The sequence below is a fragment of the Marinomonas posidonica IVIA-Po-181 genome (assembly GCF_000214215.1).
Taxonomy (GTDB): domain Bacteria; phylum Pseudomonadota; class Gammaproteobacteria; order Pseudomonadales; family Marinomonadaceae; genus Marinomonas; species Marinomonas posidonica.
Window position 1 is genome coordinate 1153432 of sequence record NC_015559.1, and the last position, 230686, is coordinate 1384117.

Genomic DNA, 230686 nt, shown 5'->3' on the forward strand with positions numbered 1-230686 from the left:
GTGGTCGAGGATCAGGGGGCGTTAGCCGAAGGGGGGTTAGTCATAACGGACTCTTGGCCTGGGCAAGCGCGGACCGTTTATGGTGATCATGATCGTTTTGAACAAACCTATTTCAGTACCTTTGGTGGTATGTATTTTACGGGAGATGGAGCGTCTCGTGATGAAGACGGACATTATTTAATTACAGGCCGAATGGATGACGTGTTAAATGTGTCTGGTCACCGTTTGGGCACAGCTGAAATTGAAAGTGCTCTGGTTGCCCATCCATCGGTAGCGGAAGCGGCGATTGTAGGGTATCCACATGACATCAAAGGGCAAGGTATTTATGTTTATGTGACGCCAGTGGCGGGGGTGACGCCCGACGAAGAATTGAGTAAATCTTTGAAACAGTTTGTGCGCCAAGAAATTGGCCCAATTGCGACACCGGATTTGATTCAGTGGGCGAGCCGAGGCCTTCCTAAAACCCGTTCAGGTAAGATTATGCGTCGTATTTTGCGCAAAATTGCGGCAAATGAACAAGATCAATTAGGTGATACCAGTACGCTGGCAGATCCTAGCGTGGTTGATGATTTGATTGAAAACCGTTTAAATGAGTAGACATAGTACCGATCTAATAAGGATAAAATGTGCTGTCACTTGTTATCGCAGATGATCACCCTTTGTTTCGTAGCGCACTGAGTAGTGCGTTGCGGGCAGAAATTAAAGACATAGACATAGTCGAATCCAATGATTTGGATTCGACTATACGTTGTCTAGAGCAGGTGAAAGATCTCGATCTTTTGCTATTGGATTTGAACATGCCAGGCAGTGGGGAACTGTATGGATTGATTCGTATCCGTCGTGATTACCCTGATGTGCCTGTGGCCATTATTTCTGGCAGTGAAGACAGTGCTTTGGTCGCAAAAGTGATTGAAGCGGGTGCCTTGGGATTCATTCCAAAGACCAGTGAACCTGCTGTGTATGTTGAAGCCATAAATGAAATATTACGGGGCGACATTTGGCTACCAGAATTGCTTAAAAAAGAAGTCGACAATCAACCTGCGGCGGATTTGACCATGCAAAAGCGTGTTGCTGAGTTGACGCCACAACAATTCAAGGTGTTATGTTATTTGCATGAAGGTTTATTAAATAAGCAAATTGCTTATGAATTATCGATTTCTGAAGCGACTGTAAAAGCACATATTACGGCCATTTTTAGAAAGCTGGACATTAATAATCGAACGCAAGCTGTGTTGGTTGCCAGTGAACTCAAATTGCAAATGTCCCCCAATGAATAGCGTCGACTAGGATGGACGCTCTTCTTCTGAGTCTTCTTTAGTGTGACAGCATGATATTTTTTCTGGCACCGGATCTTCTCCTCCCTCATGCCATGGATGACATTTAGACAACCTTCTGATGCTTAAATAACTGCCTTTTATGACACCAAAACGTTCTATGGCTTGCAGGCTATATTGAGAGCAGGATGGGTAAAATCGACAGTTATTGCCCAACAATGGGCTAATCCCATATTGGTAAGCTTTTATTAAAAGCAGAGCAAGGGTTTTGATCATAGGTTGCTGTCAACTTGTTGTCTGAAATAAGGATGTATATCTTAGTGTCTATTTGATAATGTAAAACAATTCTTATTAAGACCCTATTATATTATGCCTGATTCCTCTTTAACACTTGATGCCAGTCAAATCGTCGCATATCAAGGCGAACCTGGTGCTTATTCCCATTTAGCTTGCAAACATACCTTCCCAGATTGGACGAGCGTTAATTGTGCGACGTTTGCAGACGCTTTACACAGGGTGGAACAAGGCGATGCATTTTACGCCATGATTCCCGTTGAAAACTCTACGGCAGGTCGTGTTGAAGAGATATACCGCGAATTACGCAAAACACAGTTGTTTGTTGTCAAAGAGCACTTCGAGCCGGTGAATCACTGTTTGATCGCCCGTGATGACATGACGTTAGATCAAGTGACACGAATTGGTAGTCACCCTCAAGCGTTAGCTCAGTGTGATGGCAACATTAAGGCGTTGGGGGTCAAAAATCAGGCCATGTACGACACAGCGGGTGCGGCCAAACACATTGCTGAGCAGGATGAACCGGGCTTAGCGGTGATTTCATCCGAGTTGGCGGCTGAGTTATACGGTTTGAAGGTGCTGCAACCCCATTTCAATGATACTCAAGGCAATACCACGCGATTTTTGGTATTCTCTCGTCAGCAAAAAATGCCTGTATATGAATCAGAGCATACTTATATTACGTCCTTTATGTTTCGTGTGCGCAATATGCCTGCGGCTTTGTATAAAGCCATGGGGGGCTTTGCAACACAAGGCATTAATATGCTGAAATTGGAAAGTTATATGGTGAATGGCAATTTTACCGCGACCCAATTTTATGTGGATGTAGAAGCCCATTTCCAAGCGCCAGCCATGCAGGCTGCGCTCGAAGAGTTACGTTTTTTTTCGGAAGAAGTGCGTATTTTAGGCACCTATTTAGCGGATGAGTATAGGCTGAAATAGATAGTATGCGATCTCACTTTTTATTGTTGTTGTGTTTCTGTAGTGCCCCGGCTTGGGCTGAAGAAGACCGATTCTTTTTGGATATGGATGCTTTAGGAAGCTCAGACCTTTCCGACACACAGTTGGGTGGATATGACGGTTTTCTAGAGGACATTCCTGTTGTTGTAACACCCTCAAAAATTCCTCAACCTAGAGTGGATGTGTCATCTAGCTTATCCGTGTTAGATGGTGAATTCATTCGTCGAGTCAATGTGCAATACGTTGAGGATCTATTGCAGTTTGTGCCTGGCTTTTCAGTGGTGCCGTACCGTGCTTCCAGTCAGATTGTGGCGTCCTATCATGGTACTCAACTTGATCAATATCGCCGTATTCAAGTATTGATTAATGGTCGTTCTGTCTACAGTGTTGGTCTTGCGCGAGTTGAGTGGGCGACTTTACCTTTGAATATTGAAGACGTTGCACGTGTGGAAATCAACCGTGGCCCGAATGCCGCCAGTTATGGTATTAACTCTTTTTTTGCCGTGGTCAATATCATTACTCGTTCGCCCTTGGAAACTCTTGGGAATAGTGTAACGGCTTACGCTGGGTCGCAAGGAGATATGCGTTTGTACGGTCAGCACAGTGGCTTAGGCAAAAAGGATTGGAGTTATCGAGCATCGGCTTCTACAACTAAGGTGGCTGGTTTTGACTTAGACGCTGATGGGGATGAACGACATGATGGCCATGGTGCTACCATGGGAAATGTCTTTCTACAGCAAGAAAGCTCGGACAGTCGTTTTGACTTGGACATTGGCGCAAGCCATTTAAAGGCTAATATTGACCCCTCGAATTATGAGTCAAATTCCTCAACTGGTTCATATGACACCAATGACCCTTTGCGAATCGTTGATAGAGAATACATTAAAGTAGGCTTTAGTCAGCAAACTTCTGCCAATCATGAATTAAAACTGCAATATTATTATGACCAATCTGATGCAAATGAATACCATGAAACCCTATTGAATTATCAGTTCTATAACCTGATATTTGGTGGTTCAGAAACGGAAAATGTTAATGATTCGTATGAGTTGGATTTAATTGAGACGCGCCATGATATTGAATTACAAAGTACTTGGCAGGCCTCAGATCAACTTAGGATGATTTCAGCTTTGGGTTACCGCTGGGAAAAAGCTGAATCAGAGCATTATTTATCTGGTATTGCTCGGGATGAAGTTTTTCGATTGTCTTCTAATATAGAATATCGAGCTGACCAGCATTGGGTGCTGAATACGGGTGCTATGTTGGAACACAGTGAATTGAGTGGAACTTTTTTGTCCCCTAAATTGGGTGTGACCTATAAGTTATCAGAGCAAGATTCGTTACGTTTTAATGTTTCGAAGGCTGTTCGTACGCCAGATTTATCTGATCAACACTTCCGCTGGCACTTCGTTTTATCAAACGGCGACAGTTCAACGGTGACCTATGCTGATGAGGGGGAAGAAGAAGAAAAAATCACCTCGTATGAGCTTGGTTATTATCGTTACTGGCCTACAAACGGTCTATCATTGGACATCAAGTTGTATCATGACGAAGTGGATGAGATGGTTCTCAGTTCAAAAGTTTTTAGCGCCTTATCTGGTACGGACGCACCAATAGAAGAAGGGGTGACAGAAGACGTCATCATCGATGGGGTGGAGCTGGAGCTGGATTGGCGTTCTCGCTCAGGCGCGATCACGCGTTTTACCTATGCATATCAAGACACGCAAACCGATAATTCAACACTGGAGCGAGCCACAACCCCCATTATGATGTCGTTGTTCAGTAGTTTGCCGTTATCAGACCATTGGTCTATTCAAGGTTATTACTGGTATGGCAAAGAGTTAGGAGGACGAGATTATCAAGTGGCTAACAGTTGGTTGGCTTATCGTCATTCATTTGGTCTATATAGCAAAGCCACTTTCGGGACTGGAGTTGAAGTTCGTTTAGACGATAATGCCTTGGTTTCTAGGAACAACGTTTTAGAAAAAGATGCCTATACTTATGTTTTTGCAAGTCTTACCTTTTAAGTTAGGTTGATCGAAAAGTGAAAAGGATTTTTTCGGTTTTTTTAGGATGGCTGTTGGCGTTTCAAGCTTCCGCTTCCATCTATGTACTGCACGATACGGAAGAGAGTTCGGTACGATCTTTGACGTTTCAGCTTTCTAAGCGTCTTGAAATTAGTGATTCACTGATTCCGATTCGTCCCCCTCACTTTCTCAATAACATTAGTCGCATGGATGATCAGGATATGGTTATCGCGGTTGGTCGTGATAGCTTCCAGCAAGCCTGTTTATCGATGTCGCGAGGAGCGGTTTTCGCGCTCTTTATTGGTGAAGAAGAATATCAGGCTATTCGCGCTAGCTGTTCAGTGCCGACGAGTGGCGTGTTTTCTGGAGCCCCAATCGAAAAACGACTGGCTTTACTCAAAGCCATCTGGTTAAACCCGAAACCCTTAGCCGTTTTATATTCTGATGCCATTAACCTTGACCAAGCTTCAATGGTGAGTACGGCCGCTAAATTTGGTTTTGATTTTGTGTTCTGGCAAACACCGACAGACCGCATATCGGTGCTTAGGTCATTGACTTTGCTAATGGATGAATCAGATCTGATTTTTTCTATTGTTGACAGTCAGTTGTATCAGCAGGGCAATGCCCAAGATATGTTAAAATTATTGTTCCATCAGCAAAAGGTCATGGTGGGGTCTTCCTTTGCATTTGTGCGAGCAGGTGCGCTCTTTGCCATTCACTCAGATGCGAAGAACAAATTGGCCCTATTAAGTCTGATGATTCAAAATTGGTGTACGAAGGGGAGGATGGTCGAGGCCGCTTATCCTGAGTCGCTGCGAGTGAGCTTTAATCCCTATTTGGTTAAAGCTCATGGTATTGTCCTGCCTTCAAAACTGTATTTAAAAGACCAGTTTGGTCTTTGCTCAGATAGTAATTGCCAATAACGCGCTAGTCATGTGTTTTATGTGATCTAGTGTGTTTTGCTGAAGGTCCACTCAGATTAAGGAAGGTATGAACAAGTTCACATGCTGAGGCAAGAGGACTTATTCGCACCTTCCTTAACGTAAAAAGCGTTTTACTAAGCTGGTGAATGGCACTGGTTTTTCGGCATGTAACCAATGGCCAGTGCCGGCCAAAATTTTAAAACTGGCATTGGGAAAGGCGTGTAATATACTGTCTTGATATTCTGTCACTATGTAATCCGATTTCTCTCCTTTGATGAATAAGGTCGCGATCGGGTTGCCTTTCATTAAGTCAGGTTTGGCTAAAATGGTGGGATAGGCTTTTGCAATGTGATCCACGGCTAATCTCAGCTGTAAGCCTTGGTCTGTTTTCGAGAGGTTTTTTAATAGGAACTGACGGATTGGCAAGCTTGGTTCATATGGTGTGAGTATGCTATCCGCTTCTTTACGGTTTGATATTGTTTGAGTTTGAAGCGCTTGTAGGCCTTCTAAGATCTTTGTGTGGCTAGGTTGATAATCAACCGGGGCGATGTCCACTACAATGAGCTTTTCGATATTGTTGGTTAAGCTGGCCATTTGCATGGCGACTTTGCCGCCCATTGAGTGTCCTAAGAGATAGAAACGTTCTAAGCCAGCCTCTTGTGTCCAATCTAGCACCGCCTGAGCCATTTTAGGATAGGTGGCCTCAGACATTGGTGACGATTGGCCATGATTGGGAAGGTCAATACAGTACACGGTAAACTGTTCAGCAAGAGATTGTGCGATAGAGTGCCAGTTATCAGCATTGCCAAATAAACCATGGATGACAATGAGATTTGGGCCGGTGGAACCATACTGTTTAACGTGTGTCATACTAACCTTATTTTATCCGAGTTTCGGGCTATTGTAGCAAGCGATACTGGTTGTCGTCTTCCATTAGAGTGGTATTAACGTGTTTGACCCTTTTTTTATAAAACAGCTTAAATCTCCCCTTCAGAAACTGGCATGGCGAATCGATGCAATAGGGATTCGAGCAAACCAGATTACTTTTTTGGGCTTTGTTGTCGGACTCATGAGCTTGCCGGCTTTGTATTATCAGGCATATGGATTGGCTTTGTTGTGCATTGTCATAAATCGTTTGATGGACGGCTTGGATGGGGCGGTAGCAAGGCTACAAGGGCCCACTGACTTGGGGGGCTATTTAGACATTACGTTAGATTTTATCTTTTATTCTGGAGTGGTGTTCGGGTTTGTATTGGCTAACCCTGAAGCCAATGCTGTTGCGGCGGCATTTTTGATTTTTGCTTTTATGGGCACGGGCAGCAGTTTTTTGGCCTTTGCGATCATGGCGGAAAAACGCAAAATTGAGCGCTTAGAGTATGGTAATAAATCGTTATATTTTTTGGGTGGCTTAACAGAGGGAGCGGAAACCATCGTTTTTTTAGTCTTGATCTGTCTGTTGCCCAACTACTTTGTTGAGCTGGCGTATGTTTTTGGTCTGATGTGTTGGGTGACGACGGTGACTCGAATTTATGCTGCTTATAAAACGTTGAAGTAAACAGGGATTATTCAAAAAAAGCGATTTCAATGTCGCTTTTAACGATCGCACAGCAGGCCAGTAGATAGCCGCTTTGTACCCAAGCAATCGGTTCAAATGGGTAACTGACGTGCCCCCAAAGAAGCTTAATTGAGCAGGATGAGCAATAACCTTCACGGCATTGGTATTCAACATGAATGCCTGCACGTTCAAGCTGCACTAATAGAGGTTCTGCTTCGGTTACCAGTATTTGTTTTTTACCGAGTAACACACGATGAACCGGGTCTTTGTCCTGAACAGGGGGAGTATCGCCTTCCTGTTCAGGGTGGAACATGTCTACATTAGAGGTCGAAGTCATCAAAATCCGATTCATCTAGATCATTGTCAATTTGGCCAACCAAATAGGAGCTGATTTCCGCTTCCTGTGGTGCAACCTGAACGTTATCACTGACTAGCCAAGCGTTGATCCAAGGGATTGGGTTGTGCTTGGTTTCAAAGTAAGTTTCTAAACCCACCGCTTGCATGCGAACATTGCTAATGTATTCAACATATTGGCCAAGGATCTGCGCATTCAAACCAATCATAGAACCGTCTTTAAACAGGTAGCTGGCCCATTCTTTTTCTTGCTCAGCGGCTTCAATGAAGATTTGACGCATTTCTTCTTTGCATTCAGCAGCAATGGTCGCCATCTCTGGGTCATCTTTACCGGATGCCATCAAGTTAAGCATGTGCTGTGTGCCTGTTAAATGTAGAGCTTCATCGCGGGCAATCAACTTGATGATCTTGGCATTACCTTCCATTAAGGTACGTTCAGCAAAAGCGAAACTACAAGCAAAGCTAACGTAAAAACGAATCGCTTCAAGGACATTCACAGAGGCAACCGTCAGATACAGTGCCTTTTTGAGTTCGTGCATGGATATTTCAATGTCGCCCTTGCCTGGAACGTGAAAGGTGCCTAATCCCATTGTATTGTATAGATTCACCATCTCGATCAAGCGGTCATAGTATTTTGACACACTGTCAGCACGCTTAGTGATTTCTTCGTTGTTTACGATGTCGTCAAAAATCTTGGTCGGATCATTCACAATATTACGAATAATGTGAGTATAAGAACGGCTGTGAATGGTTTCACTGAATGACCAGGTTTCAATCCAAGTTTCTAACTCAGGTAAAGATACAATTGGCAGCAAGGCAACGTTTGGTGAACGGCCCTGAACACTGTCGAGCAGAGTTTGATATTTCAGGTTGCTGAGGAAGATATGCTGTTCGTGTTCTTCTAGACGCTGGAAATCTTTGCGGTCAGTCGATAGGTCGACTTCTTCTGGACGCCAGAAAAACGACAATTGTTTCTCAATCAGCTTTTCAAAAATAGGATGTTTTTGCTGGTCATAACGAGCAACATTGACGTTTTCACCAAAGAACATAGGTTCTTTCATACTGTCGAAGTGTTTGCGGTTGAAAGTCGAGTAACTCATTTCGCAGTGTTATCCTCTGGAGCGAAAGGCAGCTTAAAAAGGCTGGCTTTATAAATTAATATGTTGAACTTTACATGACTAAGCCCCAACGTGATGGGGCTTAGTTATTACGTCTGTTAGACGAGTTTAGATCTTACAAGCACCGCCTGCGCAATCATCCATGTCTTCTTGCTTGTCCTCGGCACCATCACGAGTGTTGTGATAATAAAGGGTTTTCACCCCTAACTTGTACGCCGTTAATAGGTCTTTCAAAATCACCTTCATTGGGACTTTTTGAGACTCGAATTTTTGTGGGTCGTAGTTAGTGTTGGCCGAGATCGCTTGGTCAACAAACTTCTGCATAATGCCCACAAGCTGTAAGTAACCATCGTTTGAAGGAATGTTCCACAATAATTCGTAGTTGTCTTTCAATTTTTCAAACTCAGGAACCACTTGCTTCAAAATACCGTCTTTACTGGCTTTAACGGAAACATAACCACGTGGTGGCTCGATGCCGTTGGTTGCGTTACTGATCTGAGAAGAGGTCTCTGAAGGCATCAATGCGGTCAGGGTTGAGTTACGCAAGCCGTGTTCAACAATGTCTTTACGTAGCGCTTCCCAATCATACTGAAGCGTTGGTGGGCAAACCGCATCGATTTCTTTCTTGTAGCTGTCGATTGGTAGAATGCCTTTTGAGTAAGTTGTTTCATTAAACGCTAAGCAAGGCCCGAATTCTTTGGACAATTTGTTTGACGCTTTCAACAAGAAGTATTGGATCGCTTCAAAGGTTTTGTGTGTCAATTCGTTGGCGCTACCATCCGAATATTTCACGCCATTTTTCGCTAAGTAGTAAGCGTAGTTGATGACACCCACACCCAAAGTACGACGCAATTCAGTGGCACGTTGAGCGGCTGGAATTGGGTAGTTTTGGTAATCAAGTAGACTGTCCAAAGCACGAACGATCAACTCAGCCAATTCTTCTAGCTCGTTTAAGTCTTCTAGTGCGCCTAGGTTAAAGGCAGACAAGGTACATAAGGCAATTTCACCTTCTGGGTCGTCAACACGTTGCAACGGCTTAGTCGGCAAGGCAATTTCCAAACACAGATTACTTTGCTTAACCGGAGCGACTTTAGGATCAAACGGGCTGTGAGTATTACAGTGGTCAACGTTCTGTAGGTAAATACGACCTGTACTGGCTCGCTCAGAGGCAAACAGCGTAAATAATTCAGACGCTTTGATGGTCTGTTTGCGGATGCTGTCGTCTTTCTCGTAAAGCGTGTACAAGCGATCAAATTCTTCTTGATCCGCAAAGAATGCATCGTACAAACCTGGTACATCAGATGGACTGAATAAAGTGATGTTGTCACCTTTAATCAAGCGTTGGTACATCAAACGGTTGAATTGAACACCATAATCCAAGTGACGCACGCGGTTCTCTTCCACACCACGGTTGTTTTTCAGTACCAAAAGGCTTTCGACTTCTAAATGCCAAATTGGGTAGAACACAGTCGCTGCACCACCACGAACCCCACCTTGAGAACAGCTTTTCACTGCTGTCTGGAAATGCTTGTAGAAAGGAATACAGCCTGTGTGGAAGGCTTCGCCGCCACGAATAGGGCTGCCCAGCGCACGGATCGCCCCAGCATTCACACCGATACCGGCACGTTGGCTGACGTATTTTACGATGGCGCTGGAGGTGGCATTGATGGAATCCAACGAGTCGCCACATTCGATCAATACACAGCTACTAAACTGGCGAGTCGGTGTACGGATGCCAGACATAATCGGTGTTGGTAACGAAATTTTGAATTGCGATACGGCATCGTAGAAACGACGAATTAAATTCAAGCGCGTGTTTTTATCGTAATTGGCAAATAAGCAAGCGGCTACTAGGATGTAGATGAACTGAGGGCTTTCGTAAATATCGCCAGTGACACGGTTTTGAACCAGGTATTTGCCTTCTAATTGCTTAACGGCCGCATAGGAAAAGTTCATGTCACGAGAGTGATCAATGAAGCTGTTTAGTTGTTCGAAATCCGCTTCACTGTAATCTTCTAATAAATGACCATCGTAACGTTTTTGTGCGACAAGGTTTTTGACATGAGCATATAGGTGAGGTGGTTCAAAGTCACCGAACGCTTTTTTACGCAAATGGAAAATGGCTAAACGCGCGGCTAGGTATTGGTAATCCGGTGTGTTTTCGGAAATTAAATCGGCAGCGGATTTGATTAAGGTTTCGTGTATGTCTGTTGTACGAATACCTTCAAAGAATTGAATCTGGGCTTTCAATTCTACTTGGGAAACGGAGACATTATCTAACCCCTCGGCGGCCCACATAATGACTTTATGAATCTTTTCTAGATTGATATTTTCGGTCGTCCCGTTACGTTTCGTAACTGTGAGAGTACTCATGCCTTAACTTCCCATTAGCGCATTGTTTGAAAAAGAGGTGTCACACATTATGTAGTGTTTGTTTATATATCTAAACACTACATATAGTGTTTTATTTAAAATCTGTAACGAACAATAGTGCTCAATGGATTGAAAATCAAGGCTTGAAAAAAACGCAAAAATAAGAAATTCACCATGGCTAAGTGGTTACTTACCTTGTTTGCCACATGCTTTCGATGATGGCAATTTGGCAAGCGCTAGAAAGGAATTTTTTACATTTTTTTTTGCCCAAAATAGCGCGATATTCAATGCACAAAAAAGACTCAAGAAAATCACTCCAGCACCATTTTGAACGTGGCGACTGCACTGAATAAAACCACTTGGTGAAGCAGGTAAATGGGCAGCGCGTATTGCCCCATAAAAGCCAGCACTTTAACTGTAAGACTTTCCCCTATTGATACGGTTTGCCAGCCGAGGTAGCCAAGTAATGGGCCAATCAGCACCACACCAATCCAAGGAAATGGGAATACGATGTCTAATGTTCGGGTGGGCAAGGTGATAAAATGTTGCGTAATGAAATCAAACGCATTGGGGAACATTAGCCAATCTGTGAAGTGATACGTATAAAGAATTAAGGCGCCCAATAGAGCCGACAAAATAGGCCAATGAAGCAAGGGTCGAGTGAGCAGCGAGGCGAGTAAAATAAAGTGCAGAATGCCGAAGTAGATCCATTGAGTTGGCGCAGCTAAATAGGTTGTAAGTGAAATAGCCGCTGCCGCGATGAAGAGCTTGAGATCACGGCCCCATAGGGTGTTTGGACGGTTTGATTGATGTGTTAGATAACCGGACCAGCCCACAGCAGTGAGAAAAAGCGTTAGAATCAAGCTGCGAAAGTATACCCAGAATGGGTCATGAATTGAAAACTGAAGAAAATCAAAATTGCGTAGATCCCAGCAAAAATGGAATACAATCATCAAGGCGACAGCGAAACCTCGATAAGCATCAAGAAACACACTTCGTTTTTTGGCAACAGTGACATAGGGTAGAGTGACAGAAGAGGCTGGCATTGAATTCCGAGGCATAGGCTTAAATGACGATAAAACCATCATACCGTTACTTATTTTCCAGCTCAAGCAAGCAAGGCCTGTTGACGCAATTGAAAAGTGAACTGAACTGGCATCGTGAAGCCTTACACATGTATGGTCGAGACGTATTGGTGCCAAGGTTGGTGGCTTTTGTGGCGGATCAAGGCCTAAGTTATCGCTACACTGGAAAAGATCATCATGGGGAAGGTTGGCCGGAGAGTTTGCTGGCGCTAAAGCAAGAAGCCGAGGCGATAGCCGGGCAAGGGTTCAATGCCGTGCTGCTGAATTGGTATCGAGATGGTGAGGAATACATGGGCTGGCATGCAGACGATGAGTCTAGTTTGGGGCCTGCACCAGTCGTCGCTATGTTAAGCTTGGGCGCTCAGCGCAGCTTTGTTTTTCGCTACAAGCAAGACCACAAAATCAAGCACAGCCTTGAATTAGAGGACGGCTCTTGGTTGATTATGTCGTCTTCTGTTCAGGTCTTGTGGCAACATACTTTACCGGTTAGAAAAAAGGTCAAAGAAGAGCGTATTAGTTTAACCTTTCGCCGCTTACTCTGACCTTTTGGCGGGTTCACGTTTTATCACCATAACCATAAACTTCCAGCTACAAACCCTAGTTCTATTCCTAAGGCGCTTTGCGTTTCCTTAACCAGTTGTCTTGATGACGAACAAAACAGATCCGGTCGTGCAAACGGCTGGGGCGGCCTTGCCAAAATTCTATGAAATTGGGGGTGAGCAGATATCCTCCCCAATTTTCAGGGCAGGGAATCTTGTCTGTTGGTTGAAATTTTTGTACTTCGGCGTCGTAGGCGCTTTTGAGTTCACCCCGGTTCGCAATAATGACACTCTGTTGCGACGTTCTTGCAGCCAGCTGACTTTCACGAGGTCGTGTTGCAAAATACTCGGTAGATACATGACGTTCTACTTTTTCAATATGGCCTTCAATGCGAATTTGGCGAGACATGGCTGGCCAGAAAAAATTCATACAGGCCTTATTGTTTGCCGCTAACTGTTGACCTTTTTCACTGTCATAGTTAGTGAAAAAGACAAAACCACTGTCGTCTCTTTGTTTTAGTAGTACCACGCGAGAATGTGGCCAGCCGTCTGAGTCAACGGTACTAAGCGTCATCGCCGTTGGATCATCAGGGCAGGTTTCAATGGCGGCTTCAAGCCACTGATCGAATAAGCTAAGTGGGTTATTACCTGCTTGTTCTTCTAGTAAGTCGTCGAATTGATAATCACGACGAATTGATTGAAGGTCTCTGTTCATCATTAAATCCGGTAAGTCGAATGGGTCATGACTTTCGATACCTTGGTCATGATATTCATAATAGGGGTTGGAAATTCATAACCGCCGGCCTCTAAAGCCATGGCTTTGTGTTTGGCTTCGTCTATGTACATTTGCTCCAAAACGGCTTTGCTTTTTTGGTCTTGCTCAGGCAGTTTGGCCATGTGCTTTTCAAGGTGAACACAGACCTGGTCTTCCGTGGCGGCGACAAACCCCAAACTCAGTTTGTCACTGATAAAGCCAGCGCCAGCGCCAATCATAAAAGACGCGCCAAAAAACAGAGGGTTGAAGATGCTTGGTTGGCTACCAAGTTCGTACAGTCTTTGTTCGCACCACACTAGATGATCAATTTCTTCATCCGCAGCATGTTCCATTTCTTGCCGAACGCTAGGCAACTTGGCGGTGGTCGCTTGACCGGCATACAAGGCTTGAGCACATACTTCACCAGTATGATTGATCCTCATTAAGCCAGCAGCGTGCTTGCGTTCAGTGTTATCCAGTTCCGCTTCTTCAAATTGTATCGCTGGGCTTGGGCGTGACGCATGAGCAGCATGAGGTACTAGGGTTTGTAATGCCCGGTCAAAATGTAATACGGCTTTATCGACAAAGGATGTCATTAACCTTCTCCTCGTTAACCTGGCGGCCAAGTCATGTTGCGGCCGCCGAGCACGTGCATATGAATGTGATAAACAGTTTGGCCGCCGATTTCGTTGCAGTTCATGACAACACGATAACCTTCTTCACTGATGCCTTTTTGCTTGGCGACTTTGGCGGCCGTAATTTGTAACTTACCCACTAAGCTGGCGTCCTCATCCGTTAAGTCATTTAAGGTCGAAATATGACGCTTAGGAATGACCAAAAAATGGCAAGGTGCCTGTGGCATGATGTCTTCAAAAGCAATCACGTCATCGTCTTGGTACAAAATAGTGGCTGGAATTTCGCCCTTTACTAGTTTGCAAAATAAACAGTCCATCTTTTCTCCTACGTATTATTTAAGCTAAGTGGATCAGCATCAAGGGCTTTTACGCAAAGCTTTGATCCGTGACAAGGGGGAGGATTTTAAGCGCACCCCTTTTTGAATCAGTTTGGTTAAACGGGTTTCTAATTCATCATCAATGTCAGCACAAGATAATAAATCATCAAAACCCAGTTTTTGAGTGTAATCTAAAGACATTTTAACATTCTTGCTGATGAGTAAGCACTGATCTTCATCGCGCATTAAGGGTAACAAACGCTGTAAGGTAACGTGTGGAATGTGACCACCATTATCAAAGACCAAGATTACTGAGCCGGACTGACGTAAATCAGGGTTCTGGAAGTAGCCAATGAGTGTTTCTAATTCACTAAATTGCTCCACTTTGTGATTATGGTTGTTGGTTAACGCCTGCGCCTTTTGCATGTCTTCGTCTGATTGTCCGAACAAAATAATGTCAAATTGGTCAGCGAATTGATCCATTGGTTGTGTCTGGCGAAGGTGTACTCGGATGGGGATTTGAATGTTAATACTAGGATGAGATTGGGTCTTTTCATCCACTGAATTGTTATTTAACTCAACCAACTTGCCGTTTAAGTGATCGATGACAAGTCGGATGTAGCTCATGCCCAAATCAAAATGAGAAAATTGACTATGCACTCTGGTCGGCAGGGGGGAGCACTGAATTTCAAGCATGGTTACCCCTTCACGGTTAATCTCGTGGCGTATAAAGTGAAGGTTGAGGGCCTGATCAGAGAAGTGTTTGAATTCTTGTGCTAATACCTCAATCAAATGTTTGATCAGCGTTGCATTTTGAAGCACTTCGACCTGTTCTGTGTTTTCCAAGTTGATTGTGAGATTGGTGTCATCTTGATCGAGTTGCTGGAAATTTTCATGAGCTTCATCAATAAGCTTGTTCAGTGCCAACGGCATGGCTTGTTCAGCGGCTAGGTTACCCTTGATGTCGGTGAGTACATCTACTCGTTTAATTAAGCTCTTAATGTTGTTGTTAGCGACCTGACTTGAATCCAGAAAGAGTTTTGCATCGGCTGATTTTAAAGCCGGTTTTAAGTGTGCTATACCGCCACCGATGACATTAATTTGACGGCGTAAGCGGCTGGATAAATCAGACAACAGATCGAACATCTCCGCTTGAGAATAACCACGACGATGGGCGTATTTCTGTAAGAGTGGCGTGGTTTGAGCAATCATACCGGTGAAATGGATTAAGGCTTCTAAAATGATGGTGATGGTCAGCCCCCACTCCAATAAAATTTGGCTTGGGATAATGCCATAAACAGATAAAATCCAGGCAAAATGTCCAGTAAAAAGCAGGATTCTAGCGGCGAGGTAATAGCCAGAATAGGGCACATTTTTGACAAATGCGTAGATGGCATGGAAGGTTAATATAATCAGGGTTGCAACCACCATCGCCGACAAAATCATGATGTTGATTCTTTCCGGCATGACCGCAAAGATAAAGGCAAACAGAGCATTTATGGAGCCAATCAGGATTAATACCTTATCCATGGTTGGCAAATGGCGTTTGGTATCTAAATACAAGCGAGAGAAGAACACCACCGCCGTCAAACAACTTAATGCAGCAAGGTTGTAGATTCGTTCTTGAATGCCCGTATGATTCGGAAAAAGCGGCGAGATATGATCGTGTAAGGTTAGGTGTAAAACGACAATGCCCACCAACATAACACCATAGATCAAGTACATGGCATGGGTGGTCTTGATAAAGAAAAACACATTACAGAGAAACAATGTCAACAATATGCCGATCAGTAGCCCCGTTATCAGTATTTCATTTTGCGAGTCTTTAGTGGCCTCCGATAAGGTTTTTAACTCAATGTTGGCATTAATAGGCAGGTGTGACGACATCTTGATGTAGATGGTGAAAATAGGGGGGATATTGCTTGGAATAGGGTAGGCGTAACTCAAACCTTCAATGGGCAAATTGGCATAAGGTCTGGCACCACCTAACTCTACTTGAGCTTGATGGCCGTATAAATTGGGTAAGAATAAATCGAGTCGTTGCAATCTAGGTGCGCTGATATCAAGAATGATGGGCGTTTGGATTGTGGTCTGAACCGCCGCTTCAGTACGTATCCAGATATTACCTTTGACCATACCAAATTGCAGATAGTCTCGTGCCAGAGGGCGAAAGCGTTTGCTGTAGTAATCCGATGAAATGTCCTGATAACTGAGGCTTTGTGTTTCATCAAGGTAGTAAAACGCACTCTGGCCTATGTTAAATGTCGAGTGTGTATCGTCTATGATTGCGATACTGGCCTTCCCCCATGCAATGTTGGAGGCGCAGAGTAAAAAGAGTAAAATGAATCGATGAAGCAAAATGCTGGCCCATACTATGTCAGTAAAGGCTCTCATTATTAACTAGATAGGGGATTGAATGCTATATCCAATTTTAGTGGAGCATTATGTTTGGTTTGGCTTGCTGCTTTTGCTGGTCACTTGGTTTACTCGAAAGGACAAGCCTGAAACGCGCAGTAATTTTATGTATGGCTACGGAATGATTGTCGTATTGGGTTTTCTATTAGCTCTAGACTGGGTGGCAGGCATTATGTTTGGTTTGCTGGTGTTGGAAGTCGGTCGAATATTTAAAGCTTGGTTGGACAGGAAGGCCAATCAACTGAAAAAATAATAGTGTCATAGAGTCAAAAAAGGCTTCAGAAGAAGCCTTTTTAAATGGTCTGTTTTAGCAAAGCGAATCAGACTTATTTTTGCTCACGGGCGATGGCTCTGTGGCCAATGTCGGTACGGAAATAGACCTTGTCCCATGACAGAGTGTTTACCACGTCATAGGCACCAGCTTGAGCCTGTGCCACCGTGTCGCCCAGTGATACTGCGCACAAAACACGTCCACCATTTGTCACCACATCACCGTCTTTCAATGCCGTGCCTGCTTGGAAGACTTTCTGATGAGCTGGAAGTGCTGTGTTTAAACCCGAGATGACATCGCCTTTAGCGTAATCTGCAGGATAACCGCCAGCCGCCAGTACCACACCTAAACTGGCGCGAGGATCCCAGTCAGCGTCAACCGTATCCAACTTACCCGCAATGGCAGATAAACACATTTGAGCTAAATCAGAACGCAGACGCATCATAATAGGCTGGGTTTCTGGATCTCCAAAGCGGCAATTGTACTCAAGTACTTTTGGTGTGCCGTCAGGCGCGACCATGACACCAGCGTACAAGAAACCACGGTAGCGATTGCCTTCAGCATTCATGCCTTTCACTGTCGGCATAATCACTTCGCTCATAATGCGATCGTGAATTTCAGGTGTTACTACAGGGGCTGGAGAGTAAGCGCCCATGCCACCAGTATTCGGTCCTTTGTCGCCATTATCACGAGCTTTGTGATCTTGGCTGGTGGCCATTGGCAGCACAGTTTCGCCATCGACCATACAGATAAAGCTGGCTTCTTCGCCGACTAGAAACTCTTCGATGACCACGCGGTTGCCCGCATCACCAAATGCATTGCCTTGCAGCATGTCTTCAACCGCTTCAATCGCTTCGGCTTCGGTTTGCGCTAGGATAACGCCTTTACCAGCGGCTAGACCGTCCGCTTTCACCACGATAGGCGCGCCTTGTTGTTTTATGTAGGCAACCGCTGGTGCGATTTCGGTAAAGTTGCCGTACGCTGCGGTTGGGATGTGATGGCGCGCTAGGAAGTCTTTGGTGAATGCTTTAGAGCCTTCCAATTGTGCGGCCCCCTGAGTTGGGCCGAAAATGGCTAAGCCTTCTTTTTCAAACGCATCAGCAACGCCAATGACCAGTGGCGCTTCAGGGCCAACAATGGTGAGGTCAATGTTTTGCTGTTTTGCAAAAGCGACCAAACCGGCAACATCCGTTACCTCAATATCAACATTTTCAACCTTGTTCTCCGTTGCGGTTCCTGCGTTTCCAGGGGCAACAAAGATTTTTTCAACTTGGGTGGATTCCGCTGTTTTCCATGCCAAGGCATGTTCACGACCACCGTTACCAATAATAAGCACTTTCATTATCTAATCCTTCATCATTAAGGCGCTGTTGAAAGGTAACAGCGCCAATGGAAACATCTTAGTGGCGGAAGTGGCGCATGCCAGTGAAGACCATTGCCATGCCGGCTTCATCAGCTGCTGCAATGACTTCTTCATCACGCATCGAGCCACCAGGTTGAATCACTGCCGTGATCCCAGCTTGAGCAGCGGCATCAATGCCATCGCGGAATGGGAAGAAAGCATCCGATGCCATGACAGATCCTTCAACTTGAAGGTTCTCATCAGCCGCTTTAATGCCAGCGATTTTCGCACTGTAGACGCGGCTCATTTGGCCGGCGCCAACACCAATCGTTTGCCCAGCTTTCGCATAAACAATGGCGTTGGATTTAACGAATTTAGCCACTTTCCATGAGAATAGTAGGTCATTCAGCTCTTCTTGCGTTGGCTGACGTTTAGACACTACTTTTAGATCATCTAGTGTAATAGTGCCATCATCACGGTCTTGTACCAACAAACCACCGTTAACACGCTTGTAATCCATTGCAGGGATTCTGTCTTGTGACCATTGGCCACATTCTAGCAAGCGCACGTTTTGTTTTGCAGACACTATGTTAGCCGCAGCTTGACTAATGCTAGGCGCAATGATGACTTCAACAAATTGACGATCAATGATGGCCTGTGCGGTTTCAGCATCCAACTCTTGGTTGAACGCAATGATGCCGCCAAACGCCGAAGTTGGATCCGTTTGGAAAGCCAAGTCATAGGCTTCAAGTTGGCTTGTCGCCGTTGCAACACCACAAGGGTTTGCGTGCTTGACGATGACACAGGCTGGCTGTTGGAAGCTTTTAACACACTCTAGTGCCGCATCTGTGTCGGCGATGTTGTTATAAGACAGTGCCTTACCTTGCAGCTGTTTTGCTGTGCTAATGGACGCTTCTTGTGGATTGGCTTCCACATAAAATGCGGCTTTTTGATGAGGGTTTTCACCGTAGCGCATTTCTTCTTGTTTGTTGAACTGTAGATTGAAGGTGCGAGCGAAGTCTTCGCTGCCGCCGTCTACTTTTTTGCCTAAGAAATTGGCAATGGCACCGTCGTAATGTGAGGTGTGCTCAAAGGCTTTTACCGCAAGATCAAAACGTTGTTCGTAGTTAAGGCCGCCGTCTGCCTTTAATGACGCCAAAATAGCAGGGTAGCTGTCTGGAGAGACAACAATCGCCACATCTTTGTGGTTTTTCGCTGCCGAGCGAACCATGGTTGGACCACCAATGTCGATGTTCTCAATGGCCATAGGAAGGTCGCAATCTGGGCGTTCAATGGTGGCTTCGAATGGGTATAAATTGACGATGACCATGTCGATTTCATTGATGCCGTGTTGTTTCATGATGTCACCATCGATGTCACGACGGCCAAGGATACCACCGTGTACTTTCGGGTGCAGTGTCTTAACGCGACCATCCATCATTTCTGGGAAGCCGGTGTAGTCGGACACTTCGATGGCTGCTACTTGATTGTCTAGTAATAGACGGTAGGTACCACCAGTAGAAAGGATTTCAACGCCTTGAGCGGTCAGTTCGCGGGCGAATTCGACAATGCCTGTTTTGTCGGAAACACTGATTAACGCTCGTTTGATAGGAGTCACTGTTTTTTGATTTGCCATCATGGTTCTCGCAATGTAGTTAACATTAAATAAACAAGGGGAAGAAACAAAAAAAGGGCGAATCCGCCCTTTTTTATAATGCTTATAGCATGCCGTATTGCTTCAGCTTCTTGCGAAGCGTGCCTCGGTTTAGACCAAGGAGAGTGGATGCTTTAGTTTGATTGTCTTTCGTGTAATTCATCACCGATTCAAGAAGAGGCGCCTCAACCTCTGCTAATACTAATTGGTATAAATCCGTCACCGGCTGCCCATCCAAGTGGGCGAAATAATTTTGTAGTGCTTTCTCAACATTGTCACGAAGGGTTTGTGACTGCTCAGAAGAAGCGGCTTGAAACGTATGGGTTTGAGTTTGTTCTACCACAGAATGACCTTCTATTTTTTTAAAGCTAACCATTTAACAATGACATTGGTGATTAAACGACACACCGTTTAAACATCAACGCATTCGGTACCAAAATTGTTCGTCTATTGACGAGCAAAGAATTCTTCTAACTGATCGAGCTGTTCTTGCGTATTATCAATACGATTGAACACACTGCGAAACTGAGTGTTATCCGCTAACGTTTGCAGATACCAACCAACATGCTTACGAGCAATGCGTACACCAAGATAATCACCATAAAATTGATGCAAATTGTGTACGTGCTTGATAACCAATGCTTTTACTTCTGCAAGAGCAGGTGGATCTAACAATTCACTGGTTTGTAAATAGTGATTGATCTCATTGAAAACCCAAGGTTTCCCTTGCGCGGCACGACCAATCATAATGCCATCCGCTTGAGTATAGTCCTTTACAAATTTAGCGGTTTTCGCGTCCTTTATGTCGCCGTTGGCGAACACCGGGATTTGAATCGCCTGCTTTACCTCTGCAATGGTGTCGTACTCGACGCTTCCTTGAAATTTACATTCTCGGGTGCGGCCGTGAATGGCGAGTGCTTGAATACCAATGTCTTCCGCCATTTTGGCAATGGTCATGGCGTTTTTCTGCTCTTGACTCCACCCGGTACGAATTTTAAGGGTGACAGGCACCGACACACTATTTACAACCGTTTCCAGTATTTCGCGAACTAGGCTTTCATCTTTCAGTAAGGCTGATCCTGCGGCTTTATTGCAAACCTTTTTGGCAGGACAGCCCATGTTGATGTCGATGATCTGAGCCCCTAACGCCACATTTTGACGGGCGGCTTCGGCCATCATTTGAGGATCACCGCCAGCAATTTGAACGGATCTCGGCGACACTTCATGGTCGTGAACTAAACGATGACGACTTTTTGTTGAGTTCCACAACCTCACATCCGAGGTGACCATCTCGGAAACGACTAGGCCCGCACCTTGGTCATGACAAAGGCGACGAAAAGGCAAATCGGTTACACCAGCCATAGGGGCTAGAATAACGGGCTTTTCAACGCAATATGGGCCAATAGCAAATGCCATGATGTTCCTGAATACTGGATTGAATGTTAAAGATCTTCGACTGTGTCGAGCGGGCGTGAATAATACCTAGGCATTTTGTATTTTTGAAGTCTTGACAGGCGAAAAATTGGCTATTTTTTGTGCTTTTTTTGATCCCGCTGGAAAACTCTTGCTGAAATGCCCTGTTTTAGTAGGAACGAGTCTCCGCTGGAAAGGCTTTTAATTCATGGGTGACGGCTCGAGCGCCTGGGTCTTGTATTGGAATTACCAGATGAATAGGGGTATTGGGTGGCATGAAAGTAATGTCGAGGAAGTCTTTGTGCAGATAGGCACTGGGTGAAAACAGGCGAGCGGCGACGGGTTTACCATTTAAATCATAGAACTCCAGTGCAATCTTTGGCATAGGCTGAGAAAACGCGCTGTTGTTAGTGATGATGGCATTGACCATTAAGGCATTTGGGATGTCAGGGTGGCTCTGGATGCGCACATGTTGAATGGAAATCGCACTGACGTCATCAAACCTTGGTAGAGTACAACCTGTGTATGAACACAGCATGCGATACATGCCGCGAAAATGAGAGGAGCGGCTGCCTTCATCAAAGTAATGGCTGGCCACTTGTCCAATCAAAATGCCTAAGCCAACTAGGGTGGCCATAAACCAAAGCCAAGGGTGCGAGCGTTTTACTGGCTTGCTGGGTCTCGACTCATCCAATAAGGGAGCAAGGCTTTGTTGGGCGGACAATTGCTCTAAAAAGCTGTGTTGATGACCCGCCTCAGAGGGGCGAGTTTGCTCGGCGGCATTTTGCGCTAAGGTGTGCAAGGCGGTCATGTAATCCGGCTCAGGGCTTGGCTCAGGATTGCCTTTTGCTTGAATTGATTGCGCCTTGGTAGATGTTGTGGTGATGGCCGTTTTTGCGGAGAAAGGATCGGCCTCGCGCTGAGCTGATTTGTTGAGGCTTGCCGTCAACGCATCCGCTTTGGTGTCAAATCCATCTAATGGTTTAGATCGAGTGGGATTAGAGGGTCTTTTGGGCTGGATGTTGGGGCGCTGTGATCCTGCTTGCAGTGCCGCCTCGACTTCAGCCAGTTCTACTTCCCATGGGGCCAGTTCGTCCGTTGACTGGCTTGATGGTGACTGAGCTGCTTTCTTGTGACGCACCGCGGTGTTGGGAGTGTCGTCGTTCTTCGCCATTCGCTTGGAATTAGGGTTATCCATATCCTGCTTGGAGGCAGGCTGCAAATCATCGTCGGTGAACAAGGTATGCAACCAATCAGGGTTAACGATGTCGTCGGCTGGTGCTAGGCGGTTTTCTAGGTTGGCTTCATCCTGAGGAGAAGTCTGTGCCTGCCTGCTGGCTGTGTCTAATGGGGGCTGTTGAGACGATGTTTCTTTTTGGACTTTAGAGACTGAAGGCTCAGGGCGTTTCGGGCTTTTGGCAACCGCTTGAGCGGCATCAAAAATATGGAAACACTGACCGCATCTAACCTTACCCTTGGCCATACTCAATACTTCGTCACTGACACGAAATGCCGTTGAACATTTGGGGCAGCGAGTGGTTAAGCTATTGGCCATGGGCGTGTTTCTTCCTTAATGTAAAACAGGGTGCTGATTATAATTTATGCGTGTTTGGTACCGACAATGCGAACCCATTCATCACATTCAGTGACGTTCTCGATGGTAAACCAATCTTGATAAGCGTAGATCACTTCTTGCGCTTGGTTCGCTAAAATACCAGATAGTGCCAACTGACCTCCGGTTTTAACCAAAGCGGCAATGGTTGGCGCTAGCTTTGCGAGTGGGCCTGCTAAAATATTAGCGACCACTATGTCTGCCTGCAAATCGGATTCGTAGGGGGGCAGTTTTACTTCTAAGCGGCTAGGGTCAATCTGGTTACGTGACGCGTTTTCTTGCGTCGCTTGTACGGCTTGAGGGTCGATATCTATGCCCACCATATTGCTAGCCCCAAGTAATAACCCTGCAATGCCAAGAATGCCGGAACCACAACCATAATCAATAATGGTTTTGTCTTGGCAATCGACACTGTCGAGCCATTTTAAACAAAGTGCCGTGGTCGGATGGGTTCCTGTACCAAAGGCCAAACCTGGGTCGAGCATTAAATTAACCGCGTCTGGATCAGGCACATCACGCCAGCTTGGGCAAACCCATAGACGTTCGCCAAATTGGATCGGATGGTAATTGTCCATCCATTCTCTTTCCCAGTCTTTGTCTTCTAGAATTTCAATCTTGATGTCAATATCTGACTCGCCAATGGATGCGGCTTTGTGTTCTAGCACGGGGCGAATTTCGTCTAGTTTCGCCTCGGCTTCGAATAGGCCTGTTACCTTGGTGTTTTTCCATAATGGTGTGGTGTTAAGTTCTGGCTCATAAATAGGATCATCATGGATGTCTTCAAAAGTAACAACCATCGCACCGCACTCTAATAGAGTGTCTTCAAAGGCGGGTACATGGTCAGGAGTCGTGTGAATACGTATTTGAAGCCAAGGCATAAAAGATGTCCAACAATGAATAATCAGGAATAGAATAACGAAGCTTGGTGCGCGAGGCGAGAGGAAAATGACAGAGTCAGACGAATTAATTGTTCGCCTGACTCTGAGCGCGAGTCATTAAAGACCGAGCTTTTTCTCCAAATAATGGATATTTACGCCACCTTCGATGAAGTTAGCGTCATTGGCGAGCTCTTTTTGCAGCTCAATGTTGGTTTTGATACCGTCGATGAAGGTCTCATCCAGCGCGCCTGATAGGCGTTTTAGGGCAGCAGTACGATCCGCCGCATGACAAATGATCTTAGCAATCATAGAGTCGTACGTTGGTGGTACGGAGTAACCACTGTATAGATGAGAATCCACACGCACGCCCATACCGCCTGGTGCATGGAAATATTCCACTTTACCTGGGCTTGGCATGAAGGTTTTTGAATCTTCCGCATTGATGCGTGACTCAACCGCGTGGCCATTCAGCTTGATGTCTTCTTGTTTCAGAGACAAAGGCATGCCGCTGGCAATGCGCAATTGTTCTTTGACAATATCAACGCCCGTTACCATTTCAGTAACAGGGTGCTCTACCTGTACTCGAGTGTTCATTTCAATGAAGTAGAAATGGCCATCTTCGTAAAGGAATTCGAACGTGCCTGCACCTCGGTAGTTGATCTTGATGCAAGCATCCACACAGGCTTTTAAACACGCTTGGCGAGAGGCTTCATTCAGCATAGGTGCTGGCGCTTCTTCCAATACTTTTTGGTGACGACGTTGCAATGAGCAATCGCGATCGTATAGGTGAACAGCATTGCCTTGACCGTCGGCCAGTACTTGTACTTCAACGTGACGAGGGTTGGTTAGGAATTTTTCCATGTAAACCGTGCTGTCACCGAAGTAAGAACCCGCTTCAGATTGCGTGATGCTGATGGATTTTAGTAGGCTGGCTTCGTTATGAACGACGCGCATACCACGACCACCACCACCGGCAGCGGCTTTTACAATCACTGGAAAGCCAATTTCATTGGCGATGCGCAAACACTCATCTGGATCAGAAGGTACTGGACCATTCGACCCTGGTACAGTGGGTACGCCCGCTTCTTTCATGGCTTTGATCGCAGAAACCTTGTCACCCATTAGGCGAATGGTTTCCGCTTTTGGACCAATAAAGGCAAAGCCTGAGTTTTCAACTTGCTCAGCAAAATCCGCATTTTCCGCTAGGAAACCGTAACCTGGGTGAATTGCAGACGTATCCGTTAATTCAGCGGCACTGATGATGGCCGGAATGTTTAGGTAACTTTGAGCAGAGGGATTCGGACCAATACAGATGGATTCATCTGCTAGGCGAACATGTAATAAGTCACGGTCAATCTTTGAGTGAACCGCAACGGTTTTGATACCAAGTTCTTTACACGCACGTAGGATACGTAGCGCGATTTCGCCTCGGTTAGCAATCAATACCTTATCAAGCATGATAAAACCTTTAATGTTGGGTTATACGATGGTAACTAGCGGTTGGTCGAATTCAACTGGCTCGCCGTCTTCAACTAGGATCGCGCCGATAGTACCCGCTTTATCCGCTTCAATTTGGTTCATCATCTTCATCGCTTCAACGATACAAATGGTATCGCCAACATTTACTTTTTGGCCAACTTCAATGAATGGCTTCGCGCCAGGAGCGGAAGATTTGTAATAAGTGCCGACCATTGGAGATTTAACAATATGTCCTGTGATAGCCGCTGGTGCGTCAGCCACTGGAGCAGCAGGCGCCGCCACTGGTGCTGGAGCAGCAACGGGAGCAGGAGCAGCAATAGAGGTAACTACTTGTGCACCACCACGACTAATACGAACGGCTTCCTCGCCTTCCTTGATCTCGATTTCGTAGACGTTTGACTCTTCTAATAGTTCAATTAGTTTTTTAATTTTACGAATGTCCATGGGTACTCTCTTCTGTCTGTATTAGTTTATCAGTGCAACACACACTGATGGTTATAAATATAATCACTTTAAAAAGTGGCTTTAAACAAAAAATGCAGTCTAAAAATAGAAATGTTAAAGCGTGTAATTGAGGCGATTATCGATAAAAAGCGGGATATTGTCCAGTTCTTCGGGGAAATATCATAAAAAACTCAACTTTGCTTAAAATTCAATCAAGAGTAAACCTGCCTATTTAGCTAAAACCTTTTAACGTGAATTTTTAGAAAGGCGTTTGAAGACGCTTTAGTCGACTAATGAGCTCTGCCTTACTGGGTTCTCCTATCAAGGCCAATTGGGGGAGTGGGTGACCCGCGGCGTTTAAAAACACCAAAGACGGTGGCCCATACAAATTGAAGTGTTTCATCAGAGCTTGATTAGCGAGCGAATTGTCGGTGACGTCTACACGAACGAGACGAACTTGCGGCAACAGAGCTTGGGCTTCGCTTGAGGCCAGTATCGCTTCAACCGTTTTACAGCTCACGCACCAATCCGCGTATAAATCCAACACCATCGGCCTTGAGTCGGTGTTGGCCAGTAACTGATCCAATTCTTCTAAACTGCCAATTTGGGCGTCAAACAGCGAATCGATACTGGTCGTACTGTTGGACGGCAAGCGAATCCCTTGTAACGGCTGTAAGGGAGAGGAACCACCACTAAAGCCCCCCACCATTTGAACACTGCCAATTAAAAATAGTATCAGCACCAAAAACCAGCGCACAGGGTGAGACGCGACTGTGATAGCGCGATGAACAAAGTAGCCACTCATAGCCAATGCCAGCGCACTCCATAAAAATAAGTGTCCAGACAGGGGCAGCCAAGGGGTTAGCAACCAAATGGCGACGGCCAATAACCCAAAGCCGAATACCACTTTAATGTCTTCTAGCCAATCTCCTCGTTTAGGCAAAATACTGGGGCCAAATAAACCAACCAATAACAAGGGCACGCCCATTCCCAACGCCATGACAAACAAGATGAAAGCACCGTATAGGGCATCGCCTTGGCTGCTAATATAAAGTAAGGTGCCGGCCAGTGGCGCAGAGACGCAAGGTGAGACAATCAAGGTCGCCAAGATGCCCGCAATAAAAACGCTAACACTCGCGCGCCACGGCGAGGAGGTTTGTATGCGAAACGCCGTCAGTTTATTTTGCCAAGAAGACGGCATTTGCAACTGAAAAACGCCAAACATAGCCAGCGCCAACATCACAAAAATCGCCGCACTGAGAACAACGAAGAGGGGGCTTTGTAGTTTCGCTTGTAAATTAAATTGCAAGCCAAGCAATCCGACCAAACCGCCAATGGCGGCGTAAGTAAATGCCATGCCCAGCACGTACATTAAACTCAAGTAACCCCCTCTAAAGCGCGAAGGACCTTCTGTGGTTGACGTTTGCGTGCCAATGACAATCGCACTGACAATTGGGATCATAGGCAGAACGCAAGGTGTGAGGGAGAGCAGTAATCCCAATCCAAACATCAGCATCATACTTTGCAGCAAGCCATTGTCTTGTAGGTCCGTCAGAATTTTTTGTGCTGCAGAAGGTTCAAGTACCGATGGTTCTGTTGTGCTTGCCTTGTTGATCGCATTTGTCACGCTAGAAGGGTCTGTATCGGCTTCCGTTGTTGTCAAACCTTCTGGTACTTTGAACTGGATGGGGACGGTTTGTGGCGGATAGCATAACCCCTGATCGGCACATCCTTGGTAATGTAAGGTAGCTTGGATGGTCGTGCCGGCTGGCAGTTGAATGTCATAATACATTGGCAAACGTACCTGTTGGCGATAAATCATCACCTTGCCATAGTATTCATCTTCATGATCTTGAGCCGTTGGCAAGGGAGCAAAGTGCAGATGACTGGCTTGTGGACCTGAAATGCTAAAGCGTTGCTGGTACAAATAATAGCCGTCGGCTATGTTCCATTGAGCATGAAATTGACCTTCGATTGGCGCGCTTATGCTCAACTGGAAGGCTTGCTCGACGGGAAGAAATTGTGGTTTTTCAAAGGGCGTAGTCGGCGCAAAAGTAAAAGCATAAGCCGAGAAATGAAATATGAAAGCAGACAGAGCAACAAGCAAGCGCATAGATAAATTCAACAAGTAGAGAAGACCAAATAGTGATAAAGTCGTCATTTATCACCTCGAATGAAGAGAGTAGACTACCAATCCACCTTTAAGTTGCCAAATGTAAGGGGCTAAATTGAGTAAAAAGCTAATTTCTTTACTGTTTCCTGTGGTTTTCTTAGCCGCTTGCCAGAGTCAACCAGTATCACAAGACGATGCGGCACCAGCATTAGCGTTAGACACGTCAACGGCGGAAGACACATCGGAATCTGCCGCGGCAAGGTCAGAAAATGCTTCACCAGTCGCAGAAGAAGCGCCAACCCCAGCCCCTCTTACACCGGCCCAACAGCTGACCCAATCTCTGATCGAAAACGGTCGTCTGGCCTTATTAGCGGATCGCTTATTAACGCCAGAAGAAGACAATGCCAATTTGTATTTTCAAGCCGCGCTAGGTCGTGACCCTGGTAACTTCGACGCCATTCAAGGCATTGCCCAAATTGTCGAAATCTACACAGATTGGGCATGGCAAAAAGCACAAAATCGTCAATATCGACAAGCGGGAAAATATTTAGACCGCGCTCGGTCTGTTAATGCCCAAGATCCTCTCATCGTGGAGATGAACAGTCGCATTGAAGACCTAAAATTAAAACGCCAACAGCAAGCCGCGCAAGCCAAGCAACGTCAGGCCAAAGTACAAAAAAACACAGTCAGCTCGTCATCCGCTGCAAGCCAGACAGAACCGAGTGTGGCTGAGCAAGAAGGGGTTTTTAGATTACCAAAAGATTTATTTACATTGAGCGAAAAGGAAATAGTTGTCAAAATACAGCCTATTATTAACGCTGTTGCGGCAACGCAGAGTCGATTGGAAATTAACTGGCCGAATGATAAACAGGCTCGATTGATTTACCAGATTATTAACAGTCGCGTGACCGATTTTCGTGTACGAGCCATGATCTTCCATCGGGCCCGTTATACCGTAGCGTTACAACAGGATTAAGGTGGTACAAAAGATGTCTTGGTTAAAGGAAAAATGGCAAGCTTTAAGAGAGCGTTTGAACTTTTCTGGCGTCGGAAAAGTGGCAGCGGTTGTTGTATTGGTCTTAGCCGTATTGTTGAGCTTTTTAGGCATGTATTGGAGCAGTGAGCCCGATCAATTTGATGTGGTGGCCAGTGCCAAAGAACAAGCCGCCGAGCGTGGTTATCTTAACAACAGTAAAAAGCTAGTGGTTGGCTACACCACGGCCAGCACATTACACACTTTAGTGTCCACCTTGCTAGACAAGCCGGGTGGCTTCATTAGTAATGATTTGATGCCACCGGGATTGTTCATGGACAACATGCCGGCTTGGGAATTTGGGGTGTTGGTTCAATCTCGTGATCTAGCGCGGGCGTTCCGTAAAGAGTTCAGTCGTTCTCAGTCTCAGTCCACCGAAGATGTGAATTTGAAAATTGCCGAGCCACAATTTAACTTTGATACCAGAAGCTGGGCTTTACCATCCAGTGAAAGCGAATACCGTCGTGGTAATCAAGAATTACTGGAATACTTGGACCGTTTGGCGGGACAAGGTAATGACAAGGCGAACTTCTATGCTCGCGCTGATAACCTATCGGATTGGTTGTCTGATGTGAGCACGCGTTTGGGCAGCTTGTCTCAGCGTCTATCCGCCAGTGTTGCTAACGTACGAGAAAACACCGATCTTGCTGGTGACAGCAGTGCTCGTCAAAGTAATGATTCTGGAGCCTACCAATACGTCAAAACCCCTTGGTCAAAAGTGGACGATGTATTTTACGAAGCGCGTGGGGCCAGCTGGGCATTGATCCACATATTACGTTCTATCGAAGTGGACTTTGTGTTTACCCTACAAGACAAAAACGCCTTGGTTAGCCTGCGCCAAATCATTCGTGAATTGGAAGCGACGCAAGCCAGTATCTGGTCTCCCATTATTTTAAACGGCAGTGGTTTTGGGGTGTTGGCGAACCATTCTTTGGTGATGGCGTCTTACATCTCTCGCGCCAATACGGCCATCATTGACCTGCGCCGTTTGCTTGAGCAAGGCTAACCCGCCAATAGCATAAGGAAGGGCAGAAGTGGCTTTAAACTGTGTAGTTCGTCACGCTGAGTTTGAAGACGCTTCCGCCATGCTCGATATCTTTCGACAATGCGACCCGCATTCGACATTGGCCGATCGCCATCATGACATTAACCTGTTGGACGTCATGGATTGGCTCGAAACCACCACAGATCGACACCCTATTTTTATGGCGGAAAGAGATCAGCAAGTCATTGCTTGGTGCTCATTAGAAGCGTTTTACGGTTTACCCGCCTTTGATCAAGCCTGCGAAATCAGCCTGTATGTCCTGCCACAGTGGCAAGGCCAAGGGGTTGGCAAAGCCTTGCTTGAACACATCATCCAACACCGACAAGAGATTGGTTTTCTGCATCTGGTCGCCTACATCTACGCGGGCAATGACAACAGCCTGTGCTTCTTTAAAGCTAATGAGTTTGAAACATGGGGCAAACTGCCCAATATTGCTCGCAGTGAAGAGCGGGTTGAGGATGTTTATCTTTTGGGGCGGGAGTTTGCGGAAGGTCTAGTTGAGTAGGTTTTGCTTGGCCTGAGAATTTTGGGATTTCCTCTGAATGGCTTTGGTTGGGGAGCATTGTTATCTCTGCCCGAGAGGTCTTTTGCTTCCTCGGATTGGCTTTGGTTGAGAAGCATTTTTCCGCTCTGCTGAGCGGGTAACTTTTGCCAAACGCTGCAAAAGTAACCAAAAAATCTTTTTCAGAATCATAAGGGCTCATTTCTTTTGGATGTTGCCAATGTTTGCACAGGGTTCTCTATTGTAAGGTGTTGAGCTGTTTCAATGGTTGGAGAAAGGTCTTCGGTTACTGACTTGGGAAGACCATAAGGTCGCGCAATCAGGATCGCGTCGAACTGACAACAGTAGAGTTGCTGATTACCTCTTTTTACGTTTAAAAGCAGTCCGTTGAGATTGAGTGTCTAAGTTTTACAAAACGGTCATTTGAAATACAACTTTAATTTACAATAAAAGTTGTATTTTGGTGTTTGTAGTGAAGCTAGGTGGTTAAGGTTATTCGATAGATTGTGTTCGCCAAATTGGATTTGAGAGGTGTAATGATCCTGGAAGCGCATAATGTTAAGAAGCGTATAGGATGGCATCACACACTCCTTGTGTATACTTTTAATAAAGCTGTATAAATATACAGTTTATTTTTTTGGTTGCCAATTTTTGGCTCGTTTAGCCTAAAAAATAATCACAGTATTGCGCGTTTGCGCTAGTAGAAAAATAAAAAGTCTTTTAGTATCAATGGATAAGAATATCCGCAGCAAAAATAACAGGCCGTGGATAAATGTGTAAACGCGCATGCTCGTTTTTCCAGTTTTGGATTTTGTTGATATCTTGATAAAAACTTTTTTTATCAGTTATTTATAAAGGTATTGGTAAAGTCTTTGAGTTGTCTAAACGCGCATGCGCACTATTAAAATGTTATATGCTCAGAAGGAAAATAGCATTGATTAGAGAAATGGATATCTCAGATTACTCTCAAGTAATTGAATTATGGTCTCAAACAGAAGCCATGTTGTTGCGTGACGCAGATTCTAGAGAGAACATTGGCAAATACTTAGAACGCAACCCAAACCTCAGCTTTGTTGCTTTAGATGGTGACATTATTGTTGGTGCAATCTTAGTGGGTACAGACGGTCGTCGAGGTTACGTGCAACACTTGGCGGTCGACTCGATCTGTCGAGGTAAAGGTATTGGTGCCAAACTGATATCATCTGAAGTAGATGCTCTTGAGAAAATGGGTATAGCGAAAACTCATCTGTTTGTAGCCAATGAAAACCTTAATGCTCAATCATTCTATGAAAAATTGGGTTGGTTTCCTCGTGATGAAGTGCGGATGTTTTCCTTTAATTCGTCTGACAGTGGTAATGTCTAGCACGCATATAACAAAGCATTTAAGAGTGATTCGCAACGCTTGGCAGTTTCGCTTCGCTCAAGTATAGCCAAGCGCTGCTCACACCTTAATGCGGCGTTATATTTACCTTAATAGAGGCGTCAATTGGAAGTTGAAACGATAATTTCATACCTTGAAGAACTTGAACATCATCCAAGTGCTCAAATGTTTCGTGGTCACGGGAATTCCGAGTGGGAGTTGATTCCATCGATTGCTAGACTTAAACCTAAAGAATTACCAGTTAGGCACTATGACGGTTGGAAAGGCATTGAAAAACACTTACTAATGGAGTTTAAAAAGTATGCTTTAAGGCATATTGATAGAGAACCCGCCTCACAAATAGAATGGATGATTCAAGCGCAACATCATGGGGTTCCAACAAGGTTATTAGATTGGTCAACAAATCCACTCAAAGCTTTATATTTCGCCATCGAAAATGCTGAGCATGATGATAAAAACGGAAAGGTTTATGTTTTTACTCCACAGTCATGGTCACCCAGCCCAGACCTAGTAGATGTAGAATGCAATAAAAGCATCAAAGCATTTCACCCTGTGGTCATAAATGATCGAATTTTAGCGCAAGAAGGCTGTTTTACTTTATTCCCTCAAAAGGATAATCACAAAAGTTTCGAGCCTCTTGAAGAAGGTTTTGCTCCTCAAGAAGATGTGGTAAACATGGCTGTTATTATTATTCCCAAAGAGGCTAAAGCCCCTTTAAGAAACCAATTAAGAAAGCTAGGGGTTACAGATATGACTATGTTTCCTGATTTAGATGGAATTGCTAAAAAAATCCGACGAGATTTTGGTGTACTGTAAACATAACAAGCTAATTAATAAGGACAAAAAACAGTTGGCTGTTTTCGTTCCTCAACATTTTAGCCAACAATTTTTTGCCCATTATTAGGGCGTTATGCAATAAGGAGAAGACGGTGCTAAAGCCCGTAATACAGGAAGAACCTACAGGTTGCGGAATTGCGTCGGTGGCTAATGTTTTGGGCAAAACTTACTCGGAAATGAAGGCCGTAGCGAACGCTATGGATATCTATGCCGAAGATAAATCGCTGTGGTCCGATACCCAATATGTTAGGGGGATGCTGTCCAGCGCCGGAGTAGAGACGTCTCCTGATGAAATTCCTTTTGAATCTTGGGGCTGTCTGCCTGATTTGGCACTATTGTCCATCAAGCACCATCAGGAAGCTGGTAAAAATTTCTGGCATTGGGTTGTTTTTAAGCGCCAGGAGGGCCAAGAGTTTGTTTTGGATTCAGCGAGTTATCTGCCATCCAACATTCGGACGGACTTTGATGAAATGCAGCCCAAGTGGTTTATTGAGGTCATGAATGCATAACAAACCGCAGCAGTCGCTCCCGTTGGTCGCTGGGACCGCCAAAACGCTGCGCTTATTTGTCGGCCCCTGTACGGGGCGTTATAAGCCAAAGAGGTGTCCAAGTTGCATCATGTAATGTTCGATATTGATGGTACATTAGTTGAATCATATGACTTGGACTCAGAGCTTTTTTGTGATTCGGTCAAAGAGGTTACGGGAATTGCCTTAGATGCAGATTGGGGACGCTATCACCACGTTACGGATTCAGGGATTCTTCAGGAAGTTTTTGAGATGAATGGAATTCCGAATAAAGAAGAGACTGAGGCCAAAATAAAGCGGATCTTTATTGCGAAACTAGAACACTCTATCGCTTCTCAGCCAATTCAAGAAATACCTGGTGCAGAATCTTTTTTGTCGCTTCTTAAATCAATGAGTAATGTAATAATTTCTATTGCCACTGGGGGCTGGTATGAGAGTGCTGTTTTAAAGCTAAACTCGGCAGGAATAGACATTGATTCTCTAATAATTTCCTCATCGAATGATCACATATCAAGAACCGAAATAATGAAACATGCAGCGTCTAAAGCCACAAGAGGCAAAAATTATCCATGCACCTATTTTGGTGACGGCATCTGGGATAAAAAAGCTTGTGAACAACTTGGTTTTAACTTTGTCCTCGTGGGAAACAAAGTTAAGCATAATCAAAATATTACTTCTTTTAAGTCATCAAACAAGGCTCTTGCATATGTTGGCTTATAACAAATGTGTCATGTACGCACGCGCTGCGTGCAGGACTCGCCTCATACACAAGCGTTATATGTAAAGGGAAGTTCAATGAGATTATTTGGCCGTACAACTTCATTTAATGTACAAAAAATTCTTTGGTTACTTGAAGAACTAGATGTTGATTATGAACACATTGAACTTGGCGGTCGTTTTGGCGGGTTAGATACAGAAGATTTTGTTAAATTAAACCCAATGAAAAAAGTGCCAGTACTAATTGATGGTGATAAATCCATTTGGGAATCACACACAATTTTAAGGTACTTAGTCGCAAGCTATGGAAATAGTACATGGTATTCTAACTGTCCTTACGAACGATCTTTGTATGAACGGTGGTTAGATTGGTCACAAACTATCTTTCAGCCAGCATTTATGGGTACTTTTTGGGGGTATTATCGAAAACCTGAAAGTATGCGTGATATGGAAGCGGTAAATAAAGATTTGGAAACTTGCATAAATTGCTTACAGGTTGTTGAAAAGCAGCTTTATCAAACTGAATATTTGGCAAGTAAATCCATAAGCCTTGCTGATATAGTCGTTGGTGCCGTTATCTATAGGTTAATTTCACAGGGGCTAACTATAGAGTTACCTGAAAAGGTAGATAGTTGGTACAAGGCTCTAAATACTCGCCCAGGTTATAAAAAATGGGTTATGAGTGACTTTACCGAACTAAAAGCCCGAGAAGATTTTTAATATCACAAACGCATCAACGCGGATTTCGAGGATTGAATTTCTATGCTAACGGAAGAAGTTAAACAATCAATAAAAGAAAGCGTTTTGTGCTGGCTAGCGACCTCTGATGAAAAAGGAGAGCCAAATTGCTCACCAAAAGAGGTATTTACATACTCAGACAATGACGAACTTGTAATAGCAGATATTGCGTCACCAAATAGTGTAGCGAATCTAAAAGTAAATCCACACGTATGTGTTAGCTTTATTCACGTTTTTAAACAGAAAGGTTTTAAAATCAAGGGCCGCGCCAGATATTTCACGCCTCAATGTAAAGAATACCCCAGCCTTTTCAGCTTAGTGGAGCCTGTAGTCGGCAGAACTTTTCCCGTCAAGGGTATTATTTTGGTATCAGTGACAAGCTGTAGTCCAATTATTGCACCCGCTTATTACTTGGTCAGTGGTACCACCGAGGAAAGTCAAATAGATTCAGCTAAACAAACTTATGGCGTATAACAAACACGATCAAAAATCGTTCCACTTTGTTGCACTGGACCTTCCTATCGGTCGACCTTTTATGTAGGCGTTATGCGTAGCCCAAAAAAATCAAACAATTTGAAGGAATCAATGTTTATGATTACTTGTTATGTTAGGTATGTAATAGATCCAAAGAAGGTCAAAGAGTTCGAAGAGTACGCGAAAATGTGGATTCCACTTGTTGAGAAATTTGGTGGTCAACATAATGGCTACTTTCTGCCATCGGAAGGCGCAAACAATGTAGCTTTGGCGCTTTTTACGTTTGAAAGTTTGTCAGCTTATGAAGACTATCGCACTAAGTCTCTAAATGATCCTGAGTGTACTAAAGCTTTTGAATTTGCCGATCAAGTGGACTGCATTATTAGCTATGAGCGTAGCTTTTTTAGACCAGTACTCGGTTAAACAAGCTATGCATGAATTAAAGTAAATAATTAGGGTCAGAGTTAAATTAAATTCTAACGGACCCATGACCCCAAAGTATTATGCGTAAATCCGATAAGAAACTCGATAATCAAATCCGTTTAGCCCTGACTGATGTGTGTGAATCGGCGTTGAAAAGCCTTAATGGCTTTGAGTGGTTAACTCACAGTGTGAATTATGATCGCTTTCCGGAGAGTCTGAAGGTGGTGTGTGTGTTTGACACCAATGAGCATCTTGGGGCGTTTAACGTGTCTCCTTTGAGTCGCCAACTTGAAAGGCAAATTCATGCTGAATTTAACGCTTTAGGGGTTAAGGTTAAGAATATTCAAGGTCATGTGTTTTACGATACGGAAGAAAATTGCGAGCAGTTTCATAATGGCAATTGGGCGAGAAGGCTGCAAGGTTAGTGGTTTTTTTCATATTGCATTCTCAAACGTAAATGCCTGTCTGAAGAGCGTTTTGATTCAACGAGTGGTTCACAAGTCTCAAAGCGAGAATGTTGAAGATAAGAAAGAGCTAAGTTGTTGATATCATAAGCTTGTTGTTTGTAAATTAAACTGTTTGACGGCCTGATTACATGGACCAATCATGCATTTACTAAGGAATCGGTACCTTATATGAGATTCGAGTTGGATCATTTCTTTATATTGACTGATCAGCCTGAGCAAGCGGGAGATTTGTTGGTGGCGTTTGGTCTGCAAGAAAGTTTTCGCCGGGATCACAAGGGGCAGGGAACCTCGAATCGTCGTTTTGAGTTTGCTAATGGCATGTTGGAGATCTTGTATCTGCGAGATGTGGAGGAAGCCAGAAATGGCCCAGCTAAGGAGATGTATTTAGCGGAGCGAGTGGCACAGCCTGAGACGTCACCTTTTGGTGTGGTTCTGACTCGAATCAGTGGGTCGGAATCGGTTAGGCCTTTTAAGGGGTGGTCTTATCAAGCCGATTATTTTCCCGCGCCGAATGCGTTCCATGTAGGGGATAATTCAAATCGTCTGCACGAGCCTTTGTGCGTGTATGTGCCTTTTATGGCACCAGTAGAACGCAGTATAGATGCAAATCCGTTGCGAACCCTTGCTGAAGTGACACTCTTGGTTCCCGCACAAGCCTTCTCTGACACCTTAGATAGCTTGTCATCGGTTGATAGGTTAAGCGTTGAAAGAGGCGATGAGCATCTCGTCGAAATGACATTAGGCGAGGGAGTGTGTGGGAAATGGAAAGATTTTCACCCTCAATTGCCACTCAAAATTCACTGGTAACATGCGTTAATTTAACGACAAGGATGGTGTATGTTAGTCACGCCCAGTTTAAAGTATGAAGAGAGTTTTTATCGCTATGTTAAAGAGCTTGCTGATGAAGACCCTTATCCCTATCCGCTGACGTTTGATTATTCTGATTTTGCTCACTATGTGACTCTGTTAAAGCATTATTCTGAAGGCAAAACGTTACCGGATTCCCTTGTGCCGAATACCACTTTCTGGCTGATTGAAAATAATGAGATGGTCGCTTGCTCTCATTTACGACACGTTTTAAATGATTCACTTCGCTTTGCTGGTGGTCATATAGGAGTGGGTGTACGACCGTCTATGCGTGGCAAAGGTTATGGTCGGAAAATATTAGATTTAACCTTAGTGAAGGCCTATAAAATGGACATTTCTGAAGTACATGTCCATTGTTATGAAAGCAATTTAGCATCAAGAGCCATGATTGAATCTGTGGGGGGACAGTTTGATTCCAGCACCTATATAGAGTCTAAGAACGAAAAGATACTCAGATTCATACATTCTCAGTGACTCAGAATCCACATCATATCTGTTTGGCTTATGCCTTTGACCTATCAATGAGTGTCATGAATTTCCGCCACGAAGTCATAGCTGTCTCCTGGGAACCAAGAACGGGTAAATTCGACCGGTGTGCCTTCTTTATCGACACCGGTTCGTTCAATATACAGCACCGCAGCCTGTTCAGAAATATCCAATAATTGGGCGCGATTATCGTCCAGTGTAATGGCTCGAATGCGCTGAAATGCTCTGACGGGACGTCGGCCTTGTGCTTCTAGAATCTCATACAGAGAGCCTTCAATGGCAAAGGGGTTATCCAGATAATGACTGGGCACGGTTGCCAGTTCCAGCGCCATTGGCTTGCCATCCACATAGCGCAGACGATAAAAACGGACGACTTCTTCTTCGGGTGACAATTGCAAGGCATGGCGCTCATCGTCATGGGGCACACCAAGGGACCGATCAAGCCATTTGGCGGTGGTTTCTTTGCCTCTGTCGCGCATCACTTCGGTAAAGCTGCGCAAGTGATTTAACGGTTGTTCTACTCGCTCACTGACAAAGGTTCCGGCGCCTTGACGTTGTGTCAGAACGTCTTCTTTTACCAGTTCATCAATGGCTTTACGAATCGTCACTCGGGACACATCCAGATATTTCGCCAAATCTCTTTCGGGCGGTAATACGTCACCATTCCCTAATCTTTCTTCTGCAATGGCCGTTTGAATGGCATTTTTTACCTGAATATACAGTGGGATGCCCTTCTTTTTAAGGGCATCAGATGGACCAAAAAGGTCGTTCACTCTATGTATCGTCATAATGTATTTCCTGAATCGACACTCCATGCCACTGTTAAATTCATGACCGAGTCCCCCGTTTCTAGGTGACTTTATTCATTCGTCACTCTGTCCAAAGTCACCCCATTGGCATCAAAAACGTATACTTTGTGAGGCTCTATACCAAAGGAGACGGTGTCTCCCGCCTGAAAAGCCTGATCCCCGTCTACTTTTGTTACCAGCTCGCCTTCGTCTCCCAAATCCATATAGACATAAGAGACTTCACCAAGATGTTCAACGAGAGAAACAGAGCCTGTCAAAGGATTGTCCAGAGAGGCTTGAGTACAGTGCTCGGGACGCAAACCTATGGTCACCATTTGCCCTTGATGCAACTCTGAGCTGTTAACCGATGCGCTAATAATGCGACCGGATTCTAACATGACTTGCGTCGACTCAGGACCTTGTTGATGGATTTTCCCCGTTAAAAAGTTCATCTTAGGCGAACCAATAAAACCCGCCACAAACTGTGTTTTTGGTTGATGATACAGTTCAAGTGGGGCGCCGACCTGTTCAATGCGTCCCTTGTTCATCACCACAATTTTGTCGCCCAGAGTCATGGCCTCTGTTTGGTCATGGGTGACGTAGATTACCGTGGCCTGTAACTCTTGATGCAACTTACCCAACTCTACTCGTGTTTGTACCCGTAAAGACGCATCCAGATTCGATAAAGGCTCATCAAATAAAAATACTTTAGGTTCTCGAACAATCGCCCGACCAATTGCCACACGTTGACGCTGACCACCGGATAATTCACGCGGTAAACGCTCTAAAAGGTGATCGATTTTGAGTTTTTTGGCCGCTTCTAACACCTTGTTCTTAATAAAGGCTTTATTTTGACCTGCGATTTTGAGACCAAACGCCATGTTCTTATACACATTCATATGAGGGTATAAGGCGTAAGACTGAAACACCATTGCCACACCACGCTTGGCAGGGGGGCTGGTGTTGACTCGCTGACCATCAATCATCAAATCGCCTTCTGAGATCTCTTCCAACCCTGATAACAGCCTCAGCAGGGTGGATTTTCCACATCCGGATTCGCCAATTAAAACAACGAATTCCCCTTCTTTGACCTCAAGATCAATGCCATGAAGAACTCGGACATCTCCAAAGCGTTTTTGAATATTTTTCAGTTGTAAATTTGCCATATTAAATCCTTCTAGTCGCAATAAAACGACTACTTCACCGCGCCGCTGGTCAGACCACGGATTAACTGCCTAGAAAAAATGGTATAGAGAATCAGAACCGGAACAATGGCCATCGTCAGCGCCGCTAATACCGATGTCCAGTTGGTCACATATTGGCCCACGAACTGTTGAACCCCTAGGGTAATCGTCCTTGTTTCTTCACTCGGGGCGAGAATTAAGGGGAACCAAAGGTCATTCCAGATCGGGATCATGGTGAACACGGCCACCGTTGCCATTGCAGGTTTCAGTAGAGGCAAGATGATGCTAAAAAAGATACGGTATTCGCTGACCGCATCACATCGTGCGGCTTCCACTAGCTCTTTTGGAATCGTGCGGACAAACTCCGAGAGAATGTAGACCGCCAAGGGTAAGCCCTGCGCTATGTACACCAGCACCAAGGAGGTCAGTGTATTGACTAGATTAAGGTCGACCATCAGTCGCAAGATGCTCACCGTACCCAGGCGAATCGGAATCATGATGCCCATTGCAAACAAAAAGGTAATCAGCAAATTCATCCGGAAACGGTACTCAGTGAGTGCCCAAGCGGCCATGGCCCCCAACAAAATCACCAAGCCCACCGCCAAGACGGTTACCAGCAAGCTGTTCCAAGCAAACAAGCCAAAGTCAGAACGCAACAGCACCTGTTCAAATCCAACCAGTGAAAATGTCTCACTGGTTGGCAGGGCCAATGGATCACGAAAAATCCCCTTACGGTCTTTGAAGGCATTCATAATGACAATCAAGATAGGAAACAAGGCAATGACGGTATAGGCGAGTAAGATCCCATGAACGGTCACACTCTTAGACATCTGGCCTGCCGAGGTGTTTTTAGGTAAAAAAACCTGCATTAATTTCATGATTGGGCCCTTTTAAAACTGGAAGCGTTGAATACGACGCTGAATAAAAAACAAGAACAGCATCACACCCACCAAGATAATTAGGAACATCAAGGTCGCCACCGCCGCGCCCATTGTGCTGCTACCTTGTTGCAACTGAAACCCGAAGAAGGTTCGGTAGAAAAAGGTCCCCAACAGGTCGGTCGAAAAGTTCGGACCTGCGAGCGCTCCCTTTACCGCATAAATCAGTTCAAAGGCATTAAAATTGGCCACAAAGGTTAAAATCGACACCATCGCAATGGTCGGTAAAATCAACGGCAATTTTATGTGGAAAAAGGTTTGCATGGGGCTTGCGCCATCCACGGTACTGGCGTCAATAATGTCATCTGGAATATTCAACAAGGTGGCGTAAATCAGCATCATCGGAATGCCAACAAATTGCCAAACGGAAATAAAGCTTAAGGTCACCAGCGCACTGCCTTCTTTGCCCAGCCAGGCATCAAAGTATTGACCTAAACCTATGCTGTATAAAAACTCTTCCGAAATTCCCCAAATGGGGCTGAGTATCAGTTGCCAAACAAAACCAATGATCACCACAGACAGCATGGTTGGCATAAAAATCAGGGTTCGATAACTGCTGGCCAGTCTTAACTTAGGGGAACTCAGCAACACGGCTAATAACAGTCCAATCGGATTCTGTAGCAGCATATGAAAGGCAAAAAACTGAAGATTATTGGACAATGCATTCCAAAAAGCAGAGGACCAATTCTCATCCGTTACCAAGGTGATAAAATTCTTTAAACCAACAAACTCGCTTTGCCCTGCCTGTTCCTCATAAAGACTGAGAATCAGGGTGTCGAGAAGAGGGTAAACGCTAAAGGTAAGGTAAATGAGTAAACCTGGCCCAAGAAACCCCCATAGGTGCCATGGAAAAGGTTTGTGTTCTTTAGTACGTTTGGAAAACATCATGATTCACTCTCATCAATAAATGACAAGGAGGCGACGTCATTGGTCGTCTCCTTGTCATTTCACAGAACTGCGGCTGATTCAGCCATCTTTCTGTCATCTTTCTATCAGCGATCTTTCTATCAAGGATTCATGTTACTGCTGAGGTCCGTACCACTGTTCTAATCCTTGTTGAGTTTCAGTGGCCGCTTGCTCTGGTGTCATGGTGCCATTAATGACCTGAGCACTGACGTTCCACAGTTGGTTTTCCAGATTTGGTGTACCGCGAGAAAGAATCTGATACGAGTTACGAATCGTGGATTCGCACTGTTGGCGCCAACTGATAAAGGTTTGTGCCGCAGGGTCTTTTATCGCAACACTGTGATTTGACAGTGGGAAGAAGCCAGGCACTGCATTCGCAAACAATTCCCCAAACTCGGCGGAAGCCATCCAATTCAAGAAAATTTTGGCCGCTTCCTTATGCTTCGAAGCCGTATTAATGCCCATGCCAATGTCTGTGTGGTCACTGATATAGCAGGTGTCACCTTGTTTTAGGACGGGAGGTGGAAAGGCACCAAATTCAAAGTCCGCCTGATTATTAAAGGTTTGAATATCCCAAGACCCCGCTGGGTAAATGGCGGCCCGACCTAGCGTAAATAAGTTCTGTGAGTCTGAATATTTCTGGGCTTCAAAACCGCGCCCCAAATAAGGTTTCCATTTTGCTAACTCTTTCCAAGTATCCACATACGCTTGGTCCGTTAGCTTAGCGGTGCCATCAATCAGACCTTTACGACCGGCTTCTCCTTTCCAGTAATTAGGTCCAATGTTTTGAAAGCCCATTGTCGCCGCTTCCCATTGATCGGCGGTGCCCATATCCAACGGGGTATAACGACTTTCTGATTTGATTTTGGCCAATACTTTAAAAAACTCGTCTTGTGTTTTTGGCACCGTCAGATTGAGTTCTTCAAAAATCTCTTTGTTATAAATAAAACCGTGGATCACAGACGCCATTGGCAAGCAGAATTGCTCACGACCATCGTCTGTTACCCAAGCACTTTTCGCCACATCAGAAAAGTCTTCCAAACCCTTTAAGCCATTTAGCTTTTCAAGGTAACCAGAGTCAAAAAGCTGCAACGAAGCGTCGAAGGGGCGGCAAGTAATGATGTCGCCAGCTGAGCCTGCTTGGAGCTTTGCCTGTAAGGCGGAATTGTAGTCGGTCGGTGGGGTGGGGGAAAACTGTATCTTGATGTCTGGATGGTGCTTGTTAAAAGCGGGAATAATGGTATCAGACCATATATTTGCGTCGTCAGTTCTCCAGCTTTCGACATATAAGGTGTCCGAAGCCTGGGCCATGCCAGCCAACAATAATGTGGCAAAACAGGCTAGCTTGTAACTAGGTAAAGCGGAACATACTTTTCGCATGATAACTCTCCGATTGTGTTTTGTTGTTCTCTTAGTGTCATTTTCGTCATTGGTATTTCTTAGGTATTGTTATTTTTTCAAGATATCGCCAATAATGGGCAAATGTCAAACCAAAATAATCAGGTGATGCATTTCGTTTTGCACTTTTGGTTTTTTTGGTATTAAATTGGTTTTATTTTTCGGAATTGACTTATGCGAGTTATCATTCTTGATACTGCCAATCAGGTGGCTCAGTATGCCGCTGACCTTCTATTAGAGACGGTGCGCAAAAAAAGCCGACCTGTTTTAGGGTTGGCCACAGGTTCTACCCCCATTAGCACCTATCAGCAGGTCATTAATGCCGTTCAAGCAGGTCAGGCTTCCTTTAAAAACACCACCACCTTCAATTTGGATGAATACATTGGTATTGATGACACTCATCCGCAAAGCTATCGTCATTTTATGAAGCATTACCTTTTCAATCATATTGATATCGACTTAGCCAACACCCACCTTCCTATGGCGGCGTCACTTGATGAAACGCGATTAGTGGAAAACGCTCAAGATTACGAAAACGCCATTCAAGAGGCTGGCGGGATTGATTTACAACTGCTTGGGATTGGCGAAAATGGCCACATTGGTTTTAATGAGCCTACTTCCAGTCTGCGTTCTCGCACCCGAATTAAATCTTTGTCGGAATCCACCATCGAAGCCAATAAGCGCTTCTTTGCCGATGGTGAATATCAACCCCACCTCGCTTTAACCATGGGCATTGAAACCATTCTAGAAAGCAAACACATCTTATTGCTGGCGACAGGTCATAAAAAAGCCGCTGCTGTAAAAGCCATGGTAGAAGGCCCACTCACCGCCATGTGTCCAGCCAGTGCATTACAGCAACACGCCAAGGCTTGCTTGGTACTCGATCAAGATGCCGCCGCTCAATTGTCATTAAAAGATTATTATGTCTGGTGTGAGAAACAACGTCAGGAGCTGACATAAGGAGATGCAAATGAAACAGTTTTATCTGGGCGTGGATGGGGGCGGGACGTTCTGTCGAGCCCGTCTGGTCGACCACAATGGACAGGTCTTAGGAGAGGCGGTGGGAGGTTCTGGCAATCCAAGAACCGGAATCGAAAGCGCTTGGCAAAATATTCTTGAAGCCTGCTTTGAAGCGTGCAAGCAAGGGCACATTGACATAGAAGATTATCCAAATATTTCGATTGGTCTGGGGTTGGCTGGAGTCAATCAAGCATTAGAGCAAGAGCTCATCTTATCTCAACATTCTCCGTTTGGCCGTTGTTACCTACTGACCGATGCGCATGCGGCCTGTTTAGGGGCGTTTGATGGCGAAAACGGCGGTTTGATGATCGTCGGTACGGGCAGCTGTGGTGTTGTTTATATTGACAAGAAATTCGATATTGTTGGGGGATGGGGGTTTCCGCTTTCGGATCAGGGCAGTGGCGCACGAATTGGCTTGAGTGCATTAGAGTACTCTCTTGCGGCCTTGAGTGGCGTCTTGCCTGAGTCGGCTCTCACCCAATCCATTAATCGCGACTTTGGTCACCGCCCTGAACAATATGTGCAATTTCAAAACCACTCTCCCTTGCCTAAAGAGTTCGGTACATTCGCCATTAAAGTCTTTGATTTTGCCGAATCTGGTGACCCAATCGCTTTACGAATTATCTCAGAACAAGCGCAATGGATAAGCCAATACCTAACCTGCTTAATCCACAAAGGCGCACAGAGCATTGCCTTAGTGGGGGGCGTCTCTGAGGCAATAGCGCCTTATTTGCCCGATGACATACAAGCCTATTTACGTCCACCACAAGGCGACGCTATGGATGGTGCCATTAAAATGGCAAAAGAACAGATTGGGAGAACGTCTTTATGACAGTACTGAAGGTGAAGCGTCTATTTGATGGTGAACAATGGCTTAACCACCAGCAAGTTACGATAGAAAACGGTAAAATTCAGGATATTACCCCCATTGATTATCCCCAGTTAGCAACGCAACTCATTGACATACTGGCCCCAGGGTTTATTGATGTCCATGTGAACGGCGGCGGGGACGTTCTGTTTAACCATACGCCCACTCTGGATGCCTTAAAGGTGATCGTCAAAAACCATGCTCAATTTGGCACGGTCGCCATGATGCCAACGTTAATTTCCGATGACTATGACGTCATGTCACAAGCTCATGACGCTGTGTGCGAGGCATTACAACAGGGTTTGGCGGGTATAATTGGTTTACATTATGAAGGGCCTTATCTGAACCCGATTCGAAAAGGCGTGCATAACGAAGACAAGCTTCGTATGCCAAACGAAGAAAAGCTGTTCAAAATACTCGATGTCGCGAACCATGGCAAACTCATGGTCACCTTAGCGCCAGAGCAAGTCCCCGATGGCTTTATTGAAAAACTGGTTAAACAACACGCCATTGTTTGCATTGGGCACTCCGCCGCTACCTACGATGAAGCGATCAGGGCAGTCCATTGTGGTGCACGTGGCTTTACGCATCTCTTTAATGCCATGACGCCCCTGACAAGTAGAGAACCTGGGGTGGTTGGGGCAGCCTTGCAAAACCAATATAAGACTTGGTGCGGACTGATTGCCGACGGACATCATGTGCACCCTGCGACCATGAATATCGCTATGCAAGCCAAAGGCTGTGAACACATAATGCTGGTCACAGATGCCATACAAAGCGTTGGTTCCAGCAAGTCCGAACTGCCATTTTTAGGTCAAAAAATACATCGTAAAAATGGTAAGGTGACCACCGCCGACGGCACCTTAGCTGGGTCAGATCTGGACATGGCCAGTGCCGTTAGAAATACCATACAATTGATTAAACGAACCCCTCAAGAAGCTTTCCAAATGGCCTCCTTACGACCCGCGCAGTTTTTAGGTCTCGACCATCAACTTGGTCGTATTAAAGTCGGCTACCAAGCCAGCTTGGTTGCGCTTAACCAAGACTATTATGTCACCCAGACTTGGATCGACGGCCACCCCATGTTGGAGCCAAAAACGCACTAATAAGAATCACAACGCCACTTTTTTGGTGATCTAGCATGCATGTTTACTAAGCTTCTATCCTATGGATAACGCCAGCAAACCATGTGATGTTTGATGGCTATTTTTCTAACCTCTCTCCATCAGAATGGGCATGAATATTGCGTTAGGTTAATGAGTTACTTGAGTTACTCAATCGTATGTTCATCATCCGCTGTAGAGGTCATAACATGTTAAATAGATTATTTAAAAAACAGAAAACACCTCATTTCGCTATTGACGATAGTCGCCTAAATGACATTTCAGAAGATCAATATTCTGCAACGACTCAACAGAATAATCCTCTTGAGAATTTTTCTCACGGCGTTTCTAGTGCACTAAACTTTCTGCAAAATTTACTCAGATTTGCCAGCACAGCAGGGGAAGCCCAAGACAGTTTAATGCGGGAAATAGACGTTCGTTCTCATAATTTACGCACTGGGTTGAGTCAAACACGTCAAGAAATTGAAGCCAGCACCAAGAGTGCTAGCCAAATTAAAGAGAATACTCGACAGTCGGTTGAGCAAAGAACCCTTGCCATCAGTAATGAACTGGCTCGCATTAGTAATGAATTGGACGCCAAAGCCGAAGGCGCGACAAAAGTTTTGAACAATATCGAAGACATAGGGAAAGGCATTCAACTGCTTGCTCTCAATGCGACCATTGAAGCCGCACGTGCAGGGGATCATGGACGAGGGTTTGCGGTCGTTGCGAAAGAGGTTGGTGAACTTGCCAAAAAAACCATGGCACAAACCAATGAAGCCGTCAAACTGATCGACTTATCCAGTATGACTCAGTCACTCCAACAAACGATGAACACAGTTGATCAGGAACTCAGAACTCTGGATGTGGAAATTGCGTCTTCCCTATCTGACATTCAAACGCGTTTTACTCAAATGTCTGATCGTCTAGAAACCATCAGTGGACACAATTCAGTGGTATTTGAATTACTCGAAGCCAGTAAAGAATCGTCAAATCGAACCATCAATAAGGTGGGGTGGGCTTCTGATATAACGCAATCTCTAGACTCATACCTTACCCTTGAGGGTGACTTGATAGAAGATGGCATTAACCAATTTTTAAAAGCCAATCATGTTTACAACACGCCTTCCTTTGATAAATTAGCGGAAATTAAAAAGCGTGGCGTCATTTACGTTGCCGTTGATCCTGCGTTGGTAGGGGTGACATTTCGTCGTTCTCCTAATGGTGCTATTCAAGGTATGGATGCAGAGTATGCCAGAGCCTTTGCGGATTGGTTGGGGGTCAAATGTGAATTCATAGAACATCCTTGGGATCTACTAACCGAATTGTTATTCGCAGGAAAAGAAAAAGGCCAACCAAATGTGGATGTGGTGTGGTGCGCGATACCACCCAGTGATTTTTATCAAGGCATTGCCTTTTCAGACACTTACACCTATCTCAAGTTTGTTTTATGTCGACAAGCCAATGACACCTCAATCAAACATCTGTCTGATTTAGAAGGCAAGGTACTGGGGGTGATCAATGATCCGGCCGCCTTAACCACTTTGGAAGAACAGGGTTTTCGCTGGGCAGAAAATGAGCACAAACCTGGTGGCAAGATAAGATTGTCGAATCTCATTGCTTATGGCGACATATCAAGGATTCATGATGCTTTAGCCGATGGTTCGATTGATGCTTTCGCATCCGATCATCCTATATTTCATTGGGCGTCGGTCAACCCAGCCAGTCCTTGGCATAACAAGATAGAGGTGATTGACAGCATCTTGCCTGAGCCGTTTTACTATTCTGCGGTGGTCTCAGCCGAACCTTCTTCTTATCACTTATTAAAAGCCATCAATGACTTTATAGAGGAATTTAAACAAACGCCTCAGCGCTTGAAAATTGAAAACGAATGGCAAGGAGAGGTGATTGATCACACTCTGAGTTATCGTGATGAAATGGGCAACCTAAAGGGCATTGATGAGTTGCAAGCTCTTTACTTAGAGCATCAACAAAAATATGCCCTGATTGAAGCCTGACGTTTTATGGTGAAAAGGCCAAATAAGAACCTATAAAGAAACCTTCTTTTGGCTTATTTCAGCCTTTTGGTTTTCATATAACCATTGGCTTTGTTGAATGCATGACAGTCTTCTTTTACATAGAGGGTTATTCATGTTTTCAGAAAGGCACTTTTTTATGTTCTTAGTGGCATTCATGGTGGATCATGGCGAGATGCGTTACCTTAAAATGCTTAATAAGAGCAAATTAGACTGACAAGTAAGCCGTTATCTACTGTTTTTTTTGAGTCCTATAGGTGACAATTTTTCAATAAAAAATCGAGTTTTCGCGTTTTAAAAGAAGGTTTGTTCTCATGAAAAAGAGCTGGAACTTGCCGTTCCAATACGGGTTAAGGTTGGCATGATTACGCAGCTTGAGTTTTACACCATGTTAGTCTGTTACGAGGGTTTATGACGGTTTCGCTTTTGGTTGACTTTCCCAATGAAGTGCCTGTTGTTGCAAAGTGGTACTTCGATGAATGGGCTCATGTGGACGAAGATGCCACATTGGAAAGTGTTATTCAAAAATTGTCATTAAGCCTAAACAAAGCGTCCTTGCCTTTGGCTTTTGTTTCGCATCTGGAAAATAAGCTCGTTGGAGCTGGTGAGATAAAACAGCGAGCATTGCCTGAATATGTTGGTTGTCATTATTGGTTGGATGGTATTTATGTACCGCCCGATCATAGAGGAAAAGGTGTGGCAAAAGGCTTGATTGAGTTTGCACTCTATGTCGCAAAAACCATGCAATTACCATCCTTATATTTAAGGTGTTTAGAGCATAATGTTGCACTCTACCAAAAGCATGGTTTTCAAGTCGTAGGAGAGGCGCAGAATAAATACATCATGGCGATTCAATTCTCTTGAAGTATGTCTCTAGTGACCAAAGCACTCATCATAAAAGTTCAAAACGCCTGCTAATCCAACAACACGCCATACAGAATGCCTGTTCCTAAGAGGCAAAAGAGCACACCGCACAGTAAATCTATGTATCGACTGAGCCGTCCTAATAGGACCTGACTGGTTGGCTTGGTGAGCAGCCAAGCCAAGGCACTGAACCAGCCGAGTGACAATCCCCCAATAATCAGCAACGCCGTGCCTTTACCTGTCCAAGACATGCTGGCAGGGATTAAGCTGGACATCAAGCTGATGAAAAACACTAATGCTTTTGGGTTGAATAGGTTGGTCAATAACCCCTTAGAAAAAGCCTGATGCTTTTGATTTAACAAGGCTTTGTTCTGCGTCTGAACCAAGTTGCTTGCTCGCTGCCAGTTTTGGTAACTGCTGATTAACGCGCCGCCACCCAGATACAAAAGATAAGCGCCACCTAAACATTGCAAAAAGCGAAATAGGGTGGGCTGCTGGTGAACCAATAAACTGATGCCTGTGATACTCAATACGGCGTGAGTCAAAATGCCCAGTGATAGGCCAAGAGCAATGTAAAAGCCGGTTTGACGACCATAGCGCGAAGCGTTTTGTACCACTAAGGCGAAGTCTGGCCCAGGGCTGATCAAAGCAACAAAGTGCACCAATGCAAGTGTTAGTAAGATGGATGGCTCGTTCATTATGTTCTCTACTGTTTTCAACAAGAAGGTGCTGATTATCGCCACCCTTTCTGTATTGGGCTTGTAAAATAATGACATTTAACGAATTTGTGAGGGAGAAACGCCAAAACTGTGTTTAAAGGCTTTGCTAAAGTGTGCTTGATCGTAAAAGCCCACTTGTTGGGCCACGTCTGTACCAGGTATCTTGGCTTTTAATAATTTCATGGCTTGCTCTAGGCGCAAGCGAGAGAACCAAGCATAGGGTGTCATTCCGACTTTGGCTTTAAATTGACGTTGGAATTGGCTTGGACTGAGGTGACACAAGTCCGCCAGTTGTTGTAAGGAGACAGGTTCGGCTAGATGCGCCAGTAAAAACGCTCGCAAACGTTCAAGGTTGCTTTTCCCTAGGGCATAAATTGGCTTGGCGTGACTTTGTCCATAACGCTCCACTAAAGGTGAGAAGCCTTCGAACGGCAGGCAGTCGCGAGCCAGTTGGCTTAATTCTTCGTTGCATAAGGCCATGTAAGCTTGAGTGAGTGATTGGAATACTATTGGGTCCTGAATGACATTGTCAGTAAAGGTCAACTGGCCTTGAGAAGATCTAGTGATGTGCATTTCGTTAAACCAATGTGGCTCAACTGAAAATACCTGAGTTTTGTAGCCCGAATCCAACATAGCTTGGCCATCATGTAGGACATCAGGCGGCATGATAATGATGTCGCCAGGTCCAACGCGATGACGTTCACCTTGTGAAGCAAAGGCTTGCTGACCTTCCAAAATGAGTCCAAAGTGATAATCGAGATGGTAGTGTCGATCAAATTCAAACGATTGATAATGTCCGCTGATTAAACTCACACAAGGGTCGGGAGAAGTGAAATGTTGTACTCTGTCCATGTCAGTACTTTATCCAAGATGATACTTTTATTTATGAAGGCATAGTATTTATGAAGGCATAGTATTTATGAAGGCAAGCGAGGGAGGGTATTAACCTTCCAGCTCACTCTTGCCTTAATAGGACGTTTCACTGATAAGACTGACGTTCAGAAGACTTATTCGTACCATCCCTAATCAATAGCCGACGCTATTGATTAGCTTAAAGGATGAATCGATTGCTGTCTTGTAAAAAACTGACAGCCAGAGTGAAAACGACTAACTTTAATATCATTGATTGCTAGATCATCAGGAGAAGGTTATGTTCCGTGTTGAAAAACAAGGTGAAAACCACTTATACATTGAGCTTGATGGCCAGATGGATTCTGAGCAAATGGAAGTGGCTCTGAATGAATTTATTTTACTGGCTCAAGGCATTGAAAAGGGCACTATGTTGTACGAAATAGCCTCCTTTCACTTTCCTTCTTTTAGTGCCATTGGCATTAAACTATCCAAGCTGCCTACTTTGTTTAGCTTGATCGGTAAGTTTCGTAAAGCCGCGGTGCTGACCGATGAAACGTGGCTGCAAAAAGTCAGCGAGATTGAAGGGCTGTTGATTCCGGGCCTCGACATCGAAGCTTTCCCATTGGATGAGAAGGCGGCTGCCGAGGCATGGCTGGCAGCAGAGTAAAAAAGGTCTACATAGGTTCAAAGACCGACCCCAAACTTGGCACGAACAATTTGTTGTACATGCGGCTGGCGTAGTCGTCAGTCATGGATGCCATGTAGTCACAAATGATGCGCAACCCGCTCTCGCCTTGATCACGGCTTCGCTGCCATTCATGGGCAATTTCTCTGGGCAATAATCTGGCTGGATCGGCGCTGTAAGCTTCAAACATTTCCAACAGCATTTGTTGGCCTTTGTAAACCAGCATTTGCACTTCTGGGCGCTGGATAATGTGCTGCATTTCAAACTGTTTTAAAAGCGCCAGTGCTTGTCGCTGTCCTTCTGGCAAGCCAACTTGGTAACGCAGTAAAGGGTGTTCGAATTTTAGGTTTTCAACGACCCGACAAGAGGTAATAAACCAGCTAACCAGATTGCCAATGGCTTCTTTTCTTAAATGACTTTGACGGCTGAACAATTGAGTTCGTAAGCTGTTCAGGTTTTCCGCTAAGAAGGGCGAGGCTAAAGCCGAGAGCTTTGGTTCTAAGTGCTCTAGCCACATTTCTTTGGTTACCATGCCAAGCACAATGGCGTCTTCTAAATCGTGTACGCCGTAAGCAATGTCGTCGGCTAAGTCCATGATGCTGGTGTCAAAGCTGGCATGCTTGGCTTTGGCGTGAGTCGCTGTGGTATTTTGCAGGTCTTGTAAAGCGGCTTTGTCAGCGTCACTAAAGGGTTCAATGATCCAATCTAATAAGTCTTGCTCGTCTTCATAAACACATTTTGGAGGGGCCCAATTTGCGGCTTTGAATTGACGAAAATTGTTTGGTTTTTCTGGGTATTGGCCTACTACCTGATTGTGTAAAACCGGGTATTTCAAAATGCCGAGCAAAGCACGGCGGGTCACGTCCATGCCGTAATTTTCGGAGTAAGAGCCGCGTTTGCCAAGAATACGTAATGACTGGGCATTGCCTTCAAAACCACCTTTATCCAGCATCATATAATTAAGTGCAATTTCACCACCATGGCCAAAAGGCGGGTGGCCAATATCGTGACTTAGACAGACGGTTTCAATCAGTGCGTCGTCTGCTAGCCAAGGTTGGAATTCAGCATCATCAGCGGAACTGAACTTGAGGTGGTGAACAATGCCATTGCCAATTTGCGCCACTTCTAATGAGTGAGTTAAGCGCGTGCGGCTGTAGTCGTTTTGACGTATCGCCAGAATTTGGGTTTTTGATTGCAAACGACGAAAGGCCGCGCTATGAATGATGCGCGCCCTGTCTCTTTGATAGGGGGTTCGATAATCATTGTCACGGGATTCTTTATGACCAGATTGCCTTTCTTGCCAAGGTAACATCTTATCGTTTGCCACTGTCATATTTTTATCTATCAAGGTAAAGAAACCTCAATCTTTCATGAAAACACGATATAGGTCAATGTTCCATGAAAAAGCCTTGGGCATAATGAAGCTTATTATAAGGAATCTTTATGCTTAATACTCAACATCTGATGACATACAAAGCCTTGGTGGAGACGGGGAGTTTTACCCAGACCGCTAAACAATTAGGGCTGACACAGCCAGCCATTAGTCAGCACATTCAAAAACTGGAAAAAGAGCTGGGTGAATCATTATTGATTCGTCATGGGCGCCGAATTGAACTGACGCCAGCAGGTCAAGTGTTGCTAAAACACATTGATCAACTAGAAGTCTGCTATCGTGATTTTATGACCTCATGGGAAAGGGTCGCTGAACACGCGCACTAAAGAGTATTAGCAAGGTGTCTTGATAGGGTCTGGTAAAGGCCGTACAAAATTCCCGCCGTGACTCCCCAAATACGAATGTCTTGGTAATAGATTTCAAAGTAACCACGAGAAATGGAATCCAGCTTGCGTTGTTTGAAGGCATAGTTCTGAGGCGTCAGTAGGTGACGTAATGGCACCCAGTGGACGGATTTAACCTCTTCCTCACACAAACTCAGTTCACTTCGGCGTGTCATTTCAGCCACAATGGGCTTAATGCAGAAACCTGATAAGGTACAATATTCTCCAAGCTCCCCGAGTAAATCAAAGCAATCTGGTGCCAATCCGACTTCTTCCAATGTCTCTCTCAACGCTGTGTATTGAATGCTGGCGTCGTCTGGGTCGTGTTTGCCACCCGGAAATGCGATCTGGCCTGGGTGATTGCGCATGTGCAGGGCTCGCTGAGTCAGCAATACATACAGCTCACCGTCTTCTGGCGCTTGCCAGATCGGAATCAATACTGCCGCGGAACGGTAATCCAACTCATAACCTTGTGGAAACATTTCTTCGTCTGGGTTATGGATACTCTGCCGATAGGGGGTTTTGTCTAAGGCGGCACGAATGTCATCTAAACTAAGGTCAATAGGTGGAGCATTTAAAAACTGCTCAATGTCTGACATGGTAAGACCTACTTCAAAAAATCTCTTTCTAGAGTATGGGTTAATTTACCCACTTTGGTAAAGGTTTCTTGGTACTCTTCTTCACATTTTGAATCGGCAACCAATCCGCCACCGGCCCAACAATCTAGCTTACCATGATCGGCCACTAAGGTTCGGATGGTAATGCTAGAGTCCATTTGTCCGTTGCTGCTGAAATAAGCAATGGAACCGCAATAGGCTGAACGCTGATGAGGTTCCAGCTCATCGATGATTTCCATTGAACGGATCTTCGGCGCACCGGTAATAGAGCCGCCAGGGAAACTTTGATGGAATACCCGAATGGCTTGATCTGTCTGTTCTACACGGCCTTCGACGGTGGACACCAGATGATGCACATTGGCGTAGGTTTCCAAGGCAAATAACTTCGGCACCTTGATGCTGCCGGTTAAACAAGTACGGCCTAAATCATTGCGTAATAAGTCAACGATCATAAGGTTCTCGGCGCGGTCCTTTTTCGACGATAAGAGTGTCTCTGCGTTAGCTTGATCTTCTTCAGGCGTTTTCCCACGTGCGATGGTGCCTTTAATGGGCTTGGACTCGACACGCCCTTGATCACACAATAGAAAGCGTTCTGGTGAATGACTTAATACGCTTTGTTGTGGGGATAATTCCAAGTAGGCCGAAAAAGGGGTCGGACAGACTTGGCGAAGCGTTTGATAAGCGGTAAAGGTGTCGCCTTGATACTGAGCGGAAAAGCGCTGTGCCAAATTTACCTGATAACAGTCGCCCGCCTGAATGTAGTCCTGCACCTTGGCAAACTTGTTCGCGTAGTCTTCGGCAGTCATGTTAGACGTAAACCCCGAGGTCAGCTCGAACGCGTGTTTTTCCAATAAATCGTGATGAACCAAGACATCATCAGACGCACTGGTGAAACGGTTGATCAACTGACTGACGTCGTCTTCGTGGCACCAAGGCGTGTAAATTAGCTCGGTTTTTTGCTCGTGATGGTGGGTAACAATGGCCCAGCCATATAATCCCATGTTCAATGTGTCGAGCTGGATATCATGAGTGACACTGTCCGGTAGTTTTTCCACATAGTGGCCACTTTCGTAACCATAATAGCCCAATAGTCCCCCCGTAAAAGGTAAGTCTTTTGGTGCCGATTGCGCCCAACTTTCTTGGCAAATACGTGACATTAATTCATTGAGTAACGCCATCGGGTTCTGCCGCTCGGATAAGTTGTACAAAGGCGTGTTTGTCCAATGGATGAAGCCAGTGTCATTGTCTTGATGGTTCGCATGAATGCGGGCAATGGGATTGGCCACCAGAATGTCGAATCGTGTGTCTTTGAAATGTTCGTGGTTACTGTCCAGTAGTGCAGGGTAAGGTAAATCCCGTACGGCGGCGTAAAAAGCAAGTAAATTGGACTGATAAGGAAGGTTTATCCGTTTGATTTCTGACATTTTGTCTGATTACCTAGTAAAATGTTACCGCAGATGGCGTGGCGAATATTGTATTCTTTTAATAAGGGGCCTCACAGGTTAATTACAAGTGTCAGACGTTTTTTTTCTTTCTTTACACAATGCGCGTATCGCGTATCGCTTACTCGAAAATCCTAATGCGACGACGGATGCCGCTTGTTTAATGCTGCATGGCGCGGGTGTGGCTGGTGACATTACCTTTTCACCAATGTTGCCTTATTTGACGTCATGGCGTTGGATGCTGATTCCCGACTTGAAGGGAATGGGAGATTCCTTTCACGCGGATGGAGAGGAAAAGGCGGTGTCGATTGCGGATTTTACTGATGAGGTGATGGCTTTGCTGAATCATTTAAACTGGACTCAGTTTGATTTGGTGGCTTATTCCTTAGGCGGTTTAGTGGCGCTGAATTTAAATTATCAGCGACAGCAAGCAGGTCAACCGCCGGTGAAAATGGCCTTGTTAGAACCGGCTTCGCTGGATCGACAAGATTTGAGTCATTTAAAAGAGGTACGCCAAAAGTACCGTCATGCCTCACAATTGATTCGTGAAACGGATGATGTTGAACTGGGTGTTGCGTGTTTTATGGACGGTGTATCGCCTAATCGTCGCAAGTATCCTGTGGCAGAGGCCACCACTCAATCCCGTTTGGCGCATCGGCCTTTTGGTTTTGCCTTTGCATTGGATGCGGTCACGGACTTTGTTGAACATGCGGCCCATAATCCAAACGTTCGACACGCTATGATAGAAGCGTCACCGGAAGTCTTTTTGTTCTCAGGCGAATTGAGTCATGAGGCATTGAAACAGCATTATGAATGGTTAAGTGAACGCAATTCAGCATGGCAACACACTGTGATGAGTGCTTGTGATCACTCTTTGCCATTTCAAAAGCCGAGGCAAATTGCCAAGCATTTGAATAAGTGGTTTGCCTCGTCTTAAGCTTACGCTAGGATAGATTGGTGAGCAGGATGCTCATCAGTAAAACAATAGAACAAGGAGGCGTTCTATGGTTCAGCAATTTGGTTATTCCTTATTGGAGTTGTTGTGTGTGTTGGCGATTCTGAGCTTACTGGCGCACCTCGGCTCGTCCCAAGTTCTGTCTTTCAATCAAGATCTAGAAGATCAACGCATTCTCAAAACACAAGTCACGCGTTTAGCAAATGGTTTAACTCAAGCGCGTCAATTGGCCGTCGCTAGTGGCCGACTTAGTTACCTTTGTGGCGGGATTCAGCGTTGCACTGGAGATTGGTCAACCGGCTTTCGTTTGTATCAAAACACCGAATCTAATCAGGCTGAGAAGACGTTCGCCAGTATCTCATTTACCTCAGACTTATTGGTCGCCTGGCGTGGTTTTCCCGCTCAGAAAAAGCAAATTGAGTATCGACTTAATGGCTTGTCAGGTTATCAAAATGGCACGTTTATCTTTTGTTTAGGGCGCTGGAAAATGGGACTGGTGCTCAACCAAGGTGGTCGTTTTTATGTGTCGGCTTTACAACTACAGTCACAGTCACATTCATCGAGTGTGGGTGACTGTGAATGAAAAAATTACGGCAAATAAGGCCATTGAGTGTTCATCAAGGTGGTTGGGTTCTACTGGAAGTCACACTCTGTTTAATCGTCATTGGGGTCATTCTTTGGAGCATCATGAGGCAAAGCGATGCGCAATGGTACAGCCTGTCTTTGAGTGAGGCGCAGATAAAGGCAGAGCAAAATCGTCAGAAAGCAGAACGGATGACTCATTTATTCGGGCAGGACGTTGCGTTTTTAGTCGACGACGTTGAGAGCGCTGATCATAGTTTTGATTACCCGGATTGTTTGGTATGCACTCAGCAGAATCTCTATCAATGGTTTAAGGCCAGTTTGAATCCAGTTTCCCCTTTAATGGTGTCGCAAGAGTAATGCGTTCTCGTGTGGCGTTAGCAGGAGGCATCTTATTTGAATTGCTCATCGCGTGTGCTGTGTTAAGTCTCTGCTTACCCTTTATGATGAGTGCTTTGCGGGACATACAAGGTGAGCAATTCAAGCGTCAGGTATATCAACAAGGGCAAAGTCTTCAATCGGCCATTGATGCGCATTTTCGTTCCCAGTGGCAGCGCTTACTTCCGGCGCAATGCCAGCTAAATAGCGAGGCGTCTCTTACCATTCAAAGCTCGGCGAAGCCACCAAAACGCTTGTCTGCTCGTTCTTTGCTGGCTGGCTCGGATTGGTTGTTAGCAAGGGATTATGGCTTGTGTCGAGCTTCGATTGAGGTGACCGAAAACCCATTGACAGTGGCATTGGCTTGTCATTGGAAAAGTGGCGACCAAGTGCGCTTTAGCAGTTGTAACGGCAGCTTTTTAGGGCAGGTGATGGCGGTATCGAGTCAAGGAGCCAAGGTGACATTTGATACGGATCAAGTGCTCGGTCAGTCTGGTGTGATTGCCAGTGAAGACAGCTTTTATTGGTATCTGGCTGAAGGTAAAACGGGGCAAGGTGCATTATGGCGCTCCCCTGAGGTCAGTGGCAATGCGTTAGAGTTATGGAATGGCATTGAGCGTTTATCGATTTTCCCCTTGTTGGATCAGGATCAAAATGGTTTTGTCGACACCTTAGACACTCGTTACGGTCATTACGCTTTGCAACATGTTCGAGCTTTGTGGGTGGAATATCAATTTCGTCTAGGGGATTGTCAAGTAGACCAAGAGAAAGAGGCCCCACAGCGTTATCTTTCGATGCGAGGAGAGGAATGGCAATACCAGCGACCTTGTCAGCAGGTGGGCAATCAGATTATTGATTTGCAGGGGCGGTCCTGGTGAACCCGCAAACCATGAATCAGCAAACCTTAGCCGGTTGGCTGGGCTTACCTGTGTTGGTATTGCTATTGGCCGTGGCGAGTATGTCGGTGGCGTTCCAAGACAGATTGCTGGCGCAATACCAGTGGCGCAGTCAATTGCAAGAGGTGGCCGTTGGGCAGTCTGTGTGGCAAGGTTTTGAACGCTTGCTTGTTGTCGAACCAGAGTTTTCGCAAGCAAATGATTCTAACTGTCTTGGCTTTTGTCCGTTGCAACAAGACAAGGCAAGCTTAAAGCAAACGGAATGGAAGATTGAAGAGGATTCTTTCTTATATCAATGGCACAGATACGAAACAGTCGATGGTATAGAATACCATCGACTGTGCGCTTCCATTAATCGACAGAGTTATCATTGTTGGTGGTGGCAAAATCGAATCTTACAACACCAAGGCTGGCTTACTCTGCTTGATTAAATTCTTTTAAGTGCTCAGCACTGCAAAAAGGGCGTGCTGCTTGGTCATGTATGGCATGAGAACGAGGAAGGTACGTTTGGCACTGTTGGCAACGAACCATGCTTTCTTGTTCTGCTGATTGAGACTCTTGTGAGCGCTTTTTGTGTTTAGTCGGGGCTTTTTTTCCTTTCAAAATGACAAATTGGCGGTATAACCACCAGCCAATAAAGAAAATCGCAATAAAAACGATCAAACGGACGATCATATACTTTACCTAAGTTGGCTAATTCCAGACAATAAAGGGCATATTCTAACAGAGTTGATGAGATAGCAACGGTATGACATTAAGAATTGCAATGGCCCAACTGGATATGTTGGTCGGCGACATTACCAAAAACACTCAATCTGTGATTGATGCTGCCCTTAAAGCGCGTGATCAAGAACAGGCTGATGTCGTGGTTTTTCCAGAATTAACCTTGACGGGCTATCCCCCAGAAGACTTATTACTGCGCCCAAGTTTAGAACCACGTATTGAATCGGCCTTGGCGAAAATACAAGCTGAGGTAACTGGCATTCATCTAGTATTAGGTTACCCAAGACGCATTGATGGCGAGTTGTTTAACTGTGCAGGGGTCATTTATCAAGGTCAGTTATTAGTCGAGTACGCCAAGCAAAAATTGCCTAATTTTCTCGTGTTCGATGACAAACGTTATTTCAGCGAAGGGCGTGACGCCGCTTTGGTGGACATTAAAGGGGTTAAGGTGGGTCTGAGCATTTGTGAAGACATCTGGCATCCAGAACCCATCGCGCAAGCTAAAGACGCTGGCGCGGAGCTGATTCTGAACTTGAATGCCTCGCCGTACCACATTGAAAAAATGGGTGAACGTGAAACCTTATTGCATAAGCGAGCCACGGAAACCACCTTGCCGATTGTCTATGTAAACTACATGGGGGCGCAGGACGAATTGGTCTACGAAGGTGGCTCGTTTGTGGTGAATGCAAAAGGTGAAAAAATCATGCAAGCGCCTTGGTTTAAGTCTGGATTGTATTGTGCTGACTTTATCGTGAATGACGGCCAAAGTCATAAGGTTGAACCCGTTTCTGCCACCATTGCACCAGCCTTGAGTGAAGAGGCCAGTGTGTATCAGGCGATGGTACTTGGTCTTCGTGATTACATTGAGAAGAACCGTTTCAAAGGCATAGTGTTAGGTTTGAGCGGCGGTATAGATTCCGCTTTATCCTTAGCGGTGGCAGTGGATGCCATTGGGGCTGATCGTGTCCAAGCGGTGATGATGCCTTACACTTATACGTCTTCTATTAGCCTTGAAGATGCGGAAGAAGAAGCCAATTTGCTGGGTGTGAAATACAGTGTGTTGCCTATTGAATCTATGGTGTCGGCGTTCGGTGATGTTTTGGCTCCAGAATTCGAAGGTTACGGTAAAGACACTACGGAAGAAAATTTGCAGGCGCGTACGCGCGGTGTGACCCTGATGGCAATTTCTAATAAGAAAGGCTACATGGTGCTGACCACGGGCAACAAGAGTGAAATGGCAGTAGGTTATGCCACCTTGTACGGTGATATGGTTGGCGGATATTCGGTATTAAAAGATGTCTTTAAAACCTTAGTCTTTAAGCTTTGTCGTTACCGAAATACCCTGGGATATGTGATTCCTGAGCGTGTGATTACGCGTCCGCCATCCGCTGAATTGGCGCCTGATCAGAAGGATGAGGATTCCTTACCAAGCTACGACATTCTTGATCAGATTTTGCATATGTACATTGAGCAAGATATGAGTGCAGAAGCCATATTAGCAACGAATAAGTTTGATCGCGATACTGTTTATCGTGTGCTGCGTCTTGTGGATTTGAACGAATATAAGCGTCGTCAGGCGCCAACAGGGGTTCGTATTACGGCGCGTGGCTTTGGTCGAGATCGTCGTTATCCGATTACCAATGGCTGGCACATCGGCGAATAAGTTCACCAAGTTTGTCGGCTTAGCCGACAAACTGTCAAGGGGTTAGATTGACGTCAATGGTACGGTAAACATTTGAGGAAACAATTGAACCGCAGGAGAGAGCGATGGAGACCATTAAAACGCTTGATGCGTTAGAAGAAATCTATGGCCAACCGGTCGAAAGGTCGTTATGGAAAGAGATTGATCATATTAATCCCCATTACCGTGCGTTTATTGAAAAATCCCCTTTTCTCATTTTGGCAACCTATGGTGAAAATGGTCTTGACTGTTCACCGCGAGGCGATCCTGCGGGTTTTGTTCGAGTCGTTAACGAGCGCTGCATTCAAATCCCAGATCGTCGAGGTAATAATCGACTGGATTCTTTAAGGAACATCATTCACAACCCTCAAGTCGGTTTGATTTTTCTTGTGCCGAATGTGGGGGAAACCATTCGAGTGAGTGGTAGGGCAGAAATTTTGGTGGACAATGATCTTTGTGACTCGTTTTCGATACAAGGAAAAGCCGCCAGTTCAGTCTTGTCTATTTCAGTTGAAAAGGCTTACTTTCAGTGCCAAAAAGCCATTGCTCGTTCTGGGTTATGGGATCCGAGTCAACATATTGATCGAGGCGAGTTACCCTCGGCTGGTGATATGGCGAAGGTGTTTGCTGATATGAAAAACATTGAGTTTGATGCTCAAGAGTACGATAAACAGTACCCATGAACACATGAAGAAGACGATTTACTAAAGGTTTAAAATGGCATTCAGTGAAGACTGGAATTGCCATTTATTATTAACAAGGAGATTGAAAATGATCGATGTTTTGTCCTTATTTACCATAGGTTTTGCGTTTTTCGTGGTAGCGGTTTCTCCAGGACCTGCGACCTTATCGAATGCCACTATCGCCATGAGTAAAGGACGCAAAATTGCACTCGTGTATGGCTTAGGCTTGTCTTCTGGCATGTTTTTATGGGGCGTGGTGGCGGTCAGTGGTATGGGAGCCGTACTGCAAAGCTCGGTGTATGTCTTGATGGTACTTAAAGTGCTAGGGGGATTGTATCTATTACGTTTGGCTTATGTGTCCTTTAAAGCATCATTAGTCATAGAGGATCAGGAGAATCTTGCACAGATTCAAGCCTGCAGCTACCGAAAGTGGTTTATGCGAGGTTTTATATTGAACTCTTCAAACCCGAAAACTGTGGTTGCCTGGATGGCGGCCTTGTCTATGGGCATGCAAGGCCATAATGATGTGATGTCTTTGATCTTGGCTTTGTTGACTTGCATGCTAGTTGGTTATCTTGTCAACATCATGTATTCGTTGGTGTTTTCAGTTAAAGGTATTATGGGAATGTATCAAAAGTGTCGTCGCTGGGTAGAACGAGCGGCGGCTGGTATGTTTGCTCTGGCCGGTTTTGGTTTACTTAAGTCCGCTTTAAACAGAAGCTAATATTGTAAGGAAAGGTATGTCTAGTAAAGTCTATTGTATTGCGCAATTTCTCCCTAAGCCAGGTCAAGAAAAGGCGCTTTATAAGGTGCTACAATCTTTGGAGCCCAACACCTTACGCGAAGACGGTTGCATTGCGTATCGAGTGACGCGACACTTGACCAGCCCATTTGCTGAAGGTAAGAGTTTTCCGATTGCCTTTAATGAGATTTGGCAGGACATGGCAAGCTTTGAAGCTCATTGTCAGCGTAAGGAAATCAGTGACTTTTTCGCCACTTACTGCCAAGCCGAAGAGGGGTTAGCTGCAGACTGGAATGTGTGTATTTACACGGATGAGCCAGAGGATTTTGATGCCCCTGTGCTGGATTAGGATAAGCGAGAAGCAAGCGCTTAGCCTCTTACTTTAAGTCTTTTAGGGGCGATCTGGATTGCCATATTTGGAAATGTTTGGGTAATGGTGTTTAAAGCCTGACTTGTTGATCGTATGGCGTGGTTATGCAAGGACGTGGAGGTGAATGAGTAATTCGCCTTCACGTCCAGATTCGTCTTATGTCAGAGTGACTTAAGTGTATAATACCCAGTTCCTATAAGTTACCCCAAGAATGACAGCGATTTTTTATGTTCAATTCCTCAATTCGATTAAACAAATACATCAGTGATAGCGGGATGTGCTCTCGTCGTGAAGCCGACCGCTATATTGAGCAAGGTAACGTGTTTATCAATAGTAAGCGTGCCAAGGTTGGGGATCAGGTTGCTCTAGGTGATACGGTGCGTGTGAATGGTCAAGTGATCGAACCACAAGATGCCGAGGATTTCGTATTTATTGTATTGAATAAGCCAGTGGGCATTGTTAGTACAACCGAAAGCAGTGAACGTCATAATATTGTCGATTTTGTTAGCCACGGCGTGCGGATCTTCCCCATTGGCCGTTTAGACAAAGACTCACAAGGTTTGATCTTTCTCACTAATAATGGGGATTTGGTCAATAAGGTATTGCGGGCAGGTAATAACCACGAGAAAGAATACTTGGTGACGGTTAACAAACCCATTACAGACAATTTTGTTTCTGGTTTGGCTGGTGGCGTGCCTATTTTAGGAACCATGACCAAAAAATGCCCGGTGGTTAAAGTCGCACCCAATGTCTTTAATATTACCCTTGTTCAAGGGTTAAATCGTCAGATTCGTCGCATGTGTGAGCACTTTGGTTATGAAGTGACTAAGCTAGAACGTACTCGCATTATGAATGTGAATTTAAAAGGTTTGCCAGTAGGTGAGTGGCGAGATTTAACTCAGAAAGAGTTGTCTGTTCTATTGAAAGCGGTGGAGGAGTCATCTTCCGAAGCGAGCCCATCGACCAAACGTTCTCGTCCGAACAGTAAAAAAAGCACCGCTAGTCATACGGCTAAGAAAAATCCGGCGAAAATGCCTTATGCGCCGAAACCAAATACTAAGCATCCTCGTGGTGAAGGAAAGAAGCCTGCAACCTCTGGTAAAGGCAAGGATAAGCGACCCTTTGGTGATCCCAATAAACCCATGAAAGGGCGCAAACCAACAGGGAATAAAGCGCAGACAAATAAACCGCAAGGTAAAGCGAATCCTACTGGTAAACGTCCTGTGCGCGGCAAAGGGCCCCGCTAAACGAAGCATGCTTTCTTGCAATGTCATTATATATCGCTTAAGCCGTTTACGTCCTAGGTCCTTAATCTGGTCATAATCCTCGCTTTTCTCGCCAACTATGAATTCTTCATGATTGTTGAGATGAGAGGTTTGTATGCGTTCTCAGCGTTATTTATCATGTTGATTTTCGCAGGCGAGGTAAATATGAAGACAACATTAGGCGGTATCTTATTAGTGGGTTTATTAATGACTTTATCCGCTTGCGTGTTCATACCGCCGGGTGGACCTGGGCCGAACGGTGTTCCTGGTCGTGTTGGTGGTAGTCCAACCTTGCATAGGTAAAAATGAAAGAACGCTTCGGTGTTCTTTTTTTATGTCTGTCAATTTGCTTAGGGAAGGTATGAACAGCTTCATTGGCTACGGCAAGGTGCTCCTCGGCAACTGCTCCTGCGTTGCCCTACTACACTACATCCCTGTAGGGGGCAGCGTGGCAATCACGCTCTTTTATTCGAGGCAAGTTTCGCCGTCCAATATCAGTATATTGGCAACAAGCTTAACAAAAAATAAAGAGAGCTTAGCCCATGCCCTTCGGGTCTTTCAGAGAAACGGCCTCGCTGTGTTAAGCGTGATAGACAGTTTCTCTGATAGACTGACGTTCAGAAGACTTATTCGCACCTTGCTTAGATAAGAAGACAATTGATCTGGAAACCTGATGTGTTATGGAATGGAACATAAAATTTGTTTTTAGCGGCATGGCTGTCCTGCTCACGCTAGTGGCTTTTTTGCCGTATTTATTTTCGATTATCAAGGGGCAAACTAGACCTCATGTCTTTACTTGGGTGATCTGGGGTCTTACCACTCTAATTGTCTTTTTTGCACAGTATGAGGCTCAAGCTGGTTGGGGAGCCTGGCCAGTTGGTATCTCTGGGGGAATTACTATCTTGGTGGCGATGGCGGCTTACTGCAAACGGGCTGATGCTAGTATTCACACGGTTGATTGGGTGTTTTTTTTAGCGGCTTTATCTTCTCTGCCATTTTGGTATGTTATGTCAGATCCAATGTGGGCGGTGATTTTATTAACCACAGTCGATATGTTAGGTTTTGTACCAACGTTACGCAAAGCCTACGTCTTTCCTTATCAGGAAAGTGCAAGGTTTTTTGTTTTATTTATCTTGCGCAATACCCTTGTGCTATTGGCTTTGGAAGAATATTCGATCGCCACCGCCTTATTTCCATTTGCCGTGAATATAGGGTGCTTAGCGCTACTCTTTTTGGTTTTATTTCGACGCTACCAGCTTCGTACCTTCCATAAACAATAAGGACAATTATGTATACAGATGAAGATCTTGATTCAGCAGTAAAGCAAGGTGTTTTGTCATCGCAATCCGTCACGGCATTTCGTGACTTCATTGCAGCCTCCCGAAAAACCGCAGTGGTAGACGAGGAAAACTTTCGTCTGGTGGGCGGGTTTAACGATATTTTTGTGGTGATTGCCTGTGGTCTATTGCTCTTTTCTTCTTTGTGGGTATGGCAGCTGGTGAATCCGACTGTGGCCCATTTAGTTTTTGTTGCCTTGGCTTGGTGGCTAGGGGAAGTGTTTATTTTGAAACGCAAAATGGCTTTGCCAGCGATTTTTCTCCTGCTCAATTTTGTCGGCGGGAGCTTTATGTTGAGCCAAACGATTTTTGCAGGTCAGCAGTTCGCGGAAGTGGTTTCAACCTCTGTTGCCTTGGCGGCGGCTTATGGGCATTGGCGACGTTTTAATGTGCCTATGACCATTGCGGTGGCAACCGCTGCTGCTATGGCTATTGTGGCCTCCGCGATTGTCGCCTTTCTTCCTGAAGATGGTGTGGCGGTTATGTCGGCTTTGTTTGTCTTTGGGATTTTGTGTTTTGCGTTTGCCATGTATTGGGATGCTCAGGACACGCAACGTATCACTCGTAAATCCGATGTGGCGTTTTGGCTGCATATGTTGTCAGCGCCCTTGATTATTCATCCTGTGTTTTCGACATTGGGTATTCTAAACGGCAATGAAAGCATTTCTAATATGGTGTTCATCGTGTTGCTGTATTCGCTTATGACATTGGTTTCTATTACGGTGGATCGTCGCGCGTTTATGGTGTCTTCCTTATTTTACGTGATTTATGCCTTGCAGGAATTGTTTGGCAATTTCGGTAATGTGGCAGACAGTATCGCTATGACTGGTATGGTAATGGGAAGCATATTGCTCTTATTATCGGTTTATTGGCAAACGTCTCGACGCTTTATTGTATCTCACTTACCTTCCACACTAAGTCAGTATCTGCCAGCGGTAAAGCCGCAATAAATTAGAACGTATTATTACAGTTTACTACAGGTTTACAGGAAAAAATTGACTAGTATAAAGAATTGAAAGAGAGCAAAAATCAACCCATTAACAACATCATTTTTAGGGAAGAAAAAATGCTGGATGTACCAAATGCGGCAGCCATTAATCGTTTAATGGCTAATGCTTATTTTACAGATTGTTTTACTCATCGGACTTTGAATAAAGGGCAATCGGCGATGCAGGTGTGGTTAGACATGGCCAACAATACGCCAAAATGGGTGGATTGCATCATGTGGATCCGAAATCGAGTGGTGGCGCTATTTGGGTTGAAAAAGTTGAGTTTAATTGGGGATGTCATACCAGCGAAACAAGCGTGTGATTACCTAGTTGGTGATCAAGTGGGCATTTTCAAGGTTTTGTTTAGCCGCGATCAGGAAGTGATTTTGGAAGGCAGGGACAAACATTTGGATGTGAAGCTGTCTTTGTTTTTGGAGCCCGAAGGCCATGTGCTCAAGCTCTATGTCACCACTGTGGTGCATGTGAAAAATCGTTTTGGTAAGGTTTATATGTTTTTTGTTGTGCCTATTCATAAAAAGGTTGTCCCAGCGAGTTTGGCTCGCTTGGAGCTGGTCAAATGAGCCATCGCGGTTGCATTTGCTAAAATATGAATGAGTTAGCTGTTTTTGTATATCTTAGATAGCTTGCGAAAAGGCTGGGGTATCGTGTTTGATACCCCTTTTTTATCTTTCGAACATTGAGTGTCATTAAGCCATTTGTATAGTTGCCTTGTATGAGTCAAAGGACGTTTTCTGAACATGTAACAGTCTGCGAGCAGTGTGATCAGGTTAATCCAATGCCTGATTTGCAGAGTGGCGAGCGCCTGCGCTGTACTCACTGTGATCATATTCTGGTCAGTGTTCATGCTTATGCGCCTCGTCGTATTTTGTCTATTGGCATATCTTGCTTATTGATGTTGGTCTTAGCCATCAGCTTTCCATTTCTGAGCTTTGCCACAAATGGAGTCGAAAGAAGCGTGACGCTGATTGATACTCTGACGGTTTTATTAGGGCAAGGATATCTGATTTTAGGAGCTGTGATTAGCTTGGCGCTGTTTGTCTTTCCCCTAGTGTATTTGGGCTCTATTTTGTTTTTGGTGTGGAGCTTTCATCATTCTAATGTGTTGGATAACGCTCGGCGATACTGTGTACGATGGTTATTAGTGGTACAGCCTTGGTTGATGGTGGATGTTTTTTTAGTTGGCATTCTCGTGGCTTTGGTTAAGGTTAACGGCTTGGCGGACATCACCTTGGGGCTATCATTTTGGGCTTTCTGTGGCTATGTGGTGCTGTTATTAAAAACCGTCACCCTAGTTGATAAGCGTTGGTTATGGCATCAGGTGGCTGGCGCCGCAATGAACCATGCGGTAGATAAGGGGAATGCTCAGTCGCAAGGGCTGATTGGTTGTCACTTTTGTGGTGCGGTTTTGTCCAATGACCATCGACATTGTCAGCGTTGTGGGCATTCGATTTATACTCGGCGACCACGTAGTTTATCCACCACATTGGCGTTATTGATTGCGGCTTTAGTCATGTACATTCCCGCTAATGTGTTTCCGATTATGCAAACAACGTTTCTCGGTAATACTGAGCCTTCCACTATTATGGGAGGAGTATTTTTACTTTGGTCACTGGAATCTTATCCTGTCGCATTGGTGATTCTTGTGGCGAGTGTAGTGATTCCATTGGCGAAAATAGCGTCTTTATCTTGGTTGATTTGGCAATGTTATTTTCCTAGCCGTCACCTGACCAAACAGAAAGTGAAATTGTATAGGCTGACGGAATTGGTTGGACGTTGGTCAATGATTGACGTGTTTGTGGTGGCGATTTTAACCAGCATGGTACAAATGGGAAATTTGATGGCCATTTATCCAGGTCCAGCGGTATTGTCTTTTACGTCGGTGATTATACTAACCATGTTAGCTGCCATGTCGTTTGATCCCAGATTACTGTGGGACAAAGACAGACAAGCAAATGATCTTTATAACAAGGGAGCAAAGCGTGAGCGATGATCTGAACCCAGTCGAGAATATGCGCAAGGTACGTTTTAATTCTATCTGGTTAGTGCCACTGATTGCCTTGATCGTGGCCGCTTGGATGTTGTATCAGAATTGGTCCAGCCAAGGGCCCGTGATTACTCTAGTTGCTGCGAACGCAGACGGTTTGGAAGTGGGTAAAACGAAACTTAAATCTCGTAATGTGGATGTTGGCAGGGTAATCGATATTCGCTTAAGTGAAGACTATGAAAATGCCGTTATTCAGGTTCGAATGAATCAAGGTACGGACCAAATGCTTAAGCAGGATGCGCAGTTTTGGGTGGTAAAACCACGCATAGGTAAAGAAGGGGTGAGTGGTTTAGGTACCTTATTATCCGGAGCTTACATTGATATGACACCGGGAGAAAGCGGGGATATCCAGACTCGCTTTACCATTTTAGATCAGCCGCCTTTAGCGATGGAAAATGAAGGTATTCGAGTGAAGCTAGTCAGTCTAAAAGGAGCAAAATTAGACGTAGGCGCACCAGTACATTTTCGTGGTTACGAGGTAGGTTACATTGAGAATGTCGGTTTTGATGCCAATCGAAAAGCCATTACCTATCAGTTAGTTATTCGTTCGCCTTATGATGCTTTGGTGAATTCAGCCGTGCAATTTTGGGTAACGCCTGGCGTGTCGTTCAAGAGTTCAGCCAGTGGTTTTGAGTTTAGTTTTGATTCTTTGGAAACCTTCTTATCTGGGGGCATTTCCTTTTCGTTACCGATTGGTCGACCCGCAGGTGATACGGTGGCAGATTTGTCTGAGTTCCAGTTGTTTGACTCGAAAGAAAGTGCTGACAATCAAGTCTATGATGAGTTTATAGAATATGTATTTTTGTTCGATGCTAATTTGAGTGGCTTGTATCCAGGGGCGGCTGTTGAGTTTCGTGGGGTTCGTATTGGTACTGTCATGGAAGTGCCTTTTAGCGGTATTTCAATGACCTCCTTATCTAAGTTAGATACACCAGTAATTCCTGTTTTGGCACGCATAGAGCCGCAGCGCCTAAATACCCCAGACATGCCGGATGTGATGTCATTGTCACAATGGAACGCCATGTTAGAAGATCGTATGGAAAAGGGACTACGGGCGTCCTTGGTGATTGGTAATTATTTGAATGCGGCCAAGGTCATTAGTTTGGACTTCATGGACACACCTTCTCCTATTCGCTGGCGGGAATTTGAAGGTTATGATGTGTTTCCGACTGCTCCTAACTCACTGGCGAACATAGAGTCCAAAATTAGCCTGATGCTCGACAATCTAGCACAAGTGCCGTTGCAGAAAACCTTCAATCAATTGGGTAATACCATGTCAGAAGTGGATACCACACTACAGCGCTTGCAACAAGTCAGTGACAGTGTCAGGAAATTAGTTGATAAATCGGAGACACAACAAATTCCGGCGGATTTATCGGCCGCCATTCGAGAGTTGAATCAGACGTTGGAAACCTACCAAGCGGACGGTTTGATTGGCCAACCATTACGTCAGAACTTGGTGTCATTAGACAGGGCGTTAAATGAATTACAGCCTTTGCTCAGACAATTGAGAGAAAATCCGAATCGATTGATTTTTGATAGTAAACCCAAGGTAGATATACAGCCCAGAGCGGCTCAATAGTTAAAAGGTTAAAGCTGTTTATGTTAGTAAGAATAATGGTCTTAAGTCTGATTGCTGGTGTATTGATGGGCTGTGCGAGCCAAACGCCACTAAGTTATGAATACCTTTTGATCGACAGTTCAAGTGACAAGGTGGACGCCATACCAACCGCGCCAATGCAGATCCAAATGATGCCGGTCGTGGTGGCGAATTATTTGTCTGGTAATGAGATTGTCTTGGTATCAAAGAGTGGTGGCGTGCATCGTTCGCAAAGTCATTTATGGGCAGAACCTCTCGCGCCACAATTAACACGATTAACTCAACAAAGGTTTGAGAAGTCCCTGACAAATATTTCTTGGTATGCCAGACAGCGTTTACCAAGTTACGCCATCGCCCAACTGAACATAGAGGTGGATAGGTTCTATGCGGATTTACAAGGTAGAGTGAACATTACTGGTCGCTGGCAATTAATGTCAGCGGAAGGGAAGATACTGAATACCCAAGTGTTTGATGTCTCAGATTATCTCCGATCTGACGGTTACGCGACCTTGACTCAAACATTGGCCAGTAATTGGATCAATCAAGTGGTGGATCCTATGGCGAAGCAGATTGCGGCAGAACTAAACACCCCATAAAATCATAAAAAAGTAGGGTGAGTACGTCACTTACCCTACTTTTCTGGCTCAAAATCAGTGGTTTTGAGTGTATTCTTTGATGGCGAGAATGTGCTCGGGCCCAATGCCACAACATCCACCAATTAAGCTTGCGCCTTTGGTTTGCCATTGCTGAACCCAAGTCAGGTAGGCTGGTGGGGTTAGGTCTTCACGTAACTCATCCAAGCCATCATTCGCGGTGGCATCTTTTGGTGTTGGTGGGAAGGCGTTGGCGTAAGCGCCGATCTGGATCGTATTCGCGCCCAGTTCACCCAAGACATTGTGAGTCAATTCAATGGCTTCACCAATGATTTCAGGTTGGCTGCAATTAAATAGAATTGCGTCGACCCCCAGTTTTTGCATGGCTTTAACCGCGTCTATGACGGTTTCACCAGAACGTAAAATGGGTTCTGCCGTTTGCTCTGAATCTTCTAGTGTAAAGGATACCCAAATAGGCTTTTTAGCGGTGTCGATTTGTTCGATTAAAGCGATGACACGGCTGGATTCATCCATTAAGCATTGGGTTTCTAATAACCATAGATCAGCGAATGGGGCCAGCTCTTCAATAATGGGCGTGGCGATTTCGGTGACGCGATCAGCTTGATACAGGTCGGCACGGTAAGAGCCAAATAAAGGCGCAACAGACGCTGCTACTTGTACTTTATGGTCAGCTTCATCCGCGGCTTCACGAGCCAGTTTGCCAGATAAGTGAGTCAGTTCACGGGCGCGTTGTTGAAACACGTCTTCGCCTATGTGAAAAGGCACAAGAGAATAACTGTTCGTGGTGATCACCTGAGAACCGCTGTTAATAAAAGACTGGTGAACGGCTTTTACGGTTTCTGGTGCTTCCATTAGGGCAAGGGCAGACCATTCTGGCTGTTTAAAGGGCGCGCCAAGACGTTCAAGTTCACGGCCCATGCCGCCATCTAGAATGGTGATTGCAGTCATAAATAATCCTAGTCTAAAGTTGAATATGTGGCGATTTTAGACAAATTTTATAACTTATCAATAGCTAATCGGTTAGGAACTTATGATAAAGAAACGTACCTTGTAATTGTTTTGAAATTAAAATTTAATAAAGAGCCAAAGGCGTTTTGAAGGAAGATAAAATGTTACCGATCTGGAAAGGACTTGGTTGGCTTGCTCCCGTCATTTTTGTCGCTGCCTTTGTGGATGTTCAAATGCTCATCGATGGCGTGATGGGGGAAGATTTCTATCAGCAGAATCGCTGGGTGAAAGTCTTTTCGCTGGTCGCTGTCGCCTTGTTTGTCGCCGCTATTGGCTTATGGCTGAATGTGCGTGATCGGATATGGCGAGTGCATTCAGAAACCGGTAAAAAAACACGTCCTCCTGCTCATACCTTTTTATTTCTCCCCATCGAAGTATGGGCGGTAATTGTGCCTTGTGTATTTTTGGCGAACGATTACTTTCAGCAAGAACAAGAAAGCAAGACGTTAGGCTATATAGAAACACCCAGGGTGAATGATATCTACTCGGTTGATTTCTCGAAAATTTTTCAGAATGAAGATCCTATTTACAAGTACGGCACCATGATTGTGCTCACTGTAGAAGGCAATCAGATTGCTCTAAAAAGCAGTTCTCACGCCTATGATGGCAAACGGGGTGTACGCAAAGATCTTAAAAACGGGACGGCCGCAGAAGCCTCTTATTACAATAACCAAGTGACCCAAATGACTATTCGAGAGTTACTTGGTTATTATAAAGAAGGTACATTGTTTGCAGTTCATCGAGAGTGACTATCAGCCGAGAGCGACCATTCAAAAAAGAGCGGTTATCAGACAAGAGAGCGGATCTTAATTTTCCTCTAAAAAGCGCTTTATACTCTCTATGACATTCGCTGGGTGAGTCATATGTAAGCAATGTCCCTTACTTTCTATAATGTCTAAACGGTTATTGGGGATTTCTCGTGCCATGAACTCAGCGACCTCTAAGTTCACTAATAAATCGTTTGAACTCTGCAAGATTAAACTAGGTCGGTTGATGTGCTTTAAGAGGTGTCGGTTATCCGAGCAAAAACAGGCTTTGGCAAAGGGTAAAGAAAAGGTCACATCCGTTGCGCAAAAACTGTTCAGGAGCTCCCAAACCATAGGCTCTTCTTCACTCGATTGGGTGACATCAACGGATAATTCGTGCCCCATAACCATAGGGGCCAAGCATTGTCCCCAACCTAGATAATCTTGACTCATCAGCTCAATCAAGGCATTTAAGTCTGCCATATCAAAACCGCCTGAATAGCTGTCATCTATGTTGATAAAGCAGGGCGATGGGCATACCATAATGTGATGAGAAATCAGATCAGGCCGTTGTTTATTAATAATCCAGCCAACGGTAGCGCTGATGGAGTGGCCGACAAAAATACAGTCTTGGAGATTGAAAGCATCGCAAATTTCAATGATGTCTTGTGCATAGCCATCTAAGCAATCGTAACGGTTTTCTTGATATGCCCGACAGTCTGATAAACCACTACCAACATAATCGAATAGTACTATTTTATAGTGTCTTTTTAGCTTCGGTAGAAGAAAGCGCCACATGGTTTGATTAGAGCCAAAACCATGTGCCAATATCATGACTTTTTCGCCTTTCCCCAGTATTTTTACATTATTACGTTTGCTTAACCTTGCTTGGTCAAGAATTCTCTTAGGGGGAATTTGCATGGCTTAAGATCCTTCTTAGTCATCAAAAATGTATTTTGAATCAAATCCTAATCTAACGTCAATGTAATAAATTTAACCATTTGTATCAGTTGTTTACCCTTTATTAAGAGTAATAAAAAAGGCCTTTCGGCCTTTCTTATTTGTGCGTTAATTATCTGTTTTATGTTTAGCCGCTTCAATGCTTCTTTGAATCAAAGGTGAAATGGTTAAACCTTGCACTATGATGGAAAAAATAACCACCACATAGGTGATGATGACGATTAAATCATGTAGATCAAACCCTTTAATCATAATTTCTCCAGAAGGAATTGCCGCAGCCATTGCCAAGGCAAGACCGCCACGGAGTCCACCCCAAGTCAGAATTTTGATCGAATGCTTATCGTAGTGACGGAATCGTTTGAAGATTAAATAAGGGCTACCCACGCTGATAAAGCGCGCGAACAACACTACTGGAATCATAATTAAACCAAGTCCAATGACTTCCCATGAGAATGGCATGGTGACGATGAGCATACCAATGATGAGGAAAAGCAAGGCGTTTAAAAAACTATCTGTAGCGTGCCAGAAGTCTTTCACATAACGGGTGCCGTCTGGGCCACGACGTTTAATGGCTTTCTGGCGGGTGATGTTACCCAACAAAATACCACTGGTTACCATGGCCAGCGCGCCAGAAATTTCCCAGATGTTTGCTAGGGCAAACCCAGCGGATGGGATGGTTAAAGTCACCAGTAAGCGAATATTAATGTCTTTACAGTTAATAATGACAAAGTGGCCAACCACGGCAATGACTAAACCAAATACAATGCCGCCAATCGCATCGACCAGGAAGAGTTCCGCCACATCCACGAAATGCGCTTCCGTCCCGTAAAATGCGACTGAAAAAATGGTAGTGAAGATGACTAAGCCAACTCCATCATTAAATAACGATTCCCCTTCTACTTGAATGGAAATGCCTTGTGGTGCACTCATTTGTTTTATGATGGCCAATACAGCAATCGGGTCTGTTGGGCTGATCAGGGCACCGAACAATAAGCAATAGATCAATGGCACAGGGAAGTTCAGCATGCCAAAAATATAGAAACTAAGGTAGCCAACAATCAAGGTTGAAACCAAGGTTGAAAAGAGTACCAGAATGGTAATTTCCCAGCGTTGTTTGCGCAGAGCCGTTAGATCGATTTCTAATGCACCAGCAAAAAGAAGGAAGCCCAGCATGCCTTTGAGAAGCAGTTGATTAAAATCTATCCCCGCCACCACCTGTGTAATGAACAGGGCGGTTTGATCGCCAAGCATTTTCACCGCTAGGATCAAAAGTAGTGAAATAACCACCGAGCCTGTTGTGATGGCGATGGTGGTTTGCATTTTTAGGACATATTGGTTCGTAAAAGCGATAAAAACCGCTAAAGCCGAAAGAAAGCAAATGAGATACCAAGCGTTCATTTGAGAACCTTATTATTATCAAAAATATTGAAGACAAGAATAGACGCATAGAGGAATGCTAGGCTGGTTATGTTAGCCCTTGAGATCAGTTGTGTCACGGAAATCACTGCTTAAAAACTGATCTTAATCTAATTAAGTGCTGATTAAGGCAAAAATGTTGTAATTTACTTTCAAAACCTAACCAAACGGTTCGATAGAGGTGAAGCAAAATCATAAGCTCTGTATAATGCTGCGCAATCTCAGTTAGTGACCGTTTTTTAGGAGTAACTCTAATGGCAACACCTTCGCAGCACGATTTGCGTAATGATTTTCGTAAGCTACTACAAAGTGGTAAATGTTATTACACCGCTTCTACTTTTGACCCTATGTCAGCTCGTATTGCTGAAGATTTAGGTTTCGAAGTGGGCATCTTGGGTGGCTCGGTTGCCTCATTACAAGTATTAGCGGCGCCTGACTTTGCCTTGATTACCCTAAGCGAGTTTACTGAACAGGCGACACGTATTGGTCGTGTGGCTCGTCTGCCAATCATTGCCGATGCTGACCATGGTTATGGTAATGCATTAAACGTGATTCGTACGATTGTTGAATTAGAACGTGCTGGTGTGGCGGCGTTGACCATTGAAGATACCTTATTGCCGGCAAAATACGGTCATAAATCAACGGATTTGATCCCACTGGAAGAAGCCGTGGGCAAATTGAAAGCGGCGTTAGATGCACGAATTGATCCTGCGATGAGCATCATCGCACGTACTAATGCAGGCCAGCTAACAACAGAGCAAACCATTGAACGAGTGAAAGCCTACCAAGCGGTTGGTGTTGATGGCATCTGTATGGTTGGTATTCGTGATTTTGCACACCTTGAAGAGATTACCCAGCACATTGATATTCCTGTCATGCTGGTGGCTTATGGAAACCCCGAATTGGCTGACAGAGATCGTCTTGCAGCCAACGGCGTGCGCATTGTGGTGAATGGTCACGCAGCGTATTTCGCGGCCATTAAAGCCACTTATGACTGCCTTCGTGAACAACGAGGCATCGCTGAAGGTAAGTTGAATGCGTCTGAACTTTCAACACGTTATTCAACATTGGACGAAAACCGTGTTTGGGCCAACAAATACATGGACGTTCAAGAATAATCGATTGCCTTCTCGTTCGAACGGTTAAAAAGTCGGTGACATTAAAAAGCCTGCAATTTGCAGGCTTTTTTGTTTTTGGGCGGCTCGTGACTTCGGGCCTATCTCGGTGAGTGTTTAAATTAGGTTAATCGCTTCCATGGCTGCTTTTATAGTGGCCTTAGTACTGGCTTGTAAAGCAACAATCGGCAGGCGGCACTCTTCCGTGCATAAGCCAAGCAAAGACATGGCGTATTTTGGTCCCGCTGGGTTTGGCTCGATGAATAAGGCACTGTGTAAAGCGAACAGTTTGTCTTGTAATTGTGCCGCTTCGACAAATTTCCCCTGACGACACAAGTCGTGCAGTTCGGCCATTAACTTAGGCGCTATGTTAGCGGTAACGGAAATACAGCCATTACCACCACCAATGTTGTATGCAACACTGGTCACATCATCACCACTTAGGTAGTTAAAGGTTTTGTTGATGAGGGCGCGTTCACGAATCGGACGAGTCAGGTCACCTGTGGCATCTTTTACGCCGATGATTCTAGGCAGCTCAGCCAGTTTTGCCATGGTGTCGACCTCCAGTCCGACAATCGAACGAGGTGGAATATTGTAGAGGATAATCGGTAATTTGCTGTTGTCGTGCACGTATTTGAAATGCTCGTACAATCCCGCTTGATTTGGACGGTTGTAATACCCCGCCACATGAAGTGTCGCATCTGCTCCGGCCTGATAAGCATAATCAGAGTAGGTGACAGCTTCGACTGGGTTGTTTGAGCCAGCGCCTGCTAAGATAGGGACGGCTTTGTTGGCTTCTTGCACAGTGATTTCAATAACGCGCTTGTGTTCGTGCTCGCTTAAAGTCGGGGATTCACCTGTCGTACCAACCGGCACTAAGCCGTTGATGCCTTGATCAATCTGCCAACGAACGATTTTTCGTAACGCTTCTTCGTCTAATTGACCATCACGAAATGGGGTAATTAAAGCCGTAATTGCACCGTGAAACATGTTTTTGCCTCGTTTGTACCGGTGGACATTCTTGCTGAGAGTATTTGCTGCTTGAGCGAGGGGATACACCGTCAGCGAGAATGCTGCCGGGTAATAATGAAATCTTAAATACGCACGTCAGCATCGCAAAGCTTGTATGCTTTACGTTTATCGCCGTTGCGTTTATTCAAGACAGTTAAGTTCATAAGATAAAATAGATCGCTTTGTAAAAAGTCATTTTATCCTGACGTTTTTTGAGTGAAAGGTCAACACGATTTTTTAATTTTTGAATACAAAATGCACGTCGTTTTTTGACCATGGCTTCGCTAGAATAGCGTCTTAAACTACAAACTCGGTGTACAAGGTGAAAAAATGGATTTAGCCAGTTGGTTATCTTTGGCGGTGATTTGTGTCATGGGCGCTTTATCTCCTGGTCCGAGTCTGGCGGTGATTCTTCGCATTTCTGTTTCTCAGTCTGCTTGGCATGGTGCATTGGCCGCGATTGCTCATGGCTTAGGCATTGGATTTTGGGCCTTTTTAACCTTACAAGGCCTAGCGGTATTGATGCAGCAATATCAAGACGTATTCTCAGTGTTAACTGTATTGGGGGGATTGTATCTTGCTTGGTTGGGGATTAAGGCTTGGCGCTACGCAGGTATGTCGAGCGATGACAGTATTGAGCTGGTGTCTTCTTCCTACTTTGAAGCGGCCCGTGATGGCTTGTTGATTGCGTTAATGAACCCGAAAGCGGCGTTGTTTTTCTTAGCATTATTTAGTCAAGTGATTCCCCATGAGATGACAAGCATGATCAAGCTCCAACTTTGGTCTACCGTGGTGTTTATCGACAGTAGTTGGTATGTGATTGTCGCCTTGTTGTTGGCAGGTGGTCCCGTATTGGCTTGGTTAAAACGTCATATTGTATGGGTTGACCGAGGGATGGGCAGTTTATTGATCTTATTGGGTGCCAAAGTCGTATCAGGAATTTTTTAAGTGGCCAGTTGGTCATGCTGATGTGAATTTCATGCAGAAAAAAACGCTCAGTTCACCATGTGATGACTGAGCGTTTTTTTATTATGCTGCTACAGGCTATTTGCTCTGGAAAATAAAGTCCGCATTCTCTAGTAGCTTTTTGCTCCATAACTCATAGGCTTTGGGCGCCAAATGCAGACGATCTCCTTCAAATAAGGTCTCTTTGATCAGGTTATTCTTATCCAGCAGCGTGGAGAACAAATCAACATATTGAGTGTTTGGACGCGTTTGCGCTAAGCGTTCAATTTGTCGGTTGGTTTGCTCAATCACATCGCGCATTTTTTCACGGGTCGGACTGCATTTTATGCTAATCAGCGTGACCGGTGTGCCCGCCATATAGCGATCTACTTTCTGTAATAGCTCAATATAGAGTTCAATCACCCGATTACTGTCACAATGATTGCCGATGTCGTTGTCACCAGCGTAGATGACTAATGAACGCGGTTTGTGGGGCAATACAATGCGTTCAAAGTAATACAGGCAAGCTTCTAAGGTCGCGCCACCAAAGCCTAGGTTAATGCCATCTTTGTCACGGAATTGCTCATCAAAGTCGTGCCACAATCGCATGGTAGACGACCCATAGAAGGCCACAGGCTGGTCTGCATATTCTTGATGAGACAGATGGAATTCCAGCTGACGTACGTCAGATTCAAATTCCACATCAATCTGGTTTAGACTCATGACATTGGAACGATAACCACTTTTTGCGCTGAAAATCGGATACTGTCTAATTTCTTGCGACAATTCGACGGCTTCGTTTACATAACCTTTGTATTCCTGCTGATACTCTATCAAAAAAGCATCCAGTGCGGCTTTGTCGGTATAGTCCACTCGGCTTGACAATTTAAAGGCGGGTTTGATGACCACAGTATAAATATTGTGGTCGGCGCGTTTGTCAAAGTTTGCCACAGCAATGGGTACTATCCATGGCTCGTCCTCCCCCATGGAACCAGCAATTTCAAATGCATGAGGTAAGAAGGTCCCAGGAGAATGTTGGGTATTAAAGCTTTGCCCTTCTGGTGAAATCATCAGCGGGAAGTTTTGTTTTAGGGTGGTTTGAGACGCCTGAATAAAGTCATCGTATTCTGGTGTCTCGCGGCTTAATCCTTCCCAGCTACTGATAAAAATATTGCCGAATTTTTCATAGAAGTTATCACGCCAAAATTCGCTGTCTTTACTACGACGAACAACCCGTTGGCCTGAAATGCCATACTCGTTATCAATGACCATGGAGCTGATGAACTGAGCATCCATGGAAAAACGAAAGCCATTCGGCAATCGATTGGTTGCTGAGCCAAGTAAATGGTTGTAGATGAAGATAGAACCGGCTTTTTTTGGAAGATTTTCCAGACCTTTGATCACGTAAGGTACTTGTTGGAAAGCCTGTTTGAAATACTCAGTCCCGAACCGTCTGGCGTCCAGAGCAGGGGTATCCATGGGTAAACTGTTAATGCCGTCATAGGCGGTCTGCAATTGACGATAGAAGGCATTCTCCCGTTGTAAATCTTTTAAGATGTCCAAACACATGCCTGAGATGGTTCTTTCTAGGACACTGCCAAAATGCAGGCACTTGTACATGATGCCAAATGCTTCGTCCGTGGTAATGGCGCTTTTTAACAATTCGCTGACTTTGTAGAGCGGTGAACTGACGGGTAAAAGAGCGGCGTTTTGCTCAATAACATTGCTGACTGCAAGCACTTCATCGTTAGCGATTTGTGATAGATAGCGCATACGAGCCGCTAGCAAATGTGCGCCCACTAGCCAGATTAAACGATACATGTACTTGACGGAAAACTTGATGTTGTCTTGAAACAGCGTCATTAAATCATCTTGTTTGATGTATAGGATGCTGCTGTCTCTTGATGAAATGATGGAGGTACGATTTTTCAGTTGAGCGTTAGGGGTCGACCAAGCTAACACGGTTCCCGCCCTCGAAATAGAACGAGTGGTAATGATGTCGCCTGAATCGGTTTGATAGCTTACTACCACCTTACCCTTGATTAAAAAGTAGAGACCATCCGATGGTTGATCTTGCTGACACAGGATATCGCCTTGGTGAGCTAACAAGATGGTGGATTTTTTGGCTAAGGCATGGATATCCGCTTGGGTAAAGGTGTCACAAAATGGTGCATAGCTAAGCAGTCCGATTGCGTCTTTTAGAGCATGGGTTTGTGTTTCTGCCTGAACCAACGGACGCGTTTCTTCAAATGACAGTGATTCATTGGAAAAGAAAGGGCGAGTCTGGTTTTGAATATTGGTTAATACTGGTAAAGATTCTTGATAGACAAATTGCAAGAAGGCATTGGCAAAAGGTAAATTGCTGTCCAATAGCTTTTGCAATTTGACTAATGGCCAAACCAAGAGTTTAGAGGATTTGGTGGCCGTAAAGGTCGTTGCATAACGAGAAGGGTGACGAAACGCAGACCAGCCAATAGGGGATAATAGCTGGCTGATGGTGCCGACCTTGTAAGATTTTCCTGAGTCTTGTAATGGCACGGAAATGGATACTTCGCCCGATAATAGAAAATAGATATTTTGCCCAATTTCGAATTGTTTGGCTAAGACTTCACCGGCCTTTAAGCTTCTGATACTGGCCAGATCCGCAAGAGATGAATGCAATTCTGGGTCTAAATCGGCCATGAATGAAAAAGCACTTAACTGTTTTGTTACGTCCATTATTATTACCTCTAATCAGTATTGCCCTAATCAGGACGTTTAATCGTCATGGTCTCGCCTAACAAGGCATAATCATTTCCACCCAGTCGCGCGAGTGGATTGAGCGACTTACTATTCACATAGGTGCGTTCGCCTTTTTGTTGAATGAGTTCGTCCTCAACGTATAGCTTTAGTATTTCCAGATACACGGCTTCAAAACGGGTTCCCGCTAAGCTATGAACGTCAAACAAACGGCAATGAAAGGCGACTTTCGCTGCTTTTATACGAGGTAAGTTTGGCACAAACTCTGTCAGTTCGAGTCCAGTTTTAGAGATTTCAGATTCCCCGTAAGAAAGGCTGGCAGCACTTTCATTGACTTCCTCTATTAGTTCGCCACTGGGAATATGCAAAACACATTCCTTTTCGCGGAGTAAATTACGCTTGGTATCTTTTAAGATTTTCGGGTTCTTATTACCAATTGAGACCACCAGTAAAGCCGGATCAGATGAAAGAGATGTGAAGTAAGAAAACGGGGCAAGGTTAAAGGAACTGTCTTCATTCTTGGTCATGATCCAAGCAATGGGTCTGGGTATCACAGTTTGAGTGATCAGGTGGTAACGTTCCGTGCCACTAAGTTGATCAAACGGATAATGCATAACGCTCCCCAAGAAGGTAAATAGTATTTTGTTAAATTACTACAAAACCCCTTTGCTTGTGAATCATTGCATAAAAACTTAACAAAAATCTTTATGGATTTACCCGTAGAGTGCGTCGAACTCGACGGGCTTTCTTATTGATTATAAAGGACAATTAATACAGTTCAATCATACTGTTAAAAGCAATCACTACTCGATCTTTGTCGCCAAAGTAAGGTAGGGCGGAATGTTTTAAATAAGAAGGGAATAGCACAATTTGCCCTTCTATCGGCGTGAAATCCCACACGCCATGTTGACCTAAATACGCTGTGCCTGGATCGGCATAATGTTCGGCATTGATACGAGGATCATAAAAACGATTCACACCGCCCATGTTCGACTGAGAAGCGTCACCTGGATCGACATAATAGATGCCACACCAAGAGCAATTTGGATGTGAATGGGCGTCATGGTAACCGCCTTTGGTTGTAACGTGATACCAAGATTCAATAATATGAGCATCCGCTTGTGCGTCCTCTGGCCAATGGGCTTGGTTTAGCCCAGTGGCGACCTCTAATATTAACTCTTCAAGTTGGCGTTTAGTTTCCATCAAGGTGGCATCCTGCTGATCAAGGAAGTCCAACTGACTCTCGTGCAAAGCGTGTTTCGCAGAGGGCGCAACTAAGCTATCGATGGCGGTCTGTTGCTGTGCTTTTTGCTGATAAATCAGCGTCATCAAGTCGTCTTTCAGAAATTCATGATCTGGCATTTGCGTAACAAACAGCGGCGTTGTCCAGACATCCAGTTGTTCGATGCTGTGTTCAGCGGGTTGGTCTATTGAAAGGTCAGCGAGGTTCATGGATTCGTATCTTATGCTTAGGTTAATGCTGGGCATCATATCAGGCTAACAAAATAAAGGAAGCAGCGGGCGTTCCATTATTCTGTGTCTTTTTATCATTATTATAGATTGCTCTACAGTTTGTGCGTTGTGCGGATTAAAACTGAGGTGGTAAGTCCAATTCTGTCATGGTGGGTTTGTAACCGCAAAACATCATGACTAGGTTTCTGAGGCCGATTTCAAGGTCGGGACCATCCAATCCTTTGAGGCTTTTATCCATCAAAGCGAGGTAGTTTTGCATGTAGGGCAGGGTAACTTGATTGTGTCGAGACAGGGCACTTTCATAAAACGGAATGCGCTTGTCCCATATTCTTTGGTTCTGACACGCTTGGCGTAAACTGCTTGATGCCATGGCCTGTAATAAGCCAACCAAGGTGTTGGCTTCGCGGTTAATCAGCCAAAGAATAATGTTGCTTTCAATCCCCTCGGCTAATAATTGATTAAGACAGTGTAAGGCCTCTTTGGTTTTTCCCATCAGCAGGCGATCACTCAAATCATAAATCGAGTAACGACTGCTGTCTGTCACCGAGTCGATGACTTTTTCAGCATCGATTTTCGCACCCGTGCCATGCATCAAGGCAAGTTTTTCCAGCTCTTGCGATAAGGCTAAAAGGTTGCCTTCACCTCGTTCACAGATGATGGCAGCCGCATCACGAGATAAAGATAAATCAATGGCTTGCGCTCTTTGTTGTACCCAAGCCGGTAGGCGATTGCCATCAATTGGCCAAATCTGCACAAACACCCCTTGTGACTCAAGTTGGGTAAACCATTTGGCTTTTTGAGTGCGGGCATCTACTTTGGGCAAGGTCAGCAAAATGACATTGTCTTCGCTTAGGGATTGGCCCAATTGTGCTAACGCTTTACTGTGTTTTTCTGCCATTTTGTCGATTTGAATATCGAATAAACGACGAGAAGAAAATAGGGACAAACTTTGGCTTTCAACAATGACATCTTGCCAATCAAACTGAGCATCTGCGACAAACCTAAGACGCTCTTCAATTTGATGATGTTGAGCGGCTTTGTGAATGCTGTCAGCGGCTTCTTGGCACAGCAACACCTCGTCCCCTGAAATAATATAGATCGGGGCCAGGTTTTTGTGTACTTGAGCGGCAAGCTGATCGGCACGAACTTTCATGGCGTTTGTATGCTGTCTCGCTGGTTACAGCGGAGCGTATCCTAGGTCGTACATAAGTTGTTTCGCCAGATCGGCATACATGTCTTTCATTTGCGCTTGGTTGTAAGACAATTTGGCACTTTCTTCCGCATCTTGGTTTACCAGGGTCTTATCGGTACTGATGTTACGAGGACCATATAAGGATTTTCCGTCTGCTTGGCGAATGAAATAGGCACCAGTAAGACGACGTTGGACTTGAGACACATCGTTGGAACTGTTGCGCGCTAATTCCGTGTCGGAGGTACTGAGTTTATTAACCTTTAATTCTAATGTGTCGGCATTGGCTTGAGAGGCCTCTATGATGCTGACACCCTGCTGAGAAAGGGCAAGACGTAACGCACGATCAAAATCATCTGAGCCACTTTGGGAAGATAAGGTCAGTACTTTGAGTCTGTCTGGAATTTGCACGGACCCTACAAGACGAAAACCACAGGCCACTAGACTCATAGTAAAAAAGGCAAGTATAAAGAGACGAGTAGAGTGTTTGAAAGTGACTGTCATATCCATGATCTCTGTGCGAGTTTAAAAAATAGGGATGGCCGTTGGCCATCCCAGATGCATTGCTTAGTTTGCCACAATGTTGACCAAACGACCGGGTACCACGATCACTTTGCGTACCGTTTTGCCCTCAAGGAACTTGGTGACATTAGGGTGCGCTAAGGCTTCTGTTTCAATGGTTTTGTTATCCGCACTGGCTGAAACGGTTAATTCAGCGCGTTTTTTGCCCAGTACTTGAACCACGATCGTCAACTCGTCTTTTACCAAGGCCGCTTCGTCTAGAGAAGGCCAAGGGGTATCGACGATGTTGGTATTGCCTAGGTCCATCCAAAGTTGGTGAGCGATGTGAGGTACGATAGGAGACAACAATAAAATGGTGGCTTCTAATGCTTCACGTTCAACCGCTAGGCCAAGTTCAGACGAATCTTCAAACTTACTGATGTCGTTGCACAGTTCCATCACAGCGGCAATGGCTGTGTTGAAGGTTTGACGACGTTCGATATCATCAGTGACTTTTTGAATGGTTTCATGAGTCTTACGACGCAAGGCTTTTTGCGCGCCGTTAAGGGCTTCAATGTTCAAGTCACCGGCTTTGCCACCATTAACATGACGAAGCGACAGCGCCCACAAACGGCGTAAGAAGCGTGATGCACCGTCCACACCGGCATCATTCCACTCTAGTGACTGCTCTGGTGGCGCACTGAACATGATGAACAAACGCACCGTGTCGGCACCGTATTTTTCGATCATTTCTTGTGGATCAACCGTGTTGCCTTTGGACTTAGACATCTTAGTGCCGTCTTTATTAACCATACCTTGCGTCAACAGACGTTTGAATGGTTCGTCAGAGTTCACAAGACCAGCATCACGAAGCAACTTATGGAAGAAGCGCGAGTAAAGTAGGTGAAGAATCGCGTGCTCTACACCACCCACATACTGATCAACCGGCAACCAGTAATTGGCTTCTTCCGTTAACATGGCATCGGTTGCGTCTGGGCAACAGTAACGAGCGAAGTACCAAGAAGATTCCATGAAGGTATCAAAGGTATCGGTTTCGCGTTCTGCTTCTTCTCCATTAAACATAATGGCAGAGAAATCAGGGTTGTTTTTGATTGGCGAGTTCACACCATCCATGACTACGTCGGTTGGCAGTTCTACTGGCAATTGGTCCGCTGGAACAGGCACAACAGAGCCGTCTTTTAAGTTAATGGTTGGAATTGGTGTTCCCCAGTAACGTTGACGGCTAACTCCCCAGTCGCGTAGACGGTAGTTAACTTTTACTTCACCTAAGTTACGTTCTGTCATCCAAGCGGCAATGGCATCGAAGGCTTCTTTAAAGGCTAGACCATCGAACTCACCTGAGTTACACAGTACCCCTTTGTCCGTGTAAGCCTCTGTTTCGATGTTTGCGGTTTCCTCGCCAGCAGGTTGAATTACTTGCTTGATCGGCAAGTCGTACTTTTTCGCAAATTCAAAATCACGCTGATCGTGAGCCGGAACGGACATCACCGCACCAGAACCGTATTCCATCAACACAAAGTTAGCGGCAAACACGGGGACGGCTTCACCTGTGATGGGGTGAATGGCTTTAAACCCAGTGTCTATGCCTTTTTTGTCGACGGTGGCCATGTCGGCTTCAGTGGTCGACATCAGCTTGCTTTCAGCAATGAAATTGGCCAATTCAGCATTGCTTTCAGCGGCTTCTAAAGACAATGGGTGTTGTGTGGCAACAGCAACATAGGTGACCCCCATAACCGTATCAGGGCGTGTGGTGTAAACCGACAAGCGATCTTCTTTGCCTTCTACTTCGAAGCTGAATTCTAGGCCTTCAGAACGGCCGATCCAGTTACGTTGCATGGCTTTGACTTTCTCTGGCCAGTCGTCCAACTGATCCAAGTCATTCAGCAACTCTTCTGCGTAATCGGTTATGCGGATAAACCACTGAGAGATTTCTTTTTTCTCTACTGTGGTACCACAACGCCAGCAGCCGCCATCTTCCACTTGTTCATTGGCCAAAACGGTTTGGTCATGAGGACACCAGTTAACCGCAGCGGTTTTTTTGTAGGCTAAGCCTTTTTCGATTAGTTGAGTAAAGAACCACTGTTCCCATTTGTAGTATTCTGGTGTGCAGGTTGCAATTTCGCGATCCCAATCATAGGCAAAACCTAGCTCTTTAAGCTGACCTTTCATGTAGGCAACGTTTTCGGTAGTCCATTTTGCTGGCGCCGTTTTGTGCTTAATGGCCGCATTTTCAGCAGGCAAACCAAAGGCGTCCCAACCCATAGGTTGAAGAACGTTCTTGCCTTGCATGCGTTGGTAGCGAGAAATCACATCGCCAATGGTGTAGTTACGAACATGGCCCATGTGGAGTCGACCACTTGGGTAAGGGAACATGGAGAGGCAGTAGAATTTCTCTTTATTGGAATCAGCGACGGCTTTGAAGACTTTGTTTTCGTCCCAAAAAGATTGTGCAGCTTGTTCGATTTGCTGCGGATTGTATTGCTCTTGCATGATGTATGTATTTCCCATGATCGACGTGAGGTTGGTAGACCTGTATTCTCTTTATATGTGATTGTTCCGCATTATAACGACCTGGCTCAAGATTAGGGAGCAAAGGCCAACAGAGTCTGAAAATATCCGCTATTTTATAGAGATGGCGCTCTAATTAGAAGGTGCATAGAGAAGGAGTTATGAAATCTATGAAAAAAGATTCGCAAAAAAGCACTTCGGATTCCAATTTAGTCGAAGAGGCACGGAAAACCTTACAAGGTGCGAAAGATTGGTTGTTGGAAGATATGGCGTTAATGTCCGCTTATTGGCACGACAAAATGGGCTACACAGAAGCTTGGGTGGATGCCAATTGGCATCTGGTGTTAGACGGTGGACACGAATTGGTCGAAGAGCTGGATGATAAGGAAGATGCGGCCTTACTTTGGCTTATTAACCACGTCAACAATAACCCAGTACCTCTAGAAGAGTGTCATGTGGCAGGAACTCAGGTAGAGGCTGGAGTCTACACTTGCATGGCTTGTGGTCACTTAAATGAGCTGACACAAGCGCAAGCATTACCGGCATGTGAGATCTGTCATTATGGCTTGATGTCTTCTCACGACTAGGCTTGTTCAGAGCAAAGTGATTATGCACTTTGCTCTTTTGCTGTCTGACGAACCGAACCGGTTTTGGGGAAAAGACTGTTGAGATAGCAAAACAGTGCCACTAGTGCCATTAAGGCTAGTGTTGGCCAAGCGCCCCATGTCACATAAGGTGTGCTGCCCGCAAAGGCTTTGGCGTTCGTGGTTAATGTGGTTTGTTGGAACTGCGGGGCCTGAGCGACAATCTCACCCTGTTCATTAATCACTGCAGTAATGCCTGTGTTGGTGCCCCGAATCACATAGCGGCCTGTCTCTTTGGCTCGAAACTGGGCAATTTGAAGGTGCTGCCAAGGGCCGAAAGACGTGCCAAACCAGCCATCATTACTAATGGTGATCAACAGATCACTGTCACGTACCATCTCACGAACCTGCTCAGGGTAAACGATTTCATAGCAAATGAAAGGGGCGATACCCCATTCACCCACTTGTAACACGGGTTGATTGTCATCGCCGGATTGAAAGTTGGACATGGGCATGCCGAAGATATCCAAAATAGGACCAATGTAATTGGCTAAGGGGAGATATTCACCAAAGGGTACCAGATGTTTTTTGTAGTAAAGGCCAAAGCCATCACCGGTTGCCCAAATGGCGTTGTAATAGTCTCTACCGCCTTTTAAGACGTCTGGAATGCCAGTAATCAGTGTGGTTTTGCTGTCAGCCAATTGCTGACTGAAATTCGCAAAATAGGGTTTGATTTGCGAATAAGCATAGGTCACAGCGGTTTCGGGCCAAACGATCAAATCACTGTCTAAATGCGCGAGTGTGGTTTGTTGATAATACTTCAATGAGCTGGACGCTGTTTGCGCTAACCATTTTTCATCTTGTTTTACATTGCCTTGCACCAAGGTGGTTTTCAAGGTGCCGGTTTGCGTGACCCATTGGGTCGGGGAATAGTTCAAGTAGGCTGCGCCACCCCAGCTCAAAACCACAACTGTCATTAGCATGATTTGATTACGCTGCTGTAACACTAAACCGGCAAGGGTTGTCGCGGTTAGTACCACGACAAAACTGGTGAGCCAAATGCCGCCAATCGGTAACAGCTCAAAAAGCCAAGTATTTTCAACCGCGTAGCCGGGGAGTAGCCAAGGGAAGCCAGTAAATAAGACACTTCGACCTAGTTCGGCTAACAACAGGCTGAACATTACCCAAAAGGTGGCTGGCAGTGCTTTGACGCTATTTTGTAAGCGCCATCCTAACCAAGCTGAAAAGGACCAAAAGACACTTAAAACGGCGATAAAACAGAAGGTGATCAAGGCGGCAATCAGATCGCCGACTTGGCCGTATTCAGCAATGCTGACAAATACCCACGACACACTAGAGGCAAATACCCCAAAGGCAACTGACGTGCCTCGCCATAATGCGATTTTGGCGGTTGGACTGGTAATGACCAAGATGGCGTAGAAAAATAGACTAATAAAATAGCCAGGCCAAAAATGGAAAGGGGCAAAGCTAGTGACACCAATTGCACCGGCGATCACGCCAATGAGCAGGGCGGCTGATAGAGGTAAATTTGAGAAAAAGCGAGGAATTCGCCCCGCCATTATATCGGTTGAATCGGGGCGAATGTCTGACATCTTAGTCTATCATCTCTTCGGTAACGGATTTTGATACTTGGATGGTTTTCACGCGACGACCGTCGGATTTCACCACTCGAAAATCGAAGTGGTCAAAACTGATGGTTTCATCACGTTGCGGTACATGACCGAATTGTTGCACGAGAATGCCACCAACGGTGTCAAATTCTTCTTCGTTAAGCTCGGCTTTGAAAAACTCGTTAAAGTCCTCAATGGTGCACAGTGCTGGCACCAAATACACCCCTGCTTCACTGGTGACTTGGATACCTTCATGTTCGAGTTTGTCGGTTTCGTCTTCGATCTCGCCAACAATTTGCTCTAACACATCTTCAATGGTCACTAATCCAGACACACTGCCGTATTCATCAAGCACCAGCGCCATGTGGTAGCGCTTGGTTCGAAAGTCGTTAAGCAAGACATTTAAACGCTTACTTTCCGGAATAAAGTTGGCAGGACGCAAACGCGCTAAAATGTCTTCGTTGGTGATGTCGCCGTCTTTGAACAGTAGTGGTAATAGGTCTTTGGCGAGCAAAACCCCTAAAATTTCGTCCGAATCTTCACCCACCACAGGGAAGCGTGAGTGAGAAGAATCAATGACTTTGCGAAGCGACGTTTTGGGGTCGTCTTCAGATTTGATGACCACCATTTGCGACGGTGGAATCATGATGTCTCGAGCCTGTACTTCAGACACTTCTAAAGCGCCTTCGACAATGGTGAAGGCATCGCGGTCTATGACGTCAGACTGCACAGCGGTTTCCAGAAGTTGAATGATGTCAGTGCGGCTGCGTGGTTCATCATTAAAGGCTTGAAGGAAACGCTCAAACCAGGATTTATGTTGATCGTTGTGTAAGCTCGATCGGTCATCGCTCATTAGGGGATTAACTCTCTTTTATCAAATAAGGGTCGGAAATCGACAAAGAAGCCAATAATTCGGTTTCTAAGTTTTCCATTTCTTCAGCGTCATCGTCATTTATATGGTCATAGCCACGTAAATGCAAGATGCCATGAATCGTCATATGAGCCCAGTGGTCGAATAGGGCTTTTTGCTGTTCATTGGCTTCTTTGCTAACGACTTGTTGGCAAATCACAAGATCGCCAAGTAAGGGGAGCTCAATGCCAGGTGGCGCCTCAAAAGGAAACGACAAAACATTGGTGGGTTTGTCTTTACCACGATATTCGTGATTGAGTGCCTGGCTTTCCTCTTCGTCCACGATGCGAATCGTCACTTCGTATTCTTCACCAGAGGTGGGTAAGGCTTTTGCAACCCATAAGCGAAAGTCAGCTTCACTAGGAAGCTGATCTGTTTGTTCGGTGGCAATTTGCAAGTCGAGTTCTAAATCTGGCATCAGCTTTCCTTGCTCGACTGTTCTGCTTGAGCCGCCGCTGCACGGGCTTCATTGCGCGCTTTCTTTTCGGCTTCGGTTTCTTCGTCGAACTTATCGTAGGCTTCAACAATACGCTGAACCAATGGATGGCGGACCACATCAGACGAGCCGAAGGTAGTGATGCTGATGCCCTTGACGTCTTTTAATACATGCATGGCTTGTGCTAAACCAGATGACGTGCCACGTGGTAAGTCCACCTGAGTTCGGTCACCTGTAATCACCGCCGTTGAGCCAAATCCAATGCGCGTCAAAAACATCTTCATCTGTTCACGTGTGGTGTTTTGACTTTCATCCAGAATGATAAAGGCGTTGTTTAGGGTACGACCACGCATGAAGGCCAAAGGAGCAATTTCAATGACGTTTTTTTCAATCAGTTTGTCGACCAATTCAAAGCCCAGCATCTCGTACAAGGCATCGTACAAAGGGCGTAAATATGGGTCGATTTTTTGTGATAAATCACCTGGTAGGAAGCCCAATTTCTCACCGGCTTCCACCGCAGGGCGAACCAACATGATGCGTTCCACCCGATCGGCTTCTAAAGCTTCTACTGCACAGGCTACCGCAAGGTAAGTTTTACCTGTACCAGCCGGGCCAATACCAAAGTTAATGTCGTGTTTGCGAATTTGCGTGACATAATTTTGCTGGTTTTGACCTTTGGGTTTGATGAAGGCTTTACGGGTTTTGATCACCACTTGATCACTGTGACTGCGTTTGTTGCGGGTCAGGGATTCAATGGCAGACTCCTGTAAATACAGGTGAACCGTTTCTGGTGATACTTGTGGGTTAGCTAATGCTTCACGGTATAGGTTCTGCAACAAGGTTTTGGCAGCCATGACGTGTTCAGCATTGTCGCCAGAAAGGTCGAATAACTCGCCTCGATAGCGAATCTCGACCTCAAGGCGTTTTTCAATTAGTTTGATGTTTTCATCGAGTTGGCCGCACATGCCAGCCAAGGCATCGACATTGGCTGGTGTTAAGCGAATTTGTTGAGTTGTCTGTGTGGTTTCCAAGGGCTACCTGTGCTTATTGAATGACGAAGTCGTTGTCGAGTTCAGAGCTGATCAATTCACCTAGTAGGGAATTGGGGTAAGCATCTGTAATGACAACGTCGGCAAATTTACCAATTAATTGTGGGTCAGACGCACGGAAGTTCACAATCCGATTGTTTTCCGTACGGCCTTGAAGTTGTCCAGGATCACGCGGTGAGTAACCACTGATCAAAATACGCTTCACTTCGCCAACCATGGCCAAGCTAATGTCAAACGCTTGTTGACTGATACGACGTTGTAAAATCGCCAAACGCTCTTTTTTCAACTCTTCAGGGGTGTCGTCTGCCAGGTCGGAGGCTGGTGTGCCAGGACGTTGACTGTAGACAAAACTGAACGAGTGATCAAAGCCAATTTCTTGGATCAGATTCATGGTATCAACAAAGTCGTCATCGGTTTCACCTGGGAAGCCGATAATGAAGTCGGACGATAAACTGATGCCAGGGCGCGCGTCTTTAATTCGGTTAATTTTATCAATGTAATACTGACGATCGTGGCCGCGTTTCATGGCGCTTAGAATGTTGTCGGCACCACTTTGTACTGGTAAGTGCAAATGACTCACCAGTTTTGGCTCGGTGCGAAACGCTTCGATCAAACTGTCGGTGAATTCCACTGGGTGCGACGTCGTGAAACGAATACGCTCAATGCCATCGATGCGCGCCACGGCGTGAATCACGTCGGCCAAGTCGGCTTCATCGCCTTCTTCAGTTTCGCCACGGTAGGCGTTGACATTTTGACCCAGCAAATGGATTTCACGCACACCTTGTTCTGCCAACTGAGACGCTTCCAACAAAATGCTGTCAAAAGGACGGCTGACTTCTTCACCACGGGTGTAAGGTACAACACAGAAAGTACAGTATTTGCTGCAACCTTCCATAATGGAAACAAAGGCTTCGGCCCCTTCTACACGTGGTGCCGGCAAGTGGTCAAACTTTTCGATTTCAGGGAAGGTGACATCGGTAATGGGAATGTGTGTGGCAGCGGCATTCACCATTTCTGGCAGTTTGTGCAAGGTTTGCGGGCCAAAAATCATATCCACGTGCTTGGCGCGTTTACGAATGTTGTCGCCTTCTTGGCTGGCCACACAACCGCCAACCCCAATCACTAGATCAGGATTTTTCTGTTTAAGTTTCTTCCAGCGACCAAGTTGGTGAAATACCTTGTCTTGCGCTTTTTCACGAATCGAACAGGTGTTAAGAAGCAGGACATCTGCTTCGTCTGCATTGTCTGTCAGCTCCATCTCATGACTTTCGCCTAATAAGTCGGCCATACGTGAAGAATCGTATTCGTTCATCTGACAGCCATGAGTTTGGATAAAGAGTTTTTTTGCCATGTAACCTATAAACCTAAAAAAGAATTCGTCATATCGACTTTGCGCTTATTATATTTGGCTTTGCTTCCGAATCCCAGACTTGTCATTCATTCCCACCATTTTTAATGCAAATATGACGACATTTTCCACGTTTTGGTGGCACTTAATGGGGAAAATCTTCACAATACAGCCCATATACGATTGGAGGCTTTATTTGCTGGAGGCGAAGAGCAGGTGTTGTTGCGCAGTTTAATCATATTACTTACCTTTTCCAGTATGGCCTATGCGGAAGAGCAAAAGCCCAATTTCGCAGTGGGTCAGGGCTATGGATTGCTAGATCGTAAATCTTTGCTAAACATCGACTTCAAAGTAAATATCCCGATTAATGATTACCTGTCGACCCAGGTGTTGTTAAACAGTAATTATTTGATCACGGGTTCCAGTAAGGACAGTTTTGCTCAGTCTGAATTCTTCTCAAATTGGTTTATCCATAATCAATATGGTCGTCTTGGCATTGGCTTAGGTGTGAGTGAGTTAGAGCCCATGGATGAGGACGTCAAAAGTGAGCGCGAAGTCATAGGGCAGTTCATGGGGGACATGTTTCTTGGCAATGTGACTTTGGCGGTAAACACCCAATCCAATCAAGCTACCTTGAGTAACATTACCAGTTCGCGTTTGGGCGTAAGTTATTACCGATCGGAGAACGTACGTTTTTCTTTGTATCGCGAAAAATACAATAATTTGGATACTGGTTGGCGATTTGAAAGTTATTACCAGCCGAAAAAATATCGCGATATGGCCAGTGTTGGGGTGATAGTACGAACGGGTAAACAATATGATTACCTTGGCGCTGTGATCCAATATTACTTTGACTACGATGTGACACTACAAGAGCGAGAACGACGTTTCAATTAGTTCGTTTGAGCCGGATTTTCCAGCTCATCGACACTCCAAATGGTCCATTTGGGCAGAGTCACTTGTTTGCTTTCCTGTAATCTTTCTAACAAGCGGATCTTGACTCGTCGATTTTGTTGACGATGATGCGCCGTGTCATTATCGACCATTGGCTGTGTTGCACCATACCCTTGAGTCATGATTCTTTGCTCATCAATCACATACTCTTTTTCTAGGTAACCGGCGACTTGCTCAGCGCGTTGCTGAGATAGCCTCATATTGTGTTGAGTCTGACCACTTGAATCTGTGTGCCCTTGTATTAAGACTAAACTGTCTGGCTGTTGGAGCAGTGTCAAAATAAACGGCTGTAATAACTGTTTCTGTCGTTTAGATAAATGGTATTGATTGAGTCTGAAGGGCATGCGCCAAGAGTCTATTAAGTCATTCTTTAGTGGCGTTAAAATACGAGCGATGACACGACGGTTTTGGTGATTGCTGGCTGACGTGGCGTCAGCGACGATAGGTCGTTGTTGACCATAACCCAGAGGAATAATACGTTTTGGTGCTATCTGAAAGCGGGTAATTAAAAGGTCCGCAAGGGCATCGGCACGTTTCTTTGAAAGCAATAAATTATAGCGAGGTGATCCTTGGCTGTCGGTATGACCTTCTATGTAAATAAGGCTGTCAGGATGCTTGTTAAGAGTGTCGGCAAGTGTTGCTAATTGAGAGTGAAAGTGGTCATTGAGTTGGTATTGATTGGTGTCGAACTGGGCCTGAAAACGCACGTTATAATGCACTGTGTTGGTGAGCGCACAGCCTTGATTATCGATGGCGCTGCCTGAAGGCGTATTAGGGCATAAATCACGTGGGTTAATGACACCATCTCGGTCTGAGTCTTGTAACTGATCTTTTAACGAGTCGGGATACAAAGAGGCCGCACAAACCAAGGCACTCTCTAGGGAAAGGCTAAGAAGGCAAACGCATATAGCAGTCCTTGCTACAGAGAGGATCATGTCAATGGCTCATAGATCGAAAATGAATGTTGGTGAATATAAAGATACTTGCTTTATCGACATATTGAATCCCTTATCAGTCATGTTAAATGCTGATGAATGTAGTCCCAGTCCTCTCCGCGAATTGGCATAATCGACAAGCGACTGCCTTTTTGAGTCAGTGGCATTTCGTTTAAGGCGGTGTCTGCTTTGAGTTCTGCTAAGGTAATGAGCCGTGGAAATTTTGTCACAAACGCCACGTCGACCATAAACCATCTAGGTTGAGCAGGGGTTGACTTAACATCAAAGTAGCGGCTTTTCGGGCCCCAACTGGTGTAATCCGGATACGCTTCCTTGACGACTTCGGCGACCCCAACAATGCCGGCTGGTTTGCAACTTGAATGGTAGAAGAAAATTTGGTCGCCAAGTTGCATCGACTTCATGAAATTTCTAGCTTGGTAATTGCGCACGCCATCCCAAGGTGAGACTTGCATCTTAGCGAGATCATCAATGGAAAAAGCGTCTGGTTCAGACTTCATTAGCCAGTAATTTGGCATCGTTACCTCGTTTCGTTTGCATAATGAAACATTCTCTTTGTTCATCCTTACAGAGATTCTAACTACAATAAAAGCCTGACGCTATTAAATTAGCCAATACCATGATTAGCCGCAACGCTTTTGGCTAATGATAATGGATGGGAAAGATGAGCCATTTTGCCTGTAAAGAATTTTCTTCCTTAGAAAAAGAACTTAAAGATGACTTGCTAGAGTGCTATGTAGAAGCGCAGCAAGAAATTGAAGAGATCATTAATAGTATCGAAAGTGATGGATTCTCCTTTGATAAATTAGATGAATTATTTCGATCATTGCACAGTATGAAGGGCAACTGCTCAGTGTGTTTTTTGGATCCACTGGTGGGTGTTTTGCACAAGTTAGAAGAAATCGTCGATGGCATGCGCGGCGGTTACATTCAATATCATCAACATTTTGGTGATCTGATCAATGTCGTCATCGACAAAGTGCATGCTCTGTTAAAAGACATTTATCAGTCTCATGTGGCTGAGAGTGCATTACGTGACCTGCTGCAACAGGGTCTGGATAATATCTATGCTCAAGAAGAAGATGCAGAGCGTCCGGAATTGGCGGCCAAGTTATTAAGACAGTGTTCAAATCAAGTGATGGAAGAGGAAAAGAAGGATGACACTTCTTCCTTGATTATCACGGTAGAATTCACTGAACAACAGCAAGTGGACATTGATCTGTTTGCTGGCTTTAGTCACAAACTCAACCGACTATTGGGCTATTCTTCTGAACGCAGTGAGCGCATTCTGAAACTTTGTCAGTTAATCAATGCTGAGTTAAGAGAGCCAGTTGACCCTTGCCAACTGAGTGCGGCCGCTTACATGCATAACATGGGCATGGCGGTGATATTAAACTGCAAAGACGACGAAGAGGCGAAAAAGGAAGCCACGAAGAATCACCCCATGGTTGGAGCTAAGCTGTTATCTAAGCATGACGGTTGGGAAGACGCGGTCGACATAGTGAAAGCCCATAAAGAACGATTCGATGGCACAGGTTACCCTGAAGGCTTAGTTGGTCCCTTAATTCCACAAGGTGCGTTCATTTTGTCTATGGCGGTGATGTTTATTGATAGTGTGTGGGGCAAATCCGGCAGCGAATACAACAAAAGTGCCATGCGTGCCGTGCAATCGGTGAATTTCGAAAGTGGTAAAGGTTTCCCTCAGCATCTTCTTGAATCCTTTAATGCGGCCATTCGTAAAGTGCTGGTAGCGAAACGCAAATAAAGCGTGTCGCTACCCTGCATCCTGAAGGGATCCTTGTTATGATGAGTTTTTTTACCCTGTTGTGATTCTATTGTTAGGATTCTATTGCTAGCCGCTTATGACCCCCGCTTTGCTGCCTTTGGTGTTTCACCCACATTACAGTATTCCATTTCCTGCAGGACACCGATTCCCCATGCACAAGTTTCGCTTATTAGCCGATACGTTGCGGGAGCAGGGGATTTTAACCTCAGAAAACGAATACCAGCCTGAGCCCTTGTCATTGGCTGTGCTTATGGCCGCTCATGATAAACAGTATGTACACAGATTCATTCGCGGTGAGCTGACGGCAAAAGAAGAAAAAGACATTGGCTTGCCTTGGTCAGAATGGCTGGTGGAACGGACGCTTAGAGCCGTTTCAGGCACCATATTGACCAGTCAATTAGCCTTGCAACATGGTTTGGCCTGTCATCTGGCGGGCGGTACGCATCATGCTCACCCTGCCCATGGTGCGGGATTTTGCATCTTTAATGACCTTGCTGTGGCCGCGCTTAATCTGGTGAACACAAAGCAAGCCAAAAAGGTCTTAATTTTAGACTGTGATGTTCACCAAGGGGATGGCACCATTGCCTTCTTTCCTGATCACCCCAACATAGTGCCGGTTTCTTGGCATTGCGAAGAAAACTACCCCAACGTTAAGCAAACCGCTGGCATTAACATCGCCATCCCTAAAGGTGCTACTGACGAGACCTATCTCGAAATTCTCAAGGACACCTTGCCTACCTTACTTGCAGAGCATCGAGCTGATTTTATCTTCTACGATGCTGGTGTAGACGTGCATCAAGAGGATCGCCTAGGGTATGTAAAACTCAGTGATCAAGGGGTGTTGGCAAGAGACACATACGTCATCAAAACCTGCCTTGACCAAGGCATTCCAACGGCTTGTGTTATTGGCGGCGGATACGATCGAGAAGAAGACAAAGTGGCTTGGCGTCACAGTTTACTGCACCAAGCTGCGCAACAGGTTTGGCACGCGCATCCTAAGATAAAAGGATTTAGAAAGCCTTCGCTTTGATTATCAAAGTAGGTGTTTGGAGCGTGATGAACAAATTGACGGTCCATGTTTGACTTTTCTGTAGGAAATAACGCAAGATGAAATACATGAAAACACGTCCATCACATCAAGTCGCTCGAATTATCATCATTCCTTAGGAATGGTGGGGTTTGATGTGCGTTATGGTTCAGAAACCCACCTTTGAGGTGGGTTTTTTATGTCTGCCTCAAAGAAAGCACTTTTAAAAAAAGTATTTTACTAAGGAGGCAATATGAAAAAAGTCGCCATATTCGGCAAACCCGGTAGTGGTAAATCCACATTAAGCAAAGCGCTGGCGAAAGCGACCGGTTTGCCCTTGTATCCATTGGACAGCTTGGTTTACCAAGCAAATGGAGAGCGAGTAGCACGAGAGGTGTTTGATCAAGCTCATGACGAGATAGTGTCATCCGCGACTTGGATCATAGATGGTTTTGGCCCGATCAGTGCCTTCTATCAGCGTTTAGACGCAGCAGACACCTTGATCTACGTGGATCTTGCCTATTCAACCAGCTACTGGTTTGTCACCAAGCGTTTGCTCAAAGGTGTGTTTGTCAAACCCGAAGGCTGGCCAGAGGGAAGTTCTGTCATCAAGGGCAGTTGGCAAAGTTATAAAACCTTAAAACTCTGTCCGACATTTTGGAATCAAGACTTTAATGCAAAGCTGAACACATTCGCGGCCGATAAACAGGTGTATGTCATCAAGTCTGTTGCAGAGTTGAATCGCTTTGTGAGTCAAGGTGGCAAAGCAAGCACTGGCTAGAATTAAGCAAGCACTGGCTAGAATAGTGAGAATGCAAAAAGCAGGGTAAGCGAGTTATAAGGTTTTTTGGATAAAATGCTAGATTTGAATAAAATAAAAAGAAGACGTTGTCTATGATAAAACAAATACATTGGTTGGTTTCAGGAAAATGCGTGCTGTGGCTTCTGCTGATCAGCAATACCCTTTGTGCTGTCATGTTGGGATACAGCATGCCTAAAGTAATGGCACACTCAGACCTGTTGCCCTTATTTGATTTGCGGTCAACTGGTTACACTTATCAAGAAGCGGTGTTTCTACTGAACAGGCTCGGTGTAGAAGGGCGCGATCTCTACTTGAAATATCAGCTTGTTTTAGACGCTTTTTATCCCATCTCATTTGGCATTTGCTACTTTGCCTTGAGTCGTTGGTTAATGGAAAAAGGCCAGCTAATCAATCGTTTCTGGTGGACCATTGCTTTATTGCCGTTTCTTGTGTGTCTCACAGACTACGCAGAGAACATCGCCATCCTATGCATGCTGATAGACTATCCAGACCTGTCAGAAACGCTTGTTTCAGCGTCCAGTCTGTTTACCCAACTCAAAAGTTTCTTCATCTTCATCAATATTGTGGGCGTCATCATTCTAGCGGTTTGGGTGGTGAAAACTTGCTTCTTAAATCGAGAAAATAGAGTGAGATCATAGAGAAGCTCAGAAGCGTAACCTTGTTGGTTGGGTATAATCACGAAGCGGTGATCAAGTGTTACTTTTTCGATTAGCTCCCTTGTACGGGGAATAATTCCAAGCGCCCCGACCACAGTAAATAACATCCGCTAACTCCCTGGCGTTCTGTTGATGGCATAAATGCTTTAAAAATCAAGGCATAGCGTCATAGATTGAGTAATAACCACCCGGCTGGCATCAGAAAAGAAATATAGGTCATGAACATTCCTATGCCCCTAGGTGTGGGATTGTCAGCATATAGCATTCCCAAAGCATGAATCATGCGCCCTGCAATCAATAAACAGGCTACGGACCAAACCAAGGTTTTTCCTGCACTGGCATTTTCAAGTAGTCCAAGCATTATCAAACACATTGGCGCATATTCAATGAAGTTGCCAAACGCACGAATCCGACGACGAAGCTTTTCATCATTACCATCACCAAATACCACAGCTTTCATATCACCGACAGCTTTTCCCAAGGCTGCACGTCTCATTGATATCTGTACTGTAAGAGGAAACATTAGAATGGCAAGAATTGAGGCTGCGATTGAGGTTATCTCTAGTTCAGACATATTTTCTCCTTCTGTAATGTTTAATATGATTGAAAAATTGATGGCATCTGAGCATAAAGAAGCCAGCAGGAAGCCATTAAAAACACACCAAAGGTACCCAGCATAGAGAGTGCCCTGGTTGGGGCAAGAGGTTTGGTATTAATGGTAATGTAGTGCATCAGGCGAGAGGAAATAAGCAATAATCCCATCGTATGCATAAAGGCATTGGGGGCAGCATTAAGTTCCGCTAACGCCATTAAAACAATGGCGAAGGGAACATATTCGAGGAAATTTGCATGTGAGCGAATTCTCCTCAATAAGTTGTCATCACCACCATCAAGAAACCAAATGTTGGTTGCTATTCTTCTCAGCCCAACTCTTATCGTTATAGGTAACAAAAGTAGTCCGAAGAAAGCGGCGTAAAGGCTAGTTATGTGAATGGTTATTGGCATTCTGAGCATCCCATTAATTCAAACACTTGTGATTTGCAAGTTAACATTAGTAAGAATACTTTTAATTTGCAAGTGTTTTGTTTGTAAAATAAACTAGAGAAATGAAAAAAAATACGACATCTAGATCTCATTGCCCAATTACTTATGCCCTAGATATCTTGGGGGATAAATGGAGTCTTCTTATCATCAGGGACATGGTTTTTAAAGGAAAAAAGTATTATGGGGAGTTCTCTGATTCCGGTGAGGGGATATCAACAAATATACTTGCAGATAGGCTAGTTAAACTAGAGTCAAATGGGCTTATATCCAGATCTCAAGATAGGAATAAACGCACAAAGGTTATTTACAGGCTAACCTCAAAAGGTGAAGATCTTCTTCCGATGCTTCTTGAAATGATCTTGTGGAGTGCCAAATACGATGAAAATACGGAGGCAAGTAAAACCATTATTAGGAAGGCACAGAACAATCGTAACAGCCTAATTAATGAAATTCTAACTCAACTCCGTGTTACATAATGTCTCAATCAGCATTTGGCTAGATTGATGGGTTAACGTTCCCAAGGTCATTGCTGAGTGTTACAAGACTTATCATGGAAAAGCTTAAGTGCCCATTCCGAAAACAATCTTCCAGAGGTGATTGCTTTCTTTAACTTCAAGTCAACCTCATTCGCAGATGCATCAACTGACGTGATACACAAATCGATGTTTACCTGTGCGTTTAGAGTGATACATGGCAGCGTCGGCGATCTTTAGTAGCTCATCAATGTCATCCGTGTGATTGGGGTAAGAAGCGCCACCAATGCTGATACCGACAAAAGCCGTATTTCCTTCGATCTGATACGGTTGCTTGATGTTTTCAAGAATGTTCTGCGCAATGTTTCTTGCTTCCATTTCATCGACCACATCAGGCAAAATAATCACGAACTCATCCCCGCCTATTCGCCCGACTAGGTCGCCTTTTCGAACACTGTGTTTCAGTCGTTCACTGACTTGCTTCAATAGATCATCACCAGCCTGATGTCCTAAATCATCGTTGACCTTTTTAAACCCATCTAGGTCAGCAAACATCACGGTAAGCCCTCGTTGGGCATCTTCTTTTAACGTATCACTAATATAAGACATGATATGGTCTCTATTAGGCAGCCCTGTTAGCGTATCGTGCTGTGTCATGTGGCTGAGCCGCTCCCTTAAGGCTTCTCGTTCTACGGCAAAGTTTTTAAATTCAATGAGCGCCAAGGCCATAGAGCCCACTTCATCTTTCCGCTTGTTAACTGAAATGTTGACGGATAAGTCATTCTTAGCCAGCTTTTTCATGGTTTCTGTCATGGACATGATGGGGGAGGACAGGTCAGAAGACAGCAAGTAGCCAACTAGCGCAATGGACAGGGCGATAATCCCCCCCGCCAATAACAACAACTTATTTAGCTCGAGTACCGGCGCTAAGACTTCATATTCGTCTATTTCGGCTAAAATAACCCATCTGTGTCCCATGACATCAAAAGGCTTATAGGCTGAAAAAGCCAGTTCATTACGATAGTCCAAGGCAAGGATGACACCTTCTTCACCATTCAATGCTTTATTTACGGGAGCGGTGTTTACTTCAATTTGTAAAATGCTTTGCCCTTCGAAAAAGCGCGAATTACTTCTCATCAAGTGGTCTGTGCCGACGAGGTAAGTTTCACCGGTATTGCCCATTCCGGCTTCCACATGCATAACCTTATCAAGTTTTTCAATAGACAACTGAACGACAAAGGCGCCAAGTAGCTGGCCATCGTCATCTGTTACGGCCGTTGCAATAAAACTGGCTGGCGTATTTTGACTGGGCGTATGGGCAGAGAAATCGGAAAAGTGTAAAGAGGATTGCGAAGGGTCGTTTATCGCTTTATTAAAGACATCCGCCAACCCGGTTGCAGACCAAGGTCCATCCATAAGGTTCGTGGCAAAGTCATTTTCTTTTTTTGCCGTATAAATCACATCCCCATGTTTATTTATGAGAAACACATCGTAAAACGCCCCAGCGGCAATAAAGGCTGTAAAGTCTACATGGTATTCTTCGTGTACCATTGAATACCGTGAATCGTCTTCAGCTCGTAGCAAATCGGCTTTATGTCCCAAAGGAAACGGGTTAAGCGTGACATATTGTGTTTGTAGATAAGCGGTTTTCTTGTCTGGTAGCGCATCCCAAGCAGTGTCGAAGTCTCGTAAAGCACGTTTCACAAGGTGGCTATGAGAATGATAAACAATGTCTCGTTGAATGGTGTCGAAGTAATGATCAAGAGCGGATTCTCTCGACTCTAGCAAGGCGTACATTTTATGTTCAGCCTGATCCTCTATTGCTTCGACAGCATGATAATACGCCACAACACCTGTCGTTAGCGCGGAAACAAGCGCAAAGACAATCATGATTAAAGGGAGCTTATGGGTAATTCTCATGTTTTTGAGCAAGTGGGGAACCTCTATAAAATGTCGATAATAAACCCCAATTTTCGCACTTTACGTATCACTTAAACGTGTCTTTATGCTATCAAAGTATAACGTTTTGTGAAGCGCCACGTCGGGAACGCACTAAGACAACGCACTTAAGGCAACAGAAACGAAAGACAACAGCAAAGATGAAGGTTGGCAGAGAGTGATTTATTACTTAAAACAAGGTTCGAAAAAATGGACTAGGAAGCACTTTCACACCTAGAAAGAATCACATACAGTGACGCTGTTTTATGATAAATGTCGTCGATAAAGGTAGTTGAATAGGGCGATAGCAAAGGAAAGGCACACCCAAGTGTCGATGTCGTATTCTTGTTAGGTGTCTGAGTCTTCATCGAGGCGACTAGCGTCTAAAGCAATGCGGAATGGGTATAACTCTGCGTGCATTACACCTTGTTTAACCGCTGGATCTGCATTCATTAAATGACGCGCTTCATCCTCAGACACAGCGTTAAAGACTACGATACCGAATGTGGATTCGTCTTCCACAAGTGTTCTACCAGCGATTCTTACAATACCCTGCACAGTTAGCTCATGCAGGTATTTGTAATGCTGCTCCAACAACACGCTTTCATTATCCGTAGGACCAGAAATCAGCATTTCCGGTCTGGTAGGAACAATTTTATACAGATATTGATTCATACTCATAATTTAATAACGAGTGGTTCCTAATGTTAATGTAATTTTCTGAGCGATGCGAAACGAGGTCAAATTGATATTTTTTTGAATACATCCAACCAAATACGAAGCCGACCTAGCTCATTACGACAAAAGTTTTCCATTTCAGCAATAGCTCGTTGACCAATTCCTCGTTCCTTCTTTGCAACAACAATACGACGAAACTCGACACTTTCACCATCTGGCTCTAGAGCCAATATAAAGAAGTCAAATTAAAGTTAGTTCATTTATCCTCTAGCATTTTAAATGGCAGCTGATCTTGCTCATACCTTGTTATTTATTTTAGTCTAATTTATTTGGAAATAAATTAGAATTAATAGTTAAATGAAATGACGTTAAATTATAAAGCGTACATTATTTTTAGAGAAAACATATTGATGAAAAGGTCATTTCCATAATATGTATCAGTTGTGGAAAGGTTAATGTCAAAAGAAGAGTCACGATAGTTGGAATAGGGGCGATATATATACTTTCCCTCTATAGATAATTCTTTGAAGTTATACCCAATACCAAATGGAATTTGTAAACCGCTTATAGTGTCATCGATTCCATTACCACTATATGACCAGCGATCAAAGAAGTAACCAACGCCTGAGTAAAAATAAATCGAATCTTCATCTGTAAGATGATTTCCGAGTAAAAGATTTAGATCTATTCCACTTACATCAATACTTTGTTCACCAAAATTACAAGCTGAACCATCAGGTTTAGTGCAGCTATCTTCTCTGCTAAAACGGTATTCACCTTCTATAGCAAATCGTTTAGAAAATGCATATCTGACGGCTAATAAGGGAGCATCAATAGAGTCTTTATAATCTCCCGAAGAGTATGAATCAGTACTTTCGAACATAGAGTAACCAATACCTGCCTGAAACTTTGATTCTGCCATTAAACTCGTTGAAGCTAAATATGCAAAAAAAGCTAAAAAAATTTTTCTCATTAAATTATATTCCTATAGGTTTGGGTGTAACATTTTATACGAAATTTAAATAATTTCAATTTTTTAAAAATAATGGTGATGGAGCTAGAGTAAAATGAAAGTATGTTAATTATTTGGCATTTATTTTTACTCTGGTGATATCTATTAATAAGTCAGAGATGAGCCGAGCCATCTGTTGCGTGCCTGCTTTTAATGGCCCTGTTAGGCTTCCTCAGCAATTTAGCGGATGTAGAAATAAGCCACTTTTTTTCGAAAATACCGACAGAGGTATTTGCTCTTTTTTGCCATTGATAATTAAAGTAAATGCAGACACCTCTATCGTTTCGACACTACTTTTGCTGACAATGAAAGACTCATAGAAGGTTTCATTGGCTGGATTGTTTTTCTTTGTCATGGCTGTGCCGACAAAGTATGTTTCAGTTGTAATGTCATCACCTTGCCGTATCAATCTATCGAAACTTGTGACTTCAATAACGTTTTGAGACTGATTAACTGTTACGAAAAGGGACTGCTTCGGCCAGACCACTTCGGATTTTGAATGAAGCTTAAACGATATTCCTAGCCTAGTTATATTCTTGTACTCCCAAACATCCATATTCACTTCAACGTCTTCGAAGGAGAAAATTAATTGATTATCAACGCCGACATGACCACGGCACCATTGTTTTTCAACTTTACCGCCAATTGCTTGTGGAAAGAAATATTCCTCGTGTAATACCACACACGACGAAAGGGTAAAAATCATTAGCGAAATTACAATGAGTTTAATGCTTCTCTTCAGAAGCATTACTTTTAAATTAAACAGCGCATAGAGCTTTGGCGATAATCCGTGAGGTACGAACGGTGCCAAAGTGTTTGCGTCCGGTTTGAATTTTTTGTTATGTGGCGCTACCGTTAACAATTTCAGATTGCCTTTTTAGTAATGGAATTAATTTTGGAATAACTAATGCCATTATGAATATACCTAGTCCTAATGATACATACGCAAGATTGTGATTGCCGAATTGTTCCAAAAAGAAATTATTATGTTTCTTTAAAATACCATACAAACCTATTCCCACTAGAATAACCCCAGGAAAGTCAAGGAGCATTAATTTGATGATTTTACTTTGGATTTTCTTTAATTCTTCTTTGTTTTCCTGCATTTTTTGTATTCCTTTAAGTAATTAATAGCTATTTTTAATAGCAAGTATGCGCGTTTCGATAACTAAAAATTAAAGGAGGCTGAGCCCTTTAATCTCAGAGAGCGGAGCGAACGAATTTAATTTTCTTGTTAGAGCTTAGTTTTTCCATGAGAACCCACATTCATTACATTTGTGATTTACCTTCTTAAGTTTAGAGATAATACCAAGTAAACCGAAGGAAATAATAAGCAGGAATTTAGAGAGTCTAGTTGGTGAGTTCGTGTATGCTTCAGAATGACAGCTTGGGCAAAGTTTAACATTCAAATCGTTAAACTCTTGGTTAAGCTCCTTTTCATAGGCTCCATTAATATATCGCTCCATGACTCGTTTCGCAGCATCAATGTTTTTACTGTTAACTTGAACTCTAACACCACCTAAAGCGTGAGAAATCATCCAATTTGCCCAGATATGATGTTCATTGGCAATAAATGCTTGTATACCTTCAGCTTCCAAACGGCCTTTTGCAAGATGTGCTTCTAAAGGATCACTGAAAGATTCAACGGTTATTAAGTTTGCCACGATATTCCTTTATAAGCTCTAACGCCCAACTAAGGGGTAAATGATTAGCTTGCCTATAATTTTGAGCGAAGCGAAAAAAACCAAGCTTTATTTTTCCCGCTTTAGTTACTTGTTAGCAGTAAATTTACTCCAAAGGTTATCGACTTCGATTTTTAATTCTACATCCCAGAGAGTAAGATTTAAATTATTAGCACCCTCATCATCGATAGAACAACCAAATCGCAAATGGTATTTCCCATTTGATGACTTATAACCGTCGTCAGCCGATATTACTTTACCATCAACATTAAGCTCTCTCGTTTGTTTTAAGTGCTCATACTTTTCATTTAACAGTAGGTATAAGTCCTGAAATGCTGCATTACAGTCATTGGCGCTTACGTATTTCTTTTCAGCAATAATTGAATATACAGCTTTGTTAGATTCAATTATTTGAATAATAAAAGAGTTGAACACGTTTAGTTCATCATTTTCTTTTACGTCTAAAGAAATAATTCGAGTTGGATATTCCTCAGTACGTGTTTTTAAATATACATCTGGTACCGCTTTTCCAATATGAATTCCAAATACATTTGTCAGGTCTTCTTTTGGCTCAGAAGAGCAGCCTAAAAAAAAGAATACGAAGAATAATGTGGAGAATTTGAACATGCACATCCTTTTACTGCTAACGCTTAACTCAAGCGCCGCTGTAAGCGGTCGACTTGGAGCGTATTGTTATTTGTTGGTGACTATTGCCCATTAGCCTTTCTTTGGATTTCTTCGTATTCTCTGAGCACCCTTCTGGTAACTGGGTGCGAGTCATCACTTATACTACGAAAAATTGGTATCGCGAATTCGTAGTGTATTAATGCTTTATCAAATTTTCCAAGCTCTGCCTCTATAGTCCCAATGCCGATGTGAGCTGATGCTGAAAAATGAGTGCTCTCCATTGATAGTTCACGAAGAGTATCTAATTCATCTTCATACCGCGCCCTGGCAGAATCATGCTTGCCCTGTTTTAATAGAGCTTCGCCGAGATTACCGTTTAAAACAGCTAGTTGCACTTTATCGCTTGCAGGGTCTGAATCCAATAGGCCAAGAGCTCTCTCCAATATGATTTCGGCTTCTTCTGGTTTGTCTATTAGATTCAGTACAGAAGCCAGATTGCTCAATTGCCTTGCTATTTCTGATGGCTGAAAGTTAGTTTTCTCCATAAGAGAAATAAGTTGTCTTCTGCTTTCTTCAGCACGAACATAGTTTCCTTCATTCTGGGCTTGGGACGCTCGCTGGTCTAAAGCTCCCATCATTTTCATGACGCCTTCGGCCGTGCCATTTTGAGCATTTGCACTAAAAGCAAACAATAGAGATAGTAAGGCTAAAATTCGCATTGTATTCCTTGAGACACATAACGCCAAGCTAAGCGGCGCAACTTTGCTACGTCCTTGCTTGAGCGCCCCTTGTTAAATTTTTACCCAACAATGGTAGGAGGTAAGTATATGGTAAATTCATTTATTGGCTCGATTAATACACTATAGGGATTGCTTTGCTCTTCTTCTTTAACAATATCAAGGTCAGATAAAAGTTTGAAATTAGCTGATTTTAGCTTGGCGGGCTTAACCTCAAGCTCTTTGTGCCACACACGATATGTACCCAACTTTTTATCTCTACGATAATAAAATCCAGCTAGCGGATGCGTTAGATAGACCAAGGCAGACTCAACATCGGGGAACCCCGGAAATGTTAACAAGTCAGATTCCGATTGAATCAAATCAACTGAAGCTGCAGCCCAGTCTGACTCAGTTTCCATATGGTACATTTCGTACAAGCCATTAACTTCATTAAGAGTGCAGTCAAAGCTAACTTTTCCAGCATGCCATGGAAGATTCCAAAGGTATCTTGGCACCGCTAGCGTCCAAGAATCTAAAGTAGTACCAAGAAACCATACACAACGTTCCCCAGTTTCAGTGTCGATAATGTATATTCGATAGTTTGTTTGGCCCATTGTAAATTTCGGAAACGGGAAGACTGCTGAAGTAAAATCAACATCAATGAATGGAACTACAGATATAAGCCCCATCTCTTGGCCGTTGATTTCAACTGTGTCTAATTGAAACCTTTCGGGAAATATACCTTGAAACCTATCAGACGGTACTGCGTATGTAATGATTGAAAAATGCTTCAAACCACAAAGGACATCTATACCTTTTGGCTTAGGCTTTTCTATCAGATAGTCCTCTAGTTTCCGCGATTCTTGCATGATGCTTCCTTGAAATTTAACATTTTAATAATGCGCACGCTCATTTACGCATTGGGGTTATTTTTTGAAACGTTGTAACCCATTGAAATAAAATAATGATTCAACACTCCACGAAAAAACGAGGGTTACAAACGAGCATACGCGTTATTTCATCTTGCTTTTAGGTAAGCACAGCGTGTCATCCCTAAAAAAGAGCGCACGTGGATATCCTTACTCATTGATACTAAAACGCTTCTTCATTTCTTGCCAGTACAAACCGCGCATTTCTTTGCTATTACATAGCACAAAACGAGCATTGTTTTGGTAGGGGGAAAAATAAACTATATAGATATGCAGCTTTTTGGTGACTCTCTACACAATATGTCTGATGGTACCAAGCTGATCTGGCCTACATTTAGCGGGTCAATCTTTTATGAAAAGGAGAGGGGATAATATATTTCTCCCCCTAGTAAAGGGGGGAGTTAGAGGGGGTTAAACAATGAAAGTGTTCTGACTCCTTTCGTCTGTATTAATGGTTTACCTTGAAATTACTGATAAACAGCGCAACATCTTCCTTTTTATAATCAAGGATTTCGCCGATCCGATACTCCTTTTCTTCAAAGTCGCTATCATCGACCGTATGCTTTGAAAGGATGATACTTTTGAGTTCTTCGGCTTTTTCTTCATAGCCATCTCGATAGAAAATATAAGATTCTTTCTCACCATCTGGCTCTGTAAAACGCATGGTTTTAGCTCCGACTAACTTCGCGGCAGCAAAATAATCTTCTGGCCAACAGTCCCAATTAAAATAGATAACGTGCTTTTCCCCTCTATCAAAAAGGATAAACTCGACTCCTTCGTGCGGCCCAATTTTTCCATTCATGTGAGGATCCTTTTTCCAATAGAGATGCTGTTTTGTGAACGACATTATACGTCCATTCAGTGAGTGGGTGTTCGTATAGTATCGTTATTGGTATTTTATTACTTGAGGAGTTGATGACGCCAGATTAATCAAAGGAGTCAGAGTCCTTTATCCTGCTAAAAAATAATTACTGTTGAATAACAGAATTTTTTGATTTAATTTTACTTTGACCCCATTTATTCTTTTCTGACCCCATTTATTTGAAAAGTGGTTCAGCAAGCAGGTCTATAACATCGATTTCAGAGTAATAGTATTCGACATAGGCGCACTTTATCGTTCGCATATTTAGGAAAACGAGCCATATAAGTAGGCTTAAAAATCACAGAGAAACAATGGAGAGAAGGGCTCACACAATGCACAAAAACACCGCGTGAAGCATCGAGTATTTTGACGTGAAATTCGTGGGGATCCCTCAGACTCTGACCCCAATTATTCTAATTTAGAAAGTAGAAATATGTAACAGGTAAAGTAAGTAATAATGTAGCAACAATAAATGTCGTTGCTCTTTTGGTGTTTATATACGCTTTTTCCCCCGATTTCACAACTTCCCACTCTGTTTTCAATAGTTGTTGAGTTAAATAAACTATATTTTCAATTTGAGTATCAATTTCAGCCTTTTCAAACAAGACTTCACTGTTAGATAATGACAATTTAGCTATTTTAAGTTTGCTAATTAACTCTTTATCATCTTCCGGATTTAAACTTAAAAGAATGCGGTTATGACACTCACTAAAATTTGAAACATCATCTTTTACTAATTCATTTAAATCATCCATCCAAACTAAACCGTCAAAAGGAACTTCCTTTTTATCCTCTCGTAATTTAATTAATTGCCATGAAGTGGAAATTCTATCAAGACAAGAAGTTAATTTTGCAATATCTTTTCGAAGTGCATCTATCCAGTTTTGACGAAATTCAGAAACTTTCCCTTCTTTTTGATTGATAAGGGTAATAAATGAAAAAACACCTGTTAAAGACGCTGCAGTAATAACTCCTATTGCTACAAAAATTGTGTTTGGTAATGGCATTGGAACTCCTAAATTAGACAGGCACATAACGCCTCAATCAGCCGACGCTTTAGCGTTCGGCTGGATTGAATTGTTATACTTTTCTGGGATTTACCCTTGAATAACCATGTTAGAACCAACATGCAGTTTTAAATCTCTTGGAAATGAGATTTTCTGTCTAACAACAAAAATCACTTTCTTCTGAGAAATATCGAATCTTAAGTTTGCATCTGAGGTACTTCTTGACACTGAGGCAATTTTCGCATTGCCTGGCCCTATATTTAGGGTAATAGAATCATCTAAGGAATCATATTCCATAGACCACGTTTGTATATTTTCCCAGCCACGGCTTAGATTTCTCCACCTGCACGATCCAGATGCAATAAAATTCTTATCAAAAAAAACAATATCACCAGAAAAGTTGTCTGCTTGATATCTAAACACTCCCACGGACATATTCATAGTTCCTGAAATAGACTGCGCAAAAGTCTCCACTCCTTTTGACAAACCAAGCTCTTCCCAGCGTTTTCTTAAAACATCCAATTTTTCGTCATGATCAGAAAAGCTTTCTACAAATATATTCTCAATTTCCGATTCCATAATTCATCTCCGATTAAGGCAGGTGTTGAATAGGTATAACATCTATGGACACCCCGATTTTTGCAAGCAAAATCAAGATCTAACAAGAACAGTTTTGCAGCCATCTATTCGGATTTTTTGTAAGGTATTATTTACCTCTATCCCTGATGCATTTACTACGAATAACAGTCGCTGACTTGGTTCTAATCATTTTGGCGTTTTCAACGAAACGATGTTAGTCCCAGAATTTCCAAGTCACAGTCTTACCTATCTTTTCATCATTCTTTGAACAAGCAAAAACCGAAATGCGGTTAATAATAATTAGGATGTGAGACCAAATCAGGTAGGAAAAATCCTTGTCAATTTATCAGTACATCCCTTAAGTGAATTTCATAATAGATCAGTGTTTTAGGCTTTTCCATAAAAAACTGTTAATTCTTAGATTCGTTGAGGCTGCCTGACTAACCCCATCCTAACTTTCCCTTTGGAAAAGGGATGGAAAAAGAGACCTGCTTTTCTCTATAAAAATCAAAACACAACTTATACTGTAAATAAAAGTTGTATTCAAACTTACCGCTTTTAAACGTAAAAAGAGATAATGAGCTTCATGAGGAAACCCTCGACGCGCTTTTTAATGCAGTAATGGAATGCGCGACAAAGAGTAATATCGGGAATATGACAAAAGCGACTTTTTGGTTACTTTTGTGGCGCTACTTTTGAATTCAAAAAAAGAAGTTACCCGCCTAGCCTTTCCCAGAATTTAAAAGCGGAAAAAAGCTCCCCAACCAAAGCCATTCAGAGGATAAAAAAATCCTCTCGGGTAAAGCAAAACCAAAAAAGGGTATAAGGGAAACTCCCTTCAAAAGGGCTAGGGAATTCCCTAAAACGGCATGGCCGCCACAAACGCCACCCAAGCCCCTGTAAAAGGATGTTGAAACTCCAACCGATAGGCATGCAACAACAGCCTAGCATCCGCTGTTGAATACTCAGGATCGTAGAATTCATCACCTATGATGCTGTGTCCTAAGCTTTGCATATGAACCCGCAGTTGGTGTGAGCGACCTGTGTGAGGGGTTAAGCGAACTCGTGTGGTGTTGCCTTCATAACAAATCGGTTCCCATAGCGTGATGGAGTCTTTACTCCATTCGTCGGTACAGACGATTTGCCTCGGGCGATTCGGCCAATCACAGCGCAGCGGTTTGCGCACAACACCACGTTCGCCTATTAGTCGTCCTCTGACCAAAGCGCGATATTCCTTGGTCACTTCCCGTTCACGAAAATGCGCGTACATGCGTTTTTGGCATTCGTGGGTTTTGGCAACCAGAATCAAGCCTGAAGTGGCTTCATCCAGCCGGTGAATGGCAAAGGCTTCGCCAAAATGTTGTTCGGCACGGTATAAGACAGAGTCTTGTTTATCTGGCCCGCGACCGGGCACAGATAAACAGTTGGCTGGTTTGTTGATCACCGCAAACCAGTCGTCCTCATACAGTATCTCCAACAGGGATGGGGTTTCGATCACTGAGTTTATTCCGGTTTGGTGGTCAATATGATGCGGATCGCGTCGAGGCGAATCTGGTGCTCATCAATACGGACCAAACCTTCTTGCATGTTGTTTTCCAGCGCGGCAATGTCTTCATCGCGAATCAAGCTGTTGTAGGCCTTGAGTTCACGCAGACGATCAATCTCGTTCTCGCAACGATGTTGATACGCGGCTTTTGCCGAATGAACGATCGGACGAGCTTGGTCTTGGGCGTTGAGCTGGTGCGTCTGCAATACTTCAATCAAGTTTTTGCGCAACGCAGCAACCCATTGCTCCGCCACACGGTTTGGCACGCCTTTGAGTTTTTCGGCCCATTTGTCTGCGGTAAATTGCTGATGAAGGAATTTACCGTTGGAATCGGACAGTTGCCACATAGGGGTCATGGGTAAGGATTGTGCCAATTTTAGGCGAGGGTGCGCGGTGGCCTCAATGACAAACATACTTTCCACCAATACCGTGCCTTCTGGTAAAGCCGCAATGGGCAAGATAGCAGACGTCAGTTTGCCTGAGTCGAAGCCTTGTACTTCGTCCATTAGCATGGTGATCAGAGGGTGTTCCCAAGTGGCAAAGGCGACATCTTCACGTTGGCTAGCTTGGCGACGATCCAGCATCAGCATTTTACCTTCTTCTTCGATGCCAGGTAGGGCTTCTAGCATCATGTCGGAAGAAGGGCGGAGGAACCAAGCTGCACGTTCTGGGTCATCATTGATGCAATCTGTGTAGATGTTGAAGGCGTGGGTTACTTGCTCAATGTAGTGGTGCAGACCTTTGGTTGCCTGATGATTGATTTGATCAATCAATTGGCGAGCTTGGTCTGGTCGGCAAGAACTCATTTCCAGAAGACGGTTACGGCCTTCTTCCATTTGCTTGAGCAGGGCTTCATGGTAAACGTTGGCTTCTTTTAGCAGGTCAAGGTCATCATCTTGTCCGTGCAAATAAGCGTGCAGACTTTCGCGGAAGGCGTCTTCCACTTTATCGCCTGAACCTGTGGTGCGGCAGAAGGCGTTCAGCGCACGGTGATACCAGTTGTACAGACGCTCTTGTACGCTGTCTTTGAGATAAGGGACGTGGATTTGCACATCGTTAAGCTGTCCCAAACGATCCAAGCGACCAATGCGCTGTTCCAGTAAGTCTGGGTGTTCTGGCAAGTCGTACATGACCAGATGATGGCTAAACTGGAAGTTACGGCCTTCACTGCCAATTTCAGAACAGACGAGGATTTGAGCCCCGTCTTCATCGGCAAAGTAAGCGGCCGCACGGTCACGGTGGATCAGTGGCATTTGTTCGTGGAAATCGGCACTTTGGAAACCGGCAAAGGTCAGTTGATCATTCAACCACTGCGCCATGTCAGCGGTATGACAAATGACGAGCACTTTGTCGGCTTGGCATTCAAGGAATTCTTTTAGCCAAATCCAGCGCGGGTCTTTTTCCCATACACCATGGGCCACGTCATGTTCAGGTCGCACATGGTGCGTCGCCGAGGCAAACAGCTCGTTGTTGTCCAGTGGGTAAGCGTGCAGATAGCGATCTGGGAATCCACCGACGGCCGCACGAGTATTACGGAACATTTCACGGCCTGTGCCATGGCGGTCGATCAACCAGCTAATGGCTTCTTGAGCGGCTTCAATTTGTTGTTCGCCTTGGCTTTTCTCAAGTTGGATGAACCAGTCTTTGTTTTTCACTTCAGACAGGTAGCTGGCAAATTCGCTTGACCAATTAAGTGCTTCTAAACCGTGGTCGGCTTGGGTGAAGGGTAAGATGACCTCTGCCAATTCCGCTGCTTGTTTGAATTCTTGCTGTTGTGCTTGGTAGCGCTCAAAGTTGTGGTAATGATCTGGGTCCAATAGCTGCAAGCGAGAGAAGTGTTCTCGCTCGCCGGTTTGTTCTGGCGTTGCACTGAGCAACAATAAGGACTCAGAACTGGCGGCCAAACGTGCTACCACTTGATAGCCAATGCTCGGTGTTTCTGGGTGCCAAGCAAGGTGATGAGCTTCATCGACAATGACCATGTCCCATTCAGCATCCAACATATGTTGTGCGGCTTTCGGGTGCTGGCTTGCCCAATCAATCGGTGCAATGACAAATGGCTGTTGCTCAAACGGGTTGTCATCGCCTTCCATGAAGTCTTCGTACACAGACTCATTGATCAAGGAGAATGGTTGGTGGAAGCGACGCAGCATTTCCACTAACCATTGGTGCTGTAAATTGGTTGGGGTCAAAATTAAGGCGCGCTTGCACAAACCGTTTAATAGGCGTTGATGAAGGATCAAACCGGCTTCTAAGGTTTTCCCCATGCCCACTTCGTCACACAGCAAAGCACGCGCTTTGGGGCGATTCGCAATGTCGTGAGCAAGGTAAATTTGGTGCGGCAGGAGTTCGGCTTTCAAGCCCATCAACCCTCGTACCGGGGACGCTGCGTTTGCGGCTTGATGTTCCAAGGTATGGCGACGTAAATCAAACCACATGCGGCGCGCGGGTGACAGCGCCAGTAGGGAATCAATTTCGTTTTTATCATTACGTGGAAATTGAATAATGGACTCTTCTAACCAGTCATCTTGATCGCTAATGCGATATTCGATCAGGTTATCAATTTCTTCGACTTCCAGCACAGTGAAAGTGTCATCTTGGAAATGAAGTTGATCACCAATCGTCAGTGTGCGGCGCACGAGACTGGTTTGGTCGTGTGAGTATTGACGGTCTGTTTCGGCATCAGGGAAGTGCAGAGTAAAGGATTTGGATTGTTTATCGACTATCATGCCAACGCCGAGATCAGGCTCGTTGCGGCTACTCCATCTTTGTCCAGTTTGGTACATGGTTATGCGTTGTCCGGTTCAATTAAAGTTAAGCTACCTTGGCAGAGGTCCGTAAGAGCGGCTTGTTGCTCTGGCCAAGTTCGTTCAATGACAGCAAGGTCGAGAATAATGCTGTCGCTGTATGTTTTGTCGGTGACTTCGATGTCGCTTTGTTCTAGCCAGTATTCTACCTTGCCTAATAAAGGGTAGGCGATTTTTAGCTGAACAGGGCGACGCGGGTAGATATTTTCATGTTCGGTCTGGGTCAGGGCTTCCTGAACCGCTTGACTGTATGCTCTGACCAAGCCCCCAGCCCCCAATTTGACACCACCAAAATAGCGTGTCACCACTAGGGTGGTTTCGCCAAAGTCAGAATGTTGCAATACATTCAACATGGGTTTTCCTGCGGTGCCTTTGGGCTCACCATCGTCGCTTTGGTCCCACAGGTGGACATTATTTGGTGACCCCGCTACAAATGCCCAGCAATGATGGTTGGCATCGGGAAATTCGTCACGAATCTCGGCAATAAATTGCTTCGCGGCGTCGCGTCCTTGGGTGCGACACACAGTGGTGATGAATTGGCTGTTTTTGATTTCCAATTCAAAGCGTTGTCTGTGTGTTGGGCTGAGATAATAATCCATGTAAACTTGCTTGTTTGTTGTTTTCGCTATAAAAAACGGTATTAAGGTAAGACCAATCAATGAATGATAGTCTAGCCTCTTCGCTGTCTCTATGACATGGTGCAAATGTCTTTATTTTAATTAGTGGGTTTATGTTTTATGACAGATTGGCTTTGGCAATCCGTTTGGGCTTTTTCAGGCTTTTTCACAGGCACCTTGTTGGCGTCCATTATTGCGGCGCTTATTGTACAGGCTATGCGCCGTCAGTGGCAGCAGTCACAAGCAAAAATTCAGCAACAAAATGAAGAATTACAACGACTTTTGGGGCAATCCAAGGATCAGCAGCATTATTTGGAAAAAGAGTCCATTACCTTAGAGCAACAATTTGCGGCAGCGCAACAAGTATGGCAAGAAAAAGAGGCCTTTTACCGGGAGCAGAAGAAGCAGAACGAGGTGGAATTTAAGCAGTTGGCGCAAGACATTATGAACCAGCAAGGCGTCAAATTGGCGAAAGAAAATGAGCGCCAATTGGGGTCTTTGTTGACGCCACTTGGCACTCAGATTCAAAAATTTCAGGAACGAGTGGAAAAAAGTTATGAAGCTGAAGCGCGCGAGCGTTTTTCCCTCGCCAAAGAAATTAAAAACCTGCAACAACTCAACCAAAAAATCAGTGATGATGCGGTGAGTCTGACTCATGCTTTGAAAGGCCAGAATAAATTGCAAGGCGGCTGGGGGGAGGTCATCTTAGAGCGTATTTTGGAGCGTTCTGGGTTGGAGAAAGGCCGCGAATATCAGCTTCAGGCGTCTTATCAGACGGAAGACGGGCGTCGTTTACAGCCTGATGTGGTGATTCATCTACCTGACAATAAACAAATTGTGGTGGACTCTAAGATGGTCTTGGTCAGTTATCTGGCTTACATGGAAGCCGAGACAGAGGAAGACCGTCAACGGGCCTTGAAGCAGCATTTGGACGCAGTGCGTCGTCATATGAAAGAGCTGAGTGCCAAGTCGTACCAAGATTTACCTGGTGTGTCATCGTTGGATTTTGTGCTCTTGTTCATCCCCATTGAAGCGGCGTTTGGTTTGGCATTGCAGGCGGATAACGGTCTATTTAGTGAAGCGTTTGAGCATAATATCATCATCGTTGGGCCGTCCAATTTGCTGGCGACTCTACGCACGGTACAAAACATTTGGCGCAATGAAAAGCAGAGTCAAAATGCCATTGAGATTGCCCGTCAAGCTGGTGCCATGTACGACAAGTTCTCAGGCTTTGTTCAGGATATGGATGACATCGGTAATAAACTGGATGCGGTCAATCGCAGTCACGATGCGGCATTGAAAAAGTTAAGCACTGGTCGGGGGAATTTGTTGGCCAGAGCGGAAAAATTAAAGGTGATGGGAGCGAAAACCACCAAGGCATTGCCAGAAGCGCATCTTAACCAAGCGTTAGAAAGCTCAGATGAAGAGGCGCGTCACGAGGAGTAAGTTAGGCGTTCTTGGACGAATAAATCCAGTGAATGCTGGCATGTTGGATGTAGCTGGTGTGGCCGAGTATGAATAAAATTTGCTCACTGACCGCAGCTTGCTGCTCGGAAGTGAGTTTATCCGCTAGGGCAATGATTTCCATATCGAGCTGTTTGTTTAGGTAATGCAAACGGGTATTGTCGATGTCCAGATACGTCTTGTGTTCTCTCAATAAATACCCAAGATCCGCTAAGATTTGTTGTCTTGCTGGCAGCTTAAGTTGGGGTGGTTTGCCAGTTTCTTCGCGGAAGCTGTCGGTTTGAATGCTATCGTCCGTGTCGATGTGCACCATGACATCGGTGACTTGAGGGTGAGCTTGTTTGATGGTGTAAGCCACTAGATCACCAAGATAATGACCTTCGCTGACGGTGGCGTGGCTGGGTACGTGAATGTGCATGTCTAGGTAGATTTTGCCAGCCATAGAGCGGGCACGCATATCATGAGGGGCCATGACATTTTTTAAACCATTTGCTGTCTCTTTGATCTGTGCCATCAGTTTTGGGTCCGGGGCGGTATCAACCAATTCGGCAAGGTTTTCCCAGATCATGCCAATGGCCATTTTGCCAATTAACAAGGCCACAAAAATGGACGCGGCCATATCAGCCCAAGGCAAGCCTAAATATATTCCTACCAATCCAATTAATACGGCGACAGAGGAAAGTGCATCACTGCGACTGTGCCAAGCATTGGCCACCAGCATTTTACTTTGAATCTGTTCACCAGCGTGTTTGGTGTAATGGAAAATGGCTTCTTTGACCACAATGGTCAACAAGATAGCAGCCAAGCCGTACCAGGTGAATTGCGCATTATGGCTATCGTTGGTGATGGCGTCTAAACCAATGCCAATTGCCACCAACATAAGGACAAAGCCAAGCAGTACTGTGGTCAGTGTTTCAAACCTTAGATGGCCGTATGGGTGATTTTCATCTGGCCCACGACGGGCGTTCGCTGAGGTAAAGTAGACGAAAACGTCGGTGACTAAATCGGACAGGGAATGAATGCCGTCTGCCAGTAGCGCTTGTGATTGGGAAAAGTGTCCAGCGACGATTTTTGCTATGCCTAGTAAGGCATCCCAAATAGCGCCAACCAGAGTCACTTTTGTGGCTATCTTTTGTTCTTGCAGAAGTTTTGACATTTATCCACTCTAGGGTTCGAAGAAAAGGTTTTTGACGCCACAATTCGTTGTGTTGTTATTGTGCTATTTAAGGTGCGATACCATCTTATCTGGCTTGGCGAGTGTTCTCCCCAAGCTTATCCACGATATCTGTGGAAAAACTTGGGGAGGTCAGGGATTACTTGATCTCGAACCATTGACTGAAGGACTCGAAATACTCTCTCATGGTTAACGACATCAAAGAAAAGTTAGCGTCCATGTCAGACAAACCACCACCTTGAGAATCGTTGAAGGCGGCTTCTTTCAAAGCATCATCAAATTTGATTTTGCGAAGGGTAAGGTCGTCGTGTAGCACAAAGCTGAGTTTGTCTGTCCAGCGTAGGGCAAGATTCTTCACTGACATGCCTTGTTCAAGGTGACGAGTTACGTCCTCAGAAAGCGGCTCTAGGGCTTTGAAACGAATACTGGCTTTATCTTCAGAACTGTCTTGGATCTCACACTCTTCACCGGTTTCTAGGCTGGCCGGTACTTCGTTTTTGGTCAGCCAATCGGTCATCAAACTGGCCGGAGACACTTGTGCTTGTAGCGGTGTCATTGGGAAGCTGCCAAGTGTGGTTTGCAGATGTTTGAAAAGCAGTTCTGTCATGCTGGCATTGGTGCTGTTGAGAACAATGATTTTGGCTTTAAGATCAATGTAGGCCCAAATATCAGAGCGTTTGGAAAACGCCTTCGGACGAAGTGTGAAGACGAGTTCGTCTTTCATGTCGGCTTTTTCTTTACGACCGACTTTACGGCCTTCGATTAACTCGATTTCCGCGACTTTGGCTTCCAGTTCTTCACGAACCACCGCCGACGGCAAGACTTTTTCTTCTTTGCCAGCGCGGAACAGTAAGCAGCGATCACTGGCTAGGCTCCATTGTTCACTGTTGCGAATCAGTGGTAACCAGCCGAAAGAGAACTCTTCCTGCGAACCGCATTCTTGTAACGGAAATTCTGGTATTTTTTTAATTAGCTCATTGGTATCCAGTGACTCCGTGTCACTTAATTGGAATATTTGGGCATTTTTAAACCACATAGTTAATCTCTCACAGCTTCTTTAAAGTGTTTTCGGCACACAGATAAGTAACGATCATTGCCGCCAATTTCTACCTGAGCCCCTTCTTTCACAGGAATTCCTTGCTCATTGACTCGTATTACCATGGTGGCTTTGCTACCACAATGACACACGGTTTTTAATTCTATCAGTTTATCAGACCACGCCAGTAAGGCTTGGCTGCCTTCGAATAACTCGCCTTGAAAATCAGTACGAATGCCAAAGGCTAAAACTGGAATGCCCATTTTATCGACCACTTCGGACAAAGCATAAACTTGTTGTTTGGTTAAAAACTGGGCTTCATCAATTAGAATGCAACTAAGACGTTGTTTGGCACTTTCGGTTTTAATCAGTTCTGTGATGTTTGTTTTATTATCAAACAAACTGGCTTGAGCGGAAATACCAATACGAGAGGCAATTTTGCCGGTTTCAAATCTGTCGTCAATGGAGGCGGTTAATAATAAAACCTGCATGCCTCTTTCTTGATAGTTATGGGCAGATTGAAGCAGTACGGTAGATTTTCCTGCATTCATTGCGGAATAATAAAAATAGAGTTTTGCCATATAACGCTGCGTCGTTGCCAATTGAATAAAATGGGCAGGACAGTATAGCAAAACTCTAATATGAATGGCGGCTTTTCTATGGGGTGTTTATGTTGGTTTTTTGAGCGGACTTTTTTTAAGTTGTTTGGCACCGCTCTGAATTTGCTGGAGTAGCCATTCAGAACGTTTTAATCCGTTCAATTCACACAGTTGATCGAGTGTGTCGATGGCCTCTTGTTCAATGACAAGCTCTAAACGCTTTAAGCCCAGTTTCTTTTCTTTTTGACGTTGGGCGCGTTTATTTAGCTTTAGTTGGTCTTTACGGTTTAGGGTGCTGGTTCTTGGTCGACCAGGGGATTTACCAAACAGGTCGATTGTATTGCGGTCTGTGGACGCTTTAGCCATGTTGTTTTCGGTTACGTAGAGTGGATCGGGGAAGGGCACGGATCACAAAGCCTGTGGTCCGTGCCGATTAAGCTTAGTTTTGCGCCGTTTGCTTCTCAGCTTGTTTCTGTGCCATTTGGTTAGTGGCAATGAAATCAAGCAGAATTTCAGACGCTTCTTTTGCGTAAGTGTCTTCTTCGCTGGCTTCAATGTCGTCAACAGAGGTCACTGGGTCTAACCCTAGGGCTTGGAGGCGAGTGTTCTCACGATCCAATTCATGTTGCTCGTTTTCTTCTCGCTGTTGAATGCGGGTGTTTTCATTGAGCGAAATGGTTTTGTATTTTTCCACTTGCTGCTTGAAGTAATCAATTTGATCATTCAGCGCGATGAAGTTGGGATCTTTTGCCATCCTTGCTTCATGACGTGGCGTCAAAATGGGCAAGTAAGCTGGCATGTTCCAGTACACTGGGTAACGTGTTTCATGGATCTTGTCCCAAGGAAGTGGGTTGTCCAATGCGCTTTCTCCGACAGATTCTTTGTCGATTAAAGAAGGGAAGGCAATGTCGGGCATGACGCCCTTGTGTTGGGTACTTTCGCCTGACACACGGTAAAACTTGGCTTGAGTGACTTTAAGTTGGCCTTTGTCTAACTCTTGCAATACTTGTACTGTGCCTTTACCGAAGGTTTGGTCGCCCAGAATGAGTGCTCGGCCGTAGTCTTGTAAGGCGCCAGCTACGATTTCAGATGCTGAAGCACTCATGCGGTTAACCAGTATTGCCATCGGCCCACTGTAAGTGATGCTTGGATCAGAATCACCCAATGGTGTGACACGGCCACTTTGATCGCGGATTTGTACCGTCGGCCCAGACGGAATGAATAGGCCGGCTAAGGCGTTGGCTTCTTGTAATGAGCCGCCACCATTGTTACGCAGGTCTAAGATAAGCGCGGAAATGTCTTCTTGGCGCAGTTCTTCAATCAGCTTTTTGGTGTCTCGAGTGGAGCTTTTGTAGTCTTTTTCGCCTGCTTGGATAGCGGCGAAATCGGAATAAAAGGTTGGCAGCGAAATCACACCGACCTTGTAGGTTTCACCGCCACGTTCTACTTCGACGATTTCTTTTTTGGCAGACTGATCTTCCAATTTGACTTTTTTACGTACTATGTTGATGACTTTACTGGTTTGCGTGTCCCCTTTGCTTGGGGTGATTTCCAATCTTACTGTGGTGTCACGTTCGCCACGTATCATGTCGACCACATCGTCGAGACGCATGCCGACTACATCCACCATGGCCTCATCACCTTGGCCAACGGCAATGATTCTATCATTGGGGGCTAACTCGCTTTGTGTGGCAGCTGGTCCGCCTGGTACGAGTCTGACAACCTTAGTGTAATCATCGTCCATTTGCAGTACAGCACCAATGCCTTCTAGTGACAAGCTCATGTTGATGTTGAAGGTTTCAGAAGCACGTGGTGCGAAATAGCTGGTGTGGGGGTCTAGTGCTGCGGTTACGGCATTGGCAAAAATTTGGAATACATCGATGGCGTTGGTTTGATCAACTTGTTTTAGTTGATTTTTATAACGACGTTCCAATACAGAGACAATTTTGTCTTCTTCTTCGCCGTTCATTTTTAGAATCAGAGCGCGATTCTTCAAGCGTTTACGCCAGTAGTCATCTAGTTCTGCCTGAGATGTGGCCCAATGTTGATTGTCTGGGTCAGCGTTTAGGCTTTCATCAATGGTGTAATCAAAGGCCTTTACCATGTCAGGTAAGTTGGCTTGTAGGTCTTTAACGCGATCTTCGAAGCGCTTTAAGTACAAGTTATAAATGGTGTAGGCCACCTGGGTATCACCATTTCGAAGGGCGTCATCGAACTCATAGCGGTACGTTTCTAGGGCATCAATGTCACTTTGTAAAAAGAAACTCTTGGTTGGATCCATGGCATCGATATAATAGTCGAATGCTTTTGTCGAAATGGTGTCGTCGATCTGAGGTCTGTTGTAGTGAATGCCTTCCAGCATTTCAACCAGTTCTTTAGAAACCTGATCGTACTCATGAGGAGGTTGTAACTCCTGATAGGCGGATACGGGAGTGACGGCAAAAGAATAGCCTGATAGTAGGCAAAGTAGTAGGCGTTTTAGGTTCATCCGGTGTCGTATCTCTCTGTCTATTTTGTATATCATTGGTAAAATCATATTAGACACAGGGCATTAAGGCTAGCCTAAGTGTTAAAAAGTCACTTTTAAAGCATTTTGCTTATGGAAAAATATGGAATATTCACAATTTAATGATTCATTGTTGTCCTTTCTTCAAGCGTCCCCGACACCTTTCCATGCCACTGATAGCATGCGTTTGGCACTGCTTGCAGAAGGTTATGTTGAGCTAGTTGAAGAAGATAATTGGGTTATTGAAGAAGGCGGGAAGTATTTCGTTACTCGTAATGAATCTTCCTTAATTGCGTTTACAACACCTGTATTGGATGTAAGTCAAACCGGTTGGCGGATGATTGGGGCGCATACGGATAGCCCATGTTTGAAATTGAAGCCAAACGCGCATGTGGATCGTTTTGGGTATCATCAATTGGGTGTGGAAGTGTATGGTGGTGTGCTGCTACATACTTGGTTGGATCGTGATTTATCCATTGCGGGTCGTGTCACTGCCAAAACCGACGCTGGCAATATTGTCAGCCGCCTAATTGATTTTAAAGAGCCGATTGCTGTCGTGCCGAATTTGGCCATTCACTTAAATCGCAAAGTGAATGAAGGTTTTTCGGTGAACCCACAAGAAGAAATTCTGCCGATCTTATGTGGTGCGGATAACGAGTTTGACCTTCATCAGTTGTTGATTGCTCAGCTGCGACAACAACATCCTGATTTGCCGGTTGCGCAAGTGTTGGATTTTGAATTAAGCCTTTATGATACTCAGCCTGCGGCTTTGGTCGGCCTGCACAAAGAATACATTTGTTCGGCGAGACTGGATAACTTGTTGAGCTGTTACGTCGGTTTGCAAGCCCTGTTAAGTTCTAATAATGAGCGTCCTAGTTTGCTAATTTGTACCGACCATGAAGAAATTGGCAGTTTGTCAGCGTGTGGTGCTAATGGGCCATTCTTGGATGATGTGTTACGACGTTTGTCGCCTAACCCAGAACAGTTTGTGCAAGCGATTCAGCGCTCTATGTTGGTGTCGGCGGATAATGCTCATGCCTTGCACCCTAACTATGCGAATCGTCATGATAAAAACCATGCGCCAGCGATTAACAAAGGGGCCGTGATTAAAGTCAATGCCAATCAACGTTATGCTACCAATAGCGAAACGGCGAGTATTTATCGAGATGTGGCAGCACAAGAAAATTACCATGTGCAAACCTTTGTGGTACGCAGTGATATGGGGTGCGGCAGCACAATCGGACCAATTACTTCTGGTGAAATCGGTGTGCCAACCATAGATATCGGTCTGCCAACCTTTGGTATGCACTCGATTCGAGAGCTGGCAGGTAGCCATGATGCGTTCGGTTTGTATAAGGTGCTTGCGCGCTTTACCAAACGAGACACGCTGATGACCCGTTAAGCGAGGGTCGCGCTGAGTTAGTCTGGCGAAAGCAATAGATTATTGATGTCTTAAGATTGAGTCAGCTACCCAGCATAAAAAAAACCACCGCACGATAACATGCGGTGGTTTTTTTTGAGCCGAATAAAGGGGCTTTAGTTTTGAGCAACCAACCATTTATCAAGTTGTTTGATCTTATCTTCCGTTAAGTCACCAGTTGCTTCTAACAAGCTAAGTTGTTTTAGAACGAAGTTATAACGGTATTGCTCATAGGTATTTTGAGCATCGTATAGATTTGATTGAGCATCTAGCAATTCAACCAGGTTACGAGTACCTACATCATAGCCGGCTTTCGTGGCTTCTAAAGCACTGTTACGAGAGCGAATCAATTGCTGTTGTGCTTCGATTTGAGCCACTGCAGTTTGCAGGTCAAGGTACAAGCTACGAATATTTAACTCAATGGATTGCAATGAGCTGGCTTTTTGTTCGATTGCTGATTCCGCTTCAGCGGAGGCCTGGCGAACAGAAGCGTTAATCGCGCCACCACTGTACAACGGGATGCTAACACCTAAGGAAAGCGCCGTGGTATTCGTTGCGCCACTGGTCAGTGAGCTGGAAGTCACACTGTAATCATTGTCGGTGCGAGAAAGCGAACCAGTAATAGAAACCGTAGGTGTGCGGCCATTGGATTTTTGAATGCTGATGTTATTTTCCGCACTTTCAACCGCTAGGCTCAAAATTTTCAGTTCTTTGTTGTCTTTTTGCGCTTTCGCAATCAAGGTATCAACGGTCATGTTTGGGTCTAAACGAATAGGGTAATCCGCAGACAAAGTAGGAATGCTTTCGATCACACGTCCTGTTCTTTGGTAAAGGGCTTTTTGAGCATAAGATACGCTAGAACGGGCGCTCAATTCGGTGACTCGTACCGAATCGTATTCCGCTTGTGCATCTTGAAGATCGGTCACGGAAGCTAGACCCACTTCATATTGCTTTTTAGCACGGTCAAGCTGACTTGCTGTGCTTTTTACCAAGGCTTCTGTGGTTTGTAAGGTAGACTGAGCGATCAGCAGGTTGAAGTATTCTGTTAGGGTGGTCAGGGCCAAGTCTTCTTCAGAATTTTCGTAGCTAACGCCGGCGCTGGCAGAACTAATTTCGACCGCATCTACGGCATAGCCAAGGGCTGGAGAGTAGATAGGGTAATTCAGCTCTAATGCCAATGAGTTTGAGTTATTGTCGTATTCAATCGAAGGACTGTCTATATTGGTATAGCCTAGGCTGCCACTGAAGCTAATTTCTGGGTAAAGATTCCCCTTAGTGACTGTGACCCCTTCTTTTTGTGCTTGGTAGGTTGCCGCAGCAGCACGCAAGCCTGGATCGTTTTGTTTCGCCAGTTTATAGACGTCGTAAATACTTTCGGCTTGAACGGCTGTACTGCTCATGACAGCGGCCGTTATCAAAGATGAGATAATATGCTTTTTCATAGATTTCTGTAGGCTCATAGTATGAAATTTAGTTATAATACTAGCGTAACTTCTGGTCTTGTGGCAGTGCCATTTTCGCTATATCTATTATGACTACTGACCATATCATAACGAAATGCTTTGAATAGGCTTCTAATGTGGAAACTTATTGCAAGCCACTGACTAGCTTGTCTTTATGATGATTTATTTTTTCACCTCAATTGTATAAGTGATGATCTTTTCTTGTTGTGGGGCCAGTTGTCCTTCGATAAGTAAAGCATTTGCCGAATTTTTAGTCACCTGGTTCGCTTTAATAATGTCGACAATGCCATTGGTGTTCTGTTGCAAGGCAAATTTTGCCATTTTTTTATCATGATTTTTTACGCTTAACTGCCAAACTTGTCGACTAGGTAACTGCTTAGAAGACGCATTGAGTAAGGTTAGATGCCCACTGATGGCTTGGCTTTTGTTTGTGATGACATCAAGGGTTTGACCTGAGCGCATCTGATTAAGGTTGACTTGATTCGCCGGAATTAAGAGCGGGCCTTTTTGCCAGAAGGTTTTGTAAGACCCTGGCATGCTGTCTTGCTTCAAGGTAAAGGTGAGTTGGTTATAGAAACTGAGAGGGAGGCTGCCAGCTTGTCCACTGTGAGTGAATTGCTCCGCTGTATGGCGTTGATTCTGTATGTTTAAGGTATCACTGGGTAGGGCATACAAGGTATTGGAATAAGGCGCTAATGCGATTTGATCCGCTAAAGGAAACACCACTTCATTGTCTTGATAGCTGACTTGTGGTGCCGCTGAGTCAAGCATCATACTAGCTCGTTCGTTCTTGAATTTCGGGCTGGGTTGATGGTGAGAGTAATGCAGCAAACTCGACTCTAGCATCAGTGCTTGGTTGGATTGATTGGTGAGTAAGGCTTGTTGAGTAAGAGTTACCTTGTTGTCATTAAAGATCAGGTTCAGTTGCGGTGTCCAAGAGAGCTGCTCGGTCTGGTAGCTGATGGGCAGATTGTCTATGTTTTGTGCTTGTTTGGCGTGCGATTCGAGTGGAACTAGGTAAAAGTCATTCATTGGTAGGGTGACAGGACGATTGTTCAGACTGAGAGTAAAGTTCTGTTGAGCTTGATTTACCTGAGTCAGTAAGCCGGTGTAATTGAGATCCCTGTGTTTATGCTCGACGCGAATTTTACTGCCCACCTGGTTGATCCATTGTCGCTGAGAGGCATCGCCAAGGTATTCAATCGGTCTGAAATCTGTGGCAAATGGTAATACACTGCCAGCGACAGGCGATAAAGTCAGTTCCTTGTTATCTTCGACAACTTGGCTATTTTGAAGGCCAATGACCGCCTTAATTGGATCGGCCAGGGCGGGCTGATACAAAGCACTTAGTATTAAGCCTGTCATCATTTGAGCGTGTGATTTATGCATAACTCGGAATCCTTCTGGTGTTTTTTAACATCTTATGATCGTGCCGTCTGCTCCCTCATGTTAACCTAATAGCATAGAAATATTGTTGGAAATATAGGTCATTTGTGTGGATAAAACATTACTGATTATTGACGGTTTGAATTTGATTCGACGACTTTATGCCGCGCTGGAAGCCGAACAGGATGCTGTGCGTCGGGTTGAACGCACTCAGAGTATTGCGATTGATGCTTTGAGTAAGTTAGCACAGCAATTTGATCCTGATTATGCGGTAGTGGTGTTTGATTCAAACGGCAAAACCTGGCGACATCAGGTGTATCCTGAATATAAATTGGGACGTGTTCCCATGGACGATGCCTTATTGGAGTCATTAGAAGAGTTTGCCCGAGTGTTTCGTTATAACCATTTTCCATGTCTGCGTATGTCGGGTTGGGAAGCGGATGACTTGATTGCGACCTTGGCGGTCAAGGCGTCACAACATAAGGTGACGTCTTATATTGTCTCTACCGATAAGGGGTTCACGCAATTATTGGGAGATGAATACATACTTCAGTATGATTATTTTGCCAAACTGGGTTACAACAAGGCTTGGGTACCCGGTAAATATGGCGTACAGGCCGAACAATTGATGGATTATTGGGCCTTAGTCGGCGACACCACCAATCGTATTCCTGGGGTAAAAGGCATTGGCCCGAAAACGGCTTTGAACATCATCGCTGATGCGCCTACGATTGAAGCCATCTATGCCAATCTGCAGACCTTTTCTGAGCGTATTCAAAAGCTCCTCGCTGGAGGTTATGAACAGTGCTTATTGTCTCGTTCATTGGTGTCGTTAAAAACCGATGTGTCTTTGGGCTTTCCTTTATCCAAACTCAAATTTCAACCGAAGAAAGACGCTTAACGAATGGTTTGTTTAAGTTCGATTAGTCGATTATTCACCACGTCAAACAGCTGATTGATGATCTGACTGGCGTCTTGAAATAAGCTGTCAGGATTGCGCTGGCTTAACGTACCTTGCTCCACACTGTGTTTTATATCTTGAATAAATTGTTGCAGGACTTGATTGCTGTTTGCGGGCAGCAATTGGCTTAACTTAGCATGATGTTCGGTGATATTTTCTAAGGTGAAAATAAGCTGTAGTTTTTTATCTGAGCTTAGGTCTTGCTTGCTGGCTACTTGTACACTTAGGGCGCGAATTTGGCCTAGGGCTTCAGCTAGTTCAGGTAGGGTTTTAACCAGTTGTTGTGATGTTAGGCGCACCGCTTGTTGGCGGCTGGTGGTAAGGGCGAACTCATCAGCGAGATCCCATAATGCTTCTAGTTGACGATTGATTAAGCCTGTATGCAATTGAAAGCTTTGGCTACTTTGAATATCGTCTTTTTGTAACAACTTTTGCCATTGTTTGTGGACATATTGAATGCTCAGTTGCGGTGGATAACGATGCTTTTTTTCAAAAGACAGTATCTGTTCGTATTGAGTTTGAATGTCCTTTTCAAGCTGCGGCAATTTGCCTTTAAAGTCTAGGTTGCCATTTAATAAACCGGAGTGCATGCCTCTGTGCTGTTGTGTGAATTTTATGAGTTCAACAAAATGATGGACACCTTGGATGCCTTCTAATGTCCGTTTCTTAGCATTGAGCTCGGAATAAAAGTGTCTGACAAGTGCTAGGCCGATAATAGTAAAACTGGTGATAAAGAGCAGGATGATGACATTCATAGGGAGGTTTCCTTTTGATCCAAGCGAGAGGAAAGCCATTCTAGGTATTTGACCATATCCTTTGCGTCTTGACTGGCCTTGCTGTGTTGTTCACTGACGGTGCTAATCCCTTTAAGTCGATCTGACATCTTGTTGTTGGTGTGTTGGAATTCGCTTATACCTTGCATAGATTGTTTGACTTCTTGTTGGGTTGACTGAGCCGCATCGTAGATGGCTGAGAGAGCAGAATGGGCCTTACCTGAACCTTGTGAGGCAAGGTTGGCGAAGTCGATTAACTTTAAGCTGGTTTGCTCAGAGGCATGTACCTGAGAAGCGATAGAATTGACCATTAAACCAATATCCTGAGCGGCCAATTCGGTACTTGCCGCCAATTCCCTTACCTCATTTGCGACCACGGCAAAGCCGCGACCTGCTTCTCCTGCTCGTGCCGATTCAATGGCGGCATTGAGAGACAGCAAATTTATGTTGGAGGTGATTTGTTCTATGGTGGCAACGAAATTTCGGATTTTCTCTGTGGTTTGAATGAGTTCCTGCATTTGTGCTTGGTTATCAGATACGGTGGTTTGCATGCTGGTGATTTGCTGACCTAGATTGGCCAGCGCCACTTGACCATTTTCGGAATGGCTGTGTGTTTGATGTGCCATGTCTAGGGTTGTTTGAATTCGTGCCAAAATATCGTCAATGGCGGCACTCATGGCGGAACTTTCCTGAACCAAGGTGTCCAGTGCTTGATGTTCTTCCTCTGCACCTTGAGCGACCATGTTAGAGGAGTTTTGTAATTCGTTTGCTGTGTATTGGGTCTCTTGTGAGCAACTTTTGAGTAAATGCTGTTTACGGCTGAGGTGGCGAAGCAAGTTATTAATCTGACCGGCGAGACGGTTGAATTCTTTATCGTTGTGAGACAGTTCTAAAGTGTGATTCGTATCCAGTGTTTGTAGGTGTAGGTTGAGTTCTTTTATGCGTTGCTGAGTTAAGTAATTGGCTGACATAGCAAAATACACCAATAAACAGGTGCTGATTAAAATGACAGTTTGAGCTTGTGGTTGCAGAAAGGAAAGATACAGTGCAGAGATACAGACCGCGCCGAGCAGAAACATAATTGTGATCCGAGCGAAATAGGGCAGTGCGGTTATGAGTATGGTTCCAGGTTTCAGTAACATTATGGTCTCTCATTGTCATGCTAGAGTCTTTATCGAAGCAATAAATAGACCAGTAAGGGGAGGTGTGGATTTATTTAGTGCAAAATGAGGCTCTTGTGTGAAACATAAAGAGGCACTGTGAAGCTTCTCTAGACTGAATTTATGCTCTAGTTTGTTGTGATTCTGAATGACTGAAGCTCGCGCTTTGCTCTTTGAGGAAGGTAGAGGCGTCGAAAATGAAGGCTGGATGACAGCGGGGATATACGCTTGATTTTTGTGCGTAACGGATCAATAAGGTGCAATTTTGAGCAGGGTAAAAACTTCGCTAGAAAAATATCCTGACAAGTGAGGAAAAGATGATCGCAGCCCCTTACTCATCGTAGTCGAGATGCTTATAATAGGCGCATCTTTGTAGAAAGCGGATAATTGAGAACATTATGTCTGAGGTAAGAACACGCATTGCCCCGTCACCAACGGGTGATCCTCATGTTGGTACGGCGTATATTGCACTATTTAATATGGCGTTTGCACGCAAAATGGGCGGTAAGTTTATTTTGCGCATTGAAGATACTGACCAGACTCGTAGTACGCCTGAATCAGAAAAAATGATTCTCGACGCTTTGCGTTGGTTGGGGTTAGATTGGGCTGAAGGTCCAGATGTCGGTGGTGAATACGGTCCTTATCGTCAGAGCGAACGAGGCGATATTTATGGCCAATACGCCCGTGAGCTAGTCGAAAAAGGTCACGCTTTTTATGCCTTTGAGACTCCAGAAGAGCTGGATCAGATGCGTGCCGAGCAAAAAGAGCAAGGCTTGCCACAAAAGTACGATGGCCGTGCATTGTTGCTTTCTCAGGCTGAAGTGCAAGCAAAACTGGATGCCGGGGTACCTTACGTCATTCGCATGAAGGTGCCAGAAGAAGGCGTGTGTGTGGTACAAGACATGCTACGTGGCACCATTGAAATTGACTGGGCTCAAGTGGACATGCAAGTGTTGCTAAAAGCCGATGGTATGCCTACTTACCACCTAGCGAATGTTGTGGATGATCATCTGATGAAGATCACTCACGTGATTCGTGGTGAAGAGTGGATCAACTCTGCGCCTAAGCACATTTTGTTGTATCAGTATTTTGGTTGGGACATGCCAACGTTATGTCACATGCCTTTGTTGCGTAATCCGGACAAGTCGAAGTTGTCTAAACGTAAAAATCCAACCAGTATTTTGTATTACCAACGCATGGGTTATATGTCGGAAGCGGTCATTAATTATTTGGGCCGTATGGGTTGGTCTATGCCGGATGAGCGTGAAAAATTCTCATTGGATGAGATGATTGAACAGTTTGATATTCAGCGTGTTTCCTTAGGTGGACCAGTATTCGATGTTGAAAAGCTAAGTTGGCTAAATGGCATGTGGATTCGTGAGAATCTTACCGCTGAAACCTTCGCCCAAAAATACGTTGAATGGGCGCTTAACCCAGAATATTTGATGAAAATCTTGCCATTGGTGATCCCTCGCGTGGAAACTTTTTCTGATGTGGCGGATGTGGCTGGTTTTTTCTTGAAAGGGTTACTACCACTGACTAAAGAAGACTTTGCTAGTATCAAGATGGAAGAGGAAACCCTTCGTAAAGCGATGCAGTTTGCTCTATGGCGTCTAGAAGCTCTGAATCAATGGGAAAAAGACAATATCTTTAATGAGTTGAAATCGCTCGCGCAATCGCTAGAGATTAAACCAAAAGATCTCTTTGCTCCTTTGTTTGTTGCCATTTCAGGTTCTACCGCATCCGTTTCTGTGTTTGATGCCATGGCGATTCTAGGATCCGATATTTCACGTGCAAGAATGCGTACGGCAGTGAATGCACTTGGTGGACCGTCTAAGAAGGAAGCTAAGCGTTGGGAGAAAGAATACGCTGCTCTGTAATCAGAGAGGTATTCTATTAAGGGGGATTTTTAGAGGATAATGCCTTCTACTTGTTGCTCTTAAAGCGCACATAAAAAAACCGGCCAATTGGCCGGTTTTTTTTGTCTATAACATGCCTTTCAGCATGGTTATTGAGTGGTAAAGACACCAGTCTTACTGTCTAGGCTAGAGACCTGATTATGGATGTCTCTGGTATTACCTTCGATGTTATTGATGTAGCTGTTGTCACGTTGTAACTGCTGAGCAATCTTGTCCATCTCTTCACTCATGTGAATGGCGGTTTTTGCGACTTCTTGAATAGAGCGCGCCATTTCAACAGAAGAAGAAGAGCTGGTTTGGGCATTCTGCTCGATTTCACGGATGGCCAGCTCGGCTTTTTCACTGTAATCTTCGATCGCATGCAGATTCTCTTGACCATCTTTCATTGTCTTAATGGCGTTTTGAGTGGAAGATTGAATGGTGCTAACGATGTCTGTGATTTTCGCCGTGGCATCCACCGTTTTCTCTGCCAACGAACGTACTTCATCTGCAACGACCGAGAAACCACGGCCCGCTTCACCTGCACGAGCGGCTTCAATGGCGGCGTTTAAGGCGAGAAGGTTAGTTTGGTTCGCCAAGTCATTGATCATCGCAATCACATTATCAATGTCTTTTGATAGCTGGCCGAGTTCGTTTAGCTGTTCACTGGTTTTGTTTACCACTTTAATCGTGGTCGATAGGTTGGAAATGGCCCCATTGATGGTTTCAGCCCCTAACTTAGCCGACTCATAGGTATTTTGAGACTGTGAGCTTAGATCCTCTGTGGTGTGAGAGATACTCGAGATAGTGGTTGAGATTTCTTCAGTCGCCGCCGCGAGAGAGTTGGTTTGTTCGCTTACCGAACGGTTGCTTTCTGCAATGTTCGTCACTGAGGTATTCAGTTCAGTAACCATGCCACTGACATCGCGTGTGGTGGTGACAACGTCGCCAATGACCGCTCCTAAGCCTGTGGTCATCTCATTGACTGAGCCACATAGGGAGTCAAACTCATCGTTACGTTTGTTATTTACCGTGAGGCGAGCTGTTAAGTCGCCACTTTTAACCTTGCTTAAGTCTGAAATGATTTGGCTCAGGGTCTTTTTCACATCACGGCCAATGCTTGCCATTAACAGTGCGGCAATAATGGCGACAACAATACTGACTATGATAACGCTAATGCTGGCTTGCTGAGAACTTGATGAGGCCTGTTGGCGAGCTTCCGTAACGGCTTGTTGCATGTAATCTGCTGCGGCTAAACGAGTGTCGCTAAAATTGTTTTTAGCTGAACTAAATGCATTTTGCAATTGGGCGAGGGTCTGGTTTTCGTTATCAAAGTTTTCAATGGCTGTGAAGTACTGGTTGATTACTTCACCAAAGCGTTCTTCAAGACCAAAGTTGGTGACACGTTTAAAGAACTTATCAAAGCGCTCCATGAAAAGTGCTTTGTTTGCGGCATTCGGTTCGAATATGTAGTTTTTTTCGGCTTCACGTACAGGTAAGAACTCTTGTTTAACCAGACTGAGGAAAGAAATTTCTTCCGTCACTTTCTCACCTAAACTTGAAATGGTGCCTTTTAGTCCTGATGTGCCATTAAATCCCACTGTTTGCTTCTGAATGACGAGTTGCTTGAGGGCGGTATTGTAAATGTCCAAAGAAGAAGCGATTTTAGTAAGGTTTTCTTTGGCGCCAGTGTCTTGAAGCAACTCAAGGTCTTTGTTCAGAATGACAGTGAAATTTTCATAGTTGCTATCAAGTGTTGTGATAAAAGCATCGAAGCTTGAATCATCAATACTGGAAAGCGATTCATACTCTTCCATTAAAATAATGGTGAGGGATGAAAGATCTTTATCGACTGTTGTGAGTCGATCAAATTGCGATGAGGAAGTCTCTTGAACGTTCAATCCCTGCAATGCGACGGCGGTAACTACCACAAAGCCAAGAACTGCTGCTATTAAGAGAGAGAGTAACTTGGTGCGAAAACTTAGATTAGCCAACATATAATATCCTGCATTTATTATTATTCATCAAACAGATATTCACTCCTAAGAGCCTGACGGTTCTGTCCATACCGTTTCAATTAAGGAGATTTAAATAGCTGTCTAGCTATATTATTGCTTCCTCAATTATTTTTGCAATCTTATTAAAAGCTTTTTAAGGAATTTGCACTTTATAGAATTCCGATTTTGGTTGCTGCGAATGTTTTGTATCAAAGTCTTTCAATAATGGTGTTAAATATCGTGGGGGCTGAGCCAAATATCGGCCTGCTTTTGCCCAAGATAAGTGATGGTGCCAGAATATCGGGCCACACCGGATGAACTGAATTCAAATTTATACACACGTTTAATCATCAAATTGCCTTGATGCCAGCAAGGCCACCACTTTATACCGGCAATGCTTTCATCTAGCAGTTGTAGGTTATAGGACTCACAATGATGCTTAGCGGATAAGGTCGCCTTTTCTCGAATGGTGATGTTACGCCACCAAGCATACAGCATACTAGCCAACAAAAGGGCAATGATAATGTCTGTTAGTTGAAGATTCATAATAGTGATTTCTTGAAAGTCATAATATTCGATATGATAGCGAAATTATCGAATCAAGATAACTAAAAGTGAGTAGAGGTTTTTAGGGAAGGAGAGGGTATGTGTATTTTGGTATATACCAGGGGGAAAATTGGTTGGTTTAAATTTACCTCTAAACATTCACCTCATAATATCCATTAACACCACGATAGAAATAAATACGTGGCTACCTCCAAGCAGGAGAGAAAGGAGAGGTAGCCACGTTCTTTACGCAACGAAGAGCAAGTCGTACAATAACCTCATTGCTACTAAGTAAAATTTGGGCATTCGGGGCAGCGAATGTGTGGGAATCCAAATTGAGTCGTTTACTTAATATCAATGGCCAGTCAGTTGGTTATTATGCGGCCTCTACAGCTCTTTCAGCGTAAAGCTGGATAACCCACTGTTCAATGCGTTCGTCAGTGAGTTCAAATTGTTGGTCTTCATCTATGGCAAGACCAATGAAGTTTTCTTTATCTTCGATACAGGCTCTTGAAGCTTCAAACTCATAACCTGCAGTGGACCATTGTCCAATGAAGGTGGCCTTTGTTGGCAATAATTTTTCGTACAGCCATCCCATTGCGTCGACAAAATAGTCACCGTAACCGAATTGATCGCCTAGTCCGTATAAGGCGACGCTGGTGTTCTCAAGAGAAAGCTCAGAAAGCCCATCTCCTATGTCTTCCCAGTCTGATTGGATGCCGCCAAAATCCCATGTTGGGACACCAAGTATCAACGTGGCGTATTCTTGTAACTGGCTGATTTCAATATCTTTGATATTGAAAATATCAACCTGTTCACCCAATTCTTCCCATTGTTTTGCAATCTTGTGTCCGACTTCTTCGGTGTTGTTAGTGTCAGTACCGTAAATAAGGGCTATTGATGCTTGAGCCATTTTGTAATCTATTCCTATTTCTTAATGAATTTGGCCGTAGTGATGACTACTTACGCCAAAATGTTTAATAAAAGCCGCTTCAAACTGATCTTCAGAAAAGCCACTTTCTGCCACGATGTGAGATTTAGCCGTAGGGTCTTGTCTTAATCTCGCTGCAGCGTATTTTATCTTGCTTTGGGTGCAATAGCTTTCAATTGATTGCCCAACAATCAAATAGAAGCCAATTGTTAAGGCCTCGGTATTTAAACCGGTTAAATGGGCTAATTTTTTGATCGAAATACTGTCATGTTCTGGTGTTTCGATCAGGTTTTGGGCATGGAATAATTTGCTCTGGCAATCTTCACAGCGAGACAAATGACTCAGCATTTGTAACTGCTCAATTAAAGTAAAAATGACAGAGTAAATATGACCCGCCAGACTAATGGAGTGACTTGTGTGAGACAAAACCGGTTCAAGGATTTGTCTTGTTTTATGAGTCATTGGAAGGCCAATAGTCGAACCATTGTCGGATAAGGTTTTCTGCATAGCAGAAAAATGTTGGATAATTTGGTCTTCCGTTTCACCCAGTACAGAAGCGAGTAAACTCGGGCTAATGCGAATCTGCAATAGACTTTGTTGTTGACCTTTTTCCATTTCAAAGTGGCCGCTTAATGGGCTTGCTTGGTAATGTATTTGTACGGATTGAATGTTTTCCACTGAGTGAATGGCATGGGTTCCGAGAAATGAAAAATACAAACCCGCTGGTGCTTCTTCTTGTAGGGTAACCGTTTGTTGAGCATGTATATGATGATTCAACAAGGTTAAGTTAGGTAGCAACGCCAGTCGATGTTTATGCCCAGACAAGACATCCGCAACAGGTTCTTTTACCTGTCCTTGGTTGTCGTAGATATCTTGCATGTGAATTTGCATCTCGTCGTGCCTCTAACTTGATAATGGTTATCATTAAAGAGGGTTTTTGGATTGAATGCAAGTGATTCTCATTAAATATTTTATATAAATTTTCGATCCTTGATATTTTCCTTCCATGACAGGAGCTGAAAGCTCTAAAACACGGTGTTATTTTAAATAGTCAGCTCTATTAAGGCCGTATTTTTGCATTTTTTGGTTTAAGGTTCGCCTTGGCAACTGCAGTTGTTCTAATACTTGTTGGATATTGCCTTCTTGCTGCTTCAGGCTGGCTTCAATCAAACTGCGTTCGTATTCTTGGACTTTAACACTCAGTGGCAGTGGTGTTTGGGTATCGATTTGTTCCTGGGCTTGATAGCCAGCTAAGATTTTGGCAACACTGGTGTTGGCTTCAAGGGCATATCGCAGGGCGACGTTTCTCAGCTCTCGAACGTTCCCAGGCCAACCATAGAGAGTCAGTGTCTCCAAATCAATGGGGCTGAGTGGTCGAAATTCACCGCCTCTTTCTTCAATGGCATGTCGGCAAAAATGTTCGAATAACAAGGGGATATCTGAGCCCCTGTGTCTGAGTTCGGGTAAGTGTATTTGTGACACGTTTAAGCGAAAGAATAAGTCTTGGCGAAAGTCAGCCATGTTTTGTAAATCTTGTTTTGCTGCCGCCACGACTCGAAGGTTTATGCTGATGGTTTGGTTACTGCCAATGCGTTCGAGCTGATTTTCTTGTAAGACTCGTAAGAGTTTAATCTGCATAGCAAGAGGCATGCTTTCAATTTCATCGAGAAAGAGTGTGCCGCCACTGGCTAATTCAAGTTTACCTATACGTTGTTTGTGGGCACTGGTGAAAGCGCCTGCTTCGTGGCCGAAGAGTTCACTTTCAAATAGATCTGCTGGGATTGCGGCACAGTTAATGGCGACAAAGGGGTTTTCTCGACGTGGGCTGGCATCGTGCAATGCTTTCGCGACCAGTTCTTTGCCACAACCGGTTTTTCCATAAACAATCACATGGGCATCTATGTTGGCGAAGGTTTGAATTTGCTGTCGTACTCGAACGATCTGCTCGTCTTGACCGATAATGGATTCTTCTAAGCCGTGTAGATCGCCGAGGTATTGAGTTTGGTTAGCCAATTGTAATTGCGTTTTTCGAGTTTGTTTGGCTTTTTCGACTGTCTGGATTAAGCGATTCGGATCAAAGGGTTTTTCGAGAAAGTCAAAGGCGCCGTCGCGTAATGCATTGACGGCCGTGTCAATGTCACCGTGTCCGGTGATTAAAATAAACGGCAATGATGGATCCTGTGCGAGACATTGGTTCATTAGAGTCAGGCCATCCATTGGTGACATGCGAATATCACTTACCACAATACAAGCTTGATCCGTTTGAAATTGATCAAGTAAGGTTTGTGCTTGTTGAAATTCTCTGACGTCATAATGGGACAGTCTTAGCCACTGTGCCGTCGTGGAGCGCACGATATCGTCGTCGTCGAGTAACCAAATTTCAATCGAAGAAATGTCTTTTTGCATTTTATGCCTTTAATAAGCTTAATCTAAATACTAATTCTGCCGCTTCATTATAACTCGCGTGTAACTTGCCATTCATGTCTTTGGCTAGGTTCGCGCTGATCGCCATGCCCAGACCTAGTCCTTTGCCGATGGGTTTGGTGGTGAAAAAAGGCTCAAATATATGCGCCAGTTTGTCTTCTTCAATACCCGGACCGTTGTCTTTAAACTCTACTAATAGATAGCGCTCATCTGAACTTAATGACATGTCGATGATCGGCTTTATGTTGGCCTCGTTACAGGCTTGGATTGTGTTACTGATTAAATTCGAGAAAATCTGTTCGAGCCGACTCGGCTCAGCTAAGACCAAATCATTTCCAGGGCTTTGTAATTGATGGGTGAGACCTTGGGTTTCTTCTCCTAAGTGGTGCAGAGCGTTTTGAAAACATTGGCTTATAGACGTTGGCGCGAGTTGCTCAGGTCGGCGGTAAGCAAAGACTTTGAGTTCGCTGGTAAGCTTTTGCATCCTTACCACAAGGGATTCAAGGTCAGAGACAACCTTTAACGCTTGTTCGGAATCCTGTCGTTTTAACAGCAGCTCGGCGGTATAGGTGAGTGTGCGGATGCCTGTTAAGGGTTGATTTAATTCATGAGCAATGGCGGTGGACATTTGGCCGATGGCTGCCAATTTTTCGGTGCGCAGAAGCTCTTTTTGGGCGATCTGTAGAGCTTGAGTACGTTCTAGTACCCTGTCTTCCAGTCTGGCATTGGCTTCAAGCAAACTTAGCTCGGCTCTTTTACGCTTGCTGATGTTGAGTAGAGTGACCAGATACCCTAGTGAGTGATTCCACTGTAAGGGCGATACAGACAGTAAAGCAGGAAAAGTGTCTCCATTGTGTTTTTGTAAAATCACTTCTTGTTCGAGGAAATCCTCGTTGTTATGAATGTCACCTCTGCTGAGTGAGCTTAAAAAACGTCGCGCTGTTTGATTTTCTGGTCGTTCGGGTAAAAACACCATCAGATTGTGTGAAATAAGTTGATGATGTTCGCCAAAGTAGCGTTTTCCCATTGGGTTAACAAATGAAATGTGACCTTGGTTGGTGAGCAGCAGTAAACCAACATGAGTGTTTTCGATGAGTACTCTTTGTTGTAATACGCTATTGGCAATGAGATGTTGGTTTTCTAACTTGGAGGCGATTTTCAGCGATCTTTCTCGTCGGTACAGCCAGAATACGAAAATCAAAGCAAAAATGCCCAAACTGATCCAAGCAATATTACGTGTTTTTTTTTGTATGTTATTTAAACTGGAAAGGTAATGGATTTGCCATTTTAAATCGTCCAGTAACACGTCTTGTAATAAGTAGTGCTGATCGTTCAGGTGATAGGTTTTGGCGTTGGTATGATCAAGAAACTGAATGGCTTTGGGGGTATTGAGCCAGTCGCTGGTGATGACGCGGTTAAGCTTATTCGCGACAAAGACTAATTCGTTTTGGTCTGTCATGACCACAAGGTCATCCAACAGGTTCCAGCGCTCAATCAAATCACTGACATTGATTTTTACGGCGATTGCTCCTGATAGCTGACCGGTTTGGTTATAAACCGGTGCCAAGGCCAAATGAGCAGATTGAAAAGCTGTTGGGTTGTAGCCTGAGATGAGGAGGTATTCGCCTTGATGTTCTTTTAAGGTGTTACTTAGATCCGCAAGGTTAAAATAGTCTTCTAGTTGGAAGTTAGGCGATTGCTCGCTCGACAACATCTCCTTTCCTTGAGCCGATAAAATAAACCAGTCTTGAGTTTTAGAAACCTGTGTTAAGTCCTCTAGCTGCCGCTGCATTTGTTTTTTTACAGCTTGTTCATTTGGCTCTTTCATGAAAGCTAACAAAGTTGGGTTGTCTGCTAGGGCATAAGGTAGGATCTGATAGTTTTTCAGTTCATTACGTAATTCAATCACATAATCCAGCAATCTATCTTGGCCTTCATTGTGCTTTTCGATAATGAGAACTTGATAAGCTAATTTGTTCACGACGAAAAACAGCAATGCCATGCTCGCCAGTCCTAAGCTGACAAACGATAGTCTGTGTTTTTGAAATAATGCGATCAAAAAAGGCTCTATTGGGTTACCGGATATTCATAACCAGCACTTATTGTATGTCGCAGTCTGTTGCGTTAGATAAGTGCCAAACTGCGTAACAAGGTAACGCCAATGCTGGTGCTAATCAAGGAAGCTAACGTAGTGATAACAATTATATTGGCGGCAAGCGCTGAATTGCCATTCATAGCACGAACCATGATGTAACTAGCGGAAGCGCTAGGTGCAGAAGACATAAGGAAAAGTACCCCTAACTCCATGCCGCGGTAGCCCAGTAAATAGCCACCAAGCGTGAGTACAATGGGAATAAAGAGTAATTTTCCTGTAGAAGAAATCACCGCGCCAATAATGTTCTTGCGCATGGAACTAAAGCTGAGAGAGGCGCCAGCACATAATAGTGCTAATGGTAATGTCATCTGGGCAAAATAATCACCGGCTTTGTGTAGTGTTGTTGGAAGCTGTAAGCCAAAAATGGAGAACACAAAGGCGGAGAGAATGGCAATGATCAGAGGGTTTTTCGCTATTCCTAAGCAAATCCCTTTTATATTGGTGTTTCCGCCCAAGCCACGAGTCAGGCCAACAACAGATAAAACGTTAAACAATATGGTTACGCCGCCTAAGTAAACGGACGCCACCGCGAACACAGAATCGCCATACGCGTTAACACAATACGCCAGTCCAATAATGCCCATATTGGATCGAAAGGCACCTTGGACCAGTACGGCTCTTTCGGCTTTATCACTAATGCAAAACGACATGAAGAATTCAAGCGCAATGTAGGTGACGACAACCGCAATCATGGCGTAAATAACCAGTGAAAAATCCGTTTCACTGGTTAAACTGGTTTTTGAAATACTGATAAAGAGTAGAGCAGGTAAGGTAATGTTGAACACTAGCTTAGAAGCGGTATCAATAAAGTTGTCATTGATGATTCGAACTCGATAGAGAATGATCCCCAATATCAAAATTAAGAAGATTGGCATAGTAATGGAAAACGAAAATGCCAATACGTCTAAAAAGTTGTTCAACTTGAATCCCTTACTAATAAAGTATTAATCGTTGTTTTCGAAACGGTAACCAGCACCATACACAGAATGAATTACGTTAAGCTCTGGTGCCACAGCCGAAATTTTCTTACGTAACTTTTTAATGTGGCTGTCGATTGTACGATCACTCACCACTCGACTGTCAGCATAGATGCTCTTCATGATGAGGTCACGACCAAACACACGTCCAGGTTCTTTGATCAGTAACTGAAGTAATTGAAACTCTACTGTGGTTAGGTCGATAAGCTCGCCTTTGTACGTCGCACGTAGGCGATCAACATCAAGGTCAAAACCGTCTGTTCTTGGGGATTCTTCTTGATCGAGCTCAACTCGACGTAGGTTGGCTTTCACACGAGCCACAATTTCGCGTGGGCTGAAAGGTTTGCAAACATAATCATCCGCTCCCATTTCAAGGCCAATTAAGCGGTCAATTTCTTCTGCTTTTGCCGTTACCATGATGATAGGAACGCCACTGAATTGACGTACTTGTTTACAGATTTCGACACCGTCTAAACCTGGTAACATTAGGTCAAGTAGAATCAGGTCAACCTGATTGTTTTTAACATAATTGACCGCCACGTCGCCGCGGTCAAGGTGATGATGCTCGTAGCCTGCTTGCTCTAGGTACGCTCCCATCAACTCCGCTAATTTTGGTTCATCTTCAATAATCAGAATCTTGCTCATAATGTTACTCGTTCCATATCAGTTTAAAGGGAGTTCTATTTTTATGCCTAAACCGCCAATAGGGGAATGGTAGGCGTTAATTTTACCTTGGTGACCATCCACAATGTTGGTGCAAATGGCAAGACCTAAACCGCGTCCGCCGGTGGCTCTGTTTCGTGAATTTTCAATACGATAGAATTGTTCGAAGATTCGCTCTTTTTCTTCTTCGCTCACGCCTGGCGCACTGTCTTCAAATAGAATAACGGCTTTTTTGCCTTGTTTCGATAAACTTACTTTCAGTTTTCCTGGGGCATTTGTGTATTTTAATGCGTTATTGATCAAATTCGAGAAAAGTTGATGCAAACGGTCGGCGTCACCAGATAGCTTGATGGGTTTGTTTTCTAAATCTTCAAACTCAATTTCCAGCCCGGCTTCATTGAACGGTAGGGTCATTGTGTGGACGGCTTGCTCAACAATGTCGTTTAGTTCTAGTGCTTCCATATCATAGTTTAAACTGCCCATATCATGCATAGAAAGCTGGTTTAAGTCATCGATTAGTCGTGTGATGTGAATGGTCTCATGTTGCAATGATGCCAAACTTTCCGGTGTTACCTTAATAATGCCATCTTGCATTGCTTCAATTTCACCTCGCAAAATTGCTACCGGGGTTCTTAGCTCGTGAGCGGTATCGGCTACCCAGCGTTTGCGAGCTTCACGGGTATTTTCTAAGGTGCAAGCAAGGTGGTTAAAGTCGCAGCTTAGGTCCGCTAATTCGTCAGTGCCTTTTACCTCAATACGCGTGTCGAAATGCCCTGCAGAGAGTTTCTTTGTGGCCATTCGCATGGTGCAAAGAGGGCGGCTTAACCATTGTGCTAATGGCCATGTGAGCAAGGCGGCAATGGCAAGCATGAAAGCGGAGATCAATAAGAAGGCTTCACCTTGCTGTTTTACAAAGCGCAGAGTCTGATCTTGAACCAGTTCACGTATGGATCTCAATCCGACATAACCAACCACTTTATCATCGACTTTTACCGCGTGTGTCTCTGCGCTGGAGTAAGGTGTGGCACCGATAATAGGGCGTTTTTGTAGATCATACAGTAAAAAACGCTGACGATAATATTGTGATGGATAGATTAGGTCCAAGTTAGGGGTGCTTGGCGGTGGCACAAGATCACGTAGGTTTTCTAGCTTAGCCTTGTGCCATTCTCTTTCCATACGACTTTCTTGTACCAGAAAGTACCAATCATCATAGTAGATGTATAGGTTGGCGGTGCGGTTTGCCATTTGTTCTAAGAAATCGCGGTCCCGTTCTGTTGCATAGGAAACAAAGCCACGATCGAAACTCCACTGAAAGACTTGCCACATGGAAACAATCAATAAAATGTTACTAAGAACAAAAACAGCAAAGAGCTTGTGTCGAATCTTTAAGCCTTTTAATGCGGTCATGGTTGGGCTTGAGTTCCTATTTATTATCCAGCAAAGTGTCGCGGGAAATGGGTAATGACGATATGAGAACGGGTCTTATACCAGGCGAATATTTTGTAAATACGCTAATCGTATGTTTACTATACTGTTTCCTAGCAAAACTTGGCTACTTGTCAGACGTGTAAATAATGAGGATTTCCATTCCATTGGGAGCTCTGGGGAAGGTGCGAACAAGTCCTCTTGCCTCGGCAACCGCTCCTCGGCAACCGCTCCTGCGTTGCCCTACTGCACCACATCCCTGTGGTTATGCATTGCCCTAATAACCTACCTCCATATAGGTATCAGCATGTGGATAAAAGCCTGTTATTCGAGGCGAGTGCCGAATGTGAATAGTTAGCCTATTGCGAGGTGCTCAACAAAGAATACAGTCTTTTAGACCTTTCTCTGAAAGACTGAGGCTTAGTAGACTTATTCGTGCCTTCCCTAGTATGATGCGCCTAATTTTATTCCTTAGAGTTTTGTTATGCCCATGTTTTCCTTTGCTAGAGGCGTTTTTTCGCTCCTTTTAATTATTTTCAATACCTTGCTTTGTTTTGTACCAGTGATGATCTTAGCCATCATCAAGTGCCTCTTGCCCATTGAATCCATTCGGGCTCGTTTGAATTTATTATTGGATCATATTGCGACCTTCTGGATTGGGGTAAACAATTTAAATCAAGGTTATTTTGGCCGATCTCATATTGTCATATCTGGTCAACAAGACTTGCTCAAAAAAGACTGGTACATGTTGGTGGCCAACCATCAATCTTGGGTGGATATATTGGTTTTGCAGCGACTGTTTAATCGCCGTATCCCGTTTATTAAATTCTTTTTGAAGAAAGAGCTGATCTGGGTGCCATTCATTGGCTTGGCTTGGTGGGCGTTAGAGTTTCCTTTCATGAAGCGCTATAGCCCAGCATTGTTAAAGAGGCACCCTGAGTTAAAAGGCAAAGACATAGAAGTGACAAAGAAGGCGTGTGAGAAGTTTCAGCATTTTCCTGTGTCTATTATGAATTTTTTGGAAGGAACGCGTTTCACCGCCGATAAATATCAGCAACAAAACAGTCCATTTAAGCATTTGTTGATGCCAAAAGCGGGCGGTTTGTCGTTCGCATTAAATGCAATGGATGGCAAGTTGCACCAATTAATTGATGTCACCATTGTCTATCCAAATGGCGCTCCGAGCTTTTTTCAGTATCTATCGGGCAAGGTGGAAGAGATTAAGGTGCATGTTCGTACCATGCCAATCGATTTAAATTTACTGGGTGACTACCAGAATGATGCTGACTATCGACACCATTTTCAGCAATGGGTCAATGCATTATGGCTACAGAAAGATAAGCAATTTGACGCCTTGTTAATGCCTAACAAGTCGTAAGTGATTCTGGCTCAACGACCGATTAACATCAGCAGAGTGGGTGTTTTATCTATCTGTTGGAGTTCCTTCTTCTGGTGGTACGAGTTAGAATCTTTCTTTTAAATGGGTAAACAATAGGAATAAGTAATGGGCAGAGCCTTTCAAAATCGCAAAGAGTCCATGGCAAAAACTTCTGACCAAAAAGCCAAGGTTTACAGTAAATACGGCCGTGAAATTTATGTTTGTGCCAAGTCCGGTGGTATTGATCCAAATGGTAATCTTGCGCTGCGCTCATTGATTGATCGCGCGAAGAAAGATCAGGTGCCAACGCATGTTATCGATAAAGCAATTGATAAAGCCAAAGGCGGTGGTGGAGAAGATTTTGATACGGCGCGATACGAAGGCTTTGGTCCGGGTAACACCATGGTCATTGTGGATTGCCTTTCGGATAACCCAAACCGTACCTTTGGTGACGTGCGTACTTGCTTTAACAAGGTGAAGTGTAAGATTGGTGGTCAGGGCAGTGTGAGTCACATGTTTGATCATAGCGCGATTTTTGTCTTCAACGGTGATGACGAAGAGGCTGTGTTAGAAGCCTTGATGATGGCCGATGTGGATGTGACTGACATCGAATTGGAAGATGGCAAAGTCACTGTGTTCGCACCAAACACGGAATACGCTAAAGCAAAAACCGCCTTAACGGATGCGTTTGGTGAGGTTGAATTTGATGTGGATGAAATTCAATTTGTGGCTCAGAATATGACCGAAATTTCAGGTGATGATGTTGAGCAATTCGACCGTTTCCTTGATTTGTTGAATGACCTAGACGATGTTCAGCGCGTTTATCATAACGCCGAGTATTAAATGGCTTGGCACCTTGATCAGCGAAACTGGTTAGGGTGCAAGCTTTCCCCTGTATTGGCTGGAGACACCAATGGATCATAATGAAAACAAGGTGCCATCCCCGTGCGTTAATGTGTGTTACCTAAACGATGATGATGTGTGTGTTGGCTGCTATCGAACTGGCCATGAAATCAGTCAATGGGGACGGCTGGATGTTGCATCTCAACAAGCGGTCATGGAGAAAGTGCGCGAGCGAGAAGCGGCCAGCCAGTTTGTGAGTCAATCCTAATCACTCGTTCGTGGTGATGAGTCCTGTTTGTTTTTCAACTCAATCCATTGTGACATATATTGCGTACTTTTTAAGCTGTGATGCCTGAGCATGAGCCCTAAAAAGTGTTGTTGGCGTAATGGCGTTTTGAGCTGAATTTGTCGCGTCAATCGATTGATCAATTTGCCTTCCCATTCACTGGCTTGATAGCGAGCTTGTAAAATCTGCAAACCATTTTTCTGCAACAGTTGCCAGCTTTGTTGGTCTTCATAGAGTGACACGGCGGCATGAATAAACTCATCCATATCGTCTGTAATTATGCCGTTCCAAGGCCATTCACCATGCATGGATTCAGCGCCAACATGAGTGGTAATGCTCGGTGTTCCGACTTCCATGGCTTCGACTAGTTTACCTTTAATGCCGGCACCAAAACGCAAAGGCGCTAAGCAGATTCGAGCGCTTGCCATAACTTTTTTGGCGTCCTCTGCCCAACCTTTAATATGAAACCCTTGTTTGGGGTTATGCAGTTGGGTGGCTTTAGGGGGCGGGTAAGCGCCGTAAATATGCAGTTCAGCCTGTGGTAGCCGTTGACGTATCTTGGGCCAAATTTGCGTTTTTAATTGCAGTACCGCATCCCAATTTGGTGCGTGGCGAAAGTTGCCTATGCTGATGAAGTGTTGGCGCTGGTCAAAGGCAACAAGTTCTTCGACTTCAGTTGGGGTGTCCAGCATAAACGGCAAATGCATTAGGTGCGTCTCAGGCACATGAAACTTGTCTTTTAATAACTGGGTTTCGAACTCCGAAATCATTAGGGTTAAATCACAACGGTGTATGGCGGCGATTTCGCGTATGCCTTGTTCGCTGTAGAGGTCGGTAAGCTGGAACTCACGTTGCGCTTTCAGTGCATTGTGTCTGGCTTGCCTGAGCGAGTGTAGATCTTCCGTATTTAAGACGCGCAGTGAATCAGGACTGAATTTTTCCACCCGCCAGCCAAATTGCTCTTCCATCATGAATCGATCGAAGATGACAATGTCTGGTTTTTTGTCAGCTATATAGTGGTCAAAGGTATCGCTGTTGAGTTCGATCTGGTCTTGTTGGATGTTAAGTTGACTGAGGTCGGCCATATGGTCGCTGAGTTGCGCAGGACTGGCAAAGGTGATGTGCCATGCTTGATTATAAAAGCTTTGCAGTAACTGCATCATGCGACTGCCAGCAGCCGAGGAGTTGGGTTCTGGCCAAACATAGCCAATCACTAATACTTGCACTTGAATCTCTTCAATGTCGACGGAGGAAGTTTTTGATTCTGTATTTAAACGAGAATCAGGACATATTGTTTCGGCTATTGTATCATGGCGGTCACATTTGTGTTGCCTGTCTCATGTGAAGGGATTGACAGGCAAGACGTAAGCAAAACATGATGTTGAGAAAATACTATGATCATTAAACCAAAAATTCGTGGATTTATTTGTACAACGACTCATCCAGTGGGCTGTGAGCAAAATGTAAGAGAGCAGATTGCGCTTACAAAGAAAAATGGTGCCATTGAAAATGGCCCTAAAAAAGTACTCGTGATTGGTTCTTCTAGTGGTTATGGTCTTTCTTCGCGTATTGCCGCCGCGTTTGGTTCAGGTGCAGCGACTATCGGTGTGTTCTTTGAGAAACCTGGGACAGAGAAAAAGCCAGGCACAGCCGGTTGGTACAATGCGGCAGCATTTGATAAAGCGGCAAAAGAAGAAGGCCTGTATGCGAAAAGCATCAATGGCGATGCATTCTCTAACGAAGCCCGTGACAAAGTGATTGAGTTGATCAAGGAAGACCTTGGTCAAATTGATATGGTGGTTTACTCATTGGCGTCGCCAGTTCGTAAATTGCCTGAGACAGGCGAAGTGGTTCGTTCTGTATTGAAGCCGATTGGTCAGCCATACCGTTCTACTGCTATTGATACCAACAAAGATGTCATAATTGAAGCGGAAATTGAGCCGGCGACAGAAGAAGAGATTGCCGCAACCACCACAGTAATGGGTGGTGAAGATTGGGAATTATGGATGTCGGCGCTACAGGAAGCGGGCGTGTTGGCGGAAGGCGTTCGCACTGTTGCTTACTCTTATATCGGTTCTGATATCACTTGGCCAATCTACTGGCATGGTGCCCTAGGTAAAGCGAAAGAAGATTTGGATCGTGCTTCAGCCGCCATCAATACCGAATTGTCAGCTCTTAACGGTGGTGCAAATGTGGCGGTTCTTAAGTCTGTGGTAACGCAAGCGTCTTCAGCCATTCCGGTTATGCCATTGTACTTGGCCATGGTGTTCAAGGTAATGCGTGAAAAAGGTCTGCATGAAGGTTGTATGGATCAAATTTATCGCATGTTTGCAGAGCGCTTATTCAATAACCATAACCCTACGGAATTAACCGATGACACTAATCGCCTGCGTCTGGATGATTGGGAATTACGTGATGACGTGCAACAGGCATGTCGTGATCTTTGGCCACAAGTAAATGATGAGAACTTGTTTGCGAAAACCGATTACCAACTCTACAAAGATGAATTCCTGAAGTTGTTTGGTTTTGGTATCGATGGTGTGGATTATGAAGCGGATGTGAATCCGGTAGCGGATTTTGAAGTGATTACTCTGTAATTCGCTCAAGCTATTAGGATGCATTCCGATAAAAGGAGTTCAGAGGTAATCTGAACTCCTTTTTTATTGTCTGTTTATCTCTTATAGTGTGGTTATTGGATTTGCTTGGTAAGACTATGAAGCCTGTTTTTTGTCTGTTGTGTGTATTTTCCTCGGCTGTTTTGGCGCAAACGATCGAGCGCCAGCCTGTGGAAATTATTTACGGCAATCAGGTGATCCGGGCTGAGCATCAAGTGGTTCTCAGCTCAAAAGATGAGGTGTCGATTATTCCAGTTGATAAAGCACCTGAAGAGCGTAAGCCAAATGTGGTGGTCTCGGCGAATGCTTCAACCTCTTCTTATTTAGAAGAAAATGCCATTTCTCAGCGAGAGCAAGAGATTTACGACGAGGTTAACCAGCGAACCAAAGACGCACCCTTTACTGTTTTGTTTACAGGGAATGTGCCGGAAGAGATCGAGAATAGAAGGTTACGTATGATGCCTGAAATTGGTCTTTTAAACGAGCGTGGTGATGCCATTTCAGATCAGGATGTGAAGCCTGATATTGGTGATTTTTCGCCAATTGGGCAAGATGTTGCGCCCATCCCTTCTGGTAGCGCAGGCGAGTCATTGCAATCTAAGCAGAAGAAATTAGAGGCTCTGATAGGCGGCTGACGTTGCTTGCCAATGTTGCTGGTTGCTTAGCTCGTCAGGAAACGCCTTGTTATGCACTATAATTCGAGTGATCTGCTCGGACTCAATTTTCTGCTTTATAAAGCGCACAAAATCCTCCTTTTTAATTTTTTCTACAGCCTCAATCCATTCTTCCTTGGTTTTAAAATTTGGTTCGGATTTGGCGATCTGAGGCCATTCCTTTAAGGCGTTTTCACTTAGCGTTTTTGCTTCTCGTGTGACGTCCGTCAGCATGGCATTTTTTGCCACTAAAAACGCTTCGTCTGTTAAATTTTTCAGTTTGATTTCTTGTTTGTCTAAGAAGCTCTCAATGGCTCTGATTAGGGTTAAGTTGTCTTTATTTGGGGATTGCACCAACAAGCCTAAAATAGGTGTGCTGCGGATGCTTAAATTTTGTGTGCCGACAATATAGCCCATTTGCTTTTCCGTTCTGAGTTCTTGATAGAAAGCACTTTTTATTAAGGTGTTGAGTAAGGTGAAGTAACACTTTTGAGCAATTGAGGCGGGGGTTTCCTCCTGTCCTTGATGGCTAGTGTCGATCAGGGTATAGAGAATAACGTTGTCGTCACTGCTGGAGGTGAAAGGCGCATGAAGTCTTTGGTGCGGAAGAATGTTCTTGGTTTTGATCTTGACTGGTGTGCGATCAACAAGGCGACCAGTGAAACGCTGGTATAGGGTTTCGGCCAGTTTTTCAGTGTTTGCTTTAGTGACGTTGCCAGTACTGTAAGCCACTATGTTAAAGCTTTCTCTGGCGTGTTTAATGAAGTTTTTGTAGTCGCTAAAGGGCAAGGCTTGCAGGGCTTGTTTGAGGGTTTCTGTGGTGTGGCTGTTTTTAGTGATGAGTGTGTTGAACGCTGTGTTGGCATTGCGGAAAGCTTGTCGGTTTTGCTGGTTTTTAAAGTCTGTTGCTAACTGTTGTTTTGCCTGTTCGAATTTTTCTAGGTTGGGGCGATAGAGAAACAGTTGATCGACTAACCAAGTTAAGTACTCGTCTTGTTTGTCTGAGTAGCCGTTGGTACGAATGGTGACGCCGTTAGCATGTGGGTAGAAGCTGTAACCCAGGCCAGCAACGTAGGGTGAGTAGGTAGCTTCGCTGATGCTGGCATTGAACAATCGTGTCCATAATCGATTGGCTAGGATGTGTTTGGCGGTATCGCTTGCATGATCAAAGCGGATGGCTAAAAAATTCATTGCCGTTGGTTTGTTAAAACTTGGATCGGATTTATGCCAGAAGCGAAAGCCTTGCTTTTCAAATATTGGTGTTGGTTTATCGTCTTTTTCGTCTACCAGCTCAAGGGTGTTGGGGATAAAAAGGTTTTTTTGTGGAAGGCTAACAAATGTGTTTTTTACGGCCAAACTCATCATGTTCAGAAAGGCTTGGCTAAAATGGTGGTTGCTGTAATTCGTTTGATACCAGGGTTCTTCTAGCCAGTGAGAAGGTTCGGCGGCCCATTTTTCAGGGAAGTTTTGTTGGCTGGCGATTTGTATTAGTAGATTGTTAGGGGTGAGGTGCTTTAAAAGCGCTTGAACCTCTTCTTGCGTGGCGGTTTTTTCCACTCTATAACTGCCAAGTAGATCCATAGTATCTACGGTTAACATACGTGAAGAAAGTGCGCGGGCGAGTCGAATCGGCGGAACATAGCTTTGATTGTTAAACATTAAGCGGCTTAATTTTAACCCTTCATCAAGGTACATGGGGTTAACTGGGGAGGATTTAAGTAAGCTAATGCTTGCGAAAAAATGTTTCGCTACCTGGTTTATTTGTGTCATGCCCTTATTTGTCAGGTTAATGCTCACCGTGAAAAAAGCATTATGACCATAGTCTTTACTTGTTGAGGCTGAGATGCTGGTGATTAAGTCTTCGTTCTTTAGAGTTGAATAGAGGGATTGCTTGTTTTCGTTACCTAAAACATAGGACAGGTAGCGTGTGGGTTGAGTTTTGTAGTTCTGTCCTTGTGCTGGAATTTGATAGTGAAAACGAACGCTGTTGCGATCAGAGAAAGAGCGCACAAATTGCAATTTTGGTTGTTCTAAGTTGGTCTTGATTAAGTCTGGGTAGGTCTCAACTAAAACGGGCTGTTTGGTCTGTTTGGTCTGTTTGGTCTGTTTGGGAATGTTAGAGAAATAGTGTTGTGCAAGCTTGGCCAGTGGTTCATGAGCTAGGTTGGCAACTAGGACTAAGGCCATGTTTTCAGCGTAATAGTGTTGTTTGTATAGGTTGAGCACTTGTTCTCTTAGAGGGTGCTTGGGTCTGTCTTTGAGGGTTTTTAAGTTTCCCACCGTAAAGCGACTGTAGGGGTGCTTTGGGTTGATAAGTGTTTTTAAAGCTTGATTGTTACGACGGCTGTCCGTTTTGATTTTGGCTTTATATTCCGCATCGACAGCATTTTTTTCCCTCTGGGTTAATGACTCGCTAAACAAGGGGGCAATAAAAAATTGTGAAAATCTATCTAGAGCCCCTTCATAGGCAGATGGTTTGACGTCAAAAAAGAAGTTGGTGGTGTCTGTGCTGGTGTAAGCATTGTGTGTTCCAGCGTGGTCGTGGATGTAGTGTTGGTAATCACCAGATTTGGGGTATTTTTCGGTGCCAAGAAACAGCATATGCTCCACTAGGTGAGCCAGTCCAAGTTGCTTGTTTGGGTCCTGAAAGCTGCCTACCTTTACAGACAGTGAGGCGGCAAACTTTTCGGCTTGCGGGTCGCTGACGAGCGTCACTTTCAGTCCGTTAGAGAGGGTGATGAAATGATAGTTGCTCTGATCAGTGCGGCTTTTATGTGGGATTTCTTCAATTTTACCGATCAAGGTGTCGTGAACGACAAGGTTTGTCTCTTTATCCTTTGTCGGTTTTTGCTTGTCCATTGTGTCGGAAGTTTGATGGTTTTCTGTGTTGCCGTTTAACGTGACTGAGTTATCACTTAGAGCGTCTGAATTGTTATTTAGAGTGCCTGTGTGGTCGGAAATGATGTTCTGAGGAAGAGGGGGGGCAGGCGTGAGGGTGCCGCTTGTTAAAGTAGTATCTTTTGTTAAAGCGTTTTCGGACGATGTTTCGGGCGTCTTTGTTTCTTGTGCTGAAAATAGAGCACAACTATAGGAAAGGCTAAAAAGAAAACAAATGAAAGTTACGGCTTTGGTCATGACTTCAGGTTAACTGATGCCGCAGAATGGATGCAATGGGGGAGAATGCCCCCATTGCTGAAATTACGAATTATTTATTGCGCATTGATGGATTGACCGTTGATTGTCAGGCTGTCTTTACCCATTAGGTAAAGGTAAAGAGGCATGATGTCGTCGGCAGTTGGGAGGGTTTGTGGGTCTTCGTTTGGATAAGCTGACGCGCGCATGGCGGTTCTGGTGGCGCCAGGATTAATGGCGTTGGCGCGGATATTGGGGTTGCTGTCAGTAAGCTCATTGGCAAATAATTCCATCATGGCTTCTGTGGCGAATTTAGAGACGGCATAAGCACCCCATTTAGGTTTGGCAGTACGACCTACTCCAGAAGACGTAAAGATAATGGAAGCGGCTGGAGACTGCTCTAGTAATGGGAAAAGAGCTTGTGTCAGCATGAGCTGGCTCATGACATTGACGCGCATGACTTGATCGAAAAGTGTGGGATCATAGTGTTTCAGTTCGGTTCTGTCTCCCAGCAAACTGGCGTTGTGTAAAATGCCATCGAGCTGACTGAACTCGCTTTTTAAAGTGTTGGCCAGCTCTAAGTATTCGTGCTCAGAAGCGCCATCTAGATTAAGTGGGACGATAGCGGCTTGTGGGTTACCATTGCGTTCGATCTCGTCATAAACCGCTTCTAGCTTCTTTATCGTACGGCCTAATAAGATAACCGTAGCACCGTGTTTTGCGTAGGTGAGTGAGGCGGCTTTACCAATGCCGTCTCCTGCGCCTGTGACTAGAATGATTTTGCCTGATAGTAGTTGGCTTGGGGCTTGATAATCGAACATATCTCCTCCTTGTGCCTTGTGTTAGGCGGTGGGTTTTTGGGTGTGCATTAAGTAGTTAACGGACACGTCTTTGTCGGTGAGTTTGTAGACTTTCGTTAGCGGGTTGTAGGTCATCCCAGTCATATGCTGAACTTCTAGTCCCGCCTTTCTGGCGTAGTTGTTTAGTTCGGCTGGCTGAATGAATTTGGCGTAGTCGTGTGTCCCTTTTGGCAGCATGTTGAGAATGTACTCTGCACCAATGATGGCAAATAAATACGCTTTCGGATTGCGGTTGATGGTCGAGAAGAATACATGTCCGCCTGGTTTGACCAACGTCATGCAGGCACGGATAACCGAGGCCGGGTCTGGTACATGCTCAAGCATTTCTAAACAGGTCACCACGTCGTATTGTCCTGCTTCACGCTCGGCTATCTGTTCCGCTGTGATGCGCTCGTAATCAATCTCTAAGTTGGATTCTTCTAAGTGAAGCTTGGCAACAGCCAATGGCGCTTCGCCCATATCAATGCCTTTCACCTGAGCGCCGTGCTGAGCCATGGCTTCTGACAGAATGCCGCCGCCACAGCCGATGTCGATGATTTTTTTACCTTCTAGGCCAGCGCGTTCATTAATGTAGTTTGTGCGTAGAGGGTTGATGTCGTGTAATGGTTTGAATTCATTTTCGGTGTCCCACCAACGACTGGCTAGCGCTTCAAATTTGGCGACTTCATCAAGATCGACGTTAGTTTGTTGAGTGTTCGTTGTCATGGATATGCCTTATATACATTGGATGATTGATACGTCCGGTGGGTTGGACTCAGGTTATTGTGCGGTTAAGGGGTTGAAAGAAAGCCCACCTGTAGTCATTGGAATAAGTATAGCGTCAAGACTTTATAGAGACCAATAACAATTCTTGTTTTGCACTTTTCATGCATGACATTTTGACCCCAGACAAAGAATTTTACGGGGCAAAATGGCAGAGAGATCATAATTACACGAATAGGCAACAAAACATCCGACTGGAAGGGGTGTTATTTATTTCCTTGTGGTATAATGCGGCGCTTATAAAAAAAGATATTAGGAAGCCCTTCGGGCTTACGAGGCATAAGGATCGATTGTATCTATGGGTGAATTAGCCAAAGAAATTATTCCCGTCAGTATCGAGAATGAACTTAAAGGGTCTTATCTCGATTATGCGATGAGTGTTATCGTGGGTCGAGCATTACCAGATGTACGAGATGGGTTAAAACCTGTTCACCGTCGTGTTCTATTTGCGATGAATGAGCTTAAAAATGATTGGAATAAACCGTATAAAAAATCAGCGCGTATCGTTGGTGACGTAATCGGTAAATATCACCCTCATGGTGACTCCGCGGTTTACGATACGATAGTCCGTATGGCGCAACCATTTTCCATGCGCTACACCCTAGTCGATGGCCAAGGAAACTTTGGTTCTGTTGATGGTGATAGTGCCGCGGCGATGCGTTACACCGAGATCCGTATGGAGAAGATTTCTCATCATCTTCTTATGGATTTAGAGAAGGAAACGGTCGACTTTGTACCTAACTACGACGGTACTGAGTTCATGCCTGAGGTCTTGCCTGCACGTGTACCTGGACTGTTAGTAAACGGTTCGGCTGGTATCGCTGTTGGTATGGCCACTAATATCCCACCACATAATCTAGGTGAAGTGATCGATGGTTGTTTGGCTGTCATTGATAATAATGACATTACAATCGATGAATTGATTGAGCGCATTCCAGGACCTGATTTTCCAACAGGGGCCTTCATTAATGGCCGTGCTGGTATTATTGAAGCCTACAAAACAGGTCGTGGCCGTATTTACATGCGTGCTCGCCACCACATTGAGGACATGGAAAAAGGCAATCGTCAGTCCATCGTCTTCACTGAAATTCCATACCAGCTTAATAAAGCGAAAGTGATTGAAAAAATTGCTGAGCTGGTAAAAGACAAAAAGCTTGAAGGTATTAGTGAGCTGCGTGATGAGTCTGATAAAGACGGTATGCGCATCGTGATTGAACTGCGTCGTGGTGAGAATCCAGATGTGGTGGTCAACAATATTTTCACTCAAACTCAACTGCAGTCTGTATTCGGTATGAATATGGTGGCCTTGGTTGATGGTCGTCCACAATTGCTTAACTTGAAGCAAATTTTGGAATGTTTCGTTAAGCACCGCCGTGAAGTGGTTACTCGCCGAACTATTTTTGAATTACGTAAAGCTCGCGAGCGTGGTCATATCCTTGAAGGTTTGGCTGTGGCGCTGGCGAATATTGATCGTGTGATCGAGCTGATTCGAAACTCACCAACCTCGGCGGAAGCGAAAGAAAAATTGGTTGCAGAATCATGGCAGCCAGGCAACGTCATGGCGATGCTTGAACGTGCCGGTTCTGACGCGTGTCGTCCTGATGATTTAGCCCCAGAGTTTGGTTTTGTAGATGGTACTTATCATTTATCTCCAGAGCAGGCTCAAGCTATTTTGGATTTGCGTTTGCACCGTTTAACGGGGCTGGAACATGAAAAATTAATGGACGAATACCGTTCATTGATTGATTTGATCGGTGAGCTGTTGGAGATTTTGTCGAATCCAATGCGCCTAATGGAAGTGATCCGTGAAGAGTTGGAAGAAGTGCGTGAAATGTTCGGCGATGTTCGTCGTACAGAGATTTTAACGTCACGCCAGGATCTGACAATTGCTGATTTGATCGATGAAGCGCCTATGGTAGTGACCATTTCAGACACGGGTTATGCCAAATCACAGCCGCTTGAGGAATACAAAGCTCAGCGTCGCGGTGGTCGTGGTAAGTCAGCGTCAGCTATGAAGGAAGAAGATCACATTAATCACCTATTGGTGACCAGCAGTCATGACACCGTCATGCTGTTTACCAACTTTGGTAAAGTGTATTGGTTGCGTGTGTTTGAGATTCCGGTGGCCAGTCGTTCTTCGAAAGGTCGTCCGATTGTGAACTTATTGCCATTGGCAGAAGGGGAGCATGTTTCTGCCTTGTTGCCATTAACAGCACCAGAAAAAAATGATTCTGATGATGAAGAAGATGTGCAAGAAGCAAGCAGCTACATCTTTATGGCGACGGCCAATGGTACGGTTAAGAAAACGGCGATGGAGCATTTTGCTCGCCCACGTTCGACGGGGTTGATTGCGCTGAATTTAGATGAAACCGATGCTTTGGTTGGTGTGGCGCAAACCTCTGGCGAAGACGACATTATGTTGGTTTCAAGCTCAGGTAAGACCATTCGTTTCTCTGAAGGGGATGTTCGAGCAATGGGCCGTACTGCCGCTGGTGTTCGTGGTATTCGTCTAGGAGAAGGTGCGAAAGTGGTTTCTCTAATTGTTCCTCAAGAAGGCGCGGCTGTGCTGATGGCTTGTGAGAATGGTTACGGTAAGCGTACCTTAGTGGATGATTTCCCAGTTTATGGTCGTGGTGGTCAAGGTGTTATCGGTATTCAGGTCTCTGATCGTAACGGCCCAGTAGTCGGTGCGACTCAGGTCGAGGAAACCGATGAGATCATGTTGATTACGGATCAAGGTACCTTGGTGCGTACTCGTGTCAGCGAAGTGTCTTGTCAGGGGCGTAATACCCAAGGTGTGACATTGATTCGTTTAACCAATGACGAGCACCTGGTTGGTGTCGTTCGCGTCGAAGAAGACGAGGAAGGTGAAGACGAAGATGACGAGCAACAGGCGCCTGAGACAGATAATCAAGCGGCGGCCGCTGAAGAGCCCGACGCAGCAGAAGATTAAGTAGTAATAAAGCGGCGCACTTGATGCGTCGCTTTTGTTTAGATTGGATCCTGATTTGTAGAGGTAAACACGGGATGAGTCGAGTGTACAATTTTTGTTCTGGTCCAGCGGCGCTTCCAGAGGCAGTTTTGAAAAAAGCCCAAGCCGAGTTGTTGGATTGGCATGGTGCTGGTGTTTCTGTCATGGAGATGAGTCACCGTAGTACAGAGTTTATGTCAATCTTAGCGTCTACAAAAGCACGCCTAAAGCGCTTGTTAGAGATTGGCGATGACTACGAAATATTGTTTGTTCAGGGTGGTGCTTCCACTATGTTTGCTCAAATTCCAGCGAACTTGACCAGTGGCTATGATTCGGCTTGTTATCTAGACACTGGTGCTTGGTCAACGAAAGCAATTAACGAAGCTAAAAAATACACCAATGTAAAGGTGGTGGGATCAAGTAAATCGGATAACTACACCAGTGTGCCAAACTTTGATCAGTTAGCATTGGATGAATCGGCTGCGTATTTACACTTGTGTTCAAATGAAACCATTGGCGGGTTAGAGTTTGCGGATTTGCCTGAAACGGATTTGCCGATTGTGGCGGATTTGTCGTCAACGATTTTGTCGCGCAAAATTGATGTCAATAAATATGGTGTTATTTACGCTGGCGCACAGAAAAACGTGGGGCCTGCAGGGATTGTAATTTGCATTATCCGTAAGGATTTGTTGGCGCGATGTGATGATAAATTGCCGACTATTTGGAATTTTGCCAATTTGGCCAAGCACGATTCTATGGTGAATACACCGCCAACTTTCGCCATCTACTTAGCGGATTTGGTGTTTGAGTGGTTGGAAGAGCAAGGTGGCGTTGAGGCTATGGAAGCAATTAATAAGAAAAAAGCACAAACACTTTATGATTACATTGATCAAAGTGCTTTTTATGCTAACCCGATTGACCCTGCTTTTCGTTCTCGTATGAATGTGCCTTTTACTCTGGCGGATGACTCGCTTGAAGCGCGTTTCTTGGAAGAATCGGACGCTGCTGGTCTGCGAACGTTAGCAGGGCATCGTTCTGTTGGTGGCATGCGTGCCAGTATATACAATGCCATGCCAATGGAAGGGGTTGAGGCGTTAATTGATTTCATGAAAGCTTTTGAGAAACGTTACGGGTAAGTTTATGTCTAATTCTAAGCAGGCTGTGCCTACGACATTGCCTTTATTGCGTGATCGCATTGACAGTATTGATTCTCAGATTCAATCTCTTATCAATGAGCGAGCTCGATGTGCCGAAAAAGTGGCCGAAGTTAAGCTGGCTGATCAGGGAGATGAGGCGGTCGTATTTTATCGTCCTGAGCGTGAAGCGCAGGTGCTTCGTCGCGTTATGGAGCGAAATGAAGGGCCGCTTGGCAATGAAGAAATGGCGAAAATTTTTCGTCAGGTTATGTCTTCATGTTTGGCGTTAGAAAAACCAATGCGTATTGCTTTTTTAGGCCCGGAAGGAACCTTTACTCAGCAGGCGGCATTAAAGCACTTTGGTAAATCCATCATCAGCGCGCCAATGGCGGCGATTGATGAAGTGTTTCGTGAAGTGGAGTCTGGCGCAGCTAACTATGGTGTCGTGCCGGTTGAAAATTCTACCGAAGGTGTGGTGAATCATACTTTGGATACCTTCCGTGATTCGCAATTGAAAATTTGTGGTGAGGTGGAAGAGCGCATTCATCATCATTTATTGTTAAGTCCAAATGTAAATGCGGATGATGTGACGCACATTTATTCTCATCAGCAGTCTTTGGCTCAGTGTCGTGCTTGGTTGGATCGTTATTGGCCGCATGTTGAACGTGTCGCTGTAAGCTCGAATGCCGAGGCGGCGCGACTGGCATCAGAAGCGGGTCTAAGTGGCCGTGCCATTGCGGCGATTGCCGGTGAAGTGGCCTGTGAGTTATACAGTTTGGTGAAAGCGTCTTCTAACATTGAGGATCACCCTGATAATACCACTCGGTTCTTGATTGTTGGTTCTCAAGATGTGCCACCAAGTGGAAAAGACAAAACTTCTTTATTGATCAGCGCGAAAAATGAACCAGGGGCTTTGTATCATTTGTTGGAAGCGTTTGAGCGTCATGACGTCGATATGACTCGCCTAGAGACACGTCCTTCCTTAATGAGTCGTTGGGGTTATATCTTTTACATTGATTTTGTCGGTCATCATCAAGATGAAGCGTGTCGTGCCGTCATTGATGAGCTGCGAGGCCGTGCGTCTGAAGTAAAAGTATTGGGATCTTATCCTGTGGCGGTGCTGTAATTGGTCATGGATGAATTTAAGTTGACAGAAAATCGGTTGAAACACGACCAACTTCCATTTGGCAAAGTCATGATTGTTGGCTTAGGAATGATTGGTGGCTCTTTCGCGAAAGCGTTAAAAGAAAGAGGGTTAGCGGAGCTTTATGCGGTTGACCGCCGTGAAGGTGAGTTGGCTTTAGGGGTTTCGACAGGGGTAATTGATTACCCAGCTGAATTAACTGAGCAATTCATAGCTCAAATGGATGTGATTGTGTTGGCGACACCGGTGCGAGCTATGGCGTCTGTGTTGGCCGAAATCAAACCGTATCTTGCTGCTCATACCTTGTTGACCGATGTTGGTTCAACCAAAGGTAGTGTGGTTGAGGCTGCGGTGACGGTGTTTGGTTGTATGCCGGCTAACTTTATTCCAGGTCATCCAATTGCTGGCGCAGAGAAAAGTGGTGTGTTGGCAGCCAATCCTCAGTTGTTTGAAAAGCACATGGCGATTGTTACGCCTGTTGCCGATAGTGATCCTGTGTTGGTGGATCGTTTGCATCGATTGTGGCGGGCGATTGGAGCGGATGTCGTGAGCATGGACGTTGATCACCATGATCATGTGTTGGCGTCGTCTAGTCATTTGCCTCATTTATTGGCCTATACCTTGGTTGATGCATTGGCGAACAGTGATCGAAGCCAGGATGTGTTTAAATTTGCTGCGGGCGGTTTTCGTGATTTTACGCGAATTGCTTCCAGTGACCCTGTGATGTGGCGAGATGTATTCTTAGCCAATAAAGACGCTACCTTGGCGACGCTGGATCAGTTTACCGAGCGTTTGGCTGATATGCGTGATGCGATTGAGCAAGGTGATGGCGCAAGTATGTTTGGTGTCTTTACTCGCGCAAAGTCTGCTCGAGATCATTTCTTAAGGTTGCTTGAACAGCGTACTATTGCACCGCAAAAAGATACCAGCTCGGTTTCTTTGTCGGTTTTGCCGGCCTCTGTCATAAAAGGCAAGGTTTCTTTGCCAGGTGACAAATCCTTGTCACATATTGCGATTACTATGGCTGCGCTTTCAAGAGGCGTGAGTCATTTGACCAATGTTTGTTTGGATGGTGGGGTTCGCGTCACGATTCAAGCGCTACGAGACATGGGGGTGGTGATCGAAACCTTATCCGAGAGCTCGTTACGGGTTCATGGTGTTGGTTTGCGAGGTTTGAAAGCGCCAATAGCCCCGATTAATTTGCATCAATCTGAATTAAGTTTATATGTATTGTTGCCTGTTTTGGCTGGGCAGCCTTTCGTGGTTTCTGTAACAGCCGATGATCCTCTTTTAAATCACGTGCGAGCGGATGTATTCGATTTAATGAGAGCGATGGGAACTGAGCTTGAGTTTGAGAGAAAGGATTGTTTGCCGGTAAAAATGTGTCCGACGCAACAGGCTGCTTTTTCTCTAAGTTTAGAAGGAGCTTCACAAAAGTTAATCGTTAGTGCCTTTATGGCTTGTTTGTTTGCTGAGCAAGAGGCGAATTTGACCGAAGCGCCAGAAGACGTGACGCAAATGGAAGTCTTGTTACAAGGTTTTGGTGTGAGGATTTCGCGTTCGAAAACGGCCGTGTCGGTTGCATCGGGTGAACTCGTCTCGACGGATGTTGAGATAGTAGCGGACATGTACAGCTGCGCTTGGATGGCCTTGCTTGCAAGCTTATTGCCTGGTTCGGAATTAGTGATGACGAACCTTGGTTTGGATGCCAGAGCCTTTGCTTATTTTACCTTGCTTAAACAGATGGGAGCCGATATTGAATTGCCCGATAGAAATGCTGCTGGTTTGTATGAAGGGCAGGTGTTGGTGCGTTTTGCCGAGTTGTCAGCGTTTCAATTGTCTGTTGATCAGACCTGTCAGTTAAGAACGCTCATGCCGTTACTATGTGTCGCAGCGGCTTATGCCAAAGGTGAATCTAGAATCGAAGGTATTGGGCAGCTTCCGTATTATCACGAAGATAGAGTATTGGCTTTGGTAGAGGCTTGTAATTTAGTGCAGGTGAATGCTCAAGTTGAAAGTGGTTGTTTGAGGATTGATGGCGGTGTTCCACAGGGAGGGGAATTAGACTGTGCAGGTGATCAATATTTGGCGTTGGCCATGTTGGTGCTTGGAGCAAGAAGTAAAACGGTTACTCAGATAGAAGATTGCCAAACATTATTAGAAGAATTTAGTGAGTTAGATGCGCAGGCTAGGCAATTAGGTTTGCATTGCTCAGTTGCGCAATAGTTATTTAAGAGGAATTGTTATGATTAACCAAGGCCCGGTTATTACGATTGATGGCCCAAGTGGTGCTGGTAAAGGCACAGTCAGTCAATTAGTTGCGGAAAAGCTGGGATGGCATTTGTTAGACAGTGGTGCTTTATATCGACTTTTGGCATTGGCAGTGTCGCACCACGGTATGTCTGAAAATGATGTGGAAACATTAAAGGTATTGGCTGAGCATCTGGACATCCAGTTCCAGCAGTCGGCGGAAGGCAAGGTTGAAATAGTGCTTGAAGGCGAGGGTGTGACTCAAGCCATTCGAACGGAAGAAGTCGGTAATGCCGCTTCAAAGTTGGCTGCGATTCCAGAAGTGCGTCAAGGTTTATTGCTTCGCCAGCGAGCGTTTGCTCAGTCGCCAGGTTTGGTGGCCGATGGTCGTGATATGGGGACCGTTGTTTTTCCATCTGCGCAGATTAAGATTTTTCTCACCGCGTCAGCCGAAGAGCGAGCACAAAGACGTCTTCTGCAATTGCAGCAAAAAGGTGAAACTGTTAATCTAGACACATTAGTCAAAACGATTAAAGAGCGTGACGAGCGCGATGCAAATCGTGTTATTGCACCACTTGTACCTGCGGCTGGTGCGCTTGTAATCGATAGTACTGACTTAACCATAGAACAAGTTGTCGAAATCATCCTTGCTGAAACAGCCAAGGCTGGCTTCGTGTAGCTTGTTCTTTTTGCATGTGTTCTTTTTTGTAGGTTAAGTGTGCTAAAATAGTTTAAATGTTGACCAAGTCGATATGGGAGCCAGTAAACCTGTATCGCAAATTTTATAAAAATTGACCCACATCTTGCTGGCAGTGTGGCTAAGACTTAGTTCAACTAGGTCGATTATATAGGAAATACAATGACTCAAAGCTTCGCAGAACTGTTTGAAGAAAGCCTACAAAGTGTCGAAATGGCACCAGGCTCAATTGTTACTGGTATCATTGTTGATATCGACAATGAATGGGTAACTGTTCATGCAGGTCTTAAATCTGAAGGCGTAATTCCTCGTTCTCAGTTCCTAACGGAAAGTGGTGAGTTCAACTTAAACATCGGTGACGAAGTAAAAGTTGCACTTGACGCTGTTGAAGATGGTTTCGGTGAGACTAAATTGTCTCGTGAAAAAGCTAAGCGTGCAGAGACTTGGTCTGTGCTTGAAAAAGCTTACGAAGAAAATGCCATTGTTCACGGTGTGATTAACGGTAAGGTCAAAGGTGGCTTCACTGTTGATATCGCTAACATCCGTGCTTTCTTACCTGGTTCTTTGGTAGATGTTCGCCCAATCCGCGACACGTCTCACTTGGAAGGTGTGGATCTAGAGTTCAAACTTATCAAGCTTGATCAAAAACGTAACAACGTTGTTGTTTCTCGTCGTGCCGTTATGGAAGCGACTAACAGCGCTGAACGTGAAACATTGCTTGCCTCTCTTGAAGAAGGTCAAGAAGTTAAAGGTATCGTTAAGAACCTTACTGACTACGGTGCGTTCGTTGATCTTGGTGGTGTTGATGGTCTTCTACACATCACTGACATGGCTTGGAAACGCATTAAGCACCCAAGCGAAATCATTGCTGTTGGCGATGAGATCGATGTTAAAGTTCTTAAGTTCGACCGTGAGCGCAACCGCGTATCTCTAGGTCTTAAGCAATTGGGTGAAGATCCATGGGTAGCAATCAAAGCACGTTACCCAGAGAACACTAAAGTAACGGCTAAAGTTACTAACTTGACTGACTACGGTTGTTTTGCCGAGTTGGAAGAGGGTGTTGAGGGTCTTGTTCACGTTTCTGAAATGGACTGGACTAACAAGAACATCCACCCATCTAAAGTTGTTCAAATTGGCGACGAAGTTGAGGTTATGGTTCTTGATATCGACGAAGAACGTCGTCGTATCTCTTTGGGTATCAAGCAGTGCACAATGAACCCATGGGAAGAATTTGCTACTTCTTTCAACAAAGGCGACAAGATCTCTGGTGCCATCAAGTCTATCACTGACTTCGGTGTATTCATCGGTCTTGACGGCGGCATTGACGGCCTAGTTCACCTTTCTGACCTATCTTGGGATGAAGCTGGTGAAGAAGCTGTTCGTCAATACAAGAAAGGCGATATGCTAGAAACAGTTGTATTGTCTATCGATGCTGAGCGCGAGCGTATCTCTCTAGGTGTTAAACAACTAGAAGAAGATCCTTTCCTAGCTTACGTTGCTGAAAACGACAAAGGCACTATCGTAAACGGTACTGTTTCTGAAGTTGATGCTAAAGGCGCTGTTGTAACACTTTCTGAAGGTGTTGAAGCGACTCTTAAAGTATCTGAAATCAGCCGCGAACGTGTTGAAGATGCAACAACCGCTCTTAAAGAAGGTGACTCTGTAGAAGCGGCGATCATCAATGTTGATCGTAAAGCTCGTACTATCACGCTTTCTATCAAGCAGAAAGATGCTACTGAAGAAAAAGCGGCGATGAAGTCTCACTCTGAGAAGCAACAAGTTGAAGCAAATGGTCCTACCACTATCGGTGATTTGATCAAAGCACAACTAGAAGGCCAAGAGTAATTTTTACTCTTTCGTCTTGATGAAAAAGCGAGCCTCTGGCTCGCTTTTTTTATGCGTATTTTTTGATGTATATTCTTGACAACAAAACTATACACAAAACATGTGGATAACCATGGGTATAGCTAGCTTATGGTTAGTTTAATGAATCTAAAAGCGCTTTCACGTCCTCTTCATTCCAGTCTTCTTTTTCAATTAGTTCTTTTAACTTATTGTTTTTCTTTGTCTTATTTAGGTTTTCTTGGAATTTTGCATAGTGAAAATCTTTGATTAGTTTTTCATCTTTTTTTGATCGATAAATGTTCGCTGATGGTTCATCGTGTGTTGTGTCGTGACCGGCGTCACTTGTGTGATTTGGATTAAGCTGGTTGATTTTCTTATAAGTATTTAAAAAGTGTTTTTTGATCATACTTAGCCTCACTTCATTTTCTCAATCTCAAAGATTTCGAAATGTTGGTTCTTTGCCTGCCATTTAATGTTTAAGTCCCACAAGCTGATGCCATGCTCTCGATCAATCTGATTGGCTAAATACGACGGCCTAGGGTCTTGCTCTATGATTTGTGTGATTAAAGTATAAAGGTCTTTTCCTAAGCTCGCAGAAAAAACATCACATTGTCGTTTTGCTTCTTCTGTGAATATTACGGGTTTGCATTGGCTTCTTTCGGCTGTTGGGGTAAATGAACTAGTCGCTTGAGGAAGACTATCTGAATAGGGTAAATAGGGTTTTATGTCTAGGATAGGGGTGCCATCCAGTAAGTCGGCACCATGAAGGTCGATCAAAATGCGTTTATCGTGTTGGTGAATTTTGCCTATTTTTACCACAGACAAACCAATTGGATTGGGGCGGTGTGTTGACCTTGTAGCAAAGACTCCCATTTTGCTTTTTCCACCTAATCTAGGTGGGCGAACTTTGGCTTTCCAGCCTTCGCTGATGCAGGCGTGAAATACGAACTGAAGCCAAATGTGTGAATAGGCTTCAAGGCCATCCAGAGTGTCAAGTCGATTGTAGGGTGGAAGCAATTCTAATTGCGCTGTCGCCATGGTGACGAGTCCAGGCTGCCTTGGGATGCCGAATTTTTCTTGGTAGCAAGAATGGACAATACCAATGGGAGAAAAGTGGAAGGCGTCAGTTGGGGGCACGTTTGGATCCTTTCATGTGAAACTGCACAGGACGAATAAATATATTGTGATAGTATACTGTTTCACATAGAAGTATTTGACTGATTTTATTGTCAGATGCGTATTTTTTATTATTTAGTTTGAGATGAAAAATGTCTTTAGAATCGTATATGAATCAAATTGGGCAGCAGGCTAGAGCGGCTTCTCGCTTGCTTGCGAAGGCGTCAACGGAAGAAAAAAACATGGCTTTATTTGCCATGGCTGAAGCGTTGGAAATTGCCCGCCCCAAACTGATCGAAGAAAATGCGAAAGACATGAAAAGCGGTGAAGAAAAAGGTTTGGACTCCGCTATGTTGGATCGCTTGTTGCTCACGGATGCTCGTATTGACGGTATGATTGAGGGTCTAAAGCAGGTGGCGACGTTACCAGATCCTATCGGTGAAATAACCGATATGGTTTATCGTCCATCAGGGATTCAAGTTGGCAAGATGCGTGTGCCTCTCGGGGTTATCGGTATTATTTATGAATCCCGGCCCAATGTGACGATTGATGCAGCGAGTCTATGTTTAAAGTCTGGCAATGCAACCATTTTACGTGGTGGATCAGAGGCTTTTTATTCTAACCAAGCTATTGCTCAAGCGGTTATCCTAGGTCTAGAAAAGTCAGGTTTGCCTGAGCACGCGGTGCAAGTATTAAACACCACAGACAGAGACGCTGTGGGTAAGTTGATCACCATGCCAGAATTTGTTGATGTGATTGTACCCCGTGGCGGCAAAGGCTTGATTAAGCGTATTAGTCAGGATGCACGGGTGCCAGTGATTAAGCATCTGGATGGTAATTGCCATGTGTATATTGATGATGAGGCATATTTTGATAAGGCTCTTTCTATTATTATTAACGCCAAAACTCGTCGCTATGGTGTGTGTGGTGCAATGGAGTCTTTGCTTGTCCATAAAGAAGTAGCGGAAGACTTTTTACCTAGGATTGTTTACGCCTATCAAGAAAAGAATGTTGAGTTAGTTGGGTGTGTCGCTTCTCAGGCGATTTCTTCTGCTATTGGCGAAGCCAGCGAAGAAGATTGGTATACAGAATATTTGGCGCCTAAGCTTTCTGTAAAGATAGTGAATGATATGGATGAGGCGATTCTTCATATCAATAAATATGGTTCTCATCACACGGATGCTATTGTTTCCCAGAATTACTCTAAGACTCGTGTTTTCATGGCTGGCGTTGATTCTGCTTCCGTTATGGTGAATGCTTCGACACAATTTGCTGATGGCTTTGAATACGGTCTTGGTGCTGAAATAGGTATTTCAACCGATAAAATACACGTACGTGGTCCTGTTGGTTTGGTTGGTTTAACCAGTCAGAAATACATCGTTCTGGGCGATGGTCATACCCGTGACAATTGATTCTAGAGCCGGGCTCAAGAAAAAAGGCGTGGCCATTATGGGGGGGACATTTGATCCTATTCATAATGGCCATTTACGCACCGCAGTGGATATTTTAGACGGTTATCAATACGCCAACTTACGACTCATTCCGTGCTTCCAGCCGGTTCATAAGAGACAGCCTAGCATTACCCCACAACAGCGCTTGGATATGGTGAAGTTAGCCATTAGCAGTCATGATGGTTTGTTGGTAGATGATCGGGAAATAACCCGTGAGGGACCAAGTTATACAGCCGATACTTTGCGTGAAATTCGTGCTCAAATCGGTCCAGATGAACCCTTGGTGATGGTGTTAGGCATGGACAGCTTTCTGTCTTTACCAACCTGGCATAATTGGCAGGATTTGATCAAATATGCGCACTTGTTTGTGGTCTCTCGTCCAGGTTGGGAGCCAGATCTTATTTCTGAGTTAAGTAGCTTTAGTGAAAACTATCGTGCCTCTTCGCCGCATGAGTTACAATGCATGCCGTCAGGGCTGGTCTGGTTTGAAACTTTAACGCCATTGGGTATTTCCTCTAGTATGATTCGATCTTTAGCGAGAAAAGATAAGTCCATTGCGTATTTATTACCTGAGCCTGTGCAAAACTACATAGAAAAACATCAATTATATCGATAGGAAAATGTAAATATATGAGTCAAATTAATCTCACAGCGGATCAAATCTTAGCGTTTGCTGTCGAAGCGTTAGAAGATGTCAAAGGTGACAAGATCACTGTGTTGAATGTAGCGGATCATACAGACATGATGGACTACATGGTCATTTGTACCGGTACATCGAAAAGACACGTTCACTCATTAGGGCAAAACGTGTTCGAGTTTCTAAAACAGAAGGGGTTGCAGCCTTTAGGTACGGAAGGTCGTGATATGGGAAGTGATTGGGTGTTAGTGGATTTACATGACGTTGTGGTGCATGTGATGACAGAAGAAGCTCGTACTTTCTACGATCTAGAAAAATTATGGGATATTAAGCCAGAAGAAAGATAAGGCTTCGTTAGATGCGTGTGCGATTGATTGCTGTCGGAAATAAAATGCCCAAATGGGTAGTCCAGGGTTATGAGGATTATGCCAAGCGTCTTCCGAAAGATTTTGCGTTAGAAACCGTAGAGATTCCTATGTCTCCTCGGGGTAAAAATACGGATATAGCAAAAGCGATTCGCAAAGAAGGTGACGCCATGCTGGATGCGATTCCGGCAGGCGACAAGGTCATTGCGATGGAGGTATTAGGTAAAGAGTGGTCAACTGAGCAGCTGGCTGACCAAACCGGGCAATGGCGTATGGATGGTTATAATGTCTCTTTATTGGTTGGTGGTCCAGATGGTTTGGATCCTAGGTGTACTGCACGAGCAGATCAAGTCTGGTCACTATCACGTCTAACCCTTCCTCATCCAATGGTGAGAATCATATTGGCTGAGCAAATATATCGAGCTTGGACTTTAATGAATAATCATCCGTATCACAGGTAGGTGTAGTAGGTGAGTCGTCAAGATCAACAATTCCGTAATTATCGTCAAGAGCAGCGCCTCACTCAGCATAGGGTGGTTGCCGCTGCAATCTTTGTCATAGTCTTAGTTTGTATTTTGTTGGCTCGCCTGTTTTACCTGCAGGTGATTGAATACGATTTGTATCAAACCAAAGCCGATGACAACCGCGTCATGCTGGTGACAGATCCTCCTCCCCGAGGTTTAATCTATGACCGCAATGGTTTAGTGCTGGCTGATAATCGTCCCATTCACAGTTTGACGGTGACACCGGAACGGGTTGAGGATTTTATTGGGCTGAGAAAAGAGCTGTCCAACATCATAGAGATCTCTGACAGCGAATGGGAAAACTTTGACAGTCGTTTGAGAGAATATCGCCGCCCTTACCAATCCATCACGTTAAAATCACAATTAACGGACGAAGAGTGGGCTCGTGTTTCTGTTGATCTGTATCGTCTTGATGGTGTGCAAGTTGAGGCTCAGTTAACGCGTTATTACCCATATGGTGAAGCTTTTGCTCATGCAGTAGGGTATGTGGGGCGAATTACGGCGAACGATTTAAAGCGTGTTGATCAGCAAGCTTATCAAGGGGCTCTGTTTATAGGTAAAACGGGCATAGAAGGTTTCTACGAAAAAGAACTGTTTGGTGAGGCGGGATTTAGCAAAGTCGAAGTAAATGCTCGTGGCCGTATTATGTCTCAATTGGAGCGACAGTCTCCTGTGCCTGGTCGCGATCTGCACCTGTATTTGGATGCTCGACTACAGCAATATGCCTATGATTTATTGGGGGACTATAAAGGCTCTGTCGTGGCGATTGACCCCGAAACCGGTGGCATCCTTGCGTTAGTGTCTAAGCCGGGCTTCGATCCCAATTTATTTGTCCGCGGGATTTCCGTTGCAGATTATTCAACTCTTAGACAGTCTAAAAAACTTCCTTTGTTTAATCGTGCATTGCGTGGAGGTTATCCTCCAGCTTCGACCATTAAGCCTTTCATGGCGTTAGCCGGTCTGGAGTACGGTTTTGCCTCTTGGACTGAACGATATTTTGCGAAAGGGTATTATCAGATTAACCCGGATGGCCGTCGTTATCGAGATTGGAAGCGAACAGGTCATGGTTGGATCAATTTAGAGCGTTCCATTATTGAGTCGGTTGATACCTATTATTATCAATTATCCAATAAAATGGGCATCACGCCTATTCATAACTTTCTTTCCCGTTTCGGGTTTGGTCGCAGTACCTTATTGGATTTGAATGGTGATAGCTCTGGTTTGTTGCCTTCAAATGAGTGGAAAAAAGCCAAATATAAAGAACCTTGGTATCCAGGGGATTCGGTTAACGTTGGCATAGGTCAGGGCTTTATGGTGGCAACGCCAATGCAAATTGCCTCAGCCACTTCAGCATTGGCCAGTCGGGGACGTTATTTTTATCCACGTATGGCCGATAAAATTGGCGACGATGCCGCTCAGTTTGAAGGCGATTTGGGTGGTGAACACGATATTATTCTCAAGGATCAAGGTAATTGGGAACGAATGGTGAATGCCATGCGTAAAGTGATCACCGATTCCTTGGGAACGGCAAGACGATTACAGGGAACCAAATACGACATAGCTGGTAAAACAGGGACTGGTCAAGTATTCAGTCTTCAAGAAGACGAAGAATACGATTCTGAAAAACTCGATAAGCGTCTTCATGACCATGCATTATTCATTGGTTTCGCGCCCGCGAAAGCCCCTAAAATTTCGGTCTTTGCTATTTTTGAAAATGGTGGCAGTAGTTCAAAACCCGCCGATTTAAGTAAAAAACTGTTTGATGCTTACCTCTATGGTAAGTATCCACCGCACTATGATTATTTAAAAGGGAAAGGCAATGACTGAGAGTTTGTATCGCAGGGTGCTTACCTTCGCTAATGCTCGGCTTTGGCAGTTAGTCCATATCGATATTTTGTTGATTGGTTCCTTGTTGTTATTGATTGGCGGTGGTTTGTTTGTGCTGTATTCGGCTTCAGGTCAGAATGTCGCCATGATTGAACGACAAGTCTTTCGTTTCACTGTGGGCTTGATGGTGTGTTTGGTGTTGGCGCAATTGCCGCCTAAATATATGCGCCGTGCATCGCCGACCTTGTACATTTTTATTGTCCTATTATTGCTTGGTGTGCTGATGTTTGGGGTTGGGGCAAAAGGCGCTCAACGCTGGTTACCTCTGCCTGGTGGATTACGTTTTCAACCGTCTGAAATTATGAAGATTGTCATGCCGATGATGGTGGCTTGGTATTTTTCAGATAAAGCTTTACCACCCAGTTTTAAGCAAATTGTGATGGTCATCGGGTTAATTGTTGCACCTGTATTGTTGATTGCTAAGCAACCCGATTTGGGGACGTCTTTGCTGGTTGCGGTATCTGGGATCTTCGCGTTGTTTTTGGCAGGACTTGGTTGGCGTTATATTTTGGGAGCGGCATCATTGGCTCCCATTGCAGGGTATACCTTATGGCAGGTTATGCATGACTATCAAAAACAACGTGTCCTGACGTTTTTAAATCCTGAAAGTGACCCACTTGGTTCAGGTTGGAACATCATTCAATCAAAAACCGCCATCGGCTCGGGTGGTTTATATGGTAAAGGTTGGCTAGAGGGAACACAGGCTCAGCTAGATTTTTTACCTGAGAGCCATACCGATTTCATCATTGCCGTATTGGCAGAAGAGTTTGGTATGCTTGGGTGTGGATTGTTGATTTGTGCCTACCTATTGGTTATTGCCCGAGGTTTATACATTTCGGCCATGGCCGAAGATAATTATGCACGCTTGCTGGCGGGCAGTCTTACTCTGACATTTTTTGTTTATATGTTTGTAAATATTGGTATGGTTTCAGGAATTTTGCCTGTAGTTGGGGTACCCTTACCCCTAGTCAGCTATGGCGGTACTTCCATCATTACCATTATGGCGACGTTTGGGATTTTAATGTCGATTCAAACACATAAAAGAGCGATATAATGATTAAGCTAGCAGCTTCGGTAATTGTTGCAATTGGTTTAACTGCATGCAGCGCTGTTGAGCAAAAGGATTTGCCGGCTAACTCAGGAGTGAGTAATGCTTTGCTTGAAGACAAACCCCAAGAATGGGCGGACTCTTATGCTGGTAATCCGTCAGTGCAAGATTTTATTGAGAAAATGGCAACACAACATGGCTATGATAGAAAAACGCTAGAATTGGCATTTTCTCACATTAAGCGCCGACCTAAGGTGATTGAAAAGTCTGACAATCAACCGGAAGTTTTAATTCCTTATTACCAATACAAAACGCGCTTCGTCAATAAAGATCGTATGAGAGCGGGACAGAAATTTGCTCAGCGAAATGCCAAGTGGCTGGATAAAGCTGAGCTGGAGTTTGGCATTGATCCTCATGTTGTGGTGGCGCTGATTGGGGTGGAAACATACTACGGTCGCATCACAGGTTCGAAAGATGTGTTCACTTCCTTAACCACTCTCGCATTTGATTATCCAAGACGAAAAGATTACTTCCAAAGTGAATTAGAAGCTTATCTTTTGCTTGCTCGAGAGGAAGAATGGAACATTGGCGAGACAAAAGGGTCATACAGTGGTGCGATGGGAATGGTTCAGTTCATGCCCAGTAATTATCAAAAATTGGCCCTGGATTATGATCAAGATGGTCACATTGACTTGTGGCACTCGGAAGCCGATGCCATTGGTAGTGTGGCGAATTATTTAAAACACCATGGTTGGACAACGGATCAGCCTTGGTTTGTCACGGCGCAAGTGGCCGATCTTGCTAAGGTTGAAGAGGAAGTCAATAAAGGACGTTCACCCAGTAAGGACATGACAGAGTGGTCGGCAATAAAGGTGCTACCCACTCAGCCCTTTGTGATTGATAAAACGGGCTTGATCGGCTTACGAACAGCGCCAGAAGAGGTGTCTTACTGGTTAGCATATGAAAATTTTTTCACGGTGATGGATTATAATCCTAGTCGTCGTTATGCCATGTCTGTTTTGGAATTAGCGAAAAGTATCGAGGCTTATGACGCAAAGTAAACTGCTGCTATTGATAAGCATTTGTTCATTTATTTTAAGTGGCTGTATGAGCACACGGCACGTGCTTGGTCATGATGGTAGTAACATCGATTTGGATAAAGCCTCTGGTGGCGGTCGATATAGTATTCTTCAGGACCATGCACCAAGTGGTGATGTAAAGGTGGATCACTTACCGGATTTGGTGCCGAAATGGGAGCCCAAAAGTCGTGGCGGCAATAAAAACCCTTATGAAGTCTGGGGCAAAAAGTATTGGGTGATGGATTCAGCCAAAGGTTATACCGCCGAAGGCACTGCATCTTGGTACGGTAAAAAATTTCATGGGCATAAAACTTCAAATGGGGAAATATATGATATGTATGCTTTCTCAGCGGCCCATAAGTCTTTGCCATTACCAACGTTTTTGAAAGTCACCAATCTGGATAATGATCGATCTGTGATTGTTCGAGTAAATGACCGTGGGCCTTTCCATGGTAATCGATTAATTGATCTGTCGTATGCGGCCGCGGTGCGATTGGACTATCATAAAAAAGGGTTGGCAAGAGTTCGTATTGAAGCCATTACACCTGCAAAAGGTGAAACCTATACTTCTGCCGATGCTGTCAAAGAGACGCCTCAGGCCCTACCGAATAAGGCTTCTGCTGTTTCTAAAGGCGCGGATGCAAGTACACCAGATTTGGTTTTTACGCATTTGCAGCTTGGGGCCTTTAGCAGTGAAGCCTCAGCGGAAAAGTTAAAGCAACGTTTATTTGAAACGTTCGACACGAGTGTTCGTGTTGAGGTCAATAAACAAGGGGATGGTCTTTATAAAGTCTTAGTAGGACCTTATAAAGAAATTAATGAGTTACAGCAGTGGCAGGGAAAACTACAAGAAAATGGATTCGGAAGTCCGGTAAGAGTGGCTTTAGTTCCCTAAAGTCCCTAGGTTTGGGCTAGAGATTCTATCTATGCTCTAGTATTATTCACGAACATTTTTTTGGAAGACGACATTTTTGGGTATGAAAAAACTTCTCGCGACTTTATCAATTGTATTTGGCCTTGTATCTACGCCTGTTTCGGCCGCTCCTTCACTGATTCCTACTCCACCACAACTGTCCGCTAGTAGTTATATCTTAATGGATGCTTACACGGGAGATGTGCTGGTTTCTCATAATGCTGATGAAGCATTACCGCCAGCCAGCCTAACCAAATTAATGACTGCTTACATCATCGAATATGAGCTAGCTCGTGGTAACTTGTCTTTTAGTGATCAGGTCAGTGTCAGTGAAAAAGCTTGGCGCATGGAAGGTTCACGTATGTTTATTCGTGAAGGTACACGAGTATCTTTGGAAGATTTGATGCGTGGCATTATCATCCAGTCTGGTAATGATGCCAGTGTAGCAGCGGCTGAATACGTGGCAGGCAGTGAATCGGCGTTTGCCGATCTAATGAATCAACATGCGCAACTCTTAGGGATGAAAAACTCGCATTTTGTGAATGCCACTGGCTTTCCGGCCGAAGGTCATTACTCCAGTGCTCACGATCTTGCCAAGTTGTCTCGCGCGACCATTTTGCAGTTCCCAGAAAACTACAAAATGTATGCTGAAAAAGAATTTAAATACAACAACATCAAGCAACCTAATCGTAATAAATTATTGTGGCGTGACAAAACCGTTGATGGCTTGAAAACCGGCCACACCGAAGAGGCTGGCTACTGTTTGGCAGCTTCGGCTGTGCGTAACGGTACACGTTTAATTACGGTTGTTATGGGGACAAAATCAGACCAAGCACGTGCGACAGAGTCGCAAAAACTTTTGGATTATGGCTTCCGTTACTACGAGACTCGTAAGCTGTATAGCCGTGGTCAAGTTGTCAACAACGCTAAGGTATGGGGCGGTAGCCAATCGAATGTGAAAGTTGGTTTTGCCGAAGATGTTTTAGTCACCATTCCCCGTCAACAAGGAGACTCTTTACCAGCCACATTGGATATGACGAAAGAAATTACAGCGCCAATCGCAGTTGGTGACATATTGGGTAAAGTCATTGTTGGCACGGACGGGAATATTCTGCTTGAGCAACCTGTGGTTGCTTTGGAAGCGGTCGAAGAGGGTGGTTTCTTCAAGCGTATGTTTGATAAAATCAGACTTTTCTTTGCAAAATTATTTTAAGCCCAATTGGGTGATGGTAGATAAATGGCGTTAATTACGAAAGAAGGCGATCAGGTAGGTAAGCAACCTGATGCGCCAAAAATTGAATTTCCTTGCGAAAACTATGTGGTGAAAGTCGTGACCATGGATGCTGAAGGTGTTCATGCTGAGGTTGTTGAGTGTTTTAAAACGCATGCACCTGAGATGGATCCTAAAGCCGTGAGCATGAATCGTTCTAGTAAAGGGCGCTTCGTAAGCTATAGTTTTCGTATCATCGCTCAGAGTGAAGCTCAGTTATCCGCATTGCATACTGATTTGATGTCAGTAAGCGCTGTGAAAATGGTTATGTAAATGACGTTAGACTTGGTTTGCCGCGATCTTGGCGTGGTCGAGTATGAAGATACTTGGGAGCGCATGAAGCAATTTACTCAAGTGCGTAACAAGGACGATGCAGACGAAATTTGGTTGTTAGAGCATCCTTCTCTTTTTACTCAGGGGCAAGCTGGGAAAGAAGAGCATCTGTTAGCGCCTGGCGATATTCCTGTTTATCAAGCTGACCGTGGTGGTCAGGTGACTTATCATGGCCCTGGGCAACTGATCGCGTATGTTCTAATTGATTTAAAACGGTTGGGAATCGGTGTCAGAGATCTTGTGTCTGTGCTGGAAAACTCAATTGTTAAGGTGTTGGCGTTGAATGGCATTGAGGCCTACGCTAAGCCAGATGCACCAGGTGTTTATGTTGATGAAAAGAAAATTGCATCACTGGGCTTAAGGGTTCGACGAGGTTGCTCTTTTCATGGTCTGGCGCTGAATGTGGATATGGATCTCACACCGTTTAATCGCATCAACCCATGCGGCTATCAAGGGCTGCAGATGGTTGATATGAAGCGTCTATATACTGGCGCAACGTTATCAGATACGAAAATCCAGTTGGCCAACCAGCTAGCTGAACACCTCGGATATACCAGTCCGACTATCCAACAAGGGTGGAACTAGAATGACAGCAGAACGCAAACGCGTTGTTCAAGGGGAGAAATTACGTGGCGCCGATAAGATGGCACGTATCCCTGTTAAAATTGTACCAACAGAAGAGATCCCTCGTAAGCCAGAGTGGCTTCGAGTTCGTATGCCAGCGTCACCGGAAATTGCTCGTATTAAGAGCACATTGCGTGAGCACAAATTGGCCTCTGTATGTGAAGAAGCGAACTGCCCAAATTTAGGTGAATGTTTCAGTAACGGTACGGCAACCTTTATGATTATGGGTGAGATTTGTACTCGTCGTTGCCCATTTTGTGATGTGGCACATGGTCGTCCAAATGCATTGAGTCAAGATGAGCCAAAAGAATTAGCTGCGGCGATTCGTGATATGAAGCTGAAATACGTTGTGATTACCTCGGTTGACCGTGATGATCTTCGTGACGGTGGGGCCCAACACTTCGTTGACTGCATTCGTGAAACTCGTGCTGAGAGTCCGAACATTGAAATCGAGACACTTGTGCCAGATTTTCGTGGTCGTATGGAAGTGGCGGTTAATACGCTAGAGCAAGCACCACCGGATGTGTTTAACCATAATTTAGAATCGATTCCTCGACTGTATCGTCAGGTTCGTCCTGGGTCTGATTATCAGTGGTCATTGGATTTGTTGAAAAACTTCAAAGATCGTTGTCCTGATGTGCCAACCAAATCTGGTTTGATGGTTGGTATGGGTGAAACCTTTGAAGAAATTGTCGAAGTGTTAAAAGACTTACGTGCTCATAACGTGGATATGTTGACCATTGGTCAGTATCTACAGCCTTCTAAACACCATTTCCCAATGGCTCGTTTTGTGCCACCGGAAGAATTTGCGCGTTATGAAGAAGTGGCGAAAGAATTGGGGTTCAAGCACGCGGCTTGTGGTCCTCTAGTACGTTCTTCTTATCATGCTGATAAGCAAGCACACGGTGAACGAGTTTCTTAATCCGTTTGTCTGAGTGAAGAAAGCGAAGCTTGAAGTGTCCCTTCTTGCTTCGCTTTTTTTTTAGTTGAGTAAAAAACTGATTTCATTCTCTGCGAGACTGTTTTGTCGGATAACAGTCATAAAAAAAGCCCGCACTAGGCGGGCATCAAGCTATCCTTATCTCTACCAATATAAGGGGTATATTAATAAAGAACATCCATTCGCACGGGCAGTGAATAGGTAGAGTAAAGCCGTGCTTCTAGTATATTGGCTGTCATGTGTAGTCCCTAAGCTTGTTGAAAGTAACAAGGAAAACATGAAAGAACCTATACTTAGACATGTCCAATTAACTATAGTCAGAAATGAGATTTCTGCGACTTTTATTTAAACAGTGTATTGATATTCTGATTAAAAGCTCGCAAACAACAACCAGCATTACGTATGTTAGAGGTTTCATGAGCGTATTTAGTTCCACAGTGAATCAAAAATATTTTGCGGTCGTGCTTTCAGTGAAATTGATGCTGGAGGACCTGACTCATCGCATTATGATTGAAAAACTGCTCATGATGGCAAAAGATAAGCCTGGCTATCTTGGTGAAGAGAGTAGTTTTGGTGAGATCTATAGCTTGATTACTTATTGGCAAACAGAGGCGACGGCGCAAGATTGGCAAGAGGATGAAATGTTGCGCAGGGTCTTGTCATTGGGGGAGCATTTTTGGTATCAAGAGTATTCGATTAAATCTTGTATTGTGACTAAGGATATGTCGTTTAAAACCTCTAATGTTGATTTACATACTTCTCGTTTTCCTGTTATCAAGACGCCACGCGGCGTACTTCGTATTTTAGAAGAAGCTCAAGCCGATTTACTGCATGACTATGTGAATGCTGAAAAGCACTTCTTGGCACCATGGGAGCCATTGAGAAATGAGGCCTATTATTCTCTTGAAACCTGCCAGTTGAGAGTGCGTGAAATGCGTCGTGATTTTTTGGAGGACAAAGGCTGTGTTCTGTGCTTTTTGACACCTGATGAGACGAAGATGCTAGCTTACAGTAATTACTCTAACATTGTTCGCGGGGTATTTCAGGCATGTAATCTTGGTTACAGCTTGCGTGAAGTGGAGCAAGGTAAAGGTTTAATGCATGAAATGCTGACTTCTGGGATCCACTATATGCATAAAGAGCAGCAGATTGAGCGTGTTCAAGCAGGTTATATGCCTAGAAATGAACGCAGTGCAGCAGTGTTGGATCGATTGGGTTTTGAAAAAGAAGGTGTGGCCAGAGATTATTTAAAAATCAATGGACAGTGGGAAGACCATATTCTTACGGCTTTGATTTTACGATAATGTAAAAAATGCTTGGTTTAATCGGGGCGATTTAGAACAATCACACGGCCTTTTAGTTTCTGTTGTTTAGAAATAATGACGGTAAGTAAAATCAAATGATCTTCTTCTGGGTTGATGATGGCGCTGGCTTCTCTGGCTGGAATGAATTGGCCAAACTGTGTACAGGGGATGGCGGCAGCGTTTCTTCTCGCCAAATAAGCGGAACCCTTTAAAGGCAGCAAATAATGGCTGGCGGCTTTTTGGTAATACAGGGTTTCTGAATAATGAGCAGGGTATTTTTCGATGCAAATTCGAGCGGTATTCCCTTCCCATAATGGCCATACTTGAATGTGTTTCTTTTCTAATTTTGAATCTACTGTGCCAGTAGAGATTTTTTGCAGTGTTTGAGGTTGATTGGCTAAGGTGACTTTGGTGAATTGAATCGTGCAAAGAATCACATTGGGTGTCAGTAGGGTTAATACACTGGATTGTTGAGTCGGTAGCCAAACCGCTTGATGGGGCTTTAAGTTCACCGCCTGCTGCTCTGATTGCAGATGAACTTCTCCTTTGATGACAAAGCAAAAGCAATTATCGGCGGGCCGGTAAAGTCGTGAAGGCGTGGCCGCTTGATTGAGGTGTTCATGGACAATCAATACATCCTCTTGTTGGTGTATAATAGAGCGTTTGCTTTCACCGTAAAGTGGATACTGAATAACAGGGAGTGTTGTATTATGGTCTGCTTGACTCACCATCTTGAACCTTTTGTTAGATCCATTCTATTAAAGCATGAGAAAATACCCCTTACCATTAGAATCTTGTTATGACAGTTGCAGTGCATCATGGAGATTCTTTATAGTTGTGCCCAGAGAAAAAGCATATTATTGCCCCCCATGTGGTTAGCTTGTAGATTTAAACGATAGAAGAAGGAATGCTTCCTTGAGTGAGTTGTCAAATTTTGAGTCTAATGAAACGCTTTCATTAAAAGACTATACCGAAAAAGCGTACTTGAACTATTCCATGTACGTTATTCTAGATCGTGCTTTGCCTCATATAGGGGATGGTCTAAAACCTGTTCAACGTCGCATTATTTACGCCATGAGTGAACTGGGGCTCAAGGCAACGGCTAAGTATAAAAAGTCCGCTCGTACTGTGGGGGATGTGCTTGGTAAATTTCACCCTCATGGTGACAGTGCATGTTACGAAGCTATGGTGTTAATGGCGCAACCCTTCTCTTATCGTTACCCTTTGGTTGATGGACAAGGTAACTGGGGCGCGCCAGATGATCCTAAGTCGTTTGCGGCGATGCGTTACACTGAATCACGCCTGTCTAAATACGCTGATGTATTACTTAAAGAAGTGTCTCAAGGTACCGTAGATTGGGTGCCAAACTTTGATGGAACGCTGCAAGAACCCTCTGTGCTGCCTGCACGTCTGCCGAATCTACTGTTAAATGGTACCACTGGTATTGCCGTCGGTATGGCCACGGACATTCCGCCTCATAATTTGAGAGAGGTGGGCGAAGCTTGCATTCACTTGTTGAATAACCCCAATGCGGATCTTGAAGATTTGCTGAATTTTGTGCAAGGACCGGATTTTCCAACAGGTGGCGAGATCATTACGCCAAAAAACGACATCGTCAAGCTATACGAAACAGGCAAAGGACAAATTAAAGCGCGTGCTCGTTTCGAGATGGAAGAAGGTGAGATCGTTATCACTGAGTTGCCGCACCAGGTCTCGGGTAGCAAAATTCTTGAGCAAATCGCAGCACAAATGCAGGCCAAGAAACTGCCAATGGTGGTGGATCTTCGGGACGAGTCGGATCATGAAAATCCAACGCGTTTGGTGATTGTTCCTAAATCAAATCGTGTCGATATTGATTCTGTTATGACGCATTTATTTGCGACAACGGATTTGGAAAAATCTTATCGCGTAAATATGAATGTCATTGGTCTAGATGGTTTACCACAAGTTAAACCACTCAAGAACTTTTTATCTGAATGGCTGCGTTTCCGAATTGACGTAGTGCGTAAACGTTTGCAATTTCGTTTAGACAAAGTGCTTAACCGATTGCACATCTTAGAAGGTTTGCTGATCGCGTATTTGAACATTGATGAAGTGATCGAGATCATTCGCAACGAGGAAAAACCGAAGGCCGCCTTGATTGCACGCTTTGGATTGACGGAAATTCAAGCCGAAGCCATTTTGGAATTGAAGCTGCGTCACTTGGCGAAACTAGAAGAAATGCGCATCAAGGGCGAACAGGATGAACTTGAGAAAGAGCGTAAAACGTTAGAAGGTTTGTTGTCTTCTGATCGTAAGCTGAAAAAGCTTATCTCCGATGAAATTCAAGAAGCCGTTGATTTGTTTGGTGATGATCGTCGTACCCCAATCGTTGCTCGTAAAGAAGCTCAAGCCTTTAGTGAAGAAGATCTGTTGTCAAATGATCCGATTACTGTGGTGATCTCAAAACAAGGTTGGGTCCGTGCGGCGAAAGGTCATGACATAGACGTTTATGGTTTGAGTTATAAATCTGGTGATGAGTTCTTGATCAGTACCAAAGGTCGCTCAAATCAAACCTTGGTGTTAGTTGCTTCTAATGGTCGAACTTATTCTATTAAAGCACATACCTTGCCGTCTGCACGTGGACAAGGGGAACCGATTACCGGTCGTATCTCCCTTGAGAAAGACTCGACGATTGTGGCGGCAGTATTAGACAAAGAAGAAGCGCATTATTTAGTCGCCAGTGATGCGGGTTATGGTTTTGTTGCGCAATTGAAAGATTTGTATGCTAAAAATAAAGCAGGTAAAGCGACTTTGAGCTTGCCTGCCGGGGCTAAGGTTTTGTCTCCTGTTGCAGTATCGAGTACAGAAACGGGACGCGTTGTTGCAATATCTAATGAGGGACGTATGTTAGTATTCGACGTCGCTTCATTGCCGCAAATGGCAAAAGGTAAAGGCAACAAGATGATCAGCATCCCAAGTGCTCGCGCAGCGCAGGGAGAAGAACTGGTTGTGGCGATGGCATGTGTTCAGCCAGAGGATTTGCTGGTGGCTTTATCCGGTAAGCGTTTTATGAACTTTACCGAAAAAGACTTGCAAGAATACATGGGGGAACGCGGTCGTCGTGGTTTGAAATTACCAAGAGGCTTCCAGCGTGTTGATGGTTTGGAAGTGAAAATAGGTGAAGGTAAAGCGGCTTCGATTGTGCCCACATCCGATCCAGATTTGTTCGAAGGGTAATAAATGGGTTGTGACTGAATAACACCTAGGTCACAACCTAATAAAAGGTGTTAATTCGGCTTTGCTGGAGGTTCAAGTAAAGTCATTAGTAAGGAGAGAAATATGAAAGGCAGTCAGAAAGTAATTGATAGTCTGAATGCATTGTTGGCAAACGAATTGGCCGCAATTGATCAGTACTTCATTCACTCTCGCATGTACGATGATTGGGGCTTAAACAAGCTTTATGAGCGTTTAAACCATGAAATGGAAGAAGAAACTCAGCACTCAGACTGGTTAATCAAGCGTATTTTGTTCTTGGAAGGTGTTCCTTGCATGACTAAGCGCCGTGACCTACTGGTTGGGGCGGATGTTCGTTCTATGATGCAGAATGATCTAACACTTGAGTTAGAGGTCGTTACCAGTGTCCGTGGTGCGATTAAAATCTGTGAGGAAGAGGGGGATTATCAAACTCGCGAAACGCTTGAGAAGCTTTTGTTTGATACCGAAGAAGACCATGTGTATTGGTTAGAGCAGCAGCTTGGCCTAATGGACAAAATCGGTATGCAGAACTATTACCAATCTCAAATGGGTAACTAGGAGCAAGCTATGAAAGGGGATCGTGACGTAGTCGCCAGCCTTAATAAAGTGTTAGCCAATGAGCTAGTTGGAATTAACCAATATTTTTTACATGCCCGCATGTTTAAGGATTTTGGCTTTTCAGCATTGGATAAAGCAGACTATAAAACCTCTATCCAAAAAATGAAAAACGCGGATCGTTTGATTGAGCGTATTTTATTTTTAGAAGGTTTGCCTAACCTTCAAGATCTTGGGCGTCTTCGTATTGGTGAAAACAGCGAAGAGATGATTTCCGCGAATCTAGAATTTGAATTGGGCACGGTTGGTGCAGTGAAATCTGCTATTGAAATTTGTGAGCAAAAGCTTGATTTCATGAGCCGTGATACATTGGAAAATATTCTGGAAGAGCAAGAAGAGCAGATTGATTGGCTGGAAACACAGCAACAATTGATTAAAACTTCAGGAATTGAAAACTATCTACAGTCTCAAATGTAATAAAACAAAGATGCATCAAGCAACTTGAAATTGGCTATCGGCTATTTTGATAAGTTCCTGATTCAGTACTTGTTTCGCGCACTGGCAACACTTGCCACATTGACTACCAATGCTGTGTTCTTTGTACAGGGCACGCATGGTAGTCGCGCCATCTTGAATGGAAGCTTTGATGTCTTTGTCTGAGACCTTGTTACAAATACATACGTACATGAATGAAAATTACTCTCATTAGTGTTTATATGTTTTGATTTTATTTTTAATGTGAATGATTATCAACATTAAAATTCTTATTAACTTGAGAGTATTGATAGTTTTTTTGAAGTAAAAAAATGGGAGGCCGATTGCCTCCCATTTTTTATGCGGATTAGATTGGTTTAGTGCTCTTTTTCCGCAATGTCATTGAGTACTTTTAAGAAGGACTCCGGATCATGTGCTCCATGTATCATGTATTTGTCATTGATGACATAAGTTGGCACCGATTGGATGTCCATGCTTCGCAAATGCTTGAGCTTTTTTTCCGTCAAGGATTTCGCTTCATCACTGATAGAATAGGCAAGGTCAGTGTCTTTTAAACCGGAAGCCAGAGCGATTTTTTCCAGTGTGGCTTGTTGTCCTATGTTTTCTCCATTAGCGAAGTAGGCATGGAAAAGAGCAAGTACATAAGGGGTGGCCAGACCCGCTTTACTGGCGGCCAGTACAAATTGATGGGTTAGTTTGGTATTTGGGATTTGATCTTTCTCTGTGAAGTTGAATTCGATCCCTGCCTCTTTCCCAACATGTTGTAAAGCATGGCTCACCTCATTGAGTTTTTCTTGGCTGCCAAATTTTTCCCCTAAGTAGCTTTCTCGATCTGCGCCGGATAATGGCATATCAGGGTGCAACTCGAATGGTTGCCAGCGAATGTCAATTTTGTAATCTTCACCAAGCTGATCTATCGCTTGTTTTAAACGTGAATAACCTAGGTAACACCAAGGGCAAACGATGTCTGAAATAATGTCGATACGAAGATCGGCCATGAGTTCTCCTGAATATAAAAGTGTTAGTTAATGCTTAGGGCAAGACATTGGCTGATCTCTGTATAAGATCGACCGCTTTCCTGTTGCCAATGGTTAAAAGCGTCTTGAGCCGCTTGCCAGGCTGATTGCGTGTCTTTTCCCGTTGTGATGATTTGATGGTGACGAAGATAACCTTCAACGTCTTTTGTCAGCAAAAAAGTATCTTTGCCCATGGCCCGTAATGTATAAGGGCCAGTATTTCCGCCTAAACGAGCACCATGCTTTTTTAGGTGGTGCCATAAACCAATAATATTATCGCTAGGCCAATCGGCAATGAAGTGACTAAAAGAAGAGTGCTTTTGTTGGCTATCATGAATCATCAAGGCATTTTGCCGAATCGTCATGACTTTTCCTAAATGCCGAATGATGCGCTGATCTTTGGCTTTTTCTTCCCACATTTCATCATGAATCAGCAGCATCTTTTCAATATCAAATTGGAAAAATACCTCTTCAAAATTTGGCCATTTATTACGCACCACTTGCCAGCTAATACCAGATTGAAAGACTTTCTGACTGAAGGCGGATAACCAGCGGTCATCCGAGTGATTTTTTAACTCAGTATTAGACAAGGGGCGAGACAGCCGTTGCTCAAGAGCGTGTTCGCCACCATGCCGTTGGGCGGCACGTTGGTAGATGTCTTCAAAGCGTTCGTAATGCATCAATAGGTCCTATGTTTGCGACTGAGAACAAAGCCAGTGTGCTTGCTGCTGGTGGCCTCTTTGCCGGTCAAGTTTACCATAAGCTGAGTGGTAAACTTGGCAGAAGTTAAGGAGATTTAGTATTGAGAAAGGAGAGTTTGTTTTATAATGCGCCAAAATGATCGAATCGAGAGACATGGCATGACACATTTAAGCGTTAATCTGAATAAAATTGGTCTATTACGTAACTCCCGTGGGCGCAACTATCCAAACATGGTTGAAATGGCTGAACGTACCCTAACGTTAGGGGCCTTTGGTGTCACCATTCACCCACGACCAGATCAGCGTCATGCAACGTATCAAGATGCATATGATCTAAAAAACTTATTGAAGCGCTTTCCTATGGCTGAGTTGAACATAGAGGGGTTTCCTGACGCTAAATTCTTAGACGTTGTACAGGAAGTGGTGCCACATCAATGTACATTGGTACCCGATGATCCAAATCAATTGACGTCCGACCATGGTTGGAATCTGGCTCGTGATCAAGATGCTTTGCGCCCTGTGATTGCGAAACTTAAGCAAAAAGGCATTCGAGTCGTGTTGTTCATGGATCCAGTGGCCGAAAATATGCAACTGGCGAAAGAGATTGGTGCTGATCGTGTTGAGTTGTATACCGAAGCCTATGCCAATGCTTATGGCACGGAAGAAGGCGAGGCTGTGTTAGCGCAATATCAACAAGCGGCGCAGGCAGCTGTGGCGGTTGGTTTAGAAGTGAATGCAGGTCATGATTTGGATTTAAATAATGTTGAGGCATTGTGTGCACCTGGTCATATTGCTGAGGTGTCGATTGGACATGCTTTAACGGCAGAAGCATTGGATCTTGGTTGGGACCAAGTTGTGCAAGCTTACCTTGCGAAACTATCTTAATACTGAGACGTTGGTGACTGGCGATGGGAGACGAGTAATACTCAAATGGAGGAGCAGCCAATGACGCTCAACAAGCGTCCACATTGTGAGGCCTGTGGTTTCTTACAATCGCAATGTGTTTGCGCCTGGGTACCAGTGCTGACAAGCCGCTTGAAAATTTTGGTTGTGCAAGATCGTAAAGAGGCGTCACATGCCAAAAACACGGTCTCATTATTGCGTCTGGCTTTGCCGTCCGTTGAGTGTCTTGATAGTGCGGATGTGTCGCCTTTATCTCGCTTAGACGTCGACTCATGGCGTGTGCTGTTTCCTGGACAAGAGTCGATGCCTATTGAGTCGCTCTCTGCGGATCAAAAACGTCAAATAGAAGGGGTTATATTGATCGATGCAACTTGGCGGAAAGCGAAGAAGTTGCTGCTCAGTGAGCCGCTTCTGCAAGGCTTTAAAATGCTGTCGTTTGATCGGCCGCCAGTAGGGGCGTATGCCATTCGAAAATCCCCAAATGATCAAGCGTTATCCACTCTTGAGGCTTGTGCTTATAGCATTGAACAAATTTGTTCAGAAGACATGCAAGGCTTGCGTGATTTCATGCAGCAAGCTCATGCTTGGCAATGGCGTCGACAACCAAAGCAACATCAACACCTTTAAGATGTTGAATGCATTCAATCTGACATGACGATGGAGAGTAACCATGGACAAGCAAACTGAAATTGAAGCGGCCGTATTACGTCGTTTGTTAAAGCATCTGGATGACAACAAAACAGTACAAAATATCGACTTAATGAATCTTGCAGGTTTTTGTCGAAACTGTTTGAGTAAGTGGTATATGGCAGAAGCTGAAAATCAAGGTGTTGAAGTGAGCTATGATGAAGCGCGTGAATATGTGTACGGTGAACCCTATGAGGCTTGGAAGGTGAAACATCAACCAAAGGCCACGGCCGAGCAGTTAGCCGCTTTTGATGCTAAGTCTCAGTCTGAAAAATAGTTCACGCCAGAAAGGCCAATATAGTCTTTGGTCTGGTCAAGTGTTTAATAGCAAGCCTTTCATCGGCTTGCTTTTGCTCGCATGTCTAATATCTTCTCTTTATGTGTACGCTGGCATATCGGATAAATATCGCAAGCTTGCTAAACAGGCTGGCGAGGTTTATGGCGTAGAGGCTGAAAAGCGTGTACTTGCTTGGCGACGTTTAATCGATGAATCAAAGGATCTACCGATAGTCGATAAGCTCGCCAAAGTGAACAATTTTTTCAATCAAATGGATTTTGTGGATGATTTAGATTTGTGGGGGAAAGAGGATTATTGGGCGACCCCCATTGAGTTTTTAGGCAAGCGAGCTGGGGATTGCGAAGATTTTACTATTGCCAAATATTTTACCTTGCGTGAGTTGGGAGTAATGGATGACAAACTGCGTTTGGTGTACGTCAAAGCGTTACGTTTAAATCAGCATCATATGGTGTTGGCGTATTATCATAAGCCTACTTCCATTCCTGTGCTGTTGGATAATTTAGATAAAGAGTTGAAGCCCGCGTCAAAACGCAACGATTTGTTGCCCATATATTCGTTTAATGCCGAGAACCTTTGGCTTTCAAAAGAAAAAGGGCGTGGTGTCTTGGTTGGAGGCGCTTCGCGCCTAAGCTTGTGGACAGATTTAAATGATCGTTTAAACACGATTTCAAATTAGGAGAACTTGGATGACGCTGTTCCGCCAATTAATGTTAACCATAGTAGCCATTTTTTCAGTGATGCTGGCGGTGGTTATGGGGATCAACTTTAATACGACAAAGGGCTATTTGATTGGTCAACTGGAATCGACGACTCAAGATACCGCCACCTCCTTGAGTATGTCTGTGTCTGACTTCATGGCATTGGAAGACTATGCGTCAGTAAAAAGCAGCATGCATGCGGTATTTGATAGCGGTTATTTCTCCGAAGTGAAAATACACGTGTACGCCACTGAAAAAGATCTAGTTCGACAAAATGAGACCAAAATCGAAGGGGTCCCAAGCTGGTTTATTCATCTAATCGATTTTAAAGTGCCAGTTGCAAAAGCGGTTATTTCAAGTGGTTGGAATGAATTGGGACAAGTATATGTAACGGGTAGTGCAGGTTATGGTTATCAGCAGTTATGGCTGGCCTCACGTCATATTTTATTGTCGTTTTTTATTATTGGTTCCGTGACGTTAGTATTGGGCAGTATTGCACTGAGATATTTGTTCCAACCTTTGGCCGAGTTAGAAAAGCAGGCTGAAGCGATTCAACAGCGCCGTTTCATGAAGATGAAAAAGGTACCGAAAACACGAGAGTTAAGGTCGGTTGTGTTGTCTATGAATCGAATGGCGGAAAAGCTGGAAAAAGAATTCGCCGCCGAAGTGGAAACGGCACAATGGCTACAGGCCAAAGCGTTTAAAGACCCAGTGAGTGGTTTAGGCAATCGTCATTTCTTTGAGAGCAAGATGAAGTCGCATTTCTCTGAACCAGAAAGAGGCATTGATGGTCTGGCACTGATTGGCTTGGCTGATTTAGGAAAGTTGAACAATGAGCGAGGCTATGAATCGGCTGATATGTTTATTCAAGCGGCCGCCGATATTATAGAGAAAAAAGTATCCACCATTTCGTCTTTTGCGTTGCTCGCACGTTTGTCTGGTGCTGATTTTGTCTTGTTGATTCCTAACTTTGACCATGACCAGCTAAAGCAGCTGGTGGAAGCACTCATGACGGAGCTTTTAGAGCTGAATCAGTCTGATATTAGTTATTCTTCTTATGTCGGGAACATCGGAGCCGTCACCATTGATGCACAAGTCAGTAAAGGCAGTGCAATGGCACAGGCTGACGCTGCTCTTCGTGAGGCTAAGCGAGAAGGCAAAAATCTCGTTACAGTATATGACTTAAATACCAAAAAAGCTTTATCGATTAATCGTTCTGAATGGAAGAGAATTCTCGAAAACACCATTGCGAACAAAGCCTTTAGTTTGAAAAAGCAGGCCGTGTATGAATTGGCTGATCAAGATAAAGTTCTGCATGAAGAGGTGTTTATGGGGGTGAACCATGATGGTAAAGAGTTCCATGCGGGCTTTTTTATTGGCTTAGCGGAGCAATATCACCTCACGTCAAAAATTGATCAGGTCATCATCAATAAAGCCGTGGAAGTGATTACAAGCAAAAAAGCCACTACGCCGTTAACCATAAATTTGTCAGGTTCTTCTTATCATGATGAAGCGTTTATAACTTGGCTGGATAAGACTCTGTCAAATCTCGATGAGGCTGTGCGTGCTTTGCTGGTTTTTGAAATTTCGGAGCAGAGCGCCATTGCGGATGAGGAAGGGGCGCTTGTACTGGCTAAAATTCTGAAAAATCGTGCCATCGTATTTGGAATTGATAATGTCGGGAAGCAATTCTCGGCCTTCCAATATTTGAAAGTATTGATGCCAGATTATGTGAAAGTAGATTCCTCTTATACGCGAATGGCGGCCGGTAAAGAGTCAGAGTCCTTTTTCTTACACAGCTTATGTAAAATGTTTAACAGTTTGAACATTGAAGTGATTGCTACAGGCATCGAGAATGAAAAGCAACTTAGGGCGTTACAAAGATTTGATGTGCTAGGTGGACAAGGTTATGCATTAGGTCGTGCTGAACCCATGTAAAGATGATATGGTCTTTCAGGTAAATGGCCTCTCTGTGTTAAGAGTGATTAAATAAATGAATCACCATTCGAATCGGTTAAGTTGTCACTGTCTGATATTAAGCTTTCGTCATGACTATTGTGGACGCCACGTACCCATTTCCGGCTGAGCAGTTTCTTTTGTGCGGCCATTGGGAGTTCGGTGAATTGAATGATTCGCTTCTCTGAAAGAAGGTCAATTAAGTCTTCCAGTACACGCATCATGTCGCTGTCTGAGTTCGTCAGCATTTCTTGCGTATTATTGTTATCACTGGCGGTGAATTTTTTTTCTAGAATTTTAGCTACAGAGGGTTCATTGGGAGCCACTAACAAGCCGTATTCCTCAGATTGGGAAGTCGCAACGTCTACTATGTCACCGTTTTCGTTAAGCTTTGCGTAGAGCATCTTGGGGTCCTATGTTTGTTTAAATTTGTATTGGAAGGTCTTGTTAACTTCCCATCTTAGCTGAGAACTACTATTCTAGTCTAAAACTTACATCCTGTTGGTTTTAAATTGTTTTTTTGTTTACCTAGGAGAATTGGAGTATGTCTGGCTCGGATCGTTCAGAACAGAACTCTTCACCGTCCCATCAAGAAGAGCGTCATCATTCGGACGACATGACAACGGACCACTCGGCCCCTTCTGTGGCAGAGGGCACTAGTGTAGATGAAGCAGATACGGATACTCAGAAGTCGCAGTGGCAAACCGCAGCCACCATACTGGCTTACCCCAACCCTTTATTAGATTGTCTGGTGTTATTAAGCCGTTATTTTAATAATCCTTATACCTCTGATGCGATTGCGGCAGGCTTGCCTATTACCGATGATTTGATGACACCGGAATTGTTTTTACGGGCATCAAAACGAATTGGATTAAGTTCAAAGTTTGTAAAGCGAAAATTATCTAAAATTCCTCAAATGGTGTTACCGACCGTATTGCTGTTAGATGATCAACAAGCCTGCGTCCTTTTGGAAATCAACGATGCGGCAGGAACTGCAAAAATTTTGCGTTCTGAATCTGGGGAAGGTGAAATCAACTTATCGATATCGGAATTAGAGGCGTCTTATACCGGGTACTGTTTTTTTGTTAGGCCCGTTTACCAATTTGATAAACGGGCACAAAAGCCGGACGAAGCCAAGCAGAAAAAAGGCCATTGGTTTTGGGGGACTGTGTTAGGGTCTTGGCGGATTTATCGCGATGTTTTTATTGCTTCACTGTTAATTAACATGTTTGCAGTTGCCAGCCCTCTGTTCGTTATGAATGTTTATGATCGAGTAGTGCCTAATAATGCGTTTGATACTTTATGGGTATTGGCCATTGGTGCGGCGGCCGTGTATATTTTTGATTTTCTATTGCGCATGCTCAGAGCGTATTTTATCGATATTGCCGGTAAAAAATCCGACATCTTAATTTCAGCCTCGATCTTTTCCAGAGTGAACAACATCACCATGGCGTCTCGGCCTAAGTCGGTGGGGGCGTTTGCGAAAAACTTGCAAGAGTTTGAGAGTATTCGTGATTTTATTACTTCCGCGTCCATTACCACCTTAGTAGACATTCCTTTTATGTTTTTAATCGTTGGGGTGATTTGGCTAATAGGTGGTCCTGTTGGTTACATTCCTATTGTCACCATAGCCTTGATTTTGATTTACAGCATCATCATTCAAATACCACTCAAACGTTCCATTGAAGAAAGCCAGAAAACAGCATCACAGAAAAACGCGGTCTTGATTGAAAGCTTGTATAACGCTGAGAGTGTGAAATTAAACAATGCGGAAGGTGTATTGCAAAAACAATGGGAAAATGCCGTCGGTAATATCGCTGACTGGGGGGTTAAGACGCGACAACTGTCTCAGTCTACTTCTTCATTTGCCATGGTTGCGCAGCAGCTCACCACAGTGGTGATCGTGATTGTCGGAGTGTATCAAATTTCAGAAGGTCTAATGAGTATGGGGGCGCTCGTGGCGGCTGTCATGCTAACGGGACGTGCCCTTGGACCTATGGCGCAAGTTGCCAGTTTAGCGACACGCTATAACCAAGCTAAGTCTGCATTTGGTTCATTAAATGAAATCATGTCGTCACCCGTAGAGAACCCTGATGACACTAAGTTTGTGCATCGACCTGTATTTAAGGGAGAGTTTCAATTTGATGCGGTCAATTTCTCTTACCCTGACCAAGATCAGGCGGCTGTGACCGATATTAATATTAATATCAGGCAAGGGGAAAAAGTCGCCATTATCGGGCGTATTGGTTCGGGGAAATCGACACTGGGTAAGATGATGACTGGCTTATATACGCCAAGTAGTGGTGCGATTCGTGTCGATGGTGTGGACCTCCGACAAATTAATCCTACAGACTTGCGTCGTAATGTTGGTTCGGTATCGCAAGACGTCAACCTGTTTTATGGTTCAATCAAAGACAATATCGTTATGGGTGCGCCTTATATGGAAGATGACGCGATCATTCGTGCTGCTGAGCTATCAGGCGTGTCTGAATTTGCGAACCGCCGCTCAAATGGTTTGGACAGCTTAGTGGGGGAACGAGGTGTATTACTGTCTGGTGGTCAACGTCAGAGTATTGCGATTGCAAGGGCGTTATTATTTGACCCACCGGTTCTTATTTTAGATGAACCTACGGCGTCGATGGACAACACCACAGAAGCCAGAATGAAGCGACGTTTGATGGAGGGGTTGCAAGACAAAACCCTGATACTGATTACTCATAAAGCCTCCATGCTTGATATGGTAGATCGTATCATCGTTATGGATAATGGCCGTTTAATTGCAGATGGTCCAAAAGCGCAAGTACACGAAGCGCTCCGTCAAGGCAAGCTGAAGGTAAGTTAATTATGAGTAAGCGTACGGTTTCACAAAGTGATTTAGGGTATTTATCAGATCGAAATGCCGCCTTGATGCTAAAAACACCAAAAGGTGGGCGTATCATCTTATGGGTCATTTTTATCTTTATTATGTCGGCGCTAATTTGGGCCTATTACACATCATTAGACGAAGTCACTGTCGGTGAGGGTAAAGTGATTCCTTCTAGTCAAGTTCAGCAAATTCAGAACTTGGAAGGCGGAATCTTAAAAGAAATTAACGCCAAAGTGGGTCAGGTAGTGAATTCTGGTCAAATCTTAATGACCATTGAGAATACGGAGGCCTTATCTTCACTGCGAGAACAACAAGCTGAGTTCATTAACTTACAGGCTAGAGCGGCTCGATTACAAGGTGAGTCCTCTGGAAGAGCGCCGGTATTTGATGAGGCGTTGCGAAACAATCATCCGTCTGTAGTGAATCGTGAAATGGATTTATACAGTAATCGTTTAGAATCGCTGCGTACTAATCAAGTTGGCTTTGAGCAGCAGATCGAGCAAAAGAAACAAGAAATTGTGGAAATGCAGGCGAAGCTGGATAACCTCAAACAAGGTTATGAGTATTCAAAAGAAGAATTGGCGCTAACACGTCCAGCGTTTGAACAAGGAGCGGTATCGCGAGTCGAATTGCTTCAGCTTGAACGAGAAGTGAATCAATTACAGGGTGAGTTAGAAGCGACTCAGTTGGCGATCCCTCGTGCTCGTTCTGCGCTGCGAGAGGCGCAAAGTAAGTTAGATGAAAGTGTGGCTAAGTTTCGCGCCGATGCACAAGAAGAATTAACCAATGTGCGCAGTAAGTTAGATCAGCTTCGCGAGGCGAGCGTGTCTTTGGAAGATAAGGTGTCCAGAACGCAAGTGCGTTCGCCCGTAAAAGGCATAGTGAAGCAGATTCAAATTAATACGGTGGGTGGTGTGATTAAGCCGGGTATGAATATGATGGAAATCGTACCTATTGAAGACTCCTTATTGATTGAAGCTAAGGTGCGTCCAGAAAACATTGGTTTTATTCAACCGGATTTGCCCGCCGTAGTGAAATTGTCCGCTTACGACTTTGCTATTTTTGGTGGATTGGATGGCACAGTTGAAAATATTAGTGCGGACACCATTCTTGATGAAGAAGGGAACAGTTTTTATCTAGTGCGAGTGAGGACAGACAAGAACTTTTTGGGTACTAAGGAAGCGCCTTTGCCAATTATTCCCGGTATGCAATCCAGTGTGGACATTATTACTGGGAAAAAGACCTTATTGGATTATTTATTGAAGCCGATTCTGAAAGCCAAGCAGAATGCACTTCGTGAGAGATGATTACAAAAAAATTAGTTTTCATCTTATTGTGATAACAAATGTTAACAACCATATTTTATAAGCTAGATACAATGTCTGCGATGTAACAAACTTAACGAGATTGATTTTGAAGATTTTGTGTTGGAATACAGACGATGCTGTTTGGGCGCATTGGCTAAAAATTGTCCCAGCCATTGCTGAGCTTGTCCGTGTTGACAGCTTAGAGGCGTCACGTCGTGCGCTGATTGAGTCCCAACAAACATTTCAATACTGCTTTGTGTACTTAGCAGATGAGACATTTTCAAGCCAAGTGGAAGAGGTCGTCGCCTTAAAGTCTGAGTTTTTAGATCATAATATGGTGGTGTTTCCAAACCAAGCTAGTCAGCAAGCTGCATTACGTCTTTTCTCCATTGGTGTTAATGGTCAATGTGCTCCTTACATTGGGGAAGAGCAATTGTCTTTGGTGTTGTCGGTTATCGATTCGGGCGAAATCTGGGGTGGTAAAGCCTTTATTCAGCAATTAATTAGTCAATCAGCGGAACAAATCAATCAACCTTCTGTGCAAATGGATGGTTTGTCTGAGCGCGAAATGGACGTGGCGCGTTATATCGCAGAAGGGCTTTCGAATAAACAGGTGGCAACTCAAATGGCCATCACCGAAAGGACAGTGAAAGCCCACCTTACGTCTATTTTCAAAAAAACAGAGACTCGTGATCGTCTTGCTTTAGCATTAAAAGCAAAAAGTCATTTTTTAGTGCAGTGATACTTTCCAAATGAAAAGGTGCACCGGTTTTGCGCCTTTTTTTAACGTTTTTCCCTTCTTACTGTGTTGTATTCCACATAATGTCGCTCTTTTTGCGTTTGGTTATGCTCCGACATGAATACTTATCTTATCTGTTAAGCCATATATCAGCCTTATTTCAGTTAGATTTTTTTGTTTATGTACCTTAGTGGCGCATATATTGCTTCATACATTGAAATTCAGCTTGTATAGGTAGAGAGTGCACCATGTCTGCGCCCCCAAAGAATGAATTAACCGTAATGTTGGTTGATAATGAACCTGCCCGAGCGGCGATTGTTGAACAAGCTATGTTAGATAGTGGCTATCGTGTTATTCGTCGCCTAGAAAATGCGCTGAATTTAAGCCAAGCGGTAATGGAATGTCAGCCTGATATGGTGATCATTGATATTGAATCCCCTGATCGAGATATGTTGGAGAATATGTCTCGTCTCACACAAGATAACCCAAGACCCATTGTGATGTTTGCTGAAGAAGACGACTCAAGACATGTTGAAGCAGCGATTCGTGCAGGGGTTAGTGCTTATGTTGTCGACGGAGTAAACAGCGGCAGTGTAAAGGCGATTTTACAAGTTGCAATCGCGCGTTTTAGGGAGTTTCATGCACTGCGATCAGAACTTGAAACAGTAAAAACTCAGTTGGAAGATCGTAAGCTAATTGATAAAGCAAAAGGGTTGATTATGAAGCATCAACAGTGTGATGAGCCCGCGGCTTATCAGGCCCTCAGAAAATTAGCGATGGATCGCAGTCAGAGAATGACAGAAGTGGCTCGTAATATCATTTCAGTGATGGAAATTATGGAGGCTTCTAAATGACTTCAACGGTAAATAATTCTTTAGAATCCCAACAAGCGGTGCGTATCGGCTTTATTCCCTTAATTGATTGTGCGCCTTTTGTTATAGCAAAAGAGAAAGGTTTTTTTGCCGACGAAGGGGTTGCTGTTGCGTTATCAAAAGAAGCTTCTTGGGCCAGTATTCGCGATAAAGTAACGTTTAATATTTTGCAGGGTGCACATATGTTGGCATCCATGCCAATTGCCGCCAGTCTTGGTGTAGGGACATTAAAAACTGCCATGCAAACCAGTTTTACTGTGAGTCACAATGGTAACGGTATAACGGTCGGCAATGCTTTGTATGAACAGCTGACGAAATGGGTGACGCAAAGCAATGATATCCGCAATGGTGTGGCCCTTAAGCGCTACATTGAGGATCGTGCAAAGCATAATAAACCATTGCTTCGCTTTGCCGTGGTTTACCCTTACTCCTCTCACAATTATCAACTCAGAGATTGGTTGGCTCGTGCCGGCATTGACCCGGATGAAGAGGTTCAAATCCTTGTCATTCCTCCGGTGAAAATGATCGACAGTCTTAAGGCGGGAGACATAGATGGTTATTGTGTTGGAGAGCCTTGGAACAGTTTGGCCGTTGAGGCTGGAGTTGGTCATTTACTGGTGACGGGGTATGAAATTTGGGGAAGCACACCGGAAAAAGTATTTGGTGTGAATTCCACTTGGGCTGAGCAGAATGAATTGACACATCTGGCTGTTATTCGGGCCTTAGAGAAGGCTTGTGAATGGGTTGATAACCCAGATAACCAGAATGAGTTGTTGAGTATTTTAAGTCATCCGGATTATCTAAATTGCAGTGTTGAACAATTGGTCTATGGTTTTAGTGCCATTAAACCAAAAGGGCAATTTGATTGGCCGATGGAGGCTTATCAGCGTTTTTCAGGCCGAGAGATTAATCGACCTTTGCCCAGTTACGCCTTGTGGATTATGGGGCAGATGCATCGCTGGCATCAGCTGTCTGAAGCGTCTAATTTAAATACGATGGCGGAACAAGTGTATCGTCAGGACATTTATGAACACGCCTTGGGAGACCATGATCAAGATTTACAATGGCATTTAACCTCATCGCAAGAATCCACTTGGTTAGAGGATATTGCGAATGGAAGGGTGAGTTTACACCCGAAAGGCATTCATAAAGGGTTTATAAAATCAGACGATTAAAAGGTTATTTTATGGTGCGCTGTGCCAGATTTGAGAGCAACATTATGCTTGTTACTGGACGATTGAAGAATCTATGATATACGAAATCTAGTAAAATCAATTGATTGCATGTTTTGGCATGTATTATGCTTTATTTTTGATATTGATAGATTATCAACTTAAAATTTTGGTGAAGTGAGCAATGATGCTGACTATCACCCACAGGATTGAAGGCTCAATGTAGAGTCGTTTATGAATGGCAAAGGTGCCTGCGAACACACAATTGTGTGATTTGCATGCGCCTTTTTTTGTGTCTTAAAGCGGAGAGTGAAAATGAATTTAAAGTCTTTAGAGACGGTTTTACGGTTACCTAATTTAATAGGGTTAGCGAGAAATTCTACGGCCACTTTATTATTAAGTTCTGTTCTGGTGTCTGGTGCCGCTCAAGCGGAATTAGATTACCCAGAAAAAGAAGAGTTGAAATTCGGTTTTATCAAATTGACCGATATGGCTCCTCTGGCGATCGCTTATGAAAAAGGCTATTTCGAAGATGAGGGGCTATATGTCACTCTAGAAGCACAAGCCAATTGGAAGGTGCTGTTAGACCGAGTGATTGATGGTCAATTAGATGGTGCGCACATGCTAGCAGGTCAGCCATTGGGAGCGACAATTGGTTACGGTACTAAGGCGCATATTATTACAGCATTTAGCATGGATCTAAATGGTAACGGTATTACCGTCTCAAATGATGTTTGGGAAGAGATGAAACCCAATATCGCTCAAGGAGCAGACGGTAAGCCGGTTCACCCTATTAGTGCGAGTGCCTTAAAACCTGTCGTGGACCGCTACCGTTCAGAAGGTAAGCCGTTCAACATGGGCATGGTATTCCCCGTCTCAACTCACAATTATGAATTGCGCTATTGGTTAGCAGCAGGTGGAATTCACCCAGGTTATTACGCACCTGCAAAAGGTGACACCAGTGGCCAAATCGATGCCGATGCTATGTTATCAGTAACACCACCACCACAAATGCCCGCGACAATGGAAGCCGGAACCATACATGGCTACTGTGTTGGTGAACCTTGGAACCAGCAAGCAGTATTTAAAGGCATTGGTGTGCCTGTGATCACTGACTACGAGATCTGGAAAAACAACCCAGAAAAAGTATTTGGTGTAAGCAAAGGGTGGGCTGATGAGTACCCAATTACTCATATTCGCGTAGTCAAAGCCATGATACGTGCGGCTAAGTGGTTAGACGAAAACAACAATGCTAACCGCCCAGAAGCGGTGGAAATCCTATCGAAAAGCCAATATGTTGGCGCGGATTACGATGTCATAGCGAACAGCATGACAGGAACATTTGAGTATGAAAAAGGCGATAAGCGTGACGTGCCTGACTTTAATGTTTTCTTCCGTCATAACGCCACCTATCCTTATTACAGTGATGCGATTTGGTATCTGACTCAAATGCGTCGTTGGGGGCAAATCGCAGAGCCTAAATCTGATGAGTGGTTTATGAAAACGGCGAAAGAAGTCTATCGTCCTGATATCTACGCGCAAGCGGCTGAGTCTTTGATTGAAGATGGCCTGATGCAAGCGTCAGATTTCCCTGCCTTTGATAAAGAAGATGGCTTTAAAGCACCACAAAGTGACTTTATTGACGGCATTACTTATGACGGTAAGCGTCCGAATGATTACTTAAAAAGCTTTCAGATCGGCCTGAAAGGCGATGATCAGATTTAAAGACTTATTGAGCTGCGGGCCTATTTGGCCCGTTGCAACATAAGTGAGTTAGCCGTTTTACAAATAGCAGGAATATCGCCATGTCAGATTTATCCATTCACTCTTTAAAGGAAAAGCTGGAGCAGGTCTCTCTCAAAAGTCTTCTGCTGCCTATGTGTGGAATCATCATTTTTGTCATGCTCTGGCAGGTTGGCGCTAGCCGAGTACACACCTCTTTGGGGGTGTTTCCTGGGCCAGCTGTAGTGTATGAGCAATGGGGCAACCTGATTAGCGAGCATCAAAATGAAAGAGTAAAAGAGCAGCGTTTTTATGAGCGTCAGGAAGATAGAATCGCCAAACGCCAAGCGAAAGACCCAAGTTATGTTGGTAAAATACGTTCTTACACTGGGAAGCCAACATTTTTTGACCAAATTTTCACCAGTCTTTATACCGTATTGGCAGGCTTTGGTTTGGCATGCCTGATTGCGATTCCACTTGGCATTTTGATTGGTTTGAATAATGCGGTTTACAGTGCGCTAAACCCTGTCATTCAAGTCTTCAAGCCTGTATCACCACTTGCCTGGTTACCACTTGTCACCATGGTAGTAAGTGCGACCTATGTATCCGATGACCCAATCTTCTCTAAATCCTTCTTAACCTCCATGTTTACCGTGACCTTGTGTTGTATGTGGCCGACCTTGATCAATACGGCCGTTGGTGTGGCGGCCGTTGAGAAAGATTTACTGAACGTGTCCAAAGTACTGCGTCTTGGCTGGTTCACGCATGTGATGAAAATTGTCATCCCATCAGCAATTCCTCTTATGTTTACCGGTTTAAGGTTGTCTTTGGGGATTGCTTGGATGGTGTTGATCGCGGCTGAAATGTTGGCTCAAAACCCTGGTCTAGGTAAGTTTGTGTGGGATGAATTTCAAAACGGTAGTTCGAACTCGTTAGGTAGAATCATGGTCGCAGTGTTGATGATTGGTTTTATCGGCTTTTTATTAGATAGGGCCATGTTAATGGTTCAGCGTTTTGTTTCTTGGGATAAAACGCAGATTTTACGTTAAGGAGAATCACCATGGCGACACATTTAGACATCAGTCATGTATCCATTGAGTTCCCAACCAAGAAAGGCTCTTTTAAAGCCTTAGATGGTGTGAATTTAAAAATTGCACAAGGGGAGTTTGTTTCTCTCATTGGTCACTCAGGTTGTGGTAAGTCCACGGTATTGAACATTGTTGCTGGCTTGTATGACGCAACAGAAGGTGGTGTTTTATTAGATGGGAAAGAGGTGAAAGGGCCTGGGCCTGAGCGTGCGGTGGTGTTTCAAAATCACTCGCTGTTACCTTGGCTGACGTCCTATCAAAACGTCGAACTGGCGGTAAAGCAGGTGTTCAAGAAGAGTAAATCGAAAAAAGAAATGCATGATTGGATTATGCATAACTTGGATTTAGTGCATATGACACATGCGGCGGATAAACGACCAGATGAAATTTCTGGTGGTATGAAGCAGCGAGTTGGTATTGCACGAGCCTTGGCAATGGAACCAAGCGTGTTGCTGATGGATGAACCTTTTGGTGCCTTGGATGCCTTAACCCGAGCACATTTACAAGATTCTTTGATGGAAATTCAAAAAGACCTAAACAACACAGTGATTATGATTACCCATGATGTGGATGAGGCTGTTTTACTGTCTGATCGTATTGTGATGATGACCAATGGTCCTGCGGCCACCATAGGGGAGATTTTAGAGGTGGATTTACCTCGCCCTCGTGACCGTTTGGCGTTGGCAAATGATCCGAAGTATGTTGATTATCGCGCTCAAGTACTGACTTTCTTGTACGAAAAACAACGCAAGGTGGAACCCATTACAGGGACGGCTAAAAACAGCGCGCCAAACACAAGTAAAGTGGCCAGTGCCTGAACATAGGATTTTATTGTGATGCGCATTGTGATTATCGGAGCCGGGATGGCTGGCAGTAAATTGGCGGAGGAATTACTGCTTAAGCAGCCCCAGACATACAAAATCACTTTGATTGGAGAAGAGTCTAAAGCCGGTTACAACCGTATTATGCTGTCCTCTCTGTTAGCGAATGAAATTACTCCAGAAAATATGGCATTGGTGAATGTACAAGCCATGCAACAGTCTGGGCTTGAAATGATAACGGGGGATGCCGTACAGGCGCTGCAGCTGCCAAAACAACAAGTTCAGTTGGCCAGTGGTCGAATGATTCAATACGACAAATTGATCTTAGCCACTGGGTCAAAAGCACGAATCTTACCAATCGAAGGAACCGATGCAGCTAATGTGATGGGGTTTCGTACATGGCAGGACGTAGACAGCATGATGGACTTGCCAGAGGCTCAGTCGGTTAGTGTGATTGGTGGTGGTTTATTAGGTTTAGAGGCCGCTGTTGGGTTGGTTAAACGAGGTCATAAGGTGACTGTGTTTCATCGTAGTGGTTATTTATTAAACCGACAATTGGATGAAGCCGCTGCACAGTTGCTGCAAACTCGACTCGAAAGCATGGGGATCGAATTTAGACTGGGCGAGTCACCACAAGGCTTGATCAAACATGTTTCTGGTCAAGTGAATGGATTACAACGACCAAATGGTGAAATACAAGAAACCGATTTGGTGGTCATGGCCGCTGGGATTGTGCCTGAAATTGCTTTGGCAAAGCAGGCCGGTTTGCATACCGAACAAGCCATACAAGTAAATGAGCAGATGGCAACGTCCCATGCTGATGTGTTTGCTATTGGTGAATGCTGCGAATTTCAACAGCATACCTTTGGTCTAGTGGCGCCGATTTGGTCACAGATCGCTGTATTGGTTGACGTTTTGTCTGACCAGAAAGCTGAGTTTTCGATTCAACCAACGCCAACCAAGTTAAAAGTGTCCGGAGTAAATGTCTTTTCTGTTGGGCAGATTCAGCCAAAGAAAAATGATCATTGTTTGATTTATCAAGATGTCGGGACAAATCAATATCGCAAACTAGTGGTCAATGAAGGCCTACTGGTTGGTGCAATTCTTTATGGCAATGTCGCCGATGGTAGCTGGTATTTTCAGCTGATTCAAAACAAGACGAATGTTTCTGACCAGCTTGATCGGTTGATCTTTGGTGAAGCTTATTGTCAAAGCAAAGTAGCGTAATTTGGCTGCTTGGAATCATGATTCCGAATAGGAGAGAGTAAATGTCGATGCATACTCAAACAACGCATAAACCACATTTGGTCGTTGTGGGAAACGGAATGGTTGGGCACCATTTCGTAGAGCAATTACTAGCGCAAGGTGGGCAACACACTTTTGATATCAGTGTTTTCGGTGAAGAGCCTCATTTGGCCTATGATCGAGTGCACTTGAGTGAATATTTTACTGGTAAAGTAGCGGCTGACCTGGCGATGACGGATGGTCGTTTATACGACGAAAATGGGGTTCGTTACTTTACGAATAGTCAGGTGGTTGGAATTGATCGAGACGCCAAGCAATTGACTTTGGCGTCGGGTAAGACCTTAGGCTATGACAAGTTGATATTGGCCACCGGTTCCTATCCTTTTGTGCCACCTATGCCGGGTCACGATAGAGACAATACCTTTGTATATCGTACCTTAGAAGACCTAGATGCGATTCGTGACTGTGCGAAGAAAGTGACTCGTGGCACAGTGGTTGGTGGCGGTTTACTAGGACTGGAAGCGGCTAATGCCTTAAAAAATCTGGGATTAGAAACCAGTGTGGTGGAGTTTGCCCCTCGTTTAATGCCAGTGCAATTAGATGAGGCGGGTGGTCAGGTCTTGAAAGAGATGATCGAAGGGCTTGATGTGGCCGTTTATACCGCAACAGCAACACAGGAAATCGTTGACGGTGACGCCGCATTCCATCGAATGAACTTTGCGGATGATCAGTTTATTGAGACAGATTTGATTCTATTTTCAGCTGGTATTCGACCACAAGATGCTTTGGCCAGGCAGTCAGGTTTAGAGTTGGGTGAGCGTGGTGGTATTTGCATTAACAATGATTGCCAAACCAGTGATAACAGTATTTATGCCATTGGTGAATGTGCGCTTTGGAATGGTCGTATTTATGGCCTAGTGGCACCAGGTTACAGTATGGCAAAAGCAGCGGTCGCACATTTATTGGGAGAAACTGGCAAAGCCTTTATGGGCGCTGACATGAGTACGAAACTTAAATTATTGGGTTGTGATGTGGGTTCCATTGGTGATGCTCATGCCCAGACTCAAGGGTGCAAAGTCTTTGTTTACCAAGATGAGTTAACGCAAAGCTATCGCAAGATGGTGGTCTCTGAAGACGGTAAAAAACTGCTGGGTGCCGTTCTGGTGGGTGACAACAGCTACTACGATACCTTGTTGCAATATTATCTCAATGGCATTGATTTACCTGATAAGGCCTCTTCTCTGATTTTACCCAGTATGGATGGTGCGCCAGCCGCTTTAGGGGTGGACGCATTGCCTGCCACGGCGTCAATTTGTAGCTGTCATAATGTGACGAAACAAGATATTAATGATGCTGTTTGTGCCGGCGCTTTATCGGTCGGCGATGTAAAAGGTGTGACCAAAGCGGCCACGGGGTGTGGTGGCTGTGCCGCGTTATTGAAAAAAGTCGTAGACAACGAGTTACTGGCGTTGGGCGTCGAAGTCAGTACGGATATTTGTGAGCACTTTGCTTATACCCGTCAAGACTTATACAACCTAATCAAGGTCGAAGGCATTCAGACCTTTGCTGAATTGTTAAGCAAGCACGGTAAAGGCCATGGTTGCGAAATTTGTAAACCTGCTGTCGGTTCGATTTTAGCCTCGGTCTGGAACGATTATGTGTTGAAAAAAGAGCACATTGGTTTGCAAGACACGAACGATCGTTTTTTGGCAAATATGCAGAAGGATGGTACCTATTCCATTGTGCCACGTATTCCGGGTGGGGAAATTACGCCTGAGAAACTCATAGTGTTGGGACAGGTGGCAAAAGATTACAGCCTATACACTAAGATTACGGGCGGGCAGCGAATCGATTTATTTGGCGCGACCTTATCGCAATTACCCGAAATATGGGAAAAACTCGTTGCGGCCGGATTCGAGACAGGCCAAGCGTATGGCAAGTCGTTGCGTACGGTGAAGTCTTGTGTAGGTAGCACATGGTGTCGTTTTGGGGTGAATGACAGTATGACCATGGCGATTGATTTGGAGAATCGTTACAAGGGGTTAAGGTCGCCCCATAAAATCAAATTTGCAGTGTCTGGTTGTACTCGAGAATGTGCGGAAGCACAGAGTAAAGACATTGGTGTGATTGCCACCGAAGGTGGGTGGAACCTCTATGTTTGTGGTAATGGTGGTATGAAACCTCGTCATGCGGATCTTTTTGCCACGGATTTAGACGATGAGACTCTAGTGAAATACATCGACCGAGTGCTGATGTTTTACACTAAAACAGCCGATCGATTACAGCGAACATCGGTTTGGATGGAGAGCTTAGACGGTGGCTTGGAGTATCTGAAGGAAGTGGTTATCGAAGACAAATTAGGACTGTGTGCTGAATTGGAAGCGAGCATGCAAAATGTTGTCGATACCTTCCAGTGCGAGTGGAAAAAAACACTCCAAGATGAACAAGCGTTGAAGAATTTTCGACAGTTTGTGAACTTTGAGGGTGAGGATAGTAATGTGGTATTCGTTGAGGAAAGGAATCAGTTACGACCCGCGACGGAAGATGAAAAGCAGCTGATTGCTAAGGTAGGTTAATGATATGACGACGCGGTGGACAGTATTATGTGAACAAGCCGATTTGATTGAAGGCGCGGGGATTGCTGCCATGTTAGATGGACAACAGTTGGCGTTATTTTATGTCCCTGAATCTGAGCAAAAAGTGTTTGCCATCAGTAATTGGGATCCAATAGGGAAGGCAAACGTCTTGTCTCGAGGATTATTAGCAAATTTGAAAGACCAGTGGTCCGTTGCCAGTCCTCTTTATAAGCAGCATTATGAATTGTTGTCTGGACAATGCCTTGAAGAAGAGGGTGTGCAGATACCAACTTGGTCGGTGAAATTGGAAACGGGTAAAGTCTTAGTGGCCTGTGAGTGATCCTTCATAGACCTCTAAGGCCACTCTTTGCACTTAAATGGTGCCAATTTGGCATTAGGTATGAGGCAAGGTTTGAGCTTGAATCACCTGAAGCCCTGTTATGATGTTTTTATTCTACTTGGCCTGTTAATTGCTTAGTTATAAGTAACTGATGCACCTTGAGCCAAAGTTGGTTTACTAATAAAGCAATCAGATATTACAAAAGGCAACGAAGCCCAATCACTCTATTAGAGTGGTTGGGCTTTTTTTGTCTTCGACAAAAGTAAAGGATGAGAATATGGCTCAGGCTTTTCAAAAAACAACCTGTCCTTACTGTGGTGTTGGCTGTGGTGTGAATATGGTTTTGCCGAGTGCAGATAATGACCCTGTTCCACCAGTGTCGGGGGATGAAATGCACCCGGCAAACTTTGGTCGATTGTGCGTTAAAGGGAGCAGTTTGGCGCAAACATTGATTGATCATGATAGGTTGCTTACGCCAAGTATTCACGGGCACTCGGCTTCTTGGGATGAGGCTTTAGACACCATTAGTGACAAGATTGCTCAAGTGGTAAAAGACCATGGTCCTGATGCTTTTGCATTTTACTTGTCGGGTCAAATCCTGACGGAAGATTATTATGTGGCTAATAAGTTAGCGAAAGGTTTTATTGGTACGGCAAACGTCGACACGAATTCAAGGTTATGCATGGCGTCAGCTGTGGTGGCTTATAAGCGTGCGTTTGGATCAGACACAGTACCTTGTTGCTATGAGGACTTAGAGTGCTGCGATTTACTCATTATGGTGGGGTCTAATGCAGCCTGGACGCACCCTGTTTTATATCAGCGTATTGCGGCGGCCAAGCAAAAGCGGCCTCATATGAAGGTGGTAGTGATCGACCCCCGCCAAACGGCGACATGTGATATTGCCGATCTACATTTAGCAATTAAACCGGGTTCAGATGCTGCAATTTTTTCTTACTTATTGTGTCATTCTGATCGCGCTAATGTACTAGATCATAGTTATATGGCGGATTCGACATCCGGTTTTGATGACGCATTGAAATGCGCATATGAGGCAACGCCAAGTTTGTCGTCCACTGCAGACTTTTGCGGTGTGCCTGAAGAACATTTAACCCTCTTAGCTAATTGGTGGGCAGATATTGATAAGACGGTGACTTTTTATTCACAAGGCATTAATCAGTCTTCATCTGGCGTGGATAAATGCAACGCCATTATCAACTGTCATCTTGCAACGGGCCGAATTGGTAAAGCGGGTGCTGGTCCTTTTTCCATTACCGGACAGCCAAATGCCATGGGCGGACGGGAAGTAGGCGGGTTAGCCAATCAATTGGCCGCCCATATGGATTTTGCGACACCGGGAGCCCGAGATCTGGTACAGCGCTTTTGGCAAGCTCCAAATATGGCGAGTGAAAATGGTTTGAAAGCGGTCGACTTATTTCAAGCCATGGAGGCAGGCAAGATTAAAGTAGTGTGGATTATGTCCACTAACCCCATGGTGAGTATGCCGGATACCGCTCAGGTAAGACGGGCATTGGAAAAGTGTGAGTTGGTGATTGTCAGTGATTGCAAGAACAATACTGATACCACCACCATGGCTGACATCTTATTACCCGCAACGGGCTGGAGTGAAAAAAACGGCACGGTGACCAATTCTGAGCGGCGTATTTCTCGTCAACGGGGTTTGTTACCCGCACCGGGGGAGGCCAGGCATGATTGGTGGGCGATTTGCGAAGTCGCGAAAAAGCTTGGTTTTCAATCAGCGTTTGACTACCAAGGGGCGCATGATATTTTTGTGGAGCATGCGGCGTTATCGGCGTTTGAGAATGATGGCACACGGGATTTTGATATCGGTCACTTTCATTCTATGACTCAAGCAGAGTATGACACCCTAGTGCCTGTTCAATGGCCTGTGCCGAAAGGTCAGCCGGAGGGCACTAAACGTATGTTTACGGATGGTCAATTTTTCACATCGGATCGTAAGGCGCATTTTATTCCTATTACGCCAGTGCTTCCTCAGCAAGCTAGTAATCAAGAGTGGCCTTATGTGCTTAACACAGGGCGGGTTCGAGATCAGTGGCATACCATGACAAGAACGGGAGATGCCGCTTCTCTAGCTCGTCATACCAATCAACCCTATGTTGAAATTCATCCTCGTGATGTGAAGGCGCTTGGTCTTCAGGATCAAGGCTTAGCGCGTTTAGTGAGTCCTTCTGGGCAAGCTATTTTAAAGGTAAAGACAAGCCGTGCAACGTCGCCAGGGCAAGTGTTTGCACCTATTCATTGGACGCAAGCGTTTGCGAATGCGTCTGTGGTGTCCAATTTGATTCCACAAGTTGTTGATCCATTGTCTGGGCAACCAGAATCTAAGCATGCTGTGATTCGACTAGAAGCCATTGCTAAGAAGGTTTTGTTTGGTTCCATACTATCAAGACAGACGTTGGACTTATCGGACTTTTTATATTGGTGTCGTATTCCGTCTGAGCATGGCTTTTATTATGAAGTGGCATTGTCGAGTGCGGCTGACGTTGAAAAAACGGTACGGAATTTAACCTTGCAAACGGGGTTGTCAGAGCACTGGTTGGAGTATCAAAACCCGTTATCCGGGCAATCTAGAATGGCTTGGCTGGAAGAGGATCAACTGGCGTTGTTGTTATATTGGCACAGCAAACCAAACAATTTAAGCATGGATTGGTTGGTGACCAAACTGGCTCCTGATAGCCGTGTTTTGGAACAGGAAAGGTTAGCGATCTTGGCGGGAAGTTTGGCTCAAGCGGAAGATAAGGGCGAAATCATTTGTTCCTGTTTTCAAGTGGGTAGTAAACAAATTCAAAAGGCCGTGGCAGAGGGTGTCGGCTCTGTGGCTGAGTTGGGCTCGCAATTAAAGTGTGGCAGTAACTGTGGCTCCTGTATACCTGAGCTAAAACAATTTATCCCCAGTGACGTGGAGAAAAGCGCATGAGTGAAGCATTTAAACCATTTATTCAAGTGCTTGGACGAGGTAAAAAAGGTGCCCGAAGTCTCACCTCGAAAGAAGCCGAACAGGCGATGATGATGATGTTAAATGATCAAGTCGCAGCAGAGCAATCAGGGGCTTTTTGGATGCTAATTCGAATTCGAGAGGAGACAGTTGAAGAAACAGTTGGCTTTACACGGGCAACGCGGCGCTTCTTACGAGAACAAAACCCATTAGTGCAGGCGGTTGATCTTGATTGGCCCGCTTATGCGGGTAAACGTAACGAATTACCTTGGTTTTTGTTGTCTGCCCTGGCCTTAGCAAATGCGGGTGTTCGTATTGTGATGCACGGTCACGCGTTTGATGAAGAAGAGCGGATTTATGTCAATCAAGTATTAACAGCTTTAGATCTTGCAACTTGTTCCTCGGTTGAGGAGGTAAATCAAACGCTTAATGAGCAAGCGTTTGCCTACATAGATTTAATAAACATACACCCTATGTTAGGGAAAATGATGAATTTGAAATATCAACTGGGTTTGCGTTCGCCAGTGAATACCGTTGTTCGAATGATGAACCCATTTTCCGCTTCCCACAGTCTACATGGGGTGTTTCATCGTGGTTATGATGCATTGCATCTATCCGCTTGCGAGCAATTACAGGATCCTTCTGTACTGGTTTTTCGAGGTGGTAATGGGGAAGCAGAAGTTAATCCTGAACGTGAAGTGACCTTAGGAAAATGGCAAGACAATCAATCGAGCTGGATGGTTTGGCCCAAAGCTGAACAAAGTTATAAACGACTTAAAGACAACCTAGATTTATCCCGTTTGGTGGATCATTGGTGTGGCGAGACAGTTGACCCATTTGGCGAGCAAGCCGTGCGTCAAACGCTCGCGGCCGTCGTCGGTTTGTTGTACAAATTAGACTCTCATCAAGCTTGTTTGGCATTAGCGGATGAAATTTGGTCTAATCGATCTTTACCCTGGCTGAAAAAAGCGAATTAAAGCATGGAAATAACATCGATTACTGGTGCTGTCTTAGCGGGCGGTAAAGGGGAGCGTGTATCAGGGCAGGACAAAGGCTTACTGTCATTCCGTGATGAGCCAATGGCGGTGCATGTCATTCGAGCTCTGCAGCCTTCTGTTGATCGTATACTGATAAATGCTAATCGCCATCTGGTTGAATATCAAGAAATGGGTTATGAGTTACATTCAGATGCTGAGTCAGTTTGCGACAAGGGCCCATTGGCCGGTCTTTACTCTTGTTTGGCAGTATCGAAAAGCTCGCATCTTATGGTGTCGCCATGTGATACCCCTTTGATTACGGCCAGCGTTTTTGAGTCTTTACTAGAAGCGGCAAGTGCCTCCCCAGATAAAATTCATTATTTGCAGGATGATAAAGGTCGTCATCCATTGCACGCTATCATGCCAGTGGCATCCAGTTTATTTGCTTTAGATGTGTTTTTGAGTCAACAAGACAAGCTGGCTGTCATGGCGTTTTATGAGTCGTTTGGTTGCCAGTCTGTTCATATTGACTCTGGTGAGACATTGAGGAACTTCAATACCTGGGCAGATTTACAGGCGTTTGAATGAGTCTATATCAAGGTGATAGGACTCGCCATCTTCTTTGTGCTCCAATTTAACGAGCAAATAATCCAGCTTAGGCACAAACCAAAAAGAGGTTAGCTTGCCTTTGCTTAGGTTGTCTGTGCGGATCATTTTGATGGCGGATAAACGACCCAGCTTGGTGTTTATGGTTTCCATCTTCTCGCGTTTGAATTGCCAGTTTTTGATGTAGCCACCATCCGCAATGAGGTAATCGAACTCGTTCTTTCCTTGCTTTAAATCCTGGCGAATTTGCAATTGGATAGACAATTTGTCTAAGGTATTCGGGCGAATGGATAAATTCCAAGGTTTTTCTTCTACATCGTTACGCACCAGTTGTTTCTTCCAGTCAAAGGTAAGAGTGGCTTTGCGAGTTTTGCCCAACACCTTACTTTTGTACTGATATTTGGTGGGAATAATTTGATGGTCTCTAACGTAAAACTGCGAACTTTCATTGAGAGAAGCAATTAGGCTGTCGGCTGAAAAAGCAAACTCCCACATATCACCTGTTTGCTTAGAAAGTGTTTGCTTGCCTTCCACTTTTAGGCTGATGCCTTTTTTCCAAACCGTGCTGTAAACAGCTGAATAGGCTTCTAGAAAAGGGGCTTTTTCCGTTGCTGCAGCGGAGTAAGAAAGCATAGGAATGGACATAAAAGCGGCAATAAACCAGATTGATATTTTATGAGTCCCCATGCTTTCTCCTTTTTTAGGTTAGGCCTGGATGATAAAGAATGCCTGTCTCAGACAAGGGGGTGTCATCCAAATGGGCCGTACCGTATTTTAATGTCAGTCGATTTTCGCTAAACCATTTCACGGCCAGTGGATAAATAACATGCTCAAGAGCATGCACTTTATCGGCTAGACTGCTTGCGGTCTCATCTGTCTCTATCTTTGTGCTGGCTTGTACTATCACCGCGCCAGCATCCAATTCTGAGCTGACAAAATGCACAGAGACACCATGTTCTTGTTCCTTGGCATCTATGGCTCTTTGGTGTGTATCCAAACCTTTAAATTTTGGCAGTAAAGACGGATGAATATTGAGCATTCTACCTTCATAATGTTTCGTAAAGGTTTCAGTCAATATCCTCATAAAACCAGCCAGTATCACGAGCTTAGGTTGGTACTGATCGATTGTCTGTTGCAGTGCTTCATCAAATGCTTCGCGACTGGTGAACGCCTTATGGTCTAGAGCATGGGTGGGAATTCCCACTTTTTGAGCTCTTTCTAATCCAAAAGCATCGGCTTTATTACTGATCACGGCTTTGATATCGATGTCCAGTTTGCCTTGCAAGCTTTGATCAATCAAAGCTTGCAAGTTACTGCCACTGCCTGAAATCAAGACAATGACTGGAAAGCTCATGCGTTCGACTCTAGATCAGAAATCAGCACATCTTTACCGTCTTGACGTGGGCAAATTTCACCAATGATCCAGGCTTGTTCACCCTCAGCTTGAAGAAGGTTTAATGCTTCTTCTGCTTTGTCTGCATTGATGCACAATACCATGCCGACACCGCAGTTTAGAACTCGGTACATTTCTTCTTGCTCGACATTTCCTTGTTCTTGAAGCCAATCAAACACAGCAGGACGTTTCCAGCTATTGGCATCAATTTTGGCAGCCGCATCTTCTGGCAAAACACGAGGGATATTTTCCAACAAACCGCCACCAGTAATGTGAGCAAGAGCATTAACCTGAACGCTTTCCATCAATTTTAGGATAGATTTTACGTAAATGCGTGTCGGTGCCATAAGCGCATCTTTCAGTGCGACACCGTCGATGTCTGTGTTCAGATCCGCTTGGCTGACTTCTAAGATTTTACGGATTAAAGAGTAACCGTTTGAATGAGGGCCAGACGAACCAAGCGCGATCAGTTTGTCACCCGCTTTGACTTGACTGCCGTCGATGACATCCTCTTCTTCCGCGACGCCAACACAAAAACCTGCTAGATCGTAGTCACCATCATGATACATACCAGGCATTTCAGCGGTTTCACCACCCACTAGGGCACAACCTGCTTGTAAACAACCTTCACCAATACCAGTCACCACATTGGCCGCCACGTCGATATCCAATTTTCCTGTTGCATAGTAATCAAGGAAAAGCAAAGGCTCAGCACCGGCTACGACAAGGTCGTTAACACACATTGCCACAAGGTCAATGCCAATGGTGTCGTGTTGATTTAAGTCCATTGCAAGACGCAGCTTGGTACCCACACCGTCTGTGCCAGAGACCAAAACCGGTTTTTTGTATTTTGTTGGTAAACGAGTGAGGGCCCCGAATCCGCCTAAACCACCCATTACCTCTGGGCGGCGAGTCTTTTTGCTAACGCCTTTGATGCGTTCAACAAGTTGGTTGCCAGCGTTGATGTCTACGCCTGCGTCTTTATAACTAATCGATGGTTTGTCCGACTTGGTCATTGCCTATGCCTTATCATGGTACGAGGAAAAAAAGGCATTTTACCATAGTGACACATTAGGGCTATGGTTCTTTGCGATTAAGACAGTAGAATAGACAAAATAAACGAAGGAAGGGCTATGAATTCTCGTATATTTTTTCTACTAATGGTTTTTTTGTTTGCATCGTCGGTTCAGGCGGTCAATGTAAAAGGGTTGTACAGCGCTGAAATTAATTTGCCAGTGACACAATCGGAAGCCGGCATGCTAAATCAAGCGTTCAGGTTGGCGGCTGAGCAAGTGTTGGTGAAAGTGTCTGGTAATAAAGAGGCAATCACAGGAGATTTATTGAGCCAAGCGCGACAGCAATCGGCTAGCTGGGTGGCGCAACATTCTGTGGCCTCATTAAGTGAGTTGTTGCCGAGCGATGATGGTTTGGTGCCGGGTAAGCAAATCAAAGTGACTTTTTATCCAGAGTCGATTGATCGCTTCTTATCGCAAAATGGTTTGCCTGTATGGGGAAGTAACCGGCCTTCGGTTTTGGTTTGGTTGGCCAGTGAGAACAATGGTATTAGGCGATTGTCTGGTTCGAATGCGCCGTCACAAATTTTGAATGACTTTGCTCGTGCAAACAGTTTGGTTGGCGTGCCAATTTATGCCCCTCTCATTGATCAAGTAGACCAAAATACTATTACCGCAGCAGACGTTTGGGGCTTTTTTGAAGACACCATTGCCAATGCCAGCCAACGTTATCAGACCGATGCGGTGGCCGCGTTACGAGTGAGTAACTATGCAGGTCACATTGGTGGCAGTTTGATGGTGATGCAAAAAAGTGGAGAAACAGACCGCTTTGTTTTGACTGGTGACAGTTTAGAAGCCTTGTTAGTTGAAGCCAGTGCAAAGCTCGCCAATGTGTTTGCCTCTCGTTATGCTTCGGTTCGAAACAGTGGTTTGGCCAGTCGTTTGAATATTCAGATTGGTGGTGTGAACAATTACACCTCTATGGCAAAAGTACAGGCTTACCTTGAAAGCATCAGTGTTGTTCGTGAAGTGAGCTTAGTGCAAGTGAAAGGTGAGCAAGTAGAATACAGTGTTGAGATTGATGGGGATAAGCAAAAACTGTTTAACTCAATCTCCTTGAGTCGTTTGCTGGTTGAAACGCCTTTAAATGCGCTAGACCCTGACGCTAATCGAGTGGTGTCTTATTTGTACAGTGGAGTAAATTAATGACGGATATTGCAGCGGAAAACATTGTTGCTCGTGATTTTTCAGCACGACCATTAGAAGAACAGCAAGATTTTATGACCCAAACTTGGTGTAATCAATGTATGGAAGTGGATCTTGGGATGACGGATCCGCAAGAGTTTGAGTCGCAAGGACGTATTTGGATTGAAGGGAATTGCGTCAAATGTGGTGAGAAAACAGTCACTGAAATCGTTGAAGAAGACGATGAATAATATTCGATACTGTAACTTATAGGTATAAAAAACGCGTCACATTGGACGCGTTTTTTTGTGCGATAAAACTACTTATCTGCTGGGTAATCTCTTTCTTTATGACCAACATACAGTTGGCGAGGGCGACCGATTTTGTACGGTCCAGAGATCATTTCGTTCCAGTGTGAAATCCAGCCAATAGTACGGGACATGGCAAAGATAACCGTAAACATACTGGTTGGGATGCCAATGGCTTTCATAATGATGCCAGAGTAGAAATCCACATTCGGGTACAGCTTGCGTTCCACGAAGTATGGGTCTTCTAGAGCAATTTGCTCAAGACGTTTGGCGATTTTCAAGAGCGGGTCATTAGATTGGCCTAGTTCTTCAAGTACTTGGTCACAGGTTTCACGCATCACTTTGGCACGAGGGTCAAAGTTTTTGTAAACACGGTGGCCAAAGCCCATTAAGCGGAAAGGATCATTTTTGTCTTTCGCTTTCGCAATGTACTCATCAATATTTTCAACGTCACCAATTTCTTCCAACATGGTCAATACCGCTTCATTGGCACCACCATGTGCTGGACCCCAAAGTGTCGCAATGCCTGCTGCGATACATGCAAATGGGTTAGCGCCAGAAGATCCGGCTAAACGAACCGTTGAGGTTGAAGCATTCTGTTCGTGATCAGCATGCAAAACAAAGATGCGATCCATCGCTTTTGCGAATACTGGATTCACTTTGTAGTCTTCACATGGGGTTGCGAACATCATGTATAGAAAATTTTCAGCATAAGATAAGTCGTTACGTGGGTACATAACGGGCTGATCTTTAGAATATTTAAAACAGATAGCTGCCAAGGTTGGCATTTTGGAAATCAAACGGAACGCCGCTATTTCACGATGTTCAGGATTGTTGATGTCCATATGATCTTGGTAGAAAGCAGACAATGCGCCAACTAAACCACACATAATTGCCATTGGGTGGGCATCATTACGGAAGCCTTCAATGAATTTATGCATGGATTGGTTCACCATAGTGTGTTTACCAACCGTACGTTCAAATTCTGCTCGCTGTTCCTTTGTCGGAAGTTCCCCGTAAAGTAGCAGGTAGCAGGTTTCTAGGTAGTCTGAATGTTCTGCAAGTTGGGCAATAGGGTAGCCGCGGTGCAGAAGAATTCCAGCTTCGCCATCAATGTAAGTGATCGCGGATTCGCAAGAACCGGTAGACATAAAGCCTGGATCGTAGGTGAAAACACCGTTAGCACCAAGGCCGCGAACGTCTATAACGTCTGTACCTAGAGTGCCTGTAAGGACTGGAAGTTCGATGGATTGATCGATACCGTCCACTTTGAGTAGTGCTTTTTTATCAGCCATTTTGGTCTCCTTCATATTCTGGTCCGGGGCGAAGAATTCGTATTATTTGATAATCCTGGCCCAGAAGGTGCGAGAAAAAATACTGTTTATAGACCATAAAAGTCAATCTTGACTACTGACACTTTATTGACTTAGCGTCATAAGTTTTTGTAATAAACTGACAAAACATACGGGGTGGGGTTGATTAAATGCTGTACTTTTATTTTGTAACGTTATGTTTACAAAGGATAAAGTTTGTGTTTTTTGAGGTTACATTTATGTAATTTTATACCATTATTGTTTCGGTTTATGGCTACATTCATTTGATGAATGATGACCATTGAAAACCCCTTGTCTAGTCTATTTGTCTTCGTATTTTTTGCTGGTCTATAATTGCGCCCCAGATAATCTCATTGATTTGTTGATGATAGTTAAAAGAGAGTCGCTTTTAGATCGTCATTTGTAAATCGATGGGGTTTTCAATTTAAGTCCTATGCGACGAGTGATCGTTTTGCTTACCAACTGCGTAATCATATAGTCATAGGGTCGTGATTGACCATTCAATCGAAAAAATGGTGTATAACTCGTGAACAAAAAAAGACCAGTCAACCTTGATATTTTAACAATATCCCAGCCAGTCACCGCCATTGTATCCATTCTTCATCGTGTAACAGGAATCATTCTCTTTGTGGGATTGGCATTCTTGTTTTATGCGTTTGATTTGTCTTTGGATTCTCAGCAGGGCTTTGATCAAGTTGCCAACACTTTGCAAACCAGCTTTCTAGCCAAGTTTATTATTTGGGGCGTGGTATCTGCATTGTTGTATCACCTAGTGGCAGGTGTGAAACACTTGTTCATGGATATGGGGTATTTCGAAGAATTGGACAGTGGGCGTAGTGCGGCAATAGCCAACATGATTATCGCTGCCGTCTTTATCGTATTAGCAGGAGTGTGGATATGGTAACTCAAATTACAAGCTTTGGTCGTTCTGGCCTATATGACTGGATGATGCAGCGAGTCTCTGCATTGGTTCTATCAGTCTATACTTTGTTTATGATCGGTTATTTGGTGAGTAATCCAGATCTGACTTATGAGCAATGGAGCGCATTGTTTGAAACAACTTGGATGCGCATTTTTAGTTTGTTGGTCTTGTTGTCTATCGGTATCCACTCTTGGATCGGTTTGTGGTCTGTTTCGACAGACTATATTAAAGCAACAGGTGCACGTTTTTTCTTTCAATCTCTATGCGGTTTGGCCATGTTTGTGTACATCGTGTGGGGCATTCAGGTTCTTTGGGGGCTATAAGTAATGGCGAATATTCGTACGATTTCATTTGATGCCATTGTAATTGGTGGTGGCGGTGCTGGTATGCGTGCCGCGCTTCAGTTGACAGAAACAGGTTTGGATACCGCTTGCATTACGAAAGTATTCCCTACTCGTTCTCACACAGTATCAGCGCAAGGTGGTATTACTTGTGCGATCGCAAGTGACGATCCAAACGATGATTGGCGCTGGCACATGTACGACACGGTAAAAGGGTCTGACTACATTGGTGACCAAGATGCCATTGAATACATGTGTTCTGTTGGTCCACAAGCTGTCTTTGAACTTGAGCACATGGGTTTGCCATTTTCTCGTACAGAGCAAGGCCGTATTTATCAGCGTCCTTTTGGTGGTCAATCTAAAGATTTTGGTAAGGGCGGTCAGGCTGCTCGTACTTGTGCTGCGGCTGACCGTACAGGTCACGCTTTGTTGCACACGCTGTATCAAGCAAACTTAAAAGGTGGTACGTCTTTCTTCAATGAATGGTACGCCACAGACTTGGTGAAAAATAATGACGGCGCCGTGGTTGGTGTCATCGCTATCTGCATCGAAACAGGTGAAACGGTTTACCTAAAAGCAAAAGCAACGGTTATTGCGACAGGTGGTGCGGGCCGTATTTATCAGTCTACTACGAATGCTCACATTAACACGGGTGACGGTATTGGTATGGCGTTGCGCGCTGGTTTCCCAATGCAAGACATGGAAATGTGGCAGTTCCACCCAACTGGTATTTATGGTGCGGGTACCTTGGTAACCGAAGGTTGTCGTGGTGAAGGTGGTTACCTGATCAACAAAGACGGCGAGCGTTTCATGGAGCGTTATGCGCCAAATGCGAAAGACCTTGCTGGTCGTGACGTTGTGGCTCGTTCTATGATCTTGGAAATCCTTGAAGGTCGTGGTTGCGGCCCAGACGGTGACCACGTATTGCTGAAGCTGGATCACCTAGGTGAAGAGACCTTGAATAAGCGTCTACCAGGTATCCTTGAACTCTCTCGTACCTTTGCTCACGTTGATCCTGTGAAAGAGCCGATCCCAGTTATTCCAACATGTCATTACATGATGGGCGGTATTCCGACCAATGTTGGTGGTCAAGCACTGAAACAAAATGAGTCAGGTGAAGACATCGTTGTCGACGGTCTTTATGCATGTGGTGAAGCTGCTTGTGTCTCTGTTCATGGCGCTAACCGCTTAGGTGGTAACTCTTTGCTAGACTTAGTCGTATTCGGTCGCGCAGTTGGTTTGCAGGTTAAGAAATCCTTGGATGAGGGTTTTGATTCCCTTGATGCGACAGACACAGATGTTGAAGCGGCTATGTCACGTTTGAATCGCCTAAATACTTCTACAGGTGGCGAGAGTGTGGCGGAAGTTCGTGCTGACTTACAGCGTGTCATGCAATTGTATTTCGGTGTGTTCCGTGAAGGTGACTCTATGCAGAAAGGCCTGGAGCAGCTAGCGGAAATTCGTCAGCGTGTTGAAAATCTTCACCTTGAAGATAAGAGTGAAGCTTTCAATACGGCTCGTATAGAAGCTCTTGAGCTTGAAAACTTGTTAGAAGTGGCGGAAGCGACAGCGGTTCCTGCAGAATTTCGTAAAGAGAGTCGTGGTGCGCATGCCCGTAACGACTTCACAGAACGTGATGATGAGAATTGGTTGAAGCATTCTTTGTTCCACCCAGCGGATAAGAAAGTGACTAAGCGTGATGTAAACTTCGCGCCTAAGACAATGGACGCTTTCCCACCTAAAGCTCGTACGTACTAAGGGGTTATGTCAATGTTAGTTAGTATTTATCGCTACAATCCTGAGAAGGACGACGCTCCTTATATGCAGGATTACCAAGTGGAGTTACCAGAAGGTAAAGACTTAATGGTATTGGACGTTTTGAACATGCTGAAAGCGCAAGATCCAAGCATTTCATACCGTCGCTCATGCCGTGAAGGTGTGTGTGGTTCGGATGGTATGAACATGTCTGGTAAAAATGGCTTGGCTTGTATCACAACGGTGTCAGAAGCGTCTAAGAACAATAAGCTAGTGCTACGTCCTCTACCTGGTTTGCCGGTTGTGCGTGACCTAGTGGTTGATATGGGGCAATTCTACAAGCAATACGAAAAAATTCGTCCATACTTGATGAACGATACGCCAGCGCCAGCCATTGAGCGTCTGCAAAGCCCAGAAGAGCGTGAAAAGCTTGATGGACTTTATGAGTGCATCTTGTGTGCTTGTTGTTCAACAGCTTGTCCATCTTTTTGGTGGAATCCAGATAAGTTTGTTGGTCCTTCTGGTTTGCTACAGGCTTACCGATTCTTGGCTGACAGTCGTGACAACGCGACTCAAGAGCGTTTGAGCGAATTGGATGATCCATTTAGTGTTTTCCGTTGCCATGGTATTATGAACTGTGTCAATGTATGCCCTAAAGGGTTAAATCCTACCAAGGCAATTGGTAATATTCGTACTATGCTGTTGCAAAGAGCAACCTAATAGATGAAAAATTCAGACAGTCACTGGGTGAATTTGACCTGACTGCTGAACTCGGCGGCTTGACTCCATATTCAATGCCGCCATTTTGCCTATTTTCCTATGGAGAATAGGGTAAAAAGAATTTAAAATTCGACCTTTACGAGCAAGGATGTGCTAAGAAAAGTTGCTAACTCAGTGATGAAGGATTCAAAGTATTTCATGAATTGAGTGATATGCTTTTAGTGACTTAGTATTGAACGTAAAAGGGCGATAGTAGCTGGAAGTAAACAAAAAAATCGAGACTGTCAAAAGTCTTACGGGCCTGATAATAAGATCAATCGTTCGATTGAACCGGGACCCCGGTAGCTGGCTCGAACATAAGGGTGATCGAGAATGCACGAAAGTTTAATGGAGTTGCTGTGGAGCACCTCTCATTTTTCAGGTGGAAACTTGGAATATGTAGAAGGGTTGTTTGAAAGCTACCTCGTCGATCCGAATTCAGTTTCGGAAGAATGGCGGAAATGTTTTGACCAGTTGCCTCGCGTGAGTGAAGCACAGTCAACAGATCTTCCCCATTCAGTTATTCAAGAGCAATTTCTGCAAATTGGTAAAAACAAATTTAGAGCCATGCCTGCCAGTTCTGGTGTTGCAGTGAGCTCTGATCATGAGCAGAAACAAATCAGTGTCTTGCAGTTGATTAATGCTTATCGCGTTCGTGGTCATCAACATGCGACATTGGACCCACTAGGTTTACAAAAGCGTGAAAAAGTCGCTGACTTGGATATGGGTTATCACCAATTAACAGGTGCTGATTTAGATACGTCATTTAATGTCAGTTCTTTGTTTTTTAACAAAGAGTCAATGAAATTAGGTGACATTGTTTCTGATCTAGAAAAAACCTACTGTGGCAGTATCGGCTACGAGTTTATGCACATCGTCGATACACAAGAAAAAGCTTGGCTGCAACAGCGCGTAGAATCCGTACGATCCCACCCTGAATACTCTCAAGAAACCCGAGAAAGCCTATTAGAACGACTTACTGCAGCGGAAGGTCTAGAAAAATATCTAGCCAGCCGTTACCCAGGCGCGAAACGTTTCGGTCTTGAAGGTGGTGAGAGTTTGATTCCAATGGTGAATGAATTAATCCAGCGTTCTGGTGCCTTAGGGGCAAAAGAAGTTGTGATTGGTATGGCTCACCGTGGTCGCTTGAATGTCTTAGTAAATACCTTAGGTAAGAATCCTAAAGACTTATTTGATGAGTTCGAAGGTAAGAAGCTGGTCAACACATCTGGTGATGTAAAATACCACCAAGGTTTCTCTTCTAATGTAATGACGGCCGGCGGTGAAGTTCACATCGCATTGTCTTTTAACCCGTCTCACTTAGAAATTGTTTCTCCAGTGGTTGAGGGCTCTGTTCGAGCTCGTCAAGACCGACGTAAAGACACAACGGGTAAGTCTGTTGTGCCGATTTCCATTCACGGTGATGCGGCCTTTGCCGGTCAAGGCGTGGTTATGGAAACTTTCCAAATGTCGCAGACACGTGCTTATCGTACTGGCGGTACGGTTCATATCGTGATCAACAACCAAGTTGGTTTTACCACAAACCGTCAAGAAGATTCGCGCTCAACCGAATACGCAACGGATGTTGCGAAAATGATTCAGGCGCCAATTTTCCACGTAAACGGCGATGATCCAGAAGCGGTCTTGTTTGTGACGCAACTGGCATTAGATTACCGTTACGAATTTGGCCGTGACGTGGTGATCGACATGGTATGTTACCGTCGCCGTGGCCACAACGAGACAGATGAGCCATCTGGTACTCAGCCGTTGATGTACAATGTTATTAGTAAGTTAAAAACCACTCGTAACTTGTACGCTGAAAAGCTTATTGCTGGATCAGTGGTGAGTAAAGAATTGTCCGATAAAATGGTGAATGATAACCGTGAAAATCTGGACAATGGCCGTCACGTCGCGCAAAGCCTAGTATTAGAGTCTCAAACAAAGATGTTTGTGGATTGGAAACCATACTTAGGTGTTGAATGGACAGATGAAGGCGACACTCGTTATCCATTGGCTGAACTTCAAGACGTGGCGAAGAAGCTTACCCATGTTCCTGATGGCGTTGTGGTTCAGCGTCAAGTTCAAAAGATCTATCAAGACCGTGATAAAATGACGGCTGGTGCTTTGCCACTTAACTGGGGTTATGCGGAAACGTTAGCCTTCGCTACTTTGCTAGAGCAGGGCTACCCGATTCGTATTACGGGTCAGGACTCTGGTCGTGGTACCTTCTCTCACCGTCATGCTGTGGTTCACAGTCAAAAAGATGGCAGTACCTACATTCCTCTGAAACATTTGTCGGATGATCAACCTACGTTAGATCTTTACGATTCTTATTTGTCAGAAGAAGCCGTATTGGCGTTTGAATACGGTTATGCCAGCACATCGCCACAAGGTTTGGTGGTTTGGGAAGCTCAGTTTGGTGATTTTGCCAACGGTGCTCAAGTGGTGATTGACCAGTTCATTACCAGTGGTGAGCACAAGTGGGGACGTTTGTGTGGTCTGACTATGTTGTTGCCTCACGGCTACGAAGGTCAAGGCCCAGAGCACTCTTCTGCTCGCTTAGAGCGTTTTATGCAATTGTGTGCGGAATACAATATTCAAGTTTGTGTCCCAACCACACCATCGCAGATTTACCATATCTTACGTCGTCAAGCGATCCGTCCAATGCGTCGTCCATTGATTATCATGTCGCCGAAGAGTTTGCTGCGTCACAAACAAGCTACTTCGACTTTGGAAGACTTGGCTGAAGGCAGCTTCAAAACAGTATTGCCAGAAGCGTCTGAGTCCATCGCGGCGGATAAAGTGAAACGCATTGTGTTGTGTAGCGGTAAGGTTTACTACGATTTGATTAATCGCCGTGAAGCGCTAGAAAAAGACGATGTCGCTGTGGTTCGTTTAGAGCAGCTGTACCCGTTCCCATATGCAGACCTTGAGTCCGTATTGGAGCAGTACAAAAATGTTGAGAGTTTGGTTTGGTGTCAAGAAGAGCCGAAAAACCAAGGTGCTTGGCATGCCAATCGTCACCGTATGAATCGAGTGTTGGAAAAACTGTATCCTGAGTTGAAGATCCGTTTTGCGGGTCGAATTTCATCAGCTGCACCAGCAGCAGGTTACATGTCTGTCCACGTAGAAGAGCAAGAAGCACTGGTCAACGACGCACTAGTTGGTTAGTACCATAGCCTGTCAGAGATAAGGGTATAAAATGAGCATTGAAATTAAAGCACCTACTTTTCCAGAATCTGTAGCCGACGGAACTGTTGCTACTTGGTACAAAAAGCCAGGTGAAGCCTGTGCCCGTGATGAGCACATTGTCGACATTGAGACGGATAAAGTGGTTCTAGAAGTGGTTGCGCCAGCTGATGGTGTCATCGCCGAAGTATTGAAAAATGAAGGTGACATCGTATTGAGCGATGAAGTCTTAGCAAAATTTGAAGAGGGCGGTGCAGCGGCATCCGCTCCGGCAGCTGAAAAAGCAGCCGATGCGCCAGCCGCATCAACTTCTGCAAAAGAAACGGTACAAATCAAAGCACCAACTTTCCCTGAATCCGTTGCTGACGGTACCGTAGCGGCTTGGCACAAGCAGCCAGGCGAAGCTTGTTCTCGTGATGAGCACATCGTTGACATCGAAACGGATAAAGTTGTTTTGGAAGTGGTTGCCCCAGCAGATGGTGTGATCGGTGAGATTACTAAGAACGAAGGCGATACTGTCCTAAGTGATGAAGTATTGGCTAGTTTTCTAGTGGGTGCCTCTGGTGGCGCAGCTCCTGCTCCTGTAGAAGCGGCGACTGCAGCGCCAGCCGCTGAAGGCGACGAAGATGGTGTAGCAGGTCCTGCGGCACGCAAAGCCTTAGCAGAAGCTGGTTTATCAGCGGCACAAGTTAAAGGTACGGGTAAAGGCGGACGCATCACTAAAGAAGATGTTGATGCAGCTGTGAAAGCGAAGCCAGCGGCGGCACCAGTTGCTAAAGCGGCACCAGCTGCAGCGATGCCAGCATTGGGTGCGGATGGTCGTGTTGAAAAACGCGTACCTATGACGCGTCTACGTGCGACAATCGCTAAACGTTTGGTTGAAGCTCAACAAACAGCAGCGATGTTAACAACGTACAACGAAGTTAACATGGGTCCTGTTATGGAAATTCGTAAGAAATACAAAGACGAATTTATGAAAGTTCATAATGGTACTAAACTGGGCTTCATGTCTTTCTTTGTGAAAGCGGCAACAGAGGCTCTAAAACGCTTCCCTGCGGTGAATGCATCTATTGATGGTAATGACATGGTTTACCATGGTTACCAAGATATCGGTGTTGCTGTCTCAACGGATCGTGGCTTGATGGTTCCTGTACTTCGCAATACTGAGGCGATGGGTCTTGCGAACATCGAATCGACTATCATGGATTTTGCAATCCGTGGTCGCGACGGTAAGTTGGGTATGGACGATATGCAAGGTGGTACGTTCACCATTACTAATGGCGGTACGTTTGGCTCTTTGATGTCTACGCCAATCATTAACCCACCACAAACGGCTATCTTGGGTATGCATAAAATCCAAGAGCGTCCAATGGCGGTAAATGGTCAAGTGGTAATTCAGCCAATGATGTATCTGGCTCTGTCTTATGACCACCGTATGATCGATGGTAAAGAAGCCGTTCAATTCTTGGTAACCATTAAAGAATTGCTAGAAGACCCTGCGCGTCTTTTACTTGAAATCTAATTATTTGTACTTACTAACGTGTATGAATTGAATGCGAAGCAACTCGTTGTGTTGAGTTGCTTCGCTTGACTGGAAAATGGGACCTCTTATGTCTGATAAATTTGATGTTGTTGTAATTGGTGGTGGCCCGGGTGGCTATGTAGCGGCAATCCGTGCGGCTCAGTTAGGTTTGAAAACAGCTTGTATCGAAAAATGGTTAGACAAAGAAGACAAGCCGCGTTTGGGCGGAACTTGTTTGAACGTTGGCTGTATTCCTTCAAAAGCACTTCTTGATTCTTCTCATAAATACCATGACGCGAAAGATTCTTACAGCGTTCACGGTATCAGTGTTGGCGACGTTGCTATGGACGTTAACGCTATGGTTGATCGTAAAGATAAAATCGTAGATCAACTGACTAGCGGTATCACTGGCTTGTTTAAAGCTAACGGTGTTACCAGCTTCGAAGGTTTCGGTAAGCTATTAGCAAACAAAAAAGTTGAATTCACGGCTCACGACGGTTCTGTTACTGTCTTTGACGCGGAAAACGTGATTCTAGCAACTGGTTCTGTGCCGGTTAACATCCCACCAGCGCCACGCACAGGCGACATCATCGTTGATAACGAAGGTGCGCTTGATTTCCGTGAAGTACCTAAGCGTTTGGGCGTGATCGGTGCCGGTGTTATCGGTCTTGAGTTAGGTTCTGTATGGGCTCGTCTAGGTTCTGAAGTGGTTGTGTTAGAAGCACAAGATTCTTTCTTAAGCGTGTGTGACCAAGACCTCTCTAAAGAAGCGGCTAAGATCTTCAAAAAGCAGAAGCTTGATATCCGTACTGGTGCTCGTGTAACGGGTAGCCAAATTAACGGCGAAGAAGTGGAAGTAACTTACCTTGACGCGAAAGGTGAAGAGCAAAAGCAAACTTTTGATAAGTTGATTGTTGCGGTTGGTCGTAAGCCATTCACAGACGGCTGTCTAGCAGGTGATGCAGGCGTTAATCTAGATGAGCGTGGTTTCGTGTTCGTTGATGAGCAATGCCGTACTTCTGTACCTGGTGTATTCGCGATTGGTGACATCGTTCGTGGTCCAATGTTGGCACACAAAGCATCTGAAGAAGGTGTGATGGTGGCAGACATCATTGCGGGTCATAAAGCGCAAATGAACTACGACTGCATTCCTTCTGTGATCTACACTCACCCAGAATTGGCTTGGGTTGGTAAGAACGAGCAAGAACTTAAAGCAGAAGGCGTTAAATACAAAGTGGGTAAATTCCCATTTGCAGCCTCTGGTCGTGCTATGGCAGCAAACGACACAGATGGTTTTGTTAAGATCATTGCTTGTGAAGAAACAGACCGTATCCTAGGTTGCCATATCATTGGTGGTCATGCGGCTGATTTGATTGCGCAAGCCGTAATTGCAATGGAATTCGGCTCAACAGCAGAAGACATTGCTTTGACTGTATTCGCTCACCCAACCGTAAGTGAAGCAGTTCATGAAGCAGCCTTGGCTGTTGATGGTCACGCAATTCACATTGCGAACCGTAAGAAGCGTTAATAAAAATTAGATTTGCCGGCTTTTCCAGCCGGCAATTTCTGTCTTAACCGGCAGAATTTATGTCAATCATTCAGATGAGCGGAAGAATCAAATGAACCTACATGAATATCAGGCTAAACAGCTTTTTGCTGAATACGGCCTGCCAGTATCGACAGGGTACGCAGTAGACACGCCAGAAGAGGCGGTCGAAGCTGCGAAAAAAATTGGTGGTGACAAGTGGGTTGTTAAAGCTCAAGTACACGCAGGTGGCCGTGGTAAAGCGGGCGGTGTGAAGCTTGTTGATTCTTATGACGAAGTGAAAGCCTTTGCGGCAAATTGGTTAGGTAAAAACCTAGTTACTTACCAAACAGACGCAAATGGTCAGCCTGTTGCTAAGATTCTTGTTGAATCTTGCACTGACATCGCCAACGAATTGTACCTAGGTGCTGTTGTTGACCGTTCTACTCGTAAAGTCGTTTTCATGGCCTCTACTGAAGGTGGTGTTGAGATCGAGAAAGTAGCGGAAGAAACGCCTGAGTTGATTCACAAAGCGATCATTGATCCGCTAGTTGGCGCTCAGCCATACCAAGCTCGTGAAATGGCATTTAAAATGGGTCTTAACCCAACTCAAATCAAGCAGTTCACTAAGATCTTCCTTGGTTTGTCACAAATGTTCCATGACTGCGATTTCGCACTACTTGAAATCAACCCTCTTGTTATTACAGATGAAGGTAACCTTCACTGTCTAGACGGTAAGATCAACATCGACAGCAACGCTGTTTACCGTCAGAAGAAAATGCAAGAGTTCCACGATCCATCTCAAGAAGATGAGCGTGAAGCGCATGCCGCACAATGGGAACTTAACTATGTTGCACTAGATGGTAACGTAGGTTGCATGGTAAACGGTGCCGGCCTAGCAATGGGTACAATGGACATCGTTAACCTACACGGCGGCAAGCCAGCTAACTTCCTAGACGTAGGTGGTGGTGCAACAAAAGAACGTGTTGCTGAAGCATTCAAAATCATCCTTTCTGACAGCAATGTTAAAGCCGTATTGGTTAACATCTTCGGTGGTATCGTTCGTTGCGACATGATCGCAGAAGGTATCATTGGTGCGGTTGAGCAAGTTGGTGTAAACGTACCTGTTGTTGTACGTTTGGAAGGTACTAACGCAGAGAAAGGCCGTGAAGTTCTAGCTAACTCTGGTCTAGACATCATTGCTGCATCCAGTCTTAAAGACGCAGCGGAACAAGTTGTTAAAGCTGCGGAGGGCAAATAATAATGTCTGTCTTAATTAACAAAGATACGAAAGTCATCTGTCAGGGTTTCACTGGCGGTCAAGGTACGTTCCACTCTGAGCAAGCGATTGCTTACGGAACGAAAATGGTTGGTGGTGTAACGCCAGGTAAAGGTGGTCAAACTCACCTAGGTCTTCCTGTGTTCAACACAGTGAAAGAAGCGGTTGAAGAAACAGGTGCTGAAGCGTCTGTTATCTACGTTCCAGCGCCTTTCGTGAAAGACTCTATCCTAGAAGCCGCTAACGCTGGCATCAAGCTAATCGTTTGTATCACTGAAGGTGTGCCAACACTTGATATGCTTGATTGTAAAGTGAAATGTGACGAGCTAGATGTTCGCCTAATCGGTCCTAACTGCCCAGGTGTGATCACACCAGGTGAATGTAAGATCGGTATCATGCCTGGCCACATCCACTTGCCAGGTAAAGTGGGTATCGTCTCTCGTTCTGGTACCTTGACTTACGAAGCGGTTAAGCAAACAACTGATGCTGGTTACGGTCAATCTACTTGTGTTGGTATCGGTGGTGATCCAATCCCAGGTACTAACTTCATCGACGTTCTAGAAATGTTCCAGAATGATCCTCAGACTGAAGCGATTGTCATGATCGGTGAAATCGGTGGTACAGCGGAAGAAGAAGCGGCGGCTTACATCAAAGCCAACGTCACTAAGCCTGTTGTGTCTTACATCGCTGGTGTTACGGCACCTGCTGGTAAGCGTATGGGTCACGCTGGTGCGATCATTTCTGGCGGTAAAGGTACGGCTGATGAGAAATTCGCAGCACTACAAGACGCTGGTGTTAAGACTGTTCGTTCTCTAGCTGATATCGGTACAGCATTAAAAGAAATCACTGGCTGGTAAGCACTTGTTTAAGTGATTGCTAAGTCATCTTTGATGATAAAATCCCTGCCAATTGGTGGGGATTTTTTTTGGAGAGAAGAGCATGTCAGCGTGTCCATTTTGCCAAGGTGAAGCGAGTTGTGGTCTAACTCAATCTGCATCTTGTTGGTGCTTTTCTGAATCCATTCCAGAGCAAATGCTGGCCTTATTGCCAGTTGAAGCGCAAGGTGTTGCTTGTATCTGTCAGGCATGTATTCAAGCCTATCAGCAGCGGCCAGTTGCATTTCGAAAGCGTTATGACAGTATGACCTTGGTATCAGAACATCAGCATGGCACTGATTCCAATAAAAAATAAAAATAACAAAAGGAGCGAGGAATATGTCAAGAGAGCCTATTTACGATATTGCTGTTATCGGTGCTGGCATAGTGGGGTTATCGACCGCTTGGCAGTTGCAAAAGCGTTACCCTAAGTACCGTATTCTATTAATTGAAAAAGAGTCTGAAGTGGGCCTTCATCAGACGGGTCACAACTCAGGTGTGATTCATGCGGGAGTCTATTATGTTCCAGGCTCGCTCAAAGCCGAGTTCTGTTATCGTGGGGCAAAAGACACCAAAACGTTTTGTCGTGAGCACAGTATTGAGTTTGAAGAGTGCGGTAAATTGCTCGTCGCCACCAATGAGGTGGAATATGATCGAATGCTATTGCTCTATAAGCGTTGTCGCGAAAATAGCTTAAAAGTTGAGTTGCTTGATCAGGCGGAATTAAATCGTCGTGAGCCGAACGTGAAAGGCATTGCCGCAATCTATGTGCCTTCAACTGGCATAGTTAATTATCAGAAGATTTGCCAAAAATTAGCGGAGCTATTTGATCACGCAGGTGGTGCTTTAATGCTGGAAAGTGAAGTGGTGGATTTAAAAGAGCACGCAAGTTATGTCGACATTAAGTTGAAAAATGCCCAAGTGCAAGCCAGTTTTTTGGTCAGTTGTGGTGGTCTAATGGCTGATAGACTCACTAAGATGCTGAAGATTCCAACGGACTTTCAAATCATCCCTTTTCGTGGTGAGTATTACCAATTACCACCTCAGCACAATAATATTGTTAAGCATCTTATTTACCCTATACCAGATCCGGATTTGCCTTTCCTTGGTGTGCACCTGACTCGCATGATTGATGGTTCAGTGACGGTTGGACCCAATGCCGTTCAAGGTTGGAAGCGGGAAGGCTATGGCCGTATTAACTTTAGTATTAAAGATGTGGCTGAGATGGTGACCTTTGTAGGTTTTTGGCGACTATTGAAAACCTATTGGAAAACTGGATTAATCGAAACCAAAAACTCTTGGTTTAAAGCGGGTTATTTACAACAGGTGCAAAAATACTGCGACCTTGTTGAATTGGAGGATTTACAGCCATATCCAGCTGGGATTCGTGCACAAGCGGTAATGAAAGACGGATCCTTGGTGCATGATTTCCTGTTTGCCAGCAGTGAGCGTACTTTACATGTCTGCAATGCACCTTCTCCTGCTGCAACCAGTGCTTTTCCAATTGGCCAATACATAGTCAATAAACTAGATGACCAAATCACGACCTTGTGATATTGAGTAAATGAAGACTTACAGAACGAAAGGATTGTGAAACAATTTTGCTATGGTTTGCTGAGGGTTGAGAGGATAAGCTAGAGTATTCGATCTGGATTAAAAAGTGAGAATGCTATGTTGTTTGAGAAGACAATACTTGGGTGCAATCTGGATAATCATGCTGTGAAAAGGGTTATGCCGGTAGGGAAAGTGTCTAAAAGGGAAATCTCTAAAAAGGAAGTGTTTAAAAGAGAAGCACTGAAAAAAGACAAGAAACTGAGCTTTAAAATGAATGAAGTGGCCACTGTTATTATTGGTGGTTTACTTTCTAAGGGGCAGAACTTCAAAGCTCTATTTGCCAAAGGTGTGGTCACGCTTTTAGTGGCATCTCAATTGGCTGCCTGTGGCACCATCTTATATCCTGAACGTCGCGGTCAAAGTCATGGGGCGATCGACCCTGGCGTGGTGGCACTTAATGCCGTGGGTTTGATTTTATTTTTCGTACCTGGCGTGGTGGCATTTGGTGTGGATTTTGTTACAGGATCGATTTACCTTTCTGGTGGTAGAACCGCTAGTCTAAGCCAAGACGAATTGAATCAATTCAAGCAAGATGGTGCCATTGATGTGGCTCGTGTACGTGAAGTACTGGCCCATAGAGAAGACATTAAACTGCCTGAACAGGCTTATACAGAGCCGTTGAACGCTGTGTCAATGATGTCAAAGCAATCTTTGCAAATTGCTGTGTCTATGCCGTCAGAGCAATTGGCATTGTTAACTCGGTAGGTTCTTCAGCATTCATCATAGATTTCTCAGAACCGAATATTAATGTCTTGTTTGATAAATTAAGTGTTGCTGCTGATTGAGGTCTTGATCTGGCGACAAGGTCAGAATTTCGACGCCTGTTTTGTAAATGCCTTGCCATATATTGTCAGCAATGGTGAGTGACTCTCCCTCTATTTGAATGACCAAATCCACTTGATGTTTTAACACCAGTGCCGCTATCTCACTAGGGGAATATACCGTTGCTTGATGAACTTGAGTGCGATTATTCCACGGCTCATCGTCAATGAATGCAATGATTTTAATTGGTTTCGAATGGCGATGATTATTATCTAGCAAGGCTTTTGATAGGGAAAAGCACAGATAGTCTATGCCAATAAAAATGACTTTAATGGGTTGGCTTCTCGATTTGAAGAGCGATTTGAATCGCATGATAAGGGGTTGAATACAGGGCAAGTGTTTCATCATGCTTGCTATCTTAATCAAGCCAACCAATAAAGCCAAGTGTGTTGGTGTCTGCTAGTGACAGAAATCATACATCCAAAATGGTATTGAAACCGCCGTAGATGAGCCGTTTGCCGTCAAATGGCATTGGATTGGCTTCTGGTGACATTCTGGGGTCTTCCATCATGGCTTCCCAAGCTGTATTTCGCACTTCTCTTGATGGCCAAACTACCCAAGAAAAGACAATGGTCTCATTTTCCTTGGCTTTTACAGCGGAGGTAAACGAGGTGACCTCACCGTCGGGAATTTCATCCCCCCAATTCTCAACCAGTTTCAGCGCGCCATAATCTTTAAAAATGTCTGCCGACAACATGGCATGCGCCAGATATTCTTCTTTTAGTGCGGTGGGTACAGCGGCAACAAAGCCATCAACGTATGACATGGTCTTCTCCTATTTTATGCCTGCCAGTTGGTTCTTATTAGTGTGTTTAGTGTGACTCAAGCCTAAACGACCTGAGCCACTATTACATATTAGATGGTTTTGGTGGGTTTGCGCATTAAGGAAAGCGCAGAGGGGGATGATCGGCGAGTGGGATCAGAGAACCTTACTATAACGCTGCTTTGGACGGCCGCCGGTTTTGTAATCGAGCGTCATAGTGACCTGACCTTGGGCTTCTAAATATTCCAAATAACGACGAGCTGTGATGCGACTTAGGCTGACAGCCTCGCCAATATCATCGGCAGTGAAAGGCGTGTTATCAATGTGTTTTAGGTGCTCGGTAAGCGTCTCTAAAGTATTTTCATCAATGCCTTTAGGGGTTTTGCGGCTACTATTGTCCGTCGCAGATTGTTTACGAAACAGGGCATCTATGTCTTGTTGGTCGATTTTCTCTTGCTTGGTGAGGCGTTGTTTGAAATCTAGATAATCGTTTAACGCCTGCTGAACACGTGACATGCGAATGGGTTTTACGAGATAGTCCATGACGCCGAGTTGAATAGCTTGTTCGATGGTTTTGGTTTCACGTTCCGCCGTGGTCATAATGAAGCTTGCATGAGGGTGTCGGGTTTTAAGACCCTGAATCAATTGCAGTCCATTGCCATCCGGTAAACTGATGTCAACCATGATCAGTTCAGGCTCAAATGCATCGGCTTTTAATTGCGCCTCTGCGAGGTTTTCACAGGCCGCAACGACACTGAAAGCTGTGTGCTGATTAATGGTGTTTTCTAGAACATAGCTAGCGCGTAGGTCATCTTCTACTATCATTACGGGGATGCTAGTCATCTTTTTAACGCCTGTTTTTCCAAATAGATACTAAATACCGTGGTGTCTTCTTCACTTCGTTCCCAGTCCAAGCTGCCTTGATATTGGTCCACGATTTTCTTAACTAAATATAAGCCGATGCCACTTTGTTCTGTATTGTGCTTGCTGCTAACGCCAAAGTCTAATATTCGATTTTCCAGTTCGGCTTCAACACCTGCACCAGTGTCTTCGACTTCTAACATAATGTGGGCATTACGGTCACTGATGTAGAGTTTGACGCTGGGTGATCTGTATTGGCGATGGTGCCAAGCGGCAAGAAAGGCATTGTCTAATAAATTGCCTACCAATGTGACCAGAGCTTCATTAGCCTGGGGGGAATATTGCGCTAATTGGCAATCACTGTCGATTAGCAATTCGAGTTGTAAATCTTTGGCTTTATTGTGCTTCGCGAAGATCAATCCTGCCACGGCACTGTTCTCAATGGTTTTGATGATTTGTCTCAACATTGCCTGATCGCCGTCGCTTTCTTGTTGTAAGTAGTCAATTGCATCATCGTAGCGTTCAGCCTGAAGCATGCCAGACAGTACATTCAAATGGTTGGCGTATTCATGAGTTTTGGCCTTCAGTAAGTCGGCGTAGTTTTGAGTGCTGGTCAGTTCTTGCTCAAGGGATTTTTCATCGTGTTCTGGGTAAAACACAATGACGTAGCCAAAATGCCCTTTTTTACTCAGTAGGGGATAGAGTGTGGCCACAAATTCTAATCTGCCCAGACTAAAGCGTCTCTGTGTAATTTGACCTTGGGCTTCCAATACAAAGTGCGACAAGCTTTGTGATTGCTCATTGAGTGGTTTGTTAATGACGTCCGTGGCGGAGAGCACCTTCATGGTTAGCCATTCGATGGCGGTACTATTAATGGCGGTCACATTTTGCTCATGGTCCACGGCAATGATGCCATCCCGAATGCTGTCGAGAATCAGCTCTTGCTCTTTAAATTTTTGAACGATTTCCTCAGGTTCTAATGATAAGAAAGTTCGTTTTAATTTGGCAATGAAGATGACAGCGATGACGACTCCTAATACATAAAGAAATACCACTAACCAAGCGGCTTCTTTCAGGTGTTGGTAGATGAGTTCGCTGGTGGTTTTTGAAAGATAACCAACGCTCACCGCACCGATGATATCTTGATTTTTCATCACAGGCGTAAAGTTCCGAATGGCTTCGCCTAATGAACCTTTGGCCACATTGGTGTAACTTTTGCCATGTTGTAAAGCGGGGTAGATGTCATCGCCGATAAAGGGTTTACCAACCCGTTCAGGAATCGGGTGGCTCAAACGCAACGCGGCTTTATTGACCACAACAATAAAAGAAGCGTCGGTTTGTTGTCGTTTACTCTCAATGTAGCTTTCTAATGAAATGGCTTGACCTTGATTGCTGATGTGTAAAGCCTCGATGACCTTGTCGTCATGAGCCATCACTCGAGCTAACTCTAATCCTCTTTGACTAATGTTGTCTAGATAAGCACTGCGCAACACATAACCAAAGACTAACGTCGCAGCGATCACAATAAGTGTGATTGTGGTCACCGTGATTAATGCCAGATAGGACTTGAGTGTCATAGTTGAAATACGCTTCATAGAGGTAAAAGCGGAAGTATACAGCATGCGCAACAGGGGCTAAAGCAGGGTTAGGATCAGTCATGAGGAAATCAGAAGAGAGGCTGGAATCTCTCTTCTGATTGAGGGTGATGCAATAAGAGATTATGCGATGGCTTGCACAACCAAGGTGGCTAAGATCAACATGAAAGCACCACCAATACGAGATGAAATCTGAGCAAATGGCATCAGCTCCATACGCTTACTGGCAGCCAACACAGCAACATCACCTGTGCCACCCATATTGGCCATACAAAGACCACCAGTGATCGCCGCTTCGATAGGATAGAAGCCCATTAACCAGCCGATGAAACCCGCACCAATAATAGCGCCTAATACGGTAATCAAGACAAGCAAGAAGTACATAGGTGACAGCGCATTTAGAATCTGATTTAGATCTGTGTAAGCCACACCAATGCCTACTAATAATGCAGGGGTTAAGTTACTAACAACAAACTTGTACCAAGAATGAGCGGCTTGTTCTAACGCCGTTGGCATGATGCCAGAGACTTTAATTAAGGCAATGGAGATGATCATCAAGGCATAAGTGTGCATGCTGATAAAGCTAGACAACACAGTACCAACGAAGAACATGCTCACGGCTAATAGGGCACCGACACCAAGAATTGTCACGTTTAAAGAGCCGGTTTGTTGCTCTTCTTCAGTGATGGCTTTTTGGCCACGAATAAGCTGACCATTACCGGTTAAAGTGGGTGCGATCTGACCTAGTTTGTTCAATAAGCCGGCCATGACGATGGCAATGGCGTTACCGATGGCAAGAGCTGGTACCATTTGAGACATCAAGGTTTCTGCGTTCATGCCCGTTTTACCAGACATGATTTCCACCAGTGGAACCGCACCAGCCCCCATGCCGCCACCCATAATAGGCAAGGCGATCAGCATGACGGAGTCGTAAAAGTCTTTGCTGACTAACATACCGACCACGCCGGTTAGTGCACAAGCAAAGAAGGCTGAACCAAGGATAACCGGAATGTATTTAAGAGCGGCTTTTTTAAGCGTTTGAGTGTCCATTCCTAAGATGGAACCCGTGACCAAACTGGCCACGTAGAATGCTAGAAAACCACCACTTTTCATGAAGGTTTTAACATTCTCACTGGCCTCAGCGGGAAAGAAGCCTTGGTGAAATAGATAAGCCGAGCCAAAAATGACCACGATGGCACCACCACCAAAAAATTGATTGATAATAGGGGTTCGGTCGCCGACAAAATTGAGGATGGTGCCGACAACAACCATAATGCCTAATGCGCCAATCATGCCTCCTGGCATCTTTCCTGCAAAGGTTGCCAGGAAGATAATAATGGCTGCAATGGCTAGAATCGCTTTGCTGATACGTTGGTCACGTACCGTCATGGTTTCGTTAATGATCATGTTTGACTCACTATTTTTTGTTTGTTTTTTGAATGCGGCGCAGTCTACCAAGCTTCTTCCTGAGCGGAAGTTCTGGATGCTTTAATGAAACTAAAGAAAGGTTTTGAAAGTTTTGTAATCCACTTAAGGTCAGTTTAAGGAGAAAATCATGATACGAGACGTTAGGTTAGACGACGCTAAGGCCATCACTGAGATTTACAATCACTACATAGACAATACCGTTATCAGCTTTGAAGAAGTGTTGATTGAACCAAGCGATATGACAAAACGAATTCAAGCTGTGCTCGCCATTTCTTTGCCTTGGTTAGTGCTGGAAGAAAATGGCATTGTGTTAGGGTATGCCTATGCGACGCAATGGAAGGCTAGGTCTGCTTATCGATTTGTGGTGGAAGTCAGTGTTTACCTTGAGTCAACACAAGGAGGTAAAGGACTCGGGACACAACTGTATGAGGCATTATTCACCAAGCTTAAACAGATGGACTTACATGTCGTCATTGGCTGCATTACCTTACCCAATCCAGCCAGTGTTCACCTGCATGAAAAATTTGGCCTGGAAAAAGTGGGGCATTTCGCCAACGTCGGTAGGAAGTTTGATGCTTGGCATGATGTGGGTTACTGGCAAGTCATCTTGTAAGCCTTAATGGGGGAGTAGGATAAAGGAGAGGGGAAATGAAAGCGCACTTTACTTTATTGGCGCAGTATAACCAGTGGATGAATGAACAAATTTATCATGCTGCCGCGCAGCTTAACGAGCAACAACTCAAGCAGGACAGAGGCGCTTTTTTTGCCTCAATATTAGGTACGTTAAATCACAATTTGGTGGGAGACATCATCTGGTTGAAGCGTTTTGCTAACCATCCTGAGGCCAAGCAGGTTCTGCAAGGCGTTCACGCTTTTCCGCAACCAACGGCATTGGATGAATCGCTCTTTACTGAGCTTAACGCCTGTCAGCAAGCTCGCCAAAGGTTAGACGAACTTATTATTAACCTGATCGCTGAGTTAGCTGACGATGCATTAAATAGTCCACTGACCTACAGCAGCATGAAAGGGCAACAAGCGAGTAAAGCGTTTGGTTTATTGTTATTGCATTTTTTTAATCATCAAACTCACCACCGAGGACAGCTAACAACCTTGCTTAGCCAAGCGGGTTTGGATACCGGCGTAACCGATTTATTGGCGTTAATTCCAAATCATTAAAATAAGCCAGTGAGTCTTCTTACTGGCTTATTTTTAGTTTATTTACGTTTCCCACCTTTGCCTTGCACGGCTTTAAATCTTGGGTTGTCTTTGCAGATTACAAAGACACGACCGCGACGTTTAACCACTTGGCAATTTGGGTGACGTTTCTTCGCACTTTTTAAAGAAGATAAAACCTGCATCTATTTGTTTCCTTTCAACTTACGGTCACCATAGCGGCGTTTAAAGTTATGAACACGGCCTTCCAATTGAGCTGAACGTTGTTGGCCTGTGTAAAACGGATGTGACGCCGACGACACGTCGATGGAATGATAGGGATAGGTTTTACCGTCTTTCCAGTCGATGGTTTGGTTTGTGCTGATGGTCGAGCCGATCAAAAAATACGTGTCAGCACTGGTGTCGTGAAAGATCACGGTTCGATAATCTGGGTGAATGTTAGCGCGC

The 230686-nt window shown here is 44.5% G+C and carries 225 protein-coding genes (2 of these 225 running past the window's edge); 121 read left to right on the top strand and 104 right to left on the bottom strand.

Going from position 1 to position 230686, the window contains the following annotated elements; translation table 11 throughout:
* On the top strand, positions 1 to 597 hold the final stretch of the coding sequence (acs, locus tag MAR181_RS05370) for an acetate--CoA ligase (protein ID WP_013795580.1). 1362 nt of this gene lie to the left of the window's left edge; 597 of the gene's 1959 nt are visible here — the last part of the coding sequence; its start codon lies beyond the left edge, outside the window; its stop codon occupies positions 595 to 597.
* 29 nt (positions 598 to 626) lie between these two features.
* Positions 627 to 1277 (top strand): response regulator transcription factor, encoded by a 651-nt coding sequence (locus MAR181_RS05375; protein WP_013795581.1) that lies wholly within the window; start codon positions 627 to 629, stop codon positions 1275 to 1277.
* Positions 1278 to 1283: 6 nt separating this feature from the next.
* On the opposite strand, the gene yidD is transcribed toward MAR181_RS05375, so the two are convergent.
* Positions 1284 to 1550 (bottom strand): membrane protein insertion efficiency factor YidD, encoded by a 267-nt coding sequence (yidD, locus tag MAR181_RS18225; protein ID WP_013795582.1) that lies wholly within the window; start codon positions 1548 to 1550, stop codon positions 1284 to 1286.
* 93 nt (positions 1551 to 1643) lie between these two features.
* Between yidD and MAR181_RS05380 the strand changes: the two genes are divergently transcribed.
* From MAR181_RS05380 to MAR181_RS05390, 3 genes are read left to right on the top strand one after another with little or no spacing between them, the layout of a single operon-like run.
* A complete protein-coding gene (locus MAR181_RS05380) occupies positions 1644 to 2510 on the top strand; it encodes a prephenate dehydratase (RefSeq protein WP_013795583.1) in 867 nt (288 codons plus the stop codon).
* Positions 2511 to 2515: 5 nt separating this feature from the next.
* Positions 2516 to 4555 carry a TonB-dependent receptor plug domain-containing protein gene (locus MAR181_RS05385; RefSeq protein ID WP_013795584.1) on the top strand — a complete coding sequence of 680 codons (2040 nt, stop codon included), beginning with the start codon at positions 2516 to 2518 and terminating at the stop codon, positions 4553 to 4555.
* 53 nt (positions 4556 to 4608) lie between these two features.
* A complete protein-coding gene (locus MAR181_RS05390) occupies positions 4609 to 5478 on the top strand; it encodes a hypothetical protein (RefSeq protein WP_013795585.1) in 870 nt (289 codons plus the stop codon).
* A gap of 114 nt (positions 5479 to 5592) precedes the next feature.
* Here MAR181_RS05390 and MAR181_RS05395 read toward each other — a convergent pair whose 3' ends face one another.
* Positions 5593 to 6348, bottom strand: coding sequence for an alpha/beta fold hydrolase (locus MAR181_RS05395; protein ID WP_013795586.1), 756 nt, complete (start codon positions 6346 to 6348; stop codon positions 5593 to 5595).
* Positions 6349 to 6427: 79 nt separating this feature from the next.
* Between MAR181_RS05395 and MAR181_RS05400 the strand changes: the two genes are divergently transcribed.
* Complete coding sequence (locus MAR181_RS05400; RefSeq protein WP_013795587.1) at positions 6428 to 7033, top strand: CDP-alcohol phosphatidyltransferase family protein; 606 nt, start codon at positions 6428 to 6430, stop codon at positions 7031 to 7033.
* A 7-nt stretch (positions 7034 to 7040) separates the two neighbouring features.
* On the opposite strand, the gene yfaE is transcribed toward MAR181_RS05400, so the two are convergent.
* The 4 genes from yfaE to MAR181_RS05420 all read right to left on the bottom strand — a co-directional run bounded on the left by yfaE (position 7041) and on the right by MAR181_RS05420 (position 11924).
* On the bottom strand, positions 7041 to 7370 hold the full coding sequence (yfaE, locus tag MAR181_RS05405) for a class I ribonucleotide reductase maintenance protein YfaE (RefSeq protein ID WP_013795588.1): 330 nt from the start codon (positions 7368 to 7370) through the stop codon (positions 7041 to 7043).
* Positions 7354 to 8487, bottom strand: a complete 1134-nt coding sequence (gene nrdB, locus MAR181_RS05410) for a class Ia ribonucleoside-diphosphate reductase subunit beta (protein ID WP_013795589.1) — start codon at positions 8485 to 8487, stop codon at positions 7354 to 7356. The genes yfaE and nrdB overlap by 17 nt, the downstream gene beginning before the upstream one ends.
* A 126-nt stretch (positions 8488 to 8613) precedes the next feature.
* Positions 8614 to 10878: a class 1a ribonucleoside-diphosphate reductase subunit alpha gene (gene nrdA / locus MAR181_RS05415; RefSeq protein ID WP_013795590.1), complete on the bottom strand. Its 2265-nt coding sequence runs from the start codon at positions 10876 to 10878 to the stop codon at positions 8614 to 8616.
* 311 nt (positions 10879 to 11189) lie between these two features.
* Complete coding sequence (locus MAR181_RS05420; protein WP_013795591.1) at positions 11190 to 11924, bottom strand: heparan-alpha-glucosaminide N-acetyltransferase; 735 nt, start codon at positions 11922 to 11924, stop codon at positions 11190 to 11192.
* Between the two features lie 23 nt (positions 11925 to 11947).
* Between MAR181_RS05420 and MAR181_RS05425 the strand changes: the two genes are divergently transcribed.
* Entirely contained in the window at positions 11948 to 12505 is a 558-nt protein-coding gene (locus MAR181_RS05425) for an alpha-ketoglutarate-dependent dioxygenase AlkB family protein (RefSeq protein WP_013795592.1), read from the top strand.
* 67 nt (positions 12506 to 12572) lie between these two features.
* Here the strand turns inward: MAR181_RS05425 and pdxH are convergent, their stop codons facing one another.
* Genes pdxH through MAR181_RS05445 form a run of 4 tightly spaced genes read right to left on the bottom strand, consistent with a single transcriptional unit; the run spans position 12573 to position 16566 of the window.
* Positions 12573 to 13217 (bottom strand): pyridoxamine 5'-phosphate oxidase, encoded by a 645-nt coding sequence (gene pdxH, locus MAR181_RS05430; RefSeq protein ID WP_013795593.1) that lies wholly within the window; start codon positions 13215 to 13217, stop codon positions 12573 to 12575.
* A gap of 2 nt (positions 13218 to 13219) precedes the next feature.
* Entirely contained in the window at positions 13220 to 13852 is a 633-nt protein-coding gene (coq7, locus tag MAR181_RS05435; RefSeq protein ID WP_013795594.1) for a 2-polyprenyl-3-methyl-6-methoxy-1,4-benzoquinone monooxygenase, read from the bottom strand.
* Positions 13853 to 13866: 14 nt separating this feature from the next.
* Entirely contained in the window at positions 13867 to 14208 is a 342-nt protein-coding gene (locus MAR181_RS05440; RefSeq protein WP_013795595.1) for a histidine triad nucleotide-binding protein, read from the bottom strand.
* Between the two features lie 39 nt (positions 14209 to 14247).
* A complete protein-coding gene (locus tag MAR181_RS05445) occupies positions 14248 to 16566 on the bottom strand; it encodes a 7TMR-DISM family protein (protein ID WP_144011288.1) in 2319 nt (772 codons plus the stop codon).
* 58 nt (positions 16567 to 16624) lie between these two features.
* On the opposite strand from MAR181_RS05445, the gene MAR181_RS05450 reads away from it, so the two are divergent.
* A complete protein-coding gene (locus MAR181_RS05450) occupies positions 16625 to 16876 on the top strand; it encodes a hypothetical protein (protein ID WP_013795597.1) in 252 nt (83 codons plus the stop codon).
* 73 nt (positions 16877 to 16949) lie between these two features.
* On the opposite strand, the gene purD is transcribed toward MAR181_RS05450, so the two are convergent.
* The 9 genes from purD to dsbD form a co-directional block, all read right to left on the bottom strand.
* Entirely contained in the window at positions 16950 to 18236 is a 1287-nt protein-coding gene (gene purD / locus MAR181_RS05455; RefSeq protein WP_013795598.1) for a phosphoribosylamine--glycine ligase, read from the bottom strand.
* A gap of 58 nt (positions 18237 to 18294) precedes the next feature.
* Positions 18295 to 19872: a bifunctional phosphoribosylaminoimidazolecarboxamide formyltransferase/IMP cyclohydrolase gene (gene purH, locus MAR181_RS05460; protein ID WP_013795599.1), complete on the bottom strand. Its 1578-nt coding sequence runs from the start codon at positions 19870 to 19872 to the stop codon at positions 18295 to 18297.
* Between the two features lie 82 nt (positions 19873 to 19954).
* Positions 19955 to 20266 (bottom strand): DNA-binding transcriptional regulator Fis, encoded by a 312-nt coding sequence (gene fis, locus MAR181_RS05465; RefSeq protein ID WP_245546212.1) that lies wholly within the window; start codon positions 20264 to 20266, stop codon positions 19955 to 19957.
* A 71-nt stretch (positions 20267 to 20337) separates the two neighbouring features.
* Positions 20338 to 21306, bottom strand: a complete 969-nt coding sequence (gene dusB / locus MAR181_RS05470; protein WP_013795601.1) for a tRNA dihydrouridine synthase DusB — start codon at positions 21304 to 21306, stop codon at positions 20338 to 20340.
* A gap of 166 nt (positions 21307 to 21472) precedes the next feature.
* Entirely contained in the window at positions 21473 to 22858 is a 1386-nt protein-coding gene (locus MAR181_RS05475; RefSeq protein WP_013795602.1) for a zinc-ribbon and DUF3426 domain-containing protein, read from the bottom strand.
* A gap of 44 nt (positions 22859 to 22902) precedes the next feature.
* The gene (gene prmA / locus MAR181_RS05480; protein WP_013795603.1) at positions 22903 to 23793 is read right to left on the bottom strand and encodes a 50S ribosomal protein L11 methyltransferase; all 891 of its coding nucleotides are present in this window, start codon (positions 23791 to 23793) and stop codon (positions 22903 to 22905) included.
* A gap of 117 nt (positions 23794 to 23910) precedes the next feature.
* Positions 23911 to 25251, bottom strand: a complete 1341-nt coding sequence (accC, locus tag MAR181_RS05485) for an acetyl-CoA carboxylase biotin carboxylase subunit (protein ID WP_013795604.1) — start codon at positions 25249 to 25251, stop codon at positions 23911 to 23913.
* Between the two features lie 21 nt (positions 25252 to 25272).
* The gene (gene accB / locus MAR181_RS05490) at positions 25273 to 25716 is read right to left on the bottom strand and encodes an acetyl-CoA carboxylase biotin carboxyl carrier protein (protein WP_013795605.1); all 444 of its coding nucleotides are present in this window, start codon (positions 25714 to 25716) and stop codon (positions 25273 to 25275) included.
* 259 nt (positions 25717 to 25975) lie between these two features.
* Complete coding sequence (dsbD, locus tag MAR181_RS05495; RefSeq protein WP_013795606.1) at positions 25976 to 27877, bottom strand: protein-disulfide reductase DsbD; 1902 nt, start codon at positions 27875 to 27877, stop codon at positions 25976 to 25978.
* A gap of 67 nt (positions 27878 to 27944) precedes the next feature.
* On the opposite strand from dsbD, the gene MAR181_RS05500 reads away from it, so the two are divergent.
* From MAR181_RS05500 to MAR181_RS05560, 13 genes are all read left to right on the top strand, one after another.
* The gene (locus MAR181_RS05500) at positions 27945 to 28805 is read left to right on the top strand and encodes a hypothetical protein (RefSeq protein ID WP_013795607.1); all 861 of its coding nucleotides are present in this window, start codon (positions 27945 to 27947) and stop codon (positions 28803 to 28805) included.
* Positions 28806 to 28818: 13 nt separating this feature from the next.
* Positions 28819 to 29868 (top strand): DUF2333 family protein, encoded by a 1050-nt coding sequence (locus MAR181_RS05505; RefSeq protein WP_013795608.1) that lies wholly within the window; start codon positions 28819 to 28821, stop codon positions 29866 to 29868.
* A 28-nt stretch (positions 29869 to 29896) separates the two neighbouring features.
* Entirely contained in the window at positions 29897 to 30412 is a 516-nt protein-coding gene (locus MAR181_RS05510) for a GNAT family N-acetyltransferase (RefSeq protein WP_013795609.1), read from the top strand.
* 931 nt (positions 30413 to 31343) lie between these two features.
* Positions 31344 to 31772 (top strand): GNAT family N-acetyltransferase, encoded by a 429-nt coding sequence (locus MAR181_RS05515; protein ID WP_013795611.1) that lies wholly within the window; start codon positions 31344 to 31346, stop codon positions 31770 to 31772.
* A gap of 123 nt (positions 31773 to 31895) precedes the next feature.
* On the top strand, positions 31896 to 32606 hold the full coding sequence (locus tag MAR181_RS05520) for an FRG domain-containing protein (protein WP_013795612.1): 711 nt from the start codon (positions 31896 to 31898) through the stop codon (positions 32604 to 32606).
* Between the two features lie 113 nt (positions 32607 to 32719).
* Positions 32720 to 33136, top strand: coding sequence for a hypothetical protein (locus MAR181_RS05525; RefSeq protein WP_013795613.1), 417 nt, complete (start codon positions 32720 to 32722; stop codon positions 33134 to 33136).
* 93 nt (positions 33137 to 33229) lie between these two features.
* Positions 33230 to 33874 (top strand): HAD family hydrolase, encoded by a 645-nt coding sequence (locus MAR181_RS05530; protein WP_425357351.1) that lies wholly within the window; start codon positions 33230 to 33232, stop codon positions 33872 to 33874.
* 75 nt (positions 33875 to 33949) lie between these two features.
* Positions 33950 to 34591 carry a glutathione S-transferase family protein gene (locus MAR181_RS05535; protein ID WP_013795615.1) on the top strand — a complete coding sequence of 214 codons (642 nt, stop codon included), beginning with the start codon at positions 33950 to 33952 and terminating at the stop codon, positions 34589 to 34591.
* Between the two features lie 42 nt (positions 34592 to 34633).
* Positions 34634 to 35083, top strand: coding sequence for a pyridoxamine 5'-phosphate oxidase family protein (locus tag MAR181_RS05540; protein WP_013795616.1), 450 nt, complete (start codon positions 34634 to 34636; stop codon positions 35081 to 35083).
* Positions 35084 to 35200: 117 nt separating this feature from the next.
* Entirely contained in the window at positions 35201 to 35506 is a 306-nt protein-coding gene (locus tag MAR181_RS05545; RefSeq protein WP_013795617.1) for an NIPSNAP family protein, read from the top strand.
* Positions 35507 to 35586: 80 nt separating this feature from the next.
* Positions 35587 to 35931, top strand: a complete 345-nt coding sequence (locus MAR181_RS05550) for a hypothetical protein (RefSeq protein ID WP_013795618.1) — start codon at positions 35587 to 35589, stop codon at positions 35929 to 35931.
* Between the two features lie 210 nt (positions 35932 to 36141).
* Positions 36142 to 36780 (top strand): hypothetical protein, encoded by a 639-nt coding sequence (locus tag MAR181_RS05555; protein ID WP_013795620.1) that lies wholly within the window; start codon positions 36142 to 36144, stop codon positions 36778 to 36780.
* A gap of 30 nt (positions 36781 to 36810) precedes the next feature.
* Positions 36811 to 37314, top strand: a complete 504-nt coding sequence (locus tag MAR181_RS05560; RefSeq protein WP_013795621.1) for a GNAT family N-acetyltransferase — start codon at positions 36811 to 36813, stop codon at positions 37312 to 37314.
* 44 nt (positions 37315 to 37358) lie between these two features.
* Here the strand turns inward: MAR181_RS05560 and MAR181_RS05565 are convergent, their stop codons facing one another.
* The 5 genes from MAR181_RS05565 to MAR181_RS05585 all read right to left on the bottom strand — a co-directional run bounded on the left by MAR181_RS05565 (position 37359) and on the right by MAR181_RS05585 (position 42522).
* Positions 37359 to 38114, bottom strand: a complete 756-nt coding sequence (locus tag MAR181_RS05565; RefSeq protein WP_013795622.1) for a GntR family transcriptional regulator — start codon at positions 38112 to 38114, stop codon at positions 37359 to 37361.
* A gap of 71 nt (positions 38115 to 38185) precedes the next feature.
* Entirely contained in the window at positions 38186 to 39280 is a 1095-nt protein-coding gene (locus MAR181_RS05570) for an ABC transporter ATP-binding protein (RefSeq protein WP_013795623.1), read from the bottom strand.
* 29 nt (positions 39281 to 39309) lie between these two features.
* Entirely contained in the window at positions 39310 to 40167 is an 858-nt protein-coding gene (locus tag MAR181_RS05575) for a carbohydrate ABC transporter permease (protein ID WP_425357353.1), read from the bottom strand.
* 21 nt (positions 40168 to 40188) lie between these two features.
* On the bottom strand, positions 40189 to 41124 hold the full coding sequence (locus MAR181_RS05580; RefSeq protein ID WP_013795625.1) for a carbohydrate ABC transporter permease: 936 nt from the start codon (positions 41122 to 41124) through the stop codon (positions 40189 to 40191).
* A 132-nt stretch (positions 41125 to 41256) separates the two neighbouring features.
* Positions 41257 to 42522, bottom strand: coding sequence for an ABC transporter substrate-binding protein (locus MAR181_RS05585; protein ID WP_013795626.1), 1266 nt, complete (start codon positions 42520 to 42522; stop codon positions 41257 to 41259).
* A 192-nt stretch (positions 42523 to 42714) separates the two neighbouring features.
* On the opposite strand from MAR181_RS05585, the gene nagB reads away from it, so the two are divergent.
* From nagB to MAR181_RS05610, 5 genes are all read left to right on the top strand, one after another.
* A complete protein-coding gene (nagB, locus tag MAR181_RS05590) occupies positions 42715 to 43500 on the top strand; it encodes a glucosamine-6-phosphate deaminase (protein ID WP_013795627.1) in 786 nt (261 codons plus the stop codon).
* A gap of 10 nt (positions 43501 to 43510) precedes the next feature.
* Positions 43511 to 44392, top strand: a complete 882-nt coding sequence (locus tag MAR181_RS05595; protein ID WP_013795628.1) for a glucosamine kinase nucleotide-binding domain-containing protein — start codon at positions 43511 to 43513, stop codon at positions 44390 to 44392.
* A complete protein-coding gene (gene nagA, locus MAR181_RS05600) occupies positions 44389 to 45534 on the top strand; it encodes an N-acetylglucosamine-6-phosphate deacetylase (protein ID WP_013795629.1) in 1146 nt (381 codons plus the stop codon). The genes MAR181_RS05595 and nagA overlap by 4 nt, the downstream gene beginning before the upstream one ends.
* Before the next feature lie 206 nt (positions 45535 to 45740).
* On the top strand, positions 45741 to 47549 hold the full coding sequence (locus MAR181_RS05605; RefSeq protein WP_013795630.1) for a methyl-accepting chemotaxis protein: 1809 nt from the start codon (positions 45741 to 45743) through the stop codon (positions 47547 to 47549).
* Positions 47550 to 47978: 429 nt separating this feature from the next.
* Complete coding sequence (locus tag MAR181_RS05610) at positions 47979 to 48431, top strand: GNAT family N-acetyltransferase (RefSeq protein WP_013795632.1); 453 nt, start codon at positions 47979 to 47981, stop codon at positions 48429 to 48431.
* A 50-nt stretch (positions 48432 to 48481) separates the two neighbouring features.
* Here the strand turns inward: MAR181_RS05610 and MAR181_RS05615 are convergent, their stop codons facing one another.
* Together MAR181_RS05615 and MAR181_RS05620 are read right to left on the bottom strand one after the other, a co-directional pair.
* Entirely contained in the window at positions 48482 to 49129 is a 648-nt protein-coding gene (locus MAR181_RS05615; RefSeq protein ID WP_013795633.1) for a LysE family translocator, read from the bottom strand.
* A 78-nt stretch (positions 49130 to 49207) separates the two neighbouring features.
* A complete protein-coding gene (locus MAR181_RS05620; protein ID WP_013795634.1) occupies positions 49208 to 50002 on the bottom strand; it encodes an AraC family transcriptional regulator in 795 nt (264 codons plus the stop codon).
* A gap of 298 nt (positions 50003 to 50300) precedes the next feature.
* Here MAR181_RS05620 and MAR181_RS05625 point away from each other — a divergent pair, with 298 nt between their 5' ends.
* A complete protein-coding gene (locus tag MAR181_RS05625; RefSeq protein ID WP_013795635.1) occupies positions 50301 to 50669 on the top strand; it encodes a SpoIIAA family protein in 369 nt (122 codons plus the stop codon).
* 7 nt (positions 50670 to 50676) lie between these two features.
* On the opposite strand, the gene MAR181_RS05630 is transcribed toward MAR181_RS05625, so the two are convergent.
* Complete coding sequence (locus MAR181_RS05630; protein WP_041651189.1) at positions 50677 to 52020, bottom strand: anti-phage deoxyguanosine triphosphatase; 1344 nt, start codon at positions 52018 to 52020, stop codon at positions 50677 to 50679.
* Between the two features lie 110 nt (positions 52021 to 52130).
* Between MAR181_RS05630 and MAR181_RS05635 the strand changes: the two genes are divergently transcribed.
* Complete coding sequence (locus MAR181_RS05635) at positions 52131 to 52406, top strand: LysR family transcriptional regulator (RefSeq protein WP_013795637.1); 276 nt, start codon at positions 52131 to 52133, stop codon at positions 52404 to 52406.
* Here the strand turns inward: MAR181_RS05635 and MAR181_RS05640 are convergent.
* Positions 52403 to 53062 carry an NUDIX hydrolase gene (locus tag MAR181_RS05640; RefSeq protein ID WP_013795638.1) on the bottom strand — a complete coding sequence of 220 codons (660 nt, stop codon included), beginning with the start codon at positions 53060 to 53062 and terminating at the stop codon, positions 52403 to 52405. The genes MAR181_RS05635 and MAR181_RS05640 overlap by 4 nt on opposite strands.
* An 8-nt stretch (positions 53063 to 53070) precedes the next feature.
* Positions 53071 to 54504, bottom strand: coding sequence for an aminodeoxychorismate synthase component I (pabB, locus tag MAR181_RS05645; RefSeq protein WP_013795639.1), 1434 nt, complete (start codon positions 54502 to 54504; stop codon positions 53071 to 53073).
* An 88-nt stretch (positions 54505 to 54592) separates the two neighbouring features.
* On the opposite strand from pabB, the gene MAR181_RS05650 reads away from it, so the two are divergent.
* From MAR181_RS05650 to MAR181_RS05670, 5 genes are all read left to right on the top strand, one after another.
* Complete coding sequence (locus tag MAR181_RS05650) at positions 54593 to 55459, top strand: alpha/beta fold hydrolase (protein ID WP_013795640.1); 867 nt, start codon at positions 54593 to 54595, stop codon at positions 55457 to 55459.
* A 67-nt stretch (positions 55460 to 55526) separates the two neighbouring features.
* Entirely contained in the window at positions 55527 to 56060 is a 534-nt protein-coding gene (locus tag MAR181_RS05655; RefSeq protein ID WP_013795641.1) for a GspH/FimT family pseudopilin, read from the top strand.
* Entirely contained in the window at positions 56057 to 56419 is a 363-nt protein-coding gene (locus MAR181_RS05660; RefSeq protein ID WP_013795642.1) for a hypothetical protein, read from the top strand. The genes MAR181_RS05655 and MAR181_RS05660 overlap by 4 nt, the downstream gene beginning before the upstream one ends.
* Positions 56419 to 57315, top strand: coding sequence for a hypothetical protein (locus MAR181_RS05665; protein ID WP_013795643.1), 897 nt, complete (start codon positions 56419 to 56421; stop codon positions 57313 to 57315). Before MAR181_RS05660 ends, MAR181_RS05665 begins: the two co-directional genes overlap by 1 nt.
* Positions 57312 to 57764, top strand: coding sequence for a hypothetical protein (locus tag MAR181_RS05670; protein WP_013795644.1), 453 nt, complete (start codon positions 57312 to 57314; stop codon positions 57762 to 57764). The genes MAR181_RS05665 and MAR181_RS05670 overlap by 4 nt, the downstream gene beginning before the upstream one ends.
* On the opposite strand, the gene MAR181_RS05675 is transcribed toward MAR181_RS05670, so the two are convergent.
* A complete protein-coding gene (locus MAR181_RS05675) occupies positions 57748 to 58008 on the bottom strand; it encodes a PP0621 family protein (protein ID WP_013795645.1) in 261 nt (86 codons plus the stop codon). The genes MAR181_RS05670 and MAR181_RS05675 overlap by 17 nt on opposite strands.
* A gap of 73 nt (positions 58009 to 58081) precedes the next feature.
* On the opposite strand from MAR181_RS05675, the gene MAR181_RS05680 reads away from it, so the two are divergent.
* The 12 genes from MAR181_RS05680 (at position 58082) to MAR181_RS05735 (ending at position 69384) form a co-directional block, all read left to right on the top strand.
* Positions 58082 to 59719 carry an NAD+ synthase gene (locus tag MAR181_RS05680; RefSeq protein ID WP_013795646.1) on the top strand — a complete coding sequence of 546 codons (1638 nt, stop codon included), beginning with the start codon at positions 58082 to 58084 and terminating at the stop codon, positions 59717 to 59719.
* Between the two features lie 104 nt (positions 59720 to 59823).
* Entirely contained in the window at positions 59824 to 60420 is a 597-nt protein-coding gene (locus MAR181_RS05685) for a pyridoxamine 5'-phosphate oxidase family protein (RefSeq protein ID WP_013795647.1), read from the top strand.
* Positions 60421 to 60508: 88 nt separating this feature from the next.
* The gene (locus MAR181_RS05690) at positions 60509 to 61144 is read left to right on the top strand and encodes a LysE family translocator (protein WP_013795648.1); all 636 of its coding nucleotides are present in this window, start codon (positions 60509 to 60511) and stop codon (positions 61142 to 61144) included.
* Positions 61145 to 61160: 16 nt separating this feature from the next.
* Positions 61161 to 61511 (top strand): putative quinol monooxygenase, encoded by a 351-nt coding sequence (locus tag MAR181_RS05695; RefSeq protein WP_013795649.1) that lies wholly within the window; start codon positions 61161 to 61163, stop codon positions 61509 to 61511.
* Between the two features lie 248 nt (positions 61512 to 61759).
* Positions 61760 to 62779 carry a 23S rRNA pseudouridine(2604) synthase RluF gene (gene rluF / locus MAR181_RS05700; RefSeq protein ID WP_013795650.1) on the top strand — a complete coding sequence of 340 codons (1020 nt, stop codon included), beginning with the start codon at positions 61760 to 61762 and terminating at the stop codon, positions 62777 to 62779.
* Positions 62780 to 62962: 183 nt separating this feature from the next.
* Positions 62963 to 63100 (top strand): hypothetical protein, encoded by a 138-nt coding sequence (locus MAR181_RS18455; protein ID WP_171810308.1) that lies wholly within the window; start codon positions 62963 to 62965, stop codon positions 63098 to 63100.
* Between the two features lie 410 nt (positions 63101 to 63510).
* Positions 63511 to 64077: a hypothetical protein gene (locus MAR181_RS05710; RefSeq protein WP_245546213.1), complete on the top strand. Its 567-nt coding sequence runs from the start codon at positions 63511 to 63513 to the stop codon at positions 64075 to 64077.
* 8 nt (positions 64078 to 64085) lie between these two features.
* Complete coding sequence (locus MAR181_RS05715) at positions 64086 to 65084, top strand: hypothetical protein (RefSeq protein ID WP_013795653.1); 999 nt, start codon at positions 64086 to 64088, stop codon at positions 65082 to 65084.
* 116 nt (positions 65085 to 65200) lie between these two features.
* A complete protein-coding gene (locus tag MAR181_RS05720; RefSeq protein WP_013795654.1) occupies positions 65201 to 65704 on the top strand; it encodes a DUF2867 domain-containing protein in 504 nt (167 codons plus the stop codon).
* A 152-nt stretch (positions 65705 to 65856) separates the two neighbouring features.
* Entirely contained in the window at positions 65857 to 67134 is a 1278-nt protein-coding gene (locus MAR181_RS05725; protein ID WP_049782704.1) for a paraquat-inducible protein A, read from the top strand.
* Positions 67124 to 68770: an intermembrane transport protein PqiB gene (gene pqiB / locus MAR181_RS05730; protein ID WP_013795656.1), complete on the top strand. Its 1647-nt coding sequence runs from the start codon at positions 67124 to 67126 to the stop codon at positions 68768 to 68770. The genes MAR181_RS05725 and pqiB overlap by 11 nt, the downstream gene beginning before the upstream one ends.
* 20 nt (positions 68771 to 68790) lie before the next feature.
* Complete coding sequence (locus MAR181_RS05735; protein ID WP_013795657.1) at positions 68791 to 69384, top strand: PqiC family protein; 594 nt, start codon at positions 68791 to 68793, stop codon at positions 69382 to 69384.
* Between the two features lie 54 nt (positions 69385 to 69438).
* On the opposite strand, the gene MAR181_RS05740 is transcribed toward MAR181_RS05735, so the two are convergent.
* The gene (locus MAR181_RS05740) at positions 69439 to 70350 is read right to left on the bottom strand and encodes a homocysteine S-methyltransferase family protein (protein WP_013795658.1); all 912 of its coding nucleotides are present in this window, start codon (positions 70348 to 70350) and stop codon (positions 69439 to 69441) included.
* A gap of 161 nt (positions 70351 to 70511) precedes the next feature.
* On the opposite strand from MAR181_RS05740, the gene MAR181_RS05745 reads away from it, so the two are divergent.
* Complete coding sequence (locus MAR181_RS05745; protein WP_013795659.1) at positions 70512 to 71159, top strand: hypothetical protein; 648 nt, start codon at positions 70512 to 70514, stop codon at positions 71157 to 71159.
* Between the two features lie 57 nt (positions 71160 to 71216).
* Here MAR181_RS05745 and MAR181_RS05750 read toward each other — a convergent pair whose 3' ends face one another.
* Both MAR181_RS05750 and MAR181_RS05755 read right to left on the bottom strand, forming a co-directional pair.
* On the bottom strand, positions 71217 to 72077 hold the full coding sequence (locus MAR181_RS05750; protein WP_013795660.1) for an alpha/beta fold hydrolase: 861 nt from the start codon (positions 72075 to 72077) through the stop codon (positions 71217 to 71219).
* Positions 72078 to 72224: 147 nt separating this feature from the next.
* Positions 72225 to 73514, bottom strand: coding sequence for a cation:proton antiporter (locus MAR181_RS05755; RefSeq protein ID WP_013795661.1), 1290 nt, complete (start codon positions 73512 to 73514; stop codon positions 72225 to 72227).
* Between the two features lie 272 nt (positions 73515 to 73786).
* Here MAR181_RS05755 and MAR181_RS05760 point away from each other — a divergent pair, with 272 nt between their 5' ends.
* Positions 73787 to 74650, top strand: coding sequence for an isocitrate lyase/PEP mutase family protein (locus MAR181_RS05760; RefSeq protein WP_013795662.1), 864 nt, complete (start codon positions 73787 to 73789; stop codon positions 74648 to 74650).
* A 114-nt stretch (positions 74651 to 74764) separates the two neighbouring features.
* Here the strand turns inward: MAR181_RS05760 and dapA are convergent, their stop codons facing one another.
* The gene (gene dapA / locus MAR181_RS05765; protein WP_013795663.1) at positions 74765 to 75637 is read right to left on the bottom strand and encodes a 4-hydroxy-tetrahydrodipicolinate synthase; all 873 of its coding nucleotides are present in this window, start codon (positions 75635 to 75637) and stop codon (positions 74765 to 74767) included.
* 351 nt (positions 75638 to 75988) lie between these two features.
* On the opposite strand from dapA, the gene MAR181_RS05770 reads away from it, so the two are divergent.
* The gene (locus MAR181_RS05770) at positions 75989 to 76606 is read left to right on the top strand and encodes a LysE family translocator (protein WP_013795664.1); all 618 of its coding nucleotides are present in this window, start codon (positions 75989 to 75991) and stop codon (positions 76604 to 76606) included.
* A 96-nt stretch (positions 76607 to 76702) separates the two neighbouring features.
* Here the strand turns inward: MAR181_RS05770 and MAR181_RS05775 are convergent, their stop codons facing one another.
* The 6 genes from MAR181_RS05775 to leuS all read right to left on the bottom strand — a co-directional run bounded on the left by MAR181_RS05775 (position 76703) and on the right by leuS (position 85016).
* Complete coding sequence (locus tag MAR181_RS05775; RefSeq protein WP_013795665.1) at positions 76703 to 79321, bottom strand: cyclic nucleotide-binding domain-containing protein; 2619 nt, start codon at positions 79319 to 79321, stop codon at positions 76703 to 76705.
* Between the two features lie 26 nt (positions 79322 to 79347).
* Positions 79348 to 79956: a flavin reductase family protein gene (locus MAR181_RS05780; RefSeq protein ID WP_013795666.1), complete on the bottom strand. Its 609-nt coding sequence runs from the start codon at positions 79954 to 79956 to the stop codon at positions 79348 to 79350.
* 154 nt (positions 79957 to 80110) lie between these two features.
* Positions 80111 to 80794, bottom strand: coding sequence for a TIGR02466 family protein (locus MAR181_RS05785; protein WP_013795667.1), 684 nt, complete (start codon positions 80792 to 80794; stop codon positions 80111 to 80113).
* A gap of 136 nt (positions 80795 to 80930) precedes the next feature.
* Entirely contained in the window at positions 80931 to 81968 is a 1038-nt protein-coding gene (gene holA / locus MAR181_RS05790) for a DNA polymerase III subunit delta (RefSeq protein ID WP_013795668.1), read from the bottom strand.
* A gap of 24 nt (positions 81969 to 81992) precedes the next feature.
* Positions 81993 to 82508 carry an LPS-assembly lipoprotein LptE gene (locus MAR181_RS05795; RefSeq protein WP_013795669.1) on the bottom strand — a complete coding sequence of 172 codons (516 nt, stop codon included), beginning with the start codon at positions 82506 to 82508 and terminating at the stop codon, positions 81993 to 81995.
* 63 nt (positions 82509 to 82571) lie between these two features.
* Positions 82572 to 85016, bottom strand: coding sequence for a leucine--tRNA ligase (leuS, locus tag MAR181_RS05800; protein WP_013795670.1), 2445 nt, complete (start codon positions 85014 to 85016; stop codon positions 82572 to 82574).
* A gap of 188 nt (positions 85017 to 85204) precedes the next feature.
* Between leuS and MAR181_RS05805 the strand changes: the two genes are divergently transcribed.
* Complete coding sequence (locus tag MAR181_RS05805) at positions 85205 to 85621, top strand: zinc ribbon-containing protein (protein ID WP_013795671.1); 417 nt, start codon at positions 85205 to 85207, stop codon at positions 85619 to 85621.
* Positions 85622 to 85641: 20 nt separating this feature from the next.
* Here MAR181_RS05805 and lnt read toward each other — a convergent pair whose 3' ends face one another.
* Genes lnt through miaB form a run of 5 tightly spaced genes read right to left on the bottom strand, consistent with a single transcriptional unit; the run spans position 85642 to position 90995 of the window.
* On the bottom strand, positions 85642 to 87231 hold the full coding sequence (gene lnt / locus MAR181_RS05810) for an apolipoprotein N-acyltransferase (RefSeq protein ID WP_013795672.1): 1590 nt from the start codon (positions 87229 to 87231) through the stop codon (positions 85642 to 85644).
* A 1-nt stretch (position 87232) separates the two neighbouring features.
* On the bottom strand, positions 87233 to 88102 hold the full coding sequence (locus MAR181_RS05815; RefSeq protein ID WP_013795673.1) for a CorC family transporter: 870 nt from the start codon (positions 88100 to 88102) through the stop codon (positions 87233 to 87235).
* Positions 88103 to 88109: 7 nt separating this feature from the next.
* Positions 88110 to 88577 carry an rRNA maturation RNase YbeY gene (gene ybeY / locus MAR181_RS05820; RefSeq protein ID WP_013795674.1) on the bottom strand — a complete coding sequence of 156 codons (468 nt, stop codon included), beginning with the start codon at positions 88575 to 88577 and terminating at the stop codon, positions 88110 to 88112.
* Positions 88577 to 89626: a PhoH family protein gene (locus tag MAR181_RS05825; protein ID WP_013795675.1), complete on the bottom strand. Its 1050-nt coding sequence runs from the start codon at positions 89624 to 89626 to the stop codon at positions 88577 to 88579. The genes ybeY and MAR181_RS05825 overlap by 1 nt, the downstream gene beginning before the upstream one ends.
* 13 nt (positions 89627 to 89639) lie before the next feature.
* Positions 89640 to 90995, bottom strand: coding sequence for a tRNA (N6-isopentenyl adenosine(37)-C2)-methylthiotransferase MiaB (gene miaB, locus MAR181_RS05830; protein ID WP_013795676.1), 1356 nt, complete (start codon positions 90993 to 90995; stop codon positions 89640 to 89642).
* A 213-nt stretch (positions 90996 to 91208) separates the two neighbouring features.
* Between miaB and MAR181_RS05835 the strand changes: the two genes are divergently transcribed.
* A complete protein-coding gene (locus MAR181_RS05835) occupies positions 91209 to 91889 on the top strand; it encodes a hypothetical protein (RefSeq protein WP_013795677.1) in 681 nt (226 codons plus the stop codon).
* Here the strand turns inward: MAR181_RS05835 and MAR181_RS18045 are convergent.
* Together MAR181_RS18045 and MAR181_RS05850 are read right to left on the bottom strand one after the other, a co-directional pair.
* Positions 91886 to 92881: an OmpA family protein gene (locus MAR181_RS18045; RefSeq protein WP_013795678.1), complete on the bottom strand. Its 996-nt coding sequence runs from the start codon at positions 92879 to 92881 to the stop codon at positions 91886 to 91888. The two genes, MAR181_RS05835 and MAR181_RS18045, sit on opposite strands and share 4 nt — an antisense overlap.
* Positions 92882 to 92961: 80 nt before the next feature.
* Positions 92962 to 93417: an EVE domain-containing protein gene (locus MAR181_RS05850; RefSeq protein WP_013795679.1), complete on the bottom strand. Its 456-nt coding sequence runs from the start codon at positions 93415 to 93417 to the stop codon at positions 92962 to 92964.
* Positions 93418 to 93563: 146 nt separating this feature from the next.
* Here MAR181_RS05850 and MAR181_RS05855 point away from each other — a divergent pair, with 146 nt between their 5' ends.
* The 4 genes from MAR181_RS05855 to MAR181_RS05870 all read left to right on the top strand — a co-directional run bounded on the left by MAR181_RS05855 (position 93564) and on the right by MAR181_RS05870 (position 97173).
* On the top strand, positions 93564 to 94664 hold the full coding sequence (locus MAR181_RS05855) for an HD domain-containing phosphohydrolase (RefSeq protein ID WP_013795680.1): 1101 nt from the start codon (positions 93564 to 93566) through the stop codon (positions 94662 to 94664).
* A 172-nt stretch (positions 94665 to 94836) separates the two neighbouring features.
* A complete protein-coding gene (locus MAR181_RS05860; protein WP_245546215.1) occupies positions 94837 to 95715 on the top strand; it encodes a histone deacetylase family protein in 879 nt (292 codons plus the stop codon).
* A gap of 250 nt (positions 95716 to 95965) precedes the next feature.
* On the top strand, positions 95966 to 96493 hold the full coding sequence (locus tag MAR181_RS05865) for a shikimate kinase (protein ID WP_013795682.1): 528 nt from the start codon (positions 95966 to 95968) through the stop codon (positions 96491 to 96493).
* A 113-nt stretch (positions 96494 to 96606) separates the two neighbouring features.
* Positions 96607 to 97173 carry a hypothetical protein gene (locus tag MAR181_RS05870; protein WP_144011217.1) on the top strand — a complete coding sequence of 189 codons (567 nt, stop codon included), beginning with the start codon at positions 96607 to 96609 and terminating at the stop codon, positions 97171 to 97173.
* Between the two features lie 184 nt (positions 97174 to 97357).
* Here MAR181_RS05870 and MAR181_RS05875 read toward each other — a convergent pair whose 3' ends face one another.
* Positions 97358 to 97765 carry an MAPEG family protein gene (locus tag MAR181_RS05875; RefSeq protein ID WP_013795684.1) on the bottom strand — a complete coding sequence of 136 codons (408 nt, stop codon included), beginning with the start codon at positions 97763 to 97765 and terminating at the stop codon, positions 97358 to 97360.
* A 20-nt stretch (positions 97766 to 97785) separates the two neighbouring features.
* The gene (locus MAR181_RS05880) at positions 97786 to 98196 is read right to left on the bottom strand and encodes an MAPEG family protein (protein WP_013795685.1); all 411 of its coding nucleotides are present in this window, start codon (positions 98194 to 98196) and stop codon (positions 97786 to 97788) included.
* A 101-nt stretch (positions 98197 to 98297) separates the two neighbouring features.
* Between MAR181_RS05880 and MAR181_RS18740 the strand changes: the two genes are divergently transcribed.
* Positions 98298 to 98711, top strand: coding sequence for a winged helix-turn-helix transcriptional regulator (locus MAR181_RS18740; RefSeq protein ID WP_013795686.1), 414 nt, complete (start codon positions 98298 to 98300; stop codon positions 98709 to 98711).
* Positions 98712 to 98873: 162 nt separating this feature from the next.
* Here MAR181_RS18740 and MAR181_RS05890 read toward each other — a convergent pair whose 3' ends face one another.
* The 15 genes from MAR181_RS05890 to MAR181_RS05965 all read right to left on the bottom strand — a co-directional run bounded on the left by MAR181_RS05890 (position 98874) and on the right by MAR181_RS05965 (position 113693).
* Complete coding sequence (locus tag MAR181_RS05890) at positions 98874 to 100640, bottom strand: diguanylate cyclase domain-containing protein (RefSeq protein WP_013795687.1); 1767 nt, start codon at positions 100638 to 100640, stop codon at positions 98874 to 98876.
* 354 nt (positions 100641 to 100994) lie between these two features.
* Positions 100995 to 101321, bottom strand: coding sequence for a YciI family protein (locus MAR181_RS05895; RefSeq protein WP_144011290.1), 327 nt, complete (start codon positions 101319 to 101321; stop codon positions 100995 to 100997).
* A 376-nt stretch (positions 101322 to 101697) separates the two neighbouring features.
* Positions 101698 to 102297 (bottom strand): outer membrane beta-barrel protein, encoded by a 600-nt coding sequence (locus MAR181_RS05905; RefSeq protein ID WP_013795689.1) that lies wholly within the window; start codon positions 102295 to 102297, stop codon positions 101698 to 101700.
* 211 nt (positions 102298 to 102508) lie between these two features.
* Positions 102509 to 103198, bottom strand: coding sequence for a hypothetical protein (locus tag MAR181_RS05910; RefSeq protein ID WP_013795690.1), 690 nt, complete (start codon positions 103196 to 103198; stop codon positions 102509 to 102511).
* Complete coding sequence (locus MAR181_RS05915; protein ID WP_013795691.1) at positions 103176 to 103442, bottom strand: hypothetical protein; 267 nt, start codon at positions 103440 to 103442, stop codon at positions 103176 to 103178. The genes MAR181_RS05910 and MAR181_RS05915 overlap by 23 nt, the downstream gene beginning before the upstream one ends.
* A 135-nt stretch (positions 103443 to 103577) precedes the next feature.
* Positions 103578 to 104000, bottom strand: coding sequence for a putative signal transducing protein (locus MAR181_RS05920; RefSeq protein WP_013795692.1), 423 nt, complete (start codon positions 103998 to 104000; stop codon positions 103578 to 103580).
* A gap of 105 nt (positions 104001 to 104105) precedes the next feature.
* Positions 104106 to 104645 (bottom strand): hypothetical protein, encoded by a 540-nt coding sequence (locus MAR181_RS05925; protein WP_013795693.1) that lies wholly within the window; start codon positions 104643 to 104645, stop codon positions 104106 to 104108.
* Positions 104646 to 104725: 80 nt separating this feature from the next.
* The gene (locus tag MAR181_RS05930) at positions 104726 to 105364 is read right to left on the bottom strand and encodes a tetratricopeptide repeat protein (protein WP_013795694.1); all 639 of its coding nucleotides are present in this window, start codon (positions 105362 to 105364) and stop codon (positions 104726 to 104728) included.
* A gap of 80 nt (positions 105365 to 105444) precedes the next feature.
* Positions 105445 to 106233 (bottom strand): DUF2071 domain-containing protein, encoded by a 789-nt coding sequence (locus MAR181_RS05935; protein ID WP_013795695.1) that lies wholly within the window; start codon positions 106231 to 106233, stop codon positions 105445 to 105447.
* 508 nt (positions 106234 to 106741) lie between these two features.
* On the bottom strand, positions 106742 to 107095 hold the full coding sequence (locus MAR181_RS05940) for a hypothetical protein (protein ID WP_013795696.1): 354 nt from the start codon (positions 107093 to 107095) through the stop codon (positions 106742 to 106744).
* 473 nt (positions 107096 to 107568) lie between these two features.
* On the bottom strand, positions 107569 to 108162 hold the full coding sequence (locus MAR181_RS05945; RefSeq protein ID WP_013795697.1) for a hypothetical protein: 594 nt from the start codon (positions 108160 to 108162) through the stop codon (positions 107569 to 107571).
* Positions 108163 to 108252: 90 nt separating this feature from the next.
* Positions 108253 to 108741, bottom strand: coding sequence for a hypothetical protein (locus MAR181_RS05950; protein ID WP_013795698.1), 489 nt, complete (start codon positions 108739 to 108741; stop codon positions 108253 to 108255).
* Between the two features lie 859 nt (positions 108742 to 109600).
* Positions 109601 to 110239, bottom strand: coding sequence for an RluA family pseudouridine synthase (locus MAR181_RS05955; RefSeq protein ID WP_013795699.1), 639 nt, complete (start codon positions 110237 to 110239; stop codon positions 109601 to 109603).
* A 5-nt stretch (positions 110240 to 110244) separates the two neighbouring features.
* The gene (gene rapA / locus MAR181_RS05960) at positions 110245 to 113073 is read right to left on the bottom strand and encodes an RNA polymerase-associated protein RapA (protein WP_013795700.1); all 2829 of its coding nucleotides are present in this window, start codon (positions 113071 to 113073) and stop codon (positions 110245 to 110247) included.
* Between the two features lie 2 nt (positions 113074 to 113075).
* Positions 113076 to 113693 (bottom strand): YigZ family protein, encoded by a 618-nt coding sequence (locus MAR181_RS05965; RefSeq protein ID WP_013795701.1) that lies wholly within the window; start codon positions 113691 to 113693, stop codon positions 113076 to 113078.
* Positions 113694 to 113831: 138 nt separating this feature from the next.
* Between MAR181_RS05965 and MAR181_RS05970 the strand changes: the two genes are divergently transcribed.
* Positions 113832 to 115157, top strand: coding sequence for a DNA recombination protein RmuC (locus MAR181_RS05970; RefSeq protein ID WP_013795702.1), 1326 nt, complete (start codon positions 113832 to 113834; stop codon positions 115155 to 115157).
* A gap of 1 nt (position 115158) precedes the next feature.
* On the opposite strand, the gene MAR181_RS05975 is transcribed toward MAR181_RS05970, so the two are convergent.
* The 5 genes from MAR181_RS05975 to MAR181_RS05995 all read right to left on the bottom strand — a co-directional run bounded on the left by MAR181_RS05975 (position 115159) and on the right by MAR181_RS05995 (position 120472).
* Positions 115159 to 116331, bottom strand: a complete 1173-nt coding sequence (locus MAR181_RS05975) for a cation diffusion facilitator family transporter (protein ID WP_013795703.1) — start codon at positions 116329 to 116331, stop codon at positions 115159 to 115161.
* A gap of 157 nt (positions 116332 to 116488) precedes the next feature.
* Positions 116489 to 117385, bottom strand: a complete 897-nt coding sequence (locus MAR181_RS05980; RefSeq protein WP_013795704.1) for a recombination-associated protein RdgC — start codon at positions 117383 to 117385, stop codon at positions 116489 to 116491.
* A gap of 2 nt (positions 117386 to 117387) precedes the next feature.
* Positions 117388 to 117966 carry a thymidine kinase gene (locus tag MAR181_RS05985; protein ID WP_013795705.1) on the bottom strand — a complete coding sequence of 193 codons (579 nt, stop codon included), beginning with the start codon at positions 117964 to 117966 and terminating at the stop codon, positions 117388 to 117390.
* A gap of 87 nt (positions 117967 to 118053) precedes the next feature.
* Positions 118054 to 118350: a LexA regulated protein gene (gene ybfE / locus MAR181_RS05990; protein WP_041651199.1), complete on the bottom strand. Its 297-nt coding sequence runs from the start codon at positions 118348 to 118350 to the stop codon at positions 118054 to 118056.
* 73 nt (positions 118351 to 118423) lie between these two features.
* Positions 118424 to 120472, bottom strand: coding sequence for a carboxy terminal-processing peptidase (locus MAR181_RS05995; RefSeq protein ID WP_013795707.1), 2049 nt, complete (start codon positions 120470 to 120472; stop codon positions 118424 to 118426).
* 121 nt (positions 120473 to 120593) lie between these two features.
* On the opposite strand from MAR181_RS05995, the gene MAR181_RS06000 reads away from it, so the two are divergent.
* Positions 120594 to 121892, top strand: a complete 1299-nt coding sequence (locus tag MAR181_RS06000) for a M18 family aminopeptidase (RefSeq protein WP_013795708.1) — start codon at positions 120594 to 120596, stop codon at positions 121890 to 121892.
* Between the two features lie 134 nt (positions 121893 to 122026).
* Here MAR181_RS06000 and MAR181_RS06005 read toward each other — a convergent pair whose 3' ends face one another.
* A complete protein-coding gene (locus MAR181_RS06005; RefSeq protein ID WP_013795709.1) occupies positions 122027 to 123352 on the bottom strand; it encodes a TolC family outer membrane protein in 1326 nt (441 codons plus the stop codon).
* 183 nt (positions 123353 to 123535) lie between these two features.
* The gene (locus tag MAR181_RS06010; protein WP_013795710.1) at positions 123536 to 124762 is read right to left on the bottom strand and encodes a hypothetical protein; all 1227 of its coding nucleotides are present in this window, start codon (positions 124760 to 124762) and stop codon (positions 123536 to 123538) included.
* 106 nt (positions 124763 to 124868) lie between these two features.
* Between MAR181_RS06010 and MAR181_RS06015 the strand changes: the two genes are divergently transcribed.
* Positions 124869 to 125660, top strand: a complete 792-nt coding sequence (locus MAR181_RS06015; RefSeq protein WP_013795711.1) for a 5'-3' exonuclease H3TH domain-containing protein — start codon at positions 124869 to 124871, stop codon at positions 125658 to 125660.
* Here the strand turns inward: MAR181_RS06015 and MAR181_RS06020 are convergent.
* Both MAR181_RS06020 and MAR181_RS18435 read right to left on the bottom strand, forming a co-directional pair.
* On the bottom strand, positions 125657 to 126475 hold the full coding sequence (locus MAR181_RS06020; protein ID WP_013795712.1) for a hypothetical protein: 819 nt from the start codon (positions 126473 to 126475) through the stop codon (positions 125657 to 125659). The genes MAR181_RS06015 and MAR181_RS06020 overlap by 4 nt on opposite strands.
* Positions 126472 to 127572, bottom strand: a complete 1101-nt coding sequence (locus tag MAR181_RS18435) for a methyl-accepting chemotaxis protein (RefSeq protein ID WP_171810309.1) — start codon at positions 127570 to 127572, stop codon at positions 126472 to 126474. The genes MAR181_RS06020 and MAR181_RS18435 overlap by 4 nt, the downstream gene beginning before the upstream one ends.
* Positions 127573 to 128051: 479 nt before the next feature.
* Between MAR181_RS18435 and gltX the strand changes: the two genes are divergently transcribed.
* Positions 128052 to 129533 carry a glutamate--tRNA ligase gene (gene gltX, locus MAR181_RS06030; RefSeq protein ID WP_013795714.1) on the top strand — a complete coding sequence of 494 codons (1482 nt, stop codon included), beginning with the start codon at positions 128052 to 128054 and terminating at the stop codon, positions 129531 to 129533.
* 128 nt (positions 129534 to 129661) lie between these two features.
* On the opposite strand, the gene MAR181_RS06035 is transcribed toward gltX, so the two are convergent.
* The 9 genes from MAR181_RS06035 to MAR181_RS06075 form a co-directional block, all read right to left on the bottom strand.
* Entirely contained in the window at positions 129662 to 131548 is a 1887-nt protein-coding gene (locus tag MAR181_RS06035) for a methyl-accepting chemotaxis protein (RefSeq protein ID WP_013795715.1), read from the bottom strand.
* Between the two features lie 231 nt (positions 131549 to 131779).
* A complete protein-coding gene (locus MAR181_RS06040; protein ID WP_013795716.1) occupies positions 131780 to 132094 on the bottom strand; it encodes a DUF3301 domain-containing protein in 315 nt (104 codons plus the stop codon).
* 376 nt (positions 132095 to 132470) lie between these two features.
* A complete protein-coding gene (locus MAR181_RS06045; RefSeq protein WP_013795717.1) occupies positions 132471 to 133007 on the bottom strand; it encodes a flavodoxin in 537 nt (178 codons plus the stop codon).
* A 21-nt stretch (positions 133008 to 133028) separates the two neighbouring features.
* A complete protein-coding gene (locus MAR181_RS06050) occupies positions 133029 to 133916 on the bottom strand; it encodes a helix-turn-helix domain-containing protein (RefSeq protein ID WP_013795718.1) in 888 nt (295 codons plus the stop codon).
* 147 nt (positions 133917 to 134063) lie between these two features.
* A complete protein-coding gene (locus tag MAR181_RS06055; protein ID WP_013795719.1) occupies positions 134064 to 135431 on the bottom strand; it encodes a sigma-54-dependent transcriptional regulator in 1368 nt (455 codons plus the stop codon).
* 1 nt (position 135432) lies between these two features.
* A complete protein-coding gene (locus tag MAR181_RS06060; protein WP_041651203.1) occupies positions 135433 to 137508 on the bottom strand; it encodes an ATP-binding protein in 2076 nt (691 codons plus the stop codon).
* 65 nt (positions 137509 to 137573) lie between these two features.
* On the bottom strand, positions 137574 to 138524 hold the full coding sequence (locus MAR181_RS06065; RefSeq protein WP_013795721.1) for an AEC family transporter: 951 nt from the start codon (positions 138522 to 138524) through the stop codon (positions 137574 to 137576).
* 24 nt (positions 138525 to 138548) lie between these two features.
* A complete protein-coding gene (locus tag MAR181_RS06070; protein WP_013795722.1) occupies positions 138549 to 139226 on the bottom strand; it encodes a response regulator in 678 nt (225 codons plus the stop codon).
* Positions 139227 to 139244: 18 nt separating this feature from the next.
* Positions 139245 to 140651, bottom strand: coding sequence for an ATP-binding protein (locus MAR181_RS06075; RefSeq protein ID WP_013795723.1), 1407 nt, complete (start codon positions 140649 to 140651; stop codon positions 139245 to 139247).
* 502 nt (positions 140652 to 141153) lie between these two features.
* Between MAR181_RS06075 and MAR181_RS06080 the strand changes: the two genes are divergently transcribed.
* From MAR181_RS06080 to MAR181_RS06090, 3 genes are all read left to right on the top strand, one after another.
* The gene (locus tag MAR181_RS06080) at positions 141154 to 142047 is read left to right on the top strand and encodes an acyltransferase (RefSeq protein WP_013795724.1); all 894 of its coding nucleotides are present in this window, start codon (positions 141154 to 141156) and stop codon (positions 142045 to 142047) included.
* A gap of 126 nt (positions 142048 to 142173) precedes the next feature.
* On the top strand, positions 142174 to 142890 hold the full coding sequence (locus tag MAR181_RS06085) for a YebC/PmpR family DNA-binding transcriptional regulator (protein ID WP_013795725.1): 717 nt from the start codon (positions 142174 to 142176) through the stop codon (positions 142888 to 142890).
* Positions 142891 to 142960: 70 nt separating this feature from the next.
* Complete coding sequence (locus tag MAR181_RS06090) at positions 142961 to 143158, top strand: DUF1289 domain-containing protein (protein ID WP_013795726.1); 198 nt, start codon at positions 142961 to 142963, stop codon at positions 143156 to 143158.
* Here the strand turns inward: MAR181_RS06090 and MAR181_RS06095 are convergent.
* Positions 143155 to 144402, bottom strand: coding sequence for a glycosyltransferase (locus tag MAR181_RS06095; RefSeq protein WP_013795727.1), 1248 nt, complete (start codon positions 144400 to 144402; stop codon positions 143155 to 143157). The two genes, MAR181_RS06090 and MAR181_RS06095, sit on opposite strands and share 4 nt — an antisense overlap.
* 168 nt (positions 144403 to 144570) lie before the next feature.
* Between MAR181_RS06095 and fabV the strand changes: the two genes are divergently transcribed.
* On the top strand, positions 144571 to 145773 hold the full coding sequence (gene fabV, locus MAR181_RS06100; RefSeq protein ID WP_013795728.1) for an enoyl-ACP reductase FabV: 1203 nt from the start codon (positions 144571 to 144573) through the stop codon (positions 145771 to 145773).
* Positions 145774 to 145889: 116 nt separating this feature from the next.
* Positions 145890 to 146426 carry a hypothetical protein gene (locus MAR181_RS06105; protein WP_013795729.1) on the top strand — a complete coding sequence of 179 codons (537 nt, stop codon included), beginning with the start codon at positions 145890 to 145892 and terminating at the stop codon, positions 146424 to 146426.
* Here MAR181_RS06105 and MAR181_RS06110 read toward each other — a convergent pair.
* From MAR181_RS06110 to ubiG, 3 genes are all read right to left on the bottom strand, one after another.
* The gene (locus MAR181_RS06110; RefSeq protein WP_013795730.1) at positions 146403 to 149579 is read right to left on the bottom strand and encodes an insulinase family protein; all 3177 of its coding nucleotides are present in this window, start codon (positions 149577 to 149579) and stop codon (positions 146403 to 146405) included. The genes MAR181_RS06105 and MAR181_RS06110 overlap by 24 nt on opposite strands.
* A gap of 74 nt (positions 149580 to 149653) precedes the next feature.
* Positions 149654 to 150397: a YciK family oxidoreductase gene (locus tag MAR181_RS06115; RefSeq protein WP_013795731.1), complete on the bottom strand. Its 744-nt coding sequence runs from the start codon at positions 150395 to 150397 to the stop codon at positions 149654 to 149656.
* Positions 150398 to 150418: 21 nt separating this feature from the next.
* Positions 150419 to 151141 carry a bifunctional 2-polyprenyl-6-hydroxyphenol methylase/3-demethylubiquinol 3-O-methyltransferase UbiG gene (gene ubiG / locus MAR181_RS06120; RefSeq protein WP_013795732.1) on the bottom strand — a complete coding sequence of 241 codons (723 nt, stop codon included), beginning with the start codon at positions 151139 to 151141 and terminating at the stop codon, positions 150419 to 150421.
* Between the two features lie 355 nt (positions 151142 to 151496).
* Between ubiG and gyrA the strand changes: the two genes are divergently transcribed.
* The 6 genes from gyrA to rpsA all read left to right on the top strand — a co-directional run bounded on the left by gyrA (position 151497) and on the right by rpsA (position 161241).
* Positions 151497 to 154151: a DNA gyrase subunit A gene (gene gyrA / locus MAR181_RS06130; RefSeq protein ID WP_013795733.1), complete on the top strand. Its 2655-nt coding sequence runs from the start codon at positions 151497 to 151499 to the stop codon at positions 154149 to 154151.
* 74 nt (positions 154152 to 154225) lie between these two features.
* On the top strand, positions 154226 to 155305 hold the full coding sequence (gene serC, locus MAR181_RS06135; protein WP_013795734.1) for a 3-phosphoserine/phosphohydroxythreonine transaminase: 1080 nt from the start codon (positions 154226 to 154228) through the stop codon (positions 155303 to 155305).
* 4 nt (positions 155306 to 155309) lie between these two features.
* The gene (pheA, locus tag MAR181_RS06140; RefSeq protein ID WP_013795735.1) at positions 155310 to 156431 is read left to right on the top strand and encodes a prephenate dehydratase; all 1122 of its coding nucleotides are present in this window, start codon (positions 155310 to 155312) and stop codon (positions 156429 to 156431) included.
* A gap of 21 nt (positions 156432 to 156452) precedes the next feature.
* Positions 156453 to 158675 (top strand): prephenate dehydrogenase/arogenate dehydrogenase family protein, encoded by a 2223-nt coding sequence (locus MAR181_RS06145; RefSeq protein WP_245546217.1) that lies wholly within the window; start codon positions 156453 to 156455, stop codon positions 158673 to 158675.
* A gap of 19 nt (positions 158676 to 158694) precedes the next feature.
* Positions 158695 to 159378, top strand: coding sequence for a (d)CMP kinase (cmk, locus tag MAR181_RS06150; protein WP_013795737.1), 684 nt, complete (start codon positions 158695 to 158697; stop codon positions 159376 to 159378).
* A 180-nt stretch (positions 159379 to 159558) separates the two neighbouring features.
* Positions 159559 to 161241 carry a 30S ribosomal protein S1 gene (rpsA, locus tag MAR181_RS06155; RefSeq protein WP_013795738.1) on the top strand — a complete coding sequence of 561 codons (1683 nt, stop codon included), beginning with the start codon at positions 159559 to 159561 and terminating at the stop codon, positions 161239 to 161241.
* Between the two features lie 133 nt (positions 161242 to 161374).
* On the opposite strand, the gene MAR181_RS06160 is transcribed toward rpsA, so the two are convergent.
* Both MAR181_RS06160 and tsaA read right to left on the bottom strand, forming a co-directional pair.
* Positions 161375 to 161647, bottom strand: coding sequence for a hypothetical protein (locus MAR181_RS06160; RefSeq protein ID WP_013795739.1), 273 nt, complete (start codon positions 161645 to 161647; stop codon positions 161375 to 161377).
* Between the two features lie 8 nt (positions 161648 to 161655).
* Positions 161656 to 162378 carry a tRNA (N6-threonylcarbamoyladenosine(37)-N6)-methyltransferase TrmO gene (gene tsaA / locus MAR181_RS06165; RefSeq protein ID WP_013795740.1) on the bottom strand — a complete coding sequence of 241 codons (723 nt, stop codon included), beginning with the start codon at positions 162376 to 162378 and terminating at the stop codon, positions 161656 to 161658.
* A 131-nt stretch (positions 162379 to 162509) separates the two neighbouring features.
* On the opposite strand from tsaA, the gene MAR181_RS06170 reads away from it, so the two are divergent.
* The 13 genes from MAR181_RS06170 to MAR181_RS18050 all read left to right on the top strand — a co-directional run bounded on the left by MAR181_RS06170 (position 162510) and on the right by MAR181_RS18050 (position 174732).
* Positions 162510 to 163769 (top strand): glutamate-5-semialdehyde dehydrogenase, encoded by a 1260-nt coding sequence (locus MAR181_RS06170; RefSeq protein ID WP_013795741.1) that lies wholly within the window; start codon positions 162510 to 162512, stop codon positions 163767 to 163769.
* On the top strand, positions 163759 to 164424 hold the full coding sequence (nadD, locus tag MAR181_RS06175; protein ID WP_013795742.1) for a nicotinate-nucleotide adenylyltransferase: 666 nt from the start codon (positions 163759 to 163761) through the stop codon (positions 164422 to 164424). The genes MAR181_RS06170 and nadD overlap by 11 nt, the downstream gene beginning before the upstream one ends.
* Before the next feature lie 14 nt (positions 164425 to 164438).
* The gene (gene rsfS, locus MAR181_RS06180) at positions 164439 to 164792 is read left to right on the top strand and encodes a ribosome silencing factor (protein ID WP_013795743.1); all 354 of its coding nucleotides are present in this window, start codon (positions 164439 to 164441) and stop codon (positions 164790 to 164792) included.
* An 11-nt stretch (positions 164793 to 164803) separates the two neighbouring features.
* Positions 164804 to 165271: a 23S rRNA (pseudouridine(1915)-N(3))-methyltransferase RlmH gene (rlmH, locus tag MAR181_RS06185; RefSeq protein ID WP_013795744.1), complete on the top strand. Its 468-nt coding sequence runs from the start codon at positions 164804 to 164806 to the stop codon at positions 165269 to 165271.
* 9 nt (positions 165272 to 165280) lie between these two features.
* Positions 165281 to 167161 carry a penicillin-binding protein 2 gene (gene mrdA / locus MAR181_RS06190; protein WP_013795745.1) on the top strand — a complete coding sequence of 627 codons (1881 nt, stop codon included), beginning with the start codon at positions 165281 to 165283 and terminating at the stop codon, positions 167159 to 167161.
* The gene (gene rodA / locus MAR181_RS06195) at positions 167154 to 168275 is read left to right on the top strand and encodes a rod shape-determining protein RodA (protein WP_013795746.1); all 1122 of its coding nucleotides are present in this window, start codon (positions 167154 to 167156) and stop codon (positions 168273 to 168275) included. Before mrdA ends, rodA begins: the two co-directional genes overlap by 8 nt.
* On the top strand, positions 168275 to 169330 hold the full coding sequence (gene mltB / locus MAR181_RS06200) for a lytic murein transglycosylase B (RefSeq protein ID WP_013795747.1): 1056 nt from the start codon (positions 168275 to 168277) through the stop codon (positions 169328 to 169330). Before rodA ends, mltB begins: the two co-directional genes overlap by 1 nt.
* A gap of 46 nt (positions 169331 to 169376) precedes the next feature.
* Positions 169377 to 170243, top strand: a complete 867-nt coding sequence (locus tag MAR181_RS06205) for a septal ring lytic transglycosylase RlpA family protein (protein ID WP_245546218.1) — start codon at positions 169377 to 169379, stop codon at positions 170241 to 170243.
* Between the two features lie 82 nt (positions 170244 to 170325).
* Positions 170326 to 171474 carry a D-alanyl-D-alanine carboxypeptidase family protein gene (locus MAR181_RS06210; protein ID WP_013795749.1) on the top strand — a complete coding sequence of 383 codons (1149 nt, stop codon included), beginning with the start codon at positions 170326 to 170328 and terminating at the stop codon, positions 171472 to 171474.
* 24 nt (positions 171475 to 171498) lie between these two features.
* Positions 171499 to 171804 carry an HP0495 family protein gene (locus tag MAR181_RS06215; RefSeq protein WP_013795750.1) on the top strand — a complete coding sequence of 102 codons (306 nt, stop codon included), beginning with the start codon at positions 171499 to 171501 and terminating at the stop codon, positions 171802 to 171804.
* Positions 171805 to 172449 carry a lipoyl(octanoyl) transferase LipB gene (lipB, locus tag MAR181_RS06220; RefSeq protein ID WP_013795751.1) on the top strand — a complete coding sequence of 215 codons (645 nt, stop codon included), beginning with the start codon at positions 171805 to 171807 and terminating at the stop codon, positions 172447 to 172449.
* Between the two features lies 1 nt (position 172450).
* Entirely contained in the window at positions 172451 to 173410 is a 960-nt protein-coding gene (lipA, locus tag MAR181_RS06225) for a lipoyl synthase (RefSeq protein WP_013795752.1), read from the top strand.
* Positions 173411 to 173844: 434 nt separating this feature from the next.
* Positions 173845 to 174732: a GNAT family N-acetyltransferase gene (locus tag MAR181_RS18050; RefSeq protein ID WP_013795753.1), complete on the top strand. Its 888-nt coding sequence runs from the start codon at positions 173845 to 173847 to the stop codon at positions 174730 to 174732.
* Between the two features lie 17 nt (positions 174733 to 174749).
* Here the strand turns inward: MAR181_RS18050 and MAR181_RS06235 are convergent, their stop codons facing one another.
* Complete coding sequence (locus MAR181_RS06235; protein ID WP_013795754.1) at positions 174750 to 175463, bottom strand: hypothetical protein; 714 nt, start codon at positions 175461 to 175463, stop codon at positions 174750 to 174752.
* Between the two features lie 184 nt (positions 175464 to 175647).
* Here MAR181_RS06235 and parC point away from each other — a divergent pair, with 184 nt between their 5' ends.
* The 3 genes from parC to bfr (MAR181_RS06250) all read left to right on the top strand — a co-directional run bounded on the left by parC (position 175648) and on the right by bfr (MAR181_RS06250) (position 179001).
* Positions 175648 to 177951 (top strand): DNA topoisomerase IV subunit A, encoded by a 2304-nt coding sequence (gene parC, locus MAR181_RS06240; protein ID WP_013795755.1) that lies wholly within the window; start codon positions 175648 to 175650, stop codon positions 177949 to 177951.
* A gap of 102 nt (positions 177952 to 178053) precedes the next feature.
* Positions 178054 to 178527 (top strand): bacterioferritin, encoded by a 474-nt coding sequence (gene bfr / locus MAR181_RS06245; protein WP_013795756.1) that lies wholly within the window; start codon positions 178054 to 178056, stop codon positions 178525 to 178527.
* 9 nt (positions 178528 to 178536) lie between these two features.
* Positions 178537 to 179001 (top strand): bacterioferritin, encoded by a 465-nt coding sequence (gene bfr, locus MAR181_RS06250; protein WP_013795757.1) that lies wholly within the window; start codon positions 178537 to 178539, stop codon positions 178999 to 179001.
* Between the two features lie 15 nt (positions 179002 to 179016).
* Here bfr (MAR181_RS06250) and MAR181_RS06255 read toward each other — a convergent pair whose 3' ends face one another.
* The 3 genes from MAR181_RS06255 to MAR181_RS06265 all read right to left on the bottom strand — a co-directional run bounded on the left by MAR181_RS06255 (position 179017) and on the right by MAR181_RS06265 (position 180715).
* A complete protein-coding gene (locus MAR181_RS06255) occupies positions 179017 to 179211 on the bottom strand; it encodes a (2Fe-2S)-binding protein (RefSeq protein WP_013795758.1) in 195 nt (64 codons plus the stop codon).
* A gap of 164 nt (positions 179212 to 179375) precedes the next feature.
* Positions 179376 to 180017, bottom strand: coding sequence for a DsbA family oxidoreductase (locus MAR181_RS06260; protein ID WP_013795759.1), 642 nt, complete (start codon positions 180015 to 180017; stop codon positions 179376 to 179378).
* Between the two features lie 23 nt (positions 180018 to 180040).
* Complete coding sequence (locus tag MAR181_RS06265; protein WP_013795760.1) at positions 180041 to 180715, bottom strand: DNA-3-methyladenine glycosylase I; 675 nt, start codon at positions 180713 to 180715, stop codon at positions 180041 to 180043.
* 180 nt (positions 180716 to 180895) lie between these two features.
* Here MAR181_RS06265 and MAR181_RS06270 point away from each other — a divergent pair, with 180 nt between their 5' ends.
* The 5 genes from MAR181_RS06270 to MAR181_RS06290 are packed head-to-tail and all read left to right on the top strand — an operon-like array spanning position 180896 to position 185260.
* Entirely contained in the window at positions 180896 to 181621 is a 726-nt protein-coding gene (locus MAR181_RS06270) for a pyridoxine 5'-phosphate synthase (protein WP_013795761.1), read from the top strand.
* A 60-nt stretch (positions 181622 to 181681) separates the two neighbouring features.
* Positions 181682 to 182266 (top strand): tRNA-uridine aminocarboxypropyltransferase, encoded by a 585-nt coding sequence (locus tag MAR181_RS06275; RefSeq protein WP_013795762.1) that lies wholly within the window; start codon positions 181682 to 181684, stop codon positions 182264 to 182266.
* A 43-nt stretch (positions 182267 to 182309) separates the two neighbouring features.
* Positions 182310 to 182603: a DUF1244 domain-containing protein gene (locus MAR181_RS06280; RefSeq protein ID WP_013795763.1), complete on the top strand. Its 294-nt coding sequence runs from the start codon at positions 182310 to 182312 to the stop codon at positions 182601 to 182603.
* A gap of 40 nt (positions 182604 to 182643) precedes the next feature.
* Positions 182644 to 183300, top strand: coding sequence for a transglutaminase-like cysteine peptidase (locus MAR181_RS06285; protein ID WP_245546219.1), 657 nt, complete (start codon positions 182644 to 182646; stop codon positions 183298 to 183300).
* A 10-nt stretch (positions 183301 to 183310) separates the two neighbouring features.
* The gene (locus MAR181_RS06290) at positions 183311 to 185260 is read left to right on the top strand and encodes a bifunctional diguanylate cyclase/phosphodiesterase (protein WP_013795765.1); all 1950 of its coding nucleotides are present in this window, start codon (positions 183311 to 183313) and stop codon (positions 185258 to 185260) included.
* A 47-nt stretch (positions 185261 to 185307) separates the two neighbouring features.
* Here MAR181_RS06290 and MAR181_RS06295 read toward each other — a convergent pair whose 3' ends face one another.
* A complete protein-coding gene (locus MAR181_RS06295; protein WP_013795766.1) occupies positions 185308 to 185682 on the bottom strand; it encodes a hypothetical protein in 375 nt (124 codons plus the stop codon).
* Positions 185683 to 185822: 140 nt separating this feature from the next.
* Here MAR181_RS06295 and MAR181_RS06300 point away from each other — a divergent pair, with 140 nt between their 5' ends.
* The 14 genes from MAR181_RS06300 (at position 185823) to mobA (ending at position 204565) form a co-directional block, all read left to right on the top strand.
* Positions 185823 to 188120 (top strand): type I secretion system permease/ATPase, encoded by a 2298-nt coding sequence (locus tag MAR181_RS06300; protein WP_013795767.1) that lies wholly within the window; start codon positions 185823 to 185825, stop codon positions 188118 to 188120.
* 2 nt (positions 188121 to 188122) lie between these two features.
* Positions 188123 to 189451 carry an HlyD family type I secretion periplasmic adaptor subunit gene (locus MAR181_RS06305; protein ID WP_013795768.1) on the top strand — a complete coding sequence of 443 codons (1329 nt, stop codon included), beginning with the start codon at positions 188123 to 188125 and terminating at the stop codon, positions 189449 to 189451.
* Positions 189452 to 189557: 106 nt separating this feature from the next.
* Positions 189558 to 190193: a response regulator transcription factor gene (locus MAR181_RS18460; protein ID WP_013795769.1), complete on the top strand. Its 636-nt coding sequence runs from the start codon at positions 189558 to 189560 to the stop codon at positions 190191 to 190193.
* A gap of 245 nt (positions 190194 to 190438) precedes the next feature.
* A complete protein-coding gene (locus MAR181_RS06315; RefSeq protein ID WP_013795770.1) occupies positions 190439 to 191044 on the top strand; it encodes an ANTAR domain-containing response regulator in 606 nt (201 codons plus the stop codon).
* Positions 191041 to 192237, top strand: a complete 1197-nt coding sequence (locus MAR181_RS06320) for a CmpA/NrtA family ABC transporter substrate-binding protein (protein WP_013795771.1) — start codon at positions 191041 to 191043, stop codon at positions 192235 to 192237. Before MAR181_RS06315 ends, MAR181_RS06320 begins: the two co-directional genes overlap by 4 nt.
* 312 nt (positions 192238 to 192549) lie before the next feature.
* On the top strand, positions 192550 to 193959 hold the full coding sequence (locus MAR181_RS06325) for a CmpA/NrtA family ABC transporter substrate-binding protein (RefSeq protein WP_013795772.1): 1410 nt from the start codon (positions 192550 to 192552) through the stop codon (positions 193957 to 193959).
* 80 nt (positions 193960 to 194039) lie between these two features.
* A complete protein-coding gene (locus MAR181_RS06330) occupies positions 194040 to 195005 on the top strand; it encodes an ABC transporter permease (RefSeq protein WP_013795773.1) in 966 nt (321 codons plus the stop codon).
* A gap of 11 nt (positions 195006 to 195016) precedes the next feature.
* Complete coding sequence (locus MAR181_RS06335) at positions 195017 to 195862, top strand: ABC transporter ATP-binding protein (RefSeq protein WP_013795774.1); 846 nt, start codon at positions 195017 to 195019, stop codon at positions 195860 to 195862.
* A gap of 18 nt (positions 195863 to 195880) precedes the next feature.
* A complete protein-coding gene (locus MAR181_RS06340; protein WP_013795775.1) occupies positions 195881 to 197092 on the top strand; it encodes an NAD(P)/FAD-dependent oxidoreductase in 1212 nt (403 codons plus the stop codon).
* A gap of 41 nt (positions 197093 to 197133) precedes the next feature.
* Positions 197134 to 199686, top strand: a complete 2553-nt coding sequence (gene nirB, locus MAR181_RS06345; RefSeq protein ID WP_013795776.1) for a nitrite reductase large subunit NirB — start codon at positions 197134 to 197136, stop codon at positions 199684 to 199686.
* Between the two features lie 4 nt (positions 199687 to 199690).
* On the top strand, positions 199691 to 200026 hold the full coding sequence (nirD, locus tag MAR181_RS06350) for a nitrite reductase small subunit NirD (protein WP_013795777.1): 336 nt from the start codon (positions 199691 to 199693) through the stop codon (positions 200024 to 200026).
* A gap of 277 nt (positions 200027 to 200303) precedes the next feature.
* Positions 200304 to 202982 (top strand): nitrate reductase, encoded by a 2679-nt coding sequence (locus MAR181_RS06355; protein ID WP_013795778.1) that lies wholly within the window; start codon positions 200304 to 200306, stop codon positions 202980 to 202982.
* Positions 202979 to 203977 carry a glycosyl transferase family protein gene (locus MAR181_RS06360; RefSeq protein ID WP_013795779.1) on the top strand — a complete coding sequence of 333 codons (999 nt, stop codon included), beginning with the start codon at positions 202979 to 202981 and terminating at the stop codon, positions 203975 to 203977. The genes MAR181_RS06355 and MAR181_RS06360 overlap by 4 nt, the downstream gene beginning before the upstream one ends.
* Before the next feature lie 3 nt (positions 203978 to 203980).
* Positions 203981 to 204565 (top strand): molybdenum cofactor guanylyltransferase, encoded by a 585-nt coding sequence (gene mobA, locus MAR181_RS06365; RefSeq protein WP_013795780.1) that lies wholly within the window; start codon positions 203981 to 203983, stop codon positions 204563 to 204565.
* Here the strand turns inward: mobA and MAR181_RS06370 are convergent.
* The 3 genes from MAR181_RS06370 to purM are packed head-to-tail and all read right to left on the bottom strand — an operon-like array spanning position 204548 to position 206992.
* Positions 204548 to 205270 (bottom strand): DUF3108 domain-containing protein, encoded by a 723-nt coding sequence (locus tag MAR181_RS06370; protein WP_013795781.1) that lies wholly within the window; start codon positions 205268 to 205270, stop codon positions 204548 to 204550. The genes mobA and MAR181_RS06370 overlap by 18 nt on opposite strands.
* A gap of 13 nt (positions 205271 to 205283) precedes the next feature.
* On the bottom strand, positions 205284 to 205937 hold the full coding sequence (gene purN, locus MAR181_RS06375; RefSeq protein ID WP_013795782.1) for a phosphoribosylglycinamide formyltransferase: 654 nt from the start codon (positions 205935 to 205937) through the stop codon (positions 205284 to 205286).
* Positions 205934 to 206992, bottom strand: a complete 1059-nt coding sequence (purM, locus tag MAR181_RS06380) for a phosphoribosylformylglycinamidine cyclo-ligase (RefSeq protein ID WP_013795783.1) — start codon at positions 206990 to 206992, stop codon at positions 205934 to 205936. Before purM ends, purN begins: the two co-directional genes overlap by 4 nt.
* 117 nt (positions 206993 to 207109) lie before the next feature.
* On the opposite strand from purM, the gene MAR181_RS06385 reads away from it, so the two are divergent.
* Positions 207110 to 208195: a DUF2066 domain-containing protein gene (locus tag MAR181_RS06385; RefSeq protein WP_013795784.1), complete on the top strand. Its 1086-nt coding sequence runs from the start codon at positions 207110 to 207112 to the stop codon at positions 208193 to 208195.
* Complete coding sequence (locus MAR181_RS06390) at positions 208195 to 208425, top strand: hypothetical protein (RefSeq protein ID WP_013795785.1); 231 nt, start codon at positions 208195 to 208197, stop codon at positions 208423 to 208425. Before MAR181_RS06385 ends, MAR181_RS06390 begins: the two co-directional genes overlap by 1 nt.
* A 68-nt stretch (positions 208426 to 208493) precedes the next feature.
* Here MAR181_RS06390 and gltA read toward each other — a convergent pair whose 3' ends face one another.
* Entirely contained in the window at positions 208494 to 209777 is a 1284-nt protein-coding gene (gene gltA, locus MAR181_RS06395) for a citrate synthase (protein ID WP_013795786.1), read from the bottom strand.
* 565 nt (positions 209778 to 210342) lie between these two features.
* On the opposite strand from gltA, the gene sdhC reads away from it, so the two are divergent.
* From sdhC to MAR181_RS18055, 12 genes are all read left to right on the top strand, one after another.
* Positions 210343 to 210720: a succinate dehydrogenase, cytochrome b556 subunit gene (gene sdhC / locus MAR181_RS06400; RefSeq protein WP_013795787.1), complete on the top strand. Its 378-nt coding sequence runs from the start codon at positions 210343 to 210345 to the stop codon at positions 210718 to 210720.
* A complete protein-coding gene (gene sdhD, locus MAR181_RS06405; protein WP_013795788.1) occupies positions 210714 to 211061 on the top strand; it encodes a succinate dehydrogenase, hydrophobic membrane anchor protein in 348 nt (115 codons plus the stop codon). The genes sdhC and sdhD overlap by 7 nt, the downstream gene beginning before the upstream one ends.
* Before the next feature lie 3 nt (positions 211062 to 211064).
* Positions 211065 to 212837: a succinate dehydrogenase flavoprotein subunit gene (sdhA, locus tag MAR181_RS06410; protein WP_013795789.1), complete on the top strand. Its 1773-nt coding sequence runs from the start codon at positions 211065 to 211067 to the stop codon at positions 212835 to 212837.
* A gap of 12 nt (positions 212838 to 212849) precedes the next feature.
* Positions 212850 to 213554 (top strand): succinate dehydrogenase iron-sulfur subunit, encoded by a 705-nt coding sequence (locus MAR181_RS06415; protein ID WP_013795790.1) that lies wholly within the window; start codon positions 212850 to 212852, stop codon positions 213552 to 213554.
* A 372-nt stretch (positions 213555 to 213926) separates the two neighbouring features.
* Positions 213927 to 216764, top strand: a complete 2838-nt coding sequence (locus MAR181_RS06420) for a 2-oxoglutarate dehydrogenase E1 component (RefSeq protein WP_013795791.1) — start codon at positions 213927 to 213929, stop codon at positions 216762 to 216764.
* A 31-nt stretch (positions 216765 to 216795) separates the two neighbouring features.
* The gene (gene odhB, locus MAR181_RS06425) at positions 216796 to 218304 is read left to right on the top strand and encodes a 2-oxoglutarate dehydrogenase complex dihydrolipoyllysine-residue succinyltransferase (RefSeq protein ID WP_013795792.1); all 1509 of its coding nucleotides are present in this window, start codon (positions 216796 to 216798) and stop codon (positions 218302 to 218304) included.
* A gap of 88 nt (positions 218305 to 218392) precedes the next feature.
* Entirely contained in the window at positions 218393 to 219832 is a 1440-nt protein-coding gene (gene lpdA, locus MAR181_RS06430) for a dihydrolipoyl dehydrogenase (RefSeq protein WP_013795793.1), read from the top strand.
* A gap of 91 nt (positions 219833 to 219923) precedes the next feature.
* Positions 219924 to 221090 (top strand): ADP-forming succinate--CoA ligase subunit beta, encoded by a 1167-nt coding sequence (gene sucC / locus MAR181_RS06435; RefSeq protein WP_013795794.1) that lies wholly within the window; start codon positions 219924 to 219926, stop codon positions 221088 to 221090.
* A gap of 2 nt (positions 221091 to 221092) precedes the next feature.
* Positions 221093 to 221965, top strand: coding sequence for a succinate--CoA ligase subunit alpha (gene sucD / locus MAR181_RS06440; protein ID WP_013795795.1), 873 nt, complete (start codon positions 221093 to 221095; stop codon positions 221963 to 221965).
* 82 nt (positions 221966 to 222047) lie between these two features.
* Positions 222048 to 222299 (top strand): cysteine-rich CWC family protein, encoded by a 252-nt coding sequence (locus MAR181_RS06445; RefSeq protein ID WP_013795796.1) that lies wholly within the window; start codon positions 222048 to 222050, stop codon positions 222297 to 222299.
* 23 nt (positions 222300 to 222322) lie between these two features.
* Complete coding sequence (gene lhgO / locus MAR181_RS06450) at positions 222323 to 223537, top strand: L-2-hydroxyglutarate oxidase (RefSeq protein ID WP_013795797.1); 1215 nt, start codon at positions 222323 to 222325, stop codon at positions 223535 to 223537.
* A gap of 192 nt (positions 223538 to 223729) precedes the next feature.
* Complete coding sequence (locus MAR181_RS18055; protein WP_171810311.1) at positions 223730 to 224302, top strand: hypothetical protein; 573 nt, start codon at positions 223730 to 223732, stop codon at positions 224300 to 224302.
* Between the two features lie 39 nt (positions 224303 to 224341).
* On the opposite strand, the gene MAR181_RS06460 is transcribed toward MAR181_RS18055, so the two are convergent.
* From MAR181_RS06460 to MAR181_RS06480, 5 genes are all read right to left on the bottom strand, one after another.
* Entirely contained in the window at positions 224342 to 224767 is a 426-nt protein-coding gene (locus MAR181_RS06460) for a nucleoside-diphosphate sugar epimerase/dehydratase (protein ID WP_245546220.1), read from the bottom strand.
* 64 nt (positions 224768 to 224831) lie between these two features.
* Entirely contained in the window at positions 224832 to 225185 is a 354-nt protein-coding gene (locus MAR181_RS06465; protein ID WP_013795800.1) for a DUF1428 domain-containing protein, read from the bottom strand.
* A gap of 153 nt (positions 225186 to 225338) precedes the next feature.
* On the bottom strand, positions 225339 to 226025 hold the full coding sequence (locus MAR181_RS06470) for a response regulator (RefSeq protein WP_013795801.1): 687 nt from the start codon (positions 226023 to 226025) through the stop codon (positions 225339 to 225341).
* Positions 226022 to 227620 carry an ATP-binding protein gene (locus MAR181_RS06475; protein WP_144011221.1) on the bottom strand — a complete coding sequence of 533 codons (1599 nt, stop codon included), beginning with the start codon at positions 227618 to 227620 and terminating at the stop codon, positions 226022 to 226024. The genes MAR181_RS06470 and MAR181_RS06475 overlap by 4 nt, the downstream gene beginning before the upstream one ends.
* Positions 227621 to 227761: 141 nt before the next feature.
* Positions 227762 to 229045 carry a 2-hydroxycarboxylate transporter family protein gene (locus MAR181_RS06480; RefSeq protein ID WP_013795803.1) on the bottom strand — a complete coding sequence of 428 codons (1284 nt, stop codon included), beginning with the start codon at positions 229043 to 229045 and terminating at the stop codon, positions 227762 to 227764.
* 148 nt (positions 229046 to 229193) lie between these two features.
* Here MAR181_RS06480 and MAR181_RS06485 point away from each other — a divergent pair, with 148 nt between their 5' ends.
* Both MAR181_RS06485 and MAR181_RS06490 read left to right on the top strand, forming a co-directional pair.
* Entirely contained in the window at positions 229194 to 229679 is a 486-nt protein-coding gene (locus MAR181_RS06485) for an arsinothricin resistance N-acetyltransferase ArsN1 family B (RefSeq protein ID WP_013795804.1), read from the top strand.
* A gap of 35 nt (positions 229680 to 229714) precedes the next feature.
* Complete coding sequence (locus MAR181_RS06490) at positions 229715 to 230242, top strand: DinB family protein (protein WP_013795805.1); 528 nt, start codon at positions 229715 to 229717, stop codon at positions 230240 to 230242.
* Between the two features lie 38 nt (positions 230243 to 230280).
* Here MAR181_RS06490 and ykgO read toward each other — a convergent pair whose 3' ends face one another.
* Both ykgO and MAR181_RS06500 read right to left on the bottom strand, forming a co-directional pair.
* Complete coding sequence (gene ykgO, locus MAR181_RS06495) at positions 230281 to 230424, bottom strand: type B 50S ribosomal protein L36 (protein ID WP_013795806.1); 144 nt, start codon at positions 230422 to 230424, stop codon at positions 230281 to 230283.
* Positions 230425 to 230686, bottom strand: partial view of a type B 50S ribosomal protein L31 gene (locus tag MAR181_RS06500; RefSeq protein ID WP_013795807.1) — the 3' portion only. Its footprint extends 2 nt past the window's final position; 262 of the gene's 264 nt are visible here — the last part of the coding sequence; only part of the start codon is in view: it crosses the right edge, with 1 base visible at position 230686; it ends in the stop codon at positions 230425 to 230427.

Bases quoted from the DNA above. Each gene is read 5' to 3' on its own strand.
- yidD (WP_013795582.1), bottom strand. From the start codon at position 1,550: ATGATCAAAACCCTTGCTCTGCTTTTAATAAAAGCTTACCAATATGGG.
- MAR181_RS05380 (WP_013795583.1), top strand. From the start codon at position 1,644: ATGCCTGATTCCTCTTTAACACTTGATGCCAGTCAAATCGTCGCATAT.
- MAR181_RS05385 (WP_013795584.1), top strand. From the start codon at position 2,516: ATGCGATCTCACTTTTTATTGTTGTTGTGTTTCTGTAGTGCCCCGGCT.
- MAR181_RS05395 (WP_013795586.1), bottom strand. From the start codon at position 6,348: ATGACACACGTTAAACAGTATGGTTCCACCGGCCCAAATCTCATTGTC.
- yfaE (WP_013795588.1), bottom strand. From the start codon at position 7,370: ATGACTTCGACCTCTAATGTAGACATGTTCCACCCTGAACAGGAAGGC.
- nrdB (WP_013795589.1), bottom strand. From the start codon at position 8,487: ATGAGTTACTCGACTTTCAACCGCAAACACTTCGACAGTATGAAAGAA.
- nrdA (WP_013795590.1), bottom strand. From the start codon at position 10,878: ATGAGTACTCTCACAGTTACGAAACGTAACGGGACGACCGAAAATATC.
- MAR181_RS05420 (WP_013795591.1), bottom strand. From the start codon at position 11,924: ATGCCAGCCTCTTCTGTCACTCTACCCTATGTCACTGTTGCCAAAAAA.
- MAR181_RS05425 (WP_013795592.1), top strand. From the start codon at position 11,948: ATGACGATAAAACCATCATACCGTTACTTATTTTCCAGCTCAAGCAAG.
- pdxH (WP_013795593.1), bottom strand. From the start codon at position 13,217: ATGAACAGAGACCTTCAATCAATTCGTCGTGATTATCAATTCGACGAC.
- coq7 (WP_013795594.1), bottom strand. From the start codon at position 13,852: ATGACATCCTTTGTCGATAAAGCCGTATTACATTTTGACCGGGCATTA.
- MAR181_RS05440 (WP_013795595.1), bottom strand. From the start codon at position 14,208: ATGGACTGTTTATTTTGCAAACTAGTAAAGGGCGAAATTCCAGCCACT.
- MAR181_RS05450 (WP_013795597.1), top strand. From the start codon at position 16,625: ATGCTATATCCAATTTTAGTGGAGCATTATGTTTGGTTTGGCTTGCTG.
- purD (WP_013795598.1), bottom strand. From the start codon at position 18,236: ATGAAAGTGCTTATTATTGGTAACGGTGGTCGTGAACATGCCTTGGCA.
- purH (WP_013795599.1), bottom strand. From the start codon at position 19,872: ATGGCAAATCAAAAAACAGTGACTCCTATCAAACGAGCGTTAATCAGT.
- fis (WP_245546212.1), bottom strand. From the start codon at position 20,266: ATGGTTAGCTTTAAAAAAATAGAAGGTCATTCTGTGGTAGAACAAACT.
- dusB (WP_013795601.1), bottom strand. From the start codon at position 21,306: ATGGCATTTGCTATTGGCCCATATTGCGTTGAAAAGCCCGTTATTCTA.
- MAR181_RS05475 (WP_013795602.1), bottom strand. From the start codon at position 22,858: ATGGCCAATAGCTTAACCACTCGCTGCCCCAAATGTTCAACGGCATTT.
- prmA (WP_013795603.1), bottom strand. From the start codon at position 23,793: ATGCCTTGGCTTCAAATACGTATTCACACGACTCCTGACCATGTACCC.
- accC (WP_013795604.1), bottom strand. From the start codon at position 25,251: ATGCTTGATAAGGTATTGATTGCTAACCGAGGCGAAATCGCGCTACGT.
- accB (WP_013795605.1), bottom strand. From the start codon at position 25,716: ATGGACATTCGTAAAATTAAAAAACTAATTGAACTATTAGAAGAGTCA.
- dsbD (WP_013795606.1), bottom strand. From the start codon at position 27,877: ATGACGACTTTATCACTATTTGGTCTTCTCTACTTGTTGAATTTATCT.
- MAR181_RS05505 (WP_013795608.1), top strand. From the start codon at position 28,819: ATGTCTTGGTTAAAGGAAAAATGGCAAGCTTTAAGAGAGCGTTTGAAC.
- MAR181_RS05535 (WP_013795615.1), top strand. From the start codon at position 33,950: ATGAGATTATTTGGCCGTACAACTTCATTTAATGTACAAAAAATTCTT.
- MAR181_RS05540 (WP_013795616.1), top strand. From the start codon at position 34,634: ATGCTAACGGAAGAAGTTAAACAATCAATAAAAGAAAGCGTTTTGTGC.
- MAR181_RS05545 (WP_013795617.1), top strand. From the start codon at position 35,201: ATGATTACTTGTTATGTTAGGTATGTAATAGATCCAAAGAAGGTCAAA.
- MAR181_RS05550 (WP_013795618.1), top strand. From the start codon at position 35,587: ATGCGTAAATCCGATAAGAAACTCGATAATCAAATCCGTTTAGCCCTG.
- MAR181_RS05555 (WP_013795620.1), top strand. From the start codon at position 36,142: ATGAGATTCGAGTTGGATCATTTCTTTATATTGACTGATCAGCCTGAG.
- MAR181_RS05560 (WP_013795621.1), top strand. From the start codon at position 36,811: ATGTTAGTCACGCCCAGTTTAAAGTATGAAGAGAGTTTTTATCGCTAT.
- MAR181_RS05565 (WP_013795622.1), bottom strand. From the start codon at position 38,114: ATGACGATACATAGAGTGAACGACCTTTTTGGTCCATCTGATGCCCTT.
- MAR181_RS05570 (WP_013795623.1), bottom strand. From the start codon at position 39,280: ATGGCAAATTTACAACTGAAAAATATTCAAAAACGCTTTGGAGATGTC.
- MAR181_RS05575 (WP_425357353.1), bottom strand. From the start codon at position 40,167: ATGCAGGTTTTTTTACCTAAAAACACCTCGGCAGGCCAGATGTCTAAG.
- MAR181_RS05580 (WP_013795625.1), bottom strand. From the start codon at position 41,124: ATGATGTTTTCCAAACGTACTAAAGAACACAAACCTTTTCCATGGCAC.
- MAR181_RS05585 (WP_013795626.1), bottom strand. From the start codon at position 42,522: ATGCGAAAAGTATGTTCCGCTTTACCTAGTTACAAGCTAGCCTGTTTT.
- nagB (WP_013795627.1), top strand. From the start codon at position 42,715: ATGCGAGTTATCATTCTTGATACTGCCAATCAGGTGGCTCAGTATGCC.
- MAR181_RS05595 (WP_013795628.1), top strand. From the start codon at position 43,511: ATGAAACAGTTTTATCTGGGCGTGGATGGGGGCGGGACGTTCTGTCGA.
- nagA (WP_013795629.1), top strand. From the start codon at position 44,389: ATGACAGTACTGAAGGTGAAGCGTCTATTTGATGGTGAACAATGGCTT.
- MAR181_RS05605 (WP_013795630.1), top strand. From the start codon at position 45,741: ATGTTAAATAGATTATTTAAAAAACAGAAAACACCTCATTTCGCTATT.
- MAR181_RS05610 (WP_013795632.1), top strand. From the start codon at position 47,979: ATGACGGTTTCGCTTTTGGTTGACTTTCCCAATGAAGTGCCTGTTGTT.
- MAR181_RS05615 (WP_013795633.1), bottom strand. From the start codon at position 49,129: ATGAACGAGCCATCCATCTTACTAACACTTGCATTGGTGCACTTTGTT.
- MAR181_RS05620 (WP_013795634.1), bottom strand. From the start codon at position 50,002: ATGGACAGAGTACAACATTTCACTTCTCCCGACCCTTGTGTGAGTTTA.
- MAR181_RS05625 (WP_013795635.1), top strand. From the start codon at position 50,301: ATGTTCCGTGTTGAAAAACAAGGTGAAAACCACTTATACATTGAGCTT.
- MAR181_RS05630 (WP_041651189.1), bottom strand. From the start codon at position 52,020: ATGACAGTGGCAAACGATAAGATGTTACCTTGGCAAGAAAGGCAATCT.
- MAR181_RS05635 (WP_013795637.1), top strand. From the start codon at position 52,131: ATGCTTAATACTCAACATCTGATGACATACAAAGCCTTGGTGGAGACG.
- MAR181_RS05640 (WP_013795638.1), bottom strand. From the start codon at position 53,062: ATGTCAGACATTGAGCAGTTTTTAAATGCTCCACCTATTGACCTTAGT.
- pabB (WP_013795639.1), bottom strand. From the start codon at position 54,504: ATGTCAGAAATCAAACGGATAAACCTTCCTTATCAGTCCAATTTACTT.
- MAR181_RS05655 (WP_013795641.1), top strand. From the start codon at position 55,527: ATGGTTCAGCAATTTGGTTATTCCTTATTGGAGTTGTTGTGTGTGTTG.
- MAR181_RS05660 (WP_013795642.1), top strand. From the start codon at position 56,057: ATGAAAAAATTACGGCAAATAAGGCCATTGAGTGTTCATCAAGGTGGT.
- MAR181_RS05665 (WP_013795643.1), top strand. From the start codon at position 56,419: ATGCGTTCTCGTGTGGCGTTAGCAGGAGGCATCTTATTTGAATTGCTC.
- MAR181_RS05675 (WP_013795645.1), bottom strand. From the start codon at position 58,008: ATGATCGTCCGTTTGATCGTTTTTATTGCGATTTTCTTTATTGGCTGG.
- MAR181_RS05680 (WP_013795646.1), top strand. From the start codon at position 58,082: ATGACATTAAGAATTGCAATGGCCCAACTGGATATGTTGGTCGGCGAC.
- MAR181_RS05685 (WP_013795647.1), top strand. From the start codon at position 59,824: ATGGAGACCATTAAAACGCTTGATGCGTTAGAAGAAATCTATGGCCAA.
- MAR181_RS05690 (WP_013795648.1), top strand. From the start codon at position 60,509: ATGATCGATGTTTTGTCCTTATTTACCATAGGTTTTGCGTTTTTCGTG.
- MAR181_RS05695 (WP_013795649.1), top strand. From the start codon at position 61,161: ATGTCTAGTAAAGTCTATTGTATTGCGCAATTTCTCCCTAAGCCAGGT.
- rluF (WP_013795650.1), top strand. From the start codon at position 61,760: ATGTTCAATTCCTCAATTCGATTAAACAAATACATCAGTGATAGCGGG.
- MAR181_RS18455 (WP_171810308.1), top strand. From the start codon at position 62,963: ATGAAGACAACATTAGGCGGTATCTTATTAGTGGGTTTATTAATGACT.
- MAR181_RS05710 (WP_245546213.1), top strand. From the start codon at position 63,511: ATGGCTGTCCTGCTCACGCTAGTGGCTTTTTTGCCGTATTTATTTTCG.
- MAR181_RS05715 (WP_013795653.1), top strand. From the start codon at position 64,086: ATGTATACAGATGAAGATCTTGATTCAGCAGTAAAGCAAGGTGTTTTG.
- MAR181_RS05720 (WP_013795654.1), top strand. From the start codon at position 65,201: ATGCTGGATGTACCAAATGCGGCAGCCATTAATCGTTTAATGGCTAAT.
- MAR181_RS05725 (WP_049782704.1), top strand. From the start codon at position 65,857: ATGAGTCAAAGGACGTTTTCTGAACATGTAACAGTCTGCGAGCAGTGT.
- MAR181_RS05735 (WP_013795657.1), top strand. From the start codon at position 68,791: ATGTTAGTAAGAATAATGGTCTTAAGTCTGATTGCTGGTGTATTGATG.
- MAR181_RS05740 (WP_013795658.1), bottom strand. From the start codon at position 70,350: ATGACTGCAATCACCATTCTAGATGGCGGCATGGGCCGTGAACTTGAA.
- MAR181_RS05745 (WP_013795659.1), top strand. From the start codon at position 70,512: ATGTTACCGATCTGGAAAGGACTTGGTTGGCTTGCTCCCGTCATTTTT.
- MAR181_RS05750 (WP_013795660.1), bottom strand. From the start codon at position 72,077: ATGCAAATTCCCCCTAAGAGAATTCTTGACCAAGCAAGGTTAAGCAAA.
- MAR181_RS05755 (WP_013795661.1), bottom strand. From the start codon at position 73,514: ATGAACGCTTGGTATCTCATTTGCTTTCTTTCGGCTTTAGCGGTTTTT.
- MAR181_RS05760 (WP_013795662.1), top strand. From the start codon at position 73,787: ATGGCAACACCTTCGCAGCACGATTTGCGTAATGATTTTCGTAAGCTA.
- dapA (WP_013795663.1), bottom strand. From the start codon at position 75,637: ATGTTTCACGGTGCAATTACGGCTTTAATTACCCCATTTCGTGATGGT.
- MAR181_RS05770 (WP_013795664.1), top strand. From the start codon at position 75,989: ATGGATTTAGCCAGTTGGTTATCTTTGGCGGTGATTTGTGTCATGGGC.
- MAR181_RS05775 (WP_013795665.1), bottom strand. From the start codon at position 79,321: ATGGACGTAACAAAACAGTTAAGTGCTTTTTCATTCATGGCCGATTTA.
- MAR181_RS05780 (WP_013795666.1), bottom strand. From the start codon at position 79,956: ATGCATTATCCGTTTGATCAACTTAGTGGCACGGAACGTTACCACCTG.
- MAR181_RS05785 (WP_013795667.1), bottom strand. From the start codon at position 80,794: ATGAACCTCGCTGACCTTTCAATAGACCAACCCGCTGAACACAGCATC.
- holA (WP_013795668.1), bottom strand. From the start codon at position 81,968: ATGAAAGTTCGTGCCGATCAGCTTGCCGCTCAAGTACACAAAAACCTG.
- MAR181_RS05795 (WP_013795669.1), bottom strand. From the start codon at position 82,508: ATGACAGTCACTTTCAAACACTCTACTCGTCTCTTTATACTTGCCTTT.
- leuS (WP_013795670.1), bottom strand. From the start codon at position 85,016: ATGCAAGAGCAATACAATCCGCAGCAAATCGAACAAGCTGCACAATCT.
- MAR181_RS05805 (WP_013795671.1), top strand. From the start codon at position 85,205: ATGAAAAAAGATTCGCAAAAAAGCACTTCGGATTCCAATTTAGTCGAA.
- lnt (WP_013795672.1), bottom strand. From the start codon at position 87,231: ATGTCAGACATTCGCCCCGATTCAACCGATATAATGGCGGGGCGAATT.
- MAR181_RS05815 (WP_013795673.1), bottom strand. From the start codon at position 88,102: ATGAGCGATGACCGATCGAGCTTACACAACGATCAACATAAATCCTGG.
- ybeY (WP_013795674.1), bottom strand. From the start codon at position 88,577: ATGCCAGATTTAGAACTCGACTTGCAAATTGCCACCGAACAAACAGAT.
- miaB (WP_013795676.1), bottom strand. From the start codon at position 90,995: ATGGCAAAAAAACTCTTTATCCAAACTCATGGCTGTCAGATGAACGAA.
- MAR181_RS18045 (WP_013795678.1), bottom strand. From the start codon at position 92,881: ATGATCCTCTCTGTAGCAAGGACTGCTATATGCGTTTGCCTTCTTAGC.
- MAR181_RS05850 (WP_013795679.1), bottom strand. From the start codon at position 93,417: ATGCCAAATTACTGGCTAATGAAGTCTGAACCAGACGCTTTTTCCATT.
- MAR181_RS05855 (WP_013795680.1), top strand. From the start codon at position 93,564: ATGAGCCATTTTGCCTGTAAAGAATTTTCTTCCTTAGAAAAAGAACTT.
- MAR181_RS05860 (WP_245546215.1), top strand. From the start codon at position 94,837: ATGCACAAGTTTCGCTTATTAGCCGATACGTTGCGGGAGCAGGGGATT.
- MAR181_RS05865 (WP_013795682.1), top strand. From the start codon at position 95,966: ATGAAAAAAGTCGCCATATTCGGCAAACCCGGTAGTGGTAAATCCACA.
- MAR181_RS05870 (WP_144011217.1), top strand. From the start codon at position 96,607: ATGATAAAACAAATACATTGGTTGGTTTCAGGAAAATGCGTGCTGTGG.
- MAR181_RS05875 (WP_013795684.1), bottom strand. From the start codon at position 97,765: ATGTCTGAACTAGAGATAACCTCAATCGCAGCCTCAATTCTTGCCATT.
- MAR181_RS05880 (WP_013795685.1), bottom strand. From the start codon at position 98,196: ATGCCAATAACCATTCACATAACTAGCCTTTACGCCGCTTTCTTCGGA.
- MAR181_RS18740 (WP_013795686.1), top strand. From the start codon at position 98,298: ATGAAAAAAAATACGACATCTAGATCTCATTGCCCAATTACTTATGCC.
- MAR181_RS05895 (WP_144011290.1), bottom strand. From the start codon at position 101,321: ATGAATCAATATCTGTATAAAATTGTTCCTACCAGACCGGAAATGCTG.
- MAR181_RS05905 (WP_013795689.1), bottom strand. From the start codon at position 102,297: ATGAGAAAAATTTTTTTAGCTTTTTTTGCATATTTAGCTTCAACGAGT.
- MAR181_RS05915 (WP_013795691.1), bottom strand. From the start codon at position 103,442: ATGCAGGAAAACAAAGAAGAATTAAAGAAAATCCAAAGTAAAATCATC.
- MAR181_RS05925 (WP_013795693.1), bottom strand. From the start codon at position 104,645: ATGTTCAAATTCTCCACATTATTCTTCGTATTCTTTTTTTTAGGCTGC.
- MAR181_RS05930 (WP_013795694.1), bottom strand. From the start codon at position 105,364: ATGCGAATTTTAGCCTTACTATCTCTATTGTTTGCTTTTAGTGCAAAT.
- MAR181_RS05935 (WP_013795695.1), bottom strand. From the start codon at position 106,233: ATGCAAGAATCGCGGAAACTAGAGGACTATCTGATAGAAAAGCCTAAG.
- MAR181_RS05940 (WP_013795696.1), bottom strand. From the start codon at position 107,095: ATGAATGGAAAAATTGGGCCGCACGAAGGAGTCGAGTTTATCCTTTTT.
- MAR181_RS05945 (WP_013795697.1), bottom strand. From the start codon at position 108,162: ATGCCATTACCAAACACAATTTTTGTAGCAATAGGAGTTATTACTGCA.
- MAR181_RS05950 (WP_013795698.1), bottom strand. From the start codon at position 108,741: ATGGAATCGGAAATTGAGAATATATTTGTAGAAAGCTTTTCTGATCAT.
- rapA (WP_013795700.1), bottom strand. From the start codon at position 113,073: ATGTACCAAACTGGACAAAGATGGAGTAGCCGCAACGAGCCTGATCTC.
- MAR181_RS05965 (WP_013795701.1), bottom strand. From the start codon at position 113,693: ATGGATTATTATCTCAGCCCAACACACAGACAACGCTTTGAATTGGAA.
- MAR181_RS05970 (WP_013795702.1), top strand. From the start codon at position 113,832: ATGACAGATTGGCTTTGGCAATCCGTTTGGGCTTTTTCAGGCTTTTTC.
- MAR181_RS05975 (WP_013795703.1), bottom strand. From the start codon at position 116,331: ATGTCAAAACTTCTGCAAGAACAAAAGATAGCCACAAAAGTGACTCTG.
- MAR181_RS05980 (WP_013795704.1), bottom strand. From the start codon at position 117,385: ATGTGGTTTAAAAATGCCCAAATATTCCAATTAAGTGACACGGAGTCA.
- MAR181_RS05985 (WP_013795705.1), bottom strand. From the start codon at position 117,966: ATGGCAAAACTCTATTTTTATTATTCCGCAATGAATGCAGGAAAATCT.
- ybfE (WP_041651199.1), bottom strand. From the start codon at position 118,350: ATGGCTAAAGCGTCCACAGACCGCAATACAATCGACCTGTTTGGTAAA.
- MAR181_RS05995 (WP_013795707.1), bottom strand. From the start codon at position 120,472: ATGAACCTAAAACGCCTACTACTTTGCCTACTATCAGGCTATTCTTTT.
- MAR181_RS06000 (WP_013795708.1), top strand. From the start codon at position 120,594: ATGGAATATTCACAATTTAATGATTCATTGTTGTCCTTTCTTCAAGCG.
- MAR181_RS06005 (WP_013795709.1), bottom strand. From the start codon at position 123,352: ATGAAAAAGCATATTATCTCATCTTTGATAACGGCCGCTGTCATGAGC.
- MAR181_RS06010 (WP_013795710.1), bottom strand. From the start codon at position 124,762: ATGCATAAATCACACGCTCAAATGATGACAGGCTTAATACTAAGTGCT.
- MAR181_RS06020 (WP_013795712.1), bottom strand. From the start codon at position 126,475: ATGAATGTCATCATCCTGCTCTTTATCACCAGTTTTACTATTATCGGC.
- MAR181_RS18435 (WP_171810309.1), bottom strand. From the start codon at position 127,572: ATGTTTCTGCTCGGCGCGGTCTGTATCTCTGCACTGTATCTTTCCTTT.
- gltX (WP_013795714.1), top strand. From the start codon at position 128,052: ATGTCTGAGGTAAGAACACGCATTGCCCCGTCACCAACGGGTGATCCT.
- MAR181_RS06035 (WP_013795715.1), bottom strand. From the start codon at position 131,548: ATGTTGGCTAATCTAAGTTTTCGCACCAAGTTACTCTCTCTCTTAATA.
- MAR181_RS06040 (WP_013795716.1), bottom strand. From the start codon at position 132,094: ATGAATCTTCAACTAACAGACATTATCATTGCCCTTTTGTTGGCTAGT.
- MAR181_RS06045 (WP_013795717.1), bottom strand. From the start codon at position 133,007: ATGGCTCAAGCATCAATAGCCCTTATTTACGGTACTGACACTAACAAC.
- MAR181_RS06050 (WP_013795718.1), bottom strand. From the start codon at position 133,916: ATGCAAATTCACATGCAAGATATCTACGACAACCAAGGACAGGTAAAA.
- MAR181_RS06055 (WP_013795719.1), bottom strand. From the start codon at position 135,431: ATGCAAAAAGACATTTCTTCGATTGAAATTTGGTTACTCGACGACGAC.
- MAR181_RS06070 (WP_013795722.1), bottom strand. From the start codon at position 139,226: ATGAGCAAGATTCTGATTATTGAAGATGAACCAAAATTAGCGGAGTTG.
- MAR181_RS06075 (WP_013795723.1), bottom strand. From the start codon at position 140,651: ATGACCGCATTAAAAGGCTTAAAGATTCGACACAAGCTCTTTGCTGTT.
- MAR181_RS06080 (WP_013795724.1), top strand. From the start codon at position 141,154: ATGCCCATGTTTTCCTTTGCTAGAGGCGTTTTTTCGCTCCTTTTAATT.
- MAR181_RS06085 (WP_013795725.1), top strand. From the start codon at position 142,174: ATGGGCAGAGCCTTTCAAAATCGCAAAGAGTCCATGGCAAAAACTTCT.
- MAR181_RS06090 (WP_013795726.1), top strand. From the start codon at position 142,961: ATGGATCATAATGAAAACAAGGTGCCATCCCCGTGCGTTAATGTGTGT.
- fabV (WP_013795728.1), top strand. From the start codon at position 144,571: ATGATCATTAAACCAAAAATTCGTGGATTTATTTGTACAACGACTCAT.
- MAR181_RS06105 (WP_013795729.1), top strand. From the start codon at position 145,890: ATGAAGCCTGTTTTTTGTCTGTTGTGTGTATTTTCCTCGGCTGTTTTG.
- MAR181_RS06110 (WP_013795730.1), bottom strand. From the start codon at position 149,579: ATGACCAAAGCCGTAACTTTCATTTGTTTTCTTTTTAGCCTTTCCTAT.
- MAR181_RS06115 (WP_013795731.1), bottom strand. From the start codon at position 150,397: ATGTTCGATTATCAAGCCCCAAGCCAACTACTATCAGGCAAAATCATT.
- ubiG (WP_013795732.1), bottom strand. From the start codon at position 151,141: ATGACAACGAACACTCAACAAACTAACGTCGATCTTGATGAAGTCGCC.
- gyrA (WP_013795733.1), top strand. From the start codon at position 151,497: ATGGGTGAATTAGCCAAAGAAATTATTCCCGTCAGTATCGAGAATGAA.
- serC (WP_013795734.1), top strand. From the start codon at position 154,226: ATGAGTCGAGTGTACAATTTTTGTTCTGGTCCAGCGGCGCTTCCAGAG.
- pheA (WP_013795735.1), top strand. From the start codon at position 155,310: ATGTCTAATTCTAAGCAGGCTGTGCCTACGACATTGCCTTTATTGCGT.
- cmk (WP_013795737.1), top strand. From the start codon at position 158,695: ATGATTAACCAAGGCCCGGTTATTACGATTGATGGCCCAAGTGGTGCT.
- rpsA (WP_013795738.1), top strand. From the start codon at position 159,559: ATGACTCAAAGCTTCGCAGAACTGTTTGAAGAAAGCCTACAAAGTGTC.
- MAR181_RS06160 (WP_013795739.1), bottom strand. From the start codon at position 161,647: ATGATCAAAAAACACTTTTTAAATACTTATAAGAAAATCAACCAGCTT.
- MAR181_RS06170 (WP_013795741.1), top strand. From the start codon at position 162,510: ATGTCTTTAGAATCGTATATGAATCAAATTGGGCAGCAGGCTAGAGCG.
- rsfS (WP_013795743.1), top strand. From the start codon at position 164,439: ATGAGTCAAATTAATCTCACAGCGGATCAAATCTTAGCGTTTGCTGTC.
- rlmH (WP_013795744.1), top strand. From the start codon at position 164,804: ATGCGTGTGCGATTGATTGCTGTCGGAAATAAAATGCCCAAATGGGTA.
- rodA (WP_013795746.1), top strand. From the start codon at position 167,154: ATGACTGAGAGTTTGTATCGCAGGGTGCTTACCTTCGCTAATGCTCGG.
- mltB (WP_013795747.1), top strand. From the start codon at position 168,275: ATGATTAAGCTAGCAGCTTCGGTAATTGTTGCAATTGGTTTAACTGCA.
- MAR181_RS06205 (WP_245546218.1), top strand. From the start codon at position 169,377: ATGAGCACACGGCACGTGCTTGGTCATGATGGTAGTAACATCGATTTG.
- MAR181_RS06210 (WP_013795749.1), top strand. From the start codon at position 170,326: ATGAAAAAACTTCTCGCGACTTTATCAATTGTATTTGGCCTTGTATCT.
- MAR181_RS06215 (WP_013795750.1), top strand. From the start codon at position 171,499: ATGGCGTTAATTACGAAAGAAGGCGATCAGGTAGGTAAGCAACCTGAT.
- lipB (WP_013795751.1), top strand. From the start codon at position 171,805: ATGACGTTAGACTTGGTTTGCCGCGATCTTGGCGTGGTCGAGTATGAA.
- lipA (WP_013795752.1), top strand. From the start codon at position 172,451: ATGACAGCAGAACGCAAACGCGTTGTTCAAGGGGAGAAATTACGTGGC.
- MAR181_RS18050 (WP_013795753.1), top strand. From the start codon at position 173,845: ATGAGCGTATTTAGTTCCACAGTGAATCAAAAATATTTTGCGGTCGTG.
- MAR181_RS06235 (WP_013795754.1), bottom strand. From the start codon at position 175,463: ATGGTGAGTCAAGCAGACCATAATACAACACTCCCTGTTATTCAGTAT.
- bfr (WP_013795756.1), top strand. From the start codon at position 178,054: ATGAAAGGCAGTCAGAAAGTAATTGATAGTCTGAATGCATTGTTGGCA.
- bfr (WP_013795757.1), top strand. From the start codon at position 178,537: ATGAAAGGGGATCGTGACGTAGTCGCCAGCCTTAATAAAGTGTTAGCC.
- MAR181_RS06255 (WP_013795758.1), bottom strand. From the start codon at position 179,211: ATGTACGTATGTATTTGTAACAAGGTCTCAGACAAAGACATCAAAGCT.
- MAR181_RS06260 (WP_013795759.1), bottom strand. From the start codon at position 180,017: ATGGCCGATCTTCGTATCGACATTATTTCAGACATCGTTTGCCCTTGG.
- MAR181_RS06265 (WP_013795760.1), bottom strand. From the start codon at position 180,715: ATGCATTACGAACGCTTTGAAGACATCTACCAACGTGCCGCCCAACGG.
- MAR181_RS06270 (WP_013795761.1), top strand. From the start codon at position 180,896: ATGACACATTTAAGCGTTAATCTGAATAAAATTGGTCTATTACGTAAC.
- MAR181_RS06275 (WP_013795762.1), top strand. From the start codon at position 181,682: ATGACGCTCAACAAGCGTCCACATTGTGAGGCCTGTGGTTTCTTACAA.
- MAR181_RS06280 (WP_013795763.1), top strand. From the start codon at position 182,310: ATGGACAAGCAAACTGAAATTGAAGCGGCCGTATTACGTCGTTTGTTA.
- MAR181_RS06290 (WP_013795765.1), top strand. From the start codon at position 183,311: ATGACGCTGTTCCGCCAATTAATGTTAACCATAGTAGCCATTTTTTCA.
- MAR181_RS06295 (WP_013795766.1), bottom strand. From the start codon at position 185,682: ATGCTCTACGCAAAGCTTAACGAAAACGGTGACATAGTAGACGTTGCG.
- MAR181_RS06300 (WP_013795767.1), top strand. From the start codon at position 185,823: ATGTCTGGCTCGGATCGTTCAGAACAGAACTCTTCACCGTCCCATCAA.
- MAR181_RS06305 (WP_013795768.1), top strand. From the start codon at position 188,123: ATGAGTAAGCGTACGGTTTCACAAAGTGATTTAGGGTATTTATCAGAT.
- MAR181_RS06315 (WP_013795770.1), top strand. From the start codon at position 190,439: ATGTCTGCGCCCCCAAAGAATGAATTAACCGTAATGTTGGTTGATAAT.
- MAR181_RS06320 (WP_013795771.1), top strand. From the start codon at position 191,041: ATGACTTCAACGGTAAATAATTCTTTAGAATCCCAACAAGCGGTGCGT.
- MAR181_RS06325 (WP_013795772.1), top strand. From the start codon at position 192,550: ATGAATTTAAAGTCTTTAGAGACGGTTTTACGGTTACCTAATTTAATA.
- MAR181_RS06330 (WP_013795773.1), top strand. From the start codon at position 194,040: ATGTCAGATTTATCCATTCACTCTTTAAAGGAAAAGCTGGAGCAGGTC.
- MAR181_RS06335 (WP_013795774.1), top strand. From the start codon at position 195,017: ATGGCGACACATTTAGACATCAGTCATGTATCCATTGAGTTCCCAACC.
- MAR181_RS06340 (WP_013795775.1), top strand. From the start codon at position 195,881: ATGCGCATTGTGATTATCGGAGCCGGGATGGCTGGCAGTAAATTGGCG.
- nirB (WP_013795776.1), top strand. From the start codon at position 197,134: ATGTCGATGCATACTCAAACAACGCATAAACCACATTTGGTCGTTGTG.
- nirD (WP_013795777.1), top strand. From the start codon at position 199,691: ATGACGACGCGGTGGACAGTATTATGTGAACAAGCCGATTTGATTGAA.
- MAR181_RS06355 (WP_013795778.1), top strand. From the start codon at position 200,304: ATGGCTCAGGCTTTTCAAAAAACAACCTGTCCTTACTGTGGTGTTGGC.
- MAR181_RS06360 (WP_013795779.1), top strand. From the start codon at position 202,979: ATGAGTGAAGCATTTAAACCATTTATTCAAGTGCTTGGACGAGGTAAA.
- mobA (WP_013795780.1), top strand. From the start codon at position 203,981: ATGGAAATAACATCGATTACTGGTGCTGTCTTAGCGGGCGGTAAAGGG.
- MAR181_RS06370 (WP_013795781.1), bottom strand. From the start codon at position 205,270: ATGGGGACTCATAAAATATCAATCTGGTTTATTGCCGCTTTTATGTCC.
- purN (WP_013795782.1), bottom strand. From the start codon at position 205,937: ATGAGCTTTCCAGTCATTGTCTTGATTTCAGGCAGTGGCAGTAACTTG.
- purM (WP_013795783.1), bottom strand. From the start codon at position 206,992: ATGACCAAGTCGGACAAACCATCGATTAGTTATAAAGACGCAGGCGTA.
- MAR181_RS06385 (WP_013795784.1), top strand. From the start codon at position 207,110: ATGAATTCTCGTATATTTTTTCTACTAATGGTTTTTTTGTTTGCATCG.
- MAR181_RS06390 (WP_013795785.1), top strand. From the start codon at position 208,195: ATGACGGATATTGCAGCGGAAAACATTGTTGCTCGTGATTTTTCAGCA.
- gltA (WP_013795786.1), bottom strand. From the start codon at position 209,777: ATGGCTGATAAAAAAGCACTACTCAAAGTGGACGGTATCGATCAATCC.
- sdhD (WP_013795788.1), top strand. From the start codon at position 210,714: ATGGTAACTCAAATTACAAGCTTTGGTCGTTCTGGCCTATATGACTGG.
- sdhA (WP_013795789.1), top strand. From the start codon at position 211,065: ATGGCGAATATTCGTACGATTTCATTTGATGCCATTGTAATTGGTGGT.
- MAR181_RS06415 (WP_013795790.1), top strand. From the start codon at position 212,850: ATGTTAGTTAGTATTTATCGCTACAATCCTGAGAAGGACGACGCTCCT.
- MAR181_RS06420 (WP_013795791.1), top strand. From the start codon at position 213,927: ATGCACGAAAGTTTAATGGAGTTGCTGTGGAGCACCTCTCATTTTTCA.
- odhB (WP_013795792.1), top strand. From the start codon at position 216,796: ATGAGCATTGAAATTAAAGCACCTACTTTTCCAGAATCTGTAGCCGAC.
- lpdA (WP_013795793.1), top strand. From the start codon at position 218,393: ATGTCTGATAAATTTGATGTTGTTGTAATTGGTGGTGGCCCGGGTGGC.
- sucC (WP_013795794.1), top strand. From the start codon at position 219,924: ATGAACCTACATGAATATCAGGCTAAACAGCTTTTTGCTGAATACGGC.
- sucD (WP_013795795.1), top strand. From the start codon at position 221,093: ATGTCTGTCTTAATTAACAAAGATACGAAAGTCATCTGTCAGGGTTTC.
- MAR181_RS06445 (WP_013795796.1), top strand. From the start codon at position 222,048: ATGTCAGCGTGTCCATTTTGCCAAGGTGAAGCGAGTTGTGGTCTAACT.
- lhgO (WP_013795797.1), top strand. From the start codon at position 222,323: ATGTCAAGAGAGCCTATTTACGATATTGCTGTTATCGGTGCTGGCATA.
- MAR181_RS06460 (WP_245546220.1), bottom strand. From the start codon at position 224,767: ATGATGAAACACTTGCCCTGTATTCAACCCCTTATCATGCGATTCAAA.
- MAR181_RS06465 (WP_013795800.1), bottom strand. From the start codon at position 225,185: ATGTCATACGTTGATGGCTTTGTTGCCGCTGTACCCACCGCACTAAAA.
- MAR181_RS06470 (WP_013795801.1), bottom strand. From the start codon at position 226,025: ATGACTAGCATCCCCGTAATGATAGTAGAAGATGACCTACGCGCTAGC.
- MAR181_RS06475 (WP_144011221.1), bottom strand. From the start codon at position 227,620: ATGACACTCAAGTCCTATCTGGCATTAATCACGGTGACCACAATCACA.
- MAR181_RS06480 (WP_013795803.1), bottom strand. From the start codon at position 229,045: ATGATCATTAACGAAACCATGACGGTACGTGACCAACGTATCAGCAAA.
- MAR181_RS06485 (WP_013795804.1), top strand. From the start codon at position 229,194: ATGATACGAGACGTTAGGTTAGACGACGCTAAGGCCATCACTGAGATT.
- MAR181_RS06490 (WP_013795805.1), top strand. From the start codon at position 229,715: ATGAAAGCGCACTTTACTTTATTGGCGCAGTATAACCAGTGGATGAAT.
- ykgO (WP_013795806.1), bottom strand. From the start codon at position 230,424: ATGCAGGTTTTATCTTCTTTAAAAAGTGCGAAGAAACGTCACCCAAAT.